Annotated in this window: 198 protein-coding genes, 3 tRNA genes and 5 pseudogenes; 107 read left to right on the top strand and 99 right to left on the bottom strand. The window is 74.1% G+C overall.

The window, feature by feature from the left end; translation table 11 throughout:
* Window positions 1-73 precede the first annotated feature (73 nt).
* Window positions 74-550 (bottom strand): DUF6232 family protein, encoded by a 477-nt coding sequence (locus AC1WTP_RS10450; RefSeq protein WP_481649015.1) that lies wholly within the window; start codon window positions 548-550, stop codon window positions 74-76.
* 98 nt (window positions 551-648) lie between these two features.
* Between AC1WTP_RS10450 and AC1WTP_RS10445 the strand changes: the two genes are divergently transcribed.
* The 4 genes from AC1WTP_RS10445 (at window position 649) to AC1WTP_RS10430 (ending at window position 5,125) form a co-directional block, all read left to right on the top strand.
* The gene (locus tag AC1WTP_RS10445) at window positions 649-1,422 is read left to right on the top strand and encodes an enoyl-CoA hydratase-related protein (RefSeq protein WP_481649014.1); all 774 of its coding nucleotides are present in this window, start codon (window positions 649-651) and stop codon (window positions 1,420-1,422) included.
* A 106-nt stretch (window positions 1,423-1,528) separates the two neighbouring features.
* Window positions 1,529-3,151, top strand: a complete 1,623-nt coding sequence (locus AC1WTP_RS10440; protein ID WP_481649013.1) for an acetolactate synthase — start codon at window positions 1,529-1,531, stop codon at window positions 3,149-3,151.
* Window positions 3,152-3,344: 193 nt separating this feature from the next.
* Window positions 3,345-4,319, top strand: a complete 975-nt coding sequence (locus AC1WTP_RS10435) for an ATP-binding cassette domain-containing protein (RefSeq protein WP_481649012.1) — start codon at window positions 3,345-3,347, stop codon at window positions 4,317-4,319.
* The gene (locus AC1WTP_RS10430) at window positions 4,316-5,125 is read left to right on the top strand and encodes an ABC transporter permease (RefSeq protein ID WP_481649011.1); all 810 of its coding nucleotides are present in this window, start codon (window positions 4,316-4,318) and stop codon (window positions 5,123-5,125) included. Before AC1WTP_RS10435 ends, AC1WTP_RS10430 begins: the two co-directional genes overlap by 4 nt.
* Here AC1WTP_RS10430 and AC1WTP_RS10425 read toward each other — a convergent pair.
* From AC1WTP_RS10425 to AC1WTP_RS10410, 4 genes are read right to left on the bottom strand one after another with little or no spacing between them, the layout of a single operon-like run.
* Window positions 5,109-8,408 carry an AfsR/SARP family transcriptional regulator gene (locus AC1WTP_RS10425; RefSeq protein WP_481649010.1) on the bottom strand — a complete coding sequence of 1,100 codons (3,300 nt, stop codon included), beginning with the start codon at window positions 8,406-8,408 and terminating at the stop codon, window positions 5,109-5,111. The genes AC1WTP_RS10430 and AC1WTP_RS10425 overlap by 17 nt on opposite strands.
* Window positions 8,409-8,434: 26 nt before the next feature.
* Complete coding sequence (locus AC1WTP_RS10420) at window positions 8,435-8,854, bottom strand: PLD nuclease N-terminal domain-containing protein (protein WP_481649009.1); 420 nt, start codon at window positions 8,852-8,854, stop codon at window positions 8,435-8,437.
* Window positions 8,855-8,881: 27 nt separating this feature from the next.
* A complete protein-coding gene (locus AC1WTP_RS10415; RefSeq protein ID WP_481649008.1) occupies window positions 8,882-9,262 on the bottom strand; it encodes a DUF202 domain-containing protein in 381 nt (126 codons plus the stop codon).
* Complete coding sequence (locus AC1WTP_RS10410; RefSeq protein ID WP_481649007.1) at window positions 9,259-9,651, bottom strand: YidH family protein; 393 nt, start codon at window positions 9,649-9,651, stop codon at window positions 9,259-9,261. Before AC1WTP_RS10410 ends, AC1WTP_RS10415 begins: the two co-directional genes overlap by 4 nt.
* A gap of 40 nt (window positions 9,652-9,691) precedes the next feature.
* Here AC1WTP_RS10410 and AC1WTP_RS10405 point away from each other — a divergent pair, with 40 nt between their 5' ends.
* The 10 genes from AC1WTP_RS10405 to AC1WTP_RS10360 all read left to right on the top strand — a co-directional run bounded on the left by AC1WTP_RS10405 (window position 9,692) and on the right by AC1WTP_RS10360 (window position 21,653).
* On the top strand, window positions 9,692-10,489 hold the full coding sequence (locus tag AC1WTP_RS10405) for a GNAT family N-acetyltransferase (RefSeq protein ID WP_481649006.1): 798 nt from the start codon (window positions 9,692-9,694) through the stop codon (window positions 10,487-10,489).
* Window positions 10,486-10,899, top strand: a complete 414-nt coding sequence (locus AC1WTP_RS10400; protein WP_481649005.1) for a hypothetical protein — start codon at window positions 10,486-10,488, stop codon at window positions 10,897-10,899. The genes AC1WTP_RS10405 and AC1WTP_RS10400 overlap by 4 nt, the downstream gene beginning before the upstream one ends.
* A 380-nt stretch (window positions 10,900-11,279) precedes the next feature.
* A complete protein-coding gene (locus AC1WTP_RS10395; RefSeq protein ID WP_447135767.1) occupies window positions 11,280-12,059 on the top strand; it encodes an electron transfer flavoprotein subunit beta/FixA family protein in 780 nt (259 codons plus the stop codon).
* An 11-nt stretch (window positions 12,060-12,070) separates the two neighbouring features.
* The gene (locus AC1WTP_RS10390) at window positions 12,071-13,030 is read left to right on the top strand and encodes an electron transfer flavoprotein subunit alpha/FixB family protein (protein WP_481649004.1); all 960 of its coding nucleotides are present in this window, start codon (window positions 12,071-12,073) and stop codon (window positions 13,028-13,030) included.
* Between the two features lie 233 nt (window positions 13,031-13,263).
* Window positions 13,264-15,972: an HAD-IC family P-type ATPase gene (locus AC1WTP_RS10385; protein WP_481649003.1), complete on the top strand. Its 2,709-nt coding sequence runs from the start codon at window positions 13,264-13,266 to the stop codon at window positions 15,970-15,972.
* 431 nt (window positions 15,973-16,403) lie between these two features.
* Complete coding sequence (locus tag AC1WTP_RS10380) at window positions 16,404-17,579, top strand: cysteine desulfurase family protein (protein WP_481649002.1); 1,176 nt, start codon at window positions 16,404-16,406, stop codon at window positions 17,577-17,579.
* 306 nt (window positions 17,580-17,885) lie between these two features.
* Entirely contained in the window at window positions 17,886-18,959 is a 1,074-nt protein-coding gene (gene mnmA, locus AC1WTP_RS10375) for a tRNA 2-thiouridine(34) synthase MnmA (RefSeq protein ID WP_481649001.1), read from the top strand.
* Between the two features lie 108 nt (window positions 18,960-19,067).
* Window positions 19,068-20,072, top strand: a complete 1,005-nt coding sequence (locus tag AC1WTP_RS10370) for a methionine synthase (RefSeq protein ID WP_481649000.1) — start codon at window positions 19,068-19,070, stop codon at window positions 20,070-20,072.
* 36 nt (window positions 20,073-20,108) lie between these two features.
* Window positions 20,109-20,474, top strand: a complete 366-nt coding sequence (locus AC1WTP_RS10365; protein WP_481648999.1) for a VOC family protein — start codon at window positions 20,109-20,111, stop codon at window positions 20,472-20,474.
* 162 nt (window positions 20,475-20,636) lie between these two features.
* Entirely contained in the window at window positions 20,637-21,653 is a 1,017-nt protein-coding gene (locus AC1WTP_RS10360; RefSeq protein ID WP_481648998.1) for an ADP-ribosylglycohydrolase family protein, read from the top strand.
* A gap of 44 nt (window positions 21,654-21,697) precedes the next feature.
* Here the strand turns inward: AC1WTP_RS10360 and AC1WTP_RS10355 are convergent, their stop codons facing one another.
* Window positions 21,698-22,312, bottom strand: a complete 615-nt coding sequence (locus tag AC1WTP_RS10355) for a type II toxin-antitoxin system PemK/MazF family toxin (protein ID WP_481648997.1) — start codon at window positions 22,310-22,312, stop codon at window positions 21,698-21,700.
* Window positions 22,313-22,719: 407 nt separating this feature from the next.
* On the opposite strand from AC1WTP_RS10355, the gene ligA reads away from it, so the two are divergent.
* From ligA to AC1WTP_RS10325, 6 genes are all read left to right on the top strand, one after another.
* A complete protein-coding gene (gene ligA / locus AC1WTP_RS10350) occupies window positions 22,720-24,855 on the top strand; it encodes an NAD-dependent DNA ligase LigA (protein ID WP_481649021.1) in 2,136 nt (711 codons plus the stop codon).
* A gap of 196 nt (window positions 24,856-25,051) precedes the next feature.
* Window positions 25,052-27,712, top strand: coding sequence for a putative bifunctional diguanylate cyclase/phosphodiesterase (locus AC1WTP_RS10345; protein ID WP_481648996.1), 2,661 nt, complete (start codon window positions 25,052-25,054; stop codon window positions 27,710-27,712).
* A gap of 160 nt (window positions 27,713-27,872) precedes the next feature.
* Window positions 27,873-28,178, top strand: a complete 306-nt coding sequence (gene gatC / locus AC1WTP_RS10340; RefSeq protein WP_088995614.1) for an Asp-tRNA(Asn)/Glu-tRNA(Gln) amidotransferase subunit GatC — start codon at window positions 27,873-27,875, stop codon at window positions 28,176-28,178.
* Window positions 28,175-29,656 carry an Asp-tRNA(Asn)/Glu-tRNA(Gln) amidotransferase subunit GatA gene (gene gatA, locus AC1WTP_RS10335; protein WP_481648995.1) on the top strand — a complete coding sequence of 494 codons (1,482 nt, stop codon included), beginning with the start codon at window positions 28,175-28,177 and terminating at the stop codon, window positions 29,654-29,656. The genes gatC and gatA overlap by 4 nt, the downstream gene beginning before the upstream one ends.
* Window positions 29,657-29,669: 13 nt before the next feature.
* Window positions 29,670-31,169: an Asp-tRNA(Asn)/Glu-tRNA(Gln) amidotransferase subunit GatB gene (gene gatB / locus AC1WTP_RS10330; protein ID WP_481648994.1), complete on the top strand. Its 1,500-nt coding sequence runs from the start codon at window positions 29,670-29,672 to the stop codon at window positions 31,167-31,169.
* A 74-nt stretch (window positions 31,170-31,243) separates the two neighbouring features.
* On the top strand, window positions 31,244-33,613 hold the full coding sequence (locus AC1WTP_RS10325) for a transketolase-like TK C-terminal-containing protein (protein WP_481648993.1): 2,370 nt from the start codon (window positions 31,244-31,246) through the stop codon (window positions 33,611-33,613).
* A gap of 473 nt (window positions 33,614-34,086) precedes the next feature.
* On the opposite strand, the gene AC1WTP_RS10320 is transcribed toward AC1WTP_RS10325, so the two are convergent.
* From AC1WTP_RS10320 to AC1WTP_RS10310, 3 genes are read right to left on the bottom strand one after another with little or no spacing between them, the layout of a single operon-like run.
* Entirely contained in the window at window positions 34,087-35,664 is a 1,578-nt protein-coding gene (locus AC1WTP_RS10320; protein ID WP_481648992.1) for a metallophosphoesterase, read from the bottom strand.
* A gap of 47 nt (window positions 35,665-35,711) precedes the next feature.
* On the bottom strand, window positions 35,712-36,887 hold the full coding sequence (locus AC1WTP_RS10315) for a PQQ-dependent sugar dehydrogenase (protein ID WP_481648991.1): 1,176 nt from the start codon (window positions 36,885-36,887) through the stop codon (window positions 35,712-35,714).
* A 58-nt stretch (window positions 36,888-36,945) separates the two neighbouring features.
* The gene (locus tag AC1WTP_RS10310; RefSeq protein ID WP_481648990.1) at window positions 36,946-38,766 is read right to left on the bottom strand and encodes a SpoIIE family protein phosphatase; all 1,821 of its coding nucleotides are present in this window, start codon (window positions 38,764-38,766) and stop codon (window positions 36,946-36,948) included.
* A gap of 191 nt (window positions 38,767-38,957) precedes the next feature.
* On the opposite strand from AC1WTP_RS10310, the gene AC1WTP_RS10305 reads away from it, so the two are divergent.
* Window positions 38,958-39,884 (top strand): 2-hydroxyacid dehydrogenase, encoded by a 927-nt coding sequence (locus AC1WTP_RS10305; RefSeq protein ID WP_481648989.1) that lies wholly within the window; start codon window positions 38,958-38,960, stop codon window positions 39,882-39,884.
* 18 nt (window positions 39,885-39,902) lie between these two features.
* On the opposite strand, the gene AC1WTP_RS10300 is transcribed toward AC1WTP_RS10305, so the two are convergent.
* A complete protein-coding gene (locus tag AC1WTP_RS10300; protein ID WP_481648988.1) occupies window positions 39,903-40,280 on the bottom strand; it encodes a PH domain-containing protein in 378 nt (125 codons plus the stop codon).
* A gap of 215 nt (window positions 40,281-40,495) precedes the next feature.
* Between AC1WTP_RS10300 and AC1WTP_RS10295 the strand changes: the two genes are divergently transcribed.
* Entirely contained in the window at window positions 40,496-42,157 is a 1,662-nt protein-coding gene (locus AC1WTP_RS10295; RefSeq protein ID WP_481648987.1) for a putative bifunctional diguanylate cyclase/phosphodiesterase, read from the top strand.
* A 12-nt stretch (window positions 42,158-42,169) separates the two neighbouring features.
* Here AC1WTP_RS10295 and AC1WTP_RS10290 read toward each other — a convergent pair whose 3' ends face one another.
* Window positions 42,170-43,189 carry a LacI family DNA-binding transcriptional regulator gene (locus AC1WTP_RS10290; RefSeq protein ID WP_481648986.1) on the bottom strand — a complete coding sequence of 340 codons (1,020 nt, stop codon included), beginning with the start codon at window positions 43,187-43,189 and terminating at the stop codon, window positions 42,170-42,172.
* A gap of 355 nt (window positions 43,190-43,544) precedes the next feature.
* Between AC1WTP_RS10290 and AC1WTP_RS10285 the strand changes: the two genes are divergently transcribed.
* The gene (locus tag AC1WTP_RS10285; protein WP_481649020.1) at window positions 43,545-44,306 is read left to right on the top strand and encodes a carbohydrate ABC transporter permease; all 762 of its coding nucleotides are present in this window, start codon (window positions 43,545-43,547) and stop codon (window positions 44,304-44,306) included.
* Window positions 44,303-46,735, top strand: coding sequence for a glycoside hydrolase family 2 protein (locus AC1WTP_RS10280; RefSeq protein WP_481648985.1), 2,433 nt, complete (start codon window positions 44,303-44,305; stop codon window positions 46,733-46,735). Before AC1WTP_RS10285 ends, AC1WTP_RS10280 begins: the two co-directional genes overlap by 4 nt.
* Window positions 46,736-46,894: 159 nt before the next feature.
* On the opposite strand, the gene AC1WTP_RS10275 is transcribed toward AC1WTP_RS10280, so the two are convergent.
* Genes AC1WTP_RS10275 through AC1WTP_RS10250 form a run of 6 tightly spaced genes read right to left on the bottom strand, consistent with a single transcriptional unit; the run spans window position 46,895 to window position 51,883 of the window.
* Entirely contained in the window at window positions 46,895-47,638 is a 744-nt protein-coding gene (locus tag AC1WTP_RS10275; protein WP_481648984.1) for a copper homeostasis protein CutC, read from the bottom strand.
* A complete protein-coding gene (locus AC1WTP_RS10270; protein WP_481648983.1) occupies window positions 47,638-48,660 on the bottom strand; it encodes an asparaginase in 1,023 nt (340 codons plus the stop codon). Before AC1WTP_RS10270 ends, AC1WTP_RS10275 begins: the two co-directional genes overlap by 1 nt.
* The gene (locus AC1WTP_RS10265) at window positions 48,657-49,526 is read right to left on the bottom strand and encodes an amino acid ABC transporter permease (protein ID WP_481648982.1); all 870 of its coding nucleotides are present in this window, start codon (window positions 49,524-49,526) and stop codon (window positions 48,657-48,659) included. The genes AC1WTP_RS10270 and AC1WTP_RS10265 overlap by 4 nt, the downstream gene beginning before the upstream one ends.
* Window positions 49,523-50,167, bottom strand: a complete 645-nt coding sequence (locus AC1WTP_RS10260) for an amino acid ABC transporter permease (protein WP_447135738.1) — start codon at window positions 50,165-50,167, stop codon at window positions 49,523-49,525. The genes AC1WTP_RS10265 and AC1WTP_RS10260 overlap by 4 nt, the downstream gene beginning before the upstream one ends.
* A gap of 16 nt (window positions 50,168-50,183) precedes the next feature.
* Window positions 50,184-51,137 (bottom strand): glutamate ABC transporter substrate-binding protein, encoded by a 954-nt coding sequence (locus tag AC1WTP_RS10255; RefSeq protein WP_481648981.1) that lies wholly within the window; start codon window positions 51,135-51,137, stop codon window positions 50,184-50,186.
* A 17-nt stretch (window positions 51,138-51,154) separates the two neighbouring features.
* Window positions 51,155-51,883, bottom strand: coding sequence for an amino acid ABC transporter ATP-binding protein (locus AC1WTP_RS10250; protein ID WP_481648980.1), 729 nt, complete (start codon window positions 51,881-51,883; stop codon window positions 51,155-51,157).
* Between the two features lie 192 nt (window positions 51,884-52,075).
* Here AC1WTP_RS10250 and AC1WTP_RS10245 point away from each other — a divergent pair, with 192 nt between their 5' ends.
* The gene (locus AC1WTP_RS10245) at window positions 52,076-53,269 is read left to right on the top strand and encodes an ROK family transcriptional regulator (protein WP_481648979.1); all 1,194 of its coding nucleotides are present in this window, start codon (window positions 52,076-52,078) and stop codon (window positions 53,267-53,269) included.
* 212 nt (window positions 53,270-53,481) lie between these two features.
* On the opposite strand, the gene AC1WTP_RS10240 is transcribed toward AC1WTP_RS10245, so the two are convergent.
* Both AC1WTP_RS10240 and ilvD read right to left on the bottom strand, forming a co-directional pair.
* Window positions 53,482-53,781 carry a hypothetical protein gene (locus tag AC1WTP_RS10240; RefSeq protein WP_481648978.1) on the bottom strand — a complete coding sequence of 100 codons (300 nt, stop codon included), beginning with the start codon at window positions 53,779-53,781 and terminating at the stop codon, window positions 53,482-53,484.
* A 55-nt stretch (window positions 53,782-53,836) separates the two neighbouring features.
* Window positions 53,837-55,684, bottom strand: coding sequence for a dihydroxy-acid dehydratase (gene ilvD / locus AC1WTP_RS10235; RefSeq protein ID WP_481648977.1), 1,848 nt, complete (start codon window positions 55,682-55,684; stop codon window positions 53,837-53,839).
* 129 nt (window positions 55,685-55,813) lie between these two features.
* On the opposite strand from ilvD, the gene AC1WTP_RS10230 reads away from it, so the two are divergent.
* The 5 genes from AC1WTP_RS10230 to serA all read left to right on the top strand — a co-directional run bounded on the left by AC1WTP_RS10230 (window position 55,814) and on the right by serA (window position 63,888).
* Window positions 55,814-58,162 carry a putative bifunctional diguanylate cyclase/phosphodiesterase gene (locus AC1WTP_RS10230; RefSeq protein WP_481649019.1) on the top strand — a complete coding sequence of 783 codons (2,349 nt, stop codon included), beginning with the start codon at window positions 55,814-55,816 and terminating at the stop codon, window positions 58,160-58,162.
* A gap of 231 nt (window positions 58,163-58,393) precedes the next feature.
* Window positions 58,394-60,280: an acetolactate synthase large subunit gene (locus AC1WTP_RS10225; RefSeq protein WP_481648976.1), complete on the top strand. Its 1,887-nt coding sequence runs from the start codon at window positions 58,394-58,396 to the stop codon at window positions 60,278-60,280.
* Window positions 60,281-60,361: 81 nt separating this feature from the next.
* Complete coding sequence (ilvN, locus tag AC1WTP_RS10220) at window positions 60,362-60,877, top strand: acetolactate synthase small subunit (protein WP_481648975.1); 516 nt, start codon at window positions 60,362-60,364, stop codon at window positions 60,875-60,877.
* 85 nt (window positions 60,878-60,962) lie between these two features.
* A complete protein-coding gene (ilvC, locus tag AC1WTP_RS10215; protein ID WP_481648974.1) occupies window positions 60,963-61,976 on the top strand; it encodes a ketol-acid reductoisomerase in 1,014 nt (337 codons plus the stop codon).
* Between the two features lie 313 nt (window positions 61,977-62,289).
* A complete protein-coding gene (gene serA / locus AC1WTP_RS10210; protein WP_481648973.1) occupies window positions 62,290-63,888 on the top strand; it encodes a phosphoglycerate dehydrogenase in 1,599 nt (532 codons plus the stop codon).
* An 81-nt stretch (window positions 63,889-63,969) separates the two neighbouring features.
* On the opposite strand, the gene AC1WTP_RS10205 is transcribed toward serA, so the two are convergent.
* Entirely contained in the window at window positions 63,970-64,326 is a 357-nt protein-coding gene (locus AC1WTP_RS10205) for a hypothetical protein (protein WP_481648972.1), read from the bottom strand.
* A 353-nt stretch (window positions 64,327-64,679) separates the two neighbouring features.
* Entirely contained in the window at window positions 64,680-65,525 is an 846-nt protein-coding gene (locus AC1WTP_RS10200; RefSeq protein ID WP_481648971.1) for an FAD:protein FMN transferase, read from the bottom strand.
* A 152-nt stretch (window positions 65,526-65,677) separates the two neighbouring features.
* Between AC1WTP_RS10200 and AC1WTP_RS10195 the strand changes: the two genes are divergently transcribed.
* The 3 genes from AC1WTP_RS10195 to AC1WTP_RS10185 all read left to right on the top strand — a co-directional run bounded on the left by AC1WTP_RS10195 (window position 65,678) and on the right by AC1WTP_RS10185 (window position 68,155).
* Window positions 65,678-66,709, top strand: coding sequence for a 3-isopropylmalate dehydrogenase (locus AC1WTP_RS10195; protein WP_481648970.1), 1,032 nt, complete (start codon window positions 65,678-65,680; stop codon window positions 66,707-66,709).
* 349 nt (window positions 66,710-67,058) lie between these two features.
* The gene (locus AC1WTP_RS10190) at window positions 67,059-67,310 is read left to right on the top strand and encodes a hypothetical protein (protein ID WP_481648969.1); all 252 of its coding nucleotides are present in this window, start codon (window positions 67,059-67,061) and stop codon (window positions 67,308-67,310) included.
* Window positions 67,307-68,155 (top strand): tyrosine-type recombinase/integrase, encoded by an 849-nt coding sequence (locus AC1WTP_RS10185; protein WP_481648968.1) that lies wholly within the window; start codon window positions 67,307-67,309, stop codon window positions 68,153-68,155. Before AC1WTP_RS10190 ends, AC1WTP_RS10185 begins: the two co-directional genes overlap by 4 nt.
* Window positions 68,156-68,219: 64 nt before the next feature.
* Here AC1WTP_RS10185 and AC1WTP_RS10180 read toward each other — a convergent pair whose 3' ends face one another.
* Together AC1WTP_RS10180 and AC1WTP_RS10175 are read right to left on the bottom strand one after the other, a co-directional pair.
* On the bottom strand, window positions 68,220-68,567 hold the full coding sequence (locus AC1WTP_RS10180) for a hypothetical protein (protein WP_481648967.1): 348 nt from the start codon (window positions 68,565-68,567) through the stop codon (window positions 68,220-68,222).
* 279 nt (window positions 68,568-68,846) lie between these two features.
* A complete protein-coding gene (locus AC1WTP_RS10175; protein WP_481648966.1) occupies window positions 68,847-69,119 on the bottom strand; it encodes a winged helix-turn-helix domain-containing protein in 273 nt (90 codons plus the stop codon).
* 80 nt (window positions 69,120-69,199) lie between these two features.
* Here AC1WTP_RS10175 and AC1WTP_RS10170 point away from each other — a divergent pair, with 80 nt between their 5' ends.
* The 3 genes from AC1WTP_RS10170 to AC1WTP_RS10160 all read left to right on the top strand — a co-directional run bounded on the left by AC1WTP_RS10170 (window position 69,200) and on the right by AC1WTP_RS10160 (window position 70,549).
* On the top strand, window positions 69,200-69,397 hold the full coding sequence (locus AC1WTP_RS10170) for a hypothetical protein (RefSeq protein WP_481648965.1): 198 nt from the start codon (window positions 69,200-69,202) through the stop codon (window positions 69,395-69,397).
* Entirely contained in the window at window positions 69,394-69,546 is a 153-nt protein-coding gene (locus AC1WTP_RS10165; RefSeq protein ID WP_481648964.1) for a hypothetical protein, read from the top strand. Before AC1WTP_RS10170 ends, AC1WTP_RS10165 begins: the two co-directional genes overlap by 4 nt.
* Window positions 69,547-69,937: 391 nt before the next feature.
* On the top strand, window positions 69,938-70,549 hold the full coding sequence (locus tag AC1WTP_RS10160) for a DUF2637 domain-containing protein (protein ID WP_481648963.1): 612 nt from the start codon (window positions 69,938-69,940) through the stop codon (window positions 70,547-70,549).
* Between the two features lie 53 nt (window positions 70,550-70,602).
* Here the strand turns inward: AC1WTP_RS10160 and AC1WTP_RS10155 are convergent, their stop codons facing one another.
* From AC1WTP_RS10155 to AC1WTP_RS10135, 5 genes are read right to left on the bottom strand one after another with little or no spacing between them, the layout of a single operon-like run.
* Window positions 70,603-70,779, bottom strand: a complete 177-nt coding sequence (locus tag AC1WTP_RS10155) for a hypothetical protein (protein WP_481648962.1) — start codon at window positions 70,777-70,779, stop codon at window positions 70,603-70,605.
* Window positions 70,780-70,791: 12 nt separating this feature from the next.
* Window positions 70,792-71,073, bottom strand: a complete 282-nt coding sequence (locus AC1WTP_RS10150) for a hypothetical protein (RefSeq protein ID WP_481648961.1) — start codon at window positions 71,071-71,073, stop codon at window positions 70,792-70,794.
* 12 nt (window positions 71,074-71,085) lie between these two features.
* Window positions 71,086-71,331 (bottom strand): hypothetical protein, encoded by a 246-nt coding sequence (locus AC1WTP_RS10145; protein ID WP_481648960.1) that lies wholly within the window; start codon window positions 71,329-71,331, stop codon window positions 71,086-71,088.
* Window positions 71,328-72,110 (bottom strand): hypothetical protein, encoded by a 783-nt coding sequence (locus AC1WTP_RS10140; RefSeq protein WP_481648959.1) that lies wholly within the window; start codon window positions 72,108-72,110, stop codon window positions 71,328-71,330. The genes AC1WTP_RS10145 and AC1WTP_RS10140 overlap by 4 nt, the downstream gene beginning before the upstream one ends.
* Window positions 72,107-72,571, bottom strand: a complete 465-nt coding sequence (locus AC1WTP_RS10135) for a hypothetical protein (RefSeq protein ID WP_481648958.1) — start codon at window positions 72,569-72,571, stop codon at window positions 72,107-72,109. Before AC1WTP_RS10135 ends, AC1WTP_RS10140 begins: the two co-directional genes overlap by 4 nt.
* Window positions 72,572-72,634: 63 nt before the next feature.
* Here AC1WTP_RS10135 and AC1WTP_RS10130 point away from each other — a divergent pair, with 63 nt between their 5' ends.
* Window positions 72,635-73,189 carry a zinc metalloprotease gene (locus AC1WTP_RS10130; protein WP_481648957.1) on the top strand — a complete coding sequence of 185 codons (555 nt, stop codon included), beginning with the start codon at window positions 72,635-72,637 and terminating at the stop codon, window positions 73,187-73,189.
* 5 nt (window positions 73,190-73,194) lie between these two features.
* Here the strand turns inward: AC1WTP_RS10130 and AC1WTP_RS10125 are convergent, their stop codons facing one another.
* From AC1WTP_RS10125 to AC1WTP_RS09955, 35 genes and pseudogenes are all read right to left on the bottom strand, one after another.
* Window positions 73,195-73,914, bottom strand: a complete 720-nt coding sequence (locus AC1WTP_RS10125) for an RNA-binding protein (RefSeq protein WP_481648956.1) — start codon at window positions 73,912-73,914, stop codon at window positions 73,195-73,197.
* Window positions 73,915-73,943: 29 nt separating this feature from the next.
* Window positions 73,944-75,062, bottom strand: coding sequence for a DUF5047 domain-containing protein (locus tag AC1WTP_RS10120; protein WP_481648955.1), 1,119 nt, complete (start codon window positions 75,060-75,062; stop codon window positions 73,944-73,946).
* Window positions 75,059-76,885, bottom strand: a complete 1,827-nt coding sequence (locus AC1WTP_RS10115; protein ID WP_481648954.1) for a carbohydrate binding domain-containing protein — start codon at window positions 76,883-76,885, stop codon at window positions 75,059-75,061. Before AC1WTP_RS10115 ends, AC1WTP_RS10120 begins: the two co-directional genes overlap by 4 nt.
* A gap of 1 nt (window position 76,886) precedes the next feature.
* A complete protein-coding gene (locus AC1WTP_RS10110; RefSeq protein ID WP_481648953.1) occupies window positions 76,887-78,185 on the bottom strand; it encodes a hypothetical protein in 1,299 nt (432 codons plus the stop codon).
* Window positions 78,186-78,653, bottom strand: a complete 468-nt coding sequence (locus tag AC1WTP_RS10105; protein ID WP_481648952.1) for a hypothetical protein — start codon at window positions 78,651-78,653, stop codon at window positions 78,186-78,188. It lies immediately after the preceding gene.
* Window positions 78,654-78,811: 158 nt separating this feature from the next.
* A complete protein-coding gene (locus AC1WTP_RS10100; RefSeq protein WP_481648951.1) occupies window positions 78,812-79,081 on the bottom strand; it encodes a hypothetical protein in 270 nt (89 codons plus the stop codon).
* Window positions 79,081-79,425 carry a hypothetical protein gene (locus AC1WTP_RS10095; protein ID WP_481648950.1) on the bottom strand — a complete coding sequence of 115 codons (345 nt, stop codon included), beginning with the start codon at window positions 79,423-79,425 and terminating at the stop codon, window positions 79,081-79,083. Before AC1WTP_RS10095 ends, AC1WTP_RS10100 begins: the two co-directional genes overlap by 1 nt.
* Window positions 79,425-79,841: a hypothetical protein gene (locus tag AC1WTP_RS10090; protein ID WP_481648949.1), complete on the bottom strand. Its 417-nt coding sequence runs from the start codon at window positions 79,839-79,841 to the stop codon at window positions 79,425-79,427. The genes AC1WTP_RS10095 and AC1WTP_RS10090 overlap by 1 nt, the downstream gene beginning before the upstream one ends.
* Window positions 79,838-80,221, bottom strand: a complete 384-nt coding sequence (locus AC1WTP_RS10085; protein ID WP_481648948.1) for a hypothetical protein — start codon at window positions 80,219-80,221, stop codon at window positions 79,838-79,840. Before AC1WTP_RS10085 ends, AC1WTP_RS10090 begins: the two co-directional genes overlap by 4 nt.
* Complete coding sequence (locus tag AC1WTP_RS10080; protein ID WP_481648947.1) at window positions 80,218-80,574, bottom strand: hypothetical protein; 357 nt, start codon at window positions 80,572-80,574, stop codon at window positions 80,218-80,220. Before AC1WTP_RS10080 ends, AC1WTP_RS10085 begins: the two co-directional genes overlap by 4 nt.
* A 3-nt stretch (window positions 80,575-80,577) precedes the next feature.
* The gene (locus AC1WTP_RS10075; protein ID WP_481648946.1) at window positions 80,578-81,894 is read right to left on the bottom strand and encodes a phage major capsid protein; all 1,317 of its coding nucleotides are present in this window, start codon (window positions 81,892-81,894) and stop codon (window positions 80,578-80,580) included.
* Between the two features lie 186 nt (window positions 81,895-82,080).
* The gene (locus tag AC1WTP_RS10070) at window positions 82,081-82,662 is read right to left on the bottom strand and encodes an HK97 family phage prohead protease (protein ID WP_481648945.1); all 582 of its coding nucleotides are present in this window, start codon (window positions 82,660-82,662) and stop codon (window positions 82,081-82,083) included.
* Window positions 82,655-82,831 (bottom strand): hypothetical protein, encoded by a 177-nt coding sequence (locus AC1WTP_RS10065; protein ID WP_481648944.1) that lies wholly within the window; start codon window positions 82,829-82,831, stop codon window positions 82,655-82,657. Before AC1WTP_RS10065 ends, AC1WTP_RS10070 begins: the two co-directional genes overlap by 8 nt.
* A complete protein-coding gene (locus tag AC1WTP_RS10060; protein ID WP_481648943.1) occupies window positions 82,828-84,036 on the bottom strand; it encodes a phage portal protein in 1,209 nt (402 codons plus the stop codon). The genes AC1WTP_RS10065 and AC1WTP_RS10060 overlap by 4 nt, the downstream gene beginning before the upstream one ends.
* Window positions 84,036-84,254 carry a hypothetical protein gene (locus AC1WTP_RS10055; RefSeq protein ID WP_481648942.1) on the bottom strand — a complete coding sequence of 73 codons (219 nt, stop codon included), beginning with the start codon at window positions 84,252-84,254 and terminating at the stop codon, window positions 84,036-84,038. Before AC1WTP_RS10055 ends, AC1WTP_RS10060 begins: the two co-directional genes overlap by 1 nt.
* A 10-nt stretch (window positions 84,255-84,264) precedes the next feature.
* A complete protein-coding gene (locus tag AC1WTP_RS10050) occupies window positions 84,265-85,926 on the bottom strand; it encodes a hypothetical protein (protein ID WP_481648941.1) in 1,662 nt (553 codons plus the stop codon).
* Complete coding sequence (locus tag AC1WTP_RS10045) at window positions 85,916-86,284, bottom strand: hypothetical protein (protein ID WP_481648940.1); 369 nt, start codon at window positions 86,282-86,284, stop codon at window positions 85,916-85,918. Before AC1WTP_RS10045 ends, AC1WTP_RS10050 begins: the two co-directional genes overlap by 11 nt.
* Window positions 86,277-86,777, bottom strand: coding sequence for a hypothetical protein (locus tag AC1WTP_RS10040; RefSeq protein WP_481648939.1), 501 nt, complete (start codon window positions 86,775-86,777; stop codon window positions 86,277-86,279). Before AC1WTP_RS10040 ends, AC1WTP_RS10045 begins: the two co-directional genes overlap by 8 nt.
* A gap of 141 nt (window positions 86,778-86,918) precedes the next feature.
* On the bottom strand, window positions 86,919-87,344 hold the full coding sequence (locus AC1WTP_RS10035) for a hypothetical protein (RefSeq protein ID WP_481648938.1): 426 nt from the start codon (window positions 87,342-87,344) through the stop codon (window positions 86,919-86,921).
* Window positions 87,337-88,470, bottom strand: a complete 1,134-nt coding sequence (locus tag AC1WTP_RS10030) for an HNH endonuclease (protein ID WP_481648937.1) — start codon at window positions 88,468-88,470, stop codon at window positions 87,337-87,339. The genes AC1WTP_RS10035 and AC1WTP_RS10030 overlap by 8 nt, the downstream gene beginning before the upstream one ends.
* A 115-nt stretch (window positions 88,471-88,585) precedes the next feature.
* Window positions 88,586-88,978 carry a hypothetical protein gene (locus tag AC1WTP_RS10025; protein ID WP_481648936.1) on the bottom strand — a complete coding sequence of 131 codons (393 nt, stop codon included), beginning with the start codon at window positions 88,976-88,978 and terminating at the stop codon, window positions 88,586-88,588.
* Window positions 88,979-88,981: 3 nt separating this feature from the next.
* The gene (locus AC1WTP_RS10020) at window positions 88,982-89,710 is read right to left on the bottom strand and encodes an Lsr2 family DNA-binding protein (protein ID WP_481648935.1); all 729 of its coding nucleotides are present in this window, start codon (window positions 89,708-89,710) and stop codon (window positions 88,982-88,984) included.
* The gene (locus AC1WTP_RS10015) at window positions 89,710-90,012 is read right to left on the bottom strand and encodes a hypothetical protein (RefSeq protein WP_481648934.1); all 303 of its coding nucleotides are present in this window, start codon (window positions 90,010-90,012) and stop codon (window positions 89,710-89,712) included. The genes AC1WTP_RS10020 and AC1WTP_RS10015 overlap by 1 nt, the downstream gene beginning before the upstream one ends.
* On the bottom strand, window positions 90,012-90,212 hold the full coding sequence (locus AC1WTP_RS10010) for a hypothetical protein (protein ID WP_481648933.1): 201 nt from the start codon (window positions 90,210-90,212) through the stop codon (window positions 90,012-90,014). The genes AC1WTP_RS10015 and AC1WTP_RS10010 overlap by 1 nt, the downstream gene beginning before the upstream one ends.
* 20 nt (window positions 90,213-90,232) lie before the next feature.
* Complete coding sequence (locus AC1WTP_RS10005; RefSeq protein WP_481648932.1) at window positions 90,233-91,117, bottom strand: hypothetical protein; 885 nt, start codon at window positions 91,115-91,117, stop codon at window positions 90,233-90,235.
* Window positions 91,110-92,282 carry a DUF5131 family protein gene (locus tag AC1WTP_RS10000; RefSeq protein WP_481648931.1) on the bottom strand — a complete coding sequence of 391 codons (1,173 nt, stop codon included), beginning with the start codon at window positions 92,280-92,282 and terminating at the stop codon, window positions 91,110-91,112. The genes AC1WTP_RS10005 and AC1WTP_RS10000 overlap by 8 nt, the downstream gene beginning before the upstream one ends.
* Complete coding sequence (locus tag AC1WTP_RS09995; protein ID WP_481648930.1) at window positions 92,275-92,778, bottom strand: hypothetical protein; 504 nt, start codon at window positions 92,776-92,778, stop codon at window positions 92,275-92,277. Before AC1WTP_RS09995 ends, AC1WTP_RS10000 begins: the two co-directional genes overlap by 8 nt.
* Window positions 92,775-93,008: a hypothetical protein gene (locus AC1WTP_RS09990; RefSeq protein WP_481648929.1), complete on the bottom strand. Its 234-nt coding sequence runs from the start codon at window positions 93,006-93,008 to the stop codon at window positions 92,775-92,777. The genes AC1WTP_RS09995 and AC1WTP_RS09990 overlap by 4 nt, the downstream gene beginning before the upstream one ends.
* Window positions 93,005-93,220 carry a DUF6011 domain-containing protein gene (locus tag AC1WTP_RS09985; RefSeq protein WP_481648928.1) on the bottom strand — a complete coding sequence of 72 codons (216 nt, stop codon included), beginning with the start codon at window positions 93,218-93,220 and terminating at the stop codon, window positions 93,005-93,007. Before AC1WTP_RS09985 ends, AC1WTP_RS09990 begins: the two co-directional genes overlap by 4 nt.
* Window positions 93,213-93,701 carry a hypothetical protein gene (locus tag AC1WTP_RS09980; protein ID WP_481648927.1) on the bottom strand — a complete coding sequence of 163 codons (489 nt, stop codon included), beginning with the start codon at window positions 93,699-93,701 and terminating at the stop codon, window positions 93,213-93,215. The genes AC1WTP_RS09985 and AC1WTP_RS09980 overlap by 8 nt, the downstream gene beginning before the upstream one ends.
* 11 nt (window positions 93,702-93,712) lie before the next feature.
* Window positions 93,713-94,282: pseudogene (locus AC1WTP_RS09975) on the bottom strand (sigma-70 family RNA polymerase sigma factor); the annotation flags it as partial.
* A gap of 74 nt (window positions 94,283-94,356) precedes the next feature.
* Window positions 94,357-94,587 carry a hypothetical protein gene (locus AC1WTP_RS09970; RefSeq protein ID WP_481648926.1) on the bottom strand — a complete coding sequence of 77 codons (231 nt, stop codon included), beginning with the start codon at window positions 94,585-94,587 and terminating at the stop codon, window positions 94,357-94,359.
* Window positions 94,584-95,228 (bottom strand): hypothetical protein, encoded by a 645-nt coding sequence (locus AC1WTP_RS09965; RefSeq protein ID WP_481648925.1) that lies wholly within the window; start codon window positions 95,226-95,228, stop codon window positions 94,584-94,586. Before AC1WTP_RS09965 ends, AC1WTP_RS09970 begins: the two co-directional genes overlap by 4 nt.
* A gap of 47 nt (window positions 95,229-95,275) precedes the next feature.
* A complete protein-coding gene (locus AC1WTP_RS09960; protein ID WP_481648924.1) occupies window positions 95,276-95,488 on the bottom strand; it encodes a hypothetical protein in 213 nt (70 codons plus the stop codon).
* 184 nt (window positions 95,489-95,672) lie between these two features.
* On the bottom strand, window positions 95,673-95,900 hold the full coding sequence (locus AC1WTP_RS09955; RefSeq protein WP_481648923.1) for a helix-turn-helix domain-containing protein: 228 nt from the start codon (window positions 95,898-95,900) through the stop codon (window positions 95,673-95,675).
* A 99-nt stretch (window positions 95,901-95,999) separates the two neighbouring features.
* Between AC1WTP_RS09955 and AC1WTP_RS09950 the strand changes: the two genes are divergently transcribed.
* Together AC1WTP_RS09950 and AC1WTP_RS09945 are read left to right on the top strand one after the other, a co-directional pair.
* The gene (locus AC1WTP_RS09950; RefSeq protein ID WP_481648922.1) at window positions 96,000-96,260 is read left to right on the top strand and encodes a helix-turn-helix domain-containing protein; all 261 of its coding nucleotides are present in this window, start codon (window positions 96,000-96,002) and stop codon (window positions 96,258-96,260) included.
* A 66-nt stretch (window positions 96,261-96,326) separates the two neighbouring features.
* Window positions 96,327-97,424, top strand: coding sequence for a branched-chain amino acid aminotransferase (locus AC1WTP_RS09945; protein ID WP_481648921.1), 1,098 nt, complete (start codon window positions 96,327-96,329; stop codon window positions 97,422-97,424).
* A gap of 64 nt (window positions 97,425-97,488) precedes the next feature.
* Here the strand turns inward: AC1WTP_RS09945 and AC1WTP_RS09940 are convergent, their stop codons facing one another.
* The 4 genes from AC1WTP_RS09940 to AC1WTP_RS09925 form a co-directional block, all read right to left on the bottom strand.
* On the bottom strand, window positions 97,489-98,226 hold the full coding sequence (locus AC1WTP_RS09940; protein ID WP_481648920.1) for a tyrosine-protein phosphatase: 738 nt from the start codon (window positions 98,224-98,226) through the stop codon (window positions 97,489-97,491).
* Between the two features lie 61 nt (window positions 98,227-98,287).
* Window positions 98,288-98,740 (bottom strand): PRC-barrel domain-containing protein, encoded by a 453-nt coding sequence (locus tag AC1WTP_RS09935; protein ID WP_481648919.1) that lies wholly within the window; start codon window positions 98,738-98,740, stop codon window positions 98,288-98,290.
* A gap of 141 nt (window positions 98,741-98,881) precedes the next feature.
* Window positions 98,882-99,412 (bottom strand): alkylhydroperoxidase, AhpD family, encoded by a 531-nt coding sequence (ahpD, locus tag AC1WTP_RS09930; protein ID WP_481648918.1) that lies wholly within the window; start codon window positions 99,410-99,412, stop codon window positions 98,882-98,884.
* 2 nt (window positions 99,413-99,414) lie between these two features.
* Window positions 99,415-99,975 carry a peroxiredoxin gene (locus tag AC1WTP_RS09925; protein ID WP_481648917.1) on the bottom strand — a complete coding sequence of 187 codons (561 nt, stop codon included), beginning with the start codon at window positions 99,973-99,975 and terminating at the stop codon, window positions 99,415-99,417.
* 339 nt (window positions 99,976-100,314) lie between these two features.
* Here AC1WTP_RS09925 and cimA point away from each other — a divergent pair, with 339 nt between their 5' ends.
* Complete coding sequence (gene cimA, locus AC1WTP_RS09920; protein WP_481648916.1) at window positions 100,315-101,898, top strand: citramalate synthase; 1,584 nt, start codon at window positions 100,315-100,317, stop codon at window positions 101,896-101,898.
* A gap of 63 nt (window positions 101,899-101,961) precedes the next feature.
* Here the strand turns inward: cimA and AC1WTP_RS09915 are convergent, their stop codons facing one another.
* Window positions 101,962-102,387 (bottom strand): endonuclease/exonuclease/phosphatase family protein, encoded by a 426-nt coding sequence (locus AC1WTP_RS09915; protein WP_481649018.1) that lies wholly within the window; start codon window positions 102,385-102,387, stop codon window positions 101,962-101,964.
* A 74-nt stretch (window positions 102,388-102,461) separates the two neighbouring features.
* A pseudogene (locus AC1WTP_RS09910) lies at window positions 102,462-102,956 on the bottom strand (endonuclease/exonuclease/phosphatase family protein); the annotation flags it as partial.
* Between the two features lie 370 nt (window positions 102,957-103,326).
* On the opposite strand from AC1WTP_RS09910, the gene AC1WTP_RS09905 reads away from it, so the two are divergent.
* From AC1WTP_RS09905 to AC1WTP_RS09865, 9 genes are all read left to right on the top strand, one after another.
* Entirely contained in the window at window positions 103,327-103,824 is a 498-nt protein-coding gene (locus AC1WTP_RS09905) for a hypothetical protein (RefSeq protein ID WP_481648915.1), read from the top strand.
* Window positions 103,825-103,978: 154 nt separating this feature from the next.
* A complete protein-coding gene (locus AC1WTP_RS09900) occupies window positions 103,979-105,028 on the top strand; it encodes an AAA family ATPase (protein ID WP_481648914.1) in 1,050 nt (349 codons plus the stop codon).
* Complete coding sequence (locus AC1WTP_RS09895; protein ID WP_481648913.1) at window positions 105,025-106,038, top strand: DUF58 domain-containing protein; 1,014 nt, start codon at window positions 105,025-105,027, stop codon at window positions 106,036-106,038. The genes AC1WTP_RS09900 and AC1WTP_RS09895 overlap by 4 nt, the downstream gene beginning before the upstream one ends.
* A complete protein-coding gene (locus AC1WTP_RS09890) occupies window positions 106,035-106,994 on the top strand; it encodes a VWA domain-containing protein (protein WP_481648912.1) in 960 nt (319 codons plus the stop codon). The genes AC1WTP_RS09895 and AC1WTP_RS09890 overlap by 4 nt, the downstream gene beginning before the upstream one ends.
* Before the next feature lie 29 nt (window positions 106,995-107,023).
* Entirely contained in the window at window positions 107,024-107,887 is an 864-nt protein-coding gene (locus AC1WTP_RS09885; protein WP_481648911.1) for a S1C family serine protease, read from the top strand.
* A gap of 100 nt (window positions 107,888-107,987) precedes the next feature.
* A complete protein-coding gene (locus tag AC1WTP_RS09880) occupies window positions 107,988-108,284 on the top strand; it encodes a hypothetical protein (protein WP_481648910.1) in 297 nt (98 codons plus the stop codon).
* 9 nt (window positions 108,285-108,293) lie between these two features.
* Window positions 108,294-108,719: an alternative ribosome rescue aminoacyl-tRNA hydrolase ArfB gene (gene arfB, locus AC1WTP_RS09875; protein ID WP_481648909.1), complete on the top strand. Its 426-nt coding sequence runs from the start codon at window positions 108,294-108,296 to the stop codon at window positions 108,717-108,719.
* 133 nt (window positions 108,720-108,852) lie between these two features.
* Window positions 108,853-109,851 (top strand): aldo/keto reductase, encoded by a 999-nt coding sequence (locus AC1WTP_RS09870; RefSeq protein ID WP_481648908.1) that lies wholly within the window; start codon window positions 108,853-108,855, stop codon window positions 109,849-109,851.
* A 73-nt stretch (window positions 109,852-109,924) separates the two neighbouring features.
* On the top strand, window positions 109,925-110,521 hold the full coding sequence (locus AC1WTP_RS09865) for a TetR/AcrR family transcriptional regulator (protein WP_481648907.1): 597 nt from the start codon (window positions 109,925-109,927) through the stop codon (window positions 110,519-110,521).
* Here AC1WTP_RS09865 and AC1WTP_RS09860 read toward each other — a convergent pair.
* Window positions 110,478-111,422, bottom strand: coding sequence for a 3-methyladenine DNA glycosylase (locus AC1WTP_RS09860; RefSeq protein WP_481648906.1), 945 nt, complete (start codon window positions 111,420-111,422; stop codon window positions 110,478-110,480). The genes AC1WTP_RS09865 and AC1WTP_RS09860 overlap by 44 nt on opposite strands.
* A 34-nt stretch (window positions 111,423-111,456) precedes the next feature.
* A complete protein-coding gene (locus AC1WTP_RS09855) occupies window positions 111,457-112,767 on the bottom strand; it encodes a hypothetical protein (protein WP_481648905.1) in 1,311 nt (436 codons plus the stop codon).
* 160 nt (window positions 112,768-112,927) lie between these two features.
* On the opposite strand from AC1WTP_RS09855, the gene AC1WTP_RS09850 reads away from it, so the two are divergent.
* The 4 genes from AC1WTP_RS09850 (at window position 112,928) to AC1WTP_RS09835 (ending at window position 114,334) form a co-directional block, all read left to right on the top strand.
* Window positions 112,928-113,722 (top strand): fumarylacetoacetate hydrolase family protein, encoded by a 795-nt coding sequence (locus AC1WTP_RS09850; protein WP_481648904.1) that lies wholly within the window; start codon window positions 112,928-112,930, stop codon window positions 113,720-113,722.
* A 108-nt stretch (window positions 113,723-113,830) separates the two neighbouring features.
* Window positions 113,831-113,902 (top strand) — tRNA-Gln (locus AC1WTP_RS09845).
* A 132-nt stretch (window positions 113,903-114,034) separates the two neighbouring features.
* Window positions 114,035-114,107 (top strand) — tRNA-Glu (locus AC1WTP_RS09840).
* 151 nt (window positions 114,108-114,258) lie between these two features.
* A tRNA-Glu gene (locus AC1WTP_RS09835) sits at window positions 114,259-114,334 on the top strand.
* Between the two features lie 204 nt (window positions 114,335-114,538).
* On the opposite strand, the gene AC1WTP_RS09830 is transcribed toward AC1WTP_RS09835, so the two are convergent.
* Window positions 114,539-115,225, bottom strand: a complete 687-nt coding sequence (locus tag AC1WTP_RS09830; protein ID WP_013284529.1) for an IclR family transcriptional regulator — start codon at window positions 115,223-115,225, stop codon at window positions 114,539-114,541.
* Between the two features lie 49 nt (window positions 115,226-115,274).
* Between AC1WTP_RS09830 and leuC the strand changes: the two genes are divergently transcribed.
* From leuC to AC1WTP_RS09810, 4 genes are all read left to right on the top strand, one after another.
* The gene (gene leuC / locus AC1WTP_RS09825) at window positions 115,275-116,726 is read left to right on the top strand and encodes a 3-isopropylmalate dehydratase large subunit (RefSeq protein ID WP_481648903.1); all 1,452 of its coding nucleotides are present in this window, start codon (window positions 115,275-115,277) and stop codon (window positions 116,724-116,726) included.
* 15 nt (window positions 116,727-116,741) lie between these two features.
* Window positions 116,742-117,329 (top strand): 3-isopropylmalate dehydratase small subunit, encoded by a 588-nt coding sequence (gene leuD / locus AC1WTP_RS09820; protein WP_481648902.1) that lies wholly within the window; start codon window positions 116,742-116,744, stop codon window positions 117,327-117,329.
* Between the two features lie 173 nt (window positions 117,330-117,502).
* The gene (locus AC1WTP_RS09815; RefSeq protein WP_481648901.1) at window positions 117,503-118,105 is read left to right on the top strand and encodes an HU family DNA-binding protein; all 603 of its coding nucleotides are present in this window, start codon (window positions 117,503-117,505) and stop codon (window positions 118,103-118,105) included.
* A gap of 179 nt (window positions 118,106-118,284) precedes the next feature.
* A complete protein-coding gene (locus AC1WTP_RS09810) occupies window positions 118,285-120,234 on the top strand; it encodes an endonuclease/exonuclease/phosphatase family protein (RefSeq protein WP_481648900.1) in 1,950 nt (649 codons plus the stop codon).
* Between the two features lie 115 nt (window positions 120,235-120,349).
* Here AC1WTP_RS09810 and AC1WTP_RS09805 read toward each other — a convergent pair whose 3' ends face one another.
* From AC1WTP_RS09805 to cofC, 4 genes are read right to left on the bottom strand one after another with little or no spacing between them, the layout of a single operon-like run.
* Window positions 120,350-121,285, bottom strand: a complete 936-nt coding sequence (locus AC1WTP_RS09805) for an NUDIX hydrolase (RefSeq protein WP_481648899.1) — start codon at window positions 121,283-121,285, stop codon at window positions 120,350-120,352.
* 24 nt (window positions 121,286-121,309) lie between these two features.
* Window positions 121,310-123,637 carry an RNA degradosome polyphosphate kinase gene (locus AC1WTP_RS09800; protein ID WP_481648898.1) on the bottom strand — a complete coding sequence of 776 codons (2,328 nt, stop codon included), beginning with the start codon at window positions 123,635-123,637 and terminating at the stop codon, window positions 121,310-121,312.
* 54 nt (window positions 123,638-123,691) lie between these two features.
* Window positions 123,692-123,889: a cold-shock protein gene (locus tag AC1WTP_RS09795; protein WP_481648897.1), complete on the bottom strand. Its 198-nt coding sequence runs from the start codon at window positions 123,887-123,889 to the stop codon at window positions 123,692-123,694.
* Window positions 123,890-123,912: 23 nt separating this feature from the next.
* The gene (cofC, locus tag AC1WTP_RS09790) at window positions 123,913-124,548 is read right to left on the bottom strand and encodes a 2-phospho-L-lactate guanylyltransferase (protein ID WP_481648896.1); all 636 of its coding nucleotides are present in this window, start codon (window positions 124,546-124,548) and stop codon (window positions 123,913-123,915) included.
* Between the two features lie 127 nt (window positions 124,549-124,675).
* Here cofC and AC1WTP_RS09785 point away from each other — a divergent pair, with 127 nt between their 5' ends.
* From AC1WTP_RS09785 to AC1WTP_RS09760, 6 genes are all read left to right on the top strand, one after another.
* A complete protein-coding gene (locus AC1WTP_RS09785; protein ID WP_481648895.1) occupies window positions 124,676-125,416 on the top strand; it encodes a lysophospholipid acyltransferase family protein in 741 nt (246 codons plus the stop codon).
* Window positions 125,413-126,411 carry an NAD(P)H-dependent glycerol-3-phosphate dehydrogenase gene (locus AC1WTP_RS09780; protein ID WP_481648894.1) on the top strand — a complete coding sequence of 333 codons (999 nt, stop codon included), beginning with the start codon at window positions 125,413-125,415 and terminating at the stop codon, window positions 126,409-126,411. Before AC1WTP_RS09785 ends, AC1WTP_RS09780 begins: the two co-directional genes overlap by 4 nt.
* A 5-nt stretch (window positions 126,412-126,416) precedes the next feature.
* Window positions 126,417-127,532, top strand: coding sequence for a cystathionine gamma-lyase (locus tag AC1WTP_RS09775; RefSeq protein ID WP_481648893.1), 1,116 nt, complete (start codon window positions 126,417-126,419; stop codon window positions 127,530-127,532).
* Between the two features lie 193 nt (window positions 127,533-127,725).
* Entirely contained in the window at window positions 127,726-128,511 is a 786-nt protein-coding gene (locus AC1WTP_RS09770) for a putative protein N(5)-glutamine methyltransferase (RefSeq protein WP_481648892.1), read from the top strand.
* 137 nt (window positions 128,512-128,648) lie between these two features.
* A complete protein-coding gene (locus AC1WTP_RS09765) occupies window positions 128,649-129,878 on the top strand; it encodes a trypsin-like serine peptidase (protein WP_481648891.1) in 1,230 nt (409 codons plus the stop codon).
* Window positions 129,879-130,044: 166 nt separating this feature from the next.
* Entirely contained in the window at window positions 130,045-131,097 is a 1,053-nt protein-coding gene (locus tag AC1WTP_RS09760; RefSeq protein WP_481648890.1) for an ROK family protein, read from the top strand.
* Between the two features lie 51 nt (window positions 131,098-131,148).
* Here AC1WTP_RS09760 and AC1WTP_RS09755 read toward each other — a convergent pair whose 3' ends face one another.
* Window positions 131,149-131,349, bottom strand: a complete 201-nt coding sequence (locus AC1WTP_RS09755) for a DUF397 domain-containing protein (RefSeq protein WP_481648889.1) — start codon at window positions 131,347-131,349, stop codon at window positions 131,149-131,151.
* 4 nt (window positions 131,350-131,353) lie between these two features.
* Complete coding sequence (locus AC1WTP_RS09750; protein WP_481648888.1) at window positions 131,354-132,199, bottom strand: helix-turn-helix domain-containing protein; 846 nt, start codon at window positions 132,197-132,199, stop codon at window positions 131,354-131,356.
* 278 nt (window positions 132,200-132,477) lie between these two features.
* On the opposite strand from AC1WTP_RS09750, the gene AC1WTP_RS09745 reads away from it, so the two are divergent.
* A complete protein-coding gene (locus tag AC1WTP_RS09745) occupies window positions 132,478-132,696 on the top strand; it encodes a hypothetical protein (RefSeq protein ID WP_481648887.1) in 219 nt (72 codons plus the stop codon).
* A 51-nt stretch (window positions 132,697-132,747) separates the two neighbouring features.
* Here the strand turns inward: AC1WTP_RS09745 and AC1WTP_RS09740 are convergent, their stop codons facing one another.
* Window positions 132,748-134,013 carry an ATP-binding protein gene (locus tag AC1WTP_RS09740; RefSeq protein ID WP_481648886.1) on the bottom strand — a complete coding sequence of 422 codons (1,266 nt, stop codon included), beginning with the start codon at window positions 134,011-134,013 and terminating at the stop codon, window positions 132,748-132,750.
* A gap of 210 nt (window positions 134,014-134,223) precedes the next feature.
* On the opposite strand from AC1WTP_RS09740, the gene AC1WTP_RS09735 reads away from it, so the two are divergent.
* Window positions 134,224-135,324: a D-alanine--D-alanine ligase family protein gene (locus tag AC1WTP_RS09735; RefSeq protein ID WP_481648885.1), complete on the top strand. Its 1,101-nt coding sequence runs from the start codon at window positions 134,224-134,226 to the stop codon at window positions 135,322-135,324.
* A 20-nt stretch (window positions 135,325-135,344) separates the two neighbouring features.
* Here the strand turns inward: AC1WTP_RS09735 and AC1WTP_RS09730 are convergent, their stop codons facing one another.
* Window positions 135,345-135,965, bottom strand: a complete 621-nt coding sequence (locus AC1WTP_RS09730) for a DUF3515 family protein (protein ID WP_481649017.1) — start codon at window positions 135,963-135,965, stop codon at window positions 135,345-135,347.
* Between the two features lie 9 nt (window positions 135,966-135,974).
* Entirely contained in the window at window positions 135,975-136,208 is a 234-nt protein-coding gene (locus AC1WTP_RS09725) for an Lrp/AsnC ligand binding domain-containing protein (RefSeq protein WP_013284547.1), read from the bottom strand.
* Window positions 136,209-136,384: 176 nt separating this feature from the next.
* On the opposite strand from AC1WTP_RS09725, the gene AC1WTP_RS09720 reads away from it, so the two are divergent.
* A complete protein-coding gene (locus AC1WTP_RS09720; RefSeq protein WP_481648884.1) occupies window positions 136,385-137,323 on the top strand; it encodes a thiamine-phosphate kinase in 939 nt (312 codons plus the stop codon).
* Between the two features lie 28 nt (window positions 137,324-137,351).
* Entirely contained in the window at window positions 137,352-137,813 is a 462-nt protein-coding gene (locus tag AC1WTP_RS09715) for a GNAT family N-acetyltransferase (protein ID WP_481648883.1), read from the top strand.
* A 22-nt stretch (window positions 137,814-137,835) separates the two neighbouring features.
* Here AC1WTP_RS09715 and AC1WTP_RS09710 read toward each other — a convergent pair whose 3' ends face one another.
* Window positions 137,836-139,089, bottom strand: coding sequence for an ATP-grasp domain-containing protein (locus AC1WTP_RS09710; protein WP_481648882.1), 1,254 nt, complete (start codon window positions 139,087-139,089; stop codon window positions 137,836-137,838).
* Between the two features lie 189 nt (window positions 139,090-139,278).
* Entirely contained in the window at window positions 139,279-139,470 is a 192-nt protein-coding gene (gene rpmB / locus AC1WTP_RS09705) for a 50S ribosomal protein L28 (RefSeq protein ID WP_481648881.1), read from the bottom strand.
* A gap of 271 nt (window positions 139,471-139,741) precedes the next feature.
* Between rpmB and AC1WTP_RS09700 the strand changes: the two genes are divergently transcribed.
* Together AC1WTP_RS09700 and recG are read left to right on the top strand one after the other, a co-directional pair.
* On the top strand, window positions 139,742-141,349 hold the full coding sequence (locus AC1WTP_RS09700) for a DAK2 domain-containing protein (RefSeq protein ID WP_481648880.1): 1,608 nt from the start codon (window positions 139,742-139,744) through the stop codon (window positions 141,347-141,349).
* Window positions 141,349-143,592 carry an ATP-dependent DNA helicase RecG gene (recG, locus tag AC1WTP_RS09695; RefSeq protein ID WP_481648879.1) on the top strand — a complete coding sequence of 748 codons (2,244 nt, stop codon included), beginning with the start codon at window positions 141,349-141,351 and terminating at the stop codon, window positions 143,590-143,592. Before AC1WTP_RS09700 ends, recG begins: the two co-directional genes overlap by 1 nt.
* A gap of 372 nt (window positions 143,593-143,964) precedes the next feature.
* Here recG and AC1WTP_RS09690 read toward each other — a convergent pair whose 3' ends face one another.
* Window positions 143,965-145,479, bottom strand: a complete 1,515-nt coding sequence (locus AC1WTP_RS09690; protein WP_481648878.1) for a cell wall anchor protein — start codon at window positions 145,477-145,479, stop codon at window positions 143,965-143,967.
* Window positions 145,480-145,793: 314 nt separating this feature from the next.
* Between AC1WTP_RS09690 and rsmD the strand changes: the two genes are divergently transcribed.
* The 9 genes from rsmD to AC1WTP_RS09645 all read left to right on the top strand — a co-directional run bounded on the left by rsmD (window position 145,794) and on the right by AC1WTP_RS09645 (window position 153,646).
* Window positions 145,794-146,357, top strand: a complete 564-nt coding sequence (rsmD, locus tag AC1WTP_RS09685) for a 16S rRNA (guanine(966)-N(2))-methyltransferase RsmD (RefSeq protein WP_481648877.1) — start codon at window positions 145,794-145,796, stop codon at window positions 146,355-146,357.
* The gene (gene coaD / locus AC1WTP_RS09680; protein WP_447135680.1) at window positions 146,354-146,842 is read left to right on the top strand and encodes a pantetheine-phosphate adenylyltransferase; all 489 of its coding nucleotides are present in this window, start codon (window positions 146,354-146,356) and stop codon (window positions 146,840-146,842) included. The genes rsmD and coaD overlap by 4 nt, the downstream gene beginning before the upstream one ends.
* 259 nt (window positions 146,843-147,101) lie before the next feature.
* Window positions 147,102-147,599 carry a hypothetical protein gene (locus tag AC1WTP_RS09675; protein ID WP_481648876.1) on the top strand — a complete coding sequence of 166 codons (498 nt, stop codon included), beginning with the start codon at window positions 147,102-147,104 and terminating at the stop codon, window positions 147,597-147,599.
* 109 nt (window positions 147,600-147,708) lie between these two features.
* Window positions 147,709-148,272 carry a YceD family protein gene (locus AC1WTP_RS09670; protein ID WP_481648875.1) on the top strand — a complete coding sequence of 188 codons (564 nt, stop codon included), beginning with the start codon at window positions 147,709-147,711 and terminating at the stop codon, window positions 148,270-148,272.
* A gap of 5 nt (window positions 148,273-148,277) precedes the next feature.
* Window positions 148,278-148,451, top strand: a complete 174-nt coding sequence (gene rpmF / locus AC1WTP_RS09665; protein ID WP_481648874.1) for a 50S ribosomal protein L32 — start codon at window positions 148,278-148,280, stop codon at window positions 148,449-148,451.
* A gap of 113 nt (window positions 148,452-148,564) precedes the next feature.
* Window positions 148,565-149,554 carry a phosphate acyltransferase PlsX gene (locus AC1WTP_RS09660; protein WP_481648873.1) on the top strand — a complete coding sequence of 330 codons (990 nt, stop codon included), beginning with the start codon at window positions 148,565-148,567 and terminating at the stop codon, window positions 149,552-149,554.
* Window positions 149,551-150,354 (top strand): ribonuclease III, encoded by an 804-nt coding sequence (gene rnc / locus AC1WTP_RS09655; protein ID WP_481648872.1) that lies wholly within the window; start codon window positions 149,551-149,553, stop codon window positions 150,352-150,354. Before AC1WTP_RS09660 ends, rnc begins: the two co-directional genes overlap by 4 nt.
* Window positions 150,347-151,204: a bifunctional DNA-formamidopyrimidine glycosylase/DNA-(apurinic or apyrimidinic site) lyase gene (gene mutM, locus AC1WTP_RS09650; protein WP_481648871.1), complete on the top strand. Its 858-nt coding sequence runs from the start codon at window positions 150,347-150,349 to the stop codon at window positions 151,202-151,204. Before rnc ends, mutM begins: the two co-directional genes overlap by 8 nt.
* A 222-nt stretch (window positions 151,205-151,426) precedes the next feature.
* Window positions 151,427-153,646: an MMPL family transporter gene (locus tag AC1WTP_RS09645; protein ID WP_481648870.1), complete on the top strand. Its 2,220-nt coding sequence runs from the start codon at window positions 151,427-151,429 to the stop codon at window positions 153,644-153,646.
* An 81-nt stretch (window positions 153,647-153,727) separates the two neighbouring features.
* On the opposite strand, the gene AC1WTP_RS09640 is transcribed toward AC1WTP_RS09645, so the two are convergent.
* Window positions 153,728-154,570, bottom strand: a complete 843-nt coding sequence (locus AC1WTP_RS09640) for an endo alpha-1,4 polygalactosaminidase (protein ID WP_481648869.1) — start codon at window positions 154,568-154,570, stop codon at window positions 153,728-153,730.
* Between the two features lie 106 nt (window positions 154,571-154,676).
* The gene (locus tag AC1WTP_RS09635; RefSeq protein WP_481648868.1) at window positions 154,677-156,056 is read right to left on the bottom strand and encodes a CAP domain-containing protein; all 1,380 of its coding nucleotides are present in this window, start codon (window positions 156,054-156,056) and stop codon (window positions 154,677-154,679) included.
* A gap of 371 nt (window positions 156,057-156,427) precedes the next feature.
* Between AC1WTP_RS09635 and AC1WTP_RS09630 the strand changes: the two genes are divergently transcribed.
* The 3 genes from AC1WTP_RS09630 to AC1WTP_RS09620 all read left to right on the top strand — a co-directional run bounded on the left by AC1WTP_RS09630 (window position 156,428) and on the right by AC1WTP_RS09620 (window position 161,170).
* Entirely contained in the window at window positions 156,428-156,622 is a 195-nt protein-coding gene (locus tag AC1WTP_RS09630; protein ID WP_120778149.1) for a hypothetical protein, read from the top strand.
* Window positions 156,623-156,949: 327 nt separating this feature from the next.
* Window positions 156,950-160,549, top strand: a complete 3,600-nt coding sequence (smc, locus tag AC1WTP_RS09625) for a chromosome segregation protein SMC (protein WP_481648867.1) — start codon at window positions 156,950-156,952, stop codon at window positions 160,547-160,549.
* Window positions 160,550-161,170: an HAD family hydrolase gene (locus tag AC1WTP_RS09620; RefSeq protein ID WP_481648866.1), complete on the top strand. Its 621-nt coding sequence runs from the start codon at window positions 160,550-160,552 to the stop codon at window positions 161,168-161,170.
* Window positions 161,171-161,198: 28 nt separating this feature from the next.
* Here AC1WTP_RS09620 and AC1WTP_RS09615 read toward each other — a convergent pair whose 3' ends face one another.
* The 5 genes from AC1WTP_RS09615 to AC1WTP_RS09595 all read right to left on the bottom strand — a co-directional run bounded on the left by AC1WTP_RS09615 (window position 161,199) and on the right by AC1WTP_RS09595 (window position 166,183).
* A complete protein-coding gene (locus AC1WTP_RS09615; RefSeq protein WP_481648865.1) occupies window positions 161,199-161,720 on the bottom strand; it encodes a DinB family protein in 522 nt (173 codons plus the stop codon).
* Window positions 161,721-161,764: 44 nt separating this feature from the next.
* On the bottom strand, window positions 161,765-162,262 hold the full coding sequence (locus AC1WTP_RS09610) for a universal stress protein (protein WP_481648864.1): 498 nt from the start codon (window positions 162,260-162,262) through the stop codon (window positions 161,765-161,767).
* Window position 162,263: 1 nt separating this feature from the next.
* A complete protein-coding gene (locus AC1WTP_RS09605; RefSeq protein ID WP_481648863.1) occupies window positions 162,264-163,883 on the bottom strand; it encodes an MDR family MFS transporter in 1,620 nt (539 codons plus the stop codon).
* Window positions 163,884-164,008: 125 nt separating this feature from the next.
* Entirely contained in the window at window positions 164,009-164,449 is a 441-nt protein-coding gene (locus tag AC1WTP_RS09600; protein ID WP_481648862.1) for a MarR family winged helix-turn-helix transcriptional regulator, read from the bottom strand.
* A gap of 21 nt (window positions 164,450-164,470) precedes the next feature.
* Window positions 164,471-166,183: an alkaline phosphatase D family protein gene (locus AC1WTP_RS09595; RefSeq protein WP_481648861.1), complete on the bottom strand. Its 1,713-nt coding sequence runs from the start codon at window positions 166,181-166,183 to the stop codon at window positions 164,471-164,473.
* Between the two features lie 148 nt (window positions 166,184-166,331).
* Between AC1WTP_RS09595 and ftsY the strand changes: the two genes are divergently transcribed.
* The 11 genes from ftsY to AC1WTP_RS09540 all read left to right on the top strand — a co-directional run bounded on the left by ftsY (window position 166,332) and on the right by AC1WTP_RS09540 (window position 179,296).
* Window positions 166,332-167,519 carry a signal recognition particle-docking protein FtsY gene (gene ftsY / locus AC1WTP_RS09590; RefSeq protein ID WP_481648860.1) on the top strand — a complete coding sequence of 396 codons (1,188 nt, stop codon included), beginning with the start codon at window positions 166,332-166,334 and terminating at the stop codon, window positions 167,517-167,519.
* Between the two features lie 7 nt (window positions 167,520-167,526).
* Window positions 167,527-168,390 carry a phosphotransferase gene (locus AC1WTP_RS09585; RefSeq protein WP_481648859.1) on the top strand — a complete coding sequence of 288 codons (864 nt, stop codon included), beginning with the start codon at window positions 167,527-167,529 and terminating at the stop codon, window positions 168,388-168,390.
* 211 nt (window positions 168,391-168,601) lie between these two features.
* A complete protein-coding gene (locus tag AC1WTP_RS09580; protein WP_481648858.1) occupies window positions 168,602-170,023 on the top strand; it encodes an ammonium transporter in 1,422 nt (473 codons plus the stop codon).
* Window positions 170,024-170,048: 25 nt separating this feature from the next.
* Window positions 170,049-170,387: a P-II family nitrogen regulator gene (locus AC1WTP_RS09575; protein WP_170839442.1), complete on the top strand. Its 339-nt coding sequence runs from the start codon at window positions 170,049-170,051 to the stop codon at window positions 170,385-170,387.
* A gap of 16 nt (window positions 170,388-170,403) precedes the next feature.
* A complete protein-coding gene (locus tag AC1WTP_RS09570) occupies window positions 170,404-172,731 on the top strand; it encodes a [protein-PII] uridylyltransferase (RefSeq protein WP_481648857.1) in 2,328 nt (775 codons plus the stop codon).
* A 95-nt stretch (window positions 172,732-172,826) separates the two neighbouring features.
* On the top strand, window positions 172,827-173,729 hold the full coding sequence (locus tag AC1WTP_RS09565) for an ABC transporter ATP-binding protein (RefSeq protein WP_481648856.1): 903 nt from the start codon (window positions 172,827-172,829) through the stop codon (window positions 173,727-173,729).
* Window positions 173,719-174,540 carry an ABC transporter permease gene (locus AC1WTP_RS09560; RefSeq protein WP_481648855.1) on the top strand — a complete coding sequence of 274 codons (822 nt, stop codon included), beginning with the start codon at window positions 173,719-173,721 and terminating at the stop codon, window positions 174,538-174,540. The genes AC1WTP_RS09565 and AC1WTP_RS09560 overlap by 11 nt, the downstream gene beginning before the upstream one ends.
* A 16-nt stretch (window positions 174,541-174,556) precedes the next feature.
* Window positions 174,557-175,696, top strand: a complete 1,140-nt coding sequence (locus AC1WTP_RS09555; RefSeq protein ID WP_481648854.1) for a sensor histidine kinase — start codon at window positions 174,557-174,559, stop codon at window positions 175,694-175,696.
* Window positions 175,693-176,349, top strand: coding sequence for a response regulator transcription factor (locus AC1WTP_RS09550; RefSeq protein ID WP_481648853.1), 657 nt, complete (start codon window positions 175,693-175,695; stop codon window positions 176,347-176,349). The genes AC1WTP_RS09555 and AC1WTP_RS09550 overlap by 4 nt, the downstream gene beginning before the upstream one ends.
* Before the next feature lie 168 nt (window positions 176,350-176,517).
* Entirely contained in the window at window positions 176,518-178,068 is a 1,551-nt protein-coding gene (gene ffh / locus AC1WTP_RS09545; RefSeq protein WP_481648852.1) for a signal recognition particle protein, read from the top strand.
* A 148-nt stretch (window positions 178,069-178,216) separates the two neighbouring features.
* Window positions 178,217-179,296: an amidohydrolase family protein gene (locus AC1WTP_RS09540; RefSeq protein ID WP_481648851.1), complete on the top strand. Its 1,080-nt coding sequence runs from the start codon at window positions 178,217-178,219 to the stop codon at window positions 179,294-179,296.
* Between the two features lie 142 nt (window positions 179,297-179,438).
* On the opposite strand, the gene AC1WTP_RS09535 is transcribed toward AC1WTP_RS09540, so the two are convergent.
* Entirely contained in the window at window positions 179,439-180,038 is a 600-nt protein-coding gene (locus AC1WTP_RS09535; RefSeq protein WP_481648850.1) for a TetR/AcrR family transcriptional regulator, read from the bottom strand.
* Between the two features lie 104 nt (window positions 180,039-180,142).
* Between AC1WTP_RS09535 and proS the strand changes: the two genes are divergently transcribed.
* The 13 genes and pseudogenes from proS to AC1WTP_RS09470 all read left to right on the top strand — a co-directional run bounded on the left by proS (window position 180,143) and on the right by AC1WTP_RS09470 (window position 188,700).
* Window positions 180,143-181,549 carry a proline--tRNA ligase gene (gene proS, locus AC1WTP_RS09530; RefSeq protein WP_481648849.1) on the top strand — a complete coding sequence of 469 codons (1,407 nt, stop codon included), beginning with the start codon at window positions 180,143-180,145 and terminating at the stop codon, window positions 181,547-181,549.
* Between the two features lie 119 nt (window positions 181,550-181,668).
* Window positions 181,669-182,316, top strand: a complete 648-nt coding sequence (locus AC1WTP_RS09525) for a ribonuclease FAU-1 family protein (RefSeq protein WP_481648848.1) — start codon at window positions 181,669-181,671, stop codon at window positions 182,314-182,316.
* A 268-nt stretch (window positions 182,317-182,584) separates the two neighbouring features.
* On the top strand, window positions 182,585-183,043 hold the full coding sequence (gene rpsP, locus AC1WTP_RS09520; protein WP_481648847.1) for a 30S ribosomal protein S16: 459 nt from the start codon (window positions 182,585-182,587) through the stop codon (window positions 183,041-183,043).
* Window positions 183,018-183,278, top strand: a complete 261-nt coding sequence (locus tag AC1WTP_RS09515; protein ID WP_447135649.1) for an RNA-binding protein — start codon at window positions 183,018-183,020, stop codon at window positions 183,276-183,278. The genes rpsP and AC1WTP_RS09515 overlap by 26 nt, the downstream gene beginning before the upstream one ends.
* Before the next feature lie 2 nt (window positions 183,279-183,280).
* Window positions 183,281-183,427: pseudogene (locus tag AC1WTP_RS09510) on the top strand (ribosome maturation factor RimM); the annotation flags it as partial.
* 159 nt (window positions 183,428-183,586) lie between these two features.
* A pseudogene (gene rimM, locus AC1WTP_RS09505) lies at window positions 183,587-184,033 on the top strand (ribosome maturation factor RimM); the annotation flags it as partial.
* A gap of 18 nt (window positions 184,034-184,051) precedes the next feature.
* Entirely contained in the window at window positions 184,052-184,825 is a 774-nt protein-coding gene (gene trmD / locus AC1WTP_RS09500; RefSeq protein WP_481648846.1) for a tRNA (guanosine(37)-N1)-methyltransferase TrmD, read from the top strand.
* A 143-nt stretch (window positions 184,826-184,968) separates the two neighbouring features.
* Entirely contained in the window at window positions 184,969-185,325 is a 357-nt protein-coding gene (gene rplS / locus AC1WTP_RS09495) for a 50S ribosomal protein L19 (RefSeq protein ID WP_481648845.1), read from the top strand.
* A gap of 183 nt (window positions 185,326-185,508) precedes the next feature.
* Complete coding sequence (gene lepB, locus AC1WTP_RS09490) at window positions 185,509-186,378, top strand: signal peptidase I (RefSeq protein WP_481648844.1); 870 nt, start codon at window positions 185,509-185,511, stop codon at window positions 186,376-186,378.
* Window positions 186,379-186,387: 9 nt separating this feature from the next.
* Window positions 186,388-187,023 (top strand): signal peptidase I, encoded by a 636-nt coding sequence (gene lepB, locus AC1WTP_RS09485; protein ID WP_481648843.1) that lies wholly within the window; start codon window positions 186,388-186,390, stop codon window positions 187,021-187,023.
* 74 nt (window positions 187,024-187,097) lie between these two features.
* Window positions 187,098-187,574, top strand: a complete 477-nt coding sequence (locus tag AC1WTP_RS09480; protein ID WP_481648842.1) for an NUDIX hydrolase — start codon at window positions 187,098-187,100, stop codon at window positions 187,572-187,574.
* Window positions 187,568-188,380, top strand: a complete 813-nt coding sequence (locus AC1WTP_RS09475; RefSeq protein WP_481648841.1) for a ribonuclease HII — start codon at window positions 187,568-187,570, stop codon at window positions 188,378-188,380. The genes AC1WTP_RS09480 and AC1WTP_RS09475 overlap by 7 nt, the downstream gene beginning before the upstream one ends.
* A complete protein-coding gene (locus tag AC1WTP_RS09470; RefSeq protein ID WP_007075222.1) occupies window positions 188,377-188,700 on the top strand; it encodes a DUF2469 domain-containing protein in 324 nt (107 codons plus the stop codon). Before AC1WTP_RS09475 ends, AC1WTP_RS09470 begins: the two co-directional genes overlap by 4 nt.
* 129 nt (window positions 188,701-188,829) lie before the next feature.
* Here AC1WTP_RS09470 and AC1WTP_RS09465 read toward each other — a convergent pair whose 3' ends face one another.
* Both AC1WTP_RS09465 and AC1WTP_RS09460 read right to left on the bottom strand, forming a co-directional pair.
* Window positions 188,830-189,936 carry a sulfite oxidase gene (locus AC1WTP_RS09465; protein ID WP_481648840.1) on the bottom strand — a complete coding sequence of 369 codons (1,107 nt, stop codon included), beginning with the start codon at window positions 189,934-189,936 and terminating at the stop codon, window positions 188,830-188,832.
* Window positions 189,937-190,051: 115 nt separating this feature from the next.
* Window positions 190,052-190,696, bottom strand: coding sequence for a methyltransferase domain-containing protein (locus AC1WTP_RS09460; RefSeq protein ID WP_481648839.1), 645 nt, complete (start codon window positions 190,694-190,696; stop codon window positions 190,052-190,054).
* 316 nt (window positions 190,697-191,012) lie between these two features.
* On the opposite strand from AC1WTP_RS09460, the pseudogene AC1WTP_RS09455 reads away from it, so the two are divergent.
* A pseudogene (locus AC1WTP_RS09455) lies at window positions 191,013-191,663 on the top strand (M23 family metallopeptidase); the annotation flags it as partial.
* Between the two features lie 61 nt (window positions 191,664-191,724).
* Here AC1WTP_RS09455 and AC1WTP_RS09450 read toward each other — a convergent pair.
* Window positions 191,725-192,906 (bottom strand): aminotransferase class V-fold PLP-dependent enzyme, encoded by a 1,182-nt coding sequence (locus tag AC1WTP_RS09450; protein ID WP_481648838.1) that lies wholly within the window; start codon window positions 192,904-192,906, stop codon window positions 191,725-191,727.
* Window positions 192,907-193,093: 187 nt separating this feature from the next.
* Window positions 193,094-194,245: a tyrosine recombinase XerC gene (locus AC1WTP_RS09445; protein ID WP_481648837.1), complete on the bottom strand. Its 1,152-nt coding sequence runs from the start codon at window positions 194,243-194,245 to the stop codon at window positions 193,094-193,096.
* Window positions 194,246-194,554: 309 nt separating this feature from the next.
* Here AC1WTP_RS09445 and AC1WTP_RS09440 point away from each other — a divergent pair, with 309 nt between their 5' ends.
* Window positions 194,555-194,896 (top strand): hypothetical protein, encoded by a 342-nt coding sequence (locus AC1WTP_RS09440; protein ID WP_481648836.1) that lies wholly within the window; start codon window positions 194,555-194,557, stop codon window positions 194,894-194,896.
* Between the two features lie 47 nt (window positions 194,897-194,943).
* Here the strand turns inward: AC1WTP_RS09440 and AC1WTP_RS09435 are convergent, their stop codons facing one another.
* The 3 genes from AC1WTP_RS09435 to AC1WTP_RS09425 form a co-directional block, all read right to left on the bottom strand.
* On the bottom strand, window positions 194,944-196,224 hold the full coding sequence (locus AC1WTP_RS09435) for a DNA-processing protein DprA (protein WP_481649016.1): 1,281 nt from the start codon (window positions 196,222-196,224) through the stop codon (window positions 194,944-194,946).
* Window positions 196,134-197,654, bottom strand: a complete 1,521-nt coding sequence (locus AC1WTP_RS09430) for a YifB family Mg chelatase-like AAA ATPase (RefSeq protein ID WP_481648835.1) — start codon at window positions 197,652-197,654, stop codon at window positions 196,134-196,136. The genes AC1WTP_RS09435 and AC1WTP_RS09430 overlap by 91 nt, the downstream gene beginning before the upstream one ends.
* A 105-nt stretch (window positions 197,655-197,759) precedes the next feature.
* Window positions 197,760-198,119 (bottom strand): YraN family protein, encoded by a 360-nt coding sequence (locus tag AC1WTP_RS09425; RefSeq protein WP_481648834.1) that lies wholly within the window; start codon window positions 198,117-198,119, stop codon window positions 197,760-197,762.
* Between the last annotated feature and the right edge of the window lie 189 nt (window positions 198,120-198,308).

The following is a 198,308-nucleotide window of genomic DNA, read 5'->3' as shown; positions in this document are numbered from 1 at the left end:
CAACAAGACCGGCGCACCCGTCACCCGGTCACTGATCGCCTACGACCACTGACCGGGATTCGGAACTACTCGTCTAGCGGCGGCGGGCGGGCACCGGCTGGCCGCGCTCCACCGCCCGCTGCACCGCGCGGTAGATCTGGCCGAAGCGCAGCGCGTCGCCGGTGCACAGCAGCCGGACGGGGTGCCCGCGCCAGCGTGCCCAGATCTCCAACTGCCGGCTGCCCCGGGCGTACGAGCGGTCCAGGTGCTCGAAGAGGAAGTCGGCGACCGGCCCGACGGCGAGCCCGACCAGCACCGAGGCGCCGACGATCGCGATGGTGACGGTGGCGGAGCGGTCCAGCCAGAGCGCCAGCGCGATGCCGAGCGCGGCGGCCACCAGCGGCCCGGCCAGCGCCGCGCCGATCGCGCCGCGGCCGGCCAGCACCCGCCAGGACCGGCTGCCGCGCCGGTGCCACACCATGCTGATCTCGGCGAGCGGGAACGTCCGGCCGTCCACCCGGACGGCGGTGGAGGTGACCTGCACCGATCTGTCGTCGTAGTACGTGATCATCGCTGGACTCCCGGGGCGGGGCTGATACCAGACTACTTACCCAAACGAGGCGGGCCGTAAGGTTGGCACGCGACTTCGACGAGGAAGTGAGGGTGCGCGTGAGCGAGTTCGTGCGGCTGGAGACCAAGGACGGGATCGGCACCATCCGCCTGGAGCGGCCGCCGATGAACGCGTTGAACACCCAGGTGCAGGGGGAGTTGCGCGCCGCGGCGACGGCGGCCACCGCCGACGCCGGCGTCCGCGCGGTCATCGTGTACGGCGGGGAGAAGGTCTTCGCCGCCGGTGCGGACATCAAGGAGATGGCCGACATGTCCTACGTGGACATGGCGGCGCGGGCGGCCGACCTGTCCAGCGCGCTCGGCGCGATCGCCCGCATCCCCAAGCCGGTCGTCGCGGCGATCACCGGCTACGCCCTCGGCGGCGGCTGCGAGCTGGCGCTGGCCTGCGACTGGCGGGTGGTGGCCGAGGACGCCAAGCTCGGCCAGCCGGAGATCAAGCTGGGCATCATCCCCGGCGCCGGCGGCACCCAGCGGCTGGCCCGCCTGGTCGGCCCGGCCCGGGCCAAGGATCTGATCATGTCCGGCCGGATGGTCGACGCCCAGGAGGCGCTGCGGATCGGCCTCGCCGACCGGGTCGCCCCGGCCGCCGAGGTCTACGACACCGCGGTCGAGCTGGTCCGCCCGTACCTCACCGGGCCGGTGCAGGCGCTGCGCGCGGCGAAGCTCGCGGTCGACGGCGGCCTGGACATGGACCTCAACTCCGGCCTGGCCTGGGAGAGCCAGCTCTTCGCGGCGCTGTTCGCCACCGACGACCGGCGCGAGGGCATGGCGGCTTTCGTGGCGAAGCGCAAGCCGGACTTCACCGGCCGCTGAACCGGCCCGGGTCGGCGGCGGCACCCGCCGCCGACCCGAAGACGGTTCACATTCCGCCTACCGGTCAGTAGCGTGTGACTCCGGTCGGGCGACGAAGGGGAGTGGCATGACGGAACGGATCGAGGGTCACGGTGGCGAGCTGGCGCTCGCGGCGCTGCGCGCGTACGGGGTGCGGGAGATGTTCACCCTCTCCGGCGGGCACGTCTTCCCGCTCTACGACGCCGCCCACAGGAACGACTTCCCGATCTACGACGTGCGGCACGAGCAGTCCGCGGTCTTCGCCGCCGAGGCCGTGGCGAAGCTCCAGCGCCGCCCCGGCCTGGCCGTGCTCACCGCCGGCCCCGGCGTCACCAACGGCATCTCGGGGCTGACCAGCGCATACTTCAACGCCTCGCCGGTGCTGGTGCTCGGCGGGCGGGCGCCGCAGTTCCGCTGGGGCTCGGGCAGCCTGCAGGAGATGGACCATCTCCCGCTGGTCGCCCCGGTCACCAAGCACGCCGAGACGGTGTTCAGCCCCGACGACATCCCGCGCGCGGTGACCGCGGCGCTGACCACCGCGCTCACCCCGCACCGCGGGCCGGTCTTCCTGGACTTCCCGCTGGAGGCGGTCTTCTCGGTCGCCGACGCCGAGCTGCCGGCGCCGCCCGGCATCGCCCCCGTCGAGGCCGACCCCGACGAGGTCCGTACGGCGGCCGAGCTGATCGCGGCGGCCAGCCGCCCGGTGATCATCGCCGGCTCCGACGTCTACGCCGGTGACGCGGTCGACGCGCTGCGCGCCGCCGCCGAGGCGTTGCAGGTGCCGGTCTTCACCAACGGGATGGGCCGGGGCGCCCTGCCGCCGGAGCACCCGCTCGCCTTCGCCAAGGCCCGGCGGGTCGCTTTGAAGGGCGCCGACGTGGTCGTGGTGGTGGGCACCCCGCTGGACTTCCGGCTCGGCTTCGGCGACTTCGGCGACGCCACGGTGGTGCACATCGTCGACGCGCCGAGCCAGCGGGCCGGGCACGTCCAGCCGGCCGCCGCGCCCGCCGGCGACCTGCGGCTGATCCTCACCGCGCTGGCCGAGCACCCCGGTGACCGGGCCGACCACGCCGGCTGGATCGCCGACCTGCGCACCGCCGAGGACGCCGCGAAGGCCCGCGACGCCGAGGAGATGGCCGCCGAGACCGACCCGATCCGCCCGGCCCGGGTCTACGGCGAACTGCGCAAGGTCCTCGCCCGCGACGCCATCACCATCGGCGACGGCGGCGACTTCGTCTCCTACGCCGGGCGCTACCTGGAGCCCGCGCAGCCCGGCACCTGGCTCGACCCCGGCCCGTACGGCTGCCTCGGCACCGGGATGGGCTATGCGATGGGGGCCCGGGTCAGCCACCCGGACCGGCAGATCTGCGTGCTGATGGGCGACGGCGCGGCCGGCTTCTCGCTGATGGACGTGGAGTCCCTGGCCCGGCAGCGGCTGCCGGTCGTGATCGTGGTCGGCAACAACGGCATCTGGGGGCTGGAGAAGCACCCGATGCGCGCCATGTACGGCTACGACGTCGCCGCCGACCTGCAACCGGAGCTGCGCTACGACCAGGTGGTCAGCGCCCTCGGCGGCGTCGGTGAGACGGTGGCCAAGGCGGCCGACCTCGGGCCGGCCCTCCAGCGCGCCTTCGACGCCGGCGTGCCGTACCTGGTGAACGTGCTCACCGACCCGGCCGACGCGTACCCCCGCTCGTCGAACCTGGCCTGAGCCACCCGCCGCCGCCGTCGCCGCCACCCCGGCGACGGCGGCGGTCGCGTTTCTCCCGCAGCTGAACGGGGTCTTCCAGCAGCAGAAATCAGCGGCATGTCAGCGCCTGTCGTCGTAACGTCAGCGCCGGGTCGGCGGAATGTCAGGGGCGCCGGTCATGGTGGTGCGACCAGCGAACACGACAGGAGTTGCGATGGACCACGCGATCCGCGCGGAGGGTCTGGTGCGCCGCTTCGGCGCCACCACCGCCCTCGCCGGAGTTGACCTGGCGGTCCCCACCGGGACGGTCTTCGGCCTGCTCGGCCCGAACGGCGCGGGCAAGACCACCGCGGTCCGGGTGCTCAGCACCCTGCTGCGGGCCGACGAGGGGCACGCCACCGTGGGCGGCTTCGACGTGGTGCGCGACGCCCACCGGGTGCGCCAGCTGATCGGGCTGACCGGCCAGTACGCCTCCGTCGACGAGACGCTCACCGGCTTCGAGAACCTGCTGCTGATCGGCCGGCTGCTCGGCTTCGGCCGGGCCGACGCCAAGGCGCGCGCCCGGGAGTTGCTCGCCGACTTCCACCTCGACGACGCCGGTGACCGGGCCGCCAAGACCTACTCCGGCGGCATGCGCCGGCGGCTCGACCTCGCCGCCAGCCTGGTCGGCCGCCCGCAGGTGCTCTTCCTCGACGAGCCGACCACCGGGCTGGACCCGCGCAGCCGCAACGAGCTGTGGGACATCGTCCGCGACCTGGTCGCCGGCGGGGTGACCGTGCTGCTGACCACGCAGTACCTCGAGGAGGCCGACCAGCTGGCCGGCGAGATCGCGGTGGTCGACCACGGCCGGGTCATCGCCCAGGGCACCCCGGAGGAGCTGAAGGCCAAGACCGGCGGGCAGACGCTGACCGTCCGTCCCGCCGACCCCGACGACCTGGCGACCGTGGTGGCCATCGCCGGCGAGGTGGCCGGGGCGACCCCCGAGGTGGCCCAGAGCAGCGTGACCGTGGCGGTCAACGACCCGGGCGTGCTGCCCGCGGTGGTCCGCCGCCTCGAGGCGGCGGAGATCGCCGTCGCCGAGCTGGCGCTGCGCGGCGCCAGCCTGGACGAGGTCTTCCTCTCGCTCACCGGTCACCGCGCCGAGTCCGACGCCCCGGAGCGGGCCGACCTGGAGAGGACCGTGGCATGACCAGCGCCACCCTGACCACCCCGCTCGCCCCGGCCCGCCGGCTCGGTCCGACCGCCGGGCTGCGGCACACGCTCACCCTGGCCTGGCGCAGCCTGGTGCAGATCAAGCACAACCCGATGGAGCTGCTCGACCTGAGCATCCAGCCGGTCATGTTCGTGCTGCTCTTCACGTACGTGTTCGGCGGGGCGATCTCCGGCTCGCCGGGGGACTACCTGACCTTCGCGCTGCCCGGCATCATCGTGCAGAACGCCTTCTTCGCCACCATGACCACCGGATTCGGGCTGAACAACGACCTCACCAAGGGCGTGTTCGACCGGCTCCGGGCGCTGCCGATCGCCCGCTGGGCGCCGCTGGCCGGGCGGATCCTCGCCGACACCGTCAAGCAGGCCTGGTCGGTGTCGCTGCTGGTCGGCGTCGGCATGGTGCTCGGCTTCCGGCTGGAGAACGGGCTGCTCGGCCTGCTCGGGGCGTTCGCGCTGCTGCTGGCGTTCTCGCTGGCCGCGTCCTGGATCTCCGTGCTGGTCGGGGTGCTGGTCAACGAGCCGGAGAAGGTGCAGATCTTCGGTTTCATGGTGATCTTCCCGCTCACCTTCACCAGCAACGCGTTCGTGCCGACCGAGACCATGCCCGGCTGGCTGCAGTCCTGGGTCGAGGTCAACCCGGTGACCATCCTCGCCGACGCGCTGCGGGGCCTGCTGGTCGGCGGCCCGGTGGCCGCACCGGTGGTGCAGTCGCTGCTCTGGGCGGGCGTCCTCGCCGCGATCTTCGCCCCGCTGGCGGTGCGCGGGCTCAAGCGTCGAGTGTGACCCGCACCAGTTCCCGCACCCCGTCCCAGCGGGTGCCCCGGCCGCTCGCGTACGCCCCGGCGAACTCCGGTTCGCCGAGCGCCGCGCGGGCGGCCCGGGCCACCCGGCGGGCGTCCAGCGCGCCGCGGTCGTCCCCGCCGCGCACCCCGTGCGCCGCGCCGAGCAGGGTGGCCGCGGTGGCGGGCCGGCCCGCCCGCAGCGCCAGGTCGGCGTAGCCGACCAGCACCACGGCGACCACCGGCGCGTCGGTGGACTCGATCGCCAGCTCCAGCGCGCGGTCCAGGTGCGCGCGGGCGGCCGGCAGGTCACCCGTCCCGGCCGCGACGTGCCCCTTACCGGTCTCCAGCCAGGCCCGCCACTGCGGGGCGACCGCCCGCCGGTCGACCAGTCCGGTGGCGCGTTCGGCCCACCGGGCCGCCCCCGCCCAGTCCTCCCGGTCGCGCAGGACCTCGCTCCAGGTGAACGCCACCCCGGACCGGGGCTCGTCGGCGCCGAGCCGCTCGGCCTCCTCGTACGCCTCGGTGAGCAGCGCCTCGGCCCGCTGCCGCGCACCGGTCTGCCAGTACAGGTACGCCAACCGGGCGCGGATCTGCGGCACGTCCTCGGCCGCGCCCAGCTCCTCGACGTCCACCAGGGCGGCCCGCAGGTGCCCGACCGCCACGTCGTGGTCGCCCGTGCGGGTGGCCAGGTCGGCCAGCGAGTAGCGGGTGGTGGAGAGCCCCCAGCGGTCGCCCGCGCGGTCGAACAGCCGCAGCGCGGCCCGGAAGTCGTCCAGCGCGGACTCGGCCGACGAGCCGAAGTTCAGCAGCGTGTGGCCGTGCATCAACCGGGCCACCCCGGCCACCCACGGGTCGGCGTCGGCGAAGAGCCCGCGCAGCGCGACCGCCCCCTCCGGCTGCCCGACCCGATCGAACATCAGCGTCATCGGGCCGAGCAGACGCAGCAGCGCGTGCCCGGTGTCGTCGTCGGCCAGCTCCGCCGCCCGGAACACCCAGTCCCGGGCACCGGCCAGGTCGGCGTGTCCGCTGACCCGGTTCATCGCCCCGACGGTGTACGCGGCGGCCAGGGCCGGCGACGGCCGCAGCCGCTGCCGCTCGGCCAGCGCGATCGCCTCCCCGGTGAGGTCGGCGCCCTCGGCCCGCTGGCCGCGCAGCCACCAGTACCAGCCCAGCGCCCCGGCCAGCCGAACCGCCGTCTCGGCGTCGCGGGCGCCGAGCGCCCAGCGCAGCGCGGCGTGCAGATTGTCGTGCTCGGCGCGCAGCCGCTCGATCCAGTGCAGCTGCGCCGGCCCGCGCAGCCGCGGGTCGGCCCGCTCGGCCAGCGCGAGGAACTCGGCGGCGTGCGCCTGCCGGAGCCGGTGCGCCTCGCCCGCCTCGACCAGCCGGTCCAGGCCGTACTCCCGGATGGTCTCCAGCATCCGGTACCGCGGCTCACCGTCGCCCGTCGCGCTGACCAGCGACTTCTCCACCAGCGCGGAGAGCCGGTCCAGCACGTCCGCCGGGGCCAGCTCGCCGCCGGCACAGACCCGCTCGACGGTCTCCAGGGTGGCGCCCCCGGTGCACACGGCCAGCCGCCGCCAGAGCGCCCGGTCGGCCGGGTCGAGCAGCTCCCAGCTCCAGTCCACCACCGCCCGCAGCGTCTGGTGCCGGGGCAGGGCCGTGCGGCTGCCCCCGGTGAGCAGCCGGAACCGGTCGTGCAGCCGGTCGTCCACCTGGGCGGCCGTCATCGCCCGCAGCCGGGCGGCGGCCAGCTCGATGGCGAGCGGCATCCCGTCCAGCGCCCGGCAGATGCGCACCACCGGGCCGACCGTGGCGGCGTCCACCACGAAGTCGGGCCGGACCGCGCCGGCCCGGTCGGCGAAGAGCCGCACCGCGGCGTACGACAGGGCGGTCGCCGGATCGGCTCCGGCCGGTGGCAGCGCGAGAGACTCCACCGGGTGCAGCGTCTCGCCGGTGATGCCCAGCGGTTCCCGGCTGGTGGCCAGCACCCGCAGGCCGGGGCAGGCGGCGAGCAGCCGGTCGGCCAGCCCGGCGGCGGCGTCCAGCAGGTGCTCGCAGTTGTCCAGCAGCAGCAGCGTGGCCCGCGGGGCGAGCGCCTCGATCAGCCGGGCTGCCGGCTCGATCGCCTCGGCCGGCGGGATCCGGGACCGGCTGCCGGTGAAGAACGCCTGCTCGCGCAGGCCGAGCGCGGCGAGCACCGCCTGCGGCACCTCGGCCGGGTCGGTGACCGGGGCCAGCTCGACCAGCCGTACGCCGTCCGGGAAGCGGCCGGCGACGGTGCGCGCCGACTCGACGGCGAGCCGGGTCTTGCCCGCGCCGCCGGGACCGGTCAGGGTGACCAGCCGGGCCGTCTCGAGCAACGCGCCGACCCGGTCGACCGCCGCCTCCCGGCCGACGAAGCTGGTCAGCGGCGCCGGCAGCGGGTCGCGGGGCGCGGGGCGTGGCGTCGCCGCCGGGCTGCCGCCGTCGGCCGCGGGCGGGCGGGTGCCGGTGACCTGGTCCGGCCGACCCGGGCGGGCGCTGGCGGGCCGGCCGTTCGACGGCCCGTCGACGCTCGGCTCGCCGCGCAGTACGGCCAGGTGCAGGGCGGCGAGTTCGGGTCCCGGGTCGGCGCCCAGGGCGTCGGCGAGGGTGGTGCGGATCCGCTCGTACCCGGCGAGCGCCTCGGCCGGCCGGCCGGCCCGGTGCAGCGCCCGGATCAGCTGCCCGGCCAGCCGTTCCCGCAGCGGGTGGGCGGCCACCAGCTCATGCAGCCAGGGCAGCAGCTCGGCCGGGTCGGCCAGCGCGGCCCGCGCCTGGACCAGGTCCTCGGTGGCGGCCAGCCGGAGTTCGGTCAGCCGGGCCACCGGGGCGCGGGCGAAGTCCGCGTCGGCCACGTCGGCCAGGGCCGGCCCGCGCCACAGGGCGAGCGCCGCGCGCAGCCGGTCGGCGGCCGCGGCCGGGTCGTCGCCGAGCAGCGCCCGGCCGGCGGCGGCGCCCGCCTCGAACCGGTTCACGTCCACCGCGTCGGGATGCAGGTCGAGCCGGTAGCCGCCGGGCCGGGCCTCGACCGGTAGCCCCGGCACGCTGCGGCGCAGCCGGGAGACCAGGGCCTGCAGGGCGTTGCCGGTGCCGGTCGGCGGCCCGTCCGGCCAGACCGCGTCGACCAGCCGCCCGACGGTGACCACCCGGCCCGGTTCCAGCGCGAGCGGGATCAGCAGCCGGCGGAGCCGCGCCCCGCCGATCTGCGCCGGCGCGCCCCGGTCGGCCCGGACCTCCAGCGGCCCGAGCAGGCAGATCTGCACGTCGTCGATTTTGCGCCCCCGGCGCACTACACCTCGGGGCGGTCCTCCTCGCGGGGCGGCTCGCCGTCACGGCGGCGCAGGTCCTCCTCGCGGCGGCGCAGATCCTCCTCCCAGCGGCGGAAGAGTTCGGAATCCTGCCGCCGGGACCGCTCCTCGATCGAGCGCAGGAACTCGGGGTCGTCGTCCGGGGCGACCGACCGGGCCCGCTTCTGCTCGGCGAAGCCGTCGCCCACCGGCCACGCCGTCCGGGGGCGGGCACCGGCGGACTCGCGGCCGGCGACGAACCAGGCGATCGAGCCGAGCAGCGGGAAGAAGAGGATGATCAGCACCCAGGCGATCCGGGGCAGGGCGCGGATCTCGCCCTCCTCGGCGGAGAGGCAGCTGATCAGCGCGCAGACGGCGAGGACGATCTGCGCCACGAAGAGGAGGACGTACAGGCGGGCCATGCGTCAATGATGGCGTACGGGCGCCGCTCACCACAGCCCGCGTAGCACCAGCGCGGTGCCGAGCAGCGCGAACCCGGCGGTGGCCAGGGCGACCAGCGGCAGCGACCGGCCACCGGTGCGGGTGGGCCCGGCCGCCGCGGCCCGGGGCCAGCAGACCGCGACCGTCCCGACCCAGCCGAGCAGCGCCGTCCCGGCCAGCAGTACGCCGGCCGGACCGGCCGGGATCGCGAGCCGGAGGGTGAGCAGCAGGACCACGGTCAGCGTCAGCGCGGTCCGCCGCCAGGCCAGCCGGGTCCGCTCCGGTTGCAGCCCGGGATCACGCGCCCCGGCGGGTGGTCCCGCCGGCCCGGCCGCGCCGGCCCGCCCCGGCGGCCGCGGCGGGTCGGGAGTTGGTCCGTTCGCGGTCACGGCTCGCCGACGACCCGGGCCAGCACCGCCACCACCAGCAGCACCGCCCCGAGGCCGATGGTCAGGGCGAGCACCGCCGGGAAGCGGGAGGCGGGCAGCTCCTCGCCGAGCCGGATGGCCCGCTCGGTCCGGGTCCAGTGGTCGAGGGCGTGGACGGCGACCGCGCCGCCGAGCAGCAGCAGCGCGACGGCGATCAGCTCCCGCAGGTGCGTCAGCGGCAGGGGCGGCAGGAACTGCGCGGCGGCCAGCCCGCCGGCCACCAGCGCCAGCCCGGTACGCAGCCAGGCCAGGAAGGTCCGCTCGTTGGCCAGCGAGAAGCGGTAGTCCGGGGTCCTGCCGACGGCCCGCAGCTCCCGCGGGTCGAACCACTGCCTGATCGACTGCCACACGCTCCCGATTATCGGTTGGCGACGGGCCTAACCTGGGCAGGTGACGGATCTTGATGTGACGACCCTGCGGATTGCGTACGACAACCAACTGCGCGCCGTGGTCCCCGACCCGCTGCCGGCCGGGGTGACGGTGGAGCGCGACGGCCCGCTGGTGCGGCTCCTCGGCCTCGACCGCGGTGGCTTCCTCACCTACCGGGACCTGGCTGGATTGACCGGCGCCGCGCTGGACGAGCTGATCGCCCGCCAGGTGGAGATCTTCCGGCGCCGGGGCGAACAGGTGGAGTGGAAGCTGCACGGCCACGACGAGCCCGCCGACCTGCCGGACCGGCTGCGCGCGGCCGGCTTCGAGCCGGAGGAGCTGGAGACCGTGGTGATCGGTCCGGTCGCGCCGCTCGCGGCGGCGCTTCCGGTGCTGCCCGAGGGCGTATGCCTGCGGGAGGTGACCACCCGGGCCGACCTGGACCGGATCGTGGCGATGGAGGAGGAGGTCTGGCAGGCCGACCGGAGTCACCTCGCCGACGGGCTGCAGAAGGAGATCGCCACCGACCCGCAGTCGATCACCGTTGTGGTGGCGGAGGCGGAGGGGACGGTGGTCTGCGCGGGCTGGGTGCGGTACGTGCCGGACACCGGCTTCGCCACCCTGTGGGGCGGCTCGACGCTGCCGAAGTGGCGCGGGCGGGGCATCTACCGGGCGCTGGTCAGCTACCGGGCCCGGCTGGCCGACCAGCGTGGCCGCACGCTGTTGCAGGTGGACGCCTCGCCGGACAGCCGGCCGATCCTGGAGCGACTCGGCTTCGTCCCGGTCACCACCACCAGGCCCTACGTCTACACTCCGTGATCATGCAGCAGCGGTTGACGGCCGAGGAACTTCTCACCCTCAAGACGGGCGCGTTCGGCGCGGTCTTCCTGGTCTCGAACGCCGATCCCGGCATGCTGGCGCTGTTCCGGGAGAGCTTCGCCGCCTCCGGGGCGATGTCGGACGCCAGCGGCGTGGTGAAGGAGGCGCTGACCACCGGCCCGTTGCCGAAGCTGCCCCGGGACTCGGCGATGGAGATCGAGGCGGTGGTGCTGCCGGCGCTGGGCCGGGCGGTCGGGATCCTGGGTGCGAAGTCCCCGCAGGACGTGCCGGTCTACCGGTCGGTGGTGCTGGCCGCCGCCGAGCGGGTGGCCCGGGCGCACCGGGGCGTCCAGCCGGCCGAGGCGGCGATCATCGACCGGATCAGGGATGCGCTGGGCGGCCCGGCCTGAGCGGGCCGGCGACGGCCGGCGCCGGTGACCAGAGCGCCCGGACGGCGGCCCGGACGCAGCGGTCACGGATCCGGCCGCAGGCGCAGCGGTACGTCCCGGGCAGCGCCCGCCGGCAGGGCAGGGTAACCGCCGCACCCGGCGCCAACCGGCGCTGTCCTGACATGTCGGATACCTCCCGATCCGATAGCTTACCGAGGTCCGGGCGGTCCGTGAGCTGTGTCACTCTGAGTGGCCGGGGAGCGGATGCTACTGGCAGGTAACATGGCGTCGTGGGAAACCGCACAGCAGCCTGCGGTTGACCGGCGTCACCCGACGCGCGAGGCTGCGCCCCAGACCGGGCGAGCGATCGCTACACCAAACAGGAGGGTCGTCGAAGCGCGATGAACATCGTCGTACTCGTCAAGCAGGTGCCCGACTCGGGCGCGGACCGCAACCTGCGTACTGACGACAACACCGTCGACCGCGGTTCGGCGAACAACGTCATCAACGAGATGGACGAGTACGCCATCGAAGAGGCGTTGAAGATCAAGGAGGCGCACGGCGGCGAGGTCACCATCCTGACCATGGGTCCGGACCGGGCGACCGAGTCGATCCGCAAGGCCCTCTCCATGGGCCCGGACAAGGCCGTTCACGTGGTCGACGACGCGCTGCACGGGTCCTGCGCCGTGGCGACCTCGAAGGTGCTCGCCGCCGCGCTCGGCACCCTCAACGCCGACCTGGTCATCTGCGGCGCCGAGTCGACCGACGGCCGGGTCCAGGTTCTGCCGCACATGATCGCTGAGCGGCTCGGCGTGGCGGCGCTCACCGGCGCCCGCAAGCTCACCGTCGACGGCGGCACGCTGACCGTCGAGCGGCAGACCGAGGAGGGCTACGAGGTGGTCACCGCCTCGACCCCGGCCGTGGTCTCCGTCTGGGACACCATCAACGAGCCGCGCTACCCGTCCTTCAAGGGCATCATGGCGGCCAAGAAGAAGCCGGTGCAGACGCTCTCCCTGGGTGACCTCGGGGTCGCCCCGGCCGAGGTGGGCTTCGACGGCGCGACCAGCGCCGTGCTGGAGCACAGCAAGCGGCCGCCGCGCTCCGGCGGCGCCAAGATCACCGACGAGGGCGACGGCGGCGTGAAGCTGGTCGAGTTCCTCGCCACCGAGAAGTTCGTGTGAGGGGTCCGGACATGTCTGAGGTTCTCGTCGTCGTCGAAGCCACCCGGGAGTTCGGCGTCAAGAAGGTCACCCTGGAGATGCTCACCCTCGCCCGCGAGCTGGGCACGCCCGGCGCGGTGGTGCTCGGCGGCGCCGGCGCGGCCGAGGCGCTGAGCGCCAAGCTGGGCGAGTACGGCGCGGAGAAGATCTACGCCGCGGAGAGCGAGGAGATCGACGGCTACCTGGTGGCCCCCAAGGCCACCGTGCTGGCCGAGCTGGTCAAGCGGGTGCAGCCGGCCGCCGTGCTGCTCGCCTCCAGCCAGGAGGGCAAGGAGATCGCCGCCCGGCTGGCGGTCAAGCTGGACAACGGCATCCTGACCGACGTGGTCGCGCTGGACGCCGACGGCACCGCCACCCAGGTGGCCTTCGCCGGCTCCACCATCGTCAAGTCCAAGGTCACCCGGGGCCTGCCGCTGGTCACCCTCCGGCCGAACTCGGTCAACCCGGTGCCGGCCGCCGCCACCCCGGCGGTCGAGCAGCTCACCGTCGCCGTGACCGACACCGACAAGCTGGCCAAGGTGGTCGACCGGGTCGCCGAGCAGAAGGGCTCCCGGCCGGAGCTGACCGAGGCCTCCGTCGTCGTCTCCGGCGGCCGGGGCGTCGGCAACGCCGACAACTTCAAGCTGGTCGAGGAGCTGGCCGACCTGCTCGGCGGCGCGGTCGGCGCGTCCCGGGCCGCGGTGGACTCCGGCTTCTACCCGCACCAGTTCCAGGTGGGCCAGACCGGCAAGACCGTCTCCCCGCAGCTCTACATCGCGCTCGGCATCTCCGGCGCCATCCAGCACCGGGCCGGCATGCAGACCTCGAAGACCATCGTCGCGGTCAACAAGGACGGCGAGGCGCCGATCTTCGAGCTGGCCGACTTCGGCGTGGTGGGCGACCTGTTCAAGGTGGTCCCGCAGGCCGCGGAGGAGATCCGCAAGCGCAAGTGAGCTGACCCTCCACCGACGAGAGGCCGGGACCGCACGCCGCGGTCCCGGCCTTTTCGCGTCGTACGCCGCCGCGCGGTCGGCCCGGCCGGCCCGCTCCGCTCGGGATGACGACCTCGCCGCTGGCTTCGCCCCGACGAGGTGCCCGGGAACCGCCCGCGGTCGAGGCGGAACTGCGACCATCGGGAAGCACCCCGCGCACGCCCGGCCGCCGACCCGTCCAGAAGGAGCGCGACATGCCGGCCCCCAGGCCCGAGGGTGACCACCACGCCCTGGCCGCGCACGAGGTCGTGCTGCTGCTGGGGACGGACACCGAGCGCGGGCTGACCGACGCGGAGGCGACGGACCGGCTCGGGCGGTTCGGCCCGAACCTGCTGCCCCGGACCGCCGAGGTCGGGGTGTTCCGCCGGTTGCTGCGGCAGTTCCACAATCCGCTGGTCTACGTGCTGCTCGGCGCGGGCGTGGTCACCCTGCTGCTCGGCGAGTACGTCGACTCCGCCGTGATCTTCGGGGTCGTGGCGGTCAACGCGGTCGTCGGGTTCCTCCAGGAGTCCCGGGCCGAGGCGGCGCTCGACGCGTTGCGGGCGATGGTGCGTACCGAGGCGCGGGTGCTGCGCGACGGTCGGCAGCGGCGGGTGCCCTCGGCGGACCTGGTCCCCGGCGACCTGGTGCTGGCGGAGGCGGGCGAGAAGGTCCCGGCCGACCTGCGCCTGGTGCACGCCGCCGAGTTGCGGGCGGACGAGTCGGCGCTGACCGGCGAGTCGCTGCCGGTCCGCAAGGACGAGCTGGTCGTACCGGTCGAGACGCCGGTGGCCGACCGTCGCAACCTGCTCTACTCCGGCACCCTGCTCACCGGCGGGTCGGCGGTGGGTGTGGTGGTCGCCACCGGGGCGGAGACCGAACTGGGCCGGATCCACCGGCTGGTGGGCGGCGCCCAGGTGCTGGACACCCCGTTGACGCTGAAGCTGGCCCGGTTCAGCCGGCTGCTCACCGTGGCGATCCTGCTGCTGGCCGCGGCGACCTTCGGGGTCGGCCTGCTGCGCGGTCAGGACGCCGCCGAGACCTTCACCGCGGCGGTCGCGCTGGCCGTCGGCGCGATCCCGGAGGGGCTGCCCGCCGCGGTGACGATCACCCTCGCCATCGGGGTGTCCCGGATGGCCCGCCGCCGGGCCGTGATCCGGCGCCTGCCGGCGGTGGAGACGCTGGGCAGCACGACGGTGATCTGCACCGACAAGACCGGCACCCTGACCGAGAACCAGATGACGGTCCAGCTGCTCTGGACGCCGCGGGGCCGCTACCAGGTCAGTGGCTCCGGCTACACCCCCGTCGGCGAGATCCGGGACGCCGAGGGCGGTCCGGCCCCGATCGGGGAGGGGACGTTGCACTGGTCGCTGCTGGCCGGCGTGGCGTGCAACGACGCCCGGCTGGACGAGCGGGACGGCCGGTGGGCGGTGCTGGGCGACCCGACCGAGGGGGCCATGCTGGTGGTGGGCGCCAAGGTCGGGCTGACCGGGCAACGGGTCGCCGAGGAACTGCCGCGGGTGGCCGCCGTCCCGTTCACCTCCGAGCGGCAGTTCATGGCCACCCTGCACGACCGGCGCGAGGGTGGGCGGGTGGTGCTGGTCAAGGGGGCGGTCGAGCGGGTGGTCGAGTGGTCCTCCGCGACGCTGCGCGACGACGGCTCGACCGGCCCGCTCGACGCCGCGTCGGTGCTGGCCGCCGCGCACGAGCTGGCCACCGAGGGGCTACGGGTGCTGGCCACCGCGATGCGGCCGGTCGGCCCCGACGACGCGCTGGTGGAGGAGGAACTGCCCGGCACCCTTGTCTTCACCGGGCTGCACGCGATGCTCGATCCGCCCCGGGCCGCCGCCGCGGCCGCCGTCCGGGTGTGCCAGCGGGCCGGCATCGCGGTGAAAATGATCACCGGGGACCATCGCGCCACCGCGACCGCCATCGCCGGCCGCCTCGGCCTGCTCCGTGGCGCCCCCGGCCCGGGTGACGTGCTCACCAGCGCGGAGCTGGCGGCGCTGCCTCCGGCGGAGCTGCCGGCCGCGGTACGGCAGGCGTCGGTCTTCGCCCGGGTCTCGCCCGAGCAGAAGCTGCGGCTGGTGGAGGCGTTACAGGCCGGCGGCCAGGTGGTGGCGATGACCGGCGACGGGGTCAACGACGCCCCCGCGTTGCGGCAGGCCAACATCGGGGTGGCCATGGGGCGCAGCGGCACCGAGGTGGCCAAGGAGGCCGCCGACATCGTGCTCACCGACGACGACTTCGCCACCATCGAGTCGGCGGTCGAGGAGGGGCGGGGCGTCTTCGCCAACCTGACCAAGTTCATCACCTGGACCCTGCCCACCAACACCGCCGAGGGCATGGTCATCCTGGTCGCGGTCGTCCTCGGCACGGTGCTGCCGATCCTGCCCAGCCAGATCCTCTGGATCAACATGACCACCGCCGTGGCGCTCGGGCTGACGCTCGCCTTCGAGCCGAAGGAACCCGGGACGATGGACCGGCCGCCGCGCGACCCCGACCAGGCGTTGCTGACCAGCGCGCTGGTGGTCCGCATCCTGCTGGTCTCCGCGCTGCTGGTGGTCGGGGCGTGGGGGCTGTTCGAGTGGGAGCTGAGCGCCGGGTCGGAGCTGGCGCAGGCGCGCACCGCGGCGGTGAACCTGTTCGTCACCGTGATGGCCTTCTACCTGTTCAGCTGCCGGTCGCTGACCAGGTCGCCGTGGCGGTTGGGCCTGTTCAGCAACCGCTGGCTGATCCTCGGCGTGCTGGTGCAGGCGCTCGGTCAACTGGCCCTGACCTATCTGCCGGTGCTGAACGACCTGTTCCGGACGGCCCCGATCAGCGGGACGGCGTGGCTGCGGATCTTCGGCGTCGCCGTGCTGGTCGCCGCCGTCGTCGCGCTCGACAAGCGGTTCGGCTGGTTCGGCCGAGGGTCGGGGTGAGCCGACCGGAGACTCCGGCGGGGAGCTGATCGGCGGGCCGGGGAGCTGAGCCGGCCCGCCGATCAGCCCGTCAGGGCGCCCCTCAACAGGCTCTCGCCGGAGTGGCGGCGTTGTCGTCGTACGCCTCCGCGGAAACGTCGACAACTGAGTATGCCTGAAGGTCGACGTTCGGTGGCAACGGGAGCAACTCGTCCGTCGCGTCGCCCAGCCCGCCGCCCGGGAACATCTCCCTGGTCCCTGGGGCGACGAGGCCGACCTCGAAGTGCCCCGGGGACGTCCGGGGATTCACCACGTGCAGGTGCGGCCGCCCGGCCGGCGGTCGCGGTCCGGGGCGGCGGGTGAGCCGGGGCGGGGAGCGCCCGCCCCCTGCCCCGGTCCCGGCCGGCCTCCGGCGTCCGGGCGATCCGCCGGCGGTCGTAGGCTGAGTCGTGATGGCTTACCTGGATCACGCCGCGACCACGCCGATGCTCGACGAGGCGCTGGAGGCGTACGTCGCCACCGCCCGCGAGGTCGGCAACGCGTCCTCCCTGCACGCGGCGGGGCGTCGCGCCCGCCGGCGGGTGGAGGAGTCGAGGGAGCGGGTGGCCGCCGCGCTCGGTGCCCGGCCCTCCGAGGTGATCTTCACCGGTGGGGGCACGGAGAGCGACAACCTCGCGGTCAAGGGCGTCTTCTGGGCCCGTCGGGGCGCCGACGCGCGGCGGACCCGGGTGGTCTCCAGCGCGGTCGAACACCACGCGGTGCTCGACGCGGTCGACTGGCTCGCCGGGCACGAGGGCGCCGACGTGGGTTGGCTGCCGGTCGACGACGCCGGCCGGCTCGTCCCCGACGCGCTCCGCGCCGAACTGGCCGAGCACGGCGACCGGGTGGCCGTGGTCACCGCCATGTGGGCCAACAACGAGGTCGGCACCGTGCAGCCGGTCAGCGACCTGGCCGTGGTCGCCGCCGAGTACGGGGTGCCGTTCCACACCGACGCGGTCCAGGCGGTCGGCCAGGTGCCGGTCGACTTCTCCGCCAGCGGGGTCGCCGCGCTCACCGTCACCGGGCACAAGCTCGGCGGGCCGGCCGGGGTGGGCGCCCTGCTGCTGGCCCGGGACGTACCGGCCACCCCGCTGCTGCACGGCGGCGGCCAGGAGCGGGACGTCCGCTCCGGCACCCTGGACACCGCGGGCATCGTGGCCTTCGCGGTCGCCGTGGAGGCGGCGGTGAAGGGCCAGCAGGAGTACGCCGCCCGGGTGGCCGCTCTCCGCGACGACCTGGTCGAGCGGGTCCGGCAGGCGGTACCCGAGGTGATCTTCAACGGTGACCCGGTCGACCGGCTGGCCGGCAACGCGCACTTCTCCTTCCCCGGCTGCGAGGGCGACGCCCTGCTGCTCCTGCTGGACGCCCAGGGCATCGCCTGCTCGACCGGGTCGGCCTGCTCGGCCGGAGTGGCCCAGCCCTCGCACGTGCTGCTGGCCATGGGCGCCGACGACGACCGGGCCCGCTCCTCGCTGCGCTTCACCCTCGGCCACACCAGCACCCCGGCGGACGTCGACGCCCTGATCGCGGCCCTTCCCGCCGCCGTCGACCGCGCCCGCCGTGCCGCCGCCCTCCGCACCCCCCGCTGACCCACACGCCCTCACCCACGCCTGCGGCGTCGCCCCGTGCTGCCCCGGTCCCGCCCCGCGCTGCCCCGGTCCCGCCGCCCGCTGCCCGGTCCCGCCCCGCATCGCCCCGGTCCCGCCCCGCCCCGGTCCCGCCCCGCGCTGTCCCCGTCCCGCCCCGCGATCCCGACTTTTCGGTCCCTCGTTCGCGGTGTTGTTCATACCTGTTTGGCTGGGCGGCACGTGCGAGATCGCGGCCGACCGCGGCGGCCGGGCCGGGGAGCCGGGTGGGGGTGGGGATAGGCTCGGTGGGGTGAAGGGAGTGGGCTGGTGAGGGTGTTGGCGGCGATGTCCGGCGGGGTCGACTCGGCGGTCGCGGCGGCGCGCGCCGTGGCGGCGGGGCACGACGTGACCGGCGTGCACCTGGCGCTGGCCCGGAACCCGCAGACCTACCGCACCGGGGCGCGCGGCTGCTGCACCCTGGAGGACTCCCGGGACGCCCGGCGGGCCGCCGACGTGATCGGCATCCCGTTCTACGTCTGGGACATGGCCGACCGGTTCCACTCCGACGTGGTGGACGACTTCGTCGCCGAGTACGCCGCCGGACGTACCCCGAACCCCTGCCTGCGCTGCAACGAGAAGATCAAGTTTGCCGCGGTGCTGGACCGGGCCGTGGCCCTGGGCTTCGACGCGGTGGTCACCGGCCACCACGCCCGGCTCGGTGCGGACGGGCTGCTGCGCCGCAGCGTCGACCTGGCCAAGGACCAGTCGTACGTGCTCGCGGTGCTCACCCGCGAGCAGCTGGACCGGTCGATCTTCCCGCTCGGCGACTCCACCAAGGCGCAGGTCCGCGAGGAGGCCGCGCGACGGGGGCTGGCGGTCGCCGACAAGCCCGACTCGCACGACATCTGCTTCATCGCCGACGGCGACACCCGCGGCTTCCTCGCCCAGCGGCTCGGCGAGGCCCCCGGCGAGGTGGTCGACGCGACCACCGGCGCGGTGATCGGCAGCCACACCGGGGCGTACGCGTACACGGTCGGCCAGCGGCGGGGGCTGCACCTGGACCGCCCGGCCCCGGACGGCCGCCCGCGCTACGTGCTCTCCATCACCCCGAAGACCAACACGGTGACCGTCGGCCCGGCCGAGGCGCTGGAGGTCACCCGGGTGCGCGCCGAGCGTCCGGTGTGGACCGGCGGCCCGCGTCCCGAGACGCCGGTGGAGTGCGAGGTGCAGCTGCGGGCGCACGGCGACGTGGTGCCCGCCACGGTGACCCTGGACGGCGACACGCTCCGGGCCGAGCTGCGCCGGCCGGTCCGCGGCGTGGCGGCCGGGCAGGCCGTGGTGGCGTACCGGCCGGATCCGGCCGGCGACGTCGTCCTCGGCTCCGCCACCATCGCCGGCTGACCGCACCGTGCACACCCGCGACCGGCTGGGTAGTTCCACCCGACGCCCGCACCGGCGGGGTGGCCGGCGGCGACGTGCCGAGGCCCGCGTACCGGATAGTCTTCGGCCGTGACAGACCAGGCATGGCCGTGGCCGGCCGGCGCGGCGACCGGAATCGGCTCGCTACCCGGCACCGACATCGCCGAGGCGCAGCGGATCGTCCTCGGTGAGCTTCCCGCCCTGCCGCACCTCGCCGAGCTGCCGGCGCGCGGCCCCGGGGCCGACCTGATCGGCCGGACCGCCGGGCTGCTGGTCGAGCTGCCGGTCGAGCTCTACGCCGCCCGCTGGCGGATCGCGCTCCGTCCCGGCCGGGACCTGCGCCGGGCCCGCGACCTGATGGAACGCGACCTCGACCAGCTCGCCGAGCAGGCCGAGGAGTACGCCGGACCGGTGAAGGTGCAGGCCGGTGGGCCGTTCACCCTGGCCGCCGCGCTGGAGCTGCCGATCGGTGGCCGGATGCTCGGCGACCCCGGTGCGGTGCGCGACCTCACCGGGTCCCTCGCCGAGGGGATCCGCGGGCACGTCGCGGCGGTCACCCGCCGGCTGCCGCGCGCGTCCGTGCTGCTCCAGCTGGACGAGCCGTCGCTGCCGGCCGTGCTGGCCGGGCGGGTGCCCACGGAGAGTGGCTTCGGCACCCACCGGGCGGTGGAGTCCGGCGACGCGGCCGCCCTGCTGCGGACGGTGGTCGAGGCGGCCGGGGTGCCGACCGTGGTGCACTGCTGCGCCCCCGACGTGCCGCTGGAGCTGATCCGCTCGGCCGGGGCGGCCGCGGTGGCGCTCGACCTGAGCCTGGTCACCGAGCTGGATCCGTTGGGCGAGGCGGTCGACGCCGGGCTCGGCCTGCTGGCCGGCGCCGCGCCCACCCGGCCGCCGTCGACCGGCCGCGCACCCACCTCGGCCGAGGTCGCCGACCGGGTACGCCAGCTCTGGGACCGCCTCGGCTTCCCCCGCCGCCGGCTCGCCGAGCAGGTCGTGGTGACCCCGGCCTGCGGGCTCGCCGCCGCGCCGCCGCAGTACGCCCGCGCCGTGCTGGCCGCCTGCCGGGACGCGGGCCGGCGGCTCGCCGAGGACTGACGTTTTCCGTCGTACCCGTTGGGCAGGATGACGGGCATGATTGGACAGCTGCGCACAACGGTGATCGACTGTCCCGACCCGCGGGCCCTGGCCGGGTTCTACGCCGAACTGCTCGGCCTGCCGCTGATCGAGGAGAACTCCGACGACGACTGGGTGGTCCTCGGCGGCCGGCCAGGGCACCAGCCGAGGTTGGCGTTCCAGAAGGCGACCAACCTGCGTCCGCCGTCCTGGCCGGATCCGGAGCGGCCCCAGCAGTTCCACCTCGACGTCACGGTGGACGACATCGGGACCGCCGAGAAGGCGGCGCTCGCGCTGGGCGCCCGGCGGCTGCCCGGTGAGGGCGAGGGCTTCCGGGTCTACGCGGATCCGGCCGGCCATCCGTTCTGCCTCTGCTGGGACTGACCCGGGCGCACCGGCTCGGGTCGGCGCCGGCTGTGATGACGCCGGCTCGGTCGGCACCGGCTCGGGTCGGCGCCGGCTCCCGCGACCGCACGGGCCGCCGGCGCCGTTCTCACCGTGCACCCCGCCGCTGGCGGGGTGCGGCGGGTGTGGCGGGCGCCGGGCATGATCGCGGGTGTGATCGACTCCTCGCTCCAGCGGGCCGCCGGTTCGCTCTTCGGCCTCGCCTACGGTGACGCACTCGGCCGGCCGACCGAGTTCCTGACCGTCGCCGAGATCGTCCGCCGGTACGGCCCGGCCGGCCCCCGGGACCTCGTCGGTGACCCGGTGCTGGTCACCGACGACACCCAGATGGCGCTGGCGGTCGGCTGGGCGTTGCACGACGCTCCGGCGTGGACGCCGGAGGCGGTCGAGCCGCTGCTGCGCCGCCGCTTCCTGGACTGGGCGGTCAGCCCCGACAACAACCGGGTCCCGGGCGTGACCTGCCTGCGGGCCTGCGCCGAGCTGGACCGGGGGCTGCGGTGGCAGGAGGCGACCGTGGCCGATTCCAAGGGCTGCGGCGCGAACATGCGGGTCACCCCGGTCGGGCTGCTCGACGTCGACCTCGACGTCCTCGCCGGGCTGGCCCAGCTCCAGGCCGGCCTGACCCACGGTCACCCGACCGGCCTGGCGGCCAGCGAGCTGACCGCGTACGCGGTACGGCTGCTGCGCGAGGGCGCCGCGCTGGCCGCGCTGCCCGGGCTGCTCACCGACCGGGCCCGGGAGCAGCGCCGTACGTACCGGGCGGACTGGCTCGGCGACCTCTGGCAGCGCCCGGGCACGGCGGCGACCCCGGTCGACTTCATCGCCCAGGGCTGGGACGAGTGCCGCGCGGCGCTGGACCGGCTGGCCGCCGCGCTGGCCGGCCCGGACGACGGCGGCGACCCGTGCCGGCACACCGGCGAGGGCTGGGTGGCCGAGGAGGCGCTGGCCACGGCCCTGTACTGCGCCATCCGGCACGCCGACGACCCGGTCGGCGCCCTGGCCCGCGGTGCCACCACGGCCGGTGACTCCGATTCGATCGCCGCCCTGGCCGGCGCCTTCGTCGGCGCGGCCGCCGGCATGCCCGCCTGGCCCGCCGACTGGGCCACCCGCATCGAGTACGCCGATCAACTCGCCACCCTCGCCACCCCCCACCCCTGACCCTCCCGCCGTCCCCACCCCTTCCCCACGCCCGCAACCGATGGTCAGGGGGTGGGGAGGTGGGGGAGGGTGCGGAGGTGGCGCCAGAGGGTGGGGTCGCAGGGGCCGGCCCGGTCCTGAAAGGCCGGTAGGGGAACCGGGATCGGGTCGCCGATGTCGAGGTAGCTGTCGTGGTCGGCGTCCGGGTCCCAGTCCCGGGTCGGGATCCGGATGTGGTCGTCCCGGTCGCTCTTGTCCTGGCTGGTGATCTTCAGCACCTCGGCCGACCGGCCGTCGGCATGCAGCACGAGGCAGGGGCGCACCTTGGAGCCGGTGCCGTCGGCGTACGGGACGTCGGCCCACCAGATCTCGCCCGGCCGGGGCGTGCCGGCGGGTGCCCGGCCGGCGCCACGGGGTCGGGGCGGGGCGGTGGACCGACCCGGGGACCGCGGCGGGGCACCCCGACCGGGCCGGGCACCGGGACGCTCCGGACGACGCCGGTCGCCGGGGCGGCCCCGGTCGCCGGGACTGCCCGGCCCACCCCGGGCACCGGAGCCCTCGCCGGCGCTCCGGCGGCCGGCCGGGGCGCGGCGGCCCGAGCGCCGGCGCAGCTCACTCCAGCCCCAACCCGCCGAGACGGCGAGCACGATCGCCGCCGCCCAGAGCAGCCACTCCGGCATCCGTACCCCTGCCTCTCGCCGGTCCGGCGCGCGCGACCTCGTCCGGCGGCGGCGCGTCCACCGTCCGGCGATCCTCGCACGGTCGGGCCGGTGCCGCCGGAAGCCCCGGCCGGCCGAGCCGGCGCGGAGGCCACGATCGACTCGGGTTGCGGCAGGTTGGGCTTTCGGCCGGCCGGGACACTGGGACGTGCCGTGCCGTCCGTCGAGTCGATCACGAACCCGGCCCGGGTCGCGTGCCGGGCGCGGCGGGTGGGCGGCGGATTGTCCCACCCGCCGGATACCGTGCGGGGATAGCGTGATCAGGGAGGTCGCACGACGTGTCCAAGAGCGGCAACGTGTCCGGGCGGGGCAGCGTGTCCAACAGCGGCGACGTGTCGGAGACCGACGACGGGTTCGGAGGGGGCGCCGTGTCCGAGGATGCCGTCCCGCAGCAGGTGAGCCCGGCGCAGGAGGCGGCGGCGGGTGGTGAGCCGACCCCGGAGGCCCGGGAGCGCCACGCCACGCTGAGCCGTGAGCTGACCGAGCACCAGTACCGCTACTACGTGCTGGATGCTCCCACGATCACCGACGCCGAGTTCGACCGGCAGTTGCGCGAGCTGGAGGCGCTGGAGGAGCGGTTCCCGGCGCTTCGGACGCCCGACTCGCCGACCCAGCGGGTGGGCGGCACCTTCTCCACCGACTTCACCCCGGTCGCCCACGCGGAGCGGATGCTCTCGCTGGACAACGCCTTCGCCGACGAGGAGCTGGCGGCCTGGGCCGAGCGGGTCGAACGGGACGCCGGCGGCCCGGTGCCCTACCTCTGCGAGCTCAAGGTCGACGGCCTGGCCATCAACCTCACCTACGAGCGGGGCCGGCTGGTCCGGGCGGCGACCCGCGGCGACGGCCGCACCGGCGAGGACGTCACCGCCAACGTGCGCAGCATCCGCGACGTGCCGAGCCAGCTGACGCCGTCGGCCGAGTTCCCCGAGGTGCCCGAGTTCCTCGAGGTCCGCGGCGAGATCTACTTCCCGGTGGCGGCCTTCGCCGACCTCAACGCCGGGCTCGTCGAGCAGGGCAAGGCGCCGTTCGCCAACCCGCGCAACGCCGCCGCCGGCAGCCTCCGGCAGAAGGACCCCCGGATCACCGCGTCCCGCCCGCTGCGCCTGGTGGTGCACGGCATCGGCGCCCGCCGCGGCTTCCAGCCGACGGCACAGTCCGAGTCGTACGCGGCGCTGAAGGCCTGGGGCCTGCCGACCAGCGACCGGTGGCGGGTGGTGCCCGACCTGGCCGGCGTCGCTGAATACATCGCCTACTACGCCGAGCACCGGCACGACGTCGAGCACGAGATCGACGGCGTGGTGGTCAAGGTCGACCCGGTCTCCATCCAGGGCCGGCTCGGCTCCACCAGCCGCGCGCCGCGCTGGGCGATCGCCTTCAAGTACCCGCCGGAGGAGGTGACCACCAAGCTGCTCGACATTGACGTCAACGTCGGCCGTACCGGCCGGGTGACCCCGTTCGCGGTGCTCGAGCCGGTGCGGGTGGCCGGCTCCACGGTGGCGCTGGCCACCCTGCACAACGCCCGGGAGGTCGAGCGCAAGGGCGTGCTGATCGGCGACACGGTGGTGCTGCGCAAGGCCGGCGACGTGATCCCGGAGGTGCTCGGCCCGGTGGTCGACCTGCGCCCCGCCGACGCCCGCCCGTTCGTCATGCCCACCACCTGCCCGGCCTGCGGCACCCCGCTGGCGCCGGCCAAGGAGGGCGACGTCGACATCCGCTGCCCCAACACCCGCAGCTGCCCGGCCCAGTTGCGGGAGCGGGTCTTCCACCTCGCCGGCCGGGGCGCCTTCGACATCGAGGTGCTCGGCTACAAGGGGGCGGCGGCGCTGCTCGACGCGCAGATCATCAGCGACGAGGGCGACCTGTTCCAGCTCGACGCCGACCAGCTGGCCAAGTCGCCGTTCTTCGTCAACAAGGACGGCAGCCTGGGCAGCAACGCCGTGAAGCTGCTCGACAACCTGGCGGTGGCCAAGGAACGCGACCTGTGGCGGGTGCTGGTGGCGCTCTCCATCCGGCACGTCGGGCCCACCGCCGCGCAGGCGCTGGCCCGGCACTTCCGGTCCATCGAGGCGATCGACACCGCCAGCGAGGAGGAGCTCTCCTCGGTCGACGGGGTGGGCCCGACCATCGCCGCCAGCATCCGCGAGTGGTTCGCCGTCGACTGGCACCGCGAGGTGGTCCGCAAGTGGGCCGAGGCCGGGGTACGGATGGCCGAGGAGGCGGTGGACGAGGGCCCGCGCCCGCTGGAGGGGATCACCGTGGTGGTCACCGGCACGCTGGCCGGCTTTTCCCGCGACCAGGCGGCCGAGGCGATCCAGTCCCGCGGCGGGAAGGTGAGCGGCTCGGTCTCCAAGAAGACCGGCTTCGTGGTGGTGGGCGACAACCCGGGCTCCAAGGCCGACAAGGCGGCCAGCCTCAAGGTGCCGATGCTCGACGAGGAGGGCTTCCGGGTGCTGCTCGACGCAGGGCCGGACGCCGCCCGCGAGGTCGCCCGCGTCGAGGGCTGACCGCCACCCGCCCCGGCGGGGCGGTTGCCACCCCCATCGGGACGGATGGGGATCTTGCGGGCACCTGGCCGCGTATACCAACTTAATTACGAGTACGACCGATTCGTGACTGTCGTACCGGGGAACCCGGCACCGAGGGCGTTTCATTGGTGCACGGCGCGTGAACGCGCGCCGCGACGTCGTCCCGGGAGGTGTGATGGAGACCGCCGATCCGCGCAACTCCGTCCCACCTGGACGAGCGGGCCCGTTCTCCGCCTTCGTGGCCGCGGTGCTCGCCCTCGCCGTACTGGTCTCGGCGGGTCCGCTGGCCGCGCTGCCGGAGCGGGTGTCGGGGCTGCCGGCGGCGTTCTGGACGATGGCGGTGCTCGCGGTCGGCTGCGATGCCCGCCCGTTCGTCCCGCCGGGCCGGCGGCAGTCCTCCGCGGTCTTCCCGTCGACCTGCTTCACCTTCGCCATCCTGCTCGGCTGGGGGCTGGGCCCGGCCGTGGCGGTGCAGGCGGTGGCGGTGCTGGCCTCCGGCTGGCGGATGGGGCACGCCCCGTGGCGCACCGCCTTCAACGCCGGCCAGTACGCCTGCGCCCTGGCCGCCGCGTACGGCGTCACCCGGCTCGGCCCGGACGGCATCTTCGAGAGCGGCCGGTTGCACGCGGCCGACGTGGCTGCGGTGGGTGGCGCCACGCTGGCCTGGTTCGTGGTCAACTACGGCCTGGTCAGCGCGGCCGTCCGGCTGCGGTTCGGCGACCGCTGGTGGCCCGCCGCCCGACAGGGCCTGCCGTTCGAGTTGCTGTCCACCGGCTCGCTGCTGCTGCTGGCTCCGGTGCTGGTCGCCGCGGCGCGGGCCAGCGCCGCGCTGATCCCGCTGGTGCTGGTGCCGCTCTTCGCCGTGTACCGGATGGCCCGACTCACCGTCGAGCAGCAGCAGGTGGCCTCCCTCGACCCGCTCACCGGCCTGCCCAACCGCAAGGCGCTGCTGGCCGAGGTCGGCGAACAGGTGCACCGGCACGCCGAGCGGGCGGCGCGTGGCGAGCCGGACGCGCACCTGGCGCTGCTCCTGATCGACCTGGACCGGTTCAAGAACGTCAACGACGCCCTCGGCCACGCGGTGGGGGACCGGCTGCTGGTCGAGGTGAGCGCCCGGCTGACCACGGTGGTCGGCGAGCCGGACATGGTCGCCCGGCTCGGCGGTGACGAGTTCGCCATCGTGATGACCGGGCTCACCGACGTGGGGCAGGCACGGGACCTGGCCGACCGGGTGGTGCGGGCGCTGGCCGAGCCGGTGTCGCTGGACGGGCTGCCGCTGGACGTCGGCGGGTCGATCGGCATCGCCCTCTTCCCCGAGCACGGCGAGGACTTCGCCACGCTCATGCGCCACGCCGACGTGGCGATGTACGACGCGAAGCACCGCAACGACACGGTGGCGGTGTACGCGGCCGAGTCCGACCACAACTCCGCCGAGCGGCTCGGGCTCCTCGCCGACCTGCGCCGGGTGCTGGAGTCCGGCCCGTCCACCGGTGACCCGGCCGGCGTCGGCCCGTCCACCGGTGGCCGGGCCGACGCCGGCCCGGCGGGGCCCGGATCGGCCGTCGGGCCGACCGGGGCGCGCGGCGGCGACGGCGCCACCCTGCCCGCGACCCTGCCCGGCGCCGAGGCGGTGCCAGACGGCACGGCAGTGACCGTGCCCGGCGTGGGGGGGACGCCGGACGACCCGGCGGCGACCGGGCCCGGGCCGACCGCCCGCCGCACGACGGACGGCCGCTCCGCCGGCCGGTGGTGGACCCGGCGCCGGCGGCACCGGCCGGACCCGGCGCACCAGGACGACGAACTGATCGCCCGGATCCTCACCGGCGCGGACCCGATCCGGCGCCGAGGCGGCGCCGACCCTTCGGTCGACCGGCCGCCGCGCGAGCGGGGGGGCGGTGCCTCCACTGCCGATCGGCGACCGGCGGCCGAGACCGGGTGGCCGCAGCGGGAACCGGGAGGCGGGGCGCGGCCCGGCGGCCCGGCGTCGCTGCCGGGCCGCAACGGCGCGGCCCGGCCAACGTCCGGGGCGGCCCAGGCCGCGGCGCCGGCCACCGACGCGGGCGAGATCACCATGTACTACCAGCCACAGATCGCGATCGCCACCGGCGAGGTGGTCGGCGTCGAGGCGCTGCTGCGCTGGCGGCACCCACGGCGGGGCATGGTCGACCCGGAGGAGCTGATCCGGGTGGCCGAGCAGAGCGCGGTGATGCGGCTGCTCACCCGGCGGGTCGTCGACGACGTGGTGGAGCAGCTCGCGAAGTGGTCGGCGGCCGGCATCGGGCTGCGGGCCGCGTTGAACGTCAGCGTCCGGGACCTGCACACCGGGGAGATCGCCGACCAGATCGCCGACCGCCTCGCCCGGTACGGCGTACCGCCGCAGCGGTTGCAACTGGAGATCACCGAGGGCGCCCTGATGGCCGACCCGCGCCGGGTGCTGGCCACCATCGCCCGGCTGCACCGGATCGGGGTGGGCATCGCGCTGGACGACTTCGGCACCGGCTACTCGTCGTTGCAGCACCTGCGCCGGCTGCCGCTCTCCGAGGTCAAGGTCGACCGTTCGTTCGTCCTCGGGATGGCCGAGGACGCCGACGACGCCGCGATCGTCCGGTCGATGATCGAGCTGGCCGGGGCGCTCGGGCTGCGGGTGGTCGCCGAGGGGGTCGAGGACGAGCGGACCTGGCGGATGTTGTACGCGGCCGGCTGCGACGCCGCGCAGGGCTGGTTCTACGCCCGCCCGATGCCGGCCGAGGAACTCGTCGGCTGGCTGGCCCGCTACCGCCCGGTGCGGCCGGTCGGCGGCCCGGACGGTGACCTGCCGCGCCGCCCGACCCGGTGACCCCGCCCGCCGCGCGGACGTCCGACCGGCGGCGGGAGGGGGAGTCGGGGACGCGCCGCCGGGGCGGAACAATAGACTCGCTCCGGTCACCGCGCGTCACGCTCCACCGCCGCGTGGCACACCGCCCGGAGGAAGCAGCACAGTCACGAAGGGGGCACTGATGGCCGCCATCTCCCGCGAGGAGGTCGCGCACCTGGCGCGACTGTCGCGGCTCGCCGTCACGGAGGAGGAGCTGGACACCTTCGCCGGCCAGCTCGACGTGATCCTCCAGGCGGTCGCCCAGGTCGGCGAGGTCGCCGCCGCGGACATTCCGCCGACCTCGCACTCGGTGCCGCTGACCAACGTCCTGCGCGAGGACGTGGTGACGCCGTGCCTGACCCCGGAGGAGGCGCTGTCGGGCGCGCCCGACGCCGAGGAGCAGCGGTTCCGCGTACCGCGGATCCTGGATGAGGATGTGGCGTCATGACCCAGACCGATCTGACCAGAATGACCGCGACGGAGATCGCCGGCCTGGTGGCGGCGGGCGAGACCTCCGCCGTCGAGGTCACCCGGGCCCACCTGGACCGGATCGCCGCGGTCGACGACCGGGTGCACGCCTTCCTGCACGTGGACGCCGAGGGCGCGCTGGCCGCCGCCCGCGCGGTGGACGAGCGCCGCGCCGCGGGCGAGCGGCTCGGCCCGCTGGCCGGGGTGCCGGTCGCGGTCAAGGACGTGCTCACCACCAAGGGCGTGCCGACCACCGTCGGCTCGAAGATCCTGGAGGGCTGGCGCCCGCCGTACGACTCGACGATCGTGCGGCGGCTGCGCGAGGCCGGCACGGTGATGCTCGGCAAGACCAACATGGACGAGTTCGCGATGGGCTCCTCCACGGAATACTCCGCGTACGGCCCGACCCACAACCCGTGGGACCTGAGCCGGATCCCGGGCGGCTCCGGTGGCGGCAGCGCGGCGGCGCTGGCCGCGTACGAGGCGCCGCTGGCGATCGGCTCGGACACCGGCGGCTCGATCCGCCAGCCGGGCGCGGTCACCGGCACCGTCGGGGCGAAGCCGACCTACGGCGGCACCTCCCGTTACGGCCTGGTGGCGTTCTCCTCGTCGCTGGACACCCCCGGCCCGTGTGCCCGTACGGTGCTCGACGCGGCGCTGCTGCACGAGGTGATCGGCGGGCACGACCCGGCCGACTCCACCTCGATCCCGCAGCCGGTGCCGGACGTGGTGGCGGCGGCGAAGCGCGGCGCGACCGGCGACCTGACCGGGGTGAAGCTCGGCATCGTCACCGAGTTCGTCGGCGAGGGCGCCGAGCCGGGCGTCATGGCCGCGTTCCGCGAGTCGGTCGACACGCTCACCAAGCTGGGTGCCGAGATCGTCGAGGTGTCCTGCCCGAACTTCCGGTACGCCCTGCCGGCGTACTACCTGATCGCACCGAGCGAGTGCTCCTCCAACCTGGCCCGGTTCGACGGCGTCCGGTTCGGCCTGCGGGTCGGCGACGACGGCAACCGGTCGCTGGAGGAGGTCATGTCGCTGACCCGGGAGGCCGGTTTCGGCCCCGAGGTCAAGCGCCGGATCATGATCGGCACGTACGCGCTCTCGTCGGGCTACTACGACGCCTACTACGGGCAGGCGCAGAAGGTCCGCACCCTGATCACCCGGGACTTCACCGCCGCCTTCGACAAGGTCGACGCGCTGATCTCGCCGACCACCCCGTTCGTGGCCTTCCCGATCGGGGCGCGCACCTCCGACCCCTACCAGATGTACCTGGCCGACCTGTTCACCATCCCGACCAACCTGTACGGCGGCCCCGGCATCTCGGTGCCGTGCGGACTCTCCGACGGGCTGCCCGTCGGCCTGCAGGTCATGGCCCCGACGATGGCCGACGACCGGATGTACCGGGTCGCCGCCGCGCTGGAGAGCGCCGTCGGCACGTTCACCCCACCGGCACTGTGAGGCAGGAGCACCGATGACGACGACACTGCCCGCGTACGACGAGGTCGTGGCGCGCTACGAACCGGTGATCGGCCTGGAGACCCACGTCGAGCTGGGCACGAACACCAAGATGTTCTGCGGCTGCCCGACCGACTTCGGTGGCGCGCCGAACACCCGGGTGTGCCCGGTCTGCCTGGGCCTGCCCGGCTCGCTGCCGGTGGCCAACAAGGCGGCCATCGAGGCGACCATCCGGATCGGCCTGGCGCTGAACTGCTCCATCGCCGAGTGGTGCCGGTTCGCCCGGAAGAACTACTTCTACCCCGACATGCCGAAGAACTTCCAGATCAGCCAGTACGACGAGCCGCTCTGCGCCGACGGCTACCTGGACGTCGAGGTGAACGGCGAGCTGGTGCGGATCGGCATCGAGCGGGTGCACCTGGAGGAGGACACCGGCAAGACGCTGCACGTCGGCGGCGCCACCGGCCGGATCCACGGCGCCACCGAGTCGCTGGTCGACTACAACCGGGCCGGCATCCCGCTCGTCGAGATCGTCACCAAGCCGGTCGCCGGCACCGGGGCGCTCGCCCCCGAGGTGGCCCGGGCGTACGTCACCGAGCTGCGCGACGTGATCCGCTCGCTGGGCGTCTCCGACGTGCGGATGGAGGAGGGCTCGCTGCGCTGCGACGTCAACACGTCGCTGAACCTGCCCGGCCAGGAGTGGGGCACCCGCACCGAGACCAAGAACGTCAACTCGCTGCGCTCGGTCGAGCGGGCGGTCCGCTCGGAGATGCTGCGGCAGGCCGCCGTCCTCGACGCCGGCGGCCGGATCACCCAGGAGACCCGGCACTTCCACGAGGACACCGGGGACACCACCCCGGGCCGGTCCAAGGAGACCGCGACCGACTACCGGTACTTCCCGGAGCCGGACCTGGTGCCGCTCGCGCCGGACCCGGCCTGGGTCGCCGAGCTCAAGGCCGCCCTGCCGGAGCTGCCCCGGCTGCACCGGCGCCGGCTGCAGGAGCAGTGGGGCCTGTCCGACCTGGACATGCAGTCGGTGCTCAACGCCGGCGCCGTCGAGCTGATCGAGCAGACGGTGGCCGCCGGGGCGAGCCCGGCCGCCGCCCGCAAGTGGTGGCTCGGCGAGCTGTCCCGGCGGGCCAACGAGACCGGCGTGGAGCTGGCCGACGTCGGGGCCACCCCGGCGCAGGTCGCCGAGCTGCAGGGCCTGGTGGACGCCGGCAAGCTCAACGACAAGCTGGCCCGTACCGTGCTGGAGGGCGTGGTCGCGGGCGAGGGCAGCCCGACCGAGATCATGAACAACCGGGGCCTGGAGGTGGTCTCCGACACCGGCGCGCTCACCGCCGCCGTGGACGAGGCGATCGCCGCCAACCCCGACATCGCCGAGAAGGTCCGCAGCGGCAAGGTCGCGGCGGCCGGCGCCCTGGTCGGCGCGGTCATGAAGACCACCCGCGGCCAGGCCGACGCCAAGACCGTCCGCGAGCTGATCCTGTCCCGCCTCGGCGCCCAGGCCTGACCCACCCCGGCCAGCCGGCCAGCGCCACCCCACCCCTCGCGAGGCGTCAACGGCGACGCCTGGATGGAGCCACCGTGAACGACCAGCCGTCCCGCACCGACCTGGAGGTCCTCGACGAGATCCAGCGCCGGGTGCTCTGGCTCGCCACCCGGATCGTCGACGCGGCCAACCACGACCGCGACACCGGCGACGGGGTGAAGGTCGGCGGGCACCAGGCGTCCAGCGCCTCGCTGGTCACCGCGATGACCGCGCTCTGGTTCGCGCACCTGGACGCCGAGGACCGGGTGGCGGTCAAGCCGCACGCCTCGCCGGTGTTCCACGCCATCCAGTACCTGCTGGGCAACCTGGACCGTTCCTACCTGACCCGGCTGCGCGCCCGGGGCGGCCTCCAGTCGTACCCGTCGCGCACGAAGGACCCCGACGAGGTGGACTTCTCCACCGGCTCGGTGGGGCTGGGGGCGGCGGCGCCGCTGTTCGCCGCGGCCACCCGGCGCTACGTCGACGCGCACTTCGGGCCCCGCCCGCGGTCCCGGTTCGTCGCCCTGATCGGCGATGCCGAGCTGGACGAGGGGAACATCTGGGAGGCGGTGGCCGACCCGGCCACCACCGGGCTGGGCAACGTCATGTGGCTGGTCGACTTCAACCGCCAGTCGCTGGACCGGGTGGTGCCCGGGGTGCGGATCAACCAGTGGCGCGGGCAGTTCGAGGCGGCCGGCTGGCACGTGGTCGAGGTGAAGTACGGCCGCCGGCTCGCCGAGGCGTACGCCCGGTCGGGCGGCGAGGCGCTGCGGGCCTGGATCGACGCGATGCCCAACGAGCAGTACCAGTCGCTGTTCGGCCTCGCCGGGCCGGCGCTGCGCAAGCAGTTCCTCGACGGCGCGCCGGACGGGATCGCGGCGTTCATCGCCGACATCCCCGACGAGGAGCTGGGGCCGCTGGTCACCGACCTCGGCGGGCACGACCTGGCGGCGCTGCTCGACGCGTACGCCCAGTGCGACGCGGTCACCGACCGGCCCAGCGTGGTCTTCGCCTACACCGTGAAGGGGTGGGGGCTGCCGATCGCCGGCAACCCGCGCAACCACTCGGCGCTGCTCAGCACCGAGCAGGTCGACGCGCTGCGCGCCGCGCACGGCCTGACCCCGGAGACCGAGTGGGACCGCCTCGACCCGGCGTCCCCGGCCGGCATCCGGGCCGGCGAGCGCCGGGAGGCGCTGTCCCGCGCGCCGCGTGAGCGGGCGCTGGGGGTCACCGTCCCGGAGAGCACCCGGGTACGCGCCAACAAGCCCATCTCCACCCAGGAGGTCTTCGGCCGGGTGCTGGTGGACCTGGCCCGCGACCCGCAGGTCGGCCGCTACCTGGTGACCACCGCCCCGGACGTGGCCACCTCCACGAACCTCGCCGGCTTCATCAACAAGACCGGGGTGTTCGCCCCGACGGAACAGCGCTCCTGGACCGAGGACCGGATGCTGCGCTGGACCGAGAGCCCCGCGGGCCAGCACATCGAGCTGGGCATCTCGGAGATGAACCTGTTCCTGCTGCTCGGCCAGCTCGGCCTCGCCTGGGACCTCTCCGGCCAGCCGCTGCTGCCGGTCGGCACGGTCTACGACCCGTTCGTGCTGCGCGGCCTGGACGCCTTCCTGTACGGCACGTACTCCGGCTCCCGGTTCGTGGTCGCCGGCACCCCGTCCGGGATCACCCTCGCCCCGGAGGGCGGCGCCCACCAGTCCACCATCACCGCCTCGGTGGGCCTGGAACTGCCCGGCGTGACCTTCCTCGAACCGGCGTACGCGACCACCCTGGACTGGCTGCTCTGCGACGCGCTGGGCCAGATCGCCGGCGGGACGACCCCTTCGGCCACCGCGGCCCCGGCCGAGGACGGGGCCTACTACTTCCGGCTCAGCACCCGCCCGATCGACCAGGCGCCCTTCGAGGCGGCCCGGGCCCGGCTGGGCGACGCGGTGCTGCGCCGGCAGGCGGTCGCCGGGGCGTACCGGCTGGTCGACGCGCACCAGGCGTACCCGCACCTGGCGGACGCCCCGGTGGTGCAGCTGGCCGCCTCCGGCGCGGTGCTGCCGGAGGTGCTGGCGGCGGCGGCCGAGCTCGCCGAGGAGGGCATCGCCGCCCACGTGGTGGACGTGACCAGCCTGGACCGGCTCTACCGGGCCTGGCAGCGCACGCTGCGCCAGGGCGTCCGCACGGCCACCGTGCCGAGCGTGCCGGGCGCGCTGCGCACCGCGTTCGCCGACCGCGTGCCGGTGGTGACCGTGCACGACGCCGCCTCGCACGCGATGGCCTGGCTCGGGTCGGCGCTCGGCGCCCCGGCGGTGCCGCTCGGAGTGGACGAGTTCGGCCAGTCCGGCAGCGTCGGAGAGCTGTACGAACTGCACGACCTGCTCCCCGGCAGCATCGTCAACGCCGCTCTCGCCGCTCTCTCCCTGCGCTGATCCGGACCTGGGCCCTGGCTCCGCCCCGTCGGCGGTGGTCCGAGCGCTGGCCGGGCCGCACGACCACCGCACGACGTGCCCACGCCCCGCCGTGCTCACGCTCGGTCGGGCCTGCGTCCGGCCGGGCCTGCGCCGTCGCTCGCCCAGAGTGATGAGACCGTTCGGTAACCGGTGGTTACCGCCAGCCCATCCCAGACCACCCCTCACCGCGCGCTTTGCGCTGCTTCAACCGACGCAACAGTCGGTGACCAGCGTTTCTCGGTGGGCCCGGGTGGAGCGGTCGTCGCACCTCCGTCACGCTATGTGACCTGTGCGTATGGTGAAGCAGAGCAAAGGATCCGGGGTGGTGGGTGTGGTGGTCGGAGGTTGTCACCGTCGGTGACGTTTCCGGCAACCGCGCGAGCCCGCCCGGCATCCTGGCCTCAGCCGGCCCGCGACCGCCCGTCCGGTGCCACCGAGCGTCCCCGGCCGGATCAGCGGGTCGGGGTGGGGGTGACCGGGACCGGGGCGCCCGCCTTCGGGTCCTCCACGATGTGCCGCTCCAGGTTCACCTGGGCCTGGCCGGTGCCGCCCACGGTGATGTCGTCGTACGCCTGGAGCAGTTTGTCCTTGTCGAAGTAGAGCACGCTCATGGTCAGCGGGGTGGGCTTCTCGCCCTCCAGGCCGCGCAGCCCCGCGCCGCCGGTGGAGCCCTGCACCATCAGCTGGGTCGGCATCTTCCCCGCCAGCTCCGGCAGCTTCGACACCTGCCGGTTGTGGGTGTGCCCGGCGAGCACCAGCGGGCAGGTCCCGGAGAGCGGACCCGCGGAGGCCGGGTCGTGCACCAGCGCGATGTCCACCGGCCGCGGCGAGCTGCGTACGGTCGCCGCCAGCTGCTCGCCGACGCCGATGATCTGTTCGGCGACCTGCTTGGTGAGGCCGCTGCCGGCCGGCGAGGTGTTCTTGTCGGGCGTGAAGCGCGGGTCGCCGATGCCGGCGATGGTGAGCCCGGCGACCGTCGTGGTGCTGTTGTTCAGCACGATCGCGTTGGGTTGCCGGGCCACCGCGGCGGCGGTCCGGCCCGAGTCGTGGTTGCCCCGGATGAAGACGTACGGCTTCCGCAAGAGCCCGATCGACCCGACGTAGTTGGCCTCCGGCTCGCTGCCCCAGTCGGTGATGTCACCGGTGTCGATCACCACGTCGATGCCGAACTGCTCCACCACCGTGCGGATCAGCTGCCAGCCGGTCGGGTTGAGGTGCATGTCGGAGACGTGCAGCACCCGGGTGGTGTCGGGCGCGGGCTCGTACACCGGCAGCGCCGACACGGTGGTGTAGAGCTGGCTGACGTTGCCGACGAGCCGCTGGAGCTGTTCGGCGTAGCGGGTGTAGTCGTTGGCGATCCGGCGCGCGTCACCGACGATCGCCGGGGCGTTGACCAGCAGCCCCTCGTAGCGCGGCTCCTCGATCGCCTGCGGGCGTAGGGTGGCCGCGGCGGTGCCGAGGCTGCCGCCGGTGACCAGCAGCGCGAGCGTGCCGGCCCAGGCCGCCCGCCGGGTGTTCCGGAACACCAGCAGGGCGAGCGCCAGGGTGACCAGCACGGCGGAGGCGACGGTACGCAGGCCGAGCCGCATCACCCCCTCACGGACGTCGTCGACGGCGGACTGGCTCGCCCGGTTGATGCTCGCCGGGTCGTCGAGCAGCGCCTGGGTGCGCCCCTGGTCGAGCGCGCCCAGCTCCACGGTCAGGTGGGTCGGTCCGTCGTGGCTGTCCAGCAGCAGCGCGCCCAGCGGCGGGATGTCGACGGTGGTGCTCCCGCTGGCCGCCGGCGCGACCCGCAGGTCGGCGTGGAACGGGCCGATGTCGGTGCTCACCCGCCCGCCGGCGAGCACCCCGATCACCACCCCGACCAGCGTGACCGCCAGCACGGCCAGGGTCACCCCCAGCATGCGCAGCGGGCGACGCCAACTGGTCCGGGTGCCCGGCCGCGCGCCGAACGGCACGTCGGGGACACGGCCGGTCGCCGGGGTCTCCTCGTCCCCGGTCCCGTGCTGCTCGTTCTGCTGCCCGTCCATGAGTTACCGACCTGCCCAGTTGAGGATCTTGACAAACCCGCGTGCTGTCAGCTCCGGCCCGCCCCGCCGTCGGCGAAGACCAGCCGCAGCAGCCGGTCGTCCTCCGGCGCCGGGTCACCCCGCCCGTCGTGGTTGGAGGTGCTCACCCAGAGCGATCCGTCCGGGGCGGCGGCCACCGCGCGGAGCCGGCCGTACCGGTTGGTCAGCAGCTCCCGCGGCTGGCCGAGGACGGTGCCGGTGTCGGTCAGCTCGACCAGCCAGAGCCGCTTGCCGCGCAGGCACCCGGTGACCAGCACCCGGTCCACCGCCGCCATCCCGGAGCAGGACGCGTCCGAGGTCGGCCACTGGACGATCGGGTTGACGAAGCGCTTGTCGTCCTCGCGCCCCTCGACCTGCGGCCACCCGTAGTTGCGGCCCTTGGTGATCTCGTTGATCTCGTCCCAGGTGTTCTGGCCGAACTCGACGGCGTACATCCGCTTGCCGGCGTCCCAGGCCAGGCCCTGCACGTTCCGGTGCCCGAAGGACCAGACGGGGGAGTCGGGGAACGGGTTGCCGGGCGCCGGCTTGCCGTCGGTGGTGATCCGGAGGATCTTGCCGCCGAGCCGCTTCGGATCCTGCGACTGCGGCCGGTCGCCGGCGTCCCCCGTGCTGGCGTAGAGCCGCCCGTCCGGGCCGAAGGCGAGCCCGCCGCCGTTGTGGATGCCGGCCTTGGGGATGCCGGTCAGGATCGGTGTCGGTTCCTCGCCGAGCCGGAGCCGGACGATCCGGTTGTCCCGCTCGGTGGTGTAGTAGACGAAGATTGCCCGGTCCTTGGCGTAGTCGGGGGAGACCGCGATCCCCATCAGGCCGCCCTCGCCGGCCGCGGCGACGTCGGCGATGGTCTGCACCGCGGTGACCTTCAGCCCGTCCGGCCCCGACTCGGGGCCGACCTTGAGGATCCGGGCGGTGTCCCGCTCGGTGACCAGCGCGCCGCCGTCGGGCAGGAAGGCGATGCCCCACGGCACCCGCAGCCCCTTGGCCAGCACGGTGGTGACCACCTGCTGGCCGGCCCCGCCCTGGTTGGCCGAGGCCGAGGGCGTGGGGAGGTTGGGCGGCTCGCCGGCCGGGTCGGGCTCCGGCTCGCCGAAGCTGCAGCCGGTCGCCGCCAGCAGCAGCGCCGCGCACGGCGCCGCGAGGGCCGCCCGGAGGCGGCGGGTGCGAGGGTACGGGGGACGGGCGCTCACCGGCCCAAGGTTAGCCCGCCGACGGCCGGAAACCGGGCCCGACGCCGCGCCGTGCGGGTCAACGGGCCCGAACGGCGAGCAGCGCGACGTCGTCCTCGCGGCTCGGCGCCGCGGCCAGCAGCAGGTCGCAGAGCTCGGCCAGGGGCAGGCCGTGGGTGCCGGCCAGCCGGTCGAGCAGTTCCGCCGTGCCGTGGTCGATGGAGCGGTCCCGGCGTTCCACCAGGCCGTCGGTGTAGAGCAGCAGCGTGTCGCCCGGGGCCATCCCGGTGGTCCGGGTGGTCCGGGGCACCGGCCGGGCCAGGCCGAGCAGCGGCTCCGGCGGGCCGGCGAGCGCCCGGACGCTCCCGTCGGCGCATACCACCAGTGGGGCGGGGTGCCCGGCGTTGCACCAGCTGACCGACCAGCCGCCCGCGTCGTCCCGCCGGAACCGGACCAGGGTGGCGGTGGCGGCGGTGGGGATGCACAGCCCCCGGATCACCCCGTCCAGGTGGGTCATCAGCTCGCCCGGAGCGTCCGGTCGGCCGAAGGCGTTGCCCCGGACCAGGTTGCGCAGCTGCCCCATGGTCGCCGCCGCCTCGATGTCGTGGCCGGCGACGTCCCCGATGGCCGCGACGAGGTCCCCGTCCGGCTGGACGAACGCGTCGTACCAGTCGCCGCCGACCTCCACCCGGTCGGCCGCCGGCTGGTAGCGGGCGGCCAGTTCCAGGTCCCGGGTGGCCGGCAGCTTCGGCAGCATGCTGTGCTGCAGGACGTGGGCGACGTGCCGCTGCTCGCCGTACATCGAGCTGTTGCCGATCGCCTGCCCGGCGCGGCGGCCGACGTCCAGCGCGGTGAGCAGGTCGCCGTCGTCGAAGGCCCGCCGCCCCGGGCCGTTGACCAGGGTGATGCAGCCCAGCACCCGGCCGCGCCCGGCGTCGCTGACCGGCACGCTCAGGTGGGAGGCGAAGCCGGCCCGGGCCGCGATCTCCGGCATCTCCGGCCCGATCGTGCCGCGCCGGACGTCGCCGAGGGTGCCGTCGCTGCCCAGCACCGGCCGGCCGGTACGCAGCACCGCGCGGGTGATCGACTCCGGGGCGAGCCGGGTGCGCATCAGCTCGGCGAAGCGGGCCACGTCCGCCGCGCGGGCCGGGTCCCGGTGGGTGGCGAACACCTCCCGGGGCGTCCCGTCCGGGCCGACCAGGGTCACCAGGCACCAGTCGGCCAGCAGCGGGACCATGGTGTCGCCGAGGCGGCCGAGCGCGGTGGTCAGGTCCAGGGTTCCGGCCAGCGTCTCGCTCAACCCGGCCAGCAGCGCCAACCGGTCGTGCGCCTCCTCCGCCCGCTGCCGGGCCTGCTCGGCGCCGTCGAGCGCGATCCGCAGCCGCAGCTCGGACGAGCAGGCGGCGGCCAGGTCGGCGAGCGTGCGCAGCTGGCCGGGGGTCCAGTCGCGGGGCTTGCTGTCGATGGCGCAGAGCGAGCCGAGGACCCGCCCCTGCAGATCGGTCAGCGGCATCCCGGCGTACGCGACCACGCCCAGGTCGGGCACCGCCAGGTTGTCCCGCACCTGGGGGTGCAGGCGGGCGTCCGGCAGCACCATCGGCGTCTCGAGGTCGACCACGTGCTGGCAGAGCGAGTGGCTCAGCGGGGTCTGCCGGCGGGTGCCCCAGGGCTCCGGAAGGCCGACCGCCCCGGGAAAGAACTGCCGGTCGGCGGAGACCAGGGAGACCAGCGCCACCGGCACGTCGAGCAGGTCGCCGACCAGCCGGGCGAACCGGTCGAACGCCTCGTCCGGCGCGGCGGCCAGGCCGGTCTCGTCCAGCGACCGCAGCCGGTCGGGGTCGGTCAGCGCGGGGATCGCAACGGCGCGCGGGGTGCGCTGTTCACGGGGGCCGTCGGTCATCGGGCACCTGTCTGGCGGGAGCGGGCGGAGGGAGGCCGGCCGGCGCTCCGGCCACCGGTTATACCCCGGCGGACCGCCGCCGACTCGTGCCGCCGGACGGTCGCGTCGGTCGCTGTCGGGGGTGCCCGTTCGGGTGCCCGGCCCCGCCCCGACCGCCCCGCGGCCGGCGCGGGGGCCTATCGTCGGCGGGCGTGAAGGTATGGATCCCGCACGAGGCCGGTCGCGCGCTCCTCGGCGAGCTGCCCCCGGGCGTCACCGTCGAGGTGGTCGAGGACCCGACCCGGCTCCCCTCGGGCGTGGCCGACGTCCGGTTCTGGGTACCGCCGTTCCTGGCCGGCCCGGCGGCCACCGCGCTGGTCCGTGAGCTGCCGGACCTCGAGGTGGTGCAGTTGCTCTCCGCCGGGGCGGACGCCTGGGTCGGCCGGATCCCGGCCGGGGTGACGCTCTGCGACGCGCGCGGGGTGCACGACCCGTCCACCGCCGAGTGGGTGGTCACCGCGATCCTGTCCCAGTTGCGCGCGTTCCCCGCGTTCGCCCGGGCCCAGGCCCGTCGGGAATGGGCGTACGACGCGGTGGCCCCGACCGACGAGCTGGCCGGCAAGCGGGTGCTGATCGTCGGGGCCGGTTCGATCGGCTCGGCGGTGCGGGCCCGGCTCGCCCCGTTCGAGGTCGACTTCACCCTGGTCGCCCGCACCGCCCGCCCCGACCAGGGGGTGTACGGCGTCGACGAGCTGCCGCGGCTGCTGCCGGAGGCGGACGTGGTGGTGCTGCTGGTGCCGCTGACCGAGCAGACCAGGGGACTGGTCGACGAGAAGTTCCTCGGCGCGATGCGGGACGGCGCGCTGCTGGTCAATGCCGCCCGCGGGCCGGTCGCCCGGACCGACGCGCTGGTGGCCGAACTCTCCGCCGGCCGGATCTCCGCCGCGCTGGACGTCACCGACCCGGAGCCACTGCCGGCCGACCACCCGCTCTGGGCGATGCCGAACGTGCTGCTCACCCCACACGTGGCCGGCTCGGTGCGCGGGCTGTTGCCGCGGGCGTACCGGCTGGTGGGCGACCAGGTGCGGCGGTTCGCCGACGCTGAGCCGCTGATCAACCCGGTGGTCGACGGCTACTGAGCCGGCGCTCGCCGGTGCTCAGCCGGCCGACTCCGGCAGGGTCTGCCCGGTGGCCGAGACCAGCCGGGGCAGGTCCGCGCCGCGTACCGCCGGCAGCACCACCTGCTGCCCGTCGTCGAGCCGGGCCACCGCCCGCCCGCGCGGGTCGGTGGCCAGTTCCACGACGTGGTCCCAGCCGATCCGGCGCTGCCCGGTGAGCGCCCGCAGGCGCAGCTCTCGGGCATCGGCGTCGGTGCCGGCCCGCCACGCCCAGACCGCCACCGCCAGCGGCACGAGCAGCACCGGCACCAGATACCAGCGCGCGCTGGCCAGCGGCAGGGCGCCGATGGCGGCGATGATCGCGGCGACCAGGATCGCCTGGTTGTACCGGAAGCGGACGGTGTCGGAGCGGCTCACCCCCCGATGATCCCACCTCCGGCCGGCGCCGTTCCGCCCGGGCGGGAAGCCGGCGGGTGCCGACTCCGACAGTGGCGCAGGTCACTGTCCGGTGCCCGTCACCCCACCGGCTGGCGGGTCGTTCGTCTCAGGTGGGCGGCGGACTCCCTGCCCCGCACCTCGTACCGCCGCCGCGCCCCGCACCGCCCCGTGCCCCCCTCACGAAGGCGATCGCCGTGCCCCCTCCGTACCCCTCCCACCACGTACCGCCGGCGGACCGTCGCCTGCTGCGCCACGCCGCCGACGCGGCCGGTCCGGCGGTGGCGCTGGCACTCGCCGGCTGGCTGCTGCTGCCCGGCGCGCTCGGCGGCCCCACCCGGCTCGCCGCGGCGGTGGCGCTCGGCGCGTCGGCCGCCTGCGCGCTCACCACGCTGACCGAGGCCTACCGGTACGGCGGGGTCGGGCGCTGCCAGGTGGTCGGGGCGCTCAGCCTGCTCACGCTGGTCGTGCTGGCCGTCGGGCACCAGCTCCGTGCCGGCGCGGTGCCGGACCCGACCGCCGTCCTGCTCGCCCTCGCCGTCGTACCGCCGCTGGTCCTCCGCCAGCTGCTGACCGCCGGCCGGCGGCGGGCACCGACCGGTGACGTGCCTCCGGCCGACGGCCGGCCGCCGGCGCCCGCCGACCGGGCGGAGCTGGTGCGGGCCCTCGACGCGTTGCGGGACGCGCCCGGGCCGTCCGGGGCGCTGCTGGTCGTCGAGTTGACCGCCGACGGCTCGGGGCACGCGGTCCGCGAGGACGTGCTGGCCGAGGCCGGCCACCGGGCTCGCGCGGTGCTCGGCCCCCGGGACCTGTTCGCTGATCCGAGCGGCGCCGGGTTCGCCGTGCTCACCACCGCCGGCCCGGTGCTGGCGTACGCGCTCGGCACCCGGCTGCTGGCCGCGCTCACCCAGCCGTACCAGCTGCCCGGGGCGGAGCTGCGGCTGCGGGCGAGCATCGGGCTGGCCGAGATCGACGGGTCCGGCCCCGAGGACGTGCTGCGCCAGGCCGACCTGGCCCGGCGGCGGGCCGTCCAGCTCGGCCGGGACCGGGTCGAGTGGTACGACGCCTACCTGGAGGAGCAGCTGGTCCGCCGGCTGGACCTGGAGCGGGAGCTGCCCGGGGCGCTCGCCCGGGGCGAGCTGGACCTGGTCTACCAGCCGGTGATCGGGCTGGCCGACCGGCTGCCGGTCGGCACCGAGGCGCTGCTGCGCTGGCGCAGCCCGGTGCTCGGCACCGTCCTCCCGGCCGAGCTGCTGCCGGTGGCGGAGGACCTGGACATCGTGGGCGAGCTGGGCTGCTGGGTGCTGGACCGGGCCTGTCGCCAGCTCGCCGCCTGGTCCACTGGCGGCCGGGAGCTCTGGATGGCGATCAACGTCAGCGTCCGCGAACTGGTCTCGCCGGACTTCGTGCCGCGCACCGCGGCGGTGCTGGACGCGTACGGGATGCCGCCGGACCGGCTGGTGGTCGAGGTGGCCGAGCCGCGGGTCGGCGCCGAGTTGCCCACCGTGGTCGCCCGGCTGGCCGGGCTGCGCTCGCTCGGCATCCGGACCGCGCTCGACGACTTCCGGCCCGAGCACGCCTCGCTCGCCCAGCTGCGCCGGCTGCCGATCGACCTGCTCAAGGTCGGCCCGGAGCTGGTCGACCCGGCGGATCCGCAGCGCCCGCTGATCGACGTGGTGGTGAACGTCGGCGAGCGGCTGGGGCTGGAGATCGTCGCCGAGGAGCTGGAGTCGCCCGCCCACGTCGACGGGGCACGCCGGGCCGGCTGCCGGTACGGCCAGGGGTTCGCCCTGGCCCGGCCCGCCACCGCGGAGCGGGTCGAGGCGTACTTCGAGGAGTTTCCGTCCGCGTTGCGGTGAGCCTGATCCGGTTCACCGGTGCCGCGGCGGTGCCGTGCTCCCGCGCGGGGTGAGGTGCGCCGTCTGGTCCTGCAACGTCACCGGTGCGGCGCCCCCGATCACCGCCAGCAGCTGCCGCGCGGCGTACGCGCCGTAGGCCGGGATGTCCCGGCTGAGCGCGGTCAGCGGCGGGTGCACCAGCTGGCAGAGCGGGGAGTCGTCCCAGGCCACGATGGACAGGTCGCCGGGGACGGCGAGCCCCATCTCCTGCGTCACCGACAGGCCGGCGATCGCCATCACGTCGTTGTCGTAGATCACCGCGGTCGGGCGGCCGGCGGAGCTGAGCAGCCGCCGGGTGGCCCGGGCGCCCTCCTCGCCGGTGTAGTCCGACGGGACGGTCACCGCGTCGGCCAGCCCGAGCCGCCGGCAGGCCTGCGTGAACGCCTCGGCGCGGATCTCGGTGTGCAGCAGGTCGGGCAGCCCGCCGACCCGGGCGATCCGCCGGTGCCCGAGCGCGACCAGGTACTCCACCGTCTCCACCAGCGCGGCCGCGTCGTCGGACCAGACGCTGGCCAGCCGGCCGGTGCCGCCCGGGCCGCCGATCACCACCGCGGGCAGGCCGAGTTCCTCCAGCACGGGCACCCGGCGGTCGTCGGTGCGCAGGTCGCAGACGAGCACGCCGTCCACCCGCCGCTCGCCCCACCAGCGGCGGTAGACCGCGATCTCGGCCGTCTGGTCTGCCACCACCTGGAGGGTGAGGGCGTACGACCGGGCGGCGAGTTCCGCCTCGACGCCGCTGATCAGCTCCATGAAGAACGGCTCGATGCCGAGGGTGCGGGCGGGTCGGCACAGCGCCAGCCCGACCGCCTCCGCGGTGGCCCCGGAGAGCGCCCGGGCCGCGCTGCTGGGGCTGAAGCCGATCTCGGCGGCGATGGCGAGGATCCGCTGGCGGGTGGCCTCGGAGACGCCGGGCTGGCCGTTGAGCGCGTAGGACACCGCGCCCTTGGAGACCCCGGCCCGTCGGGCGACGTCGGCGATGGTGGGCCGCTTCACCGGCGTTCTCCTCCACTCTCCCGCCGGGGGGCGGGTTGCCACGGTGCCGGGGTGACCGGCGGCGACCAACGCTACTGCACGTCGGCCCGGTAGGGGCGGCCCGTACGGTGGCGTCACTTATCCGGTTCAGTCAACGCTCCTCGATGTCGGGAGCGTTCCCAACATTGCCCGGAGATGACATGAGACGCTCCCTGACGCGCTGGGTCAGAACGGCCGCGGTCGGCGCGGTCAGTGGGCTGGCGGGACCTGAATCTCGGCTACGCCGCCGCGATGTCCTGGGCGCTCTTCCGGCACCGTCTGGACCTACCTGTTCCTGAGCGTCGTGATCGCGTTCTCCGCGTTCCCGCTCTACTGGATGTTCGTCATCGCGACGAACACCGACGAGGCGCTGGCCAAGATCCCGCCGCAGGTGCTGCCCGGCGGGCAGCTGGCCACCAACCTGCGTGAGGTCTTCTCCATGCAGGACGTGTTCTTCCTCCAGTCGCTCGGCAACAGCGTGATCGTGTCGTCGGTGGTGACGGCCTCGGTGCTCCTGTTCTGCTCGCTGGCCGGCTTCGCCTTCGCCAAGCTGCGCTTCAAGGGACGCAACGCGCTGATGGTCATGGTCATCCTGACCATGACGGTGCCGAACCAGCTCGGTGTCGTCGCGCTCTATATCCTGATGGGCCACATGCCGGGCGAGGGTGGTTGGAACGGCACCCTCCTCGCGGTGATCGTGCCCGGCCTGGTCAGCGCGTTCGGGGTGTTCTACATGCGGCAGTTCATCCTCGACGCGGTGCCGGACGAGCTGATCGAGGCCGGGCGGATGGACGGCGCGAGCACCATGCGGATCTTCTGGAGCGTCGTGGTGCCGGCCGTCCGGCCCGCGATGGCGGTGCTCGGCCTGCTGACCTTCGTCGCCACCTGGAACGAGTTCCAGTGGCCGCTGATCACCCTCGGCGGCACCGACTACCCGACCTCGATGGTCGCCCTCTCCGACCTCGCCAGCGGCAACTACGTGCTGTGCCGCCGGGTGCTGGCCGGCGCCCTGGTCGCCACCGTTCCGCTGCTGGTGATGCTCTTCATCGGTGGCCGTCAGATCGTCCGCGGAATCATGGAAGGTGCGGTGAAGTCGTGACCCCGTTGCACGAGGGCTGGACCCTGCGGGCGGTTGACGGACCGCAGGTCCCGGCCGGGATCGCCGGTCGGCCGGTGCCGGCGACAGTGCCCGGTTGCGTGCACACCGACCTGCTCGCCGCCGGGCTGATCCCCGACCCGTTCCTCGACGACAACGAGCGCGCGCTGGCCTGGATCGGCCGCACCGACTGGATCTACGAGACGACGTTCGGCCACCAGCCGGGCGGCGAGGAGCGGGTCGACCTGGTCTGCGCCGGCCTGGACACGGTGGCCACGGTGAGCCTCAACGGGGTCGAGGTCGGCCGCACCGAGAACATGCACCGCGGGTACCGGTTCGACGTGCGGGCGCTGCTGCGACCGGGCGCCAACACGCTGGCCGTCCGGTTCGACTCCGCCTACCGGTACGCGGAGGCGCACCGGGACCGGCTCGGCGACCGGCCGAACGCCTACCCGGAGCCGTTCCACTTCATCCGGAAGATGGCCTGCAACTTCGGCTGGGACTGGGGGCCGACCCTGGTCACCGCCGGCATCTGGCAGCGGATCGGGCTGCACGCCTGGTCCACCGCCCGGCTGGCCACCGTCCGTCCACTGGTGACCGTCGACGGGCCGGACGGGCGGGTGGAGCTGCACGTCGAGGTCGAGCGGGCCGGCGCGGCGCCGGTCACCGTGCACGCCACGGTGGCCGGCGCCACCGGCAGCGCGACCATCCCGGCCGGGGAGCGCGTGGCCGTGCTGACCCTCGCCGTCCGCGAACCCGCCCGCTGGTGGCCCCGGGGGTACGGCGAGCAGGCCCGGTATCCGCTGGAGGTGACCCTGCGCGGCCCGGACGGGCGGACGCTGGACACCTGGTCGCGGCGGATCGGCTTCCGCTCGGTCCGGCTGGACACCGGGCCGGACGCGCACGGCTCGGCGTTCACCCTGTCGGTCAACGACGTCCCGGTCTTCGTCCGGGGCGTCAACTGGATCCCGGACGACCCGTTCCCGAGCCGGATCACCCGCGAGCGGCTGGCCCAGCGGTTGCACCAGGCCGCCGACGCCAACGTCAACCTGCTGCGGATCTGGGGCGGCGGCCGGTACGAGTCGGCCGACTTCTACGACCTGGCCGACGCGCTGGGGCTGCTGGTGCAGCAGGACTTCCTCTTCGCCTGCGCGGCGTACCCGGAGGAGGAGCCGTTCGCCACCGAGGTGGCCGCCGAAGCCGCCGAACAGGTGGTCCGGCTGGCCGGCCACCCCTCCCTGGTGCTCTGGACCGGCAACAACGAGAACCTCTGGGGCTGGCACGACTGGAACTGGCGGGAGCCGCTCGCCGGACGCACCTGGGGGCGCGGCTACTACCTCGACCTGCTGCCCCGGATCGTCGGCGAGCTGGACCCGACCCGCCCGTACTGGCCGGGCAGCCCCTGGTCGGGCAGCGAGGAGATCCACCCGAACGACCCGGCGCACGGCACCACGCACATCTGGGACGTCTGGAACACCGACGACTACGTCAGGTACCGGGAGTACACGCCCCGGTTCGTCGCCGAGTTCGGCTACCAGGCGCCCCCGGCGTACGCCACGCTGCGCCGGGCGCTCTCCGACGACCCGCTGGCACCGGACTCCCCGGGCATGGCGCACCACCAGAAGGCGATCGACGGCTCCCGCAAGCTGCGCCGGGGACTGGTGGCGCACCTGCCGGAACCGCGCGACTTCGCCGACTGGCACTGGCTCACCCAGCTCAACCAGGCCCGGGCGATCCAGCTCGGGGTGGAACACTTCCGGTCGCTGCGGCCGGTCTGCATGGGCAGCATCGTCTGGCAGCTCAACGACTGCTGGCCGGTGACCTCCTGGTCGGCGGTGGACGGCGACGGCCGGCGCAAGCCGCTCTGGTACGCGCTGCGCCGCGCGTACGCCGACCGGCTGCTCACCGTGCAGCCCCGCGACGGCGGGCTGGCCCTGGTGGCGGTCAACGACGGCGGCACGCCGTGGCGGGCGGCGGTGTCGGTGACCCGGCTGACCCTGGGCGGGGCGCCACGGGCGAAGACGACGCTGGAGCTGGACGTGCCGGCGTACGACGCGGTGACGCTGGCCCTGCCGGCGGAGCTGGCCCGGCCGGACGAGGCCCGGGCCGAGCTGCTGGTCGCCGAGGCGGGGGAGCCGGCCGGGCGGGCGCTCTGGTTCTTCGCCGAGGACCGGGAGATCTCCTGGCCGGCGGCGCGCTGGGACGCGGTGGTCGAGCCGTCGACCGACGGGCAGCGGGTCCGGGTCACCGCCCGGACGGTGCTGCGCGACCTCACCCTCTTCCCGGACCGGCTCGATCCGGCGGCGACCGTGGACGAGGCACTGGTCACCCTGCTGCCGGGCGAGTCGGCCACCTTCACCGTGCGCTCACCCAGGCCGCTGGACCCGGCGGCGCTGACCACCCGCCCGGTGCTCCGCTGCGTCAACGACTGACCACCGGCCGGAACGCCGGGTCCTCCGGGTGCGATCGGTTGGGCCGGCGTGCCCCGTGGGGCTCGCGCCGGATCCGCCGGTGCCAGGCCCGGAAGACGACGATCCGGCGGGGGCGCCTCCCCGCCGGATCGTCCGGTAAAGCGTTCAGCGGCCGGGCGGTCAGCCCCGGGCGGCGGCGAGCACCTGGCCGACCAGCTCGCCGGAGGTGCCGGAGCGCTCGTACTCCGGACGGTGCAGGGCGCCGCCCATCAGCGGCCGCGGGTTGCGGTGCACGGCGGGGCTGTCCGAGGTCACCAGCGCGGCGAAGTGGTACTCCGCAGCGCCGGTCGCCTCGATGATCCGGGTGATGTTGCGCGGGGTGATGCCACCACCCGGCATGACCACGATGCGCCGCCCGGCCCGGCGGACCAGCTCGGCGATGAGGGGAGCGCCCTCCAGCACGCTCACCTCCTGGCCCGAGGTCAGCACCCGGTCCACCCCCAGCTCGACGAGCTGCTCCAGCGCCTGGAACGGGTCCCGGACCATGTCGAACGCCCGGTGGAAGGTGACGCTGGCGGTGCCGGCCGCCTCGATCAGCCTGCGGGTGGTGGGGACGTCGATGTCGCCCTCGGCGGTCAGCGCCCCGATCACCACGCCGTGCGCGCCGGCCGCCACCGCCGCCTGCACGTCGCGCACCATCGCGTCGACCTCGGCCGGGGAGTAGATGAAGTCACCGGCCCGCGGCCGGACGATGACGTGCACCCGGATCCGGTCCACGCTGCGCAGCGCCGTCTCGATGGTGCCGATGCTGGGCGTCAGCCCGCCCTCGAACAGCGCGGAGCAGAGCTCCACCCGATCGGCGCCGGCCGCCTCGGCGGCGATCGCCCCCTCGACGCTGTCGATGCAGATCTCGAATGTCGTCATCAGTCTTCCCTCTCCGTGCGGGACGGCCCCGCGGTCCAATCGATGGCGGCGGTGACGGCGCCCACCGGTTCGCCCCCGCCGAGCACCGGCACCCGGCGCAGCTCCGGGGCGCCGTCGACCGCCGCGCCGGCTGCCGCCAGGGCGTCCAGCGCGATCGCGGTGGTGGCCCGGGGGCTGCCGTCGATCACCTTCACGGCGACCGCGTACCCGTCGGGGGTCGCCACCCCGAGCACGCCCTCGGCGCCGCCCTTGGCGAGCACCCCGGGCAGCGCCCGCATGAGGTCGGTGTTCGGGTGGCCGTGCCACCCGCCGACGTACTCCGGGTGGCGGCGCATCGCCTCGGCCACCCGCGCCTCGGCGCTGCCCGGCGCCGCCTGGGCGAGGGCCTGGAACGTGCGGGCCAGGCCGGTCAGCGGCAGGCCGAACAGCGGCGCCCCGCAGCCGTCCACCGCGACGGTGCTGACCGGGGCGCCGGCCAGCCGGGCGACGGCGGTGGCGGCGTGCCGTTGCAGGGGGTGCGCCGGGTCGAGGTAGTCCTTCGTGGACCAGCCCCGGGCGACGGCGGCCACCAGCATCGCGGCGTGCTTGCCCGAGCAGTTCATCCGGATCCGGCTGCGCTGCGCGCCGGCGCGGATCAGGCGGTCCCGGGTCGGCTCGTCCTCCGGCCAGTCGACCGGGCAGCCGAGCGCCTCCTCGGTCAGCCCGGCGGTGCCCAGCAGGTCGTGTACCACGGCCACGTGCCGGTCGTCGCCGGTGTGGCTGCCAGCGGCGATGGCCAGCGCGGGGCCGGTGAGGGCCCGGGCCGCCGGAGACCCGACGCCGGCGGCCTCCGCGGCGGTCAGGCAGGCCAGCGCCTGCACCGGCTTGAGGGTGGAGCGGGGCAGCACCGGCTCGTCGGGTACGCCGGCGCTCAGCGCGACGGCGCCGGACGGGTCGAGCACCACCACGCTGCCCAGGTGCCGGCTCTCCACGAAGCCGTTGCGGGTCACCCGGGCCAGTTCGGCGTACGGGACAGTGGTCACCGGGCGTTACCCCCTTGCAGCAGCGGTGCGGACGGGTCCGGCTCGGCCGACCGGCCGCGGGCGGTGAACCGCCCGTTGCGGGCCTGCAGGACGCGGGCGAACTTCGACAGCGAGGCGTTGACCACCAGGTAGATCAGCGCCACCACCAGGAACGTCTGGATCAGCAGGTTGGTGTACGAGGCGAGCACCTGGCCGCTGTAGAGCAGCTCGGTGTAGCTGACCACGAAACCGAGCGAGGTGTCCTTGAGCAGCCCGACCAGCTGGCTGACCAGGGAGGGGGTCAGCTGGAGCAGGGCCTGCGGCAGCACGACGAGCCGCATCACCTGCCCCCGGCGCAACCCGATCGCCAGGCCGGCCTCGGTCTGGCCCCGGTCGAGCGCCTTGATGCCGGCCCGGAAGATCTCGGCGAACGCCGCCGAGTTGGAGACCACCAGCGGCACCACGAGCTTCCAGAACAGCGGGAAGTTCAGGCCGTACTGGGGGAGCGCGAAGAGCGTCACGTAGATCAGCAGCAGCGCGGGTACGGTCCGGAAGATCTCCACGTACGCGCCGGCCAGCCACCGTACCGGCCGGTGCGCGGAGAGCCGGCCGAGTGCCAGCAGCAGCCCGAGCGCGGAGCTGAGCACGGCGGTCGCCGCGGCGGCGAGCAGGGTGGCCCAGAGCGCGTCGAGCAGGTAGCGCCAGATCGGCCAGGTGGTGAAGGGCTGCCACCGGTCGGCGGCGAGTTCGCCGTAGCTGGCGAACCGGTGCACCGCCCAGGCGAGCCCGCCGAGGACGGCGAGCGCGCCCAGCACGGTGGCGATCCGGATCCGGCGTTGCGCCCGCGGCCCCGGTACGTCGAAGAGGACCTGCTGGTTCGGCTTCATCGGACGATCGCCAACCTTCGTTCCAGCGTGCCGGTGAGCCGACCGATCAGCAGCGCCAGCAGCATGTAGGCGAGGCCGGCGCCGGTGAAGACGGCGATCGGCTGGGCCTCGACGAGGTTGACGTTGTTGGCGGCCTGGGTCAGCTCCACCACCCCGACCGCGGCGGCCAGCGAGGTGTTCATCAGCAGCGCGATGCAGATGTTGCCCATCGGCTGGATCACCGCGCGCAGTCCCTGCGGCAGGATGACGTACCGCAGGGACTGGCTGAAGGTGAGCCCGATGGCGCGCGCCGCCTCGGCCTGCCCCACGCCCACCGTGTTGATCCCGGCCCGGATCGCCTCGGCCAGGTACGCCCCCTCGTAGGCGGCGATCACGATCGCCGCCGAGGTGAACAGCGGGAACGTGATGCCGATCGTGGGCAGCGCGAAGACGAAGAGCACCAGCAGGGCCAGCAGCGGCAGGTTCTGCAGCACCTCGACGTAGACCATGCCGACGGAACGCAGCAGCGGCACCGGGCAGACCCGCAGCGTCGCCACGACGACGCCGAGCAGCAGCGCGCCGATGGTGGTCACGACGGTCAGCTGGACCGTCGTGACCAGCCCGTGGCCGAGTTCGTCGAGGTGGGCGGTGAGGGCTTCCATGGCGGGTTGGGGGTCCTCAGGAACCTTCGACGGAGCCGATCGCCGGCGGGGTGGGCGTGCCGCCCTCCACCACCGAGCCGAGGGTGCTCTCCCAGACCTTGGCCCAGGTGCCGTCGGCCTGGATCTTCCGCAGCCAGTTGTTGACGAACTCCTTGAACTGCGCGTCCTCCTTGTTGAGGCCGATGCCGTACGCCTCGGTGGTGAACGGCTCGCCGACCACCTTCATCCCCGGGTTCGCCTTGGCGCCCGACGCGAGCAGGGTGAAGTCCTGCACGTACGCGTCGCCGCGCTTCTGCAGCAGCGCCTGCACCGCCTGCGGGTCGGTGGCGAAGGCGACCTGCTTCGAGCCGGGGGCGGCGCTCGGCAGCGCGGTGACCGCCGGGGTGTTCGCGCCGACGATGACGGTCTTGCCGGCCAGGTCCTGGACGCCCTTGATGCCGGTCTCGTCCTTGCGCACCGCGACGGCCAGCCCGGAGGTCAGGTACGGCCCGGCGAAGGCGACCTGGGTGGCCCGCTGCGGGGTGATCGTGTAGGTCTGGAAGACCGCGTCGACCGACTTCGCCTGGAGCATCGCCTCCCGGGTCTGGGTGCCGATGGTCACCGTCTTCACCTCGGGCTTGCCGATGATGTACTTGGCCAGCAGCTTGGCCATGTCGGCGTCGAAGCCCTCGATCTGGCCGGTGACCGGGTTCTGCTGGGACAGCAGCGGGGCATCCAGCGAGCCGCCGACGTTCAGGTAGCCGCGCTTGCGGATCATGTCCATGGTGGAGCCGGCCGGGATCTCGGCGTCCGACGCCACCGGGGCGGCGTCGAACACGGACTGGGCCACCTTCTCGCCGCCGGCGTTGCCGGGCAGGGTCGGGGCGGAGCCGCCGTCGCCGCAGCCGGCGGCGGCGAGCGCGACGGTCACCGCCGTCGCGGCCACGGTCAGCGCGCGGCGTCGCGTGAAGCTCGTGTGGAGAAACGACATGCCACCCTCCTCGGGGGTCAGTGCTGGAGGATCTTGGAGAGGAAGTCGCGCGCCCGCTCGGTGCTCGGGGCGGCGAAGAACTCGTCGGGGGTGCCGGACTCGACGATCCGGCCGTCGTCCATGAAGACGACCCGGTCCGCGGCGCGGCGGGCGAAGCCCATCTCGTGGGTCACCACGATCATGGTCATCCCCTCGGCGGCGAGGGAGACCATCACGTCCAGGACCTCGTTGACCATCTCCGGGTCCAGGGCCGAGGTCGGCTCGTCGAAGAGCAGCACCTTCGGCCGCATGGCCAGCGCCCGGGCGATTGCCGCCCGCTGCTGCTGCCCGCCGGAGAGCTGCGCCGGGTAGTGGTCGGCCTTGTCGGCGATGCCGACCCGGTCGAGCAGGGCCAGTGCCTGCTCGCACGCCTCGGCCCGGAACACCCGGCGGACCTTCACCGGGCCCAGCGTGACGTTGTCCAGCACGGTCCGGTGGCCGAACAGGTTGAACGACTGGAAGACCATGCCGACGTCGGCGCGCAGCCGGGCGAGCTTGCGCCCCTCGGCCGGCAGCGGCTCGCCGTCGATCTCGATGCTGCCGTCGCCGGCGACCTCGAGGCGGTTGAGGCAGCGGCAGAGCGTCGACTTGCCGGAACCGGACGGGCCGATCACGACCACCACCTCGCCGGCGGCCACCGTCAGGTCGACGTCCTTGAGCACGTGCAGCGGGCCGAACCACTTCTGCAGGCCGCGGACGGCCACCATCGGCCGGCCCGGGCGGGTTGGCCCGGTCCGACCCGCGAGGTCGGGTGCCGCCGTCGATGCCACAGCTCGCCTCACTTTCTACGCCAACCGAACGAAGTTAAGCACTTCCCGAATCAACGTCGCCATCTAATGCGAGAGGACAAACGAAGTCAACAGCTTGCCGGGACGAAGTTCGGATGCTATGAACCTCGCGTGACGATTGACGACGCCCCGCGTGACGGCCTGCGCGGCGGCCCACGGGAGCTGCTCCGGTTGGTGGCCAGCGGGGCGGCGGTCAGTCGTGCGGATCTCGCCCGGCTCTCCGGGCTGTCGCCGTCCACCGTCTCGCAGCGGGTCGAGGCGCTGATCAGCGAGGGGCTGCTCCAGGAGACCGGCGCCGGCAAGTCCCGGGGCGGCCGTCGTCCGCGCCAGCTCGCGGTGCCCACCGGCGGTGCGCTGATCGGGGCGATCGACCTGGGCGCGCACCACGCCCGGCTCGGCACCCTCGACCTCACCGGACGGGTGGTCGAGGTCCGGTCCCGGCCGGTCCGGATCGAGGACGGGCCGGAGGCCGTGCTCGGCGCGTTGCTCGACGAGGTCACCGCGCTGGCGCCCGGCGCCGACGCCACGGTGCCCGGCCAGCGGGAGCCCGCCGCCGCGGCGGGAGGTGCGCTGCGCGGCATCGGCATCGGCATCCCCGGCCCGGTCCAGTACGGCACCGGCCGGATCGTCAGCCCCTCCCGGATGCCCGGCTGGAACGGCTTCGACGTGCGCGAGTTCTGCGCCCGGCGGACCGACGTCCCGGTCGTGGTGGACAACGACGCCAACCTGATGGCGCTCGGCGAGCACCGGGCGGTCCACGCCGAGCTCGACCACGCGGTCTACGTCAAGGCCGGCACCGGCATCGGCGCCGGCGTCATCTCCGGCGGCCGGCTGCACCGGGGCGCGCAGGGCTCGGCCGGGGACATCAGCCACTGCCGGGTGGTGGCCGACCCGGGGCCGCTGTGCAGCTGCGGCAACACCGGTTGCCTGGAGGCGGTGGCCAGCGGCGCGGCCCTGGTCGCGGCGCTGGGCGAGCAGGGCGTACCGGTCGAGGACCTGACCGGCGTGATGCGGCTGATCGACGACGGCGACCGGCACGCCACGGCGCTGGCCCGCCGGGCCGGCCGGTCGATCGGCGAGATCCTCGCGGTGGTGGTCAACTTCTTCAACCCGCAGGTCGTCGCGATCGGCGGCCGGCTCGCCGAGTGCGAGCCGCTGCTGGCCAGCATGCGGGCCACCCTCTACGAGCGGTGCCTGCCACTGGCCACCCAGGCGCTGCTCATCGAGCGGGTCGTCACCGGCCCCGACGTCGGCATCATGGGCGCGGCGCAGCTGGTCATCGACCGGGTCGTCGACCCCGCCTGACGGCTGGGGATCCTGGTCCGAAGGGGACCCTGGCGGCTGACTCGCGGCTGCCCGCCGAGATCCACTCCATGCGCGGGCCACCGGATGGGCGTGTCGTCACGGGTCGGCACGCTGTCCCGCGGGCGTGATACCTGAGAGGCATTTTGATGACCGTGAGGTATCAGGGTCGTTCGTGCGGCCCACCGGGCCGGGATGCCGTGGCCGCGCGTCCCTCAGTCGGGCAGCGCGCCCAGCACGGCCGCCCGCCACGCCGCCCGGTGGGCGTCGCCGCGATGGTGGCGCAGCGCGCCCAGCCGCGAGGTCAGCCGCAGCGCCGGCGAGGCGTCCGCCGGCTCGTGGACCGGGGCCATCGCCCGGAACCCGGGCCCGCCGGTGGCCAGCCGTGCGCCAGCAGCCGGCCGACCAGGTCGGCGAGCCGGGGCACCACACGCCGCGATCCGGGCCCGGGCGGCCTGCCGGGCGCCCACGTACACCCGGTCGACCACCGGCCGGATCAGCCCCGCGTAACTCATGGTCGCCTCTCCCGACGCCGGACCCTACCGGCGCCGGGGAGGGGCGTGGGAGCGGCTACTCCGGGACCCGGCGGTAGGCGCCGTCGCTGGCCGAGGTGGCCATCGAGGCGTACGCCCGCAGCGCCGCCGAGACGGGCCGCTGCCGGTCGGTCGGGGTGTACGGGCGGTCCCGCTTCTCCTCGGCGACCCGGCGGGCCTGGAGCACGTCCTCCGGGACGTTCAGCTCGATCGAGCGGCCCGGGATGTCGATGACGATCTCGTCGCCCTCCCGGACCAGCGCGATCAGCCCGCCGGAGGCGGCCTCGGGGGAGACGTGCCCGATGGAGAGCCCGGAGGTGCCGCCGGAGAACCGCCCGTCGGTGAGCAGCGCGCAGGCCCGGCCCAGGCCCCGGCCCTTGAGGAACGAGGTGGGGTAGAGCATCTCCTGCATGCCCGGGCCGCCCTTCGGCCCCTCGTAGCGGATCACCACCACGTCGCCGGCGACGACCTGCTTGTTGAGGATCGCCTCGACGGCCGCGTCCTGGGACTCGTAGACCTTGGCCGGGCCGCGGAAGGTCAGGCACTCCTCGGGCACCCCGGCGGTCTTCACCACGCAGCCGTCCGGCGCCAGGTTGCCGTGCAGGATGGCCAGGCCGCCGTCGGCGGAGTAGGCGTGCTCGCGGTCCCGGACGCAGCCGCCGGCCGGGTCGGTGTCCAGCGACGACCAGCGGTTGGTGGTGGAGAACGGCTCGGTGGTGCGCACCCCGCCCGGCGCGGCGTGGAACAGCTCGACCGCCTCCGGGGTCGCCGAGCCGCCCCGGACGTCCCAGTCGGCCAGCCACCGCGTCAACGTGCGGGAGTGCACGGCGTGCACCTCCCGGTTGAGCAGGCCGGCCCGGTCCAGCTCGCCGAGGATGGCCGGGATGCCGCCGGCCCGGTGCACGTCCTCCATGTGGTACTGCGGCGAGTTCGGCGCGACCTTGGCCAGGCAGGGCACCCGGCGGGAGATCGCGTCGATGTCGGCCACGCCGAAGTCCAGCTCGGCCTCGCGGGCGGCGGCGAGCAGGTGCAGGATCGTGTTGGTCGAGCCGCCCATCGCCACGTCCAGGGCCACCGCGTTCTCGAACGCGGCCCGGTTGGCGATCGCGCGGGGCAGCACCGAGGCGTCGTCGCCGTCGTACCACCGCTTGGCGATCTCCACGACGGTGCGCCCGGCCTCGACGAAGAGGGACCGGCGCGCGGCGTGGGTGGCCAGCGTCGAGCCGTTGCCCGGCAGCGCCAGCCCGATCGCCTCGGTCAGGCAGTTCATCGAGTTGGCGGTGAACATGCCCGAGCAGGAGCCGCAGGTCGGGCAGGCCGACCGCTCGATGGCGCCGAGCTGGTCGTCGGTGACCGCCTCGTTGGAGGAGGCGATCATCGCGTCGATCAGATCGATCTTGGAGTGCACCACGCCCTCGATCGCCACCGTCTTGCCGGCCTCCATCGGGCCGCCGGAGACGAAGACGGTGGGGATGTTCAGCCGCAACGCGGCCAGCAGCATGCCCGGGGTGATCTTGTCGCAGTTCGAGATGCAGACCAGGGCGTCCGCGCAGTGCGCGTTGACCATGTACTCCACCGCGTCGGCGATCAGCTCGCGGCTGGGCAGCGAGTAGAGCATGCCGCCGTGCCCCATGGCGATGCCGTCGTCGACCGCGATGGTGTTGAACTCCCGCCCCACGCCGCCGGCCTCGGCCACCGCGTCCGCCACCAGGCCGCCGAGGTCCTTGAGGTGCACGTGACCGGGTACGAACTGGGTGAAACTGTTGGCGATGGCGACGATCGGCTTGCCGAAGTCGTCGTCGGTCATCCCGGTGGCCCGCCAGAGGGCCCGGGCACCGGCCATCGTCCGACCGTGCGTGGAGGTCTTCGACCGCAGCTCAGGCATGGCTACCAGTCTGGCACCGCCGGCGCGACCGCCGGTGGGCGTGTACGACGTGTCCCAACAGATGCACGCCCGGTCCCCCACGGGGGGCGCTCATCCGGCACAGTTGAGGACGTGCATCTCCCCCCGGGCATGGTCGCGGTAGCGGTGCTGAGCGGGCTCGTGACCGCCTCGGCCGTCGCGCTGCTGACCGCCGCCGCCCGGGGTCGGCCGGCGCCGCACCGGCAGGCCCACCTGCTCTTCGCCGCGGCCGGCGCGGTGGGGCTGGGCACCGTGCTGACCGGGGTGACGGCGGTGTCCGGCGCGGCCGCGCACTGGGAGCACGAGCAGGGCACCCGCACCGACTGGGCCACCGTGGTGTCGGTCGGCACCGCGGTCGCCGGGCTGCTCTACTGCGCCGGGCTGTTCCGGCTGCCGGGCGTCGCCGCGACCGTGGCGGCGGCCACCCGGCTGGCCCTCGACGGGCTGATCATGGCGACGGCGTTCTGGTTCGTCGGCTGGGTGCTCTGCACCGAACCGACCCGGGTGCTGGGCGACGCCACCCCGATGGCCTGCCCGCCGATCCTGATCGCCACGGTCAGCGCCGCGCTGAGCGCGGGGCTGGCCCTGATCGTGGTCTTCCGCGCCCCGGCTCCACGCGCGCGGCTCGTCGCGGCCGGCGCCGGGGTCGTCGCGGTCACCGGTGGCGGGCTGGGGCTGGCGACCGGTCTCTGTCAGGCCGGGCCGGCGACGGCGCTGGCCTCGGCGGCGGTGCTCGGCGGCGGCGCGCTCACCGTCGCGCTGGCGGTCCACCGGGTCGATCCGCCGGCCGAGGTCGGCCCGGACCTGACCCGTCGCGACGGCGAGTACGCCCTGCTCCCGATGCTCGCCATGGCGGCCTCCGCGATCTACCACCTGCTGCAGGACGGCCGGTTCGACGCGCTCGCCGTCGCCGGCGGCACCGTGGTCGGGTTCGCCATGGTGGCCCGGCAGTACCTGACGCTGCACGACGTGCGCGGCTACGCCGGCCGGCTGGCCGAGCGCGAGGCGCACTTCCGCGAGCTGGCGCACACCGACGCGCTCACCGGCCTGGCCAACCGGCGCGGGCTGCTGCGCGCGCTGCACCGCTGCGCCGAGGCGGGCGCCCCGTGCGTGCTGCTCGGCCTCGACCTGGACGGCTTCAAGAACGTCAACGACATGCGCGGCCACGACGTGGGCGACGCGGTGCTGGCCGAGGTGGGCCGGCGGTTGCGCGGCAACCTGCGCCCGGGCGACGTGGCGGCCCGGCTCGGCGGGGACGAGTTCGCGGTGCTGCTGCACGGCCTGCCCGCCGACGCCGACCGGGTCGCCGAGCGGCTGCTCGGCGTGCTCGGCCGCGCCTACGACCAGCCCGAGGGGCCGGTCTTCCTCTCGGTGAGCATCGGCCTGGCGGGCTGGGCCGGGAAGCCGGACGTGGAACTGCTGCAGCGGCACGCCGACCTGGCGCTGCGCTACGCCAAGCAGCGCGGCAAGAACCGGATCGAGCGCTACGACGCGGCGTACGACCAGTTGCTGCGCCGGCGTACCACGCTCGAACACGAGCTGCGCGGCGCGATCGAGCGCGACGAGCTGCGGCTGGCGTTCCAGCCGGTGGCCTCGCTGCCCTCGGTGCGCCCGGTCGGCGCCGAGGCGCTGCTGCGCTGGCGCCACCCGCAGCTGGGCAACGTGCGCCCGGACGAGTTCATCCCGCTGGCCGAGGAGTGCGGGATGATCGCCAGGCTCGGCGCCTGGGTGCTGCACCAGGCCTGCCACCAGCTCTCCCGCTGGCTGGCCGACGGCCACGACGTGTGGGTGTCGGTGAACGTCTCGCCCCGCGAGCTGCACGCCCCGGAATACGTGGTCCAGGTGGCCGAGGCGCTGCGCGCCCACCACGTCCCGCCGCAGCGGCTGGTGCTGGAGGTCACCGAGCACGCGGTGGCCACCGACCTCGACGAGCTGATCCGGCGGCTGGCCGCGCTGCGGCTGACCGGGGTCCGGATCGCGCTGGACGACTTCGGCGCCGGCTACTCGTCGCTCGGGCAGCTGCGCCGCCTGCCGATCGACATCCTCAAGATCGACCACAGCCTGGTCGCCGAGCACGAGCCGGTCCGGCCGGTGGGGCGGGACGGCCCGGCGTTCGCGCCGATGGTCGACATCGTGATGCGGCTCGGCCACCAGCTCGGCCTGGAGGTGATCGCCGAGGGGGTGACCACGCCGGCGGAGCTGGCCGCGGTGGTCGCCGCCGGCTGCCGCTTCGGCCAGGGCGCGCTCTGCGGCTGGGGGGTCCCCGCCGAGCACCTGGAGGCGATGCTGGAGGCGGCCACCTCACCCGGCGCCCGCCCGGCGCGGCCGCCGGCACCGTTCCCGGCTCCGCCGGTCCTCGGGGCGGTCCGGCCACCCGCCCCGCGCCCCGCGCAGACCACGTCCGGGCAGGTCGGGCCGGGTGTCCCGGGCGCGTCGGGGGCGACGCGCCGCGATCCGTGAACCAACATGTGGGATCAGTTGACTCATCGCGTGAGATGCGTCAGGCTTGACCTCATGTCCCGGTCGCTGCGAGTACTTACCTGAGCGCACTCTCCACCGCTGAGAGTGCGCTGGCCCCGTGCATCCTGCACGAGGGCTTTTTTGTTGCCATCGAAACCCGTCGGAGCGGGCCCCGCCCGCGTTCCACCATCTGTTGAGCCGCACCCACTCCAGCCGAAGGCCTGAACCGCCATGACGAGACCCACGCCAGAGACACTCGCCCACTCCGCCCGGCGGGCGCGCACGGCCGCCGAGCCGGCGAGCGACGCCGACCACGCCGGCGCCGTCCGCTCCGCGGCCACCCCGGCCGTCCCGGGGGTACGCACACCCGCCCCGGCCCAGGTCTCCGGCGCCGGTTCGCTGGTGCGCTCCCTTGAGGCGCTCGGCGTGGACGTCGTCTTCGGCATCCCGGGCGGGGCGATCCTGCCCGCCTACGACCCGCTCTACGACTCCACCGTCCGGCACATCCTGGTCCGGCACGAGCAGGGCGCCGGGCACGCGGCGACCGGCTACGCGCAGGCCACCGGCAAGGTCGGCGTCTGCATCGCCACCTCCGGTCCCGGCGCGACCAACCTGGTCACCCCGATCGCCGACGCCTACATGGACTCGGTGCCGGTGGTCGCGATCACCGGCCAGGTGGCCCGGCCGTCGATCGGCACGGACGCCTTCCAGGAGGCGGACATCCAGGGCATCACCCTGCCGATCACCAAGCACAACTTTTTGGTGCAGAACGCCGACGAGATCCCCCGGGTGCTGGCCGAGGCGTTCCACCTGGCGGCCACCGGTCGGCCCGGGCCGGTGCTGGTCGACATCCCCAAGGACGTCCTCCAGTCGGCCACCACCTTCGCCTGGCCGCCGGCGCTGGACCTGCCCGGCTACCGGCCGACCCTGCACCCGCACGGCAAGCAGATCCGGGAGGCGGCCCGGCTGATGACCGGCGCCCGGCGACCGGTGCTCTACGTCGGCGGCGGCGTGCTCAAGGCCGGTGCCACCGAGGGGCTGCGCCGGCTGGCCGAGCTGACCGGCATCCCGGTGGTCACCACCCTGATGGCGCTCGGCGCGTTCCCCGACTCGCACCCCCAGCACCTCGGCATGCCGGGCATGCACGGCACGGTCGCCGCGGTCTACGGGTTGCAGAAGGCCGACCTGATCGTGGCCCTCGGCGCTCGGTTCGACGACCGGGTCACCGGCAAGCTGGACTCCTTCGCCCCGGACGCCACCGTGGTGCACGCCGACATCGACCCGGCCGAGATCGGCAAGAACCGGCACGCCGACGTGCCGATCGTCGGCGACGCCCGGCACGTGATCGACGAGCTGATCACCGCGGTGACGACGGAGCAGGCGGCCGGCCGCGGCGCCGACCTGGCCGACTGGTGGACCCAGCTCGACGACCTGCGCAAGCGTTACCCGCTGGGCTACGAGGAGCCGGCCGACGGCACCCTCTCCCCGCAGTACGTGATCAAGCGGCTGGGCGAGATCGCCGGCCCGGAGGCCATCTACGTGGCCGGCGTCGGCCAGCACCAGATGTGGGCCTCGCAGTTCATCTCCTACGAGAAGCCGTACACCTGGTTGAACTCCGGCGGCCTCGGCACCATGGGCTACGCGGTGCCGGCGGCGATGGGCGCCAAGGTGGGCAAGCCCGACACGGTGGTCTGGGCGGTGGACGGCGACGGCTGCTTCCAGATGACCAACCAGGAGCTGGCCACCTGCGCGCTGGAGGGCATCCCGGTCAAGATCGCCCTGATCAACAACGGCAACCTCGGCATGGTGCGGCAGTGGCAGACGCTCTTCTACGGGGAGCGCTACTCCAACACCGACCTCGGCACCCACAAGCACCGGATCCCCGACTTCGTGAAGCTCGCCGAGGCGCTCGGCTGCGTCGGGCTGCGCTGCGAGACGGCCGAGGACGTCGACAAGACCATCGAGGCCGCGATGGCCATCAACGACGCCCCGGTGGTCATCGACTTCGTGGTCGGCAAGGACGCCATGGTGTGGCCGATGGTCGCCGCCGGCACCAGCAACGACGAGATCATGTTCGCCCGCGGCGTCCGCCCGGTCTTCGACGAGGATGACATCTGACATGAGTGAGCGAAGCGAACGAATCATCAAGCTCAGTCGACGTGGTCGTCAGAGCGCGACCGAGCGAAGCGAGGTCGTGGCATGACGATGCACACGCTGAGCGTGCTGGTGGAGAACAAGCCGGGTGTCCTGGCCCGGGTCTCCGGCCTCTTCTCCCGGCGCGGGTTCAACATCGACAGCCTCGCCGTCGGCGAGACGGAGAACCCGGACGTCTCCCGGATCACCATCGTGGTCAACGCCGAGTCCTCCCCGCTGGAGCAGGTCACCAAGCAGCTCAACAAGCTGGTGAACGTTCTCAAGATCGTCGAGCTGGACCCGCAGGTCTCGGTGGCCCGGGAACTGCTGCTGGTCAAGGTGCGGGCCGACCGCCCGGCCCGGGCCCAGGTGCTGGAGACGGTCAGCCTGTTCCGGGCCCGGGTGGTCGACGTGGCGCCGGACACGCTGACCATCGAGGCCACCGGCACCCCGGACAAGCTCGACGCGCTGCTGCGCGACCTCGAACCCTTCGGAATCAAGGAAATGGTCCAGTCCGGGCTGGTGGCGATCGGGCGCGGCTCGCGTTCGATCACCGCCGGGCCGGCGCTGCGGGCCGCCTGACCACCCGCCGGACGGCCCCGCGGGCCGCCCATCCAGCCGCACGATCCACGACGGGCCGCCCGGGCCGCCGTACGAAAGGGAAGTCATGAGCGTTGAGGTGTACTACGACGACGACGCCGACCTCGGCCTGATCCAGGCCAAGAAGGTCGCGGTGATCGGCTACGGCAGCCAGGGGCACGCCCACGCGCTGTCGCTGCGCGACTCGGGGGTCGACGTGGTGATCGGCCTGCCGAGCGGCTCGAAGAGCCGGGTCAAGGCCGAGGAACAGGGCCTGCGGGTGGTCGCCCCGGCCGAGGCGGCGGCCGAGGCCGACGTGATCATGCTGCTCGCGCCGGACACGGTGCAGCGCACCCTGTACGCCGAGTCGATCGCGCCCAACCTCGCCCCGGGCAAGGCGCTCCTGTTCGGGCACGGCTTCAACATCCGGTACGACCTGATCAAGCCGCCGGCCGACGTCGACGTGGCGATGGTGGCCCCGAAGGGCCCGGGCCACCTGGTGCGCCGGCAGTACGCCGACGGCAAGGGCGTGCCGTGCCTGGTCGCGGTCGAGCAGGACGCCTCCGGCTCGGCCTTCGCGCTCGCCCTGTCATACGCGAAGGGCATCGGCGGCACCCGCGCCGGCGCGATCCGGACCACCTTCACCGAGGAGACCGAGACCGACCTCTTCGGCGAGCAGGCGGTGCTCTGCGGCGGCGCGGCGGCCCTGGTGCAGACCGGTTTCGAGGTGCTCACCGAGGCCGGCTACGCCCCCGAGGTCGCCTACTTCGAGTGCCTGCACGAGCTGAAGCTCATCGTCGACCTGATGTACGAGGGTGGCATCGCCCGGATGCGCTACAGCGTCTCCGACACCGCCGAGTACGGCGACCTCTCCCGGGGCCCGCGGGTCATCGACGCCCGGGTCAAGGAGGAGATGCGCAAGATCCTCTCCGAGATCCAGTCCGGCGAGTTCGCCCGCGAGTGGATCGCCGAGGACGACGCCGGCCGCCCCAACTTCGCCAAGTGGCGGGCCGAGGGCGCGGCGCACCCGATCGAGGAGACCGGCCGGAAGCTGCGCGGCATGATGAGCTGGGTCGACCGCCCGATCACCGAGACCGCCTGACGCTTTCCCCGCGGTGCCCGGTCGTCCGCACGACCGGGCGCCGCACCGGCGGCCCCGACCCGACGCTCTCCCCGGCGCCGGGCCGGGGCCGTCGGGCGTCGTGCCCGCCGGTCACCGCTGCCGTTCACCGGCCGGTCACCGCCGGTTGTGAGGGCACTCACCCCACGGTCCGCGACATGCCGGCCGGCCCGCCCCCTACGATCGCGGGTAGGTGCGTAGCCGGCACCTGACGGCAAAAGGCACGGATCAGCGCGGGGCGCAGTGCGGCGTCCGGCGGCCCGGCCGACCGCTCTGACGACATCTACGAGGACCAATGACTCCTGTCGTACTGATCGCCGAAGAACTCGCCCCCGCCGCCATCGAGGTGCTCGCCCACGACTTCGACGTCCGCCACGTCGACGGCACCGACCGCCCGGCCCTGCTCTCGGCGCTCTCCGAGGCCGACGCCGTCATCGTGCGCAGCGCGACCCAGATCGACGCCGAGGCGATCGCCGCCGCGCCGCGACTGAAGGTCGTCGCCCGGGCCGGCGTCGGGCTGGACAACGTCGAGGTGCCGGCCGCCACGGCCCGCGGCGTCATGGTCGTCAACGCCCCCACCTCCAACATCGTCTCCGCCGCCGAGCAGGCCGTCGCGCTGCTGCTCGCGGTGGCCCGGAACACCGCCAGCGCCAGCGCCGCGCTGAAGGCGGGGGAGTGGAAGCGGTCCAAGTACACCGGCGTGGAGATCCAGGGCAAGACCGTCGGCGTGGTCGGCCTCGGCCGCATCGGCGTGCTCTTCGCCCAGCGGATCGCCGCCTTCGGCACCCGGCTGATCGCGTACGACCCGTACATCCAGCCGGCCCGCGCGGCGCAGCTCGGCGTCCGCCTGGTCGGCCTGGAGGAGCTGCTGCGGGAGAGCGACTTCATCTCCATCCACCTGCCGAAGACCCCGGAGACCGTCGGTCTGATCGGCGAGAAGGAGCTGACCCTGGTCAAGCCGGGCGTGCGGATCGTCAACGCGGCCCGGGGCGGTCTGGTCGACGAGCAGGCCCTGGCCGACGCGATCGCCGAGGGCCGGGTCGCCGGCGCCGGCGTCGACGTCTACGCCAAGGAACCGTGCACCTCCTCGCCGCTGTTCGCCTTCGACAACGTGGTGGCCACCCCGCACCTGGGCGCCTCCACCCACGAGGCGCAGGACAAGGCCGGCCTGGCCGTGGCCAAGAGCGTCAAGCTGGCGCTGCAGGGCGAGTTCGTGCCGGACGCGGTGAACGTGCAGGCCGGCGGCGTGGTCGCCGAGGACGTCCGGCCGCTGCTGCCGCTGGCCGAGAAGCTGGGCCGGGCCTTCACCGCCGTCGCCGGCGGGATCGCCGCCAGCGTCACCGTCGAGGTCCGCGGCGAGATCGTCAACCACGACGTCTCGGTGCTCAAGCTCGCCGCGACCAAGGGGCTGTTCAGCTCGGTCGTCGAGGAGCAGGTCAGCTACGTCAACGCGCCGCACCTGGCCGCCGAGCGCGGCGTCGAGGTCACCCTGACCACCCAGGCCGAGACGGTCGACCACCCCAACCTGGTCACCGTCCGCGGTGCGCTGCCGGACGGCCGCACGGTCAGCGTCTCGGGCACGGTGACCACCGCCGGCACCCGGGACATCATCAAGCTCACCGAGGTCGACGGCTTCGACGTGGAGATCGGCGCCGAGGGCATCCTGCTCTTCCTGCGCTACGTCGACCGTCCGGGCGTGGTCGGCACCGTCGGCACGCTGCTCGGCGAGGCCGGCATCAACATCGCCGCGATGCAGGTGGCCCGCCGGGAGGCCGGCGGCGAGACGCTGATGACGCTCACCGTCGACCAGGCGCTCGGCGCCGACCTGCTCACCTCGGCCGCCGAGTCGATCGGGGCGGTGGCGGCCAGCGCCGCCGACCTGCGCGACGAGTAGCCCGCAGGCACGACGACGGGGGGCCCGGCGGATCGCCGGGCCCCCCGTCGTACGCCGAGCGGGGCCCTCGTACCGGGGCGCTCAGTTGTTCAGTCGCGCCGGGGGCGGGTAGACCGTGCCGTCCTGCGCGTCGAAGAGCATCAGCCCGTGCTCGCCGGCCAGCCGCTCGATGTCGAGCAGCACCTGGTCCTCGCAGGTCGGGTGCAGGTTCAGCTCGACGTGGTCGTGCGCCGCGTGCAGCGGGCTGACCGCCCACGGGCTGTCCGGGCCGGGGTGCCGGTCCGGATACGAGCCGGTGATCGCCCGGTAGAAGCCCACGACCCGCGGGTCCGGGTGCCGGTCCAGGTGCTGTCCCTGCCGGCACCGCTGCACCGCGGCCCGGACGTCCTCGGGTGTCGCCCCGTCCGCCAGGGCCCACACGCTCAGATCGAAACTCACGGCGCACAGCGTGCCATCAGTCGTTCACCATGTCGAAACTGCCCCGCCGCAGGTGGGCTCCCGAGTTGCCACGCTCCTGCCGCGACGGTCCGCTGTGGAGACTCTTGCGTCGAGTTGCGTCGATTCGCTAGCGTACCTGTGCGGTCACTGGCCGAGCTCGCGGCGTTGGCCCGTCTTCGGGTGGCGAGGTCGACGTTCCGGCCCGACCGGCCCGCACCCCTCGATTGCGCGAGCCACGCGCACTCGTCGCTGACCGGCCTCCACGGTCGTTGCCGCGACCGTGGGGGCCGATCGCGCGTCGGTCCCGTCCGGTGGCGGCGCTGGGCGCGTCGCCGGCGGGCGCAGAAGCGGCCTCAGCGGTGGTGGGCGAAGAGCGGGCGATAGTCCGAGCCGCTGTCGAACCAGGCAAGGCCGGCAGGGCCGGCGGCGTAGAGCGCGGTGGCGTACGCGTCGGCCACCGCGAGATCCGGCCCGACGACGGTGGCCGCCACCAGCTGGTCGGCCGGTTCCCCGGTGTGCGGGTCCACCACGTGCCCCTGCCGGCCGGTCACCCCGGAGGTGCCGACCGCCCCGGCGGTCATCTCCAGCACCTGCGCTGCCCGGCGCCGGTCGGTGGGGTGGTGCACCGCCACCCGCCACGGGCCGCCGTGCGGGGCGCGCCCGCGTACCACCAGGTCGGCGCCGGTGAGCACGGCGTAGTCGTGGATGCCGGCGGCGCGCAGCCGGGCCGCGGCCCGCTCCACCGCCCAGCCGCCGAGCAGGCCGCCGGGGTCGAAGCCGCCGGGCACCGCCCAGGCGTCGAACCAGCCGTCGGTGGCCGCCCGCATGGCGGCGCACCGGTCCACCAGGTCGGCCAGCGGCGGGTACGACTCGGGGCTGATCTCACCCCGGCGCAGCCGGGAGACCAGGCTCTCCGGGCGGTTGGGGCCGTAGGTGAGGTCGATCGCGCGCAGTTCGGCGACCGCGTCCCGCAGCGCCTCGCCGACGTTCCGGCGGCCGAGCCACTCCGGGGCGTTGAGCAGCAGCGAGTACTCGGCGGTGGAGATGCGCAGGGTGTACTGGACGGCGATCCGGCCGCCGAAAACCGTGTCGGACCGGTCGAGCCGCGGGCTCCGCGGGCCGAGTCGCAGGTCCGGGCGGCGGCTGGAGAAGGCCGACTGGTCCACCCAGCGGGTTCGGGGCTGCTGGTCGATCCGCATGGCGCCACGCTAACCAGCGGAGTTGACCGCACCATGAATCCCACCTGGGAGCCTCCTGTGCATCGCCATTTCCCGGATACTGGAAGACGCGTACCGGGAGGCGGGACGGCGACGTACCGTCGGGGCGACGGCGAGGCGAAGGAGCACAGGACGTGGCACGGATCGCGGTGGTGGCCGGTGACGGGATCGGACCGGAGGTGGTCGCCCAGGCGCGCAAGGTCATCGACGCCGTGCTGCCCGGGGTGGCGGCGACCGAGTACGACCTCGGGGCGGCCCGCTACCACCGTACCGGCGAGGTGCTCCCCGAGTCGGTGCTGACCGAGCTGGCCGGGCACGACGCCATCCTGCTCGGCGCCGTCGGCGACCCGAGCGTCCCGCCCGGGGTGCTGGAGCGCGGCCTGCTGCTCAAGCTCCGGTTCGCCTTCGACCAGTACGTCAACCTCCGCCCGTCGCGGCTCTGGCCCGGCGTGCCCGGGCCGCTGGCCACCGTGAAGCCCGGCGAGGTCGACCTCGTCGTGGTGCGCGAGGGCACGGAGGGCCTCTACGCCGGCGCCGGCGGCGCGCTGCACCGGGGGACCCCGGCCGAGATCGCCACCGAGGAGAGCCTGAACACCCGGCACGGGGTGGAGCGGGTGATCCGCGACGCCTTCGCCCGGGCCGCGCGCCGGGAGCGGCGCAAGGTCACCCTGGTGCACAAGACGAACGTGCTCACCCACGCCGGTTCGCTCTGGGCCCGCGCGTTCGAGGCGGTCGCCGCCGAGCACCCGGACGTGACCACCGAGTACCAGCATGTCGACGCGGCCGCGATGTTCCTGGTCACCCAGCCCCAGCGCTACGACGTGGTGGTCACCGACAACCTCTTCGGCGACATCCTCACCGACATCGCCGCCGCGGTGACCGGCGGCATCGGGCTGGCCGCCAGCGGCAGCATCAACCCCGACGGCACGTACCCGTCGATGTTCGAGCCGGTGCACGGCTCGGCGCCGGACATCGCCGGGCGCGGCGTCGCCGACCCGGTGGCGGCGGTGCTCTCCGCCGCCCTGCTGCTCGACCAGCTCGGCCACGCCGACGCCGCGGCCCGGGTCACCGCCGCGGTGGGTCAGGAGCTGGCCGCGCGGACGCCGGGCGTACCGCTGCGCACCGCCGAGGTGGGCGACCGGCTGGCGGCCCACGCCGCCTCCTGAGCGGGGTCGCCGCACGCCGTCCGGCGGCCGCCCCGCGTGCCGACGGTTCGGCCGCCCCGTTACGCCCGGGCGGCGCTACCCGCTGAACGACCGTTCGGACGCCTCACCCGTTGGGGCGGCTCAACCGGCGCGCACCGCGCCGACTCGTCCGAAGAGCCGACCCGCTAACGCATCGACGCGCCCGCAATCCTCCGCTCCGCCGACCCGCCGCCGGCCTACCCGAATTGACCGGGCCGCCGGCCGATAGCCCGCACCCGCACGCCCGTCACAGCATCAACACAGTGACGCGCCCGGGGGCGGGGCCTATCCGCACACCCGGGCGCTCGACCGGACACAGGAGGTCCGACCTATGCGCACCCTAACGGCCACCGAGCGGCGCTGGCAGGAAGCCGACCGCCGGTACGAGCGGCGGGAGCGCCTCGCCGCCCTGCGGTTCGCGGTGGAGAAGATGGCGCTGCGGCTCGCCGCGTCGCAGCACGAGAACGCCCGCTACGTGGGCAACGACTGGGCTAAGTCGGACCGGGCGTTCCGCGCCGCGAACCGGCAAATGGCCGCTCTGCGCCGGCTGCTCGACGCCCTCTACGCCGAGGCGATCCGATGACCTACCCCGTCGACACCGCCCACGCCCCACACACCCACGACCTCATCACCGCCTACCTCCGACACCTCGCCGCCCTCGGCCGCGCCGAAACCACCCGAGACACCTACGCCGACGAACTCTGCCGCCTCGACCGACAGCTACCCGAAGGCCTCGAGTTCGCGTGCGCCGACGAGCTGCGCGACACCATCCACAACGGGCAGCGCAGCCCCGCCCACATCGCGAAGATCACCGCCGCCGTCGTCGGCTTCTACGCATGGGCGACCCGCCCGTCCGACCCGTACCTGGACTTCAACCCCGCGACCGACCTGCCCCGCGCCAAGGTCCGACCGCGCCGGCCCCGACCCGTCACCAACGAAGAGCTCGCCGACATCCTCCGCCGGGCCCGCGAACCCATGCGCACCTGGTACCTACTCGCCGCCGGCAACGGCCTCCGATGCGTCGAGATCTCCCGACTCGACCGAGCCGACGTCACCGAGGACGCGACGTGGATCCGCGGCAAGGGCGGCAAGGAACGCATCGTGCCCACCCACCCGGCCGTGTGGCAGGCGGTGAAGGACCTGCCGTCCGGGCCGATCGCCCGCAACCGGGACGGATCACACGCCGACCGCGTCCAGGTCCAGGAACGCGCCAACTACCACCTACAGACCACGCTCGGGCACAAGACGGTGTCCATGCATCGGCTGCGGCACTGGCACGGCACCTATGTGCATCAGGCGGCCGGCGGCGACATCCGCGTGACGCAGGAGCTGCTCGGGCACGCGTCGCCGAACACCACCTCGGTGTACGTGGCGACGATCGGCGGCGCGAAGGCGGCGGCCGTGCACGCCTTGCCGCTGCCTGTCTGACCCTGGCAGACGACGAAGCGCCCCGGACCCCCTACTGGTCCGGGGCGCTGTCGTGCCCGGGGGGTTAGCGGATACGCCGCGGCCGACGTACCCGCTGCGGCGCGGTCACCTCCGGCGGCACCACATGCTGCTGCGGTGGCGCGTCGACGCGCACCGGATCGTTGACCGTCTCGACGCGCGGCCGGCGGTCGCGAGGCAGTTGCCCCATGCTCGCCACCACCACCACGTGCGCCCGCCCGCCGTCGATCATCTGCATAGCGTCCGGCCAGGTACGGACGATGCCGGCGAACACGTACCCGCAGGCCTCCACCCTCTCCAGGCAGGGGGCGGCGATGGCGGCGAACTCGGCGGGGTCGGTGACGGCGGCGGGGACGAACACGAGAGCGTGGTCAGGGGTGGCGCGGTTGGACATCAAGGCACAGCTCCTTGCCTTAACGGAGACTTAACCGAGCCCCGATGAAACACCCGTGCGACTGGGCGGCGGAAGGGCTGGTAGCGGCTACCGAGGTAGCTCTCCGCCAACGTTGTACAGGCTGGCTGGCCGGTGGAACTTCCACGTGCTATGCGCCACCGAGCGTGAGTGACCGGCGGGGCTTGGGAGCTTGCCCAGTCACCGACCGTTGATCATCCGCACACCGGCCGCCGTCACTGGCCGCATTGTGGCCACTGCCGGATATCACCGATGCCGCTACTAATCGCGTTCCGTGCGTTCCTCCACGTACACGCCCGCTCCCGGCACGCCGTACGTCAACCGACGCTCCCTGAGGATGATGTGCGCCTTCTGAATCGTCGGCACCGACACCGAGTAGAGGGCGGCCAGCTCACGCATGCTCGGCAACGGTGTGTGCGGCGGATACTCGCCGGCGGCGATACGGGCTGCGAGGTCGTCTGCGATCTGCTCGTACGTCAGCCGGCGAGCGGGCATGGATGTGGTGATCTCTCCTGGGTTGGGCGCCCAGATCACACCATTCCGCGAATCGTGGCGGCAACGGCATGCTTGCCCTAGATATCTAGGCTTTCTAGGGTGCACACAGTAGCTATTCAGTGATCTTCAGTCATGGGGTGATCGTCGTGGTGCCCGACTACTCGCACGCGGACCCGCCGCCCATCGTCGACGGTGACCGCGTCAAGCCACCGCCGGCCGAGCTGCCGCCCCCGACCACCCTCGCCGAACGGCTCCCCGTCCTCGTCTGCGCCGTCGTCGTCGCCCTGGCCGTCATCGTCGGGACGCTGCTCCGATGACCACCGCCGACGGCCGCCCGTGGTGGCGCCGGGACCTCGACGACCACCGGCAGCGCGAGGGCCGCTGCCCCCTCTGCCGGACTGCCCGCCGCTGCTGGCCGTGGGCGGTCGCGTTCGCGGCGAGCGTCATCGAGTCGAGCCGGCCGTGACCGCCCCGCCGGTCACCGCGAAGGCGTCCCGGTGCCTCGGCTGCGCGCCGACGATCCTCGACGTCGGCCACACCTGCGGCGGCAGCCGCATCCCGGTCGCCGAGCTCGGCTGGTGGTGCGACTGCCCCGAGCCGGCCTGCCGCCGGCGGCAGGCCGGCGACTGGACGGACCAGCCTCATACCCGCACCCGACCCCAAGGGAGTACCCGATGACCCGCCACGAGGACGCCCCGCCGTGGGCGAAAGCCCTGATGATCCTGACCGGGCTGGTGCTGCGCCTACGGCGAGTGCGCTGACCGGACCCGGATACGACAAGCCCCCATCAGGACGGGCCCGGACGCAGCGACGCCACCGCTGGCCGGGCCCTTGATCAGACACTGGAGGTCTGACCCATGCCCATCATGCCCCTAGCGTCCCGCGCCGCACGCGGCGGCTCGGCGGCGGTCGTCGCCGGCGTGGCGGCCGTCGCGTCCTACTCCCACATGCGGGACCTGGCCGCCGGCCATGGCCAGTCGCCGCTGCTGGCCAACCTGCTGCCGATCAGCGTGGACGGAATGCTGATCGTCGCGTCGGCGGTGATGGCCGATGACCGGGCCGCCGGCCGGCCGGCCAGGCTGTCCGCCCGGGTGTCCTTCGTGGTCGGTGTGGTGGCCAGCATCGTGGCCAACGTCCTGGCCGCCCCGGACGACCTGGTGGCCAGGGTCATCTCGGCGTGGCCAGCGCTGGCCCTGCTGCTGGTCGTTGAGATGCTGACCGGGTCAGCCAGGCCGGTAGCCGGTCCGGCCACCGAGCGGGCGACGGACACCAGCCTGGCCGCCGTGCCGGCCGCGCCGGTGACCGGATCGACCGCGCTGGCCAACCGGTCGGGGATCGCCCCGGATACCGCGGTCCGGATTGCCGCGGCGATGGCCGCGAAGCCGGGCGCGGACAGGGACGAGATCGCGGCCACGGCCGGTGTGTCCGCCCGGACAGTCCGCCGGTATTTGGCCGTCCAGCCGGTCTGACCACAGCGAAGCGCCCCGCCTGGCCGGAGCCAGGTGGGGCGCTCTCCGTTCTGCTACTGCGCGGGCCGGTTCGGAACCGCGTACACGATGCCGAGCCCGGCGAGCGTCGCGCCGGCGACGCCCACCCACTCCGCCGGGGAGACAGTGTTATCGACCAGGGCGGTGCCGAGCGCGCCGAGTCCGGCGAGCAGGGCGGCGACGATGGCCTTGGCGTACGGCTTCCACTCCATGCGTGAGCCTCCTCAGACTCTCGGGGGCCACACCCAGTGACCCCACTTGCCGGGCTCGCCCTCGCAGCGTGAGGTGGCCCAGTAGGTGTCATCGCCGTCGAGCAGCACCTTGAGGTTCGCGGCGGACCCGCCGAAGGTACGGACGACCAGAGCCGGGTAGGTGTCGCCCGGACTGACGGCGTTCCACCGCATGGCCTTCGACGTGTCGTGGCTGGCGTGGCGGATGCTGGCGATCAGCGAGGCGTCGGTCTCGCTGAGCGTGTAGTGGACGATGCGGCCGATGGTGGGCTGCACGATGTACCTCCTTCAGTTGACGAGCTGGGGCAGCACCGCGCTGCCGAGCGCGGCGAGGGACAGCAGCACCGCGGCGGCCGGCAGCGGCCACTGCCGGGCCTCCAGCGACCGCAGGCGCAACTCGTGGTCCCGCACGTCGCCGGCGTGACTCACGTTCTGGTCGACCAGCTTGTTGACGGTGTCGCGAAGCAACACCACCTGGTCGTAGATCTCCCGCGCGGTGATCTGCACCGGCCCCAGCGGGGACAGCTCGCTCACGACGCGGGCCCGGCGACCGCCCGCCGCACGATGGCGTCGGCCAGCTGGTCGTAGTCGATGGCCACAGCCGGCCGCTCCGCGAGCTGGCGCAGCTGGTCGGCGAGGCTGGCCAGCGTCGGGTGGGCCGGGACGTCCGCGCCGGTGTGGTCCTCACCCATCGCCATCCGGGTGTAGATCTGCCCGACCGGGTTCCGGCCGTCCAGCCGCGTCAGGTTCCGGTGGATCGTCTCCAACCAGGCGTGCTCTTCCGGGGTCATGTCGTCGTCCTCCAACAGGCCGATGGTGGTCAGGTAGCGGCGGAACAGCGGCGTCTGGTCGCGGCCCGCCTTGATCGCGTCGCGGAAGAAGCTGAAGTGCGTGTGGTAGAGGTGCGAGTCGTCGCCGGAGCTGCGCCGGCCGAGCCGGTCCCACCGCTTCACCGTCCGCCCGTCGGGGCTGTAGATGATCTCCCGAATGTCGCGGGTGTCCGGCGCGTTCGCCGCGCACTGGCCGACGCACCAGTTGGAGAACGACATCAGGGTGTGCGTCCGGCCGGCGGAGCGGACGGAGAACGTCCCCACGTCCAAGCCGGCGGCGTGGTCGGTCAGCCCGTTGCGGTCCCGGCTCGACTCGACAACGGAGTAGTCGCCGGCCACGACCCGGTCCCGGCCACAGTGATAGCCGCCCCAGTGCGCGGAGTCGCCGACGATGCCGACCTCCGCCGACGCGAGCCCGTGCGGGCCCAACTCGTCGAGCAGCAGCCGGCGGACGGCCAGCAGATTCCGCGGTGCCAGCGTCACAGCTCGGCCTTGAAGTTGATGCCCGACAGCGTGACGAGGGTGGTAGCTCCGACGATCACCTTCACCGCTCCAGAGGACTCCACGTCGACACGGCCGAGGGTGCTGGAGCTGGTGATGGTCGGGAAAGCCAGAGTGCTCGCCGGGCGGTAGCCGGCAGGGAGGGTGAAGGCGGCCACGTTGAGCGCGCCGTTCTTGATCAATCCGTCGAGGTGGACGACACCGTTCTTGTCCTTCCAGTACCTTGCGCCCTGGAAGGGAGCACCCCAGTCCACCCAGCCGTTCTGGTAGGTGACCGCGACCTTCGCCTGGTTGGTGATGGCACCCGGGTTCAGCGTCTTGGTCCCGTCGGACAGGACCGCTTCGACCGCCTCGGCCAGGTCCTGTGTGGCGCCACCGATGTCCGGCGGGTCCACCGCGTTCTCCAGGTAGGGGAACCCGTATGTCGAGGTACTGGCCGGCATTCATGCCTCCCGGTGGACAGGGGCGGTTACCATCGCCCACAACAGACTGATCGGAGAGTGATCATGCGACGCCTGGTCGTGGCCACCGGCGTGCTGGCGGCTGCCCTGACCGCCGCCGCCACGCTGGTGTGGATCGACGTGCTCGACGACCACCGCGCCCGGGCGGCCGCCGCCGCGCCGGCGCCCGTGCGGTACGCGCCGCCGGTCGTCGAGGTCGCACCCGGGGTCGACGTCGACCCGGCCGAGGCCGAGGCCGAAGTCGAACGGATGGTCAACGACCCGCGCGGCTGGCGCGCCGACCTGCAACACGTCACCGTCCGAATCGTGCGACCCGGCGACTACGGCACGCAGCCCATGCCCGGCACGATCGGCCGCGCCTGGCCCGAGGACCAGCTGGTGGTCGTCACCGTGGAGGCGTGGACGACGCTCGGCCCTCGGTTCGCTGCCTCGGGCGGCACCCTCGAGGACCAGCGGGCGTGGATCGTGCTCCACGAACTCGGGCACGTGCTCGGCCACGACCACGCCGAATGCCCCGGCTCGGGCCCGGCGCCGGTCATGCGCGACACCAACTACCTGCTCGGCGACGGCTGCACGTACAACGTGTGGCCCAACCCCTGACCTGGTCATAGCGCGAACACCGCGATCTCCCGCGAGCTGAAATCGACCGGCCCGATACCGCTGTCGGCCGCCCGATTCCGGTACTTCATCGTGAACGTCGTAGACCCCGGGTTGAGGCCGGTGAACAGGTGCATCATCGCCCCCTGATTCCCGCCAGCGACCAGCGCGTCGGTAGCAGCCCCCGTGCCGGGGAACTCGAAGAAGTGGCCGAGGCTGTAGACGCCATCGGCCGGGATCGTGGTCGCCCCGGACACGGCGACCGACACCCCGCCGGTGGTGAACCGCTGAAACGAATCGGACTTGCCGATGTCGGCGGTCCACAGCACCAACGCCCGCCCCGATGACGAGATCGCGGTGGTGACGGAGGGGCCAACAGCCGCCCCGGTCAAGTCGCCGAAGCTGATGGCGTTACGGGTTCCCTCGGCCGGGTCGGACGCGGCGATGATCCGGGAGAACACGGCGGCGAGCGCGGACGCAGCCTCCGGCGTGCCCGGGATGGTGTACCGGCCGAGGATCCCCCACGACGAGGCCGCCCCGCCGCTCGTCAGGATGGTCACCACGTCACCGGCCTTCAGCTGAGTCGCCTCGCTGGTGTTCAGGATTGGCAGGTTCTCGACCAGCACCCCATCGACCTCGACCACGTTCTCGGCCGTGGTCTGGTTCCACTCCCGGATGGTGCCCTGCCGCTTGCCGAGCCCGGGCGGCGGCGGCGCAGCGGCCAGCACCGGCGCCAGGTCGTGAGACGGGTACGACATCAGGCTCCTCCCAACAGCACGGTGGTCTGCTCCCGGGTGGCCGCGGACATCGCCGCCTCCGCGGTCAACGGCACCACCAGCTGGTCGACCACGTGCACCTCCGACCGGCCCGGGTAGGTCACCCGGATCGGGTCGCCCGGCTCCAGCGCCGGGTTCGGCACGGCCGCGAAGTCCACCGCGTACGGCAGCCCGAGCTGGCGGGCCAGCATCCCGGCGGCCGCCGACCGGGCCTGAGCCGATGTGGTGATGAACGGCGACGAGTAGAACCGCGGCACCTTGCCGAACTGGCCGTGCCAGTACGTCGGGGACAGCGGGTTCGCGTCGACGACCACCGCCCGGGCCGGGCTGGTCGTGTCCATGCCCTCGCCCACCGCGACCACGGCGTTGTAGACACCGTCCCGGGTCAGCCGCCGGCCGACGGAGACGAGCACCCCGCTCTCACCGTGGCTGACCTCCCACACCGGGCTGCTGGTCGCCGGCGGCGTACGGATCACCAGGTGACCCCGGTGGTCCCACCACCACATCTTCCCGACGCTGGTGACCAGGTCGTCGAGGACCGCGTACCGGTCCTCCTCAGCGAGGATCTGCCGGCCGATCGCCTGCCCGCTCATCGCGTCGTCCCACTCGATCACCGCCGACGGGTAAATCTCCGTCACCAGCGCCGACACCACCGCCCCGTACGTCGTCGACGCCGAGAACGCCCGCAGCCCCGTCAGCCGGCCGTCGACGATCCCCGACATGCGATCCCGGGCCTGGATGGTGATCGGGCCCGTCGGGGCGTCGTCCTGCTCCACCGTGTAGATGCGGAAGTACCCCTGGCTGACCCACTCGGTGCGGCCGTTGCCGAACTTGACGCCCCGCCGCACGTGGATCTCGTTGCCGTACGGGGCGAGCAGATCCACCGCCCGGGTCGGCCACCTCCGGTCACCGTCGGTGCGGAGCTCCAGCGTCGACCGGGTCTCCTGCGACGCGTCCAGCTGCACGTCCCCGCCAAGGATCGGGATGTCCGTGCCGGCCGGGTTGACGCCGATCTGCCCGGGCGCGACCACCCGAGCGGTGGCCACCATCTGGTGGGAGCCCCGCACCGCTTGGAGGAACGCGTCGCTGACCGGCCTCACGGGACGATCACATCCTCGGGCGAGCCGACCAGGTCCATCAGGCTCAGGATCGTGTCGTGCGCGTCGAGGACCGCCTGACACGTCGGGTAGGTGTTCAGCACCGTCTGGCAGGTCACCGTCGACCCGACCACGTCCGGGCCCGGCGCGGCGACCTCCACGCAGGGCAGCTCGAACACCCGCCGCGGGCCGAGCCGCGACGTGCGCCGCTGCCGGGTGTCACCGACCACCACGTACCCCTCCGGCACGCCGGTGCCGGCCGGCGCGTGCACGAAGAGCACGTCACCGGAGGCGAGCATCAGGTCCAGGTCGTCGGCGTCCCCCGGAGTGCCGGTGAGGACTTCGAGCGTCCACCGGCGGGAGCCGCGGACGTCGCTGACCGAGACGGGCAGGCTTCGGCCGACGACGTCGAACACCCCGTTGCGGGCCGGCCGCTCGACGTCGGAGTAGTCGGCGACGGTGACCGGCCGGTTGAGGAACGGCCGGGCGATGCTCTTCAGCCACACCAGCCCACCGAGCGACGGGGTGATCGACCCGGTGAACACCGTCGTCTCCGGCGATGCCACCGCGAAGTCGTCGAGCGTGTAGGTGAACGGCATCGTGTTCGTCGACCCGGCGTCGATGATCGTGCGAATGCCCGCCTTCGTGCCCGCCGTCAACGTCGTGTCCGTCGCCTCCACCTGCCAGTCTGACGGCGGCGTGTCGCCCTCCCGCCAACCCCTGCCGCGCAGCAGACTGCCCGCCACGTCCAGCTCCACCACATAGCGGGTGTTCGGAACGTGGGTGATGCCGGGCAAGACGATCGACGCGAGGGTGGTGTCCACCCCGGCGGCCCGGCGGCGGATCGAGCAGGTGATGTTCAGGTCGGGGATGTACGCCAACCGGGCCTGGTAGAAGTTCGCGTCGTCGACGAACCGGGCGATGGCGTACACGGACAACGACGTACCGGCAGGCTGCGCCACCGCCGGCACACTCGACGTCACCCGCACCCGCGCGTCCGACCCGACGTCGATCACACTGATCCGGCCCTGATTCGTCGCACTGTGAATGTGCTGGCCGACCCCGTTCGCGGCCACGAACGCCGACGCGGACCCGAAATGCTGCCACGGCTGCCCCGACGGCGCGGTACCGAACCCGAACGGCCGCAGCGTCGCCTCATCGACGTACACAGTGTTCGACGCTGGCGGAGTGCCGGACAGAGCCGCGCCCTGCATCATCGCCTGCGCGGCACCGACCGGAGCGGTCGCGTCGTGCGTGATCAGCGTCCACGTGTTCGCCGCCACCGCCACCGTCGTCGCCGACGAGGACAGAAACGCGCCGCCACCGTCACGCCAGATGATCCCCACCACGACGTCACGGGCCACCGCCGACCGCACCCACGACGACGCCCGATACGTCGTCCCAGCCGTGATCGGCACGTTCTCCGAGCGGGCCTCCGCGCTCGCCGCCACCCCGTCGGGGGTGAGCAGCAGCGACGCCGCCCCCTCATGCGCCTGCGCCGTCGACCGGGCCACCGTGCCACCCAACGCCGTCCACGACGAGGCGCTCGTCTCGAAGAACGGGTTCGCGTTCAGCGGCGGCCGAGCGAACTCGTCCCACGCCGTCGGCCCGACGACCCGGTAGTAGTTCGGCACGTCCGGCGTGAACTCGTAGTCATCGACCTGGGCGACACCCGCCACAGGCAGCACCTCGTACCCGCCGCGCACCGTGGACCAGCGCACCTGGTCGGTGGACCGCTCCACCCGCACCGGCACCACGCTGCCAAGGCCGTCCGCGGAGATCCGCACCCGGGACAGCTGCGGGTCGTAGGTCAGGGACAGGGCCACCTCACTTCCTCCCCGCCCCGGCGCCGACGCGCCGCTTCAACTGCCGGTCGTGCTCCCGCAGCTCCGTGCGCACCACCCGCACGACCTCGCCGCCGATCTCGATGTGCGCCTCCAACACCTGCGGCCCGAGGGACGAATTGGGTGTGACGTAGCCCGGCGAGCGGCCCATCGTCAGGACCTCGGGCCCGTTCTCACCGACCAGGTACGAGCGGCCGGGCTGGGTGTGGCCACCCGACGCCCTCCGGCCGAGCCGGACGGCGACCTGCTCCTCCAGGTTCTTGATGCCGCGCAGCGACACGTCGACGTGCACCGTCTTACCGGTGATCTTGTCGAGTTCGTGGTTCGCGTTCTTCTGGAACTCGGCGAACTCCTTGGCCGCGTTCTTCAGCTTCGGCCCGATGCCGGGAATCCACCCGAACGCGGCCGCCGCCCCGCCGATGATCTTCCCGAGGACGGCGAGGACAACCCGCACCCCGGCAACGAACACGCCACCGATACCGATCCACACCTCGCGGGCCTTGCCGTACAGGTTCGCCAGCCAGCCGATCACCTTGCCGAGGACGATGATGATGCCCTCAAGCCAGGTCAGGAAGTCACCGAGGAACTTGTTCGCGCCCGGCCCGCCCTCGGCGATCGATGCGAAGAACTTGTCGATCGCGGTGCCGATCCTGGGCAGGTGCTGGGCGAGGGTGTCCCACAGCGGCTGGCCCGCCTGCAGGGACTTCTCGATCCCGGGCAGCGCGTTCTCGGCCAGCTTGGTGATCCCGGGCACCAGCTTGTCGATGATCGGGGCGGTCAGCTCACCGATCCGCCTGAGTGTCGGCCCCATCCGCTCGATGGCGTTGCCGAACGTGTCCGCGGCCCGCACCAAGGGCCCCTCGAACGGCTTACCGAACCCGTCGAACACCTTCTGCGCCCGGTCACCGAACCGCTTCCACGCGGCCTTCACCTGCGGCGAGTTCGACGCGGCCTTGATCCCGGCGGCGAGCACCCCACCGCCGACGGCGAGGAGGATCCCGGCGGTCAGCGCGGCGCCGACCGCGGCGGACATGGTCGTCGCGACGAACGCCGCGAACGCCACCACCCCTGCCTGAACCTGCGGCGGCGCCGACTTGAACGCCCCGGAGATGCCGCTGGTCAGGTCGAGGCCAATCTTCTGCCCGATGCGGGCGAACGCGCCGGCTTTCTTCTCGATCCCGGAGGTGGTCTTGTCGATCTGCTTGGCCGCGTCGGCCGCCGCCTTGGCCAGGCCCTTGGCGGTGCCGTCGAACTTGATCCGGATCGTCCGCTCGCCGGCCATTCAGTCACCGTCCCGGGAGAACTTCGCCACGACGGCGTCGGCGGACTGCCGCCACTGCTGGCTGATGGTGGCCTCGTTGTCCTCCACAGAGCGGAAGAACCAGTACGAGCCGCGGCCCAGGTGCGGGCGGAACTGCCGCAGGCTGTACCGGCCGTCCTGGCTGGCGCCGAACTCCGAGCCGAACAGCAGCTTGTAGGCGGGCTTGCGGTTGCGGCCGATCCGCTTGCTGCCGCCGGCGACGATCGACGGCACCCGGTCACGGCGGGCCTTGACGGTCGGGGCGAGGATCGCCGCCTGGCGGCCCTCCGCCCGGGCCGCGGTCTGCACGCGGGTGGCGAGGGTCTGCGACAGCCGCAGCGACGCGTCGCGCAGCTCGCCGCCGGCATCCTTCGGCAGCTTCCGCAGCGCGGCAAGCGTTTCCCGGACACCCTCGATGTGGAGGGTGATGGTCAAGCCCTTCTTCGCCATGTGCCCTCCTCATCCGCTCATCTGCTGGCCGTCCTGGCTGGCCTGTCGGTGCTGGCGTGCCAGCAGGTCGTGGGCCGTGACGATCGCCCGCTCGCCCTCGGCCGCCCACACGCTCGGCGGGATGCCGGTGCCGATGGCCAGAGCGACCAGGTACCGGCTCAGGGAGCCGGCTGGGTAGGGTCCGGTTCCTCGTCCTCCTCGAACTCCAGCTCGCAGGTCTCCTCGAACTCCGCGAGGGGCCCGGTGAACAGGCGTTGCCGGACCGCGGCGATGTGCGCGATCTTGTACAGGTCGGTGATCCGCACGCCGTCCTTCAGTTGGCCCATCGACGCGCCCTTGGTGGTGCGCTCCCACTTCAGGACGTCCCGGGTGCCGGCGGCCACCTCGAACTTCTCGCCGCCGTCCGGGCTCACGGTGAAGGTGAACATCAGAAACTCACCACCGCTCGGGTCACCGACGCGACCGCCGAGTAGTCGACGTAGGCGCGGCCGGCGTCCACTGACCCGGACGGCTGGCCGAAGGTACGCGCGGGCAGCGGACCGACCAGCGCCGTCGTCCCGGCGGCGACCGCAACGGCCAGGTCCTCGACGTCCAGGCCGTCCTGCGACGCCGTCGCCTGAACGGTCACGGTGACCGGTGCGCCGGAGGCGTTGGTGACCATCAGCGCCACTGCGCCGCAGTCGACGATGTCCCCGTCCACGGTCGGCGCGGTCAACGCCGGCACCAGCCCGTCCCGGATGATCTGCTGCGTGGCCTGCGAAGCCCGTGCCATCACGCACCGACCCGGGTGTAGACGGGCTTGCCCTCGATCTGCATCGTCACCTCGGTCTGCTCGGTGGTGCGGGCATCACCACCCGCCGACGGGGCCTTCACCGTCAGGAACCCGGACCACTGGACGTGCTCGGCGGGAATGTCCGGGTGGTGGTCGAGGGTGAACGCCACCCGCTCCCCGTCGTGCTGGGTCAGCCAGTCCGACAGGCCGTCGGAACGCCAGTCCGCGAACGCGGTCAGCTCCAGGGCGTAGTCCGGTTCCGGGTCCTCTCGGAACTCCCCGGCCGGGCACTGCGTGTAGTACCGCTCCCCGTCGGGGGTGTTGTTGAGCACCTGCCAGTTCTGCACCTGGCACTCGAAGCTGACCGCGCCGAGTGAGAACTCGATCAGCTTGATCTTCCGACTGTGCACGCTCACAGCGACACCTCGATCTGAATCTCGTAGCAGGGCAGCTCCACGCCGCCGGTCAGGTACGCGCCGGGGTCGGCCCGCAGCACCGCGGTGTCCGGGTCGCCGTCGAGCGCCGCGGCGACGACCGGCACCAGCTCCCACAGCCGTGGCTGGGCCCGGTCGCTGGCGTCGACCACCACGTACACCAGGAACCGCGCCGAGGTCGGGCCCGGGCAGCCGGACTCCCACAGCAGCGCGGGCGGCCCGAGCACCGCGACGGCGCCGCCGGCGCCGTCCCCGGTGGCCGGCGGGCTGATCGACGCGCCAGGGTCGGTCTCGGGCAGGACACCGTCGAGCCCAGTCAGCCGGGCGACGACCGCGGCGGCGGCGTCGGCGATGGCGCTCACGCGAACACCGGCCCGGCGAAACGACCGATGCCCAGCAGCCGGTCGATGTCGGGGTCGAAGCTGGGCACCCGGGAGGCGCCCATCTCCGCCAGCTGAATCAGCGCGTCCGGCGAGCGGCGGCGGATCTGCCACCGCATCGCCAGACGCAGCGTGCCCAGCCGCAGGTCGGCCGTCGGGTCGGGCAGGTCCGACCCGACGTCGCCGGCGAAGTTGAAGGCCGAGCCGCGTACCCGCTGCACGAACGCCACGGATGCGTCCAGGTACGCCTGGAGGCGGTCATCGTCGGCGCTGTCGGCGGCGGGCAGCTTCATCTCGTGCTTCAACTCCGCCAGCTCCGGCGGCCAGGTGGCCATCGGTCAGACCGCGGCGGTGACGTTGATGCGCCGCACCGACCGGGTGCCCTGCCGGACCAGCACCGCGGCGTAGCCCCAGATACCGAGGACGATCGACTCCGGGCCGGCCACTTCCTCGAACCGGAACCGCATCGTGCCGGTCTCGAACAGCAGCACGTCCGAGGCGCGCACCGCGGCGTAGGTGTCCGGGTAGGCGCCGGTGCCCATGCCCTCGGTGGCGATGATTCCCAGGCCGCGGACCCGCCCGTCGACGGCGACGGAGCCGACGCCGATGACGTTCATCGCCTGCCCGGCGGTCTCCTCAGCGATCAGCGGCCTGCCGCTGGAGTCCTTCAGCTTCAGGAACTCGCCGTACCGCTCGATGGTCATCGCGAGGATGTTCGCCGGCAGCTTGCGGGCCTTCCGCACGCCGATCGCCAGGTCAACCACCGAGTCGGCGCCGCCGCTGTCGAACGCGGCCTCGGTGGCCAGCGCGGTCAGCGCCACGCCGGCGGCCTTGATCGCGGTGCCGACCTTCGCCTCGATCTGGAAGTTGTAGACCGACATCAGGTCGCCGTAGATCAGCGCGTCGACCGCCGGCGAGGACATGTCGAGCATCTGCCGGGAGACGGTCTGCTTGCCGGCGGTCGGCTTCGGCGTGACCGTGTCGACGTCGGAGTCCCACGCGTCGGCCCCGCCGACGGCGGTGTTCTCCGACGCCTGCTCGGCCACGACCGCGTCGGTGCCGGCGGTCTGCTTCGGCAGGGTGATCGGCCGCGGGTCGTCGCCGAGCGGAATGTTCCGCACCGCCGAGGCGAGCGCGCGGCCCTGCCGGGCCAGCTCCTCGAACTCCTCGGTCAGCCACTTCGGCGGGACGATGCCCGGGCCGTGGGCGCCGGTGGACAGCGCCCGGTTGTGCTCGACCAGGCGCCGCTGCGCCTGCTCGTCCGAGTTGGTGCGGGCCAGGTGGAGGTCACGGAAGAACGAGTTGCTGCTGGACCGGGTGTAGTGGCCCGGGTCGCGGTCCTTCGTGGTCGCCCCGCCAGCGACCCGGGTGGACCGGGTCTGCTGATCGCCCTGGCCGCCGGCGTCGCCGCCGCCGTTGAGGGCCTGGTCGATCGTGGCGTTCATCTCCGAGACCTTCGCGTTGCGGGTCTCGATCTCGGTGAGCTCTTCGATCTGCGCGAGCAGCGCCTTGCCCTGCTCGCCCTGCTCCGTGACCGACCGCAGCTCGGTCTCGGTCAGGTCGCGGTTCTCGGCCGCGGCGCGGGTCTGCAGGCCCTCGATGCCGGAGCGCAGGGCCTCGTACTGCTCACGCAGCCGCTTGAGGTACGGGTTCATGACGTGTCCTTCGGTCAATGCGAACGGGTTCTCCGCGAGTGACCGAGGTGCCGTCTACCTGACCGTGCCGGGTGTCCGCGTCGTCGAGCGGCGGAGGTGCGGCGGCCGATACCGGGGTGTCGGTGTCGAACTGAGATCGAATGTACCGGGTTGGTGGTGGACTCGCCGCCGACCGGCGGCGGCGAGTCACGACAGAGCTGGCAGGCCGGCGAGGACCAGGCGGGCCTCCTCGAGCCCGGCCGCGCGGCAGCACGGCCGGGTGCACTCCGCCGACGTCGTCCCGCCGGCGGAGCGGACGCCCGCCGCGGTGGCCAGCTCGCCGTAGGCGCCCTCCACCACCACCGCGACCTCCGCCAGATCTGCGGTGACCCGCTCCAGGATGCCGGCCGGCAGGCGGCGGTTCTGCCGCTCGCGGAACCCGATCGACAGGTCCCGCAGCGCGCCGTCGCGCACCAGCTCCAGCGTCTCGTCCCCGAGTGGCGTCTTGCTGGCGCGCAGCTCGACGTACAGCCCGGCGGCGTCGTCGCGCATCAGCGCCATCCGACCGATCAGCGACCCGCCGAGGGTGACGTGCTCGCGGGAGAACCGGACCCGGTTCGCCGCGCGCAGCTGGTGGTTGAAGGCGCCCCGGGCGAACTGCTCCACCAGGGAGTCGTCGATGCGTTGGGGGGACGCCCACGGCACGGCGATGCCGTAGATGGTGCGGCCGTCACCACCGGACCGGACCTCGAGGTCCGGGGTGAACGACCGGTGCAGCAGGTCAGGCATCGGGGCTGTCCTCCTTTGGGGTGGCCAGGCCGCGGTGGGTCTGCCAGTGGGCCGGGCAGAGCCCGCGGGTGGTCGGCTTGCGCCGGCAGTCCTCCACCCGGCACTTCGCGGCCGCCCTCGTGGCCTTGGCGGGCTTGGCGGGCGTGGTCTGGTCGCTGGTCGACGTCATGGCTGGTCCTCCGGATCGGTGTCGTCGCCGGCGCCCGGGCCGGGCGCCGGCGGAGCGGGTGGCTTGGCCGGGCGGGGCAGCGGCCGACGGTTCTCCATCCGACGCACCTCGTCCGCGTCGAGGAACTCGTTCTTCAGGCCGATGGCGTACGCCTGGTAGCGGGTCAGGGTGTCCGCGCGCAGCACCGCGTCGAGGTTGGCCTTGGCGACGGTGCCGCGCGGCATGTGCAGCGACAGCGTCTGCTCGAACCGGGCCAGGTGCCCGCCGAGGGAGAACTTCAGCAGGTTCACCGCGTCCTGCTCGATGTTGGAGTACTGGCGGGCGCTGTTCTGCCCGCCGAGCCACCCGACCGGCAGACCGAATATCAGCTCCAGCTCGGTGAGGGTGAACCGGCGGGCCTCCACCAGCTGCAGCTCTTCCGGGTTCCACGACAGCGGCTCGAACGACGTGGTCGCGTTGAGCACCGCGATGGTGCGGTCCCGCTGGGCCTCCAGCCACTTGGCCTTCGCCTTCTTGGCCTCGTCCTCGGTGAGGTCGGGGTTCTCGGACTTGAGGAAGCCGGTGGGCACGCCGTGCTGCGACAGGGACCGGGCCTGCCGGTTCTGCTCGTGGGCCAGGTTCAGGCTGTTGAGGTGCGCCTCGAGCACGCCCATCCCGCGCAACGCGCCCGGCGCGCACGGGCCCTTGATGTGGACGACGTCGTGGGAGCCGAGGGTCAGTGTGCCGATGTTGTACTCGATCGCGCCGACCGGCAGGCTGGACGACTGCCACGGCTCGGTGATCCGCCGCACGCCCACCTGGTCGGCCGGCACCGCGATGGCGGCGGTCGGCATGTTGCGGTGGTTGCGGGCGGCGATCACGCCGATGGCGTTGCCGTGCCAGATCAGGTCCAGGCCCCAGCTGGAGAAGGTGGTCATCCGGGTGTCGGGCGGGTTCGGCTGCTCGAGCAGCAGCGGCGTCGGAGTCAGCTTGTCGATCGTGTCGCCGCCCAGCGAGCGGTAGGCGTCCCAGGGCACCTCGCCGAGCAGGTCCGACAGCAGCACCGCCGCCCGCCAGCCGCCCGGGATGCCCATGCCGCCGCGGTAGGTGGAGCTCGGCCAGTCCGGGGCGATGTTGTCCACGATGGTGAACGTCTGCACCTCGCCGGTCTGGGTGTTCGTGGCCACGTACTTGGTGGACCGGTTGAGCAGCCGCCCGAGCCCCATCAGTTGCCGCCCTTCCGCGCTGGCTGGTCGGCCAGCTCGCCGAGCGTGCCGACGGTCAGCAGCGCCAGGCCGCCGACGCACAGGGTGACCGCCAGGCCGGTCAGCAGGTAGAGCCCGGCCAGTGCCGCGCCGGCGCCGGCGAGCTGCGCGGCGAGGGACCAGCCCGCGCCGATCGCCCGCCGGGCACACCCGGCCGCGGCGGTGAGTCGCTTCGTCATGGCCCTCATCTCAGAACACCTGGCTACGCGGCAGCGGCTTCTCGATCTCCTCCGCCGGGATCGTCGTCGCGAACACCGCGCCGGCGAGCGCCGGGCAGGAGTCGATCCGCCGCTTGGCCTTCCCTTTCTTCAACGTCCAACCACGATCGCTGGAATGCGGAGCGGCGGAGGCAATTTGATCAGCGAAGTCAGGAGCGCCGTCGTGCACCAGTAGCCGGTGCACGATCACCCGGTACGTCTGTGCGTAGGCGATGACCATGTTGCGGCCCTGCTGCGGCATCCGGAAGATCGGCAGCGGCGGGATGCCCTGCTCTTCGTCACCACGCTCCAGGTTGACCAGGGTCGGCCACCACGCCTCATCCGCCGCCACCCACTGGACGTTGTGGCTGGCGCACACGGAGCGGATGTACTCGTCGCACTCCTCTTGCGGGACCAGGCCGCCGTCGGGGAACCAGATCCGCGACGACGCCTGCAGCAGCCCGTCCGGGCGACGCTGGAGCACCACCACGGCGGCGCTGTCCCGCTTCAGGGCCATGTCCGCGCCGACCCACGTCGGCAGCGACGGGTCGACGACCATCTCGCGGCCGGGCTTGGCCTGGCAGGCGTCCCAGGCGCCGGCGGGCAGCCACGACTCGTCGCTGTTGGTCCACTGGTTCCAGTAGTAGCGCTTCGCCCGGAACAGCGGCATGCCCCGGAACTTGCGCACCAGCGCGGCGACGTTCGCGATCCCGCACGCCGCGAGGGGGTTGGCCTGCCGGATGCCCTCGGCCACGTCGTCGTCGTCCAGCGGGTTGAGCGTCTCGTCCGCCTGGAGGTACAGGAAGAACTCGTCCTCACCGAACTCGCCGGCCAGGCCGCGGGCGACCTGACGGCCGAACAGGGTGTTCAGGTCGAAGCCGGCGGTGGAGAGCATGACGACCAGACCGTCCTCCCGCTTCGCCGTACCGCCGGCGGCGACGTCGTAGGCGTTCTCCTGCCGCTCCGACACCATCTCGTGGACCTCGTCGGCCAGCAGCGTGGTGGCCTTGGACCCGTCCGCCTTCTTCGGGGTGGCCGGGATCCGGCGGGCCTTGCCGCGGCTGCCCTTCAGCTCCACCAGGCCCTTCATCGCCCGGGCGAACTCCGCCAGCGGACCCTCGGAGAAGGTCACCCGCATCTCGTCCAGGATCAGGTCGGCTTGCTCGTACGAACTGGCCATGTTGAGCACGTCCGGCGACGTCCGCCGCACGGCGTGCGGGGTGCCGTCGGGCAGCCACCCGCCGTCGCACTTCGGGCACGGTTCGCCCTTGGCGTCGGTGCCCCGGCAGGCGACGCTCGGTCCGGCGAGGTCGAGCGAGCCGATCCACCCGCCGATCGGGCTCTTCCCCGACCCCTTGGCCAGCGAGATCAGCGCGAAGGCGAAGCGGCGGCTGAGGTCGTCGCGGATCTCGCCGAGTTTCCAGAACAGAGCCCGCTGCCACGGCGCCATCCGCACCGGCCGGCCGTACGCGTCGCCCTCACCCATGACGCAGTTGCGCTCGATCCACCGGCACCACTGCGGGCCGAGGGTCCGCTCCGGCGGCGGGACCGGGCCGTTGCGCTCGGTCAGCTTCGCCAGGAACCGCGGGTCGACCTCGGCCAGCCACGCCATCCGCGGGTCGGTGTCGTAGTAGCCCGGTCGGTCAGCCGTCATGGTGGCGCCCGCCCTCGCCGATCACGACCACCCAGGGGCCGCCCGGGCGGCGCGGTCTCCAGTGCTCGCACAGGCTGCACGCGTGCCGGCCCGGGTGGCCGCCGTCGCCGGCGTCGCAGTGCCGCTGGTGGTCCGGGCAGACCATCGGGCACAGCCCGAGCGCCTCGGAGTCAGCCCACGCCGGCTGTGTCTGCCCGGCTTCGGCGTACACGTCGGCCTCGTGCCGCCACCCGTCGGCGGGCCATACCTCGGCCAGGGCTTGACCGATGGCGGGCAGGTGCTCGCGCAGAACGCGGCTGATCACGGCGGGGGCGTCATCCAGCGTGACGTGCGGTCGATTGGTCAGTCGCTCAGTCATTGGCGTCGTCCGCGATGTCGTCGAGGCTGCCGGCCGCCTTCTTCCCGGCGGCGAGCGCCAGGCCGAGCGCCAGCCGGGACCGCGGCGACAGGCCCAGCTGCGCCTCGATCAGCCGCGTCTCACTGGCCACCCGCAGCCGCATCGCCAGCAGCTTGTCGTTGAAGGCGTGCCCGTCGCCCTGGCCGTCGCTGGCGTCCTCCCCGCCCGGTCGGGTCAGCGCGTCCAGGTGGGCGTCCATGTGCGCGGCCACCGCGTCGTCCAGCTGCTCGCCGAGCACGTACAGCCGGAACAGCCTGGTCACCGCCGGCAGGTCACTCACCGGGTCGAGCAGCCGCGCCACCGGCGACGTCCACAGGCCGTCCCAGGTGGCGAGCAGCGCTGGCGCCAGGAACGACGGCGCCGGCGGCGGTTGCAGGCCGGGCGGCGGAGAATTGTCGATGACGTCGGGCAAATTGCGCCGCTGGCGGTCCTCAATCGGCTTTGGATTCGACACCAAGACACCCCCTCGCGGTCAGTGTTTGCGCAGGTCGGGCCAGGTTTCGGCACACCGTACACAAGAGTTTTTTGGAGGTACGCGGATCTTCCGCCCGCCCCGTTGTTGGGAAAAAACGGACATTGACGACAGTCATTGCCTTCACGTGCAGCGACCCTCCAGCACCTCGCGGGCACCGGCCGGCGCGAGTCCGGTCGCCACCCACTCGATCAACGTGCGGTCGCCCTTGCTCGTGTTGCACGGGCGGCAGGCCGGCAGGTAGCGGGGCAGCGATGGGTCCGGCTCGACGTCGCGCCGGCTGAGCGGGTGCACGTGGTCGACGGTGGTGGCCCGCACCAGTTGGCAGTACGCGCAGCGAGGCCCGGTCGCCAGGATCGCGCGGAACAGCCGGGCGGTGCGCCGGCGCAGCGCCAGGTCGGGCCGGCCCGGTCGGTACCCGCCTCGGTCGCGCGGATGGTCCGGGCACACGCCGTCGGGCACCGGCCGGCGGCAGGTGTCGCAGGGACGCTGGGGACGCGGCACGGCAGCTGTCTGGGTGTGGTGCTGGTGGTGGGTGGGGTCAGCCATGGCGGTGGTCCTCGGGTTGGTCTGGTCGTGGTGGCTGGTGAGGTCGTCCACCGCGGCCTCGCCTACCACGCTTGCGGTGGTGGGGTGGTCGGGGTGGAGCGCCCGACCCGTCCCGACCCGACCCGGGCTTTCCAGATCCTGGAGGCTGGGTGTCTGCCGGATCGGCCGATGATCGGCCGGTCCGTTGATCTTGGGCCGGGGTTGTGCGCGGGGTGCGGTCGCGGGCCGCGTCGCGCTGTGCGCGGTGTCCCGGTGGCGGGGTCGCGCTGGGGTGTGGTGTCCGGCTGGTGGCCGGGTCACGGTGGGTGGGCGTGGTCCGGCCGGGTGCCGGGTCGCCGGTGGCGTGGTCCGGCCGGGTGCCGGGTCGCCGAGGGTGCTCGGGTGCGTGGTCCGGCTGGTCGCCGGGTCGCGGGTCGGTGATGCGGGGTCCGCCGGGCAGGCCGGAGGGTCGCGGGGTGGTGCTGAGCGGCACCTCGTAGCCGTGCTTGGCGAGGTGGGTCACGGTGATCTCGCCGTAGTACGGCTGGCCCGGGGCGGGTAGCAGCTGCCACCGCTCCGGGTGTGGGTCGCGGCCGCGGCGGCCGTTGCACTGGTTGCAGGCGACGACCAGGTCATCGGGGCCCTGGGCGCCGCGGCCGGGCGTGCGGTGGTCGTAGGTGCCGGCGAGGCCGCCCTTGCGGGCGTCCCAGTTGACGACGCGGCCGCAGTAGCGGCAGGCGTCGCCGTCGCGCAGTCGGACCGGGATGGTCAGGGCGGGGTTGCCGTTGTCGTTCTTGCGCTGGCGCTCCCACTCGATCTCGGCCTTCAGGCGGATGTGGAACAGGTGTTCGGAGTCGTCGGTGAGCAGCCAGCCGCCGGCGACGCGGGTCCAGAGGCCGGCGCGGGCCACCCAGTCGGCGAGGCGCCGCCACTGCGGGCCGCCGTAGAGGGCCACGGTGGCGTCGGGGACCACGTAGTCGGTCTCCTGCCCGGCGGAGTAGGTGGCGCACAGCCAGGCGAGACCGGCGACGGCCGGGAGGCGCAGCTCCCAGCCGTCCAGGTCGTCGTCCGGGCCCTTGTCCCACGCCAGCGGGGCCAGCACCGCCGGGTGCTGGTTGCTGTTGTCGCTGGACTTCAGCCACGCCACTTAGACGCCCGCCTTAGCGATCATGGTCAATGGATCTCCCGGTACGGAGCGGCGCGGCCACCAACAAGGCAGCCGCGCCGGAGGGTTGGAACAGCAGAGCGGACGGTTGCCCGGTCTACCCGGCCGGTGGATCCGGTGGCTCGTCGGGCTCGTCAGGGCGGCCCACCGAGCGCAGGCCGCTGACCTGGACGCCGGTGCCGTCGCGCAGGTCCATGCCCGGCAGCGGGTCCGGCTTCACCGGCGGCGGGATCCGCTTGTCGGTCAGCCGCTTGGCGTGGGCGAGCAGCCGGGCCGCTTCGTCCGGGTCGGTCTCCGGCTCGATCCGCAGGATCCGGACCGTCGGGGTGGCCTCCAGGTCGCCGTCGACCACGTCGTGCTGGATCCGCACGCAGTCGAGCACCACGATGGCCACGTGCTGGCCCTCGGGGTACTCCAGCAGCTGCTGCCGGATCGCGGCTAGGCCGTTGTCCTCCCACTTCGGCAGGGTCGCCTTCAGCTTGGTGGCCATCGCTCACTGCTCCTTCGCGTGGTGCTGTCGGTAGGCGTCCATCACGTCGTGCGGGATCCGGCCGAGCGCCGGCACCTCGATGCCGTTCTCCCGGGCCCACGCGCGGACGGTCTTGGCCGGGACGTCGCCGACGGGCTTGTCGTTCTTCCCGGCGTCCCGGCGGGCGGGCTGGCCGCCGCCGGCGGCGCGCAGCTGCGCGCGGGCCTTGGCCAGCTCGGCGGCCAGCTCGTCCACCCGGCGTTGCGCCTCGGCCTTGGCGCGGGCGGCGGCCTCGGCGGCCTCGGCCGCTCGGCGCTCGTCGGCCAGCCGGGTGCGTAGGTCCTCGGCCAGGGCGGACAGCTTCGCGCCCAGCGAGCGGGTCCGCTGGTGCGGCGATGCCGACGCGGCGGCGAGCAGGTCGGCCAGGACGTCCGTCGCCCGGGCCACCGCCGGCGCGGCCGCGGGCGGGCGCAGGGTGCCGGCTGGCGGCACCGTGGTGATGCGGGGGACACCGGGCACGCCCGGCTTGCCCTGCGCGGCCGCCACCGCGCGGGCCCGGTTCTCGTACGCGGCCACCAGCCCGGCGGCGATCCCGTGGTCGCCGCCGGTCAGGTCGTTGATGATCGGCGTGACCACGTTCCGCCCCAGCTTGAGCTGGTCGGCGATCTGCTGGTCGGTCTTGCGGCAGGCGAACAACCGCAGCACCTCGTATTGCGCCCGGGTGGTGATGGCGGGCGCCGTGGTGGTGGCCATCAGGCGCCGGCCTCGGCCCGGGCGGCGGCCTCCTGCTCGCGCACCTCGGCCAGGACCTGCTCGCCGCGGGCGGTCAGCTTGTAGGGGCGCACGCCGTACGGGCCGGCCTCGTCCTCCGGCACCAGCTCCACCAGGCGGGCCTTCTTCAACGGCCGCAGCCGCTGGGTCGCCTTGCGCTGGCCGAACGGGAACTCGGGATTCTTCTCGAAGTCCGGGTTGGTGTAGCGGGGGTCGCTGTGGACCCGCTTCTGCTCGACCGCGGCGAGCAGCTGGACCTGCTCGGCGTCCAGGCTGATCTGCATCAGGGTGTCTCCGATCGTGCGGTGTGCGAGACGGCCGCGCGGCCGCCATGGTCCTTCGCGAGCTGCTCGTGGCAGGCCGCGCAGTCGCGGCCGCTGTAGCGGTACGGGGTGCCGGAGCGGGTGGCGTGGACGGTCACCCCGCAGATGTGCGGGTACCGCTCGGCGACCGGCACCGGCCGGCCGAGCACCACGCTGGCCACTGCCCACTCCCCAGGCCGGATCACGGCGCCGCTCCGGTCTCGGGCAGGTCGGTGTCGGCCATGCGGCGCAGGAGCAGCAGCATCCGCTCGGCGGTGCCCGGGTCGATCGCCGAGCGCAGCTGGAGGGTGTCCGGGTCGACCTCGCCACGCCACCGCGCCGCCCGCAGGGACAGCGCGTTCGGGTTGCCGCCGTACCAGCCCTCGGGCGGCTCGATCCCGTAGAGGTCGCGCAGCAGCCACGTCCCCCGCTCGTACCAGGTGACGATCACCGGAGCGGCGAACGCCGCCCGCACCTGGTCGGTGACATCGTCGGCCGGGACCGCGTCGGCCGGCACCGCCTTGACCCGCGCACCGGCCAGCCGGATGGTCGTGTCGAGCAGCCGCCGGCCGGTCGTGTCCACGGCGTCGACGCGCAGCGCCACCGGTTCCTGGTTCTGCCGGCCGGACGGTGCCGGAGGCCTCAGCACCTGGACGATGCGCAACACCGTGGCCGGCACGAGCTCCGGCGTGAGGACGTCGCGCGCCCACCGCACCTCGGCGGCACGATCGCGGCGAACCATGGTCACCGCGTCGCGCAGCCGCTCGATCCGGGCGCACGCCGGGCACAGCCCGCCGGCCACGGGCCGGTCGGGGCGGGCGCCGCAGCCGTCGCAGACCCGGCCGGTGCCGCCGCGGCGGCGGGCCGCCTCGAGTTGGCCGGCCGTCGCCGGCGACGGCAGCGACTCGGCGAGCCGGTACAGCTGGACGGTGGTCTTCTTGTACCGCCAGTCGCGTGTCTCCACGTAGGCGCGGACCGGCCCGCCCGGTACCCGGGGAAGGTCGAGGTCGGCCAGCTGCGTCTTGGAGTACAGCCCGGGCGGCACCTGCCGCCAGCCCTGGTAGCCGGGCAGCACCTGGTCAGCCACGGCCGGCCTCCCCGCCGATCGCGGCGATCGGGTAGTGGTCCCAGGTCCAGCCGTCCAGCTCGCGGCCGGCCTGCCGCTTGCCGAGCCGGGCCATCAGCCAGGTGCGCGAGTCGCCGGCCTGGTGGCCGTCGACCACGTAGCCGGACCGCTCCATCTCGGCCACCCGCACGCCGTTGAGCTCCAGGGCGGCGGCCTCCATCCGCGCCTCGTCCGCCTCCGGGTCGTCGTCGGTCTGCTCGTAGAGCGGGCCGAGCGGCGCCCACTCGCCCCACTGCTTGAAGAAGAAGGGGACCCCTGCCTTGTTGCACTGGTCCCGCAGCTGTCGTGCCCAGTCCGGGTGCATCGGCCGCGCCTGCCGGCCGGACTCCCCGCCGACGACCACCCAATGGAGAGCCAGGCCGGGCATCCACTGCTTGCCGTTGCCGTACACGTCGGTCTCGGGCCCGTAGAGCCAGTAGCCGCCCTGCTGACGTTCGAACAGCCGGGGCAGCCAGCTGGACAGGTCGACGGGGCCGAGTAGCGGCTCGCAGGACAGCCACCGTACGGCGGCCGGCGTGCTCTGCAGCGCCGGCACCCTCACGTTCGCCCGCTTCTGGTCCTCCACCGAGACGCCCACCCAGACGTTCGGCAGCGGCCACGGCGGCGACCACAGCGTGCCGGCCTCGGTGAGCGTCCCGCGCGCCGAGCAGCGAGCTGGACGCGGCGTGGCCGTCCAGCCGTCCACGCTGAGCTGGTCCCGGCGCCACGGCCGGGACCCGATCAGGTCGCTGGCCTGCTCGGCCACGGCCTCGCGGAAGTCGGCGCTGTTTAGCAGCGCCCGCATCCGGCCGTGCCGCTTGGTCAGCAGCTGGAAGGTGTGCCGGCCGGCGAGGCCCATCACCGCGAACACCGCGGCGATGTACTCCGTGGGCACCTGGTCGTGGAACAGGTCGCTCATGGAGTTGACGAAGATCCGGCGGGGGCGCGTCCACCGCAGCGGCAGGTCCAGCTTGGCCGGGCGCGCCACCAGGTCGAAGCCGCGCTCGAAGTAGTGGCCCGGCTTGCCCCGGAACCGCTCGGCGAACGTCTCGGCGTAGCAGTGATCGCAGCCCGGGGACACCTTCGTGCACCCGGTCACCGGGTTCCACGTGGCGTCGGTCCACTCGATCGCGGTCTTGTCAGCCACGCCGCTCCGCCTTCCGGGTGGCCCGGGCGGTCCGACGGCGGGCGCCGGCCTCGGTCCAGCAGTAGCCCCACGCGGTTGGGCCCTTGGCCGGCATGACCGCCCAGTTCCACCGCGGCCGCCACCACGGCCGGCCCGACGACCGGTGTGGTTGGAACTCGAACACCGGCGACGGGGGCAGAACGGCCAGCTTCAAGCCCTCCGCCACCTTGGCCTTGATGGCATCCCGCAGCGCGGCCGCCTCCAGATCCGACATCGGCAGCGCGGACTCGAGGAGACCGACCGGTCGGGGCGCCCGGGCGTCCAGGCCCGCCATGACCCGGGCGACGGGCGATAGGCCCCGACCCGGGTCGGGGATCGCCGGGGCCGCGTGTTCCCCGCCTCGCCAGTACGGGGCTAGGCGCTCCGGCTGGCCCGGCCGGTACTCCGGATAGGTCGCGTAGTTCGGCCGGCGCGCCGCCGCGGCGCGCAGCTGGGCGTCGGTCATGCGGTCGTTCACCGGTACTCCTCTCGGTCTGTCTCGCCGAGCACTGCGGCGTCGCGGGCCCGGGCGGCCGCGGCGAGCGCCGCCGGCATCGGCTTCGGGCCGGGGGGCGGTGCGGGGGCGGTGTGGCCGGCGTCGCTGGCCTCGCCCACCCGGTGGCAGTTGCGGCACGTCTCGCGGCCGCTGTAGTCCGGCGGGACGTCCGGGTCCGGGTCCCAGGCCGGGCAGTAGCGCGGCGTCTTCATCGCGGGCCGTCCTCGTCCTCGGCCTGCTGGTCGACGTCGGCGAGCAGGTCCGGGCCGGGCTGGCCGGCGCTACCCGGCCGGCCGGTGAGGCCGGGCAGCGCGGGCGGGCTCGGGCGGGTCTTCGCGTCGCACACCGGGCCGCGGCCGCGCCGCCGGCTCTCCGGGGTGCGCAGGATCCGCCCGCAGTCCTGGCACGTGGTCGTCTCATCCATCGCTGGACCTCGGCCGGATCACCCGGTGCTCGCCGGTGAGCGGCGGGGTGGTGGTCACCGGGCCGCCGGCGGCGTACCGGTCGGGCAGCGTGGTGGTCCGGTCGGCGGCGCCGGCGAGGATCGCGCGCAGCCGGCCGCGGATGTCCGGGGGCACCCAGCAGCCGGACAGGTCCACCGGCCGGCCGGTGGCGATCGCGTCGACCAGCCGGTGCGCGTACGTCGGGGTCAGTTCGCCGCCGGCGGTCCGGGCGCGGTCGAGGACCTCGAGGTGCATGCCGTCCGGCGTCCAACGGTCCCAGATGTGCCCGGCCTCGCGCATCAGCCGGGCGGTGTGGGCCGGGTCGGCGCAGTCCTGCGCGAGGGCGAGCAGGTCCCGCCAGGCAGTGCCGGCCCGCTCGTCCTCGTCGAGCTGGCGGGTGCGAGCGGCGAGGCCGGCGATGATGATGCCGATGATCAGCCCGGTCACCAACGCTGCGATCACGATCACTGGGGTCAGCACTTGAGCACCGCCTCGAAGCCGTCGGGCAGCAGCCGGCGCAGCGCGCGGACCGCCCGGTACTGCAGGGCCTTGATCGCGCCCTCCTGCTTGCCCATCTCCCGCGCGGTGTCGATCACGGACAGGCCGACCAGGAACCGCAGCCGGATGCACTCCTGCTGCTCGTGGTTGAGCTGCTGCATCGCGGCGAGCAGGGTCAGGTTGGTGAAGTGATCGGCCACCGCTCGGGCCGGGTCGCCCTCGGCGCTGCGGTCTTCCCGGTCGGCGTCGAGGACGTCGCCGGTGGTGACCTCCAGCCGGTAACGGCCGGACTTGAAGTAGTCGGCCACCAGATTGCGGGCGATCGTGACCAGCCACGCCCCGAGATCCCGGCCCTGCCACGTGACGCTGTCGATCCGTCGCAGCGCCCGCACGAACGTGTCGGCGGTCAGGTCCTCGGCCAGCAGCCGGTTGCCGTTGGTCCGGTAGTAGACGAACCGGTACACCGTGTCCGCGTACAGCTCGTAGATCCGGCCGAACGCCTGCCGGTCACCGGCCTGCGCTGCGGTCACCAGCGCCCACCGGTCGAGCGCGCCCTGGTCCACCTCGGCCGCCGGCGGGCCGGCCTGCGCCGGCACCCGGACGGCGGTCGCCGCGGCGGTCACCGGACACCCGCCCGACGCGAGCGGACTATCATCGACTTCAGCTCGGCCATTTGGCCGTCGGCGTCGTCCAGGCGGCCGCGCCAGCGCACGCCGATCACGCGGCCGTCCGCGGCCCGGTCCCACGCCTCGCAGGCCCGGTACGCGAGCAGCACCAGCAGCACGGTCAGCAGCAGACCGCCGACCTCCGGCGCCGCCGCCCGGACGCCCTCCAGGATCCCGGCCATCATGCCGGCACCGCCGAGGTCTGCTCGGTGGCCCGCTCGACCGCGCCCAGGGTCACCTCGAAGCCGCGCCACTCAGCGGTCGCCAGGTACCCGCGGTACAGCACGCCGGTGCGGTCACGGCTCTCGCTCAGCTGGGCCTCGCGGTCCACGCGCAGCTCGACCGCCCACGCCTCCGCCTCGGCGATCGTGTCGAACTCCAACTCCACCGCCTGCCGGCCGCGCAGGAAGGCCACCGCCACCGGCGCGGGCAGCGCCGACCGCTCGACGGCGAACGACAGCCGGGTGATCGCCCGCAGCATGTTGGTCCGGGCGATCCGGACCAGCGCCGGCTGGCCGGCCGCGGCCGCCGACACCAGCTCGGCCGGCCGAGGCTTGGCGTTCGCCGCGGTGATGTGCGTGTTCAGCAGCGCCACCGCCGCGGCGTGCGTGTCGAACCCGGCGTAGGTGACGCCGCACGCGCACACGGCCTCGTTGTCACCCGCACCGCCGGCCGACCCGCCGACGTGGTAGTGCTCGGCCGCCTGGTCCTCCACTGACGGGCCGGGCTTGCCGGGCCACGGCGCCGGGAACGGGTTGCCCGGCGTCGGGGCGGGTTGGGTCTGCGGCTGCTGCGCGACCTCGGGCAAGTTCGGTACGTTGGTCATCTCGACCGTTCCTTTCTTGGCTGGCTGGTGCGGGTAGAGATCCGGGGTCACGGCTTGTCGAGAGCCGTGGCCCCTTCTTGCTGGCCGCTGCGCCACTCGGCGTCGAGGGCCTCGGCGAGCTGGCCGGCGTCGTGGTCCCGCCGCTCCTGCTCGGTCGCCGTCCGCCACGGCACCGGCTCGACGGCCGGGGCGGGCGCCGTCAGCGCGGCGACGATCAGGACCAGGCCGACCGCGACCAACACGGCCGCCTGCGCGACCATCGCCACCACGCGGCCCGGCCCCGTACCACCAGGACCACACGGGCCAGGACCAGCAGGTCCGGTCGGGTGCGACATCACTTCCCCTTCGGTGGCTTCGCGGGCTTGGGTGGCTTGCCGGGCGTCCGCGGCTTCGGTGCGGTCGCCGGTCGTGGCGCGCCGTTCGGCTTCTGCCACGGGAACGGGCTCACGCCGCCGGGCTGAGCGACGGCAGGAGCTGCGCGGCCGGTACGCCGAGCCAGTCGGCGATGACCGGCAGCTCCTCCGCGCGGAACGGCCGCTGCCCGGACAGCCGCAGCTGGACGGACGGCTGCGTGATCCCGAGGCGCTCGGCGAGGTCCCGCTGCGTCTTGTTCTGCCGCGCCATCTCGGCGCGCACCTCGGCGGCGATCTTGGCGCGAACATCGTTCGTCATGCCGGAAGGGTGTCACGGATAGCGTAACAGTGTCAAGGGTTCTGTTTCCGTGAGTCACGAACCGTTGACTTGATACCGAAACGGTGTCAGCCTTATCGCATGACGAACGCGGCTACGGACACCATGAGGACGCTCAGCGACCAGGTCGCCGAGGAAATCCGGGTGCTCCTCACCCGGCGCCGGATGAGCCAGCGGCAGCTCGCGCAGGCTCTCGGCGTGTCACCGGCCTGGCTGAACTACCGGCTGACCGGCACGCAGGCGATCGACCTGAACGACCTCCAGCGCATCGCCCACGCGCTCGACGTGCCCGTGTCAGAGCTGCTCCCGGCCGCATTCCGGCCGAACGACCGTTCGGGGTAAGTTTCTGGCACCAGTTCCTCCGGCGTGCGGTCCCGCATGCCGTTGTCCCGCAGGGAGGTCAGCGCGATGAGCGGTGGTGACAAGCTCGACTTCGAGATCCGTCCGAATCCCGCGCCGGTATCCGCCGCCGACCGGGCTGCCCTGCTGGCCAACCCCGGGTTCGGCCGGGTCTTCACCGACCACATGGTGACCATCCGGTACGCCGACGGCAAGGGCTGGTACGACGCCCGGGTCGAGGCCCGCGCCCCCATCCCGATGGACCCGGCCAGTGCCGTGCTGCACTACGCGCAGGAGATCTTCGAGGGGCTGAAGGCCTACCGCACCGCCGACGGCGGGGTGACCATGTTCCGGCCGGAGGCCAACGCGGCCCGGTTCGTGGCCTCGGCCCAGCGGATGGCGATGCCGCCGCTGCCGCCGCAGGCGTTCGTCGACTCGCTGCACCGGCTCATCGAGGTCGACCGGGAATGGATCCCGGAGGGTGCGGACGGCAGCCTCTACCTGCGGCCGTTCATGTTCGCCAGCGAGGTGTTCCTCGGCGTCCGGCCGGCCAACGAATACCTCTACGTGCTGATCGCCTCGCCGGTCGGGGCATACTTCGCCGGCGGTGTCACGCCGGTCAAGGTCTGGGTCTCGCCGGACTACACCCGGGCCGCGCCCGGCGGCACCGGCGCGGCGAAGTGCGGCGGCAACTACGCCGCCTCGCTGGTCGCCCAGGCGGAGGCCATCGAGCACGGCTGCGACCAGGTGGTCTTCCTGGACGCGGTGGAGCGCCGGTTCGTCGACGAGCTGGGCGGCATGAACGTCTTCTTCGTCTACGACGACGACACCCTGGTCACCCCGCCGCTGACCGGCACCATCCTGCCCGGCATCACCCGGGAGTCGGTGCTCACCCTGGCCGCCGAGGCCGGACACCGGGTCGAGGAGCGGCCGGTGACCTTCGCCGACTGGCAGGCGGACGCGGCCAGCGGCCGGTTGCGTGAGGTCTTCGCCTGCGGCACCGCGGCCGTGATCACCCCGATCGGGGAGGTCCGGTTCCCGGACGGCGAGTTCCTGGTCGGCGGCGGCGAGCCGGGGCGGGTCACCATGGCCCTGCGCCAGCAGCTGGTCGACCTTCAGCGCGGCAAGGTCGCCGACCCGCACGGCTGGGTCACCCGCGTCCTCTGAGCCGGGCCGCCGCGGCGGCCCGTGCGCGGGTCGTCGCCGCCCGGGCGCCGCCCCGCGCCGCCCGCTACGCCAGCAGGTGGTCGCGGAGTGCGGCGAGCTGGGCGTCCGTGACGCCGGCGTGGCGCAGGTAGTCCTCCACCGAGCCGTGCCGCTCCCGCAGCTCGGCGAGGAAGAGCGTGATGGCCTCGGCCGGGCAGGTGAGCGGCGGCAGGCCCGGCCGCATCTCCTTGCCGGTGCTGGCGAACCAGGCGAGGAACCGCTCGCCCGCCTCGGTGCTGAGCGCGTAGTCGGCGCCGATGGTCTCGTCGCCGACCCCGAGCACGGCGAGGGTCAGCGCGCAGACGATGCCGGTGCGGTCCTTGCCGGCCACGCAGTGCACCACCACCGGGGCGTTGCCGGCGTCGGCGATCAGCCCGACCGCCCGGGCCAGCCCGGCGGTGCCGGTGTCGGCCAGGTCGGCGTACCGGTCGGCGAGGTAGCGGGCCAGGTCGCTGCCCGGCTGGTATGGCCGTAGGTCCCACTCGGCGTGCTCCGGCGGCACGTGCCGCCAGGTCAGGCCGGGGAAGTCCGGCACCCGGCCGTCCCGCTCCACCTCGTACGGGCGGCGCAGGTCGATGACGGTCCGGACGCCGAGGGCGGCGAACGCGGCCCGGTCGGTCTCGTCGATGCGGTGCAGCGAGTCGGAGCGGTACAGCCGTCCCGGGCGCACTGTCCGGCCGTCGTGGCCGGGATAGCCACCGACGTCGCGGAAGTTGAACATGGCGGAGAACGGGATCCGGCGGTTGACCTCGGTGGCGTCCACCCTGACACGGTAACGGCCGGTGGGGCCGCGGCCCCACCGGCCGTCCAAACAGGATCAACCGTTACCTGGCGGTACCCGGCGGGATCGCCGAGTACGTGTCGCCGTAGTAACCACCGAGCTTGTCCCGGTAAGCCGGGTCGGTGTCGGCGGTCTCGTCGTACTCGGGCGCGGCCTTGATCTGGTCCTTGCTCCGGTCGACGTAGACCTTCCGCTCGTCGTGGTCGACGTGGTTGACGGTGCCGGCAGGGATCATGACCTTCTTGCCGAAGATCCAGGGGCCGGTGTCGACCACGAGGTAACTGGAGTTCACCTCGTGGCTGGCCCGGTCCACCTTGCCGATGCCGCCGTCACTCGCCTCCACCCTGTAGCCCACCAGGTCGGCGCCGGTCATCCCGGCGTCGTCCCGGTAGCGCCACGGGTCGAAGGTACCGCCGGGCGCGCCGCCCATGACGGTGCCATCGGGCACGAGCGGGTCCGGCGTCCCGTTGGTCGTCCGAGGGTCGAGCCGCTCCATGGCGTTTCACTCCTCTACTCGACTGATCGGGGGTTGGTGCCCTGTCAGCCCCATGTCCTACCCGGTGTCGAGATCGGTACACCTGTCCCGTACCCACGAAAAGGGCCGGCCGGTGTGACCGGCCGGCCCTCAGGAGACTGCTCAGGCCAGCGCGGCCTCCGCGTCCAGGGTGACCGCGGCGGCGTGCACGACGGCGGCGATCCGCAGCCCCTCGTGCACCTGCTCGCGGCTGAAGCCCGCGGCGCGCAGCGTCTTCTCGTGCGACTCGAGGCAGACGCCGCAGCCGGTGATCGCCGAGACGGCGAGGCACCACAGCTCGAAGTCGGCCTTCTCCACCCCGGGTCGGGCGATGATCTGCATCCGCAGCCGGGCCGGGATCGACTGGTACTGCTCGTCGCCGATCAGGTGCTTGGACCGGTAGTAGATGTTGTTCATCGCCATGATCGCGGCGGCGCCCTTGGCCGCCTCGACCGCCTCCGGCTTGAGGTGGCCGGCCGCCTCGACGGCGATCTCCCGCAGCACCACCGGGTTGCGCGCGGCGACCGCGCAGGCCAGCGCGGTGCCCCAGGCCTGGACCGGGTTCAGCGTGCTGGTCCCGATGGTGGAGCCGAGGTTGAGCTTGATGTCCTTGGCGTACTCGGGCAGAGCCGCCTTGACCGCGTCCAGGCCCATGCTCAGGCTCCCGCGCCGGCGAGGAGCGCGTTGGCGTCCAGCGTCTCCGCGCCCTTGTTCCAGTTGCACGGGCAGAGTTCGTCGGTCTGCAGCGCGTCCAGCACCCGCAGCACCTCGGAGACGTTCCGGCCGACCGAGCCGGCGGTCACCATGGCGAACTGGATCTCGTTGTTCGGGTCGACGATGAAGGTCGCCCGCTGGGCCACGCCGTCCTCGCCGAGCACGCCGCAGGCGCTGGTCAGCTCGCGCTTGATGTCGCTGAGCATCGGGAACGGCAGCTCGCGCAGGTCCGGGTGGTCCTTGCGCCAGGCGTAGTGGACGTACTCGTTGTCCACCGACACGCCGAGGACCTGGGCGTCCCGGTCGGCGAACTCGCCGTTGAGCCGGCCGAACTCGGCGATCTCCGTCGGGCAGATGAAGGTGAAGTCCTTCGGCCAGAAGAAGACGACCCGCCACTTGCCCTCGTGGGACTTGTGGTTGATGGTCTCGAAGGCCTTGTCGGCCTCCAGCGACACGCAGGCGGTGAGTTCGTACTCGGGGAAGCGGTCACCGACAGTGAGCACAGGTCCTCCTTGACAGCGGCACGAGGCCGGTAACTGGATCTGTTCCAGATACTTCCGCAGCGGTGTTTCCGGCTGGTGGCGACCGGGGTGACTTGTGAAGTCGATCACGAACGGCGGGTTCTGTCCGGAAGTGCCAGGCGGGTGGGCTACCGCAACCCTCCGTCACCGTCCCGACATATGGATTTTGCCTCCCAAAACCAGGGGGGAGTGGCAGAGTACCGATCGTGACCAGCACCGTCCTGATTATTCGCAGCTAGCGCGCCGGCTCCCCGTCCGCCGAGCGCGCAGACCTCCCGCATCCGCGGGGGGTCTTTTTGTTGCTCCCCGAAAGGACTCCGCATGACGTTCCAGGTGTACGACACGACGTTGCGCGACGGCGCGCAGCGCGAGGGGCTGAGCTACTCGGTGGTCGACAAGCTCGCGGTGGCCCGGCTGCTCGACGAGTTCGGGGTCGGCTTCATCGAGGGCGGCTGGCCGGGCGCGGTGCCGAAGGACACCGAGTTCTTCCGCCGGGCGTACGGCGAACTCGACCTGAAGCACGCGGTGCTGGTCGCGTTCGGCGCCACCCGGCGGGCCGGCGTGGCGGTCGCCGACGACCCGCAGGTGCGCGGCCTGCTCGACGCGCGGACCCCGGCGGTGGCCCTGGTCGCCAAGGCCGACCTGCGGCACGTCGAACGCGCGCTGCGCACCACCGCCGCGGAGAACCTCGCGATGGTCCACGACACCGTGGCGTACCTGGTCGGGCAGGGGCGGCGGGTCTTCGTCGACGGGGAGCACTTCTTCGACGGTTACCGGCAGGACCCGGCGTACACCGCCGCGGTGGTGGAGACCGCGCTCGCCGCGGGCGCCGAGCGGGTGGTGCTCTGCGACACCAACGGCGGGATGCTGCCGTCGCAGGTCACCGCGGCGATCGCCGACCTGACCGACCGGCTCGGCGTGGGGCCGGAACTGTTCGGCATGCACGCCCAGAACGACACCGCCTGCGCGGTGGCCAACACCGTCGCCGCGGTCGAGGCCGGGGTGCGCCACGTCCAGGGCACCGCGAACGGCTACGGCGAGCGCCCCGGCAACGCCGACATCTTCGCGGTGGTCGCCAACCTCCAACTCAAGCTCGGGCTGCCCGTCCTACCGGAGGGCTGCCTGGAACAGATGGTGCGGGTCTCCCACGCCATCGCCGAGATCGCCAACATCGCCCCCGACACCCACCAGGCGTACGTCGGGGCCGCGGCCTTCGCCCACAAGGCGGGGCTGCACGCGAGCGCGATCAAGGTGGATCCGCTGCTCTACAACCACGTGGACCCACAGGTGGTGGGCAACGACATGCGGATCCTGGTGACCGAGATGGCCGGCCGGGCCAGCGTCGAGCTCAAGAGCCGTGAGCTCGGCCTGGACCTGGCCGGCCATCCGGAGGCGCTGTCCCGGGTGACCGGCCGGGTCAAGGAACTGGAGGCCGGGGGCTGGTCGTTCGAGGCCGCGGACGCCTCGTTCGAGCTGCTGGTCCGCTCCGAGCTGCCGGACGTCGCCCCGGTGCGCCCGTTCGCGCTGGAGTCGTACCGGGTGCTGGTGGAGCACCGCGAGGACGGCGCGGTGGTCTCCGAGGCGACCGTCAAGATCCGGGTGCGCGGGGAGCGGGTGATCGCCACGGCCGAGGGGAACGGTCCGGTCAACGCGCTGGACGAGGCGCTGCGGGTCGGGCTGGCCCGGCACTACCCGGAGCTGCGCGACTTCGAGCTGGCGGACTACAAGGTGCGGATCCTGGAGGGCAGCAGCGGCACCGGGGCGGTGACCCGGGTGCTGCTGGAGACCGTCGACGGCAACGGCCGCGACTGGACGACGGTCGGCGTGCACCCCAACGTCGTCGAGGCGAGCTGGCACGCCCTCGTCGACGCCCTCACCTACGGCCTGGACCGCACCCGGGTCTGACCTCGCTCGTGCGGGACGGACCGGCGGCGTGGCCGGCCCGGAAGCGTCCGGGCGAGGGGCGGGTCAGGCGGCGGGGAGGGTGAGGACGGCGAGGACGGCGCGGTGGTCGCTGCCGGGGAGCGGGCGCACCGCCACCGAGCGGACCGCGATCCGGCGGTCGACCAGCACGTGGTCGATCGTCACCGGGGGGATCGGGTCGCCGTCGTACGGGCCCCAGGTGCCGGTCAGGCCGGCACCGGCGGCGTCGGCCGCGTCGACGTACCCGGTCGCCAGCAGGGCGCGCAGCGGGGCGTGGTCGAGGGTGGCGTTGAAGTCCCCGGCCAGGATCCCCAGTGGGCCGTCCGGAGTGGCCGGCGGCTGTGCTGCCAGGTCGTCGCGCCAGTAGCCGACCTGGTCCACGCGTACGGTGCCGCGGGGTGCGCCGACTCGACCCGCACCGGGGGGCCGGCCGGCGGCGTCACGGTGCCGTACGCCTGGGTGAAGCCCCAGCCGCCGCGCAGCTGCCGCACGCCGCTGTCGCCGATCGGGTGGCGGGCGTAGAGCCCGGAGCCGGGCGTGCCCACCTGTGGGTTGAGCCGCCGGTGGGGGAGCAGCCGGTCGAGGCCGAGCCGGTCCAGCTCCGCCTGCGCGCCGGGGGTGAACTCCTGCACGGCCAGCACGTCGACCCGGTGCGTGCGGACCAGGTCGACCAGCGTGCGCGGGTCGGCGGCGCCCGCCAGCAGGTTCGCGGTGAGCACCCGCAGCGTCGGCCCGGCCGCCGCCGGCTGCGCCGAGCCCAGCCCCCGGGGCGCCACCACGGCGACCAGCGCGACCGTGGTCACCGCCGCGACCACCGTCGGCCAGCGGCGCCGCAGGGCGAGCGCGAGCAGCAACGGCACCAGGCTCCCGGCGGCGACGTACGGGGTGAAGGCGAGCGCCTGCACCAGCGGCCCGCGGTCCAGCCCGGCCAGGCGCGCCACCGCCCAGGTGACCCCGGGGGCCACGGCGACCCAGCAGAGCGCGGTCCGGATCCGGTCGGCGCGGGTGCCGGCCGGGTGCGGCGCGGTCTGCGTGATCATGGCTGGAGACTATCCGGCCAGCTGCGGCGTCGGGGCCCGGCCAACTGCGGCGAACGGATTTCACGAATACCGAAGCATTCGCCTTTCACAGTTTCAGGATGCCGATACGGCAACCCCGAAAAGCGTGATCAACTATTGACGTCCAGCTTTTTATGGTGTTACGTTCCACGTGGTTGAGGCGTCGAAACTGTGAGTAGTTATCGCTGCTCAGCAAGGGTGCGAGTTAACAAGACTTCTACGTTTCAGGTGCGACCGGGACCATTCTTGGGTTGGCTACGGTCAATTACCGTCCCGGGCTGAAAAGGGGAAGGAACCGTCCCGCGCAGCGCGGGTCGGCCGTATCACCACGGTCACAAAAGGGAGACCTGTCATGACCAAGATCTTCAGACGTAAGGCGGTGGCGGTGGCGTTCGCCGTCCTGGCCCTCACCCTGGCCGGTGGCGGGGTCGCCGTCGCCCAGGCCCCGGACGGCACCCAGCCGGCCGCCCGCGCCGGCGGCGGCACCCAGCCACCCGTGACCGCGGAGTCGGCGCGCAAGGCGAAGGCGGCGCTGGCCACCGGCGTGCAGGCGACCGCGGCCGCCGGCACCCACTACGCCATCATCGTCAACGCCAACGGCACCCGGGCCCGGGGCACCGGCACCGTGATCAAGTACGGCGTCGGCCAGTACGAGGTCCAGTTCCCCTACACCGTCAGCTTCGGCGTCTACGTGGCGACCATCGGCCGGCCGGACTCCTGCTGCATCCCGGCGGGCGGCGAGGTCGCCGTGGCGCCCCGGCTGCAGACCCCGAACGGGGTCTTCGTGCAGACCCGCAACTCGGCCGGCGTCGCCGCCGACCTGCCGTTCCACCTCGTCGTACACCTCTGACCCCCGCCGGGGAGCCGGCCCGCACGCCAGTCGTGCGGGCCGGCTTCTCCGGTTCCTGCCGGGCTGAGGCGTTCCGCGTCGGCGGTGCCGTATGGGCTGCTCAGGGCCGGTAATTCCGACGTTTGTCCGACCACCGCCACGGGAAGCAAGCACCGTGACGGACATCTCGGACACCCTGGCCAGCGTGCCCAGCCCGGTCGATCCCGACGCGACGACTGCGGAGCTGGAACAGACCCTCTTCGAGGTCAAACGCGTGATCGTCGGGCAGGATCGGCTCGTCGACCGACTGCTCACCGCCCTCGTCGCGGACGGCCACTGCCTGCTGGAGGGCGTACCCGGCGTGGCCAAGACCCTGGCCGCGCAGACCCTCGCCACGGTGGTCGGTGGCACCTTCTCCCGGATCCAGTTCACTCCGGACCTCGTCCCGTCCGACATCGTCGGCACCCGGATCTACCGGGCCTCGAAGGAGACCTTCGACATCGAGTTGGGCCCGATCATGGCGAACCTGGTGCTCGCCGACGAGATCAACCGGGCGCCGGCGAAGGTGCAGTCGGCGCTGCTGGAGGCGATGGCCGAGCGGCAGGTCTCGATCGGCGGGCGCAGCTACGAGGTGCCCGAGCCGTTCCTGGTGCTGGCCACCCAGAACCCGATCGAGTCGGAGGGGGTCTACCAGCTCCCCGAGGCGCAGCGCGACCGCTTCCTCATGAAGATCGTCGTCGACTACCCGAGCGACACCGACGAGCTGGCGATCCTCTACCGGATGAGCACCGACCGGCCGCGGGCCCGCCAGGTGCTCGACCCGCAGCGGCTGCGCGGGTTGCAGCTCCGGGCCGCCCACGTCTTCGTGCACCACGCCATCGCCGAGTACGTGGTCCGGCTCATCCTGGCCACCCGGGACCCGGGCCGGTTCGGGCTGGCGGAACTCGCCCCGCTGCTCGCGTACGGAGCCAGCCCGCGGGCCACCCTCGGCCTGGTGGCCGCCGCCCGCGCCCAGGCGCTGCTGCGCGGCCGCGAGTACGTGCTGCCCGAGGACGTCCGGGAACTGGCCGTGGACGTGCTCGCCCATCGGCTGGTGCTCTCCTTCGACGCGATCGCCGACGGGGTGGCCGCCGAGTCGGTGGTCCGCCGGCTGGTCGACGCGGTGCCGCCACCCCGGATCGCCAACAACCGTCCGGAGCACGCGCCCGACCTGGCGGCGGCATGAGGTGGCGCGCCGCCACCACGCCCGCGCCGACCGATCCGGGGCTGGCCGATCTCGCCCCCGACCGGCGGCTGCGCCGGCTGGAGCTGACCGTCACCCGTCGGCTCGATGGCCTGCTGCACGGGCAGTACCGGGGACTGCTGCCCGGCCCGGGCAGCGAGCCGGCCGGCAGTCGGGAGTACCGCCCCGGTGAGGACGAGGTACGCCGGATGGACTGGGCGGTGACCGCCCGCACCACGGTGCCGCACGTCCGCGAGGTCGACGCCGACCGGGAACTGACCACCTGGCTGCTGGTCGACGCCAGCCCGAGCATGGAGTACGGCACCGCCGAGCTGGACAAGCGGGAGCTGGCCGTGGCGGCGGTCGCGGCGGTCGGCTTCCTCACCGCCGGGCTCGGCAACCGCCTCGGCGCGCAGGTGCTCGGCCCCGACGGGCTGCGCCGGTATCCGGCCCGCAGCGGGCGTACCCACCTGCTCGGGCTGCTCCGCGCGCTGCTGGCCGCACCCCGCACCGGCGGGTACGACCCGGCGGACGTGCCCCCGGCGACGCCCGACCTGGCCGAGGCGCTGGACGCCGTGCACCGGGTGGCCACCCGGCGCGGCCTGGTGGTGGTGGTCTCGGACTTCCTCGACGGGCTGCCCGACGATCCCCGGCGGGAACCACCCTGGGAACGCGCCCTGCGCCGGCTCGCCGTCCGGCACCAGACGCTCGCTGTCGAGATCACCGACCCACGTGAGCTGGAGCTGCCGGACGTCGGCCTGATCACGCTGGTCGACCCGGAGACCGGCCGCCACCGCGAGGTCTGGACCGGCGACCGGTCGCTGCGCGAGCGGTACGCGGCGGCCGCGGCCGCCCAGCGCGAGCAGGTCCGTCAGGCGGTGCGCCGCAGCGGGGCGACCCACCTGCCGCTGCGCACCGACCGGGACTGGGGCGCCGACATCGTGCGGCACGTGCAGGCCCAGCGTCGGCTGGTGGCCGCCCCGGCCGGCACGGCCCGGGGAGGTGCCGCGTGATCTGGGAGTCCCCGGTCCGGCTCTGGCTGCTCGTCGGCGTGCTCGCCCTGGCGGTCGGCTACCTGATGATGCAGCGCCGCCGCAGCCGGTACGCCGTCCGGTTCACCAACCTGCGGCTGCTCGACCGGGTGGCCCCGGAACGGCCGGCGTGGCGACGGCACGTGCCGGCCGGACTCTTCCTCGCCATGCTCGCGTTGCTGGTGGTGGGCTTCGCCCGGCCGACGGCCGAGGTGCAGGTCCCCCGTGAGCGCGCCACGGTGGTGGTGGCGGTGGACGTCTCGACCTCGATGCTCGCCACCGACGTCGAGCCGGACCGGCTCAGCGCGGCCAAGGAGGCGGCCCGCCGGTTCGTCGACGGCCTGCCGGACGAGTTCAACGTCGGGTTGGTCGCCTTCGCCGGCAGCGCCGCGGTGCTGGTGCCACCGGGCACCGACCGGGAGTCGCTGCACGACGGCATCGACCGGCTCGCCGAGGGCACCACCGGCGTGCAGGGCACCGCGATCGGGGAGGCCATCAGCACCTCGCTCGGCGCGGTGAAGGGCCTGGACAGCCAGGCGGCGAAGGAACCGCCACCGGCCCGGATCATCCTGCTCTCCGACGGGGCGAACACCTCCGGGATGGACCCGATGGAGGCCGCGGCGGACGCCATCGCGGTCGAGGTCCCGGTGCACACCATCTCCTTCGGTACCCCGACCGGGTTCGTCGACCGGGGCGGCCGGCCGATCCAGGTGCCGGTGGACGGGCAGACCCTGCGGGCGGTCGCCGAGGAGACCGGCGGCGTCTTCCACGAGGCCAGCACGACCGACGAACTGCGCGCGGTCTACGACGACATCGGCAGTTCGGTCGGGTACCGCACCGAGCGGCAGGACGTGTCGGCCCGCTTCATCGGCCTCGGGCTGGTGTTCGCGATGGGTGCGGCGGCCGGTTCGATGCGCTGGTTCTCGCGCCTGCCCTGACCGGCGGACCGACAGTGAGGAGCGTACGCATGGCAGTGCAGACCGGACTGGGCGAGCCCCGCGGCCCCTGGTTCATCTCGCCCGAGCTGGACCCGGACGGGCGCGGCGGATGGGACGGGACCGGGGCGGGTCGCGGCCCGGCGGGGCGGCGCTGGCGGACCCGGCTGCTGGCCGCGCTGGCGGTGGTCGCCCTCTCCACCGCCTCGGGCGCGGTGGCCGGCGGCTGGGTGGCCGGCCGGGACGGCGCGCCCGGGGCGGCGCCGGCCTCCGCGGCGCCGGTGCCGGCGGAGCTGGTCACCGCCGCCGGCAAGACCGTGCCGGGGGTGGTGTCGGTGCTGGTCGGCGGGGCCGGCGGCGCGTCGGCGACCGGATCCGGCTTCGCCGTGGACAACGAGCAGCACATCATCACCAACGACCACATTCTGGCCAAGGGGCGCAACGGCTCGGTGACGGTGGAACTGCCGGACGGGCGGCGGTTCGCCGCGGAGGTGGTCGGCCGGGAGCCGCGCAGCGACCTGGCGGTGCTCAAGGTGCCGCCGTCGGCCGGGCTGGCGGCGCTGCCGTTGGCCAAGCCCGGATCCACCCGGGTCGGCGAGCCGGTGCTGGCGGTCGGGTCGCCGCTGGGGCTGCCCGGCACCGTCACCGCCGGCATCATCAGCGCGCTGGACCGGCAGGTCCGGCTCGGCGACAACCGGCACTCCGCGGTGCAGACCGACGCCTCGATCAACCCGGGCAACTCCGGCGGCCCGCTGGTCAACGCGCGCGGCGAGGTGGTCGGGGTGAACACGGCGATCGCCACCATCGACGGCAACGGCTCGATCGGCATCGGCTTCGCGATCCCGATCGACCAGGTGCAGCAGACCGCCGACACGATCATCGGCAAGGGGGGCTGAGCTGCCGACACGTCCCGCTGGGAAGGCGGGAAGTGTCGGATACCCGGCGCGGAATGATCGGGCCATGGAAATATTACGCTGAGTATGGATACTGGCGTGGGTGGAGCGTCCTCTCATCGCGGTCCTCCTGCTGGTGGGCCTGATCATCGGTTGCGGCGTGGGGTCGGCGTACGCCCGGGCCCGGCGCGGCTGGGCCGACTACCAGACCGTCAAGAAGTCCGTGCCCGGCGCGCGTCGCGCCGCATGGCTGCTCGTCCGGGCGGTCACCACCAAGATCGGGGTGATCGCCCTGCTGCTGGTCGGGGCGGTCGCGTACGCGGCCGTCGGCGCCGACGACGAGGCCGCGCAACCGTCGCCCACCCCGAGTGCCACGCCCGCCGACCCGCCCGGGCGCTAGCCTCAGGGGGTGGACGACGGACTGCGGGTGACCGACCGGTGGGTCGTCCCCGCCGGGGAGCTGCGGGAACGGTTCTCCCGCTCGTCCGGCCCCGGCGGGCAGGGGGTGAACACCGCCGACTCCCGGGTCGAGCTGAGTTTCGACCTCGCCTCGTCGCCGAGCGTGCCGGCGTCGCTGCGGGCGCGGGCCCTGGAGCGGCTGGCCAACCGCCTGGTCGACGGGGTGCTCACCATCGCCGCCAGCGAGCACCGGGCGCAGCTGGCCAACCGGGAGGCCGCCCGGGAGCGGCTGACCGCCCTGCTGCGCGAGGCGGTGGCCCCACCGCCCCCGCCGCGCCGGCCGACCCGGCCGTCCCGGGGCGCCAAGGAGCGCCGGCTGGCCGAGAAGAAGCGCCAGTCGCAGCGCAAGCGGGACCGCCGCGTCGACGGCGAGTAGCGGCCCCGGTCGACGACCTCGTGAGCACCGCCTGTGAGCGGCCTCCCATGCCTTGTAATGACAGAATCTGGAATCTGTTACTCCGACGATGTAGCGTTGAGGGCGTCAACCACCACGGTGAGAGGACGCACCCATGGACACCCGCACGCTCGGCACCACCGGCCCGACCGTCTCCCGCCTCGGGCTCGGCCTGATGGGCATGTCGGACCTCTACGGCGCCGCCGACGAGGCCGAGAGCATCGCCACCGTCCACGCCGCGCTCGACACCGGCGTGACCCTGCTCGACACCGGCGACTTCTACGGCATGGGCCACAACGAGATGCTGCTCCGCGACGCGCTGCGCGGCCGGAACCGGGACAACGCGGTGATCAGCGTCAAGTTCGGCGCGCTGCGCGACGCCGACGGCGGCTGGAACGGCATCGACCTGCGGCCGGCCGCGATCAAGAACTTCCTGGCGTACACCCTGCGCCGGCTCGGCACCGATCACGTCGACATCTACCGGCCGGCCCGGATGTCCCCGGACGTCCCGGTCGAGGACGTCGTCGGGGCGCTGGCCGACCTGGTCACCGCCGGCCACGTCCGGCACATCGGCCTCTCCGAGGTGGGCGCCGGGACGCTACGCCGGGCGCACGCCGTGCACCCGATCGCCGACCTCCAGATCGAGTACTCGCTGATCTCCCGGGGCATCGAGACCGAGATCCTCCCGGTCGCCCGGGAACTCGGCGTCGGGGTCACCGCGTACGGGGTGCTGTCCCGGGGCCTGATCAGCGGGCACTGGACGGCCGGGCGGGGCACCGGGCCCACCGACTTCCGCAGCTACCTGCCCCGCTTCACCGGCGAGAACCTGGACCGCAACCTGGCCCTGGTCGACGCCCTGCGCAAGGTCGCCGAGGCCAAGGGCGTCACGGTCGCGCAGATCGCCATCGCCTGGGTGCTCTCGCGCGGCGAGGACATCGTGCCGCTGGTCGGCGCCCGGCGTCGGGACCGGCTGGCCGAGGCCCTGGGCGCGCTCGAGGTCGGGCTGGGCGCCGACGACCTCGCCGCGATCGAGGCCGCCGTGCCGGTCGGTGAGGTGGCCGGCAGCCGGTACGACGAGGCGCAGATGGCGCACCTGGACAGCGAGCAGGCGTGAGCCCGCGGCCGGGACGCGGCCCCCGGGCGGGGGTCGCGTCCCGGCCGGTCACGCCGTCAGGGAGGCTGTGCTGATGACCGACCCGTCGATCCTCACCGCCGAGCGCATCCTCGACACGGCCGAGGAGGTGCTGCGCCGGTTCGGCCCGGCCAAGGCGACCGTGCTGGACGTCGCCCGGGCGCTCGGGGTCAGCCACGGCAGCGTCTACCGGCACTTCCCGAGCAAGGCCGCGCTGCGCGACGCGGTGGCCGAACGGTGGCTGGCCCGGGTCTCCACCCCGCTGGTCGCGGTGGCCACCGCCGACGACCCCGCCCCGGCCCGGCTGCGCCGCTGGCTGGCCGAGCTGAGTGGCACCAAGCGTCGGATCGCCCGCGAGGACCCGGAGCTGTTCGACAACTTCCAGCAGTTGGCCACCCAGTCCCGCACGGTCGTCGGGAGACACCTGGACGAGCTGGCCGGGCAGCTCGCGACCGTCGTCGCCGACGGGGTGGCGGCCGGCGAGTTCGCCGTCGCCGACCCCGCCCTGGCCGCCCGGGCCCTGCTCCAGGCCACCGCGCGGTTCCACCACCCGGCCCACGTCGCCGACTGGGCCGAACCGGACCTCGACGACGACTTCGACGCGGTGGTCACCCTCCTGCTGGACGGCCTGCGCGCCCGCCCGGCCGGTTGACCTCCGCGCTGGTCCGGCCGGGCTCCGCTCGCTGGTCCGGTACGGCCGCGAGCAGCCGCTCCCGCAGCCGCGCGGCCCGCTCGGCGAAACCGCGCTGGGCTGCCACGTACTCGGCCCGCCCCTCCGCGGTCTCCACCCGCACCGGCGGGTAGCCGAGCGCGGCGAGGTCGTACGGGCTGGCCCGCATGTCCAGGGCGCGGATCTCCCGGGCCAGCGCGAAGCAGTCCGCGACCAGCTCCGACGGCACCAGCGGGGAGAGCTTGTACGCCCACTTGTAGAGATCCATGTTGGCGTGCAGGCAGCCCGGCTGCTCGTTGGCGTGCTGGGTCTCCCGGGCCGGGGTGAGCAGGTTCAGCGGCCGGGCCGGCGTGGTGAAGAACCGGTACGCGTCGAAGTGGCTGCACCGGATCCGGTTCGCCTCCACCGTCCGCGCGGTCTGCTCGGGGCTCAGCCGCAGCGGCCACGCGTTGTGCCGTACCTCCGCCTGGGTCTGCCGGTAGACCATCGCCCACTCGTGCATGCCGAAGCAGCCGAGGTGCGCCGGCCGGCCGGCGGTCGCCGCGAGCAGCGAGCGGATCCAGTCGACCGAGTCGGCCCGGCGGGCGCGTACCGCGGCGGTGTCGAGGGTGACCCCGGCGGCGGTGGCGCGGTAGTCCCGGCCGAACTCGGCCGGGTCCGCGTCCCGCAGCACCACCCCGGCACCGGGGTGCCAGCGGCGCAGCTGAGCCGGCCGGTGCGAGTAGTAGGTGAAGAGGAAGTCCTCCACCGGGTGCTTTTCCCCGCGGCGGCGCCGGGCCAGGTGCGGGGTGAGCCAGGCGTCGACCCGCTCCTCGTGCGCCCGCCGCCGGGCCTGCCAGTCCGCGGCGTCGAGCGCGGCGGCGGGGGCGAGGGCGGCGGTCACGGACCCCAGGGTACGACCGCCGCCCGCCGGCCGGTCAGGGCACGTCCACCCGCACCCCGGCGGAGAAGACCCCGCTGCGCAGCTCCAACTGGGTCGGCGGTTTCCAGCCGGCCACGGTGAAGACCAGCGGCAGCACCATCCGGGTGCCCGGTGCCATCGGCTGGGCGAAGACGTCCCGGCCCTGGTTGGCCGCCCGGGTGGCCAGCTCGTCGGTGCTGACGAAGTTGCCGTCCGGCAGGTACGCCCGTTGCAGCCGGCCGTGCCAGCTCTGTTGCTCCGGGGTGAGGTTGCGGACGCCCACGGTGGCCTGGCACCGCCGGCCGCCCACCCCGGGGTCGCAGGCGATGCGGTAGACGGTGAACTCGAAGGCCGACTCGCGCAGCGGCACGCCGACCGGGCCGTTCACCCCGCGGCCGATCCACGCCCCGCTGGTCGGCTGGCTGTCGGTGTCGACCGCGGCGACCCGCTGGGTGGCCGTCCAGCCGGCCGCGCCGATCGTGCCGGCCAGCACCGCCGCGGCCACCCCGACCAGCAGCCACACCGGCGGCGTGCGGCGCCGCTCCGGCGGCCGTGGCGCGGCCGGTCGCGGGTACACGGTGCCCGGCCCGTCGGTGGCCAGCGCCGCGGCCACCGGCCGCCGCCGGCGGCGCCAGGCCCAGAGCACGCCGCCGGCGGCGAGCAGCAGCACGGCGACCAGTCCCGCCAGCACCACGGGTGGCCGGCGCCACACCGGTGCCTCGGTCACCTCGGCGGCCGGCACCGGCGCGGCGTTCCAGGTCGCCGTCGCGCAGTCGTACGGTCGGCCGCCGTCACCGGCGAAGGCGCAGGCCGGTGCGGTCAGCGGGCGGCCCGGCGCGGCGATGGTGAGCGCCGTGCCGAGGGTGGTGGTGCTCTTCGCCGGCAACCGCAGCCGCCAGGTCACCTCGGTGGCCGCCGACTGCCCCGCGCGGGTGGCCCGGCCACCGGGGGAGATGGCGGTCGCCGAGGAGCCCGCCGGCAGCTCCTGCCGGACGGTGGTGTCCACCGGCGCGTTGGCGGTGTTGCGCACCTGGATCCGGTAGCGCGGCGCCGGCGTGCTCTCCGGCGCCACCGCCACGGTGACGGGTGACGGGGCCGGTGGCGGCGCGGCCCGGGTCGGGGTCGGCACCGCCGGTGGCGCGGAGGGCATCGCCGGTGCGGCCGCCTCCGGGGCCGCCGCCGGTCGCGGCTGGGTGGCCGCCACCGGCCGGGGCTGCGCGGCCGTGGCCTCCGGGGCCGACGGGTGCAGTGCCGGCAGGGCGGCGAGGACGCCGAGGCAGTGGACGAACACTGCGAGGGCTCTGTGGTGTCGTGTCGATGCAGGCATACGAACGAACCTCCGCAGCCGACGCTAGGGGCGGCCGGACGTCGTGCGGGTACGAAGCGTGGAATAACGCCCCGACGGCCGGCGGAACGGGTATCGTGCCCCGCCGTGCCCCGGTTCCGCCTCGCCGGTCGTGGCGCCGGCCGGGGGATAGATTGGCCTGGTGCGTATCGCTCGTTTCGCTCATGCCAAGGGAATGTCGTTCGGGGTCGTCGAGGGGGAGCCGGGGGCCGGCCTCACGATCGCCGAGATCGAGGGCCACCCGTTCGGCCAGCTCACCTTCAGCGGCGCCCGCTGGGCGCTCTCCGACGTCCGGCTGCTCTCGCCGATCCTGCCCAGCAAGGTGGTGTGTGTCGGGCGCAACTACGCCGAGCACGCCGCCGAGCACGGCAGCGAGGTGCCGAAGGAGCCGTTGCTCTTCCTCAAGCCGTCCACCTCGGTGATCGGCCCCCGGGACGCGATCCGGCTGCCGATCTTCTCCAAGCAGGTCGAGCACGAGGCGGAGCTGGCCGTGGTGATCGGCGCGCCGGGTGCCCGCCGGGCCGACCGGGCCGCCGCGGAGCGGGCCATCTTCGGCTACACCTGCGCCAACGACATCACCGCCCGGGACCTGCAGCGCTCCGACGGCCAGTGGACCCGGGCCAAGGGCTTTGACTCGTTCTGCCCGATCGGGCCTTGGATCACCACCGGGCTGGACGTCAGCGACCTGGAGATCCGGTGCGAGGTGGGGCGCGGCCCGGAGGAGATGGAGGTCCGGCAGCTGGGCCGCACCCGGGACATGGTCTTCGACGTGCCGGCGCTGGTGTCGTACATCTCGCACGTGATGACGCTGCTGCCCGGGGACGTGGTGCTGACCGGCACGCCGGCGGGGGTTAGCCCGCTCACCGACGGGGATACGGTCACCGTGCGGATCGAGGGCATCGGCGAGCTCACCAACCCGGTGGTGCCCGTCGCCTGAACCGCATCGAGAGCCCGTTTCCGCAGCTCAAGGGCGGTTTCGGGGGGCTCGATTTGGCCTGCCGGCACCGGGAGGGTAAAGTTTGTCCCCGGCGCCGCAAGGGGCCAATGGGGTATGGGGTAATTGGCAGCCCGACTGATTCTGGTTCAGTTAGTCTAGGTTCGAGTCCTGGTACCCCAGCAAACCGGTGTTCGTGAGAATGTCGGTCGCTGGATTCTGCTGGAGTCCACGCCCGTCCCCGCAAGGGGTCGGGCGGGTCTCTGATAGGGTTCAGCGGCGCCGCTCGCAGGAGCGGCGAGGGAAGAAGGTTCTGGCCCCGTCGTCTAGCGGCCCAGGACGCCGCCCTCTCAAGGCGGTAGCGCCGGTTCGAATCCGGTCGGGGCTACATCCGGGTGCGGCCCGTCTCGTTTCGGCGAGGCGGGCCGTTCCGCTTCTGCGGGGTCTACCCGCCCCGACCCGGTCCACACCCGGTGCGGGGACGCCGCTACACTACAGCGGCAGCCGCCCGGCAGGGCGGTGAAAGCAGGAAAGTGCCTGGCCCCGTCGTCTAGCGGCCCAGGACGCCGCCCTCTCAAGGCGGTAGCGCCGGTTCGAATCCGGTCGGGGCTACCACGACGGCCCGCCTCGCTCCCGCCAGGCGGGCCGTTCCCGTTCCCCCCGCCGGCTCCCGCGCCTCCCCGCTCCCGCGCCGTTGATCATGAGTTTGCGTCAGAAACCGCCGCCCGGATCCTGACGCAAACCTCATGATCAACCGGGTGGGCGGGGGTCGAGCCGGGTGGGGTCGGGGCCGGGTTGGGCCGGGTCGGGTGGGGTGGGTTAGAGGCCGGAGAGGCGTTGGCCGGCGCGGACGACGGCCATGGCGTGGCGTTCGCCGGGGCGGCGGCCGAGGCGCTCGATCGGGCCGGAGATGCTGATCGCGGCGATCACCCGGCCGGTGCGGTCGCGGATCGGGGCGGAGACGCTCGCCACACCCGCCTCCCGCTCGGCGACGCTCTGCGCCCAGCCGCGCCGACGGACCTCGGCCAGCGTGCGGCCGGTGAACTTCGACCGGGGCAGCAGCGGCATCACCGCCTCCGGCGGCTCCCAGGCGAGCAGGATCTGCGCCGCCGACCCGGCGGTCATCGGCAGCACCGAGCCGACCGGCACCGTGTCCCGCAGGCCGCTGGCCCGCTCGGCGGCGGCCACGCAGATCCGCTCGTCGGCGCGGCGCAGGTAGAGCTGGGCGCTCTCGCCGGTGGCGTCGCGCAGCGCGGCCAGCAGTGGCTCGGCCGCGGTCAGCAGCACGTCCGGGGCGGCGTTCGCCAGCTCGCCCAGGCGCGGGCCGGGCCGCCAGCGGCCCTGGGTGTCCCGGACCAGCATCCGGTGGATCTCCAGTGCCTGCGCCAGCCGGTGCGCGGTGGCTCGCGGCAGCTTGGTGCGTTCAACGAGTTCGGCCAGGCTGGCGCCGTCGACGCAGGCGGCCAGGATGACCACCGCCTTGTCGAGAACGCCGACACCGCTCATACTGTGTCCCACAAGCCGAAATTTACCTCCCAGAATTTAGGATGTCCAGATGGTGGGAGTCACTCCCGAGCCGGCGCCCAGGACCCTGGCCGAGAAGGTCTGGGACGCGCACGTCGTACGGTCTGCCGAGGGCGAGCCGGATCTGCTCTTCATCGACCTGCACCTGCTGCACGAGGTGACCAGCCCGCAGGCGTTCGACGGACTGCGGCTCGCCGGCCGCCGGGTGCGCCGCACCGATCTCACGATCGCGACCGAGGACCACAACACCCCGACCGGGTACGCCGAGCCGGCGTTCCGGGAGCGGCGCGGCGACCTGCTCACCATCGCCGACCCGACCTCGCGCACCCAGATCGAGACGCTGCGCCGCAACTGCGCCGAGTTCGGCATCCGGCTGCACCCGCTGGGCGACGACAACCAGGGCATCGTGCACGTGATCGGCCCCCAGCTCGGCCTCACCCAGCCGGGCATGACCATCGTCTGCGGCGACTCGCACACCGCCACCCACGGCGCGTTCGGTGCGCTCGCCTTCGGCATCGGCACCAGCGAGGTCGAGCACGTGCTGGCCACCCAGACGTTGCCGCAGTCCCGCCCGAAGACGATGGCGGTCAACGTCACCGGGCAACTCGGCCCGGGCGTCACCGCGAAGGACCTGGTGCTCGCCCTGATCGCCCAGGTGGGCACCGGGGGCGGGCGCGGCCACATCGTGGAGTACCGCGGCGAGGCGATCCGGTCGCTGTCCATGGAGGGCCGGATGACCATCGCCAACATGTCCATCGAGTGGGGCGCCAAGGCCGGCATGATCGCGCCGGACGAGACCACCTTCGCGTACCTCAAGGGGCGGCCGAACGCCCCGCGCGGCGCCGACTGGGACGCGGCGCTGGCCTGGTGGCGGACGCTGCCCACCGACGAGGGGGCGAGCTTCGACGCCGAGGTGACCCTGGACGCCAGCCTGGTCACCCCGTTCGTGACCTGGGGCACCAACCCGGGCCAGGGTGCGCCGCTGGGCGCGTCGGTGCCCGACCCGCAGGAGTTCGCCACCGACAGCGAGCGGGCCGCCGCCCGGCGGGCCCTGGAGTACATGGACCTGCGTCCCGGCACGTCGCTGCGCGAGCTGCCGATCGACGTGGTCTTCGTCGGCTCCTGCACCAACGGCCGGCTGGAGGACCTGCGGGCCGCCGCCGACGTGCTGCGCGGGCACCGGGTCGCCGACGGCGTCCGGATGCTGGTGGTGCCGGGCTCCGCCGCGGTCCGCGAGGCGGCCGAGGCGGAGGGGCTGGACAAGGTCTTCACCGACGCCGGCGCCGAGTGGCGCTTCGCCGGCTGCTCGATGTGTCTGGGCATGAACCCGGACACCCTCCGGCCCGGCCAGCGCTGCGCCTCGACCTCCAACCGCAACTTCGAGGGGCGGCAGGGCCGGGGCGGACGCACCCACCTGGTCTCCCCGCCGGTCGCCGCCGCCACCGCCGTGGTGGGCCGGCTGGCCGCTCCCGCCGATCTGTAGAAGGGCACACCGCAGATGGAGAGGTTCACCACCCACACCGGCACCGCCGTGCCGCTGCGCCGGTCCAACGTGGACACCGACCAGATCATTCCGGCCGTGTACCTCAAGCGGGTGACCCGGACCGGATTCGCCGACGGCTTGTTCAACGCCTGGCGGGAAGATCCGGAATTCGTGCTGAACGATGCCGCGTATTCCGGGGCGTCGATTCTCGTGGCCGGTCCGGAGTTCGGCACCGGGTCCTCCCGCGAGCACGCCGTCTGGGCGCTGCGCGACTGGGGGTTCCGGGCCGTGATCTCCCCGCGCTTCGGCGACATCTTCCGTGGCAACGCGCTCAAGGAAGGTCTGCTCCCGGTCGAGCTGGAATTGAAAGCGGTCGAAGAGATCTGGACTCTGGTCGAGGCCGATCCGGCCGCCGCGGTCACCGTCGACCTGGCCGCCCGCGAGGTCCGCGCCGGGGGCTCCACCTGGTCGTTCCCGCTGGACGACTTCAGCCGCTGGCGGCTGATGGAGGGCTTGGACGACATTGGACTCACCCTCCGGCAGGAGGCGGAGATCAGCGCTTTCGAGACCCGCCGGCCGGCGTTCCTGCCGACCGTCGGATAGCCGTACGCCCCACCGGGGCATCGGTTTCCGCCCCCACCGGTCCCGCCGGTGGGGGCGAATCCGTTGCGACACAAGGGCTTTTTTCCACCGAATGTTTGTGTCCCGGCAGCACAGGGCATACCGTGCGCGCAGAATGGCTCGCGTCGAGTCAGTTGCACAATCGGGAGGAAGTCGTGAACAAGGCCGAGCTCATCGAGGCGCTCGCCGTTCGCCTGGGGGACCGGAAGACGGCGACGGCCGCGCTCGACGCGGTCCTCGCTGAGGTCCAGGCGGCGGTAACCAAGGGCGAGAAGGTGGCCATCACCGGGTTCGGAGCGTTCGAAAAGCGCGTCCGGGGCGCGCGAACAGCGCGCAACCCCCGTACCGGTGAGGCGGTGAAGGTCAAGAAGACATCCGTGCCGACCTTCCGGCCGGGCGCCGGGTTCAAGGAGATGGTGGCCAGCGGCAAGGTGCCGAAGGCCACGGCCGCGGCGAAGAAGACCACCGCGGCCGCCGCCAAGACCACCGGCGCCAAGGCCACCGGCGCGAAGGCGACCGGGGCCAAGGCGACCGCGGCGGGCAAGAAGGCCGCCGCGGCGAAGAAGACCGCCCCGGCCACCAAGGCCGCCGCGGCGAAGAAGACCGCCACCACCAAGAAGACCGCCCCGGCGAAGAAGAGCGCCGCGGCGACCAAGACGGCCGCGGCGAAGAAGACCGCCACGGCCAGCAAGAGCGCGGCGGCCAAGAAGGCGCCGGCGAAGAAGTCCCCGGCCAAGAAGGCAGCGACCCGCCGCTGACCCGGTCCGTACCCGAGGGGCGTCCACCGTCGTGGTGGGCGCCCCTCGGCGTTCCGGTGCGCTCCGAGGGGCTGATCCGGGGCGCTGACGCGGGAACCGGGTGACGTTGACCCGGACCGGCCGGGCACGGACAATCGCCGTGCCGACCCACCCCCGCCGGTCACGAGAAGAGGGCGCCGGTGCGCAACCGCCACCTCACCACCGCCGCGCTCGCCCTGGGCCTCGTCCTCCTCACCGACGTGCTGCGGGTCTGGCTCCCGTCGATCATCACCATCTTCGGGCAGGCGGCGTCCACCCCGGCGGAGCTGATGGGCGCCTTCGCGCTCGGCTGGTTCCTGCTCGCCCTGGCCGTGCCGGCGCTGGTCCGGCGGCTCGGCGCCCGGCCGGTCACCCTCGCCGCGGCGGTGCTGCTGGCCGGGACCCGGCTGGTCCTCACCGCCGCGCCGGGCGGCCGGGCCCAGCTCTGGCTGGCCACCGCCGGCCTGCTCGCCGGTCTGCTGTGGCTGGCCGGCGCCGCCGCCGGCACGCCCCGGCCGCTGCCCGGTCTGGCCCTGGGACTGGCCCTCGGCGCGGTCGGGCACGCCCTGCTCGACACGTACGACCTGGTCTGGTGGGGGCGGTGGGAGGCCTGGCTGGTCAGCGGCGCGCTGGTCGTGCTCTTCCTGGCCGCGGCGTCCCTGCGCCGCCCGTCGACCGGGTCGTCCGCACCGGACGCGGCGGCCGGTGGGGCCCGCGCCTGGCTGCTGGCCGGCCCGGGACTGCTGCTGGCCGGCATGGTGGCGCTCTCCCCGGCGCTCGCCGGGACGGCGATGTCCTACTTCCACGGCCCGGGCGGCGCGATCGCCGAACCACCGCCGCTGGGCCTGGCGCTGGCCGCTGCGGCGGTGGGGCTCTTCGTGCTCGCCGCGCTGGCACCGGTGCGGCGCTGGTGGCCGGTCGCGCCCGTGGCCCTGGTGCTCGGCGCGCTGCTCTTCGCCCTCGACCGGCCGGCGCTGCTCGCCCCGGCCGTCCTGCTGACCGCCGCCGGTCTCGGCGGTTGCCTGGCCCGCACCGACGCGCCCGCACCCGCCGCCGGGGCGCCACCGGCCGAGGAGGCCATCTCCGCCGCCACGCCCGCGGATGTCGCCGGCGGGCGGCGTGGCCGTCCGGACGTCCGGCGGGGATACGCCGCCGTCACCGGGATGCTGGTCTTCGCGATCGCCGCGGTCGGCTACTACGCCGCCTACGACCTCGGCTACCCCAACGGCTGGGCGCCGGTCGCCGTCGCCGTGCTGGTCGCCGGGGTGGCGTGGACCGCCCCGGCCCCGGCGCACCGCCCGCCGGCGGCGCTGCCGCCGGCCCGGACGGCCGCCCTGCTCGCCGGGGTGACCCTGCTCGCCGCGTGGGGGCACGGGCCGTGGCTGGCGTCGGGCAACCGGCCGGGCCCGCCGGAGACGGTCCGGGTGGTGGCCTACAACGTGCGGATGGGTTTCGGCCTGGACGGGCGGTTCGACCTGGACGGCCTGGCCGGGGTCGTGCGCGCCGAGTTGCCGGACGTGGTGGTGCTCAGCGAGGTGGACCGGGCCTGGCTGCTCAACGGCGGCCACGACACGCTCACCCTGCTGGCGAAGCGGCTCGGCATGCCGTACGTCTTCGCGCCGGCCGCCGACCCGGTCTGGGGCGACGCGGTGCTCAGCCGCTGGCCGACCACCGCGCCCCGCACCCTGGCGCTGCCGGCGGTCGGGGCGCCCACCGGGGCGCAGGCCCTCGCGGTCGGCCTCGACCTCGGCGGCGGCGTCCGGCTCGCGGTGGTGAGCACCCACCTGCAACCGCCGCCCGGTCGGGGGCCGGTGGTGCAGGCCCGCGCGGTCGCCGGGTTCGCCACCGGGTACGCGGCCGGCCGCCCGCTGGTGGTGGCCGGCGACCTGAACACCGAACCGGGCGAGGACGCCTTCGCCGAGTTCACCCGCGCCGGCCTGGTCGACGCGCTGGCCGCGGCCCGCCCGCTGGCCACCAGCCCGGCCGACGATCCGCGCCAGCAGATCGACCACGTCCTCGTCTCGCCGGGCCTCGCCGCCGCCGACGCCGTGGCGCCGCGCAGCGAGGCCAGCGACCACCTGCCGGTCGCGGTGACGCTCACCCTGCCCTGACCCGGGCCGGCGGCGCTGCGGGCCGCAGCGGCGCCCTGGACCCCGGCGACGCACCGGCCGGTGGCGGCGCCGGGGACGGCGGCGGCGTCCCCGGGTCGGCCGGGCCGGCGCCGGCTCAGAGGCGGTCGGCGGCGAGCAGGCGGTCGCCGGCGAACGCCAGCAGCCAGCCGCCGCCCTTCGGCGTGGTGAAGTCGTCCGTACGCCCGGTGAGCCGGGCCAGCGCACTCGGGATCACCTTGCCCTGGCTGCACACCGCCACCGGCCCGCCGGCGGCGGCCAGCTCGACCAGCCGGGCGGCGGCGGCCAGCGCGCACTCGTCGGGCTGCTGCCCCGGCCGCGGCTCGTCCAGGTCGCCGACCACCTCGATGGGCAGGTCGAGTTCCGCCGCGGACGGGTCGAGGGTCTGCACGCACCGGCGCGCCGAGGCCGACACCAGCCGTGCCGGCCGCACCAGCGCCACCAGCGGGACGAGCGCGTGCGCCTGCGACCAGCCGCGGGCGTCCAGCGGCCGGCCGGTGTCCGGCCCGGACCAGGTGCCCCGCTCGCCGGCGTGGGCGTGCCGGACCAGCGCCATCGTTCCGGTGACCGTCGGCAGCGCGGCGAACGCGGCCAGCACCTCCGCGTCGTGCGGGTAGCTGACCAGCCGGATCGCCTCGTCGACGCCGAGCCAGCGCACCTCGTCGACCTCGGTGCCGGGCTCGAAGCCCCCGTCGGCCACGGCCCGCATCGACCAGTAGTCGACCACCTTCGGCCGGCCCTCGCTGCGGTAACGCACGGTGGGCAGCCGCACCTGCGGCACGGCCCGGACGTCGGTCTCCTCCGCCACCTCGCGGACGGCGGCCACCAACGGGCGCTCCCCCGGCTCCAGCTTGCCCTTGGGCAGCGACCAGTCGCCGTACCGGGGGCGGTGCACCAGGCAGACCGCCGGGCCGTCCGGGCCACCCGACGGGCGCCAGACCACCCCGCCGGCGGCCCGGATCCCCGTTCCGTCCCCGGGGTCGTCGGCCGGCCCGCTCCGGCTCACGCCGGTCGAACCCGGTTCATCCAGCATCTGGTCAGCCTATGCGGGCCGCGGTCAGCCCGCGGTGCCGCCGACCCGATGCAGCAGGAGTTCCTGCAGGTGGGTCAGGGGCCCGTCCGGGGTGTCGGTCCGCCGGGTCCAGCTGCCGTCCGCGGCCAGCTCGAACGCGCCCACCTCCGGGCTCATCGCGGCGGTCAGCACCTGGTCCAGCTCGGCCCGGGCGACCGGGTCGCTCACCCGCACCAGCGCCTCCACCCGGCGGTCCAGGTTGCGGTGCATCAGGTCGGCCGAGCCGATCCAGAACTCGGTGTTGCCGTTGTTGCCGAACCGGAAGATCCGGGAGTGCTCCAGGAACCGGCCGAGGATCGAGCGGACCCGGATGTTCTCCGACAGCCCCGGCACCCCCGGCCGCAGCGTGCACATGCCCCGGATCAGCAGGTCCACGTGCACGCCGGCCCGCGACGCCCGGTAGAGCGCGTCGGTGATCTCCTCGTCGACCAGCGCGTTCACCTTGAACTGCACCAGGCCGGGCATGCCGAGCCGGACGTGCGCGATCTCCCGTTCGATCCGCTCGATCAGCCCGCTGCGGATGCCCTGCGGGGCCACCAGCAGCCGCCGGTACCCGGTCTGCCGGCTGTAGCCGGTGAGCACGTTGAACAGGTCGGTGAGGTCGGCGCCGATCTCGGGGTCGGCGGTGAGCATGCCGAAGTCCTCGTAGAGCCGGGCGGTCTTCGGGTGGTAGTTGCCGGTGCCGATGTGGCAGTAGCGGCGGATCTGGTTGCCCTCCTGGCGTACCACCAGGGCGGTCTTGCAGTGCGTCTTCAGTCCGACCAGGCCGTAGACGACGTGGCAGCCGGCGCGCTCCAGGGTGCGGGCCCAGCCGATGTTGGCCACCTCGTCGAAGCGCGCCTTCAGCTCCACCAGCACCACCACCTGCTTGCCGGCGGCCGCCGCGTCGACCAGCGCGTCCACGATCGGCGAGTCGCCGCTGGTGCGGTAGAGGGTCTGCTTGATGGCCAGCACGTCCGGGTCGGCCGCGGCCTGCTCGATGAAGCGCTGCACGCTGGTGGCGAACGAGTGGTACGGGTGGTGCACCAGCACGTCCCCGTCCCGCAGCGTGGCGAAGACGCTGCGCGGCACCTCGCCCTCGGTCAGTCGGGGATGGGTGGCCGGCACGAACGGCGGGTCCTTCAGGTCCGGCCGGTCGGTCTCGTTGTAGAGCTGCCAGAGCGCGGAGAGGTCGAGCAGCCCCGGTACCCGCAGCACGTCCTGGTCGGCCATGTCCAGCTCCCGGACCAGCAGGTCCAGCATGTGCTCGGAGATCGAGGCGGCCACCTCCAGCCGCACCGGCGGGCCGAACCGCCGCCGGGCCAGTTCCCGCTCCAGCGCCTGGAGCAGGTCCTCGTCACGATCCTCGTCCACCTCCACCTCGGCGTTGCGGGTGACCCGGAACAGGTGGCACTCCACCACCTGCATGCCGGAGAAGAGCTGCCCCAGGTGCACCGAGATCAGGTCCTCCACCGGCAGCATCCGCATGCCCGGCTGGTCGCGGCGCACGCGGACGAACCGGGGCACGTTGTTCGGCACCTTCACCCGCGCGAAGAGCTCCGAGCCGCCGTCCGGATCGCGGACCGCCACCGCCAGGTTCAGCGACCGTCCGGAGATGTACGGGAACGGGTGCGCCGGGTCGACCGCGAGCGGGGTCAGCACCGGGAAGATCTGCTCCCGGAAGTACGCCCGCAGCCGCTCCCGCTCGGCGTCGTCCAGGTCGGCCCAGCGCAGGATCCGGATGTCCTCGGCGGCCAGCTTCGGCAGCACGTCCTCGACGAAACAGCCGGCGTGCCGGGCGACCAGCGTCGCGGACTTCTCGGCGACCAGCTCCAGCTGGGTGCGCAGCGGCATCCGGTCGCCGCCGCGTACCGGCAGGCCGGCCTGGAGCCGCCGCTTCAGCCCGGCCACCCGCACCATGTAGAACTCGTCCAGGTTGCTGGCGAAGATGGCCAGGAACTTGGCCCGCTCCAGCAGCGGCGTGCGGGCGTCCTCGGCCAGCGCCAGCACCCGGGCGTTGAAGTCGAGCCAGGACAGCTCCCGGTTGAAGAAGCGGTCCTCGGGCAGCGGTTGCGGGGCGGGCGCCTCCTCGTCGGGTGGGACCGGTGCCGGTCGACCGACCTCCGGGTCGAGCACCTCCTCCAGCCCGGCCGAGGCGGCCCCGGCGTCGGTGCCGGGCGCGTCCGCCGGGGCGTCGGCGCCGGCGTGCGCGGCCTCGGCGGGGCCGGTGGGCCGGAAGCGGCCGTCGGCGCCCCGGGGGCGGGTGCCGTTGCGGGGGGCGGCCGGGTCGACGGCGTGCGGTGGGCGGGCGGGGTGCTCGCGAGGGGTGCTCACCCGCTCATAATCACCCGACCCGGGTTAACGCAAAATGAACTTGGCGCGGTCGGGTCAGGCCATCGTCGGCAACGTCACCCGGACGACCTCACCCGCGGCGTCCCGGTCGATCCGCACCCGCTGGCCGAGGCGGAGCAGCCGCAGCCCGGAGGCGTCGAACGCCCGGGCCGGGAAGGCCAGCTCGGTGCCGTCGTCGAGGAGCAGCACGCCGCCGCGGGTCGCCGCGTCGAAGGTGGCCACCGTGCCCTGCATGCCAGCACCGTACACCGGGTGGGTCAGGCCGGGCAGCGGGCCGCGGCGAGCGCCGCCGTGCGCGGCCCCAGCCCGAGCCGGGCCGCCGCCGCCAGGTCGTCCGCGGTGTCCACGTCCCGGCGCAGGCTCGGCCAGCTCCCGGTCAGCGGCAGCGCCCCGCTCGCCGCGTGCGCGGCGGCCGAGCCGACCCCGAACCGGGGGTCCAGCGGTACGCCCGGCGGCGCGGCGAGCAGCACCGTGCCGCCGCCCGGGGCGTCGGCCACGAACCGGCGTACCCCCGGCGGGCCGGCGCAGACCGCGCGCAGCGCCTCGGCCAGCTCGGCCGGGCGCAGCGCGGGCAGGTCGGCGGTGAGCCCGGCCACCCACCCGCCGGCGGCGGCGGACGCGCCGTGCCGGAACGCGGCGTTGAGCCCGGCGCCCGGCCGGTCCGGCAGCACCCGGGCGCCGGCGTCGCGGGCCGTCCGGGCCACCCGGGCGTCGTCGGTGACCACCAGGACCTCGGCCACCGCCGGGCAGGCCCGCACCGCGGCGACGGTGTCGGCCGCCAGGGCCAGCGCCAGCTCCTCGTGCGGTACGCCCGCCAGCGCGCCGCGCAGCCGGCTCTTCGCGGCGGCCAGGCGCTTCACCGGCACCACCACGGTCCAGGTCGGCTGACTCACACCGCAATCCTGCCAGCCGGGCGGCGGTACCCTCACTGGCCGTACCGAGGGCGACCAGGCATGATTTCCGCGGCGGGCGTCACCGGTGGGGTCCGGTGCGCAGGTCGGGGCGGCAGGAGGAGGCGCAGTGGGACGGCGGAGGCTGGGGTTCTGGCAACGGTTCGCCGTGGTGCTGGTCAAGCCGGTGATGACCGTCTGGACCCGGCGTACCTGGCGGGGCATGGAGCACCTCCGCCGCGACGGCGGGGTGATCATCGTGCCGAACCACCTCTCGCACGCCGACCCGCTGGTCTCCGCGCACTTCATCTACGACTCCGGACGCTGGCCGCAGTACCTCGGCAAGGCCAGCGTGTTCCGGGTCCCGGTGATCGGCTGGATCCTGCACCGCTGCAAGCAGATCCCGGTCGAGCGGGGCACGGTCGACGCGGTGAAGTCGCTGGACGCCCTGATCGCCGCGCTCGCCGAGGGCGGCGCGGTGGTGATCTACCCGGAGGGCACCACCACCCGGGAACCCGACCTGTGGCCGATGAAGGGCAAGACCGGCGCGGCCCGGCTGGCGCTGGCCACCGGCGCCCCGGTGGTCCCGGTCGCCATGTGGGGCCCGGAACGGATCTTCGACCCGCGGACCAAGCGGCTGAGCCTGCGGCCCCGCATCCCGGTGACCGTGGCGGCCGGCCCGCCGGTGGATTTGAGCGCCTGGGCGGGCGCCACCCCGACCCGGGCCACCCTGGAGGAGATGAGCGACGCCATCATGCTGCGGCTGCGGGACCTGCTCGCCGAGATCCGCGGCGGCACTCCGCCACCGTTGTGGGAACGGCCGGCCCGGCCCGCCCGGCGGCACGAGCAGCGGCCGGAGGCGGCGGCGTGAGCGGGCACGTGGCGGTGCTGGGGGCCGGCTCGTGGGGGACGGCGTTCGCCAAGATCCTCGCCGATGCCGGCCGGGACGTCACCATCTGGGCCCGCCGGCAGCCGGTCGCCGACACCATCCGCGCCGAGCGGCGCAACCCGGAGTACCTGCCGGACCTGGTCCTGCCGCCGGGGGTGACCGCGACCGGGGACGCCGTCGAGGCGATCACCGGCGCCGAACTGGTGGTGCTGGCGGTGCCCTCGCAGACGCTGCGGGGCAACCTCGCCGGCTGGGCCGGGCACCTGCACCCGGACGCCACCCTGGTCTCCCTGATGAAGGGCATCGAGCTGGGCACCACCCGGCGGATGAGCGAGGTGATCGTGGAGACCGCCGGAGTGGCGGCGGACCGGGTGGTGGTCGTCTCCGGTCCCAACCTGGCTCCGGAGATCGCCGCCGAGCAGCCGGCCGCCACCGTGGTCGCCGGCACCGACCCGGGCCGGGCCACGCTGGTGCAACGCTCCATCACCACGCCCTACTTCCGGCCCTACACCAACGACGACGTGATCGGCTGCGAACTGGGCGGCGCGGTCAAGAACGTGATCGCCCTGGCGTACGGCATCGCCACCGCGATGGGGTTCGGCGACAACACCCGGGCGATGCTGGTCACCCGGGGGCTGGCCGAGACGGCCCGGCTCGGGGTGGCCCTCGGCGCCGACCCGCTGACCTTCGCCGGCCTGGCCGGGATGGGCGACCTGGTCGCCTCCTGCTCGTCGCCGCTGGCCCGCAACCGCACCTTCGGCGAGCACCTCGGTCGGGGCGCGACCCTGGAGGAGGCCCGGGTGGCGACCCGGCAGACCGCCGAGGGGGTCAAGAGCGCGCTGGCCATCCGCGACCTGGCCCGGGCGCACGGGGTGGAGATGCCGATCACCGAGCAGGTCGAACTGGTCTGCCACGAGGGGGTCGACCCCCGGCTGGCGGTGGACGCCCTGATGAGCCGCACCACCAAGCCGGAGTGAGGGACATGACCGACCACCACGACGGCACCCGCTGCGTGCACGCCGGCCTGCCCGAGCCGGCACCGGGGCAGCCGTTCCTGCCCGGGCCGGTCTTCGCCGCGCCGTACCACCTCGACCCGTGGCAGGGCCCCGCGGCGGCGCCGAACGGGTACGGCCGCCCGGACAACCCGACCCGGCGGCTGCTGGAGGCGGCGATCGGGGAACTGGAGGGGGGAGACTGCCGGGTCTTCGCCAGCGGGCAGGCCGCGATCACCGGGCTGCTGCTGGCGGTGCTGCGGCCGGGGGACACCGTGCTGCTCCCCGCCGACGGCTACTTCCCGGTGCGGGCGTTCGCCACCGGCACCCTCGAGGAGCTGGGCGTGCGGGTGCGGTTCGTGCCGACCGCCGGCCCCTACCCGTCCCTCGACGGCGTCCGCCTGGTGCTGGTCGAGACCCCGGCCAACCCGGGCCTGGACGTGGTCGACGTGCCCGCACTGGCCGACCGGGCGCACGCCGCCGGCGCGCTGCTGGCGGTGGACAACACCACCGCCACCCCGCTCGGGCAGCGCCCGCTCGACCTCGGCGCCGACCTGGTGGTGGCCTCCGGCACCAAGGCCCTGACCGGCCACTCCGATCTGCTGCTCGGCTACCTGGCCAGCCGGTCGGCCGACCTGATCGAGAAGATCACCGGCTGGCGGACCACCACCGGGGCGGTGCCCGGCGCGTTCGACGCCTGGCTGGCGCACCGCTCGCTGGCCACCCTGGACCTGCGGCTGGCCCGGCAGACCGCGAACGCCGAGGCGCTCGCCCGGCTGCTCGCCGGCCGTCCGGAGGTGACCGGGCTGCGCTGGCCCGGGTTGCCGGGCGACCCGGCGTATCCGGTGGCCGCGGCGCAGATGCGCCGGATGCCGGGGGTGCTCTCCTTCGACCTCGGGGACGCCGACCGGGTGGCCCGGTTCCTCGACGCCGCCCGGCTGGTCGCCGCGGCCACCTCCTTCGGCGGCCTGCATACCAGCGCCGACCGGCGGGCCCAGTGGGGCGACGACACCGCGCCCGGCTTCGTCCGGCTCTCCTGCGGGGTGGAGGACACCGTGGACCTGGTCGCCGACGTCACCGCCGCGCTCGACGCCAGCCGCGACTGACGCCAGGCCGGACGCCGGGCGCCGGGGTGGCACCGGTTCCGCTATCGTGAGCGGCGGCCACGGCCCGCCCGGGCCCCGACCGGAGGAGGTGAGACCGATCCATCAGCGAAGGACCGGCGCTCCCTCCGCGTCCGCGTCGCCCACCTGCTAGGCGATGCCGGGAGCGCCGACGAGCGTTCCGAAAGGCATGCCCATGGCACCGTCACATCCCCACCTTCCCGCTCTCATCGCCCGGCTGCGCGCCGCCGGTTGCGTCTACGCCGAGGACGAGGCAGCCCTGCTCATCGCCGCCGCCGACTCGCCGGCGGCACTGGCTGACCTGGTCGAACGTCGGGTCGCCGGGCTGCCGCTGGAGCACCTGCTCGGTTGGGCCGAGTTCCACGGCCTGCGGGTCGCCGTCGACCCCGGCGTGTTCGTGCCGCGCGGGCGGACCGCCCTGCTGGTGGACGCCGCCGTCGCGGTGACCGGTCCGGCGGCCGCCGTGGTCGACCTCTGCTGCGGCTCCGGCGCCACCACCCTGGCGCTGGCGCACCGGCTCGCGCCGCGCTGGCTCGCCGGCACCGACATCGACCCGGCGGCCGTGGCCTGCGCGCGGCGCAACCTCGCCGACACCGGCGTCGAGGTGTACCAGGGCGACCTGTTCACTCCGGTCCCGCCCGAGTGGCGGGGGCGGCTGGACCTGGTGGTGGCCAACGCACCCTACGTGCCGACGGCGGCGGTGGCGCTGATGCCGCCCGAGGCGCGGCTGCACGAGGCGCCGGTGGCGCTGGACGGCGGGCCGGACGGCCTGGCCGTGCTGCGCCGGGTGGCCGAGGGCGCCGTCGACTGGCTGGCCCCCGGTGGGCACCTCGCGGTGGAGACCAGCGCCGCGCAGGCGGACGGGCTGTGCGCGGCGCTCTCCGCCGCCGGTCTGGTCCCGACGGTGGTGCGGGACGACGACCTGGAGGCCACCGCGGTCACCGCCCGCCGCCCCGCCTGACGCCGCGCTCCGCCCGTCAGCCGCCGCCCAGCCGGTGCGGTGCATAGCACCACATAGATAATCTTGTATGTATCTATTGCTTCGTGTATGAAGGCCGCAAGGGCGGTGCAGGGCCGCCTCCTTGGGGAGGAGCGACGATGAACCATTCCCGACTCCGCATGCGAACGGCGGCGGTCGTACTCGCCGCCTGCGCGCTCGGGCTGACCCTGGTGTCGGCGCCCGCCGTCGCGGCGGACCCGGATCAGCCCCTGGCACCACAGTCCGAGCGGGCTCCCGAGTCGGAACAGTTCTCCGCGGAGGGCGTCACCACGGTCGGTGAACTGCGCACGGTCGACAGTTCACTGTCCTACGCCCGGAACGGCCGCACGCAGATCATCCGGCACCCCGGTGCGACGTACGTGAAGGTGCACTTCAGCTCACTGCGGCTGGCCCACGGCGACTACGTCACCGTGTCCAGCCCGGACGGCCGGGAGAGCTACCGGTACGACCGCTCCCTGAACCGGGCGACCGGCTCGGACTACACCACCGACGGGCAGCCGGGCTTCTGGGCGATGTCCGTGGACGGCGACACCGCGGTGGTGAAGCTGCACAGCAGCCGCCGGTCGGGCGGCGAGGCCGCGACCATAGACCGGCTCTGGCGCGGGTACGACGGCGCGGAGATCACCCAGCACAACTTCACCACGCAGTCCGTCTGCAGCACGGACGCCCGCCGCGACGTGGTCTGCTACCAGAGCAGCCACCCCACCGAATTCGCCCGGGGCAATGCCGTGGCCCGGCTGCTGATCAGCGGTGGCGGGATGTGCACCACCTGGCGGGTCGGCAACACCAACCGGATGCTGACCAACAAGCACTGTTTTTCGACGCAGTCCGCCGTCAGTGGTAGCGAGATGCAGTTCAACTACCAGTGCGCGACCTGCGGCGGCAACAACCCGGGCGCCGGCACCAAGGTCAGCGGTGCCACCCTGTACAAGGTGAGCGCCGGCGGTTCCAGCCAGCTGGACTACACCTTGTACTCGGTCAACAACTTCGCCAGCATCCAGGGGTTCGGCACGCTGTACCTGGCGACGACCGCCACCACCACCGGCACCCGGATGTACATCCCCGGGCACGGCGACGGCAGGCCGAAGCGGCTGTCGATCTACGAGGACACCCAGGGCGGCGCGCTGTGCACCGTGAAGAACGCCAACTACAACACCTACAACATCAGCTACAGCTGTGACACCTCGGGCGGCAACTCGGGCTCTCCGGTGCTCAACGGCAGTCATCGCGTGATCGCCCTGCACCACCTCGGCGGCTGTCCGTCGAACCAGGGCGCCAAGGCCCACCTGATCTACAACGAGATCGCCAGCCTGATCGACAACGGCTGACGGACGGCACCGGCCGCCGGAGCGCGACGCGCTCCGGCGGTTGTCGGTGTCCGGCCCCCACCGGCACCGGCTCGAGTCCTCCACCGGTGGTGCGGACGCGGGCATGGCGGAGCCGGGCGACGGGAACTAGCCTTCCGGCAGGTCACCACGACGGGAGGCGGGTGCGGTGGGCAGCGTGGACGTGCCGGTGGTCGTCGGCCTGGACAACGGCGGCACCAGCAACAACGCCACGGTGCTCACCGTGGACGGCCGGTTCCTGGTGGACGGGCTGGTGGAGATCCCCAGCGAGGTGCTGGCCGGCCCGGAGGCGGCGATCGAGGCGCTGGCCCGCGCGTTCGACGGGGTGCTGGCGTTGACCGGGGTGCCGCGCGGGCTGGTGCGCGCGGTCGGCCTGGACACCCCCGGCCCGGCCAGCGCCACCGGGGTCATCTCCTCCCGGGGCTCGACGAACTTCTCCCAGCCGGCCTGGCGCGGCTTCGACGTGCGCGGCGCGCTGGAGCAACGGCTCGGGCTGCCGGTGGTCTACCACAACGACGGGAACGCGGCCGCGCTCTACGCCCACCACGCGCACTTCGGCGGCGAGGCGATGCGGCGCTCGTCCGTCTCGGCGATCGTCGGCACCGGCCTGGGCGGCGGCGTGGTGGAGAACGGGCGGGTGGTGGCCGGCGCCGCCGGGATGGCGGGCGAACTGGGGCACGTGCACATCCCGCTCACCGGCCTGCTCGCCCCGGACCAGCCCGTGCCGACCTGTGCCTGCGGCTTCGCCGGGGACGTGGAGAGCGTCGCCTCGCTGACCGGGATCGTCCGCAACCTGCTGCCGTACTGGCTGACCCGGTATCCCGGGCATCCGCTCGCGGCCGAGCCGCCGGCCCGGGCGGCGAAGCTGGTACGCGGCTACGGGGAGCGGGGCGACGCGCTGGCCCGGGAGATCTTCACCCAGCAGGCGACGGCACTCGGCCGGCTCTTCACCGTGGCGGCGAACTTCACCGACCCGCACGCGTACTTCGTCGGGGGCGGCGTGGTGGAGGCGGAGCCGGAGTTCCGGGACTGGTTCCTGGCGACCGTACGCGAGCACACCGTGCTGCGCGCGGAGCAGGCGGCGGTGGCCACCTTCGCCCTGGTGCCCGAGCGTGACATGGCCGGTGCCCGGGGCGTGGCGATCGCGGCGCTGGAGGCGCTGCGCGCCGAGCCGGCCCCGGGGCCGCTGGTCGCCGGCTGAGCCGGCGGGCCGACCGGGCGGCGCCGCCGGAGGCCCGGCGTGCCGGCGCGGTCAGCGCCGCGGCGGCGCCGTGGCGAAGGCCGCCCAGGCCGTGGGCGGAAAGAGCAGGGCCGGTCCGGCCGGGTCCTTGGAGTCGCGGACGGCCACCGTGCCGGGGATCACCGCCACCTCCACGCAGGCCCCCTCGTCGCCGCTGTGGCTGCTCTTGCGCCACCCGGCCGAGGCCAGCGCCGCGCTGATCGTCGGGGTCATGATCCTACCGTCCCTTCAGGAGTTGGACGAGCTGGTCGCGGCTGTCCGCCGGGCTGAGCGCGACGGTCCGCAGGTGCTCCATGATCTTGGTGCAGGTACGCAGGTCGCCGGGCCGGTCCAGGACCATCTGCCCGGCGACCGTCTCCACCGACGCGATGATCGGATCCTCCGGGTCGGCGAACTCCAGGATGTGCAGCGAGCCCCGGGTGCCCCGGTGGTAGCCGGCGGCCAGCGGGATCACCTGGACGGTGATGTTGGGCAGCTCGGCCATCTTCAGCAGGTGCCGCAACTGCCCCTCCATCACGCCGCGGTCGCCCACCGGCCGGAGCAGCGCGCCCTCGTCGATGATCGCGTCGAGGATCGGCGGTTCGTCGGCGGTGAGCCGCTGCTGGCGGTCGAGGCGTAGCTGGACCCGCTGCTCCACCTGGTCGTCGCCGAGGGTGTGCGGCCCGCCCCGCATCACGCCGCGGATGTAGTCGGCGGTCTGCAGCAGCCCGGGCACCACCGAGGGCTCGAAGTTGGCGATCCCGGTCGCCTCGGCCTCCAGCGCGATGAAGTCGATGGTGCGCCGGTCCAGCAGGTACGAGTAGGACACCCACCAGCCCGGCTTGCGGGCGTCCTTGGCCAGCTGCACGGCCGCCGCCACCTCGTCGGGGGCGACCCCGTAGAGGGTGAGCAGGGCGCGCACGGTGGCCGGACTGACCAGGGTCTGGGCGTTCTCGTAGCGGGAGAGGGTGCTGCGGGTGCTGTTGATCTCGTCGGCCGCCGCCTCCAGGGTGAGCCCGGCGGCCTCCCGGTGGGTGCGCAGGGCGATGCCGAGCCGGCGGGCGCGCGCGGTCTTGGGGGCCATGCATCGATGGTCGCACACGTATCGGGAATTAGTACATGAGAGAACGCCGATGAGAGTTGCATTCATGGCTGTAGAGGTGTCAATCTGTCATCGCGTCCTCACCGCCGGTTGTCGTGGCGACGGCGGCGGTGAGCGACCGGAGGGGATGGGGCGCGCGGCGGTCGGGTTTCTCCCCCGTACCCGATCGCCGCGTGCCACGCCACCGGGCCGGCACACCGGAAGGGACTCGACGTGCGTACTGGTCAGCAGGATCCCGCCGAGCGCGCCGGCGGCCGGCGATGACCCGGTTCCTGGTGGTGCTCACCGACGTCCGCCCGATCGACGGCAGCTGGCGCAACGAGCGGACCTGCCCCGAGCGGCGCCGCCAGGTGGTCGGCGCGAGCAGCCGGGAGGCGGCCGACCGGATCGCCGGCGCGTTCATGGCGCTGGGCATGGTGCGGGCCGGCCGGCAGCGGGTCAAGGTGATCGCCATCGGCCGGCGGCACGCGGGCGGTTGAGGCCCGGCCCGGCGGGCGGCGCGGCCCGGCGCCCCGCCGGGCCGTCCCGGCTCAGAGCAGCTTGCGCCGCTTCAGGTACGCCACCAGGTCGTCGTAGACGCCGCCCTCGTTGGCGAACATGGCCACGTTGCGGGCGGTGGCCATCCACGGCCGGGTCGACGGCCGGACCTCCTTCAACGCCCGCTCCAGGTCCCGCTGCTCGATCATCCGCACCTCGCCGGTGCGCACCGAGTCGGCCATCGCGAACTCGGCCGCCGTCTCGCAGAGGTGGGCCAGGTCGGCGCCGGAGAAGTCCTCGGTCGCCGCGACCACCTTGCGCAGGTCGATCCCGGCGATCGGCCGGTCCCGGAGGTGGTACTCGAGGATCGCCCGCCGCGCCTCGGCGTCCGGCGGGAGCACCAGCACCACCCGGTCGAGCCGGCCCGGGCGGCGCAGCGCCGGGTCCACGTCCCACGGGGTGTTCGTGGCGGCCAGCACGAAGACGCCCTCGTTGTTGCCCTCCATCCCGTCCAGCTCGGCCAGCAGCTGGTTGCCCAGCGTCCGCATCGAGCTGGAGCTGACCTGGGAGCGCTTGTGGCCGAGCGCGTCGATCTCGTCGAGGAAGAGCACGCAGGGCGCGTTGCGGCGGGCGGCCTCGAACAGCTCGTGCAGGTTGCGCTCGGAGTTGCCCATCCACATGTCGAGCACGTCCACGATGGACAACGAGATGAACTTGGCGCCCATCTCACCGGCCACCGCCCGGGCCAGGAAGGTCTTGCCGCAGCCGGGCGGCCCGTAGAGCATCAGCCCGCCGCGCAGGCTCTTGCCGTACATCTTGCGCAGTTGCGGGTTGCGCAGCGGGCCGAGGAAGGCCAGCTCCAGCCGCTCCTTCACGGCCGCCATGCCGCCCACGTCGGCCAGCCGGATCCCCGAGGTCTCCACGTCGTACACCCGGTCGGCCTCGCCGGCCACCGGCTCGGGCTCGTCGCCGGCCCGGGCGAAGCGCGGCGGCACGAGGTCGGCCAGTTCCTGCTCGTAGGCGGCGAGCGGGTCCGACCCGTCGGCCGCGGGCGGCGCGTCCGGCCCGGCCGGCGCGGGTCGCTGCGCGGGCGGAGCCGCCGGCGGCGGGGGTACGGAGCCGGCCAGCGCCCGCTGCATCAGCGCCTGCGCCTCGCCGTTGCCCGGATCCCGGGCGAGCGCCTGCCCGATCTGCGCGATCGCCTCACCGGCCCGGCCGGCGTCGAGCAGCAGCGCGGCCAGGTGCAGTCGGAGCGGCAGGTCGTCCGGGCGGGCGTCGAGGGCCGCCGAGAGCGAGTCGATGAGGGGATCAGGGCTCATAGGACGAGCAGCGTAGTGGGCGTGGCACCGGGCCCGCGCACCCTCATCCCGCCGGCGACCGGCCACCCGGTTACGCACCGTAAATCACGCGGTGACCGATTGCCGCACCCCGCCGCCTCTCCCCGGGTATCGGCATCGGTTCCCCGCCACGCACAGTAAGGTCAAGCGGGTGAGCGCCAGCCCGCAGTCGCGTACGGAGAGGTGACCGGAGTGAGCACCCCAGGCAAGACCCGCGTGGCGATCGTCTTCGGCGGCCGCAGCCCGGAGCACGGCATCTCCTGCGTCAGCGCGGGCAGCGTGCTCGGCGCGCTCGACCCGGACGAGTTCGAGGTGGTCCCGGTCGGCATCACCCGGGCCGGGCAGTGGGTGCTGACCAACGGCGACCCGGCGCAGCTCGGGATCAACTCGCGCCGGCTGCCGGAGATCACCGCCGAGTCCGGCACCGACATCGTGCTGCGCGCCGACCCGACCGGCAACGGGCTGATGGTGCTCGACCCCACCGAGGGCCCCCGGGCGCTGGCCGACGTGGACGTGGTCTTCCCGGTGCTGCACGGCGCGTACGGCGAGGACGGCACCATCCAGGGAATGCTGGAGATGGCCGGCATCCCGTACGTCGGGGCGAACGTCTTCGCCTCCGCCGCCGCGATGGACAAGGAGTTCACCAAGAAGCTCTGCGCCGTCGAGGGCATCCCGGTCGGCCCGTACGCGGTGCTGCGCAACGGGATGACCCTGAGCGAGGAGGACAAGCAGCGCCTCGGCCTGCCGGTCTTCGTCAAGCCCTCCCGGGCGGGGTCGTCGTTCGGCATCACCAAGGTCGACGACTGGGCCGACCTGGACGCGGCCGTCGCCACGGCCCGCCAGATCGACCCGAAGGTGCTCGTCGAGGGGGCGGTCGTCGGCCGCGAGATCGAGTGCGGCGTGCTGGAGGGCGAGGCGGGCGGGGCGCCGGAGGCGTCCGTGCTCGCCGAGGTGCGGGTGGTCGCCGACCACGACTGGTACGACTTCGAGGCCAAGTACCTCGACGACGCCTGCGAGTACGACATCCCGGCCGGCCTGCCCGACCGGGTGACCCGGCAGGTCCAGGAGTACGCGGTGCGCGCGTTCACCGCGCTGGACTGCGCCGGGCTGGCCCGGGTCGACTTCTTCGTCACCCCGGAGCTGGACGTCTACCTCAACGAGATCAACACGATGCCGGGCTTCACGCCGACGTCGATGTTCCCGCGGATGTGGGCCGCCTCCGGCCTGGAGTACCCGAAGCTGGTCGACCGCCTCATCCGCACCGCCCTCACCCGCGGCGTCGGCCTGCACTGACCCGCCGGCGCGGCGGGGTGTCAGCCCCGGCAGCCGGCGGGGGCGTCGCCGCCGGAGGGGACCGAGGCGACCACCGTGTCGGAGATCGGGGCGACCCACTGCAACGGCTGCTCGTAGGCGCGCGGCACCCGGACGGTCACCGCGGTCTCCCGGTCGAGCGTGGTGAGCACGGTGGCGTCGCTCTCCTCGCTGGCGTGCCAGCAGACCTTGTTGACCAGCCAGATGTCGGCGGTGGCCGGCACGGCGGGCTCGGCGCCGCCACAGGCCACGGTCAGCGCCGGGTCGCCGTACGCGGCGTTCTGCTCCGGGCCGGCGGTGACCGGACGCTGCTGGAGGTCGCGGACGGTCGCCGGGAGCTGGGAGAGCAGGGCGCGGCACACCGTCGCCGGGCGCTCGGCCAGCGCCGGGGCGGCCATCTCGACCGGCGCGGTGGACTGGGCGCGGGCGGTCGTCGCCGACGGGCTCGGCGACGCGGCCGGCTCGTTTGGGGAGAGCTGGGCGAAGGCGAGGGCGGCCACCAGCACGGTCACCGGCAGCGCGACCAGCGTCGCGATCAGCGCGGCGCGGCGGTTGGTCCCGTCCGGCGCCGTGGCCGCGGGCCGGTCCGCCCGACCGGCCTCCGGGCGGGGGGAATCAGTGATCTTGTCCACTTACAGCCGTACCACCGAACACGTGAGGGTGCGGGTGATGCCGGGCACCATCTGCACCTTGCTGACAATGAGTTTGCCGAGTTCGTCGACGGTGTTCGCCTCGGTGAGGACGACCACGTCGTAGGGCCCGGTGACGGCGTCGACCCGTACCACGCCGGCAAGGTCCGCGATCAGACCGGCCACGTCACGCGCCCGGCCGACCTCGGTCTGGATGAGGATGTACGCCTGTACCACGACTCGACCTCCGTCCGTCGCCGCCCGCGAGCGGCCCGAGAGGAGAAAGTACCTTACGGACCAGGTCTGATCCCTATCGGTGGTCAAGGAGAAGCGGTGAGCGAGCGCGGCAGGAGCGGGCGGGGCGTCGGACCGGGTGCGGCGCACCCCGGACGCGGCGGCGGGGAGGTGTCCGCGTGAGTGTCGCGGGGGTGGGCGAATTCGGTCTGATCGACCGGGTGACCGCCCGACTGTCGTACGGCTCGACGGTGCTGCTCGGTCCCGGGGACGACGCGGCGCTGGTGGCCGCCCCGGACACCCGGGTGGTCGCCTCGACGGACGTGCTGGTCGAGGGGCGGCACTTCCGGCGGGACTGGTCCGGCGCGCGGGACGTGGGGCACCGGGCGGCGGCGGCGAACCTGGCCGACATCGCGGCCATGGGGGCCACCCCGACGGCCCTGCTGGTGGCCCTCTGCATCCCGGCGGACCTGGCCGTCGGGTGGGCCGAGGAACTGGCCGACGGGCTGGCCGCGGAGGCGGCGACGGTCGGCGCGAGCGTGGTCGGCGGGGACATGTCGGGCAGCCCCACGCTCACCATCGCGGTGACCGCCCTGGGCGACCTGGCCGGCCGGGCGCCGGTGGTGCGCTCCGGTGCGCGGCCCGGGGACGTGGTCGCGCTCGCCGGCCGCACCGGGTACGCGGCGGCCGGGCTGACCGTGCTCTCCCGCGGCTTCCGCACCCCCCGGCTGCTGGTCGAGGCGTACCGGCGGCCGGAGGTGCCGTACGCGGCCGGCCCGCAGGCCGCCCGGCTCGGCGCCACCGCCATGATCGACGTGTCGGACGGACTGCTCGCCGACCTCGGGCACGTGGCGCGGGCCAGCGGGGTCGGCATCGACGTGCGCCGGGACGCCTTCGAGGTGCCCCGGCAGATGCGCGACGCGGCCCAGGCCCTCGGCGTCGACCCGTACGCCTGGCTGCTGGCCGGTGGCGAGGACCACGCCCTGGCCGCCACCTTCCCGCCGGAGGTGACGCTGCCCGAGCAGTGGCGCCCGATCGGGCGGGTGGTGACCGGCGGGGGCGTCACCGTCGACGGCGAGCCGTACCAGGGGGTCACCGGCTGGGACCACTTCCGGTAAGGGCCCGGCGCGGTCGTACCCTTTACCCGTGACGGAGATCGAGATCCACGCCGCGCGGTTCGACTCGCCGGTGGCGCAGCGCCTGATCCGGGACGCGCTGGCCGACCTCGGCGCCCGGTACGGCGGCAGCGGCGACGACACCCCCGTCGACGCCACCGAGTTCGAGCCGCCGAACGGCGCGTTCCTGATCGCGATGCTCGACGGCGAGCCGGTCGGCTGCGGTGGCTGGCGCAGCCACGGCGAGGAGACCGCGGAGCTGAAGCGGATGTACACCGCGCCGGCGGCGCGCGGCCGTGGGGTGGCCCGGGCGGTGCTGGCGGCGGTCGAGCGGTCGGCCCGCGAGCAGGGGCGCAAGCGGATGATCCTGGAGTGCGGCGACAAGCAGCCCGAGGCGATCGCCATGTACACCTCGGCCGGCTACCAGCGGATCCCGAACTTCGGCTTCTACAAGGACGCGCCGGGCTGCCTCTCGTTCGGCCGCACCCTCTGATCCGACATTCGGACCGGGCCGGTCAGCCGGTGGTGATGCGGATCTGCTCGGCGGCCTTGCCGGCGGTGTGCGTCGCGGCGGCGCCGTCGATGCCCCAGGCCAGCACGTGGCCGCTGCGCCGCAGCGACGAGGTCACCTCGGCCACGGTGTCGCCCACCGCCACGTCGAGCTGCACGTCCAGCACGCCCGGCACCCGGCGGGCGTCGCGCAGCCCGTCGATGCCGGTGACCGTGCCCGGCGGCGCGAGCAGGAACTCCACCACCGCCGCGCCGGTCGGCCGCGGCCGCAGCGCCGGCCGCTCCCCGCGCAACGTGCGCAGGTACGCCTCGATGAACCCGCACTCGTAGGCGATCGAGACCAGTGCGGTGATCATGTCGCCGGGCAGCCGGGCGGCGCACTCCACCAGGGTCGGCCGGCCGTCGGCGATGATCCACTCGCTGTGCAGCACCCCGGTGCGGAAGCCCGCCGCGGCGGCCAGCCGGGTCGCCACCGCGAGCAGTTCCCGGCGGGTGGCCGCGGGCAGCGCCGTGGGCACCGTGTGGCCGGTCTCCACCGGGCAGCGACCGGGCAGCACCCGCTTGTCGGTGACGTTGCCGAAGATCACCTCGCCGTCGGCGACGAGCAGTTCGACGCTGTGCTCCGGGCCGTCCAGGACCTGCTCGACGAGCACCCCGGTGGGCAGCCCGTCGGTCGCCTCCGGCGGCGGCTCGGGCGACGCGGTGGCCGCCCAGGCGTCGGCGATCTCCGCCGGGTCGGCGATGATCTGCACGCCGAGGCTGCCCGAGCGGCGGGTCGGCTTCAGCACGCACCGGCCACCGTGCCGCTGGGCGAACGTCACCGCCTCGGCGGGCGTGCCGACCAACTCGAACGCCGGGTTCGCCAACTGGGCGTCGGCGGCCAGCAGCCGCATCCGGTGCTTGTCGGAGAAGACGTCGGCGGCCTCCGCCCCGGCGCCGGGCAGGCCGAGCGCGGCGGCGAGCCGGGCGGCGCCGGCGACCGCGTACTCCAGGCCGGGCACCACCAGCCGGGCGGCACGCAGCCCGGGCTCGCGGGCGACCAGCGCGGTCGCGTCCAGGCCGGTCTGGTAGCGCGCGGCGACCACCCGGGAGATGAACGGCAACTCGGCCGCCAGCTGTTCGATGCCGCGGCGCCGGATCACGTCCGGCTCCTCGACCAGCACCACGCTGCCGGCCGGCAGTTCCTCGGCATACCAGCGCAGCATGCCGAGGGACGCCCCGACAATGATCATCTCGTCTCGGCCCAGGTCCAGCTGCACCAGTCGTCCTCCGTGCTCGGGTGCGCGCCGGAAAAGGGGACGGCCGGCGCAGGCAGACCCTAACCGGATCCGTGGGGGTGCGTCGACGCAGCGTCGCGTACCGGTCAGCGCCGGTGCCCGGACACGACAGAGCCGGCGGACCACGAGGGCCCGCCGGCGCTGGCGAGTATGGAGGTCGGCGCTACCGCGTCAGGCGCGGGTGACCTTGCCGGCCTTGATGCACGAGGTGCAGACCTGCACCTTCTTGGTGTTGCCGCCACCGGCCGGGGTCCGCACCGACTGGATGTTCGGGTTCCAGCGGCGGTTGGTCCGCCGGTGCGAGTGGGACACGTTGTGGCCGAAGCCCGGTCCCTTGCCACAGACGTCGCACACGCTAGCCACGGGATACTCCTGGGATTGAAACGTTCATGAGGTCGCCGCCAGGCGCTGCCCGGGCAACCTGGCCAGGTTACCCGATGAACCGCCGTGCCGCCCAACCGCCCCGGCGCCCCGGGCCGCGGTGGGCCGGGGCGGCGTCGCGGCAGCGGCCCGCGGCGCGGCGGGACGCCCCACCAGCGTACCGGCCGGCCACCGGGCGGCCGGCCGGCGGGACACGCCGCGCCGGCCCGGCCGACCCCGGCGGCTGTCGGTGCGCGCCAGTAGGCTTCTCGCCGTGCTGGACACCCTCGACGCCGCCGCGGTCCGCCGCTGGTGCGCGGGCGGGCTGGCCGCGCTCAAGCGGCACCAGGGCGAGATCGACGACCTGAACGTCTACCCGGTGCCCGACGGCGACACCGGCACCAATCTGGTGCTCACCCTCACCTCGGCGCAGCAGGCGCTGGCCATGGATCTCGACACCCTCCCCGACGACGGCCCCACCCCGCACGGCCACGCGCTGCGGCTGATGGCCCAGGGCGCGCTGCTCGGCGCCCGGGGCAACTCCGGCGTGATCCTGTCGCAGATCCTGCGCGGCTTCGCCGACGCGCTGGCCGCCCGGCCCGCGGTGCGCGGCCGGGAGCTGGCGGTGGCGCTGCGCGCCGCCGCCACCGCCGCCTACGCCGCGGTCGCCCGGCCGGTCGAGGGCACCCTGCTCAGCGTCGCCGCGGCGGGCGCCGGGGCCGCCGAGCGGGCGGAGAGCGACGATCTCTGCGCGGTCGCCCGGGCGGCGGCCGGCGAGGCGTCCCGGGCGCTCGCCCGCACCCCCGAGCAACTGCCGGCGCTGGCCCGGGCCGGCGTGGTCGACGCCGGCGGGCGCGGGCTGTGCCTGCTGCTCGACGCCCTGGTCGAGGTGGTCACGGGGGAGAGCCCGCAGCGGCCGGCGCCCGCGCCGCGGGTGGCCCGCCCGCCGGCCACCGCCGTCCGCGAGACCGGTTCCGACGAGTACGCCTACGAGGTGCAGTTCCTGCTCGACGCCGACGACGAGGCGGCGGTGGCGCGGCTGCGGGTCGAGCTGGCGGCGCTGGGGGACTCGCTGGTCGTGGTGGGCCACGGCGGCACCTGGAACGTGCACGTGCACGTCAACGACGTCGGCGCGGCGATCGAGGCGGGGGTGGTCGCCGGCCGGCCGCACCGGATCTCGGTGACCCGCTTCGCCGACCAGGTCGCGCCGGTGTCGCCCGCCGTCGCGGCGGACGGGCGGGCCGCCGTGGTGGTGGCCGCCGGCGCGGGCATCGCCGAGCTCTTCGCCGGCGAGGGCGCCACCGTGGTGCCGGGCAACCCGTCGACCGGGGAGCTGCTGGACGCGATCCGGGCCACCGCCGCCGCCCGGGTGGTGGTGCTGCCCAACGACCCGAACACGCAGGCGGTGGCGAGCGCCGCCGCCCGGGAGGCGCACGGGCTCGGGGTCAAGGTCAGCGTGGTGCCGACCCGGTCGCCGGTGCAGGCGCTGGCCGCGCTCGCCGTACGCGACCCGGGGCGGCGCTTCGAGGACGACGTGATCGCGATGGCCGAGGCGGCCGGCGCCTGCCGCTACGCCGAGGTCTGCCACGCCAGCCGGGAGGCGCTGACCGTGGCCGGCCCGTGCCGTCCCGGCGACGTGCTGGCGCTGGTCGAGGGGGAGGTGCACCTGATCGGCGCCGACCTGCTCGACACCTGCGTCGCCGTGGTCGACCGGATGCTCGGCGGCGGGGGCGAGCTGGTCACCCTGCTCGCCGGGGCGGACGCCCCGGACGGGCTGGCCGAGGCGGTGCGGGAGCACGTCGGGCGGCGGTGGCCGTTCGTGGAGGTGCAGGCCTACCCGGGCGGCCAGCCGCACTATCCGCTCCTGGTGGGGGTCGAGTGATGCCCGAGACGGCCACGGTGGACACGCCGCTGAAGAAGCTGGTCGGCGAGAAGACGGCGAAGGCGCTGGCCGGCCACCTCGACCTGCACACCGCCGGCGACCTGATCTACCACTTCCCCCGCCGCTACGACGAGCGCGGCGAGCACACCGACATCCGCTCGCTGGACGTCGGCGAACAGGTCACCGTACTGGCCCAGGTGCAGCGCACCGCCGTACGCCCGATGCGCCAGCGTCGCGGCAACCTGCTGGAGGTGACCGTCGGCGACGGCTCCGGCGGCCTGCTCACGCTGACCTTCTTCGGCAACCAGGCGTGGCGGGAGCGGGAGCTGCGCCCCGGCCGGTGGGGGCTGTTCGCCGGCAAGGTCACCGAGTTCCGGGGCAAGCGGCAGCTCAACGGCCCGGAGTACGTCCTGCTCGGCGAGGGCGGTGACGGCGAGGCGGCGGCCAGCGAGGAGATCGAGGAGTTCGCCGGCGCGCTGATCCCGGTCTACCCGGCGGCCGCCGCGGTGCCGACCTGGGTGATCGCCCGCTGCGTCCGGGTGGTGCTGGACACCTTCACCCCGCCGGAGGACCCGCTGCCGGCCACCGTGCGGGCCAGCCGCAACCTGGTCGGGCTCGGCACCGCGCTGCGCGAGATCCACCGGCCGTCCAGCAAGGAGGATCTCTACCGCGCCCGCCGGCGGCTGAAGTGGGACGAGGCGTTCGCCGTGCAGCTGACCCTGGTGCAGCGCAAGCACCGGGCCGCCGACTGGCCCGCCCACCCCCGCCCGCCGCGCCCGGGCGGCCTGCTGGACGCGTTCGACGCCCGGCTGCCCTACGAGCTGACCCCCGGCCAGCGGGACGTGGGCGTCGAGATCGCGGCCGACCTGGCCACCCCGCACCCGATGCACCGGCTGTTGCAGGGCGAGGTCGGCTCCGGCAAGACCGTGGTCGCACTGCGCGCGATGCTCCAGGTGGTCGACGCCGGCGGGCAGGCCGCGCTGCTCGCCCCGACCGAGGTGCTCGCCGCCCAGCACCACCGGGGCATGCTCGACCTGCTCGGGCCGCTCGGCCGGGCCGGCGAGCTGGGCGCCGCCGAGCACGCCACCCGGATCGAACTGGTCACCGGCTCGCTCGGCGCGGCGGCGCGCCGGCGGGCGCTGGCCGAGGTGGCCAGCGGCGCCGCCGGCATCGTGCTCGGCACCCACGCCCTGCTCTACCAGGGGGTCGACTTCGCCGATCTGGGTCTGGTCGTGGTCGACGAGCAGCACCGGTTCGGCGTCGAGCAGCGCGACGCCCTGCGCGCCAAGGCCGAGCAGCCGCCGCACGTGCTGGTGATGACCGCCACCCCGATCCCGCGCACGGTGGCGATGACCGTCTACGGCGACCTGGAGACCTCGACCCTGTCCCAGCTGCCGCGCGGCCGGTCGCCGATCGCCTCGCACGTCGTCCCGGCCGCCGAGAAGCCGGCGTTCCTGGACCGGGCCTGGCGCCGGCTGCGCGAGGAGGTGGCCGCCGGCCACCAGGCGTACGTGGTCTGCCCGCGGATCGGTGACTCGGGGTCCGGGGCCGGAGCGGCCAGCGCGGAGGCGGACCTCGAACCGGGCCCGGGGTCGGAGGAGGCGCCCCGGGAGGACGACTCCGGGCGGCGACCGCCGCTGGCGGTGACCGAGGTGGCCCCGCTGCTGGCCGAGGGGCCGTTGCACGGGCTGCGGATCGGCGTGCTGCACGGCCGGCTGCCGGCCGACGAGAAGGACGCGGTGATGCGCTCCTTCGCCGCCGGCGACCTCGACGTGCTGGTGGCCACCACCGTGGTGGAGGTCGGCGTCGACGTGCCGAACGCCACCGTCATGATCGTGCTGGACGCCGACCGGTTCGGCGTCTCCCAGCTGCACCAGCTGCGCGGCCGGGTCGGCCGGGGCGCCGCCGCCGGGCTCTGCCTGCTGGTCACCGAGGCGACCGAGGGCAGCCCGGCACGGGAACGGCTGGACGCGGTCGCCTCCACCACCGACGGGTTCAAGCTCGCCGAACTCGACCTGGAGCAGCGCCGCGAGGGCGACGTGCTGGGGGCCACCCAGTCCGGGCGCCGCTCCCACCTGCGCCTGCTCTCCCTGCTGCGCGACGCCGACCTGATCCGCGACGCCCGGGCCGAGGCGATCACCCTGGTCGAGGAGGATCCGGAGCTGTCCCGGCATCCGGCGCTGGCCGCCTCGGTGGCCGCCCTGGTCGACGAGGAGCGCGCGGAATACCTGGAGAAGGGCTGAGCTCGCCACCCCTCGCGGCCGCGGTCGCCGGGTGATGCGGCGCGGCTCCTGTGCGAGGAGCCTGCTCTCGACGGGGGGCCTTGCCGGGGTCACCCACCGTTTCGCGGGAAGCGTGCTGCTCGCGGCGGGCCTGCAGACCGCCCGGCCCGGGGGTCAGGTCGCGATGAACGTGATGCCTCCAGGTCATATTGATGACCCAGCGGCATCAAGCTGCTGCCGACTGCGGGGCGGGTCGCGGCAGGCACCAGCAGCACCGGCACCGGCGAGCCGCGCTGCCCGGGTGGCGCGGTGGGTGGCCGTCGCGGGTGGACATGGTGAGGGCGCGCCGACCCGGGTGGGTCGACGCGCCCTCAGCGCTCAGTCCGGATCAGGTCAGGCGGTGAAGCGCACCCGACGCCGGCGCGCCATCACGAAGAGCACCGCGCCCAGGGCGAGCAGGGCGACCGCGCCCGCGGCGATGCCGCCGGCCGCCGCACCGGTCACCGGCAGGCCCGGCTCCTCGCCACCGGCGCCCCCGCCGCCGCAGTCACCCTCGGGGGCGTAGACGGCCTCCATCTCCAGCTCCAGTTCGGGGAGCACGACCAGCGCGGTCTCGTCCTTGCCGGCCTTGAAGGTGACCGTCTCGGACTTGCCCGGCTCGACGGTCCGGGTCTCGGTCTTGCCGCCGTAGGTGAACTCCACCTTGACCGGCAGACCACCCTCCGGGTTGGTCGCGGTCAGGCTGAAGGTCTTGCAGTCCGCCTCGGTGGTGATGGTGGGCAGCGGGCAGTCCTCGGGGCGCTGCCACGAGTACGTGCCGTTCTCGATCACCTTGCCGTCGACCAGCACCTCGACCTTGCCGGCGCTCCCGGCCGGCACCACGACGCCGTTGTCGGCCTTGCCCGGCTCGACGGTGACCTTCTTGGACCAGCCGTTCTCGCCCCGGACCTCGAACTCGACCGGGTACTTGGAGATCTTGCCGTCGTTGCTCAGCGACACGGTGACGGTGCCGTCGCAGTTGGACGCGAAGGTCGCGGCCGGAGTGGTGCAGCTCTTGTCACCGCCGTTGTACCAGCCCTGCGGGCCGGTGGACCGGTTGCCCGGCGCGCCCTTCGAGCCGAGCTTCTTGTCGCCGTACCGCTTGCCGCCCTCGACCAGCGGGTCGATGACCTCGTCCAGGCCGCCCCAGATCAGGTCCACCTGGGTGTGGCAGTCCGGGATGTCGACCTTCAGGTCGATCTCGGTCTGGGTGCCGCCGATCCAGTCGCTGTCCGGCGAGCCGTAGACGTACTGCGGGGTGGCGAACTGCGGCCGCGGCGCGAAGTAGGAGACCAGGGTGAACCACTGCTTGCTCTCGCCGCAGAGCGGCAGGTCACCGTCGAGCTTGACGGTCGCGGTGCCCTTCGGTCCGTCGAAGGTGTGGCTGTACTTGGCCTCGCTGGCGTCCACGCACTTGGGCGCCGGCGTGCAGGGCTTGTCACCGGCCAGGTCGATGCTGCCGTGGTCGGTGGACGTGTTCGTCTTGTTGTTCTTGTACCACGCGGCCTTCACCTCGAGGGTCGCGCGTGCGGTGTCGCCCGGCACCCGCTGGACCGCCTCGACGAACCCGCCCTTGGCGATGACCACCTTGTCCAGCGGCTTGCTCTCGGCACCATCGACGGCGACCGTCACCGGGGTCGCCGGAGACGCCGTGACCTGCGTCATCGTGGCGTCCTTGTTGCTCTCGCTGTTCACCACCTTCCACGTGATCATCCGCTCGCCGCTGAGCTGGTCGCAGTCGGCGGTGGCGGTGATGGTGGTGTGGTGGGCGCTGGCCGGCGCGGCCACCGCGACGGCCGCGGTGAGGCCGAGGAAGGCGGCCCCCAGCACGGCCAGTGGTCGCCGCAGCGACGCTCTGGTACGGATCACGCGGTACTCCCGGGGTGAGGAAGCTGAAGGGGTTTCGGCGCGGGGCGGGCGTTCGGACGGTCGCGGGTGCCTCACCGCGTGTCCGGTGCGGGCGCCGTCCCGTGCCGTGGTCGGCGGTCCACCGCCGACACCCGGCAGACCCTAGCGAGATCGCCGCGCGCGTTACAGCGCTCAGCGGGACCTAAGAATGATGTTATGAATGCGAGATCATTGATATACGAAGGGTGGTCGGATCGGCGCGACACGCATACCGGCGGTGTCGCCGGCGGGTCCCCGCGGCTCGCGTAGCGTCGGGGCATGAGCAGGAGGAGACGGTGACCCGCATCGTGGCCGGGACGCTCGGCGGGCGGCGGATCGCCGCGCCCCCGGGCGCCGGCACCCGGCCCACGTCCGACCGGGTCCGGGAGGCGCTGTTCAGCGCGGTGCAGGCCGAGGTCGACCTGACCGGCGCGCGCGTCGCCGACCTGTACGCGGGCTCCGGCGCGGTCGGGCTGGAGGCGCTGTCCCGGGGCGCCGGGCACGTGCTGCTGGTCGAGTCCGACCCGCGGGCCGCCCGGGTGATCCGGGAGAACATGGCGGCCCTGCGCGCCGCGCCGGCCGCCCGGCTGGTCACCGGCCGGGTCGCCACCGTGCTGGCCGCCGGCCCGGAGGGCGGCCCGTACGACGTGGTCTTCGCCGACCCGCCGTACGCGGTGCCGGACGCGGAGATCACCGCGATGCTGGCCGCCCTGGTCGACGGCGACTGGCTGGCTCCGGACGCGCTGGTCGTGGTGGAGCGCTCCAGCCGGACCGGACCGGTCGAGTGGGTGCCGGGTGTCACCGGCGAGCGCAGTCGCCGGTACGGCGAGACCACCCTTTGGTACGGTCGCCGATCATGAGACGCGCGGTGTGTCCCGGCTCGTTCGACCCGGTCACCAACGGACACCTCGACATCATCGGCCGGGCCAGCCGGCTCTTCGACGAGGTGATCGTCGGTGTGCTGATGAACCAGGCGAAGAGCGGCCTGTTCACCGTCGAGGAGCGGATCGACATGCTCCGCGAGGTGACCGCTTCGTACGACAACGTCCGGGTCGAGTCGTTCCGCGGGCTGCTGGTCGACTTCTGCCGGGCCCAGCAGGCGAGCGTGCTGGTCAAGGGCCTGCGCGCGGTCAGCGACTTCGACTACGAGTTGCAGATGGCCCAGATGAACATCGGCCTGGCCGGCGTCGAGACCCTCTTCATGCCGACCAACCCGCTCTACTCGTTCCTCTCGTCCAGCCTCGTCAAGGACGTGGCCAAGTGGGGCGGCGACATCTCCGCGCACGTGCCGGACCGGGTCCGGGCGGAGTTGCAGGCCCGGCTCGGGCCGGCCGCCCGCGGCTGACCGTCCCGCCCGCGGTTGCCCGTCCCGCCCGCGGTTGCCCGTCCCGCCCGCGGTTGACCGCCGCGCCGGCGGCGACTGCGACCGTCGGCCGCGACCGGGCACAGGCCGGCCGGGGGCGCGGGGCCGACGATCGGCGCGACGCGCCGGGCCGGCCGGTGGAGCGCCGGCTCGCCCGCGCACGACATCATGGGTGGAGCGGGAACCCGGCCGTAGCCCGCATCATGTAGGTCGGCCGACGAACGACAGGAGTGAGGTACCGGTGGACCCGCTCGACCGCATCGACGAACTGATCGCCATGGTGGAGACGGCCCGCTCCGTCCCCATGTCGCGCAACAACTGCATGGTCGACCGGGGTGAGATGATCGCGGCGCTGGAGGAGTTGCGCGCCGAGCTCCCCGCCGACCTGCGCCGGGCCGCCGCTCTGCTGGAGGAGCGGGACAAGATCATGGAGGCCGGCAAGCGCGAGGCCGACCGGATCATCAGCGAGGGTGAGGCGGAACACGCCCGCCTGGTCTCGGTGAACGAGATCACCGTCTCCGCCGAGCACGAGGGCGCCCGGATCATCGCCGAGGCCCGCGCCGAGGCGCAGCGGCTGCGCGAGGAGGTCGACGACTACGTCGACACCGCGCTGGCCAACTTCGAGCAGTTCCTCACCCGGGCCCTGGCCTCGATCGAGCGCGGCCGTGACAAGATGCACGCGCTGCGGGAGATCGGCACCTTCGGGGGCGACGAGGCGGAACGGCCGCTACCCTTCTGAGCGGCACCTCAGCAGCCGGCAGGGCGGGTGGGCGTCGCCCCCGGTTCGACGGTCCGGCGGTCGCCCAGGTACCCTTTTTTGTCGGCCTCTCACCGGCCGGAGTCTGACTATGCCCAAACACACGCCTTCCCAACTCGACCCCAGGTCGCCGCTGGTCCTCGACACGAGGGAGCTGCCGCGCCGGCCTGGTGCGTTGCGTACGGTCAAGCGGGTGGTAACGGCACCGGCGGACCTCGGCGTGGAGTTGATCAGCGTGCCGGAGGGCGCGGACCTCGACCTCGACCTGAGGTTGGAGTCGGTGTCCGAGGGCGTGCTCGTCTCGGGCACCGTCAGCGGTCCCGTCCGGGGCGAGTGCGGGCGCTGCCTGCGCGAGATCAACGACTCGGTGGCCGTGCGGATCCAGGAGCTGTACGCGTACGAGAACAGCACCACGGATACCACGACCGACGAGGACGAGGTGGGCCGGATGCAGGGAGATCTGATCGACCTGGAGCCGGCGCTGCGGGACGCGGTGGTGCTCACACTGCCGACCAACCCGCTCTGCCGGGAGGACTGCCCAGGCTTGTGCCCCGAGTGTGGGGTGCACCGGGACGAGCTGCCGGCCGACCACAGTCACCAGCAGATCGACCCGCGTTGGGCGGGCCTGTCGCAACTGACCCGTAAAGAGGAGTAAGAACCGTGGCCGTCCCCAAGCGCAAGATGTCGCGCAGCAACACCCGGTCCCGCCGGGCGCAGTGGAAGACCGCGGCGGTCGTGACCGTGGCCTGCCCGCAGTGCAAGTCCCCGAAGCTGCCGCACGCCGCCTGCTCCGTCTGCGGCACCTACAACGGTCGTCAGATCATCGAGGTCTGACCGGACGCCGAGTGACGCCCCCGACCACAGGTCGGGCGGCGCGCGCGCCCTGGCGAACGCCCGGTGCCCCGGCTCCCACCGACGCCGGCCGGCCTGCTCCGGCCGGTGTTCAGGTGGAGCCGGGCATCGCGCGGATCGCCGTTGACCTCCTCGGCGGGGACGACGCTCCCGCCGTCGTGGTTGACGGCGCTCTGCGGGCCCTGCGCGCCGACCCTGACCTGCACCTGCTGCTCGTCGGCCCGACCGAGGTCGCCGGCGAGCTGATCGCCGCCCTCGACCCGGCGCAGCGCGCCCGGGTCGCCGTCCGGCCGGTCCGCGCCGCCGTCGGCATGGCCGACCACCCCAGCGCCGCCCGCGCGCACAGCACCGTCCGGGCGGCCGTCACCGCGGTCCGCGACGGCGCCGCCGACGCGCTGGTCTCCGCCGGCTCGACCGGTGCCACCGTCACCGCCGCCGCGCTCGGCCTCGGCCGCTGGCCGGCGGTCCGCCAGCCGGCCCTGGTCGCCACCCTGCCGGCGGTCGCCGGCCCGGTCGTACTGCTCGACGTCGGCGGGTCGCTGGAGCCGCGCCCGGCCACCCTCGCCCGGCACGCCGTGCTCGGCGCCGCCTACGCGGCGGTCGCGCACGCCGTCGCCGAGCCCCGGGTCGGGCTGCTCTCCGTCGGCACCGAGGCGGGCAAGGGCGACCGGGTCCGCCGGCTCGCCGACCCCGCCCTCGCCGCCGAGCCGCTGCCCTGCGGCGGCCGCTACGTCGGCCTCGTCGAGGGCTACGACGTCGCGCTCGGCGCGCGCGCCGACGTGGTGGTCACCGACGGCTTCACCGGTAACGTGCTGCTCAAGGCGATCGAGGGCGCGTACGCGATGGCCGGCGGACCACCCGCCGGCGGCGGGGCACCGCGCGCGGCCGCCCTGCTCGGGGTGGCCGGGACCGTGGTCGTCTGCCACGGCGCCGCCCGGGCCGACGACGTCGCCTCCGGCATCGCGCTCGCCGCCCACCTGTGGCGGCGGGGCGCCACCGACCTGATCTCCGCGCTGCTGGACGCCGCGGAGGTCGCCGAGGACCGCATCGACCGCACCACCGACACCGAGGTACGCACATCATGACCAACGACAAGCGGCGGCGGGCATCCGTCGGTCACCTGGAGGCGGCGTTCGGCGTCACGCTGGACCCGGAACTGCTGGAGCGGGCGCTGACCCACCGCTCGTACGCGTACGAGAACGGCGGCCTGCCCACCAACGAGCGGCTGGAGTTCCTCGGCGACTCGGTGCTCGGCGTGGTGATCACCACCGCGCTCTTCCACAACCACCCCGACCTGCCCGAGGGGCAGCTGGCCAAGCTGCGGGCCAGCGTGGTCAACATGCGGGCGCTGGCCGACGTGGCCCGGGGCCTGGGCCCGGACGGGCTCGGCGCCTACCTGCTGCTCGGCAAGGGGGAGGAGACCACCGGCGGCCGGGACAAGGCCAGCATCCTGGCCGACACCCTCGAGGCGCTGCTCGGCGCGATCTACCTCCAGTACGGCCTGGACACCGCGGCGCAGGTGATCCACCGGCTGTTCGACCCGCTGATGGCCGAGTCGGCCGGTCGCGGCGCCGCGCTGGACTGGAAGACCAGCCTGCAGGAGCTGACCGCCTCGCTCGGGCTGGGCGTGCCCGAGTACCGCATCGAGGGCACCGGACCGGACCACCTGAAGACCTTCACCGCCTGGGTGGTGGTGGCCGGCAACCGCTACGGCGGTGCCGAGGGGCGGAGCAAGAAGGAAGCCGAGCAGCGGGCCGCCGAGTCGGCCTGGCGGACGCTGACCGAGCAGGCGGAGCAGGACCGGGCGGCGCAGGAGCGGGCCCCGGCCCCGGCCGCCGCCGAGACGGCCTCCGACGCCGCCGAGGCGGGCGCGGGTCGTGCCTGAGCTGCCCGAGGTGGAGACGGTCCGGCAGGGCCTGGCCCAATGGGTCACCGGCCGCCGGATCGCCTCGGTCGAGGTGCGCCACCCGCGCGCGGTACGCCGGCACGCCCCCGGCGCCGCGCACTTCGCCGACGTGCTGGCCGGGCGGACCGTGCTCGACGTCCGCCGCCGCGGCAAGTACCTCTGGCTGCCGCTGGACAGCGGGGACGCGGTCATCGGGCACCTCGGCATGTCCGGGCAGCTGCTGCTGCAACCCGCCGACGCGCCGGACGAGACCCACCTGCGGATCCGGTTCCGGTTCGCCGACGGCGGCCCCGAGCTGCGCTTCGTCGACCAGCGCACGTTCGGCGGGCTCTCCGTCTCGGCCGGCGGGGCGGAGCTGCCGGCGGAGATCGCGCACATCGCCCGCGACCCGATGGACCCGCAGTTCTCCGACGCGGAGTTCGTCGCCGCGCTGCGCCGGCGGCGTACCGAGGTGAAGCGGGCGCTGCTGGACCAGACCCTGCTCTCCGGAGTCGGCAACATCTACGCCGACGAGGCGCTCTGGCGGGCCCGCCTGCACGGCGCCCGTCCCACCGACGTGCTCACCCGCCCGGCCGCGCTGCGGCTGCTCGGTCACGTCCGGGACGTGCTCGGTGAGGCGATCAAGGAGGGCGGGACCAGCTTCGACGCCCTCTACGTCAACGTCAACGGCGAGAGCGGCTACTTCGACCGGTCGCTGAACGTCTACGGCCGGGAGGGCCGGCCCTGCCGCCGCTGCGGCGCGCCGATCCGCCGTGAGGCGTTCATGAACCGTTCGTCGTACAGCTGCCCGCGGTGCCAGCCCCGCCCTCGGGGACCGCTTCGGGGATGACCCCGAACCCGGCTCCGGGTCGCCGTCGGCGCGTCGGCCGGGCCGGGTCCGGGAAGGGCCCGGTGACCGGCCCGATTCGACCCGGGTCGCCCGGCCGCGGCACCCGTTCAGGGCGCGCACAGGTTCCGGGCCGCACCGGGGCCGTTCCCTGATGTCCCACCTCCGTCGCGCCCATAGCGTCAGCACCGTTGACAGGGGGTTGACGTGACAGGGGGACCCGTGATGGGGGCAAGACCGGTGACGGTGCGGTTGGCACGCTGGAGCGCGGAGCACCCGTGGCGGGCCGTCGCGATGTGGGTGGTGTTCGTGGCGGTGTGCTTCGTCGGGGGGAGCGCCGCCGGCCTCAACGAGGCCACCTCCGCCGACCAGGCCATCGGCGAGTCCGGCCGGGCGGGCGTGATCGTCGACGCCGGGAAGTTCGACGACCCGGCGACGGAGAACGTCCTCATCACGCCGCGCGGCGGCACGCTGGACCAGGCCGCCGCGAAGGCGGCGGCCGACGACGCGGCGGCCCGGCTGCGCTCGGTGACCGGGGTCGCCTCCGTCGGCGAGCCGGTGCCGGCCCGGGACGGCTCGGCACTGTTGCTGCCGATCACCATGTCCGGCGACCCGGAGACCGCGTCCGACCGGGTGCAGCCGCTGCGCGACGCCACCGCCCAGGTGCAGGACGGGCACCCGCAGCTGCGGATCGAGCAGGTCGGCGGCCCGTCGATCAACAAGGCGCTGGACGACACGCTCGGCAAGGACTTCAAGCGCGCCGAGCTGCTCAGCCTGCCGGTGACCCTGGCCATCCTGATCATCGCGTTCGGGGCGCTGATCGCCGCCGGCGTGCCGGTGCTGCTGGCGCTCTCGTCGGTGGCCGCGGCGATGGGGCTCTCCACCCTCGCCTCACACCTGGTGCCGGCGACCGACACCACGGCCAGCGTCATCCTGCTGATCGGCATGGCGGTCGGGGTGGACTACTCGCTGTTCTACGTGCGGCGCGAGCGGGAGGAGCGGGCCAAGGGCCGCTCGGGCCTGGACGCGGTGGAGATCGCCGCGGAAACCTCCGGCCACGCCGTGGTGGTCTCCGGCTTCGCCGTGATCATCTCGATGGCCGGGCTGCTGCTCGCCGGTGACGTGGTCTTCTCCTCCCTCGCGGTGGGCTCGATCCTGGTGGTCGCGGTGGCGGTGACCGGCTCGCTGACCGTCCTGCCGGCGCTGCTGGCCAAGCTCGGGCGCTGGGTCGACCGCCCCCGGGTGCCGTTGCTGTGGCGGCTGACCGCGCCGCGTACCGGGCGGCACGGCGAGCCGGCGTCGCCCCGGTTCTGGCCGGCCGTGCTGAAGCCCGCGCTGCGGGCTCCGGTGGCAACCCTGGTGATCTCGGTGGCGCTGCTGCTCCTGCTGGCCGTGCCGGCGCTCGGCATGAAGCTGAAGTTCCCCGGCATGGAGGACGTGCCGCGCAGCACCGCGGCGATGCAGGCGTACGACCGGCTCACCGCGGCCTTCCCGAGCAACGGCACCAGCCACACGGTGGCGGTCCGGGCGCCGGCCGCCGAGGCCGACCGGGTGCAGGCGGCGCTGACCGACCTGGCCGGCCGGGCGTCGGCCGACCCGCTCTTCGCGCCGACCGAGGCGGACGGCCCGAAGATCCGGGTCTCCGCCGACCGGCAGGTGTCGGTGCTGACCGTCGCCACCCCGTACACCAGCCGGGACGAGCAGGCCGGGCAGTCGCTGGACCGGCTCCGCGACGACCTGGTCCCGGCGGCGCTCGGCGGGGTCCCCGGCGTGGAGTACGCGGTCGGCGGCGACATCGCCGGCAGCGAGGACTACGCGCAGCACATCCGGGAGAAGCTGCCGATCGTGGTGGGCTTCGTGCTGGTGCTGACCTTCCTGGTGATGGTGCTGACCTTCCGCTCGGTGGTGATCGCGCTCAGCTCGATCCTGCTCAACCTGCTCTCCGCCGGCGCCGCGTACGGGCTGCTGGTGCTGGTCTTCCAGGGCGACTGGGCCGAGGGCCTGCTCGGCTTCACCTCGATGGGCGCGATCGTGGCCTGGCTGCCGCTCTTCCTCTTCGTGGTGCTCTTCGGGCTCTCGATGGACTACCACGTCTTCGTGGTCAGCCGGATCCGCGAGGGGATCCGGGCCGGCATGTCCAACCGGGACGCGGTGGCGTACGGGATCACCTCGTCGGCCGGCGTGGTGACCAGCGCGGCGATCGTGATGGTCGGGGTCTTCTCGATCTTCGCCACGCTGAGCATGATCGACTTCAAGCAGCTCGGCATCGGCCTGGCGGCGGCGATCCTGCTGGACGCCACGATCATCCGCGCGGTGGTGCTGCCGGCGCTGATGACTATGCTGGGGGACGCCAACTGGTGGGCGCCGCGCTTCCTGCGCCCCCGCGCCCCGCAGGCGCCGACCGACCCGCCGGCGCCCACGCCGGAGCTGGTCGGCGCCCGCTGACCACACCCGTCGAGGGCCGGGCCGCGCCGCGGTCCGGCCCTCGCCGTGGGCGGCGGCCCGGCCAGGGGTAGGCCGGGCCGCTCAGAGCACCGGGCAGGCGATCCGCCAGGCGTCCAGGCGGCGCTCCTTGCGGATAGAGGCGAACCCGTACCCGACCGTCTCCACGCAGAAGTCCTCGGTGGAGCCGGTGTACTCGACGTGGAAGACCGGCTTGCCGGCCTCGACGAACGGCAGCAGCTTGGCGCACCGGCGCAGCCGTACGCACTCCTCGTCCACGGCGAAGTCGAAGTCCGGGGCCAGGGCGGTCAGCTGCTCGGTGTTGCCGAGCAGGCCGGGGGAGAGGTCCAGCGCGCGGGCGAGCTCGGCCAGCCGGCGGTTGAACAGCAGCGCGTCGTCGAAGTCCAGCGGGAAACCGGAGCGGTGGGCGTAGCCGTCGGCGTCGGCGAGCGCCACCGCGCCGAACCCCTTGCCCCGGCAGAGCCGGAACCGGTCGGCCAGCACCGGCCGCAGCGTGTCCCACTGCCGTACGTCCAGCCAGCGGCTGTCCGGGCGGCGGGACCCGGTGCCGCGCACCCCGGCCGGAAAGCGGTCGGCGTCCGGGTCGGTGGGCAGGAACGAGCCGACGTGCACCTGGCAGACCAGCCGGCGGTCCCGGGACCGCAGCTCGGCGGTCTGCGCCGCGGTGGTGGCCACCGGGTCGAGCAGGAAGACGTCGGCGTCGACGCCCGGGTCCAGCACTCCGCTCAGCTGCCACTGCCACTGCCAGCGGCGGGCCGACTCGGCCGGCCAGGTGGTCGGCGCGCCCGGCGGGACCAGCTCGACCCGGCAGGCGTACAGCGGGACCGCCAGCGCGAGCGCCACGCACGCCGGCAGCGCCCGGCGCAGGCCCCGCCAGACGGCGCGCGCACGCAGCCGGCTCCGCATCGGCAGCTCCCGGGTCGCGGGCGGCGTCGCGCCGCCCGAGCCGGTACGCCGGATCCGGCGTACCTCACCCGGTCAAACGAGCGCGGACCCGACCACGATTCGCGGTTCAGCGCGGCGCGGCGAAGACCTGGGTCCAGTACGGCCCGTTGCTGCTCGCGATGCCCACGCCGATCTCGGTGAAGGCGCAGTTGAGGATGTTGGCCCGGTGACCGGAGCTGTTCATCCAGGCGTCCATCACGGCGGCCGGGGTCTTCTGGTTCCAGGCCACGTTCTCGCCGTAGGTGCGCCAGGAGTAGCCGACCCGGTCCAGCCGCTCGCCGGCGTCGCTGCCGTCGCTGCCGGTGTGCGACATGTTCTGGTGGTCGGCCTGGTCCTGGCTGTGCCGCTGGGCGGCGGTCATCAGCTTGTCGTCGATGCTCAGCGCGCCGCAGCCGGCCTTGGCCCGCTCGGCGTTGACCAGGTTGACCACCTCGCGGGCCTGGCTGCTGACAGTGCCGCCCGCGGCGACGCCGGCCGGCGAGGTGCTGCGCTCGACGGTCCGGCGGGAGGGCGCGGTGGTCCGCGTGGGCGCCGGCGTCGGCTTGACGGTCCTCGTCGGGGACGGGGCGGGCTTCGCCGTGGTCGGCGCGGTGCTCGGGGTCGGTGTGGCCAGCGCGTCCGCGGGCGCCGACGTCGAGTCGGGCAGCAGGGGCGCGGCGGCCACCGTGTCGTCGCCCGCCGTGGTGGTCTCCGGCCGGTCGTCGCCGCCGGTCAGCGCGACGGCGCCGACGCCGAGGCTGACCACCAGCGTGGCCGCCGCGGCGGCACCGCCGATCAGGGCCGGCCGGGGGAGCCGGCGGGGGCTGCGGTGCCGGCCGTCGGCCGGCTCCTGGTCGGCGCCGGCCGTCCGGTGCGCGCCGAGGTCCGGCCCGCCGGCGAACCCGGGGTGGCCGCCGGTGGAGGCCAGCTCCCCGGTGACCGGCTCGCCGGCCCACCGCTCGGCGGGCTCCTCGCGGCGCCAGTCGGTGGCGGGCTCCGCCGGCCACCGCCCGGTGGGCTCATCCCGGCGCCACCCGGCGCCGGGCTGGTCGCCGTGCCACGCCTCGGTGGGCTGCCACTGCTCGGTGCGCTGGTCGCGGTACCAGGCCTCACCCGGCTGGTCGCTCCACGCGCCGGTCGGCTGGTCGCTCCACCGGCCGGCTGCCGGGGCGGCGTCCCAGGCGCCGGTGGGCTGCCACCGCTCGGTGGGCTGGTCCCGGTACGGATCGGATCCGGGGCCGTCGGCCGGGGTCCACCGGGTCGACCGGTGGGCGTCGGCCCGCTCGCCGTGCCACCCGCCGGCCGGCTGTCCGGGCTGCGGTTCCTCGGCCGGCTGCTCCGGCTCGTCACCGAACAGGTAGGAGGACCGAGGTGCCGGACGGTCGGTCAGCCAGGACGGCTCGTCGGCCGGTGGCTCGGGGCGCCGACGAGCGCCGTCCGGGTCGTTCGGGTCGGTCCATCCGTACACGCCGTAGCCTCCACGGGTCGGTTGCGGGCCGGGGTGACGCTACGGGCCGCGTTCTACCTGCGGCAACGTGGCTAAGAAAGAGTTAAGGGGAAGTCGGGCGTCCGGGTAGGGAGTTCCCACGAACCAGGGCGTACAGTAAAGGTGTCCGGACAGAGCGTGTCTGTGCCTTGTGGCGGCCCCCCGGCAAGTGGACAGGTCGACGTGGAGATGATCTACGGCCTGCGAGAACTTGACGAAGGAGGGGGTATCGGCTCAATATGTAGGTGTCGCCAGTCGCGCCCGGTCATGCCCAAGAACAGTTGGAATGACAGCCGCGAACACAGGGGCGCGCGTTGGCCGGCCTTTCCGGCAGCGCATATCAAGGAGTCAACATGGCGAAGGCCCTCTACGGCCACGTAGGTGCGGCGCCCGACCGGCGCCTGCTCGACGAGGTCACCCGACTGCGTGCCAGGGTTCAGGCACTGGAGTTCGAGCTCACCCGGGTGCGTGCCGAGAACGATCGGCTCGCGGCGGCCGCGGCGGAGGCGGACGATCTGCTCCGTCTGGCCGAGCCGGCGCTCACCTGAACTCCGGGTCGGAAAACTGAATCGCACCACGCAAAAAAGCGCGCCGACACATTTGTGCCGGCGCGCAGCTCTGTCCGCCCCCTTTTCGCGGGCGCATAAAGCGATCTTGTAACTGACCGAGGGTTCGCGGAACTGCGATCGGCCGGCCGGGTTAAACAGCTCCGGCGGGCCCGGATGTGAGCCGGTCTTCCCCATTGCCGGCCGCCGTCGGAAACGGCGGGGGCGGGTCACGTGCCGCGCCGCACCCGGCGCCGGGTTAGTCTGCGGGTTCACCCAGGTCCGCGCAGCCGGCGACGGTACGGCGGCCACCGGACGAGGATCGAGAAGGTGCATCTCAAGAGCCTGACGGTGAAGGGCTTCAAGTCCTTCGCCTCCGCGACGACGCTCAAGCTGGAGCCCGGGATCACCTGCGTGGTCGGCCCGAACGGCTCCGGCAAGTCCAACGTCGTCGACGCCATCGCCTGGGTGCTCGGCGAGCAGGGCGCCAAGGCGCTGCGCGGCGGCAAGATGGAGGACGTCATCTTCGCCGGCACCGCCGGCCGGGCCCCGCTGGGCCGCGCCGAGGTGACGCTGACCATCGACAACACCGACGGCGCGCTGCCGATCGAGTACACCGAGGTGTCGATCACCCGCCGGATGTTCCGCTCCGGCGAGAGCGAGTACGAGATCAACGGCAACTCGTGCCGGCTGCTCGACATCCAGGAGCTGCTCTCCGACTCCGGCATCGGCCGGGAGATGCACATCATCGTCGGGCAGGGCCGCCTCGACGGCATGCTGCACGCCAAGCCGGAGGACCGCCGGGCGTTCATCGAGGAGGCCGCGGGCGTCCTCAAGCACCGCAAGCGCAAGGAAAAGGCGCTGCGCAAGCTCGACGCGATGCAGACCAACCTCAACCGGCTCACCGACCTCACCGCCGAGCTGCGCCGCCAGCTCAAGCCGCTGGGCCGGCAGGCCGAGGTGGCCCGCCGGGCCGCCGCGATCCAGGCCAACCTGCGCGACGCCCGGCTGCGGCTGCTCGCCGACGACCTGGCCACCCTGCGCGCCACCCTGGACAGGGAGATCGCCGACGAGACCGCGTTGCGCGAGCGGCGGGAGCAGGTCGAGGGCGAGCACACCGAGGTACAGCGGCGCCTCGGCGAGCTGGAGGCGGCGCTGGCCGAGGACGCCCCGCTGCTCGCCGCCGCGCAGGACACCTGGTACAAGCTCTCCGCCCTCCAGGAGCGGTTCCGCTCGATCGAGCAGCTGGCCCGGGAGCGGCTGCGCCACCTCAGCGCCACCCCGGACGACGAGCGCCCCGGGCGCGACCCGGACCAGCTGGAGGCCGAGGCCGAGCGGGTCCGTGAGCAGGAGGAGGAGCTGCGCGGCGCGCTGACCGACGACCAGATCCGGCTCGCCGAGGCGGTCGAGCACCGGCAGGAGCTGGAACGCCAGTTGGCCGCCGCCGAGCGGGAACTGGTCGCCGCGGCGAAGGCGATCGCCGACCGCCGGGAGGGGCTGGCCCGACTGACCGGGCAGGTGAACTCGGCCCGGGCCCGCACCACCAGCGCCGGCGAGGAGATCGAACGGCTCGCCGCCGCGCACGCCGACGCGCTGGCCCGGGCCGAGCGGGCCCAGGCCGACCTGGACGCGGTGGCCGCCGAGTCCACCGAGGCGGACCGGGACAACGCCGACCTGGACGCCCGGCACGCCGAGGCGGTCGCCGCCCTGGAGCAGGCGCAGGCCACCGTCCGGACGCTGACCGACGCGGAGCGGACGGCGGAGAAGGACGCCGCCACCTGGAAGGCCCGTGAGGAGGCGCTCGCCCTGGGCCTGCGCCGCAAGGACGGCGCCGGTGCGCTGCTGGCCCGCGCCGACGAGGTCCCCGGCCTGCTGGGCAGCCTGGCCGGGCTGCTCACCGTCGCGCCCGGGCACGAGGCCGCGCTCGCCGCCGCGCTCGGCGGCCTCGCCGACGCGGTCGCGGTGAGCGGGGTGGACGAGGCCGTCGAGGCGATGCGGCTGCTGAAGATCTCCGACGCGGGCCGGGCCGGCCTGCTGGTGGGCAGCCCCGCCGGGCCGGGCATGGACGGATCCGCCGACGCCCTGCGGCCGAAGCTGCCCGACGGCGCGCGCTGGGCGCCCGACCTGGTGGAGTGCGCGGCCGGGATCCGTCCGGCCGTGCACCGGGCGCTGCGCGACGTGGTGCTGGTCGACGACCTGGCCGCCGCCGCCGAGGTGGCGGCGGGCAACCCCGAGCTGCGCGCGGTCACCCCGGACGGCGACGTGCTCGGGGCGTACGCGGCGGCCGGCGGCTCGGCCAAGGCGCCCAGCTTCATCGAGGTGCAGGCGGCGGTCGAGGAGGCCCGGTCGAACCGGCTCGCCGCCGAACGGAGCAGCGCCGAACTGCGCGAGCAACTGGTCGAGGCGCGGGCCGAGGTGGCCGCCGTGAAGGAGACCGTGCAGCACGCCGCCGCGGCGAAGCGGGAGGCGGAGGGGCAGCGCAACGCGGCCGCCCGGCGGCTGGCCGAGCTGGGCGCCGCCGCCCGGTCGGCGAAGGCGGAGACCGACCGGCTCGGCGAGTCCCGGGCCCGCGCCGAGGCCGCCCGGGAGCAGGACCTGCTGCGGCTCGCCGAACTGGAGGAGCGGCTGCGGCTGGCCGAGGAGACCCCGGTCGACGCCGAGCCCTCCACCGAGGAGCGGGACCAGCTCGCCGCGATGGTGCCGCAGGCCCGGCAGAACGAGATGGAGGTCCGGCTCGCGGTGCGTACCGCCGAGGAGCGGGTGGCCTCGATCGCGGGACGGGCCGACTCGCTGCGGCGCCAGGCCACCGCCGAGCGGGCCGCGCGGGAACGCGCGGCGGCGCGGCGCGCGGCGCGGACCCGCGGCGCGGGGATCGCCCGGGCCGTCGCCGGCGGCGCCCGGGAGGCGCTCACCCGGCTGACCGCCTCGATCGCCGCGGCCGAGGAGCACCGCGACGCGGTGGCGCGGGAACGGGCCGCCCGCGAGGCCGAGCTCTCCGAGGTGCGCGGCGCCGCCAAGCGGCTCGGCGCCGAGCTGGAGCGGTTGACCAGCCAGGTGCACCGGGACGAGGTGGCCCGTGCCGAGCAGCGGCTGCGCATCGAGCAGTTGGAGGCGAAGGCCGCCGAGGACTTCGGCCTGGACGTGGAGACGCTGGTCGCCGAGTACGGTCCGAACCAGCCGGTCCCGCCCACCCAGGCGGACCTCGCGCTGGCCGAGCAGGAGGGCCGGCCGGTGCCCGAGCCGGTCCGCTACGAGCGGCCGGTGCAGGAGAAGCGGGCCGCCAAGGCGGAGCGCGAGCTGGCCCTGCTGGGCAAGGTCAACCCGCTCGCGCTGGAGGAGTTCGCCGCGCTGGAGGAGCGCTACAAGTTCCTCTCCGAGCAGCTGGAGGACCTCAAGGCCACCCGTCGGGACCTGCTCACCGTGGTCAAGGACGTCGACGACCGGATCCTGGAGGTCTTCGCCAGCGCGTTCGCCGACACCGCCCGGGAGTTCGAGCAGGTCTTCACGGTGCTCTTCCCCGGCGGTGAGGGGCGGCTGGTGCTGACCGACCCGGACGACCTGCTCACCACCGGGGTGGAGGTGGAGGCGCGGCCGCCCGGCAAGAAGATCAAGCGGCTCTCGCTGCTCTCCGGCGGCGAGCGGTCGCTGACCGCGGTGGCCATGCTGGTGGCGATCTTCCGCGCCCGGCCCAGCCCGTTCTACATCATGGACGAGGTCGAGGCGGCCCTGGACGACGTGAACCTGGGACGGCTGATCACCCTGCTGGCACAGTTGCGGGAGAAGAGTCAGCTGATCGTCATCACGCACCAGAAGCGGACGATGGAGGTCGCCGACGCCCTCTACGGGGTGACCATGCGCAACGGCGTCACCCAGGTGATCAGCCAGCGGCTCAACCGGGCCGAGGGCGACGACGAACGGCAGGAGAACTGAGTGGCTCGGGAACGCGCGACGGCGCTCCTGGTGGACCTCGACGGCGTACTGCGGCGCTGGGACCCGGCCGTCGCCGCCGGGGTGGAGCGACGCTACGGGCTCGCCGAGGGGGTGCTGACCGAGATCGCCATGCAGTGGGGGCGGCTCCAGCCGGTGCTCACCGGTCAGGTCAGCCACGCCGACTGGATGACCAGCGTGGCCGACGCGCTGACCGAGCCGGCCGGCGGCGCCGAGCGCGCCCGGGCCGCCGTCGAGGAGTGGCAGCGGTACCGGGGCGAGGTGGACACCGACGTGCTCGACTTCGTCCGCGAGGCCCGGGCCGGCGGCATCCGGGTCGGTCTGGCCACCAACGCCACCGACCTGCTCGACGAGGACCTGGCCGCGCTCGGCCTCGTGGGCGAGCTCGACGTGGTGGTCAGCTCCTACCGGCTCGGGGTCAACAAGCCGGCCAAGGAGTACTTCCAGGCCGCCTGCCAGGCGGTGGCCACCCCGCCGGACCGGGTGCTCTTCGTCGACGACGAGGACTGGTCGGTGCGCGGCGCCCGGGCGGCCGGGCTGTCGGCGCACCGCTGGAGCGGCCCGGACGACCTGCGCTACCTGCGGGCGGCGCTGGCGTACTGACCCGCGCCGCCCGGCCGTCCTGGTCGGGTCACTCGCCGGTGGCGCCGTCGATGCGTTCCCGGATCAGGTCGGCGTGGCCGTTGTGCCGGGCGTACTCCTCGATCATGTGCACGTAGACCCAGCGCAGGTTGAACGTCCGGCGCTTCGGGCCGATCTCGGTGAAGGTCTCGTCCAGCGAGCGGCCCGCCGCGGCGGCCCGGGCCAGCTCCACCTCGCGGCGGAAGGTGGCGAAGTCGGCCTCGGCGTCGGCGTCGCGCACGTCGTGGTCGGCGTCCGGATTGTCCGGCGTGTAGTACGGGTAGTCGACCTTCTGGCCGGCGAAGTTCTCCCGGAACCACCAGGCCTCCACCTCGGCCAGGTGGCGGACCAGGCCGAGCAGGGTGAGCCCGGAGGGCTCGACGCTCGCGGTCCGCAGCTGTTCGGCGGTCAGCCCGGCGCACTTGAGCAGGAGGGTCTGCCGGTGGTAGTCGAGCCAGCCCTCCAGCATCGTGCGCTCGTCGCCGACGTAGGGCTCGGGGGTCCGGACGATCTCCGGTGCTCTCCAGGTCATGCCGGCCATCCTGCTCGGTGGGCCGGACGACCCGCGACCGGATATCAGGGCACCACCACGACCGGCCAGCGGCCGGCGCGGACCAGGCGGGTGGCGACCGAGCCGACCAGGCGGTGCCCGGCCTGCTCGGACGCCCCGACCACCACCAGGTCCGCCCGGAACTCGTCGGCCGCCGCCCGCAGCTCGGTGTACGCGTCGCCGCGCCGGCACAGGAAGGTCACCGGCAGCCCCAGCTCCTCGGCGCCGCGCCGGCACTCCCGGCGCAGCTCCTCGGTCAGCTCGTCGTGGCAGCGCTCCAGCGCGCCGGCGTCCACCCCGGGCACCAGGGCGGTGAACCCGGCGGCCGCGCGGACGTGCACCACCACCAGGGCGGCGCCCTGTCGGCGGGCGAGGCCGGCCGCGTACGAGCCGGCCCGTTCGGAGGTCCGGGTGCCGTCCACGCCCACCAGCACCACCCGGGGCCCGTCCGTGCCCCGTTCGAAGGGCAGCGGACGGGTGCGGGGGCCGTAGTCCTCGCGTTCCCGAGGGGTGTCGACGGTCACCTCAGCTCCGTTCTCCGGTCCGGATCACGGCGGCCCCGGCGCCGGCCGCCACTGTCGATTCTTGCTCGACTTCGGTGGCGACCGGGTTGCCGGTGTGCCGGCGCAGCGGCACCTCCCGGATGAAGCAGACCGCGATCAGGGCGATCAGCCCGAACGGGGCGGCGACCAGGAAGATGTCGCCGGCCGCGTGGCCGTACGCGCCCTCCACCACGCCCCGGATCGGACCCGGCAGGGTGTGCACGTCGGGCAGGGTGCCGCCGCTGCCGGAGCGGGAGCTGGGGATGTCGAGCGCGGCGAGCCCTTCGGCGAGGTAGTCGTTGACCTTGTGGGCGAGCACCGCGCCGAGGGCGGCGACGCCCACCGCCCCGCCGAGACTGCGGAAGAAGGCGACCACCGAGCTGGCGGCGCCCAGCTCGTGCGCGCCGACGGTGTTCTGCACCGCGAGCACCAGGTTCTGCATGCTCATGCCGAGCCCGACACCGATCACCGCCATGTAGCCGGCGAGCAGGGCGAAGCTGGTGTCCGCGCGGAGCGTGCCCATCAGCGCGAAGCCGACGGTGAGCAGTGCGGTGCCGGCGACCAGGTACCGCTTCCACCGGCCGGTCCGGGTGATCAGCCGGCCGGTGACCGTGGAGGAGACCAGCAGGCCGAGGATCATCGGCAGGGTCATCAGGCCGGACATGGTCGGGCTCTGCCCGCGGCTGATCTGGAAGTACTGGCTGAGGAAGACCGAGGCGCCGAACATGCCGACGCCGACCGCGATGCTGGCGACGGTGGCCAGGGTGATCGTCCGGGAGCGGAACAGCCGCGGCGGGATCATCGGCTCGGCGGCCCGGTGCTCGACCCGGACCGCGAGCGCGCCGAGCAGCAGCGCGCCGGCCACCATGGCGGCGGTCTGCCAGGAGCCCCAGGCGAACGAGTCGCCCGCCAGCGAGACCCAGATCAGCAGCAGTGAGACGGCTGCGGTGATCAGCGTGGCGCCCCACCAGTCGATGGTGGCCTTCCGCTTCACCACCGGCAGGTGCAGCGTCTTCTGCAGCACCACCAGGGCGGCGAGCGCGAACGGCACCCCGACGTAGAAGCACCAGCGCCAGCCGAGCCAGGAGGTGTCCACGATCACGCCGCCGATCAGCGGGCCGCCGATGGTGCCGACCGCCATCACCGCGCCGAGGTAGCCGCTGTACCGGCCGCGCTCGCGCGGGGCGATGATGGTGGCCAGGATCACCTGGGCCAGCGCGGTGAGGCCGCCGGCCCCGACGCCCTGCAGCACCCGACAGGCGATCAGCTGCCCGGTGTCCTGGGCGAGCCCGGCCAGCACCGAGCTGACCACGTAGATCAGCAGCGAGATCTGGACCAGGACCTTCTTGTTGGTCAGGTCGGCGAGCTTGCCCCAGATCGGGGTGGTCGCGGTGGTCGCGAGCAGCGCCGAGGTGACCACCCAGGTGTACGCGGACTGGCCGCCGCCCAGCTCGGTGATGATCCTCGGCAGTGCGTTCGAGACGACGGTGCCGGAGAGGATCGCGACGAACATGCCCAGCAGCAGGCCGGAGAGGGCCTCCAGCACCTGCCGGTGGGTCATGTCGACGGCGGTCGCCCGGGCGGGCGCTGGCGCGGAGCTCATCGTGGCTGCCTCCGGCGGGAGTCGAAAGAGTCTGGCGGGGCGTTGCCCCGGGCAACCGTAAGCCTTCGTTGCCTGAAGCAACAACTCTGCTCTGCGAGGCATTGTTCCCGACCGGTCGGGTCAGCTCAGAGCGGCATCTCGTTGAACCGGCTCAGCAGCCGGGCGAACTCCTCGACGTCCCGGGTCGGCCAGTCCTCCAGGGTGCGCCGGAACTGCTGGAGCCGGGCCGACCGGGCGGTGTCGAACCGGCGCCGCCCCTCCTCGGTGAGGCTCAGCTGGGCGGCCCGGCGGTCGCCCGGGTCCGGGTCGCGGCGGACCAGACCCAGCGACTCCAGCCCGTTGATCTGCCGGCTCAGCGTGCCCTTGCCGACGCCGAGCCGGGCGGCCAGGTCGGTGAGCCGGATCGAGTCGCACCGGCGCAGCCAGAGCAGCAGCCCGTACGCGTTCGGCTCCAGGTTGGGGTGCACCTCCCGGGCGATCTCCCAGGAGACCGCACGCCCCCGGCGCAGCAGGACGGTCAGCTCGTGCTCGACCGCCCGCAGCGGCTCCGGAAGCTCGTCGTCCACGCGTAGAGGGTACGGGCCGGATCAAGCGCCGTCGGTGAGCCGCCGTCGCATCACGGGCCGCAGGTGGCCGTCGCTGGTGGTGCCCTCGATGGTCACCTCGGCCGAGCGGCCCCGGTGCACCAGGGTGGCGACCGCGTTGCCGAAGTACGGGCCGGCCAGCTTCCGCCAGCGCAGTGCCGGCCGGCGTACCCCGGCCGAGCGGGCCAGCGCCCGGGCGGCCCCGGCCGGGCCGGCCGACCAGCCCAACCGCATCAGCGGGCGGATCCCGGCGGGCACCTGGTTGTGGATGGGGGAGCAGGTGAGCTGGTGCACCGGGGTGGCCACCCCCGGGTCGTCGAACCGGGCCCGGGCCACGTACGAGTGGTGCACGTCACCGGAGAGCACGCTGATCGAGGCCGGTGGCGCGTACGCCGGCCCGGCGCCGACCCGGTCGCCGGGCGCGCCCGGGGTGCCGCTGCCGATCCGGGCGAAGAGCGCGCCGAGCGCGTCGAACGAGCGCCGGAAGGCGGCCCAGTGCTCCAGGTCGAGCCCGCGGCGCAGCTTCTCGGAGAGGCCGGCCACCCAGCGCCGGCGCGAGTCGGCGAGCTTCTCGTTCCACGACTCCACGTGGTGGATGCCCGGCGGCAGCAGCCAGGGCAGCGAGGCCCCCACCACCAGGTGGTCGTAGACGCCGTGCGCCTGGTCGAGGAACCAGGACCACTCACCGGGCGGGAGCATCGCCCGCTGGCCCGGCTCCAGCACCCGGCTGCACCGGTTGTCCAGCATCACCAGCCGGGTCCGGCCCAGGTCGAGCGCGTAGCTCCACTGGTACTGCACCGCCCGCCAGCGCTCGGTGTCGTGCGCGAGGTCGCTCTCCTGGTCGACCCGGTGCCCGAACTCGCGCAGCACGCCGGTGGCGTCCTCGGCGACGCTCACCTTGGCGAAGACCGGGTCGGCGGCGATCTCGTCCGGGGAGAGGTTGCCCAGGTGCTGGTAGACCCAGTACGAGGCGAGCCCGCTGCCGATCCGCTCCGCCCACCAGGGCTGCCGCCGGGCTTCGGAGCGCCACGAGGCGGAGGTGTTCCAGTCGTCGATGATCTCGTGGTCGTCGAAGATCATCACGCTCGGCACCGTGGAGAGCAGCCAGCGGATCTCCGGGTCGCGCCAGGACTCCAGGTAGAGCTTGGTGTACTCGTCGAAGCTCACCACCTGGTCGCCGGGGGCACCCTTCGGCCGCCGCCGGCGCCGCTTCAGCAGCCGCCGCACGGTGGGCGAGGTCACGTCCGCGTACACCTGGTCGCCGAGGAGCAGCAGCAGGTCGGGCAGCGCGGCCGGGTCCGGGTCGGCGATCAGCCGCCGGGCGTACGCGTCCAGCGCGTCCGGGGGCAGCCGCCGGGTGGTGGCGTGCTGGGTGGTCTCCCGGCAGGAGCCGAAGAGCAGCCGCACCGGCTGGTCCCGGTCGTCCGCGGCCCGGGTCCGGATCACGCTGGCCGGAAAGCCGCTCCTCGGCACCGGCCAGACCGTCTCGCCGTCGACCAGCACCTCGTAGCTGGTCGCGCTGTCCGGGGTGAGCCCCTCCACCACGACCAGCGCGTAGTGGTGGTCGTACGCCGAGAAGGTGGGCGCGGTGCCGCCGGCGCCGTCGGCTGTGCGGACGGTGACCACGGCCGGCGCGCTGGTCTCGACCCAGACGGTGGCCCGCGTGCCGACGACCCGCCGCAGCAGCGGGCCGATGAGCAGATGAGCCGCGGGCATGGTGGACCTCCGAGGTGAGCGGACTTCTTCTTTACTACCCCGCCGGCGGTCGCACCACTGCTGGCTGCGGTCGAGCCTACTGCCGGGGAATGACGCCGCGGGGTGCGGTGGCTGGGACGGCGTCGCCGGCATCTGACAGGATTTCGGCATGACGGAATACCTCCTCATCGCCCTCGCCCTGCTCGGCGTGCTGATCCTCGGTGCCATCGGGCTGGTCGTGCCGCGGCTGCGCCGGCGGCCGGAGCCGCCGCTGCCGAAGGAGGAGGTGCGCACCCGGGCGGAGGAGGGCCTCGCCGGGCCGCCGGTGGTGGCGCCGGAGGCCGACCTGACCACGGGCATCCTGGTGGAGCCGCCGGTCGTCGAGGCCCCGGCGCCGGTGCTGGAGGTGCCCGAGCCGACCGCCGGGCGGCTGGTCCGGCTGCGCTCCCGGCTGTCCCGCTCGCAGAACGTGTTCGGCAAGAGCCTGCTCGGCCTGCTCAGCCGGGACCACCTCGACGAGGACACCTGGGAGGAGATCGAGGACAGCCTGATCACCGCGGACGTCGGCATCGACGCCACCCGCGAGATCGTCGACCGGCTGCGCGAGTGCACCCGGGTGCTCGGCACCCGGTCCGGCAGCGAGCTGCGCGCCCTGCTCGCCGCCGAGCTGGTCAACGCCCTGGACCCGACGCTGGACCGGTCGCTGAACACCGCGCCCAAGGAGGGCGTGCCGGCGGTGCTGATGGTGGTCGGCGTCAACGGCGCCGGCAAGACCACCACCTGCGGCAAGATCGCCCGGGTGCTGGTCGCCGACGGCCGTAACGTGATCCTCGGCGCGGCCGACACCTTCCGGGCCGCCGCCGCCGACCAGTTGGAGACCTGGGCCGGTCGCGTCGGCGCCGAGACCGTCCGCGGGCCGGAGGGGGCCGACCCGGCGAGCGTCGCCTTCGACGCGGTCAAGCGCGGGATCGAGACCGGCGTGGACACCGTGCTGATCGACACCGCCGGGCGGCTGCAGAACAAGGTCGGCCTGATGGACGAGCTCGGCAAGGTCAAGCGGGTGGTGGAGAAGCACGGCCCGATCGACGAGACGATCCTGATCCTGGACGCCACCACCGGCCAGAACGGGCTGGAGCAGGCCCGGGTCTTCACCGAGGTGGTCAACGTGACGGGCGTGGTGCTGACCAAGCTCGACGGCACCGCCAAGGGCGGCATCGTGATCGCCGTGCAGCGCAAGCTGGGCATCCCGGTGAAGCTGGTCGGGCTCGGCGAGGGCCCGGACGACCTGGCTCCCTTCGACCCCGCGCAGTTCGTCGACGCGCTGCTGGGCACCGAAGCCCCCGGACGGGACGCGTAACCTCGAAGTGACGACTGACGATCGCGCCTACGCGGGGTGGCGCGACCCCAGCCATCCGGCGCCACGCCTCGGGAGACCGTACGTGACTTCGCAGGAGATCCCGCTGCACGGCGGGAACGTCAGCACCGTGGTCCGGGTCGGCGACACGGTGCGGCGCAACGCCGGGCCGTGGACGCCCAGCGTGCACGCCCTGCTGCGGCACCTGGAGTACGTCGGGTTCACCGGCGCCCCGCGGGCGCTCGGCATGGACGAGCGCAACCGGGAGGTCCTGTCGTACCTCGAGGGGGAGTGCGGGGAGTACCCGCTCGCCGCGCACTGGGTCACCGACGAGGCGCTGGTGACCGTCGCCACCATGCTGCGGATGTTCCACGACGCCCAGTACGGCTTCGTCCCGCCGCCCGGGGCGGTCTGGCGCTCGTTCGGCCCGCCGCCGCCGGACACCGAGGTGATCTGCCACCACGACGCCGCCCCGCACAACGTGATCTGGCGGCCGGACGGCACCCTCGGGCTGATCGACTTCGACCTCGCCTCGCCCGGCGCCCGGATCTACGACGTGGCGTACGCGGCCTGGACCTGGGTGCCGATCTTCTCCGACCGGGACTCGATCACGCTCGGCTGGAAGCACCCGGACCGGCCCCGCCGGCTGCGGCTCTTCGCCGACGCGTACGGGCTGATCCCGCGGGACCGGCACCGGCTGATCCGGACCATCCGCAAGCGGATCGTCGACCACGTGGAGGGGATCCGCCGGATGGCCGCCGCCGGCGAGCCGGCCTTCGTCCGGATCGTGCACAAGGGGCACCTGCGCCGGCCGATGCGCGACCTGCGGCTGCTCGACTACGAGCGGCACGCCCTGGAGTACGCGCTGCGCTGACCGGTTCCGTCCCGTTCTGCCCGGTCCGTCCCTGCGGTCCTCGCGGGCGGTGAGGTTCTCTTCACACGTCTGAAACAAGCCGTCACCGTACGGAAATCGACGGGTGACGCTGGAGGAAACAGCCGGCGGCGAGGCTTCCGCGCATCCGGCGTACGGGCGACGCTGCCCCGGAAGCCGTGAAGGAGGGAACTTCACCTTTAGGAGGTCCAGCGTGCCTGAAGCACCGACGATTGACTCCGGCAACACCGTCTGGTTGCTGGTGTCGACCGCGCTCGTGCTGCTCATGACGCCCGGACTGGCGCTGTTCTACGGCGGCCTCAACCGGGCCAAGGGCGTACTCAACATGATGATGATGAGCTTCTCCGCGATCGGGCTCATCTCCGTGCTGTGGTGGTTCTACGGCTTCAGCATCGCCTTCGGCAGTGATGTCAACGGCTTCTGGGGCGACCCGGCCGCATACCTGGGCACCAAGACGTTCCTCGCCGAGACGGACCTCTGGGGCGCGACGGCGGAGAACCCGAGCGGCATCGGCGTCCCGCTGTACGTGTTCATGGCCTTCCAGATGGTCTTCGCGGTGATCACCGTGGCGCTGATCAGCGGCGCGATCTCCGACCGGGCGAAGTTCGCCGGCTGGCTGCTGTTCGCCTTCGGCTGGGCCACGCTGGTCTACTTCCCGGTCGCGCACTGGGTCTGGGGCGGCGGCATCATCGGCGGCGACATCCACGCGCTCGACTTCGCCGGCGGCACCGCGGTGCACATCAACGCCGGTGCGGCCGCCCTGGCGGTGGCCCTGGTGCTCGGCAGGCGGCTCGGTTGGCCGCGGGAGGGCATGAAGCCGCACAACATCCCGCTGGTCGCGCTCGGCGCCGGCCTGCTCTGGTTCGGCTGGTTCGGGTTCAACGCCGGCTCCGAGCTGACCGTCGACTCGGTGGCCGGTCTCGCCTTCCTCAACACCCAGCTCGCCACGGCGGCCGCGCTGCTCGGCTGGATCGCGGTGGAGTGGATCAAGGACCGGAAGCCGACCATGGTGGGCGCCTCCTCCGGCGCCGTCGCCGGCCTGGTCGCCATCACCCCGGCCTGCGGCTTCATCGCCCCGTGGGCGGCGGTGCTGCTCGGCCTCGTCGCCGGCGCGGTCTGCGCGCTGGCGGTCAGCCTGAAGTACAAGCTCGGCTACGACGACTCCCTCGACGTGGTCGGCGTGCACTTCGTCGGCGGCTGGATCGGCTCGCTCTGGCTCGGCCTGTTCGCCACCAACTCGGTCAACGCGGCCATCACCGACGTGGTCGGCGCCTCCGACGGCCTGTTCTACGGCGGCGGCCTGACCCAGCTCGGCCGGCAGGCCCTGGCCGGCCTGATCGTCAGCGTCTGGTCGTTCGGCATCGCCTGGCTGCTCGCCTTCGCCATCGAGAAGACGATCGGCTTCCGGGCCCGGCCCGAGGCCGAGGTCGAGGGCATCGACATCGCCGAGCACGCGGAGAGCGGCTACGACCTCTCCCCGGCGGGCGGCAGCGCCGGCGGCGCGTTCGCGATGGCCGGAATCGGCTCCCCCGGCACGACCGCGGGGGCCGCCAAGCCGGTGGCGGCGCCCGCCGAGCCGGCGTCCGAGCCGGTCGACGAGAAGGTCGGCGGTTAACGTTCCTGGGATGGAGGGGTTGGACATGAAGCTGGTGACCGCGGTCATCAAGCCGTACCAGCTGGACGCGGTGAAGGAGGCCCTGCACGCCCTCGGCGTGGCCGGCCTGACCGTCAGCGAGGTCCAGGGCTACGGCCGGCAGAAGGGGCACACCGAGGTCTACCGGGGTGCCGAGTACACGGTCGAGTTCCTGCCCAAGATCCGGGTCGAGGTGCTCACCGACGAGATGGACGTCGAGAAGATCGTGGACGCCATCGTGGCGGCCGCCCGGACCGGCAAGATCGGCGACGGCAAGGTCTGGGTGACCGGGGTCGAGGAGGTCGTCCGGGTCCGTACCGGTGAGCGCGGCCTCGACGCGCTCTGAGCGCGTACCGACCGACATGACCTCGTTGATCAGGGGAGACGCCGCCGGCACCGGCGACGCCGACCTCTTGATCAACGAGGTCGTCGGCGTGCGCGGGGGCATCGGCGCGGCGGCGCGGGCGGCCCGGGCGGAGGCGTACGACGCCTGGCTGCGGTCGCTGCTGCCGCGGCGGGCCGGGGTGGCGCTGCTGGCCGTCGGCGGGCTGGGGCGGCGGCAGTGCGCCCCGCACGGCGACCTGGACCTGGTGCTGCTGCACGCGGGCGTGCCGGGCGTCGACGAGCTGGCCGCCGCCCTCTGGTACCCGATCTGGGACGCCGGGCTGCGGCTGGACCATTCGGTGCGCACCGTGCCCGAGGCGCTCTCGGTGGCGCAGGACGACGTGAAGGTGGCCCTCGGGCTGCTCGACGCCCGGCTGGTCGCCGGGGACGCCGCGCTCGCCGGGGCGCTGGCCTGCACCGCCGCCGACCACTGGCGGCGGACCGCCGTACGCCGGCTGCCCGTGCTCCGGGAGGCCACCGTCGCCCGCTGGCAGGCCCACGGCGAGCTGGCCTTCCTGCTCGAGGGCGACCTCAAGGAGGCCGCCGGCGGGCTGCGCGACGTGGGCCTCCTGCGGGCGATCGCGATGGCCGGCGTGACCGACGCGCCGCGCCCCGCGGTCCGCGCCGCGCACCTGCGCCTGCTGGACACCCGGGACGCGCTGCACCAGCAGGTCGGCCGGCGGGTGGACCGGCTGGTGGCGCAGGAACGCGACGGGGTCGCCGCGCTGCTCGGCCTGCGACAACTCCAGCCCGGCGGGTCCGACCCCGGGCACCCGCGGCGAGCGGGAGCCGTCGTGGGCGACGGTGACGCGCTGCTGCGGCGGGTCGCCGGCGACGCCCGTACCGTCAGCCACGCCCTCGACGACGCCTTCCGCGCGGCGGACCGGCTCCGCTCCGGGCGCCGGCGGGGCGCCGGCGGGCGCCCGCCGCGCCGGCCGGTGGCCCGGGACGTGGTGGAACACGACGGCGAGCTGGTGCTGGCCCGGACCGCCATCGGGGCCCGGCCCGACCCGAGCCTGTCGCTGCGGATCGCCGCCGCCGCGGCCACCACCCGGCTGCCGATCGCCCGGGCCACCTGCGAGTGGCTGGCCGCCTACTGCCCGCCGCTGCCGGCGCCCTGGCCGGCCGAGGCCCGGGCCGCGCTGGTCACCCTGCTGGGCGCCGGCCCCGGCCTGGTGCCCGCCTGGGAGACCTGCGACCGGTACGGGCTGGTGGACGGCTGGCTGCCGGAGTGGACCCGGCTGCGCAGCCTGCCCCAGCACAACCCGGTGCACCGGTTCACCCTCGACCGGCACCTGGTGCAGACCGCGGCCGAGGCCAGCCGGCACGCCCGCGAGGTGGACCGCCCCGACCTGCTGCTGCTCGGCGCGCTCCTGCACGACATCGGCAAGGGCCTGCCGGGGGATCACCGCACGGTGGGGGCGCCGATCGCCGAGGCGGTGGCCACCCGGACCGGCCTGCCCGCGCCCGAGGTGGCGCTGATCGGCACGCTGGTCCGGCTGCACCTGCTGCTGCCCGACGTGGCCACCCGGCGCGACCTCGCCGACCCGAAGACCATCGCCGGCGTGGCCGAGGCGGTCGGCGACCCGGCCACCCTCGACCTGCTGCACGCCCTGGTCCGCGCCGACGCCGCCGCCACCGGGCCGGCCGCCTGGTCGGACTGGAAGGGCCGGCTGGTCGCCGAACTGGTCGCCCGGGTCCGGACCGCGCTGGACACCGGCGCGCTGCCCGCCCCGCCCGCACCGGACCCGGCGCTGGTGGCCGGGCCGCTGCCCGTCGTACACCTGACCGGGGACCAGGTGGCGGTGGCCGCGGCGGACCGGCGCGGCCTGCTCGCGACGGTGGCGGGGTGCCTGGCGCTGCACCGGCTGGAGGTGCTCTCCGCCGACGCCAGCACGGTGGACGGGCGGGCGCTGGTGCAGTGCCGGGTGCAGCCCCGCCACGGCCTGCCGCCGGATCCGATCGCGCTCGGCAGCGACCTGCGGCGGGCGGTGACCGGGGACGTCTCGGTCACCCAGCGGCTGCGCGGCCGGGCGCTGTCCGCGCGCGGGTCCGGGGCGGCGCCGCGGGTGGTCTGGCACCGGGAGGCGGCCACCGACGCGGTGCTGCTGGAGCTGCGCGCGGCCGACGCGGCCGGCCTGCTCTACCGGGTGACCTGCGCCCTCGACGAGGCCGGCGCGCAGGTGCGCGCGGCCCGGATCTCCACCCTCGGCGGGGACGTGGTGGACGCGTTCTACCTGGTCGGCGGCTGGCCGGACGACGACACCCGGGCCCGGTTGGAGGCCGCCGTGCTCGCCGCCGTCTGAGCGCTGGCGGCCCGGCCGCACTACGTCCGGTTGCGTACGCGGACAGCCGCCCGCGCGCCGACGCCGGACGCCCCGCCGTCGGGCACCGTCAGGGCATGGACACGCCAGTGCAGACCGAAGGACTCACCAAGCGGTACGGCCGGCTGACCGCCGTGCGGGAGCTCGACCTGACCGTCCGGGCCGGCGAGGTGTACGGATTCCTCGGCCCGAACGGCGCCGGCAAGACCACCACGCTGCGGATGCTGCTCGGGCTGGTCCGGCCGACCGCCGGCACGGTCCGGCTGCTCGGCCGGGCGCCCGGCGCCGGCCGGCTCAGCGGGGTCGGCGCGCTGATCGAGGGGCCGGCCTTCTACCCCTACCTGTCCGGGCGGGAGAACCTGCGGGTGCTCGCCCGCTACGCCGGGGTCGGCGCCGACCGGGTGTCGCTGGTGCTGGACCTGGTCGACCTGACCGGGCGGGCCGGCGACCGGTACGCCGGCTACTCGTTGGGCATGAAGCAGCGCCTCGGGGTGGCCGCCGCCCTGCTCAAGGACCCTCGGCTGCTGATCCTGGACGAGCCGACCAACGGTCTCGACCCGGCCGGCATGGCGGACATGCGCACGCTGATCCGCCGGCTCGGCGCGGCCGGGTGCACGGTGCTGGTCTCCAGTCACCTGCTCGGCGAGGTCGAGCAGGTCTGCGACCGGGTGGGGGTGATCTCCGGGGGCCGGCTGATCGCCGAGGGGACCGTCGCCGACCTGCGCGGCGCGGCCGGCCTCCGGGTGCTGGCCGACCCGCTCGACGAGGCGGCGGAGCGGGCCCGGGCGCTGGTCGGGGCGGAGCGGGTGCGGGTGGTGGACGGCGGGTTGGAGCTGTCGGTCGAGCCGGACCGGGCGGCCTGGCTCAACACCGAGCTGGTCGGCGCCGGGGTGGCGGTCCGCGAGCTGCGACCCCGGGAACGTGATCTGGAGCAGGTGTTCTTCGACCTCATCGAGAAGGGAACGGCCGATGTCGCGTAGCTTCCTGGCCGAGACGGCCAAGCTGGTCCGGCGGCCGGCGTCCTGGCTGCTGCTGGCCATCACGCTGGCGCTCTCCCTGGTCTTCACCTACCTCTTCCCGTACGCGAGCATCGCCGGCGGCACGAGCGGCCCGAACAGCGAGCGGACACTGCCGATGCTGCTGCCCGACCGGCTGGTGGGCAACTCGCTCGGCGGGCTGCCGGTCTTCCTGGGTGCGATCCTGCTCATCCTCGGCGTGCTCGCGGTCGGCGGCGAGTACGGCTGGGGCACCTGGAAGACCGTGCTCTCGCAGGGTCCGTCCCGACTCGAGGTGTACGCCGGCAAGCTGCTCGCCCTGGCCGCGGCCGCCCTGGTCGTGGTGCTCTCGGTCTTCGCCGTCGGCGCGGTGGCCAGCGCCCTGATCGGGGTCGCCGAGTCGCAGCCGGTGCGCTGGCCGTCGGCCGGTGACCTGGCGGTCGGGGTCGGAGCGGGGTGGCTCATCGACACCATGTGGGCGATGCTCGGGGCCGGGCTCGCGGTGGCGCTGCGGGCGGTGGCCCTCCCCGTCGGCCTGGGGCTGGTGTGGCTGCTCGCGGTGCAGAACCTGCTGGCCGCCATCGCCGCGCCGCTGCTCGACTGGGTGGCCCGGGCGCAGCAGGGGCTGCCCGGGCCCAACGCCGGGTCGCTGGCGGCGGCGCTCGGCGCATCCGGCGACACGCCGGGGGTCGCCGCGACGGTCGGCGGCGGGCAGGCGGCGCTGGTGGTGGCCGGCTACCTGGTCGCCTTCGCGGCGGTGGGCGGGCTGCTGCTGCAGCGGCGGGACATCGGTTAGGGCGGGGAGGGGCGGCGTGGACCGGAACCGGGCCGGGTGGCGGGAGGGCGTCGTGGACGCCGCTCTCGCCCTCGGCCTGCTCGCGTTCGGGCTGCTCGGCACCGGACCGGCCGGGGCCAACCAGGGCGTTGCGGCGGGCCGGTGGGCGTACCCGCTGGTGGCGGTGGCCGCCCTGGTGCTGGCGGCCCGGCGGCGCTGGCCGCTGGCGACGCTGGGGGTGGTCACCGCCGTCGCCACGGCGTACCTGGTGCTGGGCAATCCCTACGGGCCGATCCTGCTGTCGTTCTTCGTGGCGGTCTACACGGTCGCGGCGTACCTGCCGCTGCGGACGGCGGCGGTGGCCGGCGCGGTGGCCCTGGCCGCGCTGCTGGTCCACGTCTTCGTGGGCGTCCGGCCGCCGGGGCTGCTGGGTCTGATGCCCGCCGCCGCCTGGGTGGTGGTGCCGTTCGCGGTCGGGACCACGGTGCGGCTGGTCCGGGAGAGCGCGGCTCGCGGTCGCGTGGACGAGGCCCGCCGGCTGGCCGACGCCGAGCGGCTGCGGGTGGCCCGGGAGGTGCACGACGTGGTCGGCCACGGCCTCGCCGCCATCCACATGCAGGCGGAGATCGCGCTGCACCTGCTGGCCAAGCGGCCGGAGCAGGCGGAGGCGGCGTTGACCGCGATCAGCCGGACCAGCAAGGAGGCCCTGGACGAGCTGCGGGTCACGCTGACCGTGGTCCGTCGCGGCGACGCCGGCGGGGAGCGGGCCCCGGCGCCGGGACTCGCGCAGCTGCCAGAACTGCGGGACCGGCTGGCCGGCGCCGGGCTGCCGGTCACGGTCGAGGTCGCCGGGGAGCCCCGGCCGCTGCCGGTGGCGGTCGACCTGGCCGCGTACCGGGTGGCGCAGGAGTCGCTGACCAACGTGCTGCGCCACGCCGGCCCGGCCACCGCGACCGTCCGGGTCGGCTACGCGCCCGGCGGGGTCAGCGTGGAGGTCACCGACACCGGCCGGGGCGCGGCGGCCGGCGCCCCCGCGCGGCCGTCCACCGGCCGGGGTCACGGGTTGGCCGGCATGCGGGAGCGGGTCACCGCGCTGGGCGGGTCGTTCACCGCCGGTGCCGCCTCCGGTGGAGGATTCCGGGTGTACGCGACGCTGCCGGTGGAGGAGACCAGATGATCCGCGTGCTGATCGCCGACGACCAGGACCTGGTCCGCATCGGGCTGCGGACGCTGGTGGAGAGCGAGGACGACCTCGCGGTGGCCGGCGAGGCGGCGGACGGGCTCGGCGCGGTCGAGCTGGCCCGGCGGGAGCGGCCCGACCTGGTCCTGATGGACGTCCGGATGCCCGGTATCGACGGGATCGAGGCGACCCGGCGGATCGTCGCCGACCCGCAGCTGGCCGCGACCCGGGTGGTCGTGCTCACCACCTTCGAGCTGGACGAGTACGTGTTCGACGCGCTGCGGCACGGGGCGAGCGGCTTCCTCACCAAGGACACCCCGCCGGTCGAGCTGCTGCGGGCGATCCGGCTGGTGGCGGCCGGCGAGGCGTTGCTCTCGCCGTCGGTGACCCGGCGGGTGGTCCGCGAGTTCGCCGCCCGGCCGGCCCGGGTGCCCCGGCCGCATCCCCGGCTCGACGCGCTCACCGACCGGGAGCGGGAGGTGGTCGGGCTGGTCGGCGAGGGGTTGAGCAACGCGGAGATCGCCGACCGGCTGGTGGTCAGCCCGGCGACCGCGCGGACCCACGTCAGCCGGGCCATGGTGAAGCTCGGCGCCCGGGACCGCGCCCAGCTCGTGGTCTACGCCTACCAGTCCGGCCTGGTCGAGCTCTGACCCGGGCGGCCGGGCGGGCCCGGCCGGGCGCCGCCCGCCGGTGGCAAGATCGCGGGACTGCGCGGTGACGCGGCGATCGGGGTGGTGGGCGGCTACCCTAGCGGTGGCCGGGTGTGTCGCACCCGCCGGCCCGTTACCCGCCGGAACCCCGACATACAGGATGTTCGCGTGTTTGACACCTTGAGTGACCGCCTCTCCGGGATCTTCACCAAGCTCCGCGGCAAGGGGCGGCTCACCGACGCCGACATCGACGCCACCGCGCGCGAGATCCGCCTCGCGCTGCTGGAGGCGGATGTCGCCCTGCCCGTGGTCAAGGGCTTCATCGCCCGGGTCAAGGAGCGGGCCCGGAGCGCGGAGGTGTCCCAGGCGCTGAACCCGGCCCAGCAGATCATCAAGATCGTCAACGAGGAGCTGATCAACGTCCTCGGTGGCGAGGGGCGGCGGCTCCAGTTCGCCAAGCAGCCGCCGACCGTGATCATGCTCGCCGGTCTCCAGGGTTCCGGTAAGACCACCCTCGCCGGCAAGCTGGCCCGCTGGCTCAAGACCCAGGGCCACCAGCCGCTGCTGGTCGCCGCCGACCTCCAGCGCCCCAACGCCGTCGGGCAGCTCCAGGTGCTCGGTGGCCGCGCCGGCGTCGAGGTGTACGCCCCGGAGCCCGGCAACGGCGTCGGTGACCCGGTGCAGGTGGCCCGGGCGTCGATCGAGCACGCGCGGCGGGCCGCCCGGGACATCGTCATCGTCGACACCGCCGGCCGGCTGGGCATCGACGCGGAGATGATGCAGCAGGCCGCCGACATCCGCGACGCGGTCGACCCGGACGAGGTCATCTTCGTCATCGACGCGATGGTCGGTCAGGACGCCGTCCGGACCGCCGAGGCGTTCCGCGACGGTGTCGGCATCACCGGTGTGGTCCTGTCGAAGCTCGACGGCGACGCCCGCGGCGGCGCGGCGCTGTCGGTGCGGGAGGTCACCGGCCAGCCGATCCTCTTCGCCTCCACCGGCGAGAAGCTGGAGGACTTCGACGTCTTCCACCCCGACCGGATGGCCAGCCGGATCCTCGGCATGGGCGACGTCCTCACTCTGATCGAGCAGGCCGAGCAGGCCTTCGACGCCGATCAGAAGGAGAAGATGACCGCCAAGCTGATGGGCGGCGAGCAGTTCACCCTGGAGGACTTCCTCGACCAGCTCATCGCCGTGCGGCGGATGGGCCCGATCGCCAACGTGCTGGCCATGATGCCGGGCATGGGGCAGATGAAGGACCAGCTCGCCGAGCTGGACGACAAGCACTTCGACCGGGTCACCGCGATCATCCGGTCGATGACCCCGGGCGAGCGCACCAACCCGAAGATCATCAACGGTTCCCGCCGCGCCCGCATCGCCAACGGCTCGGGCGTCACCGTGATGGACGTCAACCAACTGCTCAACCGCTTCGCCGACGCGCAGAAGATGATGAAGCAGATGGGCGGCATGATGGGCCTGCCCGGCGGTGGCCGGCGCAAGGCGACCAAGTCGCCGAAGAACAAGCGCAAGGGCACCAAGGGCGGCGGTCGGCCGCGCGCCGGCGCCGGGATGCCGGGCGGGTTCCCGGGCGGCATGCCGCAGCTCCCGCCGGGACTCGACCCGAACGACCTGGCCGCCGGCCAGGGGCTGCCCCCGGGCTTCAAGCTGCCGAAGATCGACTTCAACAAGCTCGGCAAGGGCGACAACCGCCCCCGCTGATTGCGGATTCACTCGAGTTTTCGGCAGGTCGCGGTCTCCGGGCGACGGAACACCGCGACCTGCCGGATGCCGAGTGGACCGCCGCCCGTCGGCGCGGCGGGCCGACCTGCCCGCACCCGAGCGGGTGCGATCCGGTAGGACTGTGCACATGGCTCTGCACGTGCGCGGTGTGCTGCTCCCCGACGACGAGGTCCGGGATCTCTGGCTGGTCGGCGACCGGGTCACCTTCGCCCCGGTGCCCGGTGCGGAGACGATCGTCGACGGCGGGTTCGTGCTGCCGGGGTTGATCGACGCGCACTGCCACATCGGCATCGCCCGGGGCGGCGCGCCGATCACCTCGCTCGACCAGGCCCGGGAGCTGGCCCGGGTCGACCGGGACGCCGGGGTGCTGGCGATCCGGGACGCCGGCTCGCCGTACCCGTACCCGGAGCTCGACGACGACCCGGAGCTGCCCCGGCTGGCCCGGGCGGGCCGGCACGTCGCCCCGCCGAAGCGCTACCTGCGGGACATCGGCGTCGAGGTGGGCGCCGCCGAGGTGGCCGCCACGGTGGCCGAGCAGGCCCGGGCCGGCAACGGCTGGGTCAAGCTGGTCGGCGACTGGATCGACCGGGGCGTCGGCGATCTGGCGCCGGCCTGGGACGCCGACACCATGACCGCCGCCGTCGAGGCCGCGCACGCCGCCGGGGTACGCGCCGCCGTGCACACCTTCTCCGAGTCGGCCGTCGAGATCATGGTGCGCGCCGGGGTGGACTCGGTGGAGCACGGCACCGGGCTCAGCCTGGACCTGATCGACGAGATGGCCCGGCGGGGCACCGCGCTCGTCCCGACGATGATCAACATCCAGACCTTCGGCGGGATCGCCGAGCAGGCGCGGGCCAAGTTCCCCGGATACGCCGACCACATGCTCGCCCTGCGCGACCGCTTCCCCGAGGTGGTGCGCTCGGCGTACCAGGCGGGGGTGCCGATCTACGTGGGCACCGACGCGGGCGGTGGCATCGACCACGGCCTCGCGGCCGAGGAGATGCTGCTGCTGCACGAGCGGGCCGGCATGCCGGCCGTGGACGTCCTCGCCGCCGCCTCCTGGGGCGCGCGCGAGTGGCTCGGCTTCCCCGGCCTGGTCGAGGGCGGCCTCGCCGACCTCGTCGTCTACGCCGAGGACCCGCGGCTCGACCTGCGCGTCGTCCGCACCCCCACCCGCATCGTCCTCCGCGGCCGCCCCATCCGCTGACCCCACCCCCCGCCCTGCCCTGCCCGTCCCCCACCCACCCCGTTGATCATGAAGTTTGCGTCACCGTTCGCGCGGCGATTTCTGACGCAAACTCCATGATCAACTCAAGCGGGGGCGGGGCGGGGCGGGGATGGGGTGGGGGTTAGGGGGTGGTGGTGGCGTGGGTGAAGAGGTGGACGGCGAGGTCGGCCAGGGAACGGGCGGTCTGCTCGACCGGCGCCCCGGGCAGGACGATGTGGCTGACCACCAGGCGGACCACCGTGTCGGCGGCGAAGCCCAGGGCGGTCGGGTCGGCGCCGGGCATCAGCGTGGCGGCCCAGTCCAGCAGCGCGCCGGTCGCCTCGGTCAGCACCAGCCCGGAGCGGGTGGTGAGGTAGGGCAGCAGCTCGTCGGAGCCGCCCCGCGCGCTGGTCAGGATCGCCTTGATCAGCGGGTTCGCCGCCGCCTCGCCGAGGGTGTGCGCGATCGCCGCGTACGCGCCGGCGCGGACGTCGGTGCCGTGCGCGTCCAGGGCCGCCCGCACGTCGGCGACGAACCGGTCGATCTCGCGCCGGGCCAGCGCCTCGGCCAGCCCGCCCTTGCTGCCGAACTCGTTGTAGACGGTCTGCCGGCTCACCCCGGCGGCGGTCGCCACGGCGCCCATCCGGACGCTGTCCCAGCCCCGGTCGACGGTGAGGGTCCGGGCGGCGACGACGATCTGGTCCCGCAGCCGCTGACGTCCGGCGTCCCGTACCTCGTTCATGGTGGTCGAAGTCTACGGCCGCTCCGGTCCCTCGGCCCGACCCGCGCGCGGCGCGGGCCGCCCGATCGCGTCGTCGCGCCGGACGGCGCATAGGATGTGCGGTCATGGCACGCGTGCTCACTCCCCGTGCGGAGGACTTTCCCCGCTGGTACCAGGACCTGATCGCCAAGGCGAAGCTGGCCGACAACGGCCCGGTCCGGGGGACCATGGTGATCCGACCGGCCGGCTACGCCATCTGGGAGCGGATGCAGGCCGAGATGGACGCCCGGATCAAGGCGGCCGGCGCGGAGAACGCATACTTCCCGCTGTTCATCCCGGAGAGCTATCTCAAGCGGGAGGCCGAGCACGTCGAGGGCTTCTCGCCGGAGCTCGCGGTGGTCACCCACGGCGGTGGCAAGCAGCTCGCCGAGCCGGTCGTGGTCCGCCCGACCAGCGAGACGGTGATCGGCGAGTTCATGGCCAAGTGGATCGACTCGTACCGGGACCTGCCGCTGCTGCTCAACCAGTGGGCCAACGTGGTCCGCTGGGAGCTGCGCCCCCGGATCTTCCTGCGCACCAGCGAGTTCCTCTGGCAGGAGGGGCACACCGCGCACGCGACCCGCTCCGACGCCCGCGCCTACGCCCGGCGGATCCTGCACGAGGCGTACGAGGACCTGATGGTCAACGTGCTCGGCATCCCGGTGGTGGTCGGCCTGAAGACCGCCCGCGAGCGGTTCGCCGGGGCCACCGCCACCTACACCTGCGAAGGCATGATGGGCGACGGCAAGGCCCTCCAGCTCGGCACCAGCCACGAGCTCGGGCAGAACTTCGCCAAGGCGTTCGACATCAGCTACTCCTCCGCCGAGGGCGGCCGGGAGCACGCCTGGACCACCTCCTGGGGCACCTCGACCCGGATGCTCGGCGGCCTGATCATGTGCCACGGCGACGACAACGGCCTGCGCGTGCCGCCGAAGCTGGCGCCGGTGCAGGCGTACGTCATGGTGGTCAAGGACGGCGAGGGGGTGGGCGAGGCGGCGGCCAAGCTGCGCGACGCGCTGCGCGACGCCGGCGTCCGGGTGGCGCTCGACGACCGCACCGACACCCCGTTCGGCCGCCGGGCCGTCGACGCCGAGCTGCGCGGCTATCCGGTACGCGTCGAGGTCGGCCCCCGCGACCTGGCCGCCGGCAACGCGGTCGTGGTCCGGCGTACGGACGGCTCGAAGTCGCCGGTGCCGGTGGCCGACGTGGTCGGCGCGGTGCTGGCCGCGCTGGAGGCCGACCAGCAGGCGCTGCACGACCAGGCCCTGGCCCACCGGGTGTCCCGGACCACCGAGGTGAGCACCCTCGCGGAGGCGATCGAGGCGGCGGCCACCGGCTGGGCCCGGGTGCCGTGGTCGGCGGTCGGCGTCGAGGGCGAGGCGGAGGCGAACGGCCAGGGCGTGACGGTGCGCTGCCTGGTCCGCGCCGACGGCTCGGTGCCCGACTCGGAGGACGAGCCCGACCTGGTCGCCATCCTGGCCCGCGCCTACTGACCCGCATCGTCCGGCAGCCGGTCCCGCCTCGGCGGGGCCGGCTGCCGCGTCTCCGGCGTCCGGTCCGGTTTCGGCCCGGGCCCGCGGCGGCCGGCGCGGCCGGCGGTAGGGTCGCACCCGTGAGGTTCGAACCGGGGCGGTTGATCGTGCACCGCAACGTGCGGCGCGGCCGGATCGGCTGGGTCCGCCCGGCCCGGGTGGTCAGCGACGACGACCGTGGGCTGCTGCTCTGGATCGCCCGGGACACCCCGGTGGCCAGCGAGGTCACCGCGGCCGGGCTGGGCATGCGGGCGATGCCGTTCGGCGAGTGGATCGCCGCGTCGTACCGGCTGGCGGTCGGCCGGTGGAACGGCCCGCCGCTGCTGAAGTTCCTGCCGACCGGGGCGGCCCACTCGGTCTGGTGGTTCCGGGACGCGCAGGACCGCTTCGCCACCTGGTACGTGAACCTGGAGGAACCGGGGGTGCGCTGGGACGACGGCGCGCTCGCCGGGGTCGACGTGGTCGACCAGGACCTCGACGTGCTGGTCCGCCCGGACCGGAGCTGGGAGTGGAAGGACGAGGAGGAGTTCCTCGAGCGGCTGGCGTACCCCGGCGACTACTGGGTGGCGGACGAGAACGCGGTCCGCGCCGAGGGCAAGCGGGTGATCGCGCTGGCCGAGGCGGGGGAGTTCCCGTTCGACGGCACCTGGTGCGACTTCACCCCGCCGCCGCACTGGACCACCCCCGAGGCGCTGCCCGCCGGCTGGGACCGGCCGCCGGTGCGCTGACCGGATCGGGGCGCGACGGCGCCGGCGCGGGTGTGTTTCCGGTCACCTCGCCCGCCCGCCGGGTGACCCGCGCCGGTCCGGTGTGAGAGATCGGGGCCGGATCTGGCAGAATGGCTGGCTGGTATCCGGCGTGTGCCCGGCGCCCTCTAACCCGGGCACGTCGTCAGTCCACCGAGCAGTCTCCGGCCCAACCCCACTGTGCCGGTCGGCGCTCACCCGTGCACCGCCCTTATCGGGCCGGTGAGATCGCAACAGGAGCGAAACAACTGTGGCCGTAAAGATCCGGCTCCTGCGGATGGGCAAGATCCGCAACCCGCAGTACCGCATCGTCGTCGCCGACTCGCGCACCAAGCGCGACGGCCGGGCGATCGAGTTCGTCGGGGTCTACCAGCCGAAGGAGGATCCTTCGGTGATCGAGGTCAAGTCGGACCGGGTCCAGTACTGGCTGTCCGTCGGCGCCCAGCCGAGCGAGGCGGTGCAGCGGCTGCTGGAGCTGACCGGTGACTGGCAGAAGTTCAAGGGTCTGCCGGCCCCGCCGCCGCTGAAGGTGGCCCCGGAGCGGGCCGACCGCACCGCGGCGTACGAGGCCGAGGCGAAGGCCGCCGCCGGGCTGGCCGAGGCTCCGGCCAAGCCGGCCAAGAAGGCCGCCAAGGCCGAGGCTCCGGCCGCCGAGGAGGCGCCGAAGACCGGGGAGCAGGCCGGTGCGGGCTCCGGCGAGCAGGCCTGACGTGGCACTGCGTCCGGCGTTGGAGCACCTGGTCAAGGGCATCGTCGATCACCCTGACGATGTCCGCGTCCGGCTGGTCGACAACCGTCGGGGCAAGCGGCTGGAAGTCCGCGTGCACCCGGAGGACCTCGGCACCGTGATCGGGCGGTCCGGCCGGACCGCCAAGGCGCTGCGCCAGGTGATCGGCTCCATCGGCGGGCGCGGCGTACGCGTCGACATCGTCGACTCGTACTGATGCTGCTCATCGTCGGCAGGATCGGTAAGCCGCACGGTATCCGCGGTGAGGTCACCGTGGAGGTGCGGACCGACGAGCCCGAAGCGCGGTTCGCCCCCGGCGCGGTGCTGCGCACCGAGCCGGGGGCGACGCCCCCGACTGCGCGCAGCGAGCACGTGCTGCGCACCGAGCCGGGGGCGACGCCCCCGACTGCGCGCAGCGAGCACGTGCTGCGCACCGAGCCGGGGGCGACGCCCCCGACTGCGCGCAGCGAGCACGTGCTGCGCACCGAGCCGGGGGCGACGCCCCCGACTGCGCGCAGCGAGCACGTGCTGCGCACCGAGCCGGGGGCGACGCCGCCGGCCGCGCCCGAGCACGGCGAGCCGTTCCGGGTTCCCGCCGAACTGACCGTGGAGGCGGCCCGCTGGCACCAGGGCCGGCTGCTGGTCGCGTTCTCCGGCGTGCTGGACCGGGACGTCGCCGAGGCGCTGCGCGGCACGTTGCTCGGCGTGGACAGCGCCGAGGTGGGCCCGCCGGAGGATCCGGAGGAGTTCCACGACCACCAGCTGGTCGGGCTCACCGCGGTCACCCCGGGCGGCGAGCCGCTCGGCGAGGTGACCCGGATCGACCACGCGCCCGCCTCCGACCTGCTGGTGCTGCGTCGGCCCGAGGGGCGTACCGCGCTGATCCCGTTCGTCAAGGCGATCGTCCCCGAGGTCGACCTGGCCGGCGGTCGCGTGGTCGTCGACCCGCCCGCCGGTCTGCTCGACCTCTAGCCGCCGGAGCATCCCCGCATGCGCGTCGACATCGTGTCGATCTTCCCGGAGTACCTCGCCCCACTGGAGCTCTCGCTCATCGGCAAGGCCCGGGCCAACGGCACGCTCCGGCTGGCCGTACACGACCTGCGGACCTGGACCCACGACGTGCACCGCACGGTCGACGACACGCCCTACGGCGGCGGGCCGGGAATGGTGATGCGGCCGGAACCGTGGGGCGAGGCGCTCGACGCGCTCGCGCCGGCGGAGCTGACCCCGCCGCGACTGCTGGTGCCGTCCCCGGTGGGCGTTCCCTTCACCCAGGCGCTGGCCCACGAGCTGGCCGCCGAACCGCACCTGCTCTTCGCCTGCGGCCGGTACGAGGGCATCGACCAACGGGTGCTCGACCACGCGGCCACCCGGATGCCGGTCACCGAGGTCTCCCTCGGCGACTACGTGCTCTTCGGCGGCGAGGTCGCGGTGCTGGTGATCCTGGAGGCGGTCACCCGGCTGCTGCCCGGGGTGCTCGGCAACGCCGGCTCGCTGGACGAGGAGTCGTACGCCCACGGCCTGCTGGAGGCCCCGGTCTACACCAAGCCGCCGAGCTGGCGCGGCCTGGACGTGCCGGAGGTGCTCCGCTCCGGCGACCACGGGAAGATCGCCCGCTGGCGGCGGGAGGAGGGGCTGGTCCGCACCGCGCGCCGCCGGCCCGACCTGCTCGCCGCGCTCGACCCGGAGCGCCTGGACAAACGGGACGTCGCCGCGTTGGACCGGGCCGGATTTCAGGTGCCACCGGGGGATGTGGCAAAGTAGAGGGGTTGCCGCATCCGGCCGCGCCGCGGACGGCTGCGAGGATCCCCGACCGGGGTCGGCGCCACCGATCACCACCCGAGGATCAGAATCACCCATCCGCGCACCGAGTGACGGTGCGCCGTGAGCCTCACGAGGTTGCTGCGATGAACATCCTGGACGCCCTTGACGCCCAGTCGAAGCGGACCGACCTCCCCGACTTCCGGGCCGGTGACACCGTCAAGGTGCACGCCCGGGTCGTCGAGGGCAACCGGTCCCGTGTCCAGATCTTCCAGGGCGTGGTCATCCGCCGCCAGGGTGACGGTCTGCGCGAGACCTTCTCGGTCCGCAAGGTGAGCTTCGGTGTCGGCGTCGAGCGCACCTACCCGATCAACAGCCCGGCGATCGACCGGATCGAGGTCGTCACCCGCGGTGACGTCCGCCGCGCCAAGCTCTACTACCTGCGTGAGCTGCGGGGCAAGAAGGCCAAGATCAAGGAGAAGCGCGAGAAGCAGCCCAGCTGACCTCCGCTCGCCACGCCGCCTGAGCTGCGCGTATGTCGTACGACCCGGACCACATTAGGCTGGGCGTACGGGCGCGGCGGGGCGGTCACCCCGCGACAGCGGCGGGGAGACGTCCACTACCGCCCGGGGAGCCTCGACAGGGTTCCCGGGCGGTAGTGTCATTTCTGCGGACCGGGGAGTGGCGTGGTGCAGACGCTTGACGAGGGCGGCGCGGTCGATCCGTGGCGCCGGCGGTCCCGGCGCGGTCGCCGCCAGATGCCCCTCTGGCAGGAACTGCCGCTGTTGCTGGTCGTCGCGTTCTGCCTCGCGGTGCTGATCCGCACCTTCCTGCTCCAGGCGTTCTTCATCCCCTCCGGTTCGATGGAGGACACCCTCCTCGTCGGCGACCGGGTGCTGGTCAACAAGGTCGTCTACGACGTCCGCGACCCGCAGCGCGGCGAGGTGGTGGTCTTCCGCGGCACCGACCGGTGGGCCCCGCAGGTCGACGAGGAGCCCGACCCGGGCTTCGTGGGCAAGCTCGCGCGCACCGTCGGCGACCTGGTCGGGGTCAGCCGCCCCGGCGAGAAGGACTTCATCAAGCGGGTCATCGGGCTGCCCGGCGACCGGGTGAAGTGCTGCGACGCGCAGGGCCGGGTGACCGTCAACGGCACGCCGCTGAACGAGACGTACGTGGTCCGCGACTCGCCGCTGGACATCCCGCCGAACCCCCGCGAGTGTCGCTCCCGGCGCTTCGAGGAGGTCGTCGTCCCGCCCGGCCAGCTCTTCGTGATGGGCGACCACCGGCTGGTCTCCCAGGACGCCCGCTGCCAGGGCCCGGTGCCGATCGAGAACGTGGTCGGCCGCGCCTTCACGGTGGTCTGGCCGTCCTCCCGCTGGGATGCCCTGTCGGTGCCCGAGACGTTCGCCGACGTGCGCGGACCGGCCGTCGCCACCGGCGGGCCGCCGCCGGTGCGGCCCACCCCCGAGGGGGGCGTCGTCCTGCTCCTCCCGCTCGCGGCCGCGCTGGGGGCATCTCGCGCGTTCCGGACGGTGGCGTCCCGCCGGGCAACGTAGGCTCCATCCGTGATTGACGAGCAGACCGACAAGCCCCGCAGTTCCTTCTGGAAGGAGCTGCCCATTCTCCTGGGCGTGGCGATCCTGGTCGCGGTGCTGGTGCGTGCCTTCGTACTGCAGACCTTCTTCATTCCGTCGCCGTCCATGGAGAACACGCTCCAGATCGACGATCGGGTGCTGGTCAACAAGCTGGTGTACGACTTCCGGTCGCCCCGGCGGGGCGAGGTGATCGTGTTCAAGGCGCCGCTGGAGTGGAGCAGCAACCCCGACGGCGAGGACTTCATCAAGCGGGTGATCGGCGTCGGCGGTGACCACGTGGTCTGCTGCGACCCGCAGGACCGGCTGGTGATCAACGGCAAGTCGCTCGACGAGCCGTACATCTTCTCCGCCGACGGGCAGCGGGACAAGCCGGCCGACCAGGAGTTCGACATCACCGTCCCGGAGGGGCGGCTCTGGGTGATGGGTGACCACCGGTCCGCGTCCGGTGACTCGCTGGAGCACTGGCAGCAGTCCGGGCAGGACATCACCGTCGCCACCATCCCCGAGGACGAGGTCGTCGGGCGGGCGTTCACCGTCTTCTGGCCGGTCAACCGGGCCACCTGGCTCAGTGTGCCGGATCAGTACGAGGGCATCCCGAACTCCTGAGCGGCGGGTCCGGTCGCCGGGCCGATCCCGGCGGGGGCGTGGGCGTTGTCGGCGGCGTCTGGCAGGCTGGTGCGGTGACGGTCTACACCCCTCGGCGCGCGGCCCGCGTGCTGCTCGTCGACGCGGCCGGTCGGGTGCTGCTCTTCGCCGGCTTCGACCCGGCCCGGCCCGACCACCGCTACTGGTTCACGCCGGGCGGCGGGCTCGACCCGGGGGAGTCCCCGGCGGTCGGGGCCGCCCGCGAACTGGTCGAGGAGACCGGGCTGCGGCTGACCCCGGAGCAGCTCGGCGAGCCGGTCTGGCGGGACACTATCGAGTTCACCTTCGACGGGGTCTGGTATCGGCAGGAGCAGGAGTTTTTCCTGGTCCGGGTGCCCACCTGGGAGGTGGACACGACCGGCTTCAGCGACGTCGAGCGGGCCAGCGTCGACGGGCACCGCTGGTGGCCGGTCGACGAACTGGTCGGCGCCGGCGAGCGCTACTACCCGGCCGACCTGCCCGCGGTGCTGGCCCGGGTGCTGCCCGAGACGACCGGGGGTGCGCCGTGCTGACCCCGCCCCGCACCGTCGTGCGCCGCGAGGCCGGGCTCTACGCGCTGGAGCGGGCCCTGCAGCGGCGCGGCTTCCGGCACGTGGCCGGAGCCGACGAGGCCGGCCGGGGCGCCTGCGCCGGGCCGCTGGTCGCCGCCGCCGCGATCCTGCCCGAGGGGCGGCGCGGCGAGATCGACGGGTTGGCCGACTCCAAGCTGCTCACCCCGGCCAGCCGGGAGCGGGTCTACGACGAGGTGGTCGCCCGGGCGCTGGCGTACGCCGTGGTGATCATCCCGGCCGAGGAGGTCGACGCCCGCGGCCTGCACGTGTGCAACCTGGCCGCGATGCGCCGGGCGCTGGCCTCGCTGACCACCCGACCCGAGTACGTGCTGACCGACGGCTTCGGGGTGGACGGCTTGGACGTGCCGGGGCTGGCCGTCTGGAAGGGCGACCGGGTGGCGGCCTGCGTGGCCGCGGCGAGCGTGCTGGCCAAGGTCACCCGGGACCGGATCATGGTCGAGCTGGACGGGACCTTCCCCGGCTACGGGTTCGCCGAGCACAAGGGTTACATCACGCCGGAGCACAGCGCGGCGCTGCGCGAGCGCGGCCCGTGCCGCGAGCACCGGTTCTCGTACGTCAACGTGGCCGCCGTCTCCGGGCGCGACGGCCGCCCACCACGGTCACGTCGACCGGTGGGCGCAAGCCCGGACGAGCCGATGGAGCGCTTCGGCGCGTCAGGGGGTACCGTCGGCGTGGCGTTGGGCGAGCAGCCTCGGCCTCCGGCGCCGGTGGGGGAAGATGTGGTCATGGAAGGCGGAGTGCGATGAGCGCGGAAGATCTCGAAAAGTACGAGACCGAGATGGAGCTGCAGCTCTACCGGGAGTACCGCGACATTGTCCGCCAGTTCTCCTACGTGGTGGAGACGGAACGCCGCTTCTACCTCGCCAACCAGGTCGACCTGCACGTGCGCAACTCCGACGGCGAGGTCTACTTCGAGGTCGAGATGCACGACGCCTGGGTGTGGGACATGTACCGCCCCGCGCGGTTCGTGAAGAATGTCCGGGTGATGACGTTCAAGGACGTCAACGTCGAGGAGCTGGAGAAGCCCGACATCTCGCTGCCCGCCGACTCCGGCTTCGGCGGCTGATCCACCGCGCACCCGGCGGCCCCGGCCGCCGGGCGGTCGTCGGCGTCCCCCACCCCGCGACCCGGTCGGTTCCCGCCGGCCCCGCCCGGTGACCGTCCAGCCCCTCCGGATCCACCGCGGCCCGCCCGGTCACTCCGGGACGACGGCCACCTCGACCCGCTGGACCAGGTTGTTGGCGAAGCCGCCCCGGTTCCACGGCTGCTCCACCGGCTGGGTCCGCCCGGCGGCGTCGGTGGCCCGTGCGCCGAGCACGTGCCGCCCCGGCCGCGCGTCCCACTCGTACCGCCACCGCCGCCAGGCGAACTCGCCGCCGGTCGGCTCGTCCAGCGTGGCCGGCGCCCAGGTCGCTCCGCCGTCGGTGGTCACCTCCACCGCAACCACCGGCGCGTGCCCCGACCAGGCGCGACCGTCCACCGTGCACGGTCCGGGCCGGAGCACCCGGGTGCGGGACATGAAGTCCGGGAAGCCGGGCGGCCGGACCAGCGCGCGCGGCTCGATCCGGGTCACCGGCACGCCCGGGTCGTCGGCGTCCTGCCGGAGCCGGTAGGCCACCGCGTTCTGGTAGCCCTCGAACGGCTGGGTCAGCACGCTGATCGAACGCAGCCACTTGACGTGCGCCATCCCGTACCAGCCGGGCACGATCAGGCGTAGCGGCGCGCCGTGCTGCGGCAGCAGGGGAGCGTCGTTCATCTCGTACGCCAGCAGCACCTCCTCCCGCAGCGCCTCGGCGACCGGCAGCGCACGCTGGTAGTCCTGCTCGACGCCGCGCTCGACGCCGTGGTCGGCGCCGGTGAAGACCACGTCCACGGCGTCCGCGCCGATGCCCGCCTCGCGCAGCAGCGGCGCCAGCGGCGTGCCGGTCCACTCCGCGTTGCCGACCGCCTCGACCAGCCAGGGCTGGCTCACCGGCCGGGGGTGCAGCAGCGCCCGCCCGTTGCCCGCGCACTCCAGCGTCACCCGGTGGGTGACCCGGGGCCGCTCCCGCAGCTCGGCCAGGCCGAGGACGAGCGGGCGGTCCACCGCGCCGTCGACCCGCAGCGCGTGGCTGTCCGGGTCCAGGTCGGGAATGTCGTAGTGGATGAGCAGGTAGTGCAGGCCGGCCGGGGTCACGTCGTAGCGGAGCGCCTCCAGCGGGATGCCGTGGTTGCGGGCCGCCAGTTGCAGCTCCTCGGGGCTGATTGCCTCGCCCGGCTCGGCCAGCCGGGACGGCTGGCTCACCTCGTCCACAGTGGTCATGGTGGCCTCCCCGGTCCGCGACGGCGGCGCCCCGCCGTACCCGGACCAGCCTAGAACCTCCGCCGGGCACCCGGCCGGCCGGTCTTCGCCCGGTCGGCTCCGGCACCCGGCCGGGTCAGGGCAGGCGGTCGTACCCGACGAACTCGAACATCGTCACCCCGGCCGGAAGCGGCCGGGGCTCGCCGCGGAACCGGTGCACGCCCACGCCGACCCCGTCCGCCGGGCTGGTCACCGACACCGGCACGAAGCCCTCCTCGGCGAACCAGTCGCAGATCGTCGGCACCAGGTCGGGCTCGCGCCGGTGCCGGGTCCAGAACACCGTCCCGCCGGTGGCGCAGAGCGCCGCGCAGTGCCGCACGGTGCGCCGGATGTCCGTCTCGGCGACGTTGCCGAACACCCCGCAGACCAGCACCAGATCCGCCGGCGCCAGGTCGGCGTACGCGTCGGTGCGGGCCGCGTCCCCCACCACCACCTGCACCCCGGTCAGGCCGGCGGCAGCGGCCGACGCCCGGGCCACCTCGGCGTTGCGCGGGTCCAACTCGACCAGCCGGGCGGTCACGTCGTCCCGGCGCGGGTGGGCGGCCAGCACGGGGATCAAGTCCCGGCCCTGCCCGGCGCAGAGGCTCACCGCCCGCAGCGGCCCGGGCCGGGCGGTGTCGAGCGCCTCCCCGATCCGCGCCCGCAGCTCGGCCAGCCGGCGGGACAGCGCCGACCCCGGCTCGTCGTAGTCCTCGTGCCAGGCGTACCAGTCCTTCGTCACCGGCCCAGCGTAGGGGCGGGTGGCCCGGCCGGCCCATAGCAGATCATCGGTCGGAACGGTGGCTGTCCACAGGGGGCACGGCCGTCCACAGCCCGGCCCCGACGGGCGGCGGATCCGGCCGCCCGGGGGCACCCTGCACGCCATGCGACCTGCCTCGACCCGCGCCGTCGCCGCGCTCTGCGCCGCCCTGCTGACCGGTGGACCGGCCCCGCCCACCCCGGACCGTTCGCCGGTCACCCGGCCGGCCCGGCCCGCCGCTGCGGCGCCGGTCGCCGCGCCGCCGTTGTCGACGCCCGGCGGTCAGGTGACCGGACGGATGGCGCCGCACCCGGCCGGGCCCGAGCTGTTGGCGGCCCCGCCGGCCGTGCCGGATCCGGTGGCTGCGCCGGCCGTGCCGGATCTTCCGGTGACCGCGCAGGCCGTGGTGGATCCCGTGGCTCCGCCGGCCGTGGCGAACCTTGCGGTGGCTCCGCCGGCCGTGGCGGATCCTCCGGTGGCCCTGCCCGCCGTAGTGGCTCTTTCGGTGGCCGCGCCGGCCGCCGACGCCGCCCGGGCGCGCTTCCGGTGGCCGCTGGACGGCCCCCCGCACCTGGTACGCCGCTTCGATCCGCCGGCGCGGCCGTGGCTGCCCGGTCACCGCGGGGTCGACCTGGCCGCCGCCCTCGGCGCGACGGTGCGGGCCGCCGGCCCCGGCACGGTGCTCTTCGCCGGGCTGGTCGCGGGCCGCCCGGTGGTCACCGTCGGGCACGCCGGCGGCCTGCGGACCACCCACGAGCCGGTCCAACCGGCGATCGGCCCCGGCACCCCGGTCGCGGCCGGCACCCCGCTCGGCGTCCTGCTGCCGGGGCACGCCGGCTGCCCGGCACCGGCCTGCCTGCACTGGGGCCTGCGCCGCGGCCCGGAGTATCTCGACCCGCTGGCGCTGCTCGGGCTGGGAAAGGTTCGGCTGCTGCCGCTGGCGGGCGGCGCCGGCGGCCAGTTCGTGACCAGGTGGCCGGCCGGCGGGGTCAGCGCTGGGCGAGCAGCTGTCAGCGCTGGGCGAGCAGCGGGGGCAGCCGCACCGAGAGTCGCTCGTACTCGTCGGCGGAGTTGTAGACCTGCCCGCAGAGCCGCAGCCAGCCGCGCCCGTCCCAGGCCATGACCGCCACCTCGGTGGCGAGCCGCTCGGCGATCCGGGCGCGGAGCGTTCGGGCCGCGTCGATGGTGGTGGCCATGCCCGGCGGCAGCGGCACGATCCGCATGGCGATCCCCGGTCCGCCGGGGTCCGGCAGGTCGGCCGGGGCCACCCCCAGCGCGTCCCCCAGCACCCGCTGGCCGTACGCGACGAGCGCGGCGTTGTGTCCGCGTACCCGGTCGACGCCGAGGGTGCGCAGCGTGTACAGGCCGGCCGGCGCCGCCAGCCAGGCGGTGTAGTCCTGCGTGGCCTGCCACTCGACTCGCTGCGGGAACCCGGTCTCCTGCTCCCAGGAGACCACCAGCGGCTCGATCCGCTCCCGCCACGGTGGGGCCACCACGAGCACCGCGGTGCCGCGGGGCGCGTACCCCCACTTGTGGAGGTTGCCCACCCAGAAGTCGGCGCCGATGCTCTCCACCGGGGTGGGCAGCATGCCCGGGGCGTGCGCGGCGTCGACCAGCACCGGCACCCCGTGCTCGCGGGCCACCCCGACGATCGCGGCGACCGGGAAGAGCCGGGCGGTGGCCGAGGTGAGCTGGTCGACCACGAGCAGCCTGGTCCGGCCGGGGCGCAGGCCGGCCCGGATGGTCTCGACGACCTCCTCGTCGGTGGCGGCCAACGGCACCCGCACCGTCCGGGTCACCGCCCCGGTACGGCGGCACTCGCGCCGGATGGACAGGTCGACCGCGCCGTAGCCGTGGTCGGTGGTGAGCACCTCGTCGTCGGGGCGCAGGCCGAGCGACTGGAGGACCACCGCCACCCCGGTGGTGGCGTTCGCGACCAGCGCCGTGCCTTCCGGGTCCGCCCCGAGGGCGGTGGCCAGATGCCGGCGGGTGTGGGTGACCCGGTCGACGAGCCCCTGGGTGAAGAAGCGCAGCGGGTTGGCTTCCATCTCGTCGCGCAGCCGCTGCTGGGCCCGCTGCACGCCGATCGGCGCCGCGCCGAACGAGCCGTGGTTGAGGTGGCTGACCGCCGGGTCGAGGGAGAAGAGCAGGCGGGCGCCCGCGATCGGCTCGGGCGGCTGCGGGACGCTCACCCGATGATCGTAACCGCTGGTCGATCTTCCACCGCCGGGTTCGTCGGCGCCGCCGCGGGCCCTGTTCGGCGAGCCTGAGCCGTCTGCCCGCAGACCCCGGGGCTCGGCCTCGTCGTCCGGCCGGCGACGCCGGGGCTCGGCCTCGTCGTCCGGCCGGCGACGTCGGCGGCGGTCGTCCGGCCGGGTGTCAGGCGCGTGGATGGGCCTGCCGGTACACCGCCCGTAGCCGCTCCACCGAGACGTGCGTGTAGATCTGGGTGCTCGCCAGCGACGAGTGGCCGAGCAGTTCCTGCACCGCGCGCAGGTCCGCGCCACCCTCCAACAGGTGGGTCGCCGCCGAGTGGCGCAGTCCGTGCGGGCTGATCCGGGGCAGGCCGGCCGCCTCGGCGTACCCGCCGACGATCCGGCGGGCGGTGGTGGGGTTGAGCCGGCCGCCCTTGGCGCCCAGGAACAGGGCGTCCCGGGAGTGTGGCGTCGCCAGCACCGGCCGGCCCCGGCGCAGCCACTCGTCGAGCGCCCGGTGCGCGGGCGCCCCGTACGGCACCGTGCGCTCCCGGCCGCCCTTGCCGAGCACCCGGACCACCCGCCGGCCGTGGTCCACGTCGGCGGCGTCCAGCCCGCACGCCTCGCTGATCCGGACCCCGGTGCCGTAGAGCAGTTCGAGCAGCGCCCGGTCGCGCAGCAGCACCGCCTCCGCGGTCGGGTTCACCGGTGCTTCGCCCCCGCCGGGGCAGGGGTCGCTGTCCCGGTCCGGCGTCCTCCCGGGCTGGTCGCCATCGCCCGCTCGGAGACCGGCGGTGTCGGGCGGCATCGGCCGGGGTGGCCTGCCGGCGGCCGACGGTGCGTCGCCGGAGGGCGGTGCCGGCCGGGCTGGCGGTGCGTCGGCGGTGGGCGGTGCCGGCCGGGCTGGCGGGCCGGGCGCCTCCACCAGGGCGGCCGCCTGGTCGGCGCGGAGCACGGTGGGCAGTTCGCGCTGCGCCCGCGGGCTGGCCAGGGCGGCCGCCACGTCGGTGGGGAGCAGGCCGGACCGGTGGGCCCAGGCGCTGAACGTCCGTGCCGCGGCCGCCCGCCGGGCCAGTGACGCGCGCGCGGCGCCCATGGTGCGTTGCTTCGCCAGCCAGCTGCGCAGCACCGCCAGGTCGACCTCGGCCACCTCGGCGCAGCCCATCCGGCGCGCGTGGTCGAGCAGCGACACCAGATCGGCGACGTACGCCCGCACGGTGTGGGCGGAGCGGTTGCGCACCCCGGCCAGGTGGCCCGCGAAGTCGTCCACCGCCTCGCGCATCCCCGCCGGCAGCGCCTCGTGCGTCGCCCGGGTGCCGTGCGCCTCGCGGCTCATCCCGGCCACCTGCCCGCCGGGCCGGTAACCGGCCCGGCCGGCGTCATCGCCCCGGTCACCGGCCAGTTCTCGTTGTCGCGCCGCACCGTCCCACCATACGGGCGACGCACGGTGCCGGAGCACCGGACCGCGTGCCCGGCCTCGCCGGCCCCGCAACCGGGTGCGCGGCGGGATTCCGCCGACTGTCCACTCCCGCCAGTGATGGATTCCGGCTGCCGGGACGAGCAGACTGTCATATCAACGGGGCGCGATGAGCCCAGGTCGGCTCCGCCCGTGCGACCGGCCGAGCTCGACGAAGGGGGACCGGCCATGGGGGTGGAAGTCGTCCTCTACCGGGTGATCGGTGTCGGCCCCGGCCGGCGTCGCTTGTCGTACGTGCCGGCCGAGGTGCTGCCCGACCCGGACGACGTGCTGCTGGATCTGATCAGACGGGTCCGGGGCGGTGGCCGCACCCCGCTGCTCGACCGGGTGGACCCGGTGGGTGAGCTGCTGATCCCCGCCGAGCAGGCGCCGCAACTCCTCGCCGAACTGCGCTGCCTGACCGAGGTGGCCCGGACCATCCCGGAGCTGACCCACGTGCGCCGGCTGGACCGGCTCACCCGGCGCTGCCGGCAGGACCGGGACATGGAGATCCGGTTCGAGGGCGACTGAGCCCGGGCGCGGCTCGGGACCGGGCGGCCGGGCCCACGATCCGGTTCTCACCGGTTCGGACCGCTCGCCGCTCGCTTGCCGGGTGGCGGGGCGAGCCGGTATCCGTCGTCGCGGCGGACCACCAGCGCGAGTTCCTCCAGCATGGACAGTTTCCGCAGCGCGGTGCGCACGTCGACGCCGGCCCGCGCGGCCAGCACGTCCACCCCCACCGTGCCCCGCCGGGGGAGCGCCTCGACGACCGACCGCGCCTCGTCGTCGAGCAGGTCGTCCGGCCGTTGCGGACCGCGCGCGACGGGCGCCAGCTCGCCGATCGGCCCCACCTCCTCCAGCACCTGCGCCACCCCGGTCACCACCCGGGCCTTCGGATACTCCCGCAGCAGTTCGTGCGCGCCGACGGACATCGCCGAGGTGACCGGCCCGGGCACGACCATCCCCGGCTTGCCCAGGGCGATCGCGCGGTGGGTGGTCTGGGTCGCGCCGCTGCGGGCCGCGGCCTCCACCAGCACGGTGCCGAGCGTAGCCGCGGCGATCACCCGGTTGCGGATCAGGAACCGTGGCCGCAGCGGCTCGGCCCCGGGCATCCACTCGCTGATCAGCAGCCCGGTGTCGGCGATCCGGTCGAACAGCGCGGCGTTGCCCATCGGGTAGGGGCGGTCGACGCCGCAGGCGAGCACGGCGACCGTGACGCCACCGGCGTTGAGAGCCCCCCGGTGGGCCGCCGCGTCGATGCCGAAGGCGCCGCCGGAGACCACCGTCCAGCCCCGGTCCGCCAGCCCGTAGCCGAGCTCGGTGGCGACGTGCGTGCCGTACGCCGTGGCGGCCCGCGCACCGACCACGGCGACCGACCGGTCGAACGCCTCGACCAGCGGCCAGCAGCCGCGTGCCCAGAAGCACAGCGGCGGGTCGGTCTCCAGGTCCACCCGCCGGTACGCCTCGGCCAGCCGCAGGCCGGACAGCTGCTCGACGCGTCCGGGCCACTCGTCGTCGTCGGGCACGACGATCCGGGCGCCGAGCCGCTCGGTGCGCTCCAACGCCTCTGCGGCCACCGCCCGGGCGTCTCCGGCGGCCGACCGGGCGGCCACGGCGGCCCGCAGCTTCTCGTCCGGCGCCCCGCCGTCGAGCAGCAGGTCGAGCGCCGCCACCGGCCCCAACCGCCGGACCAGCCGGTGCACCGACCGGGTACCCGGCTCGGCGAGCCAGGTCAGCGCCACCCGGGCCAGCCGCTCCTCGTCTCCGCTCACGATCCTTCCCCCGTCCTGAGTCCGATGGCCTCCCGCACGTCCTCGCGGCCGGGACGGTCCCGCCCGTCCAGGTCCGCGATGGTCCAGGCGAGGCGGATGATCCGGTCGAAGCCGCGGGCGGAGACCGAACCGGAGTCGAGCCGTGCCCGCAGCTCGGCGGTGTCCCGGGTGGACAGCCGCCAGGGCGGGCGGCGCAGGAGCGGTCCGGGTATCTCCGCGTTGAGCCGGCGACCGACTGGCGTCCAGCGCGCGGCCGCCGCCTGCCGGGCCGCCACCACCCGCCGGGCCACCGTGGCCGACGACTCGGCCCCGGCAGTCGCCTCCATCAGCTCGGCCGCCCGGACCGCGGGCAGCCGCACCTGCACGTCGATCCGGTCCAGCAGCGGGCCGGAGAGCCGATTGAGGTAGCGCCGGCGGACCAGGGGCGAGCACTCGCAGTACGTGTCGCCGGCCGGCTTGGCGCACGGGCACGGGTTGGCCGCGAGCACCAGTTGGGTCCGGGCCGGGTATTCGGTGCCGCCCCGGGAGCGGGCCAGCTGGACCCGGCCGCTTTCCAGCGGCTGACGGAGCGCGTCCAGCGCCCCCTTGCTGAACTCCGGCGCCTCGTCGAGGAAGAGCACGCCCCGGTGGGCCAGCGACACCGCGCCCGGGCGGGCCAGCCCGGAACCGCCGCCGACGAGCGACGGCACGGTGGCGCTGTGGTGTGGCGCCTGGAACGGCGGGCGGCGGATCAGCCGGCCCCCCGCCGGCAGCAGCCCGGCGATCGAGTGCAGCGCCGTGACCTCCAGCGCGTCCTCGTCGTCGAGCTCGGGGAGGATCGACGGCAGCCGCTCGGCGAGCATGGTCTTGCCGGCCCCGGGCGGGCCGAGCAGCGCCAGGTGGTGCCCACCGGCCGCGGCCACCTCCAGCGCCCGCCGGCCCAGCCCCTGCCCGGCGACGTCGGCCAGGTCGGGGCCCTCCACGCCCGGTGGTGGCCCGCCGGCGTCCGGTTCGATCAGCGGCTCGCCGTCGCGGACGAAGCTGACCAGCCGGTGCAGGGTGTCCACCGCGCGGACCCGAACCCCGGGGATGACCGCCGCCTCGGCGGCGTTGTCGGCCGGCACGATCACCCGGTCGACGCCGGCCCGGGCCGCCGCCGCGACCATCGGCAGCACCCCACGGACCGGCCGGACCGTGCCGTCCAGGCCCAGCTCGCCGAGGACCACCACCCGCTCCAGCGGGAGCAGTGGCAGCTCGCCGGAGCCGCCCAGCAGGGCCGCCGCGATCGCCAGGTCGAACGCCGAGCCGAACTTCGGCAGGGTGGCGGGCAGCAGGTTGAGGGTGATCCGCCGGTTCGGCCAGCGTTGGCCGGAGTTGACCACGGCGGCGCGGACCCGGTCCCGGGCCTCGTGCAGGGCGGTGTCCGGCAGCCCGGAGATGACCACCGCCGGCAGCCCGGGCGCCAGATCGGCCTCCACCTCGACGAGGTGCCCGGTCACCCCGACCAGCCCCACACAGAGCACCTTGGCGTAGCTCATCCCGGCACCCCGCTCCGGCCGGCGCTCCCGCCGCCCGCGAGGGCCCTCCGCCGGGCGGCCCCGTGCGGGGTGGGGCCGGTGACGTGCCCGTTCCCGCCGGGCATCTCAGAACGCCCCCTTGAGATGTTCCACCCGGGCCGGACCGGCGCCGCTGAGCCGTACCGAGATCACGTCGAAGCGGACCTCGTCGGCGCTGGTGCCGGTCTCGGCGAGCCATCGGGCGGCCAGGCCGCGCAGCCGGCGGGCCTTGGCCGGGACGACCGCCTCGGCCGGACTGCCGTACTCGCCCGTGCGCCGGGTCTTCACCTCGCAGAAGGCGAGCACCGGCCCGTCCCACGCGATGATGTCGATCTCGCCGGCCGGGCAGCGCCAGTTCCGGGCGACCGGGCGCAACCCCGCCCCGATCAGGTGCCGCATCGCGCAGCGCTCGCCGTACGCGCCGACCGCCTGGTTCCGCGTCGTCATGCCGGCACGGTGCCGCGGACCGGGCCGGACGCGCCGCCCCGATCCCGCCGGCTGTGGACAACGGGCGTGGTTGTGGACAACCGGACGATCATGCCCCTGGTGTGCTAAGGGCCAACGCCGTGAAGTTAGGCGTGTGGGCTGGTAGGCAAGTGCCTCGATACGGCCCCTGACATGCAGGAAGCGGAGCTC

Source organism: Micromonospora sp. R311 (genome assembly GCF_056780015.1).
Note: the sequence above shows the minus strand (reverse complement) of the source record. Positions and strands in the feature narration are given on the sequence as shown.

Coding starts and splice junctions, on each gene's coding strand:
- AC1WTP_RS09970 (WP_481648926.1), bottom strand. CDS start 94,587: ATGATGGCCGGGATCCTGGAGGGCGTCCGGGCGGCGGCGCCGGAGGTC.
- ahpD (WP_481648918.1), bottom strand. CDS start 99,412: ATGGGCCTGGACGCGGTCAAGGCGGCTCTGCCCGAGTACGCCAAGGAC.
- AC1WTP_RS10230 (WP_481649019.1), top strand. CDS start 55,814: ATGGTCGCGGTAGCGGTGCTGAGCGGGCTCGTGACCGCCTCGGCCGTC.
- AC1WTP_RS10165 (WP_481648964.1), top strand. CDS start 69,394: ATGACCACCGCCGACGGCCGCCCGTGGTGGCGCCGGGACCTCGACGAC.
- AC1WTP_RS10065 (WP_481648944.1), bottom strand. CDS start 82,831: ATGACGTCGACCAGCGACCAGACCACGCCCGCCAAGCCCGCCAAGGCC.
- AC1WTP_RS10420 (WP_481649009.1), bottom strand. CDS start 8,854: ATGGCCCGCCTGTACGTCCTCCTCTTCGTGGCGCAGATCGTCCTCGCC.
- ilvC (WP_481648974.1), top strand. CDS start 60,963: ATGAGCGTTGAGGTGTACTACGACGACGACGCCGACCTCGGCCTGATC.
- AC1WTP_RS09870 (WP_481648908.1), top strand. CDS start 108,853: ATGGACACCCGCACGCTCGGCACCACCGGCCCGACCGTCTCCCGCCTC.
- gatB (WP_481648994.1), top strand. CDS start 29,670: ATGACGACGACACTGCCCGCGTACGACGAGGTCGTGGCGCGCTACGAA.
- AC1WTP_RS09765 (WP_481648891.1), top strand. CDS start 128,649: ATGAACCATTCCCGACTCCGCATGCGAACGGCGGCGGTCGTACTCGCC.
- AC1WTP_RS10080 (WP_481648947.1), bottom strand. CDS start 80,574: ATGGCCACCTGGCCGCCGGAGCTGGCGGAGTTGAAGCACGAGATGAAG.
- AC1WTP_RS10255 (WP_481648981.1), bottom strand. CDS start 51,137: ATGTCGTTTCTCCACACGAGCTTCACGCGACGCCGCGCGCTGACCGTG.
- AC1WTP_RS09865 (WP_481648907.1), top strand. CDS start 109,925: ATGACCGACCCGTCGATCCTCACCGCCGAGCGCATCCTCGACACGGCC.
- AC1WTP_RS10385 (WP_481649003.1), top strand. CDS start 13,264: ATGCCGGCCCCCAGGCCCGAGGGTGACCACCACGCCCTGGCCGCGCAC.
- recG (WP_481648879.1), top strand. CDS start 141,349: ATGCCCGAGACGGCCACGGTGGACACGCCGCTGAAGAAGCTGGTCGGC.
- AC1WTP_RS09750 (WP_481648888.1), bottom strand. CDS start 132,199: ATGGCCCCCAAGACCGCGCGCGCCCGCCGGCTCGGCATCGCCCTGCGC.
- AC1WTP_RS09430 (WP_481648835.1), bottom strand. CDS start 197,654: ATGAGCTACGCCAAGGTGCTCTGTGTGGGGCTGGTCGGGGTGACCGGG.
- AC1WTP_RS09955 (WP_481648923.1), bottom strand. CDS start 95,900: ATGACGAACGATGTTCGCGCCAAGATCGCCGCCGAGGTGCGCGCCGAG.
- AC1WTP_RS09440 (WP_481648836.1), top strand. CDS start 194,555: ATGGGGGTGGAAGTCGTCCTCTACCGGGTGATCGGTGTCGGCCCCGGC.
- AC1WTP_RS10365 (WP_481648999.1), top strand. CDS start 20,109: ATGATTGGACAGCTGCGCACAACGGTGATCGACTGTCCCGACCCGCGG.
- AC1WTP_RS10095 (WP_481648950.1), bottom strand. CDS start 79,425: ATGGCACGGGCTTCGCAGGCCACGCAGCAGATCATCCGGGACGGGCTG.
- gatA (WP_481648995.1), top strand. CDS start 28,175: ATGACCCAGACCGATCTGACCAGAATGACCGCGACGGAGATCGCCGGC.
- AC1WTP_RS09570 (WP_481648857.1), top strand. CDS start 170,404: ATGACCTCGTTGATCAGGGGAGACGCCGCCGGCACCGGCGACGCCGAC.
- AC1WTP_RS10190 (WP_481648969.1), top strand. CDS start 67,059: ATGCGCACCCTAACGGCCACCGAGCGGCGCTGGCAGGAAGCCGACCGC.
- AC1WTP_RS10360 (WP_481648998.1), top strand. CDS start 20,637: ATGATCGCGGGTGTGATCGACTCCTCGCTCCAGCGGGCCGCCGGTTCG.
- AC1WTP_RS09575 (WP_170839442.1), top strand. CDS start 170,049: ATGAAGCTGGTGACCGCGGTCATCAAGCCGTACCAGCTGGACGCGGTG.
- AC1WTP_RS10260 (WP_447135738.1), bottom strand. CDS start 50,167: ATGGAAGCCCTCACCGCCCACCTCGACGAACTCGGCCACGGGCTGGTC.
- AC1WTP_RS09535 (WP_481648850.1), bottom strand. CDS start 180,038: ATGAACGAGGTACGGGACGCCGGACGTCAGCGGCTGCGGGACCAGATC.
- AC1WTP_RS09770 (WP_481648892.1), top strand. CDS start 127,726: ATGGCACCGTCACATCCCCACCTTCCCGCTCTCATCGCCCGGCTGCGC.
- AC1WTP_RS09595 (WP_481648861.1), bottom strand. CDS start 166,183: ATGCCCGCGGCTCATCTGCTCATCGGCCCGCTGCTGCGGCGGGTCGTC.
- AC1WTP_RS09945 (WP_481648921.1), top strand. CDS start 96,327: ATGAGCGGTGGTGACAAGCTCGACTTCGAGATCCGTCCGAATCCCGCG.
- AC1WTP_RS10390 (WP_481649004.1), top strand. CDS start 12,071: ATGTCTGAGGTTCTCGTCGTCGTCGAAGCCACCCGGGAGTTCGGCGTC.
- leuC (WP_481648903.1), top strand. CDS start 115,275: ATGGTGGGAGTCACTCCCGAGCCGGCGCCCAGGACCCTGGCCGAGAAG.
- AC1WTP_RS10110 (WP_481648953.1), bottom strand. CDS start 78,185: ATGGCCGGCGAGCGGACGATCCGGATCAAGTTCGACGGCACCGCCAAG.
- ilvD (WP_481648977.1), bottom strand. CDS start 55,684: ATGCCTGAGCTGCGGTCGAAGACCTCCACGCACGGTCGGACGATGGCC.
- AC1WTP_RS09745 (WP_481648887.1), top strand. CDS start 132,478: ATGACCCGGTTCCTGGTGGTGCTCACCGACGTCCGCCCGATCGACGGC.
- AC1WTP_RS09985 (WP_481648928.1), bottom strand. CDS start 93,220: ATGGATGAGACGACCACGTGCCAGGACTGCGGGCGGATCCTGCGCACC.
- AC1WTP_RS09990 (WP_481648929.1), bottom strand. CDS start 93,008: ATGAAGACGCCGCGCTACTGCCCGGCCTGGGACCCGGACCCGGACGTC.
- AC1WTP_RS10180 (WP_481648967.1), bottom strand. CDS start 68,567: ATGTCCAACCGCGCCACCCCTGACCACGCTCTCGTGTTCGTCCCCGCC.
- AC1WTP_RS10155 (WP_481648962.1), bottom strand. CDS start 70,779: ATGGAGTGGAAGCCGTACGCCAAGGCCATCGTCGCCGCCCTGCTCGCC.
- AC1WTP_RS09855 (WP_481648905.1), bottom strand. CDS start 112,767: ATGCCTGCATCGACACGACACCACAGAGCCCTCGCAGTGTTCGTCCAC.
- AC1WTP_RS09805 (WP_481648899.1), bottom strand. CDS start 121,285: ATGCTGGATGAACCGGGTTCGACCGGCGTGAGCCGGAGCGGGCCGGCC.
- AC1WTP_RS10240 (WP_481648978.1), bottom strand. CDS start 53,781: ATGAGTTACGCGGGGCTGATCCGGCCGGTGGTCGACCGGGTGTACGTG.
- AC1WTP_RS10440 (WP_481649013.1), top strand. CDS start 1,529: ATGACGGAACGGATCGAGGGTCACGGTGGCGAGCTGGCGCTCGCGGCG.
- trmD (WP_481648846.1), top strand. CDS start 184,052: ATGCGCGTCGACATCGTGTCGATCTTCCCGGAGTACCTCGCCCCACTG.
- AC1WTP_RS10275 (WP_481648984.1), bottom strand. CDS start 47,638: ATGACGACATTCGAGATCTGCATCGACAGCGTCGAGGGGGCGATCGCC.
- AC1WTP_RS10185 (WP_481648968.1), top strand. CDS start 67,307: ATGACCTACCCCGTCGACACCGCCCACGCCCCACACACCCACGACCTC.
- AC1WTP_RS09540 (WP_481648851.1), top strand. CDS start 178,217: ATGGCTCTGCACGTGCGCGGTGTGCTGCTCCCCGACGACGAGGTCCGG.
- AC1WTP_RS10055 (WP_481648942.1), bottom strand. CDS start 84,254: ATGACGAAGCGACTCACCGCCGCGGCCGGGTGTGCCCGGCGGGCGATC.
- AC1WTP_RS10050 (WP_481648941.1), bottom strand. CDS start 85,926: ATGACGGCTGACCGACCGGGCTACTACGACACCGACCCGCGGATGGCG.
- AC1WTP_RS09465 (WP_481648840.1), bottom strand. CDS start 189,936: ATGACCACTGTGGACGAGGTGAGCCAGCCGTCCCGGCTGGCCGAGCCG.
- AC1WTP_RS10135 (WP_481648958.1), bottom strand. CDS start 72,571: ATGCCGGCCAGTACCTCGACATACGGGTTCCCCTACCTGGAGAACGCG.
- AC1WTP_RS10045 (WP_481648940.1), bottom strand. CDS start 86,284: ATGACTGAGCGACTGACCAATCGACCGCACGTCACGCTGGATGACGCC.
- AC1WTP_RS10070 (WP_481648945.1), bottom strand. CDS start 82,662: ATGCCTGACCTGCTGCACCGGTCGTTCACCCCGGACCTCGAGGTCCGG.
- AC1WTP_RS10430 (WP_481649011.1), top strand. CDS start 4,316: ATGACCAGCGCCACCCTGACCACCCCGCTCGCCCCGGCCCGCCGGCTC.
- AC1WTP_RS09470 (WP_007075222.1), top strand. CDS start 188,377: ATGAGCGCGGAAGATCTCGAAAAGTACGAGACCGAGATGGAGCTGCAG.
- rplS (WP_481648845.1), top strand. CDS start 184,969: ATGAACATCCTGGACGCCCTTGACGCCCAGTCGAAGCGGACCGACCTC.
- AC1WTP_RS09550 (WP_481648853.1), top strand. CDS start 175,693: ATGATCCGCGTGCTGATCGCCGACGACCAGGACCTGGTCCGCATCGGG.
- AC1WTP_RS09935 (WP_481648919.1), bottom strand. CDS start 98,740: ATGGAGCGGCTCGACCCTCGGACGACCAACGGGACGCCGGACCCGCTC.
- AC1WTP_RS09740 (WP_481648886.1), bottom strand. CDS start 134,013: ATGAGCCCTGATCCCCTCATCGACTCGCTCTCGGCGGCCCTCGACGCC.
- AC1WTP_RS10225 (WP_481648976.1), top strand. CDS start 58,394: ATGACGAGACCCACGCCAGAGACACTCGCCCACTCCGCCCGGCGGGCG.
- gatC (WP_088995614.1), top strand. CDS start 27,873: ATGGCCGCCATCTCCCGCGAGGAGGTCGCGCACCTGGCGCGACTGTCG.
- AC1WTP_RS09830 (WP_013284529.1), bottom strand. CDS start 115,225: ATGAGCGGTGTCGGCGTTCTCGACAAGGCGGTGGTCATCCTGGCCGCC.
- AC1WTP_RS10310 (WP_481648990.1), bottom strand. CDS start 38,766: ATGACCGACGGCCCCCGTGAACAGCGCACCCCGCGCGCCGTTGCGATC.
- AC1WTP_RS09795 (WP_481648897.1), bottom strand. CDS start 123,889: ATGCAGGGCACGGTGGCCACCTTCGACGCGGCGACCCGCGGCGGCGTG.
- AC1WTP_RS09960 (WP_481648924.1), bottom strand. CDS start 95,488: ATGGTCGCGCAGGCGGCCGTGTTGGTCGCGGTCGGCCTGGTCCTGATC.
- AC1WTP_RS10100 (WP_481648951.1), bottom strand. CDS start 79,081: ATGTTCACCTTCACCGTGAGCCCGGACGGCGGCGAGAAGTTCGAGGTG.
- AC1WTP_RS09965 (WP_481648925.1), bottom strand. CDS start 95,228: ATGACCAACGTACCGAACTTGCCCGAGGTCGCGCAGCAGCCGCAGACC.
- AC1WTP_RS10105 (WP_481648952.1), bottom strand. CDS start 78,653: ATGGCGAAGAAGGGCTTGACCATCACCCTCCACATCGAGGGTGTCCGG.
- AC1WTP_RS09605 (WP_481648863.1), bottom strand. CDS start 163,883: ATGAGCTCCGCGCCAGCGCCCGCCCGGGCGACCGCCGTCGACATGACC.
- AC1WTP_RS10265 (WP_481648982.1), bottom strand. CDS start 49,526: ATGAAGCCGAACCAGCAGGTCCTCTTCGACGTACCGGGGCCGCGGGCG.
- AC1WTP_RS09560 (WP_481648855.1), top strand. CDS start 173,719: ATGTCGCGTAGCTTCCTGGCCGAGACGGCCAAGCTGGTCCGGCGGCCG.
- AC1WTP_RS10285 (WP_481649020.1), top strand. CDS start 43,545: ATGTTCGTCATCGCGACGAACACCGACGAGGCGCTGGCCAAGATCCCG.
- AC1WTP_RS09425 (WP_481648834.1), bottom strand. CDS start 198,119: ATGACGACGCGGAACCAGGCGGTCGGCGCGTACGGCGAGCGCTGCGCG.
- AC1WTP_RS09615 (WP_481648865.1), bottom strand. CDS start 161,720: ATGACCTGGAGAGCACCGGAGATCGTCCGGACCCCCGAGCCCTACGTC.
- AC1WTP_RS10060 (WP_481648943.1), bottom strand. CDS start 84,036: ATGGGGCTCGGGCGGCTGCTCAACCGGTCCACCAAGTACGTGGCCACG.
- AC1WTP_RS10160 (WP_481648963.1), top strand. CDS start 69,938: ATGCCCATCATGCCCCTAGCGTCCCGCGCCGCACGCGGCGGCTCGGCG.
- ftsY (WP_481648860.1), top strand. CDS start 166,332: ATGACGGAATACCTCCTCATCGCCCTCGCCCTGCTCGGCGTGCTGATC.
- AC1WTP_RS10450 (WP_481649015.1), bottom strand. CDS start 550: ATGATCACGTACTACGACGACAGATCGGTGCAGGTCACCTCCACCGCC.
- AC1WTP_RS09640 (WP_481648869.1), bottom strand. CDS start 154,570: ATGCGGAGCCGGCTGCGTGCGCGCGCCGTCTGGCGGGGCCTGCGCCGG.
- AC1WTP_RS10345 (WP_481648996.1), top strand. CDS start 25,052: ATGGAGACCGCCGATCCGCGCAACTCCGTCCCACCTGGACGAGCGGGC.
- AC1WTP_RS10435 (WP_481649012.1), top strand. CDS start 3,345: ATGGACCACGCGATCCGCGCGGAGGGTCTGGTGCGCCGCTTCGGCGCC.
- AC1WTP_RS10015 (WP_481648934.1), bottom strand. CDS start 90,012: ATGCAGATCAGCCTGGACGCCGAGCAGGTCCAGCTGCTCGCCGCGGTC.
- AC1WTP_RS09670 (WP_481648875.1), top strand. CDS start 147,709: ATGCCCAAACACACGCCTTCCCAACTCGACCCCAGGTCGCCGCTGGTC.
- AC1WTP_RS10395 (WP_447135767.1), top strand. CDS start 11,280: ATGAACATCGTCGTACTCGTCAAGCAGGTGCCCGACTCGGGCGCGGAC.
- proS (WP_481648849.1), top strand. CDS start 180,143: ATGGCACGCGTGCTCACTCCCCGTGCGGAGGACTTTCCCCGCTGGTAC.
- AC1WTP_RS09895 (WP_481648913.1), top strand. CDS start 105,025: ATGAGGTGGCGCGCCGCCACCACGCCCGCGCCGACCGATCCGGGGCTG.
- leuD (WP_481648902.1), top strand. CDS start 116,742: ATGGAGAGGTTCACCACCCACACCGGCACCGCCGTGCCGCTGCGCCGG.
- AC1WTP_RS10075 (WP_481648946.1), bottom strand. CDS start 81,894: ATGAACCCGTACCTCAAGCGGCTGCGTGAGCAGTACGAGGCCCTGCGC.
- rnc (WP_481648872.1), top strand. CDS start 149,551: ATGACCAACGACAAGCGGCGGCGGGCATCCGTCGGTCACCTGGAGGCG.
- serA (WP_481648973.1), top strand. CDS start 62,290: ATGACTCCTGTCGTACTGATCGCCGAAGAACTCGCCCCCGCCGCCATC.
- AC1WTP_RS10130 (WP_481648957.1), top strand. CDS start 72,635: ATGCGACGCCTGGTCGTGGCCACCGGCGTGCTGGCGGCTGCCCTGACC.
- AC1WTP_RS09565 (WP_481648856.1), top strand. CDS start 172,827: ATGGACACGCCAGTGCAGACCGAAGGACTCACCAAGCGGTACGGCCGG.
- ilvN (WP_481648975.1), top strand. CDS start 60,362: ATGACGATGCACACGCTGAGCGTGCTGGTGGAGAACAAGCCGGGTGTC.
- AC1WTP_RS09905 (WP_481648915.1), top strand. CDS start 103,327: ATGACCAAGATCTTCAGACGTAAGGCGGTGGCGGTGGCGTTCGCCGTC.
- AC1WTP_RS09885 (WP_481648911.1), top strand. CDS start 107,024: ATGGCAGTGCAGACCGGACTGGGCGAGCCCCGCGGCCCCTGGTTCATC.
- AC1WTP_RS09645 (WP_481648870.1), top strand. CDS start 151,427: ATGGGGGCAAGACCGGTGACGGTGCGGTTGGCACGCTGGAGCGCGGAG.
- coaD (WP_447135680.1), top strand. CDS start 146,354: ATGAGACGCGCGGTGTGTCCCGGCTCGTTCGACCCGGTCACCAACGGA.
- AC1WTP_RS10035 (WP_481648938.1), bottom strand. CDS start 87,344: ATGGCTGACCCCACCCACCACCAGCACCACACCCAGACAGCTGCCGTG.
- AC1WTP_RS10320 (WP_481648992.1), bottom strand. CDS start 35,664: ATGGACGGGCAGCAGAACGAGCAGCACGGGACCGGGGACGAGGAGACC.
- AC1WTP_RS09445 (WP_481648837.1), bottom strand. CDS start 194,245: ATGAGCCGCGAGGCGCACGGCACCCGGGCGACGCACGAGGCGCTGCCG.
- AC1WTP_RS09775 (WP_481648893.1), top strand. CDS start 126,417: ATGACCGACCACCACGACGGCACCCGCTGCGTGCACGCCGGCCTGCCC.
- AC1WTP_RS09755 (WP_481648889.1), bottom strand. CDS start 131,349: ATGACCCCGACGATCAGCGCGGCGCTGGCCTCGGCCGGGTGGCGCAAG.
- cimA (WP_481648916.1), top strand. CDS start 100,315: ATGACGTTCCAGGTGTACGACACGACGTTGCGCGACGGCGCGCAGCGC.
- AC1WTP_RS10020 (WP_481648935.1), bottom strand. CDS start 89,710: ATGGCCACCACCACGGCGCCCGCCATCACCACCCGGGCGCAATACGAG.
- AC1WTP_RS10355 (WP_481648997.1), bottom strand. CDS start 22,312: ATGCCGGAGTGGCTGCTCTGGGCGGCGGCGATCGTGCTCGCCGTCTCG.
- AC1WTP_RS09630 (WP_120778149.1), top strand. CDS start 156,428: ATGGCGAAGGCCCTCTACGGCCACGTAGGTGCGGCGCCCGACCGGCGC.
- AC1WTP_RS10200 (WP_481648971.1), bottom strand. CDS start 65,525: ATGCGGATCGACCAGCAGCCCCGAACCCGCTGGGTGGACCAGTCGGCC.
- AC1WTP_RS10380 (WP_481649002.1), top strand. CDS start 16,404: ATGGCTTACCTGGATCACGCCGCGACCACGCCGATGCTCGACGAGGCG.
- AC1WTP_RS10250 (WP_481648980.1), bottom strand. CDS start 51,883: ATGGTGGCCGTCCGCGGCCTGCAGAAGTGGTTCGGCCCGCTGCACGTG.
- AC1WTP_RS10025 (WP_481648936.1), bottom strand. CDS start 88,978: ATGGCCACCAAGCTGAAGGCGACCCTGCCGAAGTGGGAGGACAACGGC.
- AC1WTP_RS09950 (WP_481648922.1), top strand. CDS start 96,000: ATGACGAACGCGGCTACGGACACCATGAGGACGCTCAGCGACCAGGTC.